The sequence below is a fragment of the Nonomuraea sp. NPDC048881 genome (genome assembly GCF_040649795.1).
Classification (GTDB): Bacteria; Actinomycetota; Actinomycetes; order Streptosporangiales; family Streptosporangiaceae; genus Nonomuraea.
The window spans coordinates 167,905-394,842 of record NZ_JBEZGC010000009.1; the positions used below are offsets into that span (position 1 = coordinate 167,905).

The 226,938-nt window shown below is 72.3% G+C and carries 212 protein-coding genes and 3 riboswitches (2 of these 215 cut by a window edge); of the genes, 71 read left to right on the forward strand and 141 right to left on the reverse strand.

Annotated features, from left to right (window positions below):
* The 3 genes in view from hisB to hisD are tightly spaced (each overlapping or abutting the next) and all read right to left on the reverse strand, a layout consistent with a single transcriptional unit that may run on beyond the window.
* Window positions 1–254 carry the 5' portion of an imidazoleglycerol-phosphate dehydratase HisB gene (gene hisB, locus AB0C33_RS30400; protein ID WP_352326348.1) on the reverse strand. 340 nt of this gene lie to the left of the window's left edge, so the window shows 254 of its 594 coding nt (coding positions 1–254); its start codon is at window positions 252–254; its stop codon lies off the left edge, out of view.
* Window positions 251–1,336, reverse strand: coding sequence for a histidinol-phosphate transaminase (locus tag AB0C33_RS30405; protein ID WP_358293894.1), 1,086 nt, complete (start codon window positions 1,334–1,336; stop codon window positions 251–253). The genes hisB and AB0C33_RS30405 overlap by 4 nt, the downstream gene beginning before the upstream one ends.
* Window positions 1,333–2,649, reverse strand: coding sequence for a histidinol dehydrogenase (gene hisD / locus AB0C33_RS30410; RefSeq protein WP_358293896.1), 1,317 nt, complete (start codon window positions 2,647–2,649; stop codon window positions 1,333–1,335). The genes AB0C33_RS30405 and hisD overlap by 4 nt, the downstream gene beginning before the upstream one ends.
* Window positions 2,650–3,017: 368 nt before the next feature.
* Between hisD and AB0C33_RS30415 the strand changes: the two genes are divergently transcribed.
* The 3 genes from AB0C33_RS30415 to AB0C33_RS30425 all read left to right on the forward strand — a co-directional run bounded on the left by AB0C33_RS30415 (window position 3,018) and on the right by AB0C33_RS30425 (window position 5,967).
* Window positions 3,018–3,212, forward strand: a complete 195-nt coding sequence (locus AB0C33_RS30415) for a hypothetical protein (protein WP_352358385.1) — start codon at window positions 3,018–3,020, stop codon at window positions 3,210–3,212.
* 48 nt (window positions 3,213–3,260) lie between these two features.
* Window positions 3,261–4,262, forward strand: a complete 1,002-nt coding sequence (gene ligD, locus AB0C33_RS30420; RefSeq protein WP_358293898.1) for a non-homologous end-joining DNA ligase — start codon at window positions 3,261–3,263, stop codon at window positions 4,260–4,262.
* 91 nt (window positions 4,263–4,353) lie between these two features.
* The gene (locus AB0C33_RS30425) at window positions 4,354–5,967 is read left to right on the forward strand and encodes a trypsin-like peptidase domain-containing protein (protein ID WP_358293900.1); all 1,614 of its coding nucleotides are present in this window, start codon (window positions 4,354–4,356) and stop codon (window positions 5,965–5,967) included.
* On the opposite strand, the gene AB0C33_RS30430 is transcribed toward AB0C33_RS30425, so the two are convergent.
* Window positions 5,964–7,085 (reverse strand): MFS transporter, encoded by a 1,122-nt coding sequence (locus AB0C33_RS30430; RefSeq protein WP_358293902.1) that lies wholly within the window; start codon window positions 7,083–7,085, stop codon window positions 5,964–5,966. The genes AB0C33_RS30425 and AB0C33_RS30430 overlap by 4 nt on opposite strands.
* A gap of 55 nt (window positions 7,086–7,140) precedes the next feature.
* Between AB0C33_RS30430 and AB0C33_RS30435 the strand changes: the two genes are divergently transcribed.
* Together AB0C33_RS30435 and ybaK are read left to right on the forward strand one after the other, a co-directional pair.
* Window positions 7,141–7,878, forward strand: a complete 738-nt coding sequence (locus tag AB0C33_RS30435; RefSeq protein WP_357968106.1) for a helix-turn-helix transcriptional regulator — start codon at window positions 7,141–7,143, stop codon at window positions 7,876–7,878.
* 62 nt (window positions 7,879–7,940) lie between these two features.
* Window positions 7,941–8,396 carry a Cys-tRNA(Pro) deacylase gene (gene ybaK, locus AB0C33_RS30440; protein ID WP_358294295.1) on the forward strand — a complete coding sequence of 152 codons (456 nt, stop codon included), beginning with the start codon at window positions 7,941–7,943 and terminating at the stop codon, window positions 8,394–8,396.
* Window positions 8,397–8,412: 16 nt separating this feature from the next.
* On the opposite strand, the gene AB0C33_RS30445 is transcribed toward ybaK, so the two are convergent.
* Together AB0C33_RS30445 and murA are read right to left on the reverse strand one after the other, a co-directional pair.
* Window positions 8,413–10,638 carry a transglycosylase domain-containing protein gene (locus AB0C33_RS30445; protein ID WP_358293903.1) on the reverse strand — a complete coding sequence of 742 codons (2,226 nt, stop codon included), beginning with the start codon at window positions 10,636–10,638 and terminating at the stop codon, window positions 8,413–8,415.
* A 52-nt stretch (window positions 10,639–10,690) separates the two neighbouring features.
* Complete coding sequence (gene murA / locus AB0C33_RS30450; RefSeq protein WP_358293905.1) at window positions 10,691–12,001, reverse strand: UDP-N-acetylglucosamine 1-carboxyvinyltransferase; 1,311 nt, start codon at window positions 11,999–12,001, stop codon at window positions 10,691–10,693.
* Window positions 12,002–12,064: 63 nt separating this feature from the next.
* On the opposite strand from murA, the gene AB0C33_RS30455 reads away from it, so the two are divergent.
* Window positions 12,065–12,577: a hypothetical protein gene (locus AB0C33_RS30455; protein WP_358293907.1), complete on the forward strand. Its 513-nt coding sequence runs from the start codon at window positions 12,065–12,067 to the stop codon at window positions 12,575–12,577.
* Here AB0C33_RS30455 and AB0C33_RS30460 read toward each other — a convergent pair.
* Window positions 12,574–13,944, reverse strand: a complete 1,371-nt coding sequence (locus AB0C33_RS30460) for an amidase (RefSeq protein ID WP_358293909.1) — start codon at window positions 13,942–13,944, stop codon at window positions 12,574–12,576. The two genes, AB0C33_RS30455 and AB0C33_RS30460, sit on opposite strands and share 4 nt — an antisense overlap.
* Before the next feature lie 135 nt (window positions 13,945–14,079).
* Window positions 14,080–17,607 (reverse strand): DNA polymerase III subunit alpha, encoded by a 3,528-nt coding sequence (gene dnaE / locus AB0C33_RS30465; RefSeq protein ID WP_358293911.1) that lies wholly within the window; start codon window positions 17,605–17,607, stop codon window positions 14,080–14,082.
* A gap of 169 nt (window positions 17,608–17,776) precedes the next feature.
* On the opposite strand from dnaE, the gene AB0C33_RS30470 reads away from it, so the two are divergent.
* Complete coding sequence (locus AB0C33_RS30470) at window positions 17,777–19,141, forward strand: amino acid permease (protein WP_358293913.1); 1,365 nt, start codon at window positions 17,777–17,779, stop codon at window positions 19,139–19,141.
* Between the two features lie 141 nt (window positions 19,142–19,282).
* A complete protein-coding gene (locus AB0C33_RS30475) occupies window positions 19,283–20,419 on the forward strand; it encodes an SGNH/GDSL hydrolase family protein (RefSeq protein WP_358293914.1) in 1,137 nt (378 codons plus the stop codon).
* A gap of 35 nt (window positions 20,420–20,454) precedes the next feature.
* Here the strand turns inward: AB0C33_RS30475 and AB0C33_RS30480 are convergent, their stop codons facing one another.
* Window positions 20,455–21,363: a chorismate mutase gene (locus AB0C33_RS30480; RefSeq protein ID WP_358293916.1), complete on the reverse strand. Its 909-nt coding sequence runs from the start codon at window positions 21,361–21,363 to the stop codon at window positions 20,455–20,457.
* Window positions 21,364–21,649: 286 nt separating this feature from the next.
* Here AB0C33_RS30480 and AB0C33_RS30485 point away from each other — a divergent pair, with 286 nt between their 5' ends.
* From AB0C33_RS30485 to AB0C33_RS30510, 6 genes are read left to right on the forward strand one after another with little or no spacing between them, the layout of a single operon-like run.
* Window positions 21,650–23,473: a serine/threonine-protein kinase gene (locus AB0C33_RS30485; protein WP_358293917.1), complete on the forward strand. Its 1,824-nt coding sequence runs from the start codon at window positions 21,650–21,652 to the stop codon at window positions 23,471–23,473.
* Window positions 23,474–23,483: 10 nt separating this feature from the next.
* Window positions 23,484–25,346 carry a protein kinase gene (locus AB0C33_RS30490; RefSeq protein ID WP_358293919.1) on the forward strand — a complete coding sequence of 621 codons (1,863 nt, stop codon included), beginning with the start codon at window positions 23,484–23,486 and terminating at the stop codon, window positions 25,344–25,346.
* Window positions 25,343–26,206: an AraC family transcriptional regulator gene (locus AB0C33_RS30495; protein WP_358293920.1), complete on the forward strand. Its 864-nt coding sequence runs from the start codon at window positions 25,343–25,345 to the stop codon at window positions 26,204–26,206. The genes AB0C33_RS30490 and AB0C33_RS30495 overlap by 4 nt, the downstream gene beginning before the upstream one ends.
* Before the next feature lie 10 nt (window positions 26,207–26,216).
* On the forward strand, window positions 26,217–26,879 hold the full coding sequence (locus AB0C33_RS30500) for an AzlC family ABC transporter permease (RefSeq protein ID WP_357968077.1): 663 nt from the start codon (window positions 26,217–26,219) through the stop codon (window positions 26,877–26,879).
* Window positions 26,876–27,187, forward strand: a complete 312-nt coding sequence (locus AB0C33_RS30505) for an AzlD domain-containing protein (protein ID WP_358293921.1) — start codon at window positions 26,876–26,878, stop codon at window positions 27,185–27,187. Before AB0C33_RS30500 ends, AB0C33_RS30505 begins: the two co-directional genes overlap by 4 nt.
* Window positions 27,188–27,196: 9 nt before the next feature.
* Complete coding sequence (locus AB0C33_RS30510) at window positions 27,197–28,501, forward strand: protein kinase (protein ID WP_358293922.1); 1,305 nt, start codon at window positions 27,197–27,199, stop codon at window positions 28,499–28,501.
* 8 nt (window positions 28,502–28,509) lie between these two features.
* Here AB0C33_RS30510 and AB0C33_RS30515 read toward each other — a convergent pair whose 3' ends face one another.
* The 3 genes from AB0C33_RS30515 to AB0C33_RS30525 are packed head-to-tail and all read right to left on the reverse strand — an operon-like array spanning window position 28,510 to window position 30,417.
* Window positions 28,510–29,439 carry an RluA family pseudouridine synthase gene (locus AB0C33_RS30515; RefSeq protein ID WP_358293923.1) on the reverse strand — a complete coding sequence of 310 codons (930 nt, stop codon included), beginning with the start codon at window positions 29,437–29,439 and terminating at the stop codon, window positions 28,510–28,512.
* Window positions 29,432–30,064, reverse strand: a complete 633-nt coding sequence (gene lspA, locus AB0C33_RS30520; protein WP_358293924.1) for a signal peptidase II — start codon at window positions 30,062–30,064, stop codon at window positions 29,432–29,434. Before lspA ends, AB0C33_RS30515 begins: the two co-directional genes overlap by 8 nt.
* Window positions 30,028–30,417: a TraR/DksA C4-type zinc finger protein gene (locus AB0C33_RS30525; RefSeq protein ID WP_357705396.1), complete on the reverse strand. Its 390-nt coding sequence runs from the start codon at window positions 30,415–30,417 to the stop codon at window positions 30,028–30,030. Before AB0C33_RS30525 ends, lspA begins: the two co-directional genes overlap by 37 nt.
* Window positions 30,418–30,868: 451 nt before the next feature.
* Between AB0C33_RS30525 and ileS the strand changes: the two genes are divergently transcribed.
* The 3 genes from ileS (at window position 30,869) to AB0C33_RS30540 (ending at window position 35,077) form a co-directional block, all read left to right on the forward strand.
* Window positions 30,869–34,009, forward strand: coding sequence for an isoleucine--tRNA ligase (gene ileS / locus AB0C33_RS30530; protein ID WP_358293926.1), 3,141 nt, complete (start codon window positions 30,869–30,871; stop codon window positions 34,007–34,009).
* 138 nt (window positions 34,010–34,147) lie between these two features.
* Entirely contained in the window at window positions 34,148–34,615 is a 468-nt protein-coding gene (locus AB0C33_RS30535; protein WP_358293928.1) for a hypothetical protein, read from the forward strand.
* Window positions 34,616–34,678: 63 nt separating this feature from the next.
* Window positions 34,679–35,077, forward strand: a complete 399-nt coding sequence (locus tag AB0C33_RS30540) for a hypothetical protein (protein ID WP_358293929.1) — start codon at window positions 34,679–34,681, stop codon at window positions 35,075–35,077.
* 90 nt (window positions 35,078–35,167) lie between these two features.
* Here the strand turns inward: AB0C33_RS30540 and AB0C33_RS30545 are convergent, their stop codons facing one another.
* The 18 genes from AB0C33_RS30545 to mraZ form a co-directional block, all read right to left on the reverse strand.
* The gene (locus AB0C33_RS30545) at window positions 35,168–36,958 is read right to left on the reverse strand and encodes a hypothetical protein (protein ID WP_358293931.1); all 1,791 of its coding nucleotides are present in this window, start codon (window positions 36,956–36,958) and stop codon (window positions 35,168–35,170) included.
* Window positions 36,959–36,999: 41 nt separating this feature from the next.
* Window positions 37,000–37,875 (reverse strand): DivIVA domain-containing protein, encoded by an 876-nt coding sequence (locus AB0C33_RS30550; protein WP_352325076.1) that lies wholly within the window; start codon window positions 37,873–37,875, stop codon window positions 37,000–37,002.
* A 108-nt stretch (window positions 37,876–37,983) separates the two neighbouring features.
* Complete coding sequence (locus tag AB0C33_RS30555; protein WP_125630468.1) at window positions 37,984–38,277, reverse strand: YggT family protein; 294 nt, start codon at window positions 38,275–38,277, stop codon at window positions 37,984–37,986.
* An 80-nt stretch (window positions 38,278–38,357) separates the two neighbouring features.
* On the reverse strand, window positions 38,358–38,858 hold the full coding sequence (gene sepF / locus AB0C33_RS30560; RefSeq protein ID WP_358293933.1) for a cell division protein SepF: 501 nt from the start codon (window positions 38,856–38,858) through the stop codon (window positions 38,358–38,360).
* Between the two features lie 138 nt (window positions 38,859–38,996).
* Window positions 38,997–39,689, reverse strand: coding sequence for a YggS family pyridoxal phosphate-dependent enzyme (locus AB0C33_RS30565; protein WP_352358431.1), 693 nt, complete (start codon window positions 39,687–39,689; stop codon window positions 38,997–38,999).
* Between the two features lie 151 nt (window positions 39,690–39,840).
* On the reverse strand, window positions 39,841–41,346 hold the full coding sequence (gene ftsZ, locus AB0C33_RS30570) for a cell division protein FtsZ (protein WP_358293934.1): 1,506 nt from the start codon (window positions 41,344–41,346) through the stop codon (window positions 39,841–39,843).
* Between the two features lie 335 nt (window positions 41,347–41,681).
* Complete coding sequence (locus AB0C33_RS30575) at window positions 41,682–42,344, reverse strand: FtsQ-type POTRA domain-containing protein (RefSeq protein WP_358293935.1); 663 nt, start codon at window positions 42,342–42,344, stop codon at window positions 41,682–41,684.
* 73 nt (window positions 42,345–42,417) lie between these two features.
* Window positions 42,418–43,815, reverse strand: coding sequence for a UDP-N-acetylmuramate--L-alanine ligase (murC, locus tag AB0C33_RS30580; RefSeq protein WP_358293937.1), 1,398 nt, complete (start codon window positions 43,813–43,815; stop codon window positions 42,418–42,420).
* Window positions 43,812–44,888 (reverse strand): undecaprenyldiphospho-muramoylpentapeptide beta-N-acetylglucosaminyltransferase, encoded by a 1,077-nt coding sequence (gene murG / locus AB0C33_RS30585; protein WP_358293938.1) that lies wholly within the window; start codon window positions 44,886–44,888, stop codon window positions 43,812–43,814. Before murG ends, murC begins: the two co-directional genes overlap by 4 nt.
* Before the next feature lie 12 nt (window positions 44,889–44,900).
* Window positions 44,901–46,211 carry a putative lipid II flippase FtsW gene (ftsW, locus tag AB0C33_RS30590; protein WP_358293940.1) on the reverse strand — a complete coding sequence of 437 codons (1,311 nt, stop codon included), beginning with the start codon at window positions 46,209–46,211 and terminating at the stop codon, window positions 44,901–44,903.
* Complete coding sequence (murD, locus tag AB0C33_RS30595) at window positions 46,201–47,571, reverse strand: UDP-N-acetylmuramoyl-L-alanine--D-glutamate ligase (protein ID WP_358293942.1); 1,371 nt, start codon at window positions 47,569–47,571, stop codon at window positions 46,201–46,203. Before murD ends, ftsW begins: the two co-directional genes overlap by 11 nt.
* Window positions 47,568–48,626 carry a phospho-N-acetylmuramoyl-pentapeptide-transferase gene (gene mraY / locus AB0C33_RS30600; protein WP_352325068.1) on the reverse strand — a complete coding sequence of 353 codons (1,059 nt, stop codon included), beginning with the start codon at window positions 48,624–48,626 and terminating at the stop codon, window positions 47,568–47,570. The genes murD and mraY overlap by 4 nt, the downstream gene beginning before the upstream one ends.
* Window positions 48,623–50,053 (reverse strand): UDP-N-acetylmuramoyl-tripeptide--D-alanyl-D-alanine ligase, encoded by a 1,431-nt coding sequence (gene murF / locus AB0C33_RS30605; protein WP_358293943.1) that lies wholly within the window; start codon window positions 50,051–50,053, stop codon window positions 48,623–48,625. Before murF ends, mraY begins: the two co-directional genes overlap by 4 nt.
* On the reverse strand, window positions 50,050–51,582 hold the full coding sequence (locus tag AB0C33_RS30610; protein WP_358294297.1) for a UDP-N-acetylmuramoyl-L-alanyl-D-glutamate--2,6-diaminopimelate ligase: 1,533 nt from the start codon (window positions 51,580–51,582) through the stop codon (window positions 50,050–50,052). The genes murF and AB0C33_RS30610 overlap by 4 nt, the downstream gene beginning before the upstream one ends.
* 40 nt (window positions 51,583–51,622) lie before the next feature.
* Entirely contained in the window at window positions 51,623–54,295 is a 2,673-nt protein-coding gene (locus tag AB0C33_RS30615) for a penicillin-binding transpeptidase domain-containing protein (RefSeq protein WP_358293944.1), read from the reverse strand.
* Window positions 54,292–54,783, reverse strand: a complete 492-nt coding sequence (locus AB0C33_RS30620; protein WP_358293945.1) for a hypothetical protein — start codon at window positions 54,781–54,783, stop codon at window positions 54,292–54,294. Before AB0C33_RS30620 ends, AB0C33_RS30615 begins: the two co-directional genes overlap by 4 nt.
* Window positions 54,773–55,738 carry a 16S rRNA (cytosine(1402)-N(4))-methyltransferase RsmH gene (gene rsmH / locus AB0C33_RS30625; RefSeq protein ID WP_358293947.1) on the reverse strand — a complete coding sequence of 322 codons (966 nt, stop codon included), beginning with the start codon at window positions 55,736–55,738 and terminating at the stop codon, window positions 54,773–54,775. The genes AB0C33_RS30620 and rsmH overlap by 11 nt, the downstream gene beginning before the upstream one ends.
* A 219-nt stretch (window positions 55,739–55,957) precedes the next feature.
* Window positions 55,958–56,389 carry a division/cell wall cluster transcriptional repressor MraZ gene (gene mraZ, locus AB0C33_RS30630; protein ID WP_352326976.1) on the reverse strand — a complete coding sequence of 144 codons (432 nt, stop codon included), beginning with the start codon at window positions 56,387–56,389 and terminating at the stop codon, window positions 55,958–55,960.
* Between the two features lie 465 nt (window positions 56,390–56,854).
* Here mraZ and AB0C33_RS30635 point away from each other — a divergent pair, with 465 nt between their 5' ends.
* From AB0C33_RS30635 to AB0C33_RS30645, 3 genes are read left to right on the forward strand one after another with little or no spacing between them, the layout of a single operon-like run.
* A complete protein-coding gene (locus AB0C33_RS30635; RefSeq protein ID WP_352326975.1) occupies window positions 56,855–57,832 on the forward strand; it encodes a MoxR family ATPase in 978 nt (325 codons plus the stop codon).
* Window positions 57,829–59,091 (forward strand): DUF58 domain-containing protein, encoded by a 1,263-nt coding sequence (locus AB0C33_RS30640; protein WP_358293949.1) that lies wholly within the window; start codon window positions 57,829–57,831, stop codon window positions 59,089–59,091. The genes AB0C33_RS30635 and AB0C33_RS30640 overlap by 4 nt, the downstream gene beginning before the upstream one ends.
* Window positions 59,088–61,514, forward strand: coding sequence for a DUF3488 and transglutaminase-like domain-containing protein (locus AB0C33_RS30645; RefSeq protein WP_358293950.1), 2,427 nt, complete (start codon window positions 59,088–59,090; stop codon window positions 61,512–61,514). Before AB0C33_RS30640 ends, AB0C33_RS30645 begins: the two co-directional genes overlap by 4 nt.
* A 103-nt stretch (window positions 61,515–61,617) precedes the next feature.
* Here AB0C33_RS30645 and AB0C33_RS30650 read toward each other — a convergent pair whose 3' ends face one another.
* The 8 genes from AB0C33_RS30650 to AB0C33_RS30685 all read right to left on the reverse strand — a co-directional run bounded on the left by AB0C33_RS30650 (window position 61,618) and on the right by AB0C33_RS30685 (window position 68,673).
* On the reverse strand, window positions 61,618–62,013 hold the full coding sequence (locus tag AB0C33_RS30650) for a DUF3040 domain-containing protein (protein WP_358293952.1): 396 nt from the start codon (window positions 62,011–62,013) through the stop codon (window positions 61,618–61,620).
* 240 nt (window positions 62,014–62,253) lie between these two features.
* The gene (gene dinB, locus AB0C33_RS30655) at window positions 62,254–63,495 is read right to left on the reverse strand and encodes a DNA polymerase IV (protein ID WP_358293953.1); all 1,242 of its coding nucleotides are present in this window, start codon (window positions 63,493–63,495) and stop codon (window positions 62,254–62,256) included.
* A gap of 32 nt (window positions 63,496–63,527) precedes the next feature.
* Complete coding sequence (locus AB0C33_RS30660) at window positions 63,528–64,283, reverse strand: methyltransferase domain-containing protein (RefSeq protein ID WP_358293955.1); 756 nt, start codon at window positions 64,281–64,283, stop codon at window positions 63,528–63,530.
* Between the two features lie 94 nt (window positions 64,284–64,377).
* Window positions 64,378–64,716 carry an MmcQ/YjbR family DNA-binding protein gene (locus tag AB0C33_RS30665; protein ID WP_358293956.1) on the reverse strand — a complete coding sequence of 113 codons (339 nt, stop codon included), beginning with the start codon at window positions 64,714–64,716 and terminating at the stop codon, window positions 64,378–64,380.
* A gap of 220 nt (window positions 64,717–64,936) precedes the next feature.
* On the reverse strand, window positions 64,937–65,347 hold the full coding sequence (nusB, locus tag AB0C33_RS30670) for a transcription antitermination factor NusB (RefSeq protein WP_358293958.1): 411 nt from the start codon (window positions 65,345–65,347) through the stop codon (window positions 64,937–64,939).
* Window position 65,348: 1 nt separating this feature from the next.
* Entirely contained in the window at window positions 65,349–65,909 is a 561-nt protein-coding gene (gene efp, locus AB0C33_RS30675) for an elongation factor P (RefSeq protein ID WP_352326968.1), read from the reverse strand.
* Window positions 65,910–65,934: 25 nt separating this feature from the next.
* Entirely contained in the window at window positions 65,935–67,008 is a 1,074-nt protein-coding gene (locus AB0C33_RS30680) for an aminopeptidase P family protein (RefSeq protein ID WP_358293959.1), read from the reverse strand.
* Between the two features lie 81 nt (window positions 67,009–67,089).
* Window positions 67,090–68,673 carry a protein kinase gene (locus tag AB0C33_RS30685; protein WP_358293961.1) on the reverse strand — a complete coding sequence of 528 codons (1,584 nt, stop codon included), beginning with the start codon at window positions 68,671–68,673 and terminating at the stop codon, window positions 67,090–67,092.
* Between the two features lie 158 nt (window positions 68,674–68,831).
* Between AB0C33_RS30685 and AB0C33_RS30690 the strand changes: the two genes are divergently transcribed.
* Complete coding sequence (locus AB0C33_RS30690) at window positions 68,832–69,431, forward strand: DUF2975 domain-containing protein (RefSeq protein WP_358293963.1); 600 nt, start codon at window positions 68,832–68,834, stop codon at window positions 69,429–69,431.
* Window positions 69,431–69,640 (forward strand): helix-turn-helix transcriptional regulator, encoded by a 210-nt coding sequence (locus tag AB0C33_RS30695; protein ID WP_352331315.1) that lies wholly within the window; start codon window positions 69,431–69,433, stop codon window positions 69,638–69,640. The genes AB0C33_RS30690 and AB0C33_RS30695 overlap by 1 nt, the downstream gene beginning before the upstream one ends.
* 43 nt (window positions 69,641–69,683) lie before the next feature.
* Here AB0C33_RS30695 and AB0C33_RS30700 read toward each other — a convergent pair whose 3' ends face one another.
* Together AB0C33_RS30700 and AB0C33_RS30705 are read right to left on the reverse strand one after the other, a co-directional pair.
* Window positions 69,684–70,985 (reverse strand): dicarboxylate/amino acid:cation symporter, encoded by a 1,302-nt coding sequence (locus AB0C33_RS30700; protein WP_358293965.1) that lies wholly within the window; start codon window positions 70,983–70,985, stop codon window positions 69,684–69,686.
* A gap of 252 nt (window positions 70,986–71,237) precedes the next feature.
* Window positions 71,238–72,278 carry an LLM class F420-dependent oxidoreductase gene (locus AB0C33_RS30705; RefSeq protein WP_358293966.1) on the reverse strand — a complete coding sequence of 347 codons (1,041 nt, stop codon included), beginning with the start codon at window positions 72,276–72,278 and terminating at the stop codon, window positions 71,238–71,240.
* Window positions 72,279–72,371: 93 nt separating this feature from the next.
* Here AB0C33_RS30705 and AB0C33_RS30710 point away from each other — a divergent pair, with 93 nt between their 5' ends.
* Window positions 72,372–73,259 (forward strand): endonuclease/exonuclease/phosphatase family protein, encoded by an 888-nt coding sequence (locus AB0C33_RS30710; RefSeq protein WP_358293968.1) that lies wholly within the window; start codon window positions 72,372–72,374, stop codon window positions 73,257–73,259.
* On the opposite strand, the gene AB0C33_RS30715 is transcribed toward AB0C33_RS30710, so the two are convergent.
* The 36 genes from AB0C33_RS30715 to pyrR form a co-directional block, all read right to left on the reverse strand.
* Complete coding sequence (locus AB0C33_RS30715) at window positions 73,256–73,807, reverse strand: nucleotidyltransferase family protein (RefSeq protein ID WP_352353663.1); 552 nt, start codon at window positions 73,805–73,807, stop codon at window positions 73,256–73,258. The genes AB0C33_RS30710 and AB0C33_RS30715 overlap by 4 nt on opposite strands.
* Window positions 73,807–74,898: an XdhC/CoxI family protein gene (locus tag AB0C33_RS30720; protein ID WP_358293969.1), complete on the reverse strand. Its 1,092-nt coding sequence runs from the start codon at window positions 74,896–74,898 to the stop codon at window positions 73,807–73,809. The genes AB0C33_RS30715 and AB0C33_RS30720 overlap by 1 nt, the downstream gene beginning before the upstream one ends.
* The gene (locus AB0C33_RS30725; protein ID WP_358293971.1) at window positions 74,891–75,964 is read right to left on the reverse strand and encodes a VWA domain-containing protein; all 1,074 of its coding nucleotides are present in this window, start codon (window positions 75,962–75,964) and stop codon (window positions 74,891–74,893) included. The genes AB0C33_RS30720 and AB0C33_RS30725 overlap by 8 nt, the downstream gene beginning before the upstream one ends.
* Window positions 75,957–76,823 (reverse strand): MoxR family ATPase, encoded by an 867-nt coding sequence (locus AB0C33_RS30730; RefSeq protein WP_358293973.1) that lies wholly within the window; start codon window positions 76,821–76,823, stop codon window positions 75,957–75,959. The genes AB0C33_RS30725 and AB0C33_RS30730 overlap by 8 nt, the downstream gene beginning before the upstream one ends.
* A gap of 84 nt (window positions 76,824–76,907) precedes the next feature.
* A complete protein-coding gene (locus tag AB0C33_RS30735) occupies window positions 76,908–77,366 on the reverse strand; it encodes a PH domain-containing protein (protein WP_358293975.1) in 459 nt (152 codons plus the stop codon).
* A gap of 19 nt (window positions 77,367–77,385) precedes the next feature.
* Complete coding sequence (ribH, locus tag AB0C33_RS30740; RefSeq protein ID WP_352327123.1) at window positions 77,386–77,853, reverse strand: 6,7-dimethyl-8-ribityllumazine synthase; 468 nt, start codon at window positions 77,851–77,853, stop codon at window positions 77,386–77,388.
* Window positions 77,850–79,091, reverse strand: coding sequence for a bifunctional 3,4-dihydroxy-2-butanone-4-phosphate synthase/GTP cyclohydrolase II (locus tag AB0C33_RS30745; protein ID WP_358293977.1), 1,242 nt, complete (start codon window positions 79,089–79,091; stop codon window positions 77,850–77,852). The genes ribH and AB0C33_RS30745 overlap by 4 nt, the downstream gene beginning before the upstream one ends.
* The gene (locus AB0C33_RS30750; RefSeq protein WP_358293978.1) at window positions 79,088–79,735 is read right to left on the reverse strand and encodes a nicotinamide mononucleotide transporter family protein; all 648 of its coding nucleotides are present in this window, start codon (window positions 79,733–79,735) and stop codon (window positions 79,088–79,090) included. The genes AB0C33_RS30745 and AB0C33_RS30750 overlap by 4 nt, the downstream gene beginning before the upstream one ends.
* Window positions 79,732–80,334 (reverse strand): riboflavin synthase, encoded by a 603-nt coding sequence (locus AB0C33_RS30755; protein WP_358293980.1) that lies wholly within the window; start codon window positions 80,332–80,334, stop codon window positions 79,732–79,734. Before AB0C33_RS30755 ends, AB0C33_RS30750 begins: the two co-directional genes overlap by 4 nt.
* Window positions 80,334–81,506, reverse strand: coding sequence for a bifunctional diaminohydroxyphosphoribosylaminopyrimidine deaminase/5-amino-6-(5-phosphoribosylamino)uracil reductase RibD (gene ribD / locus AB0C33_RS30760; protein WP_358293982.1), 1,173 nt, complete (start codon window positions 81,504–81,506; stop codon window positions 80,334–80,336). Before ribD ends, AB0C33_RS30755 begins: the two co-directional genes overlap by 1 nt.
* Window positions 81,507–81,611: 105 nt before the next feature.
* Window positions 81,612–81,742, reverse strand: a riboswitch (FMN riboswitch).
* Between the two features lie 77 nt (window positions 81,743–81,819).
* Window positions 81,820–82,632, reverse strand: a complete 813-nt coding sequence (locus AB0C33_RS30765; RefSeq protein ID WP_358293983.1) for an oxygenase MpaB family protein — start codon at window positions 82,630–82,632, stop codon at window positions 81,820–81,822.
* 88 nt (window positions 82,633–82,720) lie between these two features.
* Window positions 82,721–84,430: an ABC transporter family substrate-binding protein gene (locus AB0C33_RS30770; protein WP_358293984.1), complete on the reverse strand. Its 1,710-nt coding sequence runs from the start codon at window positions 84,428–84,430 to the stop codon at window positions 82,721–82,723.
* Window positions 84,427–86,496 (reverse strand): ABC transporter ATP-binding protein, encoded by a 2,070-nt coding sequence (locus AB0C33_RS30775; RefSeq protein WP_358293985.1) that lies wholly within the window; start codon window positions 86,494–86,496, stop codon window positions 84,427–84,429. The genes AB0C33_RS30770 and AB0C33_RS30775 overlap by 4 nt, the downstream gene beginning before the upstream one ends.
* The gene (locus tag AB0C33_RS30780; protein WP_358293987.1) at window positions 86,493–87,332 is read right to left on the reverse strand and encodes an ABC transporter permease; all 840 of its coding nucleotides are present in this window, start codon (window positions 87,330–87,332) and stop codon (window positions 86,493–86,495) included. Before AB0C33_RS30780 ends, AB0C33_RS30775 begins: the two co-directional genes overlap by 4 nt.
* Window positions 87,333–88,310 (reverse strand): ABC transporter permease, encoded by a 978-nt coding sequence (locus AB0C33_RS30785; protein WP_358293989.1) that lies wholly within the window; start codon window positions 88,308–88,310, stop codon window positions 87,333–87,335.
* Window positions 88,311–89,395: 1,085 nt separating this feature from the next.
* Complete coding sequence (gene rpe / locus AB0C33_RS30790) at window positions 89,396–90,049, reverse strand: ribulose-phosphate 3-epimerase (protein ID WP_352353174.1); 654 nt, start codon at window positions 90,047–90,049, stop codon at window positions 89,396–89,398.
* Between the two features lie 222 nt (window positions 90,050–90,271).
* Window positions 90,272–91,828 (reverse strand): transcription antitermination factor NusB, encoded by a 1,557-nt coding sequence (locus tag AB0C33_RS30795; RefSeq protein WP_358293991.1) that lies wholly within the window; start codon window positions 91,826–91,828, stop codon window positions 90,272–90,274.
* Window positions 91,815–92,744, reverse strand: a complete 930-nt coding sequence (gene fmt / locus AB0C33_RS30800) for a methionyl-tRNA formyltransferase (RefSeq protein ID WP_358293993.1) — start codon at window positions 92,742–92,744, stop codon at window positions 91,815–91,817. Before fmt ends, AB0C33_RS30795 begins: the two co-directional genes overlap by 14 nt.
* Window positions 92,745–92,746: 2 nt before the next feature.
* Complete coding sequence (def, locus tag AB0C33_RS30805; RefSeq protein WP_358293995.1) at window positions 92,747–93,295, reverse strand: peptide deformylase; 549 nt, start codon at window positions 93,293–93,295, stop codon at window positions 92,747–92,749.
* A 38-nt stretch (window positions 93,296–93,333) separates the two neighbouring features.
* Window positions 93,334–94,680: a hypothetical protein gene (locus tag AB0C33_RS30810; protein WP_358293997.1), complete on the reverse strand. Its 1,347-nt coding sequence runs from the start codon at window positions 94,678–94,680 to the stop codon at window positions 93,334–93,336.
* 37 nt (window positions 94,681–94,717) lie between these two features.
* Window positions 94,718–96,187 carry a hypothetical protein gene (locus tag AB0C33_RS30815; protein ID WP_358293999.1) on the reverse strand — a complete coding sequence of 490 codons (1,470 nt, stop codon included), beginning with the start codon at window positions 96,185–96,187 and terminating at the stop codon, window positions 94,718–94,720.
* 49 nt (window positions 96,188–96,236) lie between these two features.
* On the reverse strand, window positions 96,237–98,849 hold the full coding sequence (locus AB0C33_RS30820; protein ID WP_358294000.1) for a primosomal protein N': 2,613 nt from the start codon (window positions 98,847–98,849) through the stop codon (window positions 96,237–96,239).
* 621 nt (window positions 98,850–99,470) lie between these two features.
* On the reverse strand, window positions 99,471–100,658 hold the full coding sequence (metK, locus tag AB0C33_RS30825) for a methionine adenosyltransferase (RefSeq protein ID WP_352322591.1): 1,188 nt from the start codon (window positions 100,656–100,658) through the stop codon (window positions 99,471–99,473).
* Between the two features lie 174 nt (window positions 100,659–100,832).
* Complete coding sequence (locus AB0C33_RS30830; RefSeq protein WP_358294002.1) at window positions 100,833–101,156, reverse strand: hypothetical protein; 324 nt, start codon at window positions 101,154–101,156, stop codon at window positions 100,833–100,835.
* A 127-nt stretch (window positions 101,157–101,283) separates the two neighbouring features.
* Window positions 101,284–102,477, reverse strand: a complete 1,194-nt coding sequence (gene coaBC / locus AB0C33_RS30835; protein WP_352353182.1) for a bifunctional phosphopantothenoylcysteine decarboxylase/phosphopantothenate--cysteine ligase CoaBC — start codon at window positions 102,475–102,477, stop codon at window positions 101,284–101,286.
* 8 nt (window positions 102,478–102,485) lie between these two features.
* Window positions 102,486–102,755: a DNA-directed RNA polymerase subunit omega gene (gene rpoZ / locus AB0C33_RS30840; RefSeq protein ID WP_043638590.1), complete on the reverse strand. Its 270-nt coding sequence runs from the start codon at window positions 102,753–102,755 to the stop codon at window positions 102,486–102,488.
* A gap of 5 nt (window positions 102,756–102,760) precedes the next feature.
* Window positions 102,761–103,348 (reverse strand): guanylate kinase, encoded by a 588-nt coding sequence (gene gmk / locus AB0C33_RS30845; RefSeq protein ID WP_358294299.1) that lies wholly within the window; start codon window positions 103,346–103,348, stop codon window positions 102,761–102,763.
* A gap of 121 nt (window positions 103,349–103,469) precedes the next feature.
* A complete protein-coding gene (gene mihF / locus AB0C33_RS30850) occupies window positions 103,470–103,793 on the reverse strand; it encodes an integration host factor, actinobacterial type (protein WP_020541698.1) in 324 nt (107 codons plus the stop codon).
* A gap of 766 nt (window positions 103,794–104,559) precedes the next feature.
* Window positions 104,560–105,258 (reverse strand): orotidine-5'-phosphate decarboxylase, encoded by a 699-nt coding sequence (gene pyrF, locus AB0C33_RS30855; protein ID WP_358294005.1) that lies wholly within the window; start codon window positions 105,256–105,258, stop codon window positions 104,560–104,562.
* Window positions 105,255–106,232, reverse strand: a complete 978-nt coding sequence (locus AB0C33_RS30860) for a dihydroorotate dehydrogenase (protein ID WP_352353184.1) — start codon at window positions 106,230–106,232, stop codon at window positions 105,255–105,257. Before AB0C33_RS30860 ends, pyrF begins: the two co-directional genes overlap by 4 nt.
* Window positions 106,222–107,073 carry a dihydroorotate dehydrogenase electron transfer subunit gene (locus AB0C33_RS30865; protein ID WP_358294007.1) on the reverse strand — a complete coding sequence of 284 codons (852 nt, stop codon included), beginning with the start codon at window positions 107,071–107,073 and terminating at the stop codon, window positions 106,222–106,224. Before AB0C33_RS30865 ends, AB0C33_RS30860 begins: the two co-directional genes overlap by 11 nt.
* A 37-nt stretch (window positions 107,074–107,110) precedes the next feature.
* Complete coding sequence (gene carB / locus AB0C33_RS30870; RefSeq protein WP_352322597.1) at window positions 107,111–110,398, reverse strand: carbamoyl-phosphate synthase large subunit; 3,288 nt, start codon at window positions 110,396–110,398, stop codon at window positions 107,111–107,113.
* Window positions 110,385–111,491: a glutamine-hydrolyzing carbamoyl-phosphate synthase small subunit gene (carA, locus tag AB0C33_RS30875; protein ID WP_358294009.1), complete on the reverse strand. Its 1,107-nt coding sequence runs from the start codon at window positions 111,489–111,491 to the stop codon at window positions 110,385–110,387. Before carA ends, carB begins: the two co-directional genes overlap by 14 nt.
* On the reverse strand, window positions 111,488–112,783 hold the full coding sequence (locus AB0C33_RS30880) for a dihydroorotase (RefSeq protein ID WP_352353187.1): 1,296 nt from the start codon (window positions 112,781–112,783) through the stop codon (window positions 111,488–111,490). Before AB0C33_RS30880 ends, carA begins: the two co-directional genes overlap by 4 nt.
* The gene (locus AB0C33_RS30885; RefSeq protein ID WP_352353188.1) at window positions 112,780–113,697 is read right to left on the reverse strand and encodes an aspartate carbamoyltransferase catalytic subunit; all 918 of its coding nucleotides are present in this window, start codon (window positions 113,695–113,697) and stop codon (window positions 112,780–112,782) included. Before AB0C33_RS30885 ends, AB0C33_RS30880 begins: the two co-directional genes overlap by 4 nt.
* Window positions 113,694–114,239: a bifunctional pyr operon transcriptional regulator/uracil phosphoribosyltransferase PyrR gene (gene pyrR, locus AB0C33_RS30890; RefSeq protein WP_352322601.1), complete on the reverse strand. Its 546-nt coding sequence runs from the start codon at window positions 114,237–114,239 to the stop codon at window positions 113,694–113,696. The genes AB0C33_RS30885 and pyrR overlap by 4 nt, the downstream gene beginning before the upstream one ends.
* A 226-nt stretch (window positions 114,240–114,465) precedes the next feature.
* On the opposite strand from pyrR, the gene AB0C33_RS30895 reads away from it, so the two are divergent.
* From AB0C33_RS30895 to AB0C33_RS30930, 8 genes are all read left to right on the forward strand, one after another.
* Window positions 114,466–114,681 carry a DUF3040 domain-containing protein gene (locus tag AB0C33_RS30895; protein WP_358294011.1) on the forward strand — a complete coding sequence of 72 codons (216 nt, stop codon included), beginning with the start codon at window positions 114,466–114,468 and terminating at the stop codon, window positions 114,679–114,681.
* Window positions 114,682–114,786: 105 nt separating this feature from the next.
* Window positions 114,787–116,202, forward strand: a complete 1,416-nt coding sequence (locus tag AB0C33_RS30900) for an amino acid permease (RefSeq protein WP_358294013.1) — start codon at window positions 114,787–114,789, stop codon at window positions 116,200–116,202.
* A complete protein-coding gene (locus tag AB0C33_RS30905; protein WP_358294015.1) occupies window positions 116,199–117,443 on the forward strand; it encodes an arginine deiminase in 1,245 nt (414 codons plus the stop codon). Before AB0C33_RS30900 ends, AB0C33_RS30905 begins: the two co-directional genes overlap by 4 nt.
* Before the next feature lie 44 nt (window positions 117,444–117,487).
* Window positions 117,488–118,492, forward strand: a complete 1,005-nt coding sequence (argF, locus tag AB0C33_RS30910; protein WP_358294017.1) for an ornithine carbamoyltransferase — start codon at window positions 117,488–117,490, stop codon at window positions 118,490–118,492.
* Complete coding sequence (arcC, locus tag AB0C33_RS30915; RefSeq protein ID WP_352353193.1) at window positions 118,493–119,428, forward strand: carbamate kinase; 936 nt, start codon at window positions 118,493–118,495, stop codon at window positions 119,426–119,428.
* 25 nt (window positions 119,429–119,453) lie between these two features.
* On the forward strand, window positions 119,454–120,875 hold the full coding sequence (locus AB0C33_RS30920; protein WP_358294019.1) for an amino acid permease: 1,422 nt from the start codon (window positions 119,454–119,456) through the stop codon (window positions 120,873–120,875).
* 1 nt (window position 120,876) lies between these two features.
* On the forward strand, window positions 120,877–121,743 hold the full coding sequence (locus AB0C33_RS30925) for a universal stress protein (RefSeq protein ID WP_358294021.1): 867 nt from the start codon (window positions 120,877–120,879) through the stop codon (window positions 121,741–121,743).
* A 300-nt stretch (window positions 121,744–122,043) separates the two neighbouring features.
* Window positions 122,044–122,538: a transcriptional regulator gene (locus tag AB0C33_RS30930; protein WP_026214021.1), complete on the forward strand. Its 495-nt coding sequence runs from the start codon at window positions 122,044–122,046 to the stop codon at window positions 122,536–122,538.
* A gap of 345 nt (window positions 122,539–122,883) precedes the next feature.
* On the opposite strand, the gene AB0C33_RS30935 is transcribed toward AB0C33_RS30930, so the two are convergent.
* From AB0C33_RS30935 to AB0C33_RS30945, 3 genes are all read right to left on the reverse strand, one after another.
* Complete coding sequence (locus AB0C33_RS30935; protein WP_358294023.1) at window positions 122,884–123,270, reverse strand: SAV_6107 family HEPN domain-containing protein; 387 nt, start codon at window positions 123,268–123,270, stop codon at window positions 122,884–122,886.
* Between the two features lie 535 nt (window positions 123,271–123,805).
* Entirely contained in the window at window positions 123,806–123,997 is a 192-nt protein-coding gene (locus AB0C33_RS30940; protein WP_358294025.1) for a ferredoxin, read from the reverse strand.
* Window positions 123,998–124,003: 6 nt separating this feature from the next.
* Complete coding sequence (locus AB0C33_RS30945) at window positions 124,004–125,176, reverse strand: cytochrome P450 (protein WP_358294027.1); 1,173 nt, start codon at window positions 125,174–125,176, stop codon at window positions 124,004–124,006.
* 91 nt (window positions 125,177–125,267) lie between these two features.
* On the opposite strand from AB0C33_RS30945, the gene AB0C33_RS30950 reads away from it, so the two are divergent.
* Window positions 125,268–125,867, forward strand: a complete 600-nt coding sequence (locus tag AB0C33_RS30950) for a helix-turn-helix domain-containing protein (protein WP_358294029.1) — start codon at window positions 125,268–125,270, stop codon at window positions 125,865–125,867.
* A 161-nt stretch (window positions 125,868–126,028) separates the two neighbouring features.
* Window positions 126,029–126,535 (forward strand): hypothetical protein, encoded by a 507-nt coding sequence (locus tag AB0C33_RS30955; protein ID WP_358294031.1) that lies wholly within the window; start codon window positions 126,029–126,031, stop codon window positions 126,533–126,535.
* Here AB0C33_RS30955 and AB0C33_RS30960 read toward each other — a convergent pair.
* Complete coding sequence (locus tag AB0C33_RS30960; protein ID WP_358294033.1) at window positions 126,518–128,296, reverse strand: hypothetical protein; 1,779 nt, start codon at window positions 128,294–128,296, stop codon at window positions 126,518–126,520. The two genes, AB0C33_RS30955 and AB0C33_RS30960, sit on opposite strands and share 18 nt — an antisense overlap.
* 77 nt (window positions 128,297–128,373) lie before the next feature.
* Complete coding sequence (locus tag AB0C33_RS30965) at window positions 128,374–129,237, reverse strand: L,D-transpeptidase family protein (protein WP_358294034.1); 864 nt, start codon at window positions 129,235–129,237, stop codon at window positions 128,374–128,376.
* Between the two features lie 99 nt (window positions 129,238–129,336).
* Between AB0C33_RS30965 and AB0C33_RS30970 the strand changes: the two genes are divergently transcribed.
* Together AB0C33_RS30970 and AB0C33_RS30975 are read left to right on the forward strand one after the other, a co-directional pair.
* A complete protein-coding gene (locus tag AB0C33_RS30970; protein WP_358294035.1) occupies window positions 129,337–129,813 on the forward strand; it encodes a YbaK/EbsC family protein in 477 nt (158 codons plus the stop codon).
* A 10-nt stretch (window positions 129,814–129,823) separates the two neighbouring features.
* On the forward strand, window positions 129,824–130,387 hold the full coding sequence (locus AB0C33_RS30975) for a GNAT family N-acetyltransferase (protein WP_358294037.1): 564 nt from the start codon (window positions 129,824–129,826) through the stop codon (window positions 130,385–130,387).
* A 187-nt stretch (window positions 130,388–130,574) separates the two neighbouring features.
* Here the strand turns inward: AB0C33_RS30975 and metF are convergent, their stop codons facing one another.
* Complete coding sequence (gene metF / locus AB0C33_RS30980) at window positions 130,575–131,495, reverse strand: methylenetetrahydrofolate reductase [NAD(P)H] (protein WP_357967900.1); 921 nt, start codon at window positions 131,493–131,495, stop codon at window positions 130,575–130,577.
* A gap of 85 nt (window positions 131,496–131,580) precedes the next feature.
* Between metF and AB0C33_RS30985 the strand changes: the two genes are divergently transcribed.
* Window positions 131,581–132,648 carry a polyprenyl synthetase family protein gene (locus AB0C33_RS30985; RefSeq protein WP_358294038.1) on the forward strand — a complete coding sequence of 356 codons (1,068 nt, stop codon included), beginning with the start codon at window positions 131,581–131,583 and terminating at the stop codon, window positions 132,646–132,648.
* Window positions 132,649–132,815: 167 nt separating this feature from the next.
* Here the strand turns inward: AB0C33_RS30985 and thiE are convergent, their stop codons facing one another.
* Genes thiE through AB0C33_RS31000 form a run of 3 tightly spaced genes read right to left on the reverse strand, consistent with a single transcriptional unit; the run spans window position 132,816 to window position 135,021 of the window.
* Complete coding sequence (gene thiE / locus AB0C33_RS30990; RefSeq protein ID WP_358294039.1) at window positions 132,816–133,469, reverse strand: thiamine phosphate synthase; 654 nt, start codon at window positions 133,467–133,469, stop codon at window positions 132,816–132,818.
* Window positions 133,447–133,821, reverse strand: a complete 375-nt coding sequence (locus AB0C33_RS30995; protein WP_358294041.1) for an Rv2175c family DNA-binding protein — start codon at window positions 133,819–133,821, stop codon at window positions 133,447–133,449. Before AB0C33_RS30995 ends, thiE begins: the two co-directional genes overlap by 23 nt.
* 30 nt (window positions 133,822–133,851) lie before the next feature.
* The gene (locus tag AB0C33_RS31000; RefSeq protein WP_358294043.1) at window positions 133,852–135,021 is read right to left on the reverse strand and encodes an FAD-dependent oxidoreductase; all 1,170 of its coding nucleotides are present in this window, start codon (window positions 135,019–135,021) and stop codon (window positions 133,852–133,854) included.
* 52 nt (window positions 135,022–135,073) lie between these two features.
* Window positions 135,074–135,190: riboswitch (TPP riboswitch) on the forward strand.
* Here AB0C33_RS31000 and AB0C33_RS31005 point away from each other — a divergent pair.
* The 4 genes from AB0C33_RS31005 to pknB all read left to right on the forward strand — a co-directional run bounded on the left by AB0C33_RS31005 (window position 135,180) and on the right by pknB (window position 139,863).
* The gene (locus AB0C33_RS31005) at window positions 135,180–136,721 is read left to right on the forward strand and encodes an FAD-dependent oxidoreductase (protein WP_358294045.1); all 1,542 of its coding nucleotides are present in this window, start codon (window positions 135,180–135,182) and stop codon (window positions 136,719–136,721) included. It overlaps the preceding riboswitch by 11 nt.
* Window positions 136,718–136,918 (forward strand): sulfur carrier protein ThiS, encoded by a 201-nt coding sequence (gene thiS, locus AB0C33_RS31010; RefSeq protein WP_352331034.1) that lies wholly within the window; start codon window positions 136,718–136,720, stop codon window positions 136,916–136,918. The genes AB0C33_RS31005 and thiS overlap by 4 nt, the downstream gene beginning before the upstream one ends.
* On the forward strand, window positions 136,911–137,666 hold the full coding sequence (locus AB0C33_RS31015) for a thiazole synthase (protein ID WP_358294047.1): 756 nt from the start codon (window positions 136,911–136,913) through the stop codon (window positions 137,664–137,666). The genes thiS and AB0C33_RS31015 overlap by 8 nt, the downstream gene beginning before the upstream one ends.
* A 271-nt stretch (window positions 137,667–137,937) precedes the next feature.
* A complete protein-coding gene (gene pknB, locus AB0C33_RS31020; protein ID WP_358294049.1) occupies window positions 137,938–139,863 on the forward strand; it encodes a Stk1 family PASTA domain-containing Ser/Thr kinase in 1,926 nt (641 codons plus the stop codon).
* Between the two features lie 9 nt (window positions 139,864–139,872).
* Here pknB and alc read toward each other — a convergent pair whose 3' ends face one another.
* Genes alc through AB0C33_RS31035 form a run of 3 tightly spaced genes read right to left on the reverse strand, consistent with a single transcriptional unit; the run spans window position 139,873 to window position 143,270 of the window.
* Window positions 139,873–140,820 carry an allantoicase gene (gene alc, locus AB0C33_RS31025; protein WP_358294051.1) on the reverse strand — a complete coding sequence of 316 codons (948 nt, stop codon included), beginning with the start codon at window positions 140,818–140,820 and terminating at the stop codon, window positions 139,873–139,875.
* Entirely contained in the window at window positions 140,821–142,131 is a 1,311-nt protein-coding gene (gene allB, locus AB0C33_RS31030; RefSeq protein WP_358294053.1) for an allantoinase AllB, read from the reverse strand.
* On the reverse strand, window positions 142,128–143,270 hold the full coding sequence (locus AB0C33_RS31035) for a glycerate kinase (protein ID WP_358294055.1): 1,143 nt from the start codon (window positions 143,268–143,270) through the stop codon (window positions 142,128–142,130). The genes allB and AB0C33_RS31035 overlap by 4 nt, the downstream gene beginning before the upstream one ends.
* Window positions 143,271–143,622: 352 nt before the next feature.
* Here AB0C33_RS31035 and AB0C33_RS31040 point away from each other — a divergent pair, with 352 nt between their 5' ends.
* Entirely contained in the window at window positions 143,623–144,774 is a 1,152-nt protein-coding gene (locus AB0C33_RS31040) for a winged helix DNA-binding domain-containing protein (protein ID WP_358294056.1), read from the forward strand.
* 4 nt (window positions 144,775–144,778) lie between these two features.
* On the opposite strand, the gene AB0C33_RS31045 is transcribed toward AB0C33_RS31040, so the two are convergent.
* Genes AB0C33_RS31045 through uraD form a run of 7 tightly spaced genes read right to left on the reverse strand, consistent with a single transcriptional unit; the run spans window position 144,779 to window position 149,423 of the window.
* On the reverse strand, window positions 144,779–144,991 hold the full coding sequence (locus AB0C33_RS31045) for an EF-hand domain-containing protein (protein ID WP_357967865.1): 213 nt from the start codon (window positions 144,989–144,991) through the stop codon (window positions 144,779–144,781).
* Between the two features lie 47 nt (window positions 144,992–145,038).
* On the reverse strand, window positions 145,039–146,421 hold the full coding sequence (locus AB0C33_RS31050) for an 8-oxoguanine deaminase (protein ID WP_358294058.1): 1,383 nt from the start codon (window positions 146,419–146,421) through the stop codon (window positions 145,039–145,041).
* Window positions 146,418–146,888, reverse strand: coding sequence for a (2Fe-2S)-binding protein (locus AB0C33_RS31055; protein ID WP_352353219.1), 471 nt, complete (start codon window positions 146,886–146,888; stop codon window positions 146,418–146,420). The genes AB0C33_RS31050 and AB0C33_RS31055 overlap by 4 nt, the downstream gene beginning before the upstream one ends.
* Window positions 146,888–147,748, reverse strand: a complete 861-nt coding sequence (locus tag AB0C33_RS31060; RefSeq protein WP_358294060.1) for an FAD binding domain-containing protein — start codon at window positions 147,746–147,748, stop codon at window positions 146,888–146,890. Before AB0C33_RS31060 ends, AB0C33_RS31055 begins: the two co-directional genes overlap by 1 nt.
* Window positions 147,749–147,753: 5 nt before the next feature.
* Window positions 147,754–148,617, reverse strand: coding sequence for a factor-independent urate hydroxylase (gene pucL / locus AB0C33_RS31065; protein WP_358294062.1), 864 nt, complete (start codon window positions 148,615–148,617; stop codon window positions 147,754–147,756).
* On the reverse strand, window positions 148,618–148,917 hold the full coding sequence (gene uraH, locus AB0C33_RS31070) for a hydroxyisourate hydrolase (protein ID WP_358294064.1): 300 nt from the start codon (window positions 148,915–148,917) through the stop codon (window positions 148,618–148,620).
* A complete protein-coding gene (gene uraD, locus AB0C33_RS31075; protein WP_358294066.1) occupies window positions 148,914–149,423 on the reverse strand; it encodes a 2-oxo-4-hydroxy-4-carboxy-5-ureidoimidazoline decarboxylase in 510 nt (169 codons plus the stop codon). The genes uraH and uraD overlap by 4 nt, the downstream gene beginning before the upstream one ends.
* Window positions 149,424–149,568: 145 nt before the next feature.
* Between uraD and AB0C33_RS31080 the strand changes: the two genes are divergently transcribed.
* Window positions 149,569–150,411, forward strand: coding sequence for a deoxyribonuclease IV (locus AB0C33_RS31080; RefSeq protein ID WP_352326779.1), 843 nt, complete (start codon window positions 149,569–149,571; stop codon window positions 150,409–150,411).
* A 616-nt stretch (window positions 150,412–151,027) separates the two neighbouring features.
* Here AB0C33_RS31080 and AB0C33_RS31085 read toward each other — a convergent pair.
* From AB0C33_RS31085 to AB0C33_RS31095, 3 genes are all read right to left on the reverse strand, one after another.
* Window positions 151,028–151,768 carry a LytTR family DNA-binding domain-containing protein gene (locus tag AB0C33_RS31085; protein ID WP_358294068.1) on the reverse strand — a complete coding sequence of 247 codons (741 nt, stop codon included), beginning with the start codon at window positions 151,766–151,768 and terminating at the stop codon, window positions 151,028–151,030.
* A 66-nt stretch (window positions 151,769–151,834) separates the two neighbouring features.
* Window positions 151,835–152,974 carry a histidine kinase gene (locus AB0C33_RS31090; RefSeq protein ID WP_358294069.1) on the reverse strand — a complete coding sequence of 380 codons (1,140 nt, stop codon included), beginning with the start codon at window positions 152,972–152,974 and terminating at the stop codon, window positions 151,835–151,837.
* 55 nt (window positions 152,975–153,029) lie between these two features.
* A complete protein-coding gene (locus tag AB0C33_RS31095) occupies window positions 153,030–153,626 on the reverse strand; it encodes a molybdopterin-dependent oxidoreductase (RefSeq protein ID WP_358294070.1) in 597 nt (198 codons plus the stop codon).
* A 155-nt stretch (window positions 153,627–153,781) separates the two neighbouring features.
* Here AB0C33_RS31095 and AB0C33_RS31100 point away from each other — a divergent pair, with 155 nt between their 5' ends.
* Entirely contained in the window at window positions 153,782–154,072 is a 291-nt protein-coding gene (locus AB0C33_RS31100; protein WP_352330712.1) for a YiaA/YiaB family inner membrane protein, read from the forward strand.
* A 1-nt stretch (window position 154,073) separates the two neighbouring features.
* On the opposite strand, the gene thiI is transcribed toward AB0C33_RS31100, so the two are convergent.
* The 3 genes from thiI to AB0C33_RS31115 form a co-directional block, all read right to left on the reverse strand.
* A complete protein-coding gene (gene thiI, locus AB0C33_RS31105; protein ID WP_358294072.1) occupies window positions 154,074–155,270 on the reverse strand; it encodes a tRNA uracil 4-sulfurtransferase ThiI in 1,197 nt (398 codons plus the stop codon).
* 67 nt (window positions 155,271–155,337) lie between these two features.
* A complete protein-coding gene (locus tag AB0C33_RS31110; protein ID WP_358294074.1) occupies window positions 155,338–155,988 on the reverse strand; it encodes a response regulator transcription factor in 651 nt (216 codons plus the stop codon).
* Window positions 155,989–156,027: 39 nt separating this feature from the next.
* Complete coding sequence (locus AB0C33_RS31115) at window positions 156,028–157,125, reverse strand: DUF5931 domain-containing protein (RefSeq protein WP_358294076.1); 1,098 nt, start codon at window positions 157,123–157,125, stop codon at window positions 156,028–156,030.
* Window positions 157,126–157,239: 114 nt separating this feature from the next.
* On the opposite strand from AB0C33_RS31115, the gene AB0C33_RS31120 reads away from it, so the two are divergent.
* Window positions 157,240–158,106, forward strand: coding sequence for an MHYT domain-containing protein (locus AB0C33_RS31120; RefSeq protein WP_358294078.1), 867 nt, complete (start codon window positions 157,240–157,242; stop codon window positions 158,104–158,106).
* 235 nt (window positions 158,107–158,341) lie between these two features.
* Here AB0C33_RS31120 and AB0C33_RS31125 read toward each other — a convergent pair whose 3' ends face one another.
* On the reverse strand, window positions 158,342–159,367 hold the full coding sequence (locus tag AB0C33_RS31125) for a 6-phosphofructokinase (protein WP_352331196.1): 1,026 nt from the start codon (window positions 159,365–159,367) through the stop codon (window positions 158,342–158,344).
* 171 nt (window positions 159,368–159,538) lie between these two features.
* Here AB0C33_RS31125 and AB0C33_RS31130 point away from each other — a divergent pair, with 171 nt between their 5' ends.
* Window positions 159,539–160,264: a Clp protease N-terminal domain-containing protein gene (locus AB0C33_RS31130; RefSeq protein WP_358294079.1), complete on the forward strand. Its 726-nt coding sequence runs from the start codon at window positions 159,539–159,541 to the stop codon at window positions 160,262–160,264.
* Here AB0C33_RS31130 and AB0C33_RS31135 read toward each other — a convergent pair.
* Both AB0C33_RS31135 and AB0C33_RS31140 read right to left on the reverse strand, forming a co-directional pair.
* Complete coding sequence (locus AB0C33_RS31135) at window positions 160,259–161,767, reverse strand: N,N-dimethylformamidase beta subunit family domain-containing protein (protein ID WP_358294080.1); 1,509 nt, start codon at window positions 161,765–161,767, stop codon at window positions 160,259–160,261. The genes AB0C33_RS31130 and AB0C33_RS31135 overlap by 6 nt on opposite strands.
* An 81-nt stretch (window positions 161,768–161,848) precedes the next feature.
* Window positions 161,849–162,748 carry a beta-propeller fold lactonase family protein gene (locus tag AB0C33_RS31140; protein WP_358294082.1) on the reverse strand — a complete coding sequence of 300 codons (900 nt, stop codon included), beginning with the start codon at window positions 162,746–162,748 and terminating at the stop codon, window positions 161,849–161,851.
* Window positions 162,749–162,842: 94 nt separating this feature from the next.
* Between AB0C33_RS31140 and AB0C33_RS31145 the strand changes: the two genes are divergently transcribed.
* Window positions 162,843–163,700 carry a helix-turn-helix domain-containing GNAT family N-acetyltransferase gene (locus tag AB0C33_RS31145; protein ID WP_358294083.1) on the forward strand — a complete coding sequence of 286 codons (858 nt, stop codon included), beginning with the start codon at window positions 162,843–162,845 and terminating at the stop codon, window positions 163,698–163,700.
* On the opposite strand, the gene AB0C33_RS31150 is transcribed toward AB0C33_RS31145, so the two are convergent.
* Window positions 163,657–165,849, reverse strand: coding sequence for an MMPL family transporter (locus tag AB0C33_RS31150; RefSeq protein WP_358294085.1), 2,193 nt, complete (start codon window positions 165,847–165,849; stop codon window positions 163,657–163,659). The two genes, AB0C33_RS31145 and AB0C33_RS31150, sit on opposite strands and share 44 nt — an antisense overlap.
* 132 nt (window positions 165,850–165,981) lie before the next feature.
* Between AB0C33_RS31150 and AB0C33_RS31155 the strand changes: the two genes are divergently transcribed.
* Window positions 165,982–166,575 carry a TetR/AcrR family transcriptional regulator gene (locus AB0C33_RS31155; protein WP_358294087.1) on the forward strand — a complete coding sequence of 198 codons (594 nt, stop codon included), beginning with the start codon at window positions 165,982–165,984 and terminating at the stop codon, window positions 166,573–166,575.
* Window positions 166,576–166,584: 9 nt separating this feature from the next.
* On the opposite strand, the gene AB0C33_RS31160 is transcribed toward AB0C33_RS31155, so the two are convergent.
* Both AB0C33_RS31160 and AB0C33_RS31165 read right to left on the reverse strand, forming a co-directional pair.
* Window positions 166,585–167,607, reverse strand: a complete 1,023-nt coding sequence (locus AB0C33_RS31160) for an alkaline phosphatase PhoX (RefSeq protein ID WP_358294089.1) — start codon at window positions 167,605–167,607, stop codon at window positions 166,585–166,587.
* A gap of 250 nt (window positions 167,608–167,857) precedes the next feature.
* Entirely contained in the window at window positions 167,858–168,325 is a 468-nt protein-coding gene (locus AB0C33_RS31165; protein WP_358294091.1) for a DNA starvation/stationary phase protection protein, read from the reverse strand.
* Between the two features lie 116 nt (window positions 168,326–168,441).
* On the opposite strand from AB0C33_RS31165, the gene AB0C33_RS31170 reads away from it, so the two are divergent.
* The 3 genes from AB0C33_RS31170 to mmuM all read left to right on the forward strand — a co-directional run bounded on the left by AB0C33_RS31170 (window position 168,442) and on the right by mmuM (window position 173,208).
* Complete coding sequence (locus AB0C33_RS31170) at window positions 168,442–169,182, forward strand: helix-turn-helix domain-containing protein (RefSeq protein WP_358294092.1); 741 nt, start codon at window positions 168,442–168,444, stop codon at window positions 169,180–169,182.
* On the forward strand, window positions 169,179–171,704 hold the full coding sequence (locus AB0C33_RS31175) for a VIT domain-containing protein (RefSeq protein ID WP_358294093.1): 2,526 nt from the start codon (window positions 169,179–169,181) through the stop codon (window positions 171,702–171,704). Before AB0C33_RS31170 ends, AB0C33_RS31175 begins: the two co-directional genes overlap by 4 nt.
* A 637-nt stretch (window positions 171,705–172,341) precedes the next feature.
* Entirely contained in the window at window positions 172,342–173,208 is an 867-nt protein-coding gene (gene mmuM / locus AB0C33_RS31180) for a homocysteine S-methyltransferase (protein WP_352353249.1), read from the forward strand.
* 133 nt (window positions 173,209–173,341) lie between these two features.
* Here mmuM and AB0C33_RS31185 read toward each other — a convergent pair whose 3' ends face one another.
* Complete coding sequence (locus tag AB0C33_RS31185) at window positions 173,342–173,770, reverse strand: DoxX family protein (protein ID WP_358294094.1); 429 nt, start codon at window positions 173,768–173,770, stop codon at window positions 173,342–173,344.
* A gap of 81 nt (window positions 173,771–173,851) precedes the next feature.
* On the opposite strand from AB0C33_RS31185, the gene AB0C33_RS31190 reads away from it, so the two are divergent.
* Window positions 173,852–174,307, forward strand: a complete 456-nt coding sequence (locus tag AB0C33_RS31190; RefSeq protein ID WP_352353253.1) for a MarR family transcriptional regulator — start codon at window positions 173,852–173,854, stop codon at window positions 174,305–174,307.
* Between the two features lie 72 nt (window positions 174,308–174,379).
* Here AB0C33_RS31190 and AB0C33_RS31195 read toward each other — a convergent pair whose 3' ends face one another.
* Complete coding sequence (locus AB0C33_RS31195; protein ID WP_358294097.1) at window positions 174,380–175,087, reverse strand: lysophospholipid acyltransferase family protein; 708 nt, start codon at window positions 175,085–175,087, stop codon at window positions 174,380–174,382.
* A gap of 147 nt (window positions 175,088–175,234) precedes the next feature.
* Between AB0C33_RS31195 and AB0C33_RS31200 the strand changes: the two genes are divergently transcribed.
* Window positions 175,235–175,993, forward strand: a complete 759-nt coding sequence (locus AB0C33_RS31200; RefSeq protein WP_357967798.1) for an alpha/beta fold hydrolase — start codon at window positions 175,235–175,237, stop codon at window positions 175,991–175,993.
* A gap of 46 nt (window positions 175,994–176,039) precedes the next feature.
* A complete protein-coding gene (locus AB0C33_RS31205; protein WP_358294099.1) occupies window positions 176,040–176,519 on the forward strand; it encodes a hypothetical protein in 480 nt (159 codons plus the stop codon).
* 9 nt (window positions 176,520–176,528) lie between these two features.
* Here AB0C33_RS31205 and AB0C33_RS31210 read toward each other — a convergent pair whose 3' ends face one another.
* The 7 genes from AB0C33_RS31210 to AB0C33_RS31240 form a co-directional block, all read right to left on the reverse strand.
* Window positions 176,529–177,635 carry a hypothetical protein gene (locus AB0C33_RS31210; RefSeq protein ID WP_358294101.1) on the reverse strand — a complete coding sequence of 369 codons (1,107 nt, stop codon included), beginning with the start codon at window positions 177,633–177,635 and terminating at the stop codon, window positions 176,529–176,531.
* Window positions 177,636–177,672: 37 nt separating this feature from the next.
* Window positions 177,673–178,407 (reverse strand): endonuclease/exonuclease/phosphatase family protein, encoded by a 735-nt coding sequence (locus tag AB0C33_RS31215; protein WP_358294103.1) that lies wholly within the window; start codon window positions 178,405–178,407, stop codon window positions 177,673–177,675.
* Between the two features lie 12 nt (window positions 178,408–178,419).
* Window positions 178,420–179,352: an ROK family glucokinase gene (locus AB0C33_RS31220; protein WP_358294105.1), complete on the reverse strand. Its 933-nt coding sequence runs from the start codon at window positions 179,350–179,352 to the stop codon at window positions 178,420–178,422.
* Between the two features lie 13 nt (window positions 179,353–179,365).
* A complete protein-coding gene (locus tag AB0C33_RS31225) occupies window positions 179,366–179,773 on the reverse strand; it encodes a DUF5304 family protein (protein ID WP_358294107.1) in 408 nt (135 codons plus the stop codon).
* A 39-nt stretch (window positions 179,774–179,812) separates the two neighbouring features.
* Complete coding sequence (locus tag AB0C33_RS31230; RefSeq protein ID WP_358294108.1) at window positions 179,813–180,976, reverse strand: ArsA family ATPase; 1,164 nt, start codon at window positions 180,974–180,976, stop codon at window positions 179,813–179,815.
* Window positions 180,973–181,416, reverse strand: coding sequence for an SRPBCC family protein (locus AB0C33_RS31235; RefSeq protein ID WP_352353271.1), 444 nt, complete (start codon window positions 181,414–181,416; stop codon window positions 180,973–180,975). The genes AB0C33_RS31230 and AB0C33_RS31235 overlap by 4 nt, the downstream gene beginning before the upstream one ends.
* A 61-nt stretch (window positions 181,417–181,477) precedes the next feature.
* The gene (locus AB0C33_RS31240; RefSeq protein WP_352322921.1) at window positions 181,478–182,245 is read right to left on the reverse strand and encodes a metallophosphoesterase; all 768 of its coding nucleotides are present in this window, start codon (window positions 182,243–182,245) and stop codon (window positions 181,478–181,480) included.
* Between the two features lie 128 nt (window positions 182,246–182,373).
* Here AB0C33_RS31240 and AB0C33_RS31245 point away from each other — a divergent pair, with 128 nt between their 5' ends.
* Window positions 182,374–184,119 (forward strand): AMP-dependent synthetase/ligase, encoded by a 1,746-nt coding sequence (locus tag AB0C33_RS31245; RefSeq protein ID WP_358294110.1) that lies wholly within the window; start codon window positions 182,374–182,376, stop codon window positions 184,117–184,119.
* A 3-nt stretch (window positions 184,120–184,122) separates the two neighbouring features.
* Here AB0C33_RS31245 and AB0C33_RS31250 read toward each other — a convergent pair whose 3' ends face one another.
* Window positions 184,123–184,515, reverse strand: a complete 393-nt coding sequence (locus tag AB0C33_RS31250; RefSeq protein ID WP_358294112.1) for a MerR family transcriptional regulator — start codon at window positions 184,513–184,515, stop codon at window positions 184,123–184,125.
* A 58-nt stretch (window positions 184,516–184,573) separates the two neighbouring features.
* Between AB0C33_RS31250 and AB0C33_RS31255 the strand changes: the two genes are divergently transcribed.
* Window positions 184,574–185,467 (forward strand): aldo/keto reductase, encoded by an 894-nt coding sequence (locus tag AB0C33_RS31255; RefSeq protein WP_358294114.1) that lies wholly within the window; start codon window positions 184,574–184,576, stop codon window positions 185,465–185,467.
* 70 nt (window positions 185,468–185,537) lie between these two features.
* Here AB0C33_RS31255 and AB0C33_RS31260 read toward each other — a convergent pair whose 3' ends face one another.
* A complete protein-coding gene (locus AB0C33_RS31260; RefSeq protein ID WP_358294115.1) occupies window positions 185,538–186,320 on the reverse strand; it encodes a DeoR/GlpR family DNA-binding transcription regulator in 783 nt (260 codons plus the stop codon).
* A gap of 182 nt (window positions 186,321–186,502) precedes the next feature.
* On the opposite strand from AB0C33_RS31260, the gene AB0C33_RS31265 reads away from it, so the two are divergent.
* Genes AB0C33_RS31265 through AB0C33_RS31275 form a run of 3 tightly spaced genes read left to right on the forward strand, consistent with a single transcriptional unit; the run spans window position 186,503 to window position 189,575 of the window.
* On the forward strand, window positions 186,503–187,789 hold the full coding sequence (locus tag AB0C33_RS31265; protein ID WP_358294116.1) for an extracellular solute-binding protein: 1,287 nt from the start codon (window positions 186,503–186,505) through the stop codon (window positions 187,787–187,789).
* Entirely contained in the window at window positions 187,789–188,661 is an 873-nt protein-coding gene (locus AB0C33_RS31270; RefSeq protein ID WP_352322927.1) for a sugar ABC transporter permease, read from the forward strand. Before AB0C33_RS31265 ends, AB0C33_RS31270 begins: the two co-directional genes overlap by 1 nt.
* Window positions 188,658–189,575: a carbohydrate ABC transporter permease gene (locus AB0C33_RS31275; protein WP_358294118.1), complete on the forward strand. Its 918-nt coding sequence runs from the start codon at window positions 188,658–188,660 to the stop codon at window positions 189,573–189,575. Before AB0C33_RS31270 ends, AB0C33_RS31275 begins: the two co-directional genes overlap by 4 nt.
* 7 nt (window positions 189,576–189,582) lie before the next feature.
* On the opposite strand, the gene AB0C33_RS31280 is transcribed toward AB0C33_RS31275, so the two are convergent.
* The 6 genes from AB0C33_RS31280 to AB0C33_RS31305 form a co-directional block, all read right to left on the reverse strand.
* Window positions 189,583–190,677: a glycosyltransferase family 4 protein gene (locus AB0C33_RS31280; protein WP_358294120.1), complete on the reverse strand. Its 1,095-nt coding sequence runs from the start codon at window positions 190,675–190,677 to the stop codon at window positions 189,583–189,585.
* Complete coding sequence (locus tag AB0C33_RS31285; protein WP_358294122.1) at window positions 190,674–192,566, reverse strand: M48 family metalloprotease; 1,893 nt, start codon at window positions 192,564–192,566, stop codon at window positions 190,674–190,676. The genes AB0C33_RS31280 and AB0C33_RS31285 overlap by 4 nt, the downstream gene beginning before the upstream one ends.
* Window positions 192,567–192,577: 11 nt before the next feature.
* On the reverse strand, window positions 192,578–193,411 hold the full coding sequence (locus tag AB0C33_RS31290) for a hypothetical protein (protein ID WP_358294124.1): 834 nt from the start codon (window positions 193,409–193,411) through the stop codon (window positions 192,578–192,580).
* 206 nt (window positions 193,412–193,617) lie between these two features.
* The gene (locus AB0C33_RS31295) at window positions 193,618–194,100 is read right to left on the reverse strand and encodes a C40 family peptidase (protein WP_358294126.1); all 483 of its coding nucleotides are present in this window, start codon (window positions 194,098–194,100) and stop codon (window positions 193,618–193,620) included.
* 130 nt (window positions 194,101–194,230) lie between these two features.
* Window positions 194,231–194,392, reverse strand: a riboswitch (cyclic di-AMP (ydaO/yuaA leader).
* Window positions 194,393–194,742: 350 nt separating this feature from the next.
* Entirely contained in the window at window positions 194,743–195,669 is a 927-nt protein-coding gene (locus AB0C33_RS31300) for an NlpC/P60 family protein (protein ID WP_358294128.1), read from the reverse strand.
* Between the two features lie 132 nt (window positions 195,670–195,801).
* Window positions 195,802–197,124 carry an NYN domain-containing protein gene (locus tag AB0C33_RS31305; protein ID WP_358294130.1) on the reverse strand — a complete coding sequence of 441 codons (1,323 nt, stop codon included), beginning with the start codon at window positions 197,122–197,124 and terminating at the stop codon, window positions 195,802–195,804.
* Between the two features lie 144 nt (window positions 197,125–197,268).
* Between AB0C33_RS31305 and AB0C33_RS31310 the strand changes: the two genes are divergently transcribed.
* Window positions 197,269–198,348: a phosphotransferase family protein gene (locus tag AB0C33_RS31310; protein ID WP_358294132.1), complete on the forward strand. Its 1,080-nt coding sequence runs from the start codon at window positions 197,269–197,271 to the stop codon at window positions 198,346–198,348.
* Here the strand turns inward: AB0C33_RS31310 and AB0C33_RS31315 are convergent.
* Both AB0C33_RS31315 and AB0C33_RS31320 read right to left on the reverse strand, forming a co-directional pair.
* Window positions 198,338–198,994, reverse strand: a complete 657-nt coding sequence (locus AB0C33_RS31315) for a response regulator transcription factor (protein WP_358294301.1) — start codon at window positions 198,992–198,994, stop codon at window positions 198,338–198,340. The two genes, AB0C33_RS31310 and AB0C33_RS31315, sit on opposite strands and share 11 nt — an antisense overlap.
* A 20-nt stretch (window positions 198,995–199,014) precedes the next feature.
* Window positions 199,015–200,232, reverse strand: coding sequence for a histidine kinase (locus AB0C33_RS31320; protein WP_358294133.1), 1,218 nt, complete (start codon window positions 200,230–200,232; stop codon window positions 199,015–199,017).
* 111 nt (window positions 200,233–200,343) lie between these two features.
* On the opposite strand from AB0C33_RS31320, the gene AB0C33_RS31325 reads away from it, so the two are divergent.
* From AB0C33_RS31325 to AB0C33_RS31340, 4 genes are all read left to right on the forward strand, one after another.
* Window positions 200,344–200,583 carry a hypothetical protein gene (locus AB0C33_RS31325; protein ID WP_358294134.1) on the forward strand — a complete coding sequence of 80 codons (240 nt, stop codon included), beginning with the start codon at window positions 200,344–200,346 and terminating at the stop codon, window positions 200,581–200,583.
* Window positions 200,580–201,071: a PH domain-containing protein gene (locus tag AB0C33_RS31330; protein WP_358294135.1), complete on the forward strand. Its 492-nt coding sequence runs from the start codon at window positions 200,580–200,582 to the stop codon at window positions 201,069–201,071. Before AB0C33_RS31325 ends, AB0C33_RS31330 begins: the two co-directional genes overlap by 4 nt.
* Window positions 201,068–202,657, forward strand: coding sequence for a PH domain-containing protein (locus AB0C33_RS31335; RefSeq protein WP_358294136.1), 1,590 nt, complete (start codon window positions 201,068–201,070; stop codon window positions 202,655–202,657). The genes AB0C33_RS31330 and AB0C33_RS31335 overlap by 4 nt, the downstream gene beginning before the upstream one ends.
* Window positions 202,658–202,920: 263 nt before the next feature.
* Complete coding sequence (locus AB0C33_RS31340) at window positions 202,921–203,433, forward strand: ATP-binding cassette domain-containing protein (RefSeq protein ID WP_358294302.1); 513 nt, start codon at window positions 202,921–202,923, stop codon at window positions 203,431–203,433.
* Between the two features lie 58 nt (window positions 203,434–203,491).
* On the opposite strand, the gene AB0C33_RS31345 is transcribed toward AB0C33_RS31340, so the two are convergent.
* From AB0C33_RS31345 to AB0C33_RS31355, 3 genes are all read right to left on the reverse strand, one after another.
* On the reverse strand, window positions 203,492–204,934 hold the full coding sequence (locus AB0C33_RS31345; RefSeq protein ID WP_358294137.1) for a hypothetical protein: 1,443 nt from the start codon (window positions 204,932–204,934) through the stop codon (window positions 203,492–203,494).
* A gap of 363 nt (window positions 204,935–205,297) precedes the next feature.
* Window positions 205,298–206,740, reverse strand: coding sequence for a serine/threonine-protein kinase (locus AB0C33_RS31350; RefSeq protein WP_358294138.1), 1,443 nt, complete (start codon window positions 206,738–206,740; stop codon window positions 205,298–205,300).
* On the reverse strand, window positions 206,730–208,232 hold the full coding sequence (locus tag AB0C33_RS31355) for a serine/threonine-protein kinase (protein ID WP_358294139.1): 1,503 nt from the start codon (window positions 208,230–208,232) through the stop codon (window positions 206,730–206,732). The genes AB0C33_RS31350 and AB0C33_RS31355 overlap by 11 nt, the downstream gene beginning before the upstream one ends.
* A gap of 136 nt (window positions 208,233–208,368) precedes the next feature.
* On the opposite strand from AB0C33_RS31355, the gene AB0C33_RS31360 reads away from it, so the two are divergent.
* Complete coding sequence (locus AB0C33_RS31360; RefSeq protein ID WP_358294140.1) at window positions 208,369–210,093, forward strand: DEDD exonuclease domain-containing protein; 1,725 nt, start codon at window positions 208,369–208,371, stop codon at window positions 210,091–210,093.
* Between the two features lie 17 nt (window positions 210,094–210,110).
* Window positions 210,111–210,398, forward strand: a complete 288-nt coding sequence (locus AB0C33_RS31365; protein ID WP_125630767.1) for an Lrp/AsnC ligand binding domain-containing protein — start codon at window positions 210,111–210,113, stop codon at window positions 210,396–210,398.
* Between the two features lie 296 nt (window positions 210,399–210,694).
* On the opposite strand, the gene AB0C33_RS31370 is transcribed toward AB0C33_RS31365, so the two are convergent.
* Genes AB0C33_RS31370 through AB0C33_RS31385 form a run of 4 tightly spaced genes read right to left on the reverse strand, consistent with a single transcriptional unit; the run spans window position 210,695 to window position 214,927 of the window.
* On the reverse strand, window positions 210,695–212,344 hold the full coding sequence (locus tag AB0C33_RS31370; protein WP_358294141.1) for a ubiquinol-cytochrome c reductase cytochrome b subunit: 1,650 nt from the start codon (window positions 212,342–212,344) through the stop codon (window positions 210,695–210,697).
* Complete coding sequence (locus tag AB0C33_RS31375; RefSeq protein WP_358294142.1) at window positions 212,341–213,456, reverse strand: Rieske 2Fe-2S domain-containing protein; 1,116 nt, start codon at window positions 213,454–213,456, stop codon at window positions 212,341–212,343. Before AB0C33_RS31375 ends, AB0C33_RS31370 begins: the two co-directional genes overlap by 4 nt.
* Window positions 213,453–214,262, reverse strand: a complete 810-nt coding sequence (locus AB0C33_RS31380) for a c-type cytochrome (protein WP_352326595.1) — start codon at window positions 214,260–214,262, stop codon at window positions 213,453–213,455. The genes AB0C33_RS31375 and AB0C33_RS31380 overlap by 4 nt, the downstream gene beginning before the upstream one ends.
* Before the next feature lie 14 nt (window positions 214,263–214,276).
* On the reverse strand, window positions 214,277–214,927 hold the full coding sequence (locus tag AB0C33_RS31385) for a heme-copper oxidase subunit III (protein WP_125630774.1): 651 nt from the start codon (window positions 214,925–214,927) through the stop codon (window positions 214,277–214,279).
* A gap of 207 nt (window positions 214,928–215,134) precedes the next feature.
* Here AB0C33_RS31385 and AB0C33_RS31390 point away from each other — a divergent pair, with 207 nt between their 5' ends.
* On the forward strand, window positions 215,135–215,533 hold the full coding sequence (locus tag AB0C33_RS31390; RefSeq protein WP_352353671.1) for a hypothetical protein: 399 nt from the start codon (window positions 215,135–215,137) through the stop codon (window positions 215,531–215,533).
* A gap of 6 nt (window positions 215,534–215,539) precedes the next feature.
* Window positions 215,540–216,586 carry an anthranilate phosphoribosyltransferase gene (gene trpD / locus AB0C33_RS31395; protein WP_358294143.1) on the forward strand — a complete coding sequence of 349 codons (1,047 nt, stop codon included), beginning with the start codon at window positions 215,540–215,542 and terminating at the stop codon, window positions 216,584–216,586.
* A 100-nt stretch (window positions 216,587–216,686) separates the two neighbouring features.
* Here trpD and AB0C33_RS31400 read toward each other — a convergent pair whose 3' ends face one another.
* The 4 genes from AB0C33_RS31400 to AB0C33_RS31415 all read right to left on the reverse strand — a co-directional run bounded on the left by AB0C33_RS31400 (window position 216,687) and on the right by AB0C33_RS31415 (window position 220,932).
* Window positions 216,687–217,886 (reverse strand): Ig-like domain-containing protein, encoded by a 1,200-nt coding sequence (locus AB0C33_RS31400; protein ID WP_358294144.1) that lies wholly within the window; start codon window positions 217,884–217,886, stop codon window positions 216,687–216,689.
* A gap of 141 nt (window positions 217,887–218,027) precedes the next feature.
* Window positions 218,028–218,441 carry a cytochrome c oxidase subunit 4 gene (locus tag AB0C33_RS31405; RefSeq protein WP_352353336.1) on the reverse strand — a complete coding sequence of 138 codons (414 nt, stop codon included), beginning with the start codon at window positions 218,439–218,441 and terminating at the stop codon, window positions 218,028–218,030.
* On the reverse strand, window positions 218,441–220,102 hold the full coding sequence (gene ctaD / locus AB0C33_RS31410; RefSeq protein WP_358294145.1) for a cytochrome c oxidase subunit I: 1,662 nt from the start codon (window positions 220,100–220,102) through the stop codon (window positions 218,441–218,443). Before ctaD ends, AB0C33_RS31405 begins: the two co-directional genes overlap by 1 nt.
* Window positions 220,099–220,932, reverse strand: a complete 834-nt coding sequence (locus AB0C33_RS31415; protein WP_358294146.1) for a cytochrome c oxidase subunit II — start codon at window positions 220,930–220,932, stop codon at window positions 220,099–220,101. The genes ctaD and AB0C33_RS31415 overlap by 4 nt, the downstream gene beginning before the upstream one ends.
* A gap of 142 nt (window positions 220,933–221,074) precedes the next feature.
* Between AB0C33_RS31415 and AB0C33_RS31420 the strand changes: the two genes are divergently transcribed.
* Genes AB0C33_RS31420 through AB0C33_RS31430 form a run of 3 tightly spaced genes read left to right on the forward strand, consistent with a single transcriptional unit; the run spans window position 221,075 to window position 222,941 of the window.
* Window positions 221,075–222,217 carry an aminotransferase class V-fold PLP-dependent enzyme gene (locus AB0C33_RS31420; RefSeq protein ID WP_358294147.1) on the forward strand — a complete coding sequence of 381 codons (1,143 nt, stop codon included), beginning with the start codon at window positions 221,075–221,077 and terminating at the stop codon, window positions 222,215–222,217.
* Window positions 222,214–222,459, forward strand: a complete 246-nt coding sequence (locus AB0C33_RS31425; RefSeq protein ID WP_352353344.1) for a sulfurtransferase TusA family protein — start codon at window positions 222,214–222,216, stop codon at window positions 222,457–222,459. Before AB0C33_RS31420 ends, AB0C33_RS31425 begins: the two co-directional genes overlap by 4 nt.
* Before the next feature lie 53 nt (window positions 222,460–222,512).
* A complete protein-coding gene (locus AB0C33_RS31430; RefSeq protein WP_358294148.1) occupies window positions 222,513–222,941 on the forward strand; it encodes a CBS domain-containing protein in 429 nt (142 codons plus the stop codon).
* Between the two features lie 53 nt (window positions 222,942–222,994).
* Here AB0C33_RS31430 and AB0C33_RS31435 read toward each other — a convergent pair whose 3' ends face one another.
* Both AB0C33_RS31435 and erpA read right to left on the reverse strand, forming a co-directional pair.
* Entirely contained in the window at window positions 222,995–223,981 is a 987-nt protein-coding gene (locus AB0C33_RS31435; protein ID WP_358294149.1) for a carbohydrate kinase family protein, read from the reverse strand.
* 108 nt (window positions 223,982–224,089) lie between these two features.
* Window positions 224,090–224,443: an iron-sulfur cluster insertion protein ErpA gene (erpA, locus tag AB0C33_RS31440; protein WP_049566397.1), complete on the reverse strand. Its 354-nt coding sequence runs from the start codon at window positions 224,441–224,443 to the stop codon at window positions 224,090–224,092.
* A 157-nt stretch (window positions 224,444–224,600) separates the two neighbouring features.
* Here erpA and nadA point away from each other — a divergent pair, with 157 nt between their 5' ends.
* Entirely contained in the window at window positions 224,601–225,758 is a 1,158-nt protein-coding gene (gene nadA, locus AB0C33_RS31445) for a quinolinate synthase NadA (RefSeq protein ID WP_358294150.1), read from the forward strand.
* 129 nt (window positions 225,759–225,887) lie between these two features.
* Here the strand turns inward: nadA and AB0C33_RS31450 are convergent, their stop codons facing one another.
* Both AB0C33_RS31450 and AB0C33_RS31455 read right to left on the reverse strand, forming a co-directional pair.
* Window positions 225,888–226,487, reverse strand: a complete 600-nt coding sequence (locus tag AB0C33_RS31450; protein WP_358294151.1) for an SIMPL domain-containing protein — start codon at window positions 226,485–226,487, stop codon at window positions 225,888–225,890.
* A 114-nt stretch (window positions 226,488–226,601) separates the two neighbouring features.
* On the reverse strand, window positions 226,602–226,938 hold the end of the coding sequence (locus AB0C33_RS31455; protein ID WP_358294152.1) for an alpha/beta fold hydrolase. Its footprint extends 1,007 nt past the window's final position; 337 of the gene's 1,344 nt are visible here — the last part of the coding sequence; the start codon falls outside the window, past its right edge — the gene reads right to left on this strand; its stop codon occupies window positions 226,602–226,604.

A 226,938-nucleotide genomic window follows, 5' to 3' on the forward strand; every position in this document is an offset into this window, starting at 1 on the left:
TCGCCCAGCGCCTGGCGGAAGGCCGCGCCCAGCGCCAGCGCGGTGTCCTCGATCGTGTGGTGGGAGTCGATGTGCAGGTCGCCCTCGGTCTTGACGGTCAGGTCGAACAGACCGTGCTTGCCGAGCTGGGCCAGCATGTGGTCGAAGAAGCCCACCCCGGTCGAGACGTCGACCAGGCCGGTGCCGTCGAGGCCCACCTCGACCAGGACCGAGGTCTCCTTCGTTGCCCGCTCCACGCGCCCTACGCGACTCACAGAACCTCCTCCATCGCGGCGCGGAAGGCCGCCATCTCCTCGCCGGTGCCGATCGACACACGCAGCCATTCTGGCGGGCCCACCTCGCGGATGAGCACACCGCGTGCCAGCAGCCCCTCCCACACCTCGCGCCGGTCGGGGAACCGTCCGAACAGCACGAAGTTGGCGTCGGAGTCGGCCACCGACAGCCCCTTGCCGCGCAGCCAGGCGACCGTGGCGTCGCGCTCGGCGCGCAGCGCGTCGACCGTGCCGAGCAGCTCGGCGCGGTGGCGCAGCGCGACCCGCGCGGCCGTCTGGGTGAGCGTGGACAGGTGGTACGGCAGCCGCACCAGCAGCAGCGCCTGCACCACGGCCGGGTGCGCGGCCAGGTAGCCGAGGCGGGTGCCCGCCATGGCGAACGCCTTGGACATCGTGCGGGTGACGATCAGCCTCGGGTGGCGCGGCAGCAGCGTGAGCGCCGACGGAGTGCCCTGGCGGGCGAACTCGGCGTAGGCCTCGTCGATCACCACCACGCCCGGCGCGGCGGCCAGCACGGCCTCGATCGTCGACAGCGGCTGCGCGGTGCCGGTCGGGTTGTTGGGCGAGGCCAGGAAGACGATGTCGGGCCGGTGCTCCTCGATCGCCGCGACGGCCTTGCCGGGGTCGAGGGAGAAGTCGTCCTCGCGGGCGGCGCTGATCCACTCGGTGCTGGTGCCGGTGGTGAGGATCGGGTGCATCGAGTACGACGGCTCGAACCCGATGGCGGTGCGCCCGTGGCCGCCGAAGGCCTGCAGGATCTGCTGGAGCACCTCGTTGGAGCCGTTGGCCGCCCACACCTGCTCGGGGCTCAGCCCGTGGCCCAGGTAGGCGGCCAGGTCGGCGCGCAGCCCGGTGGCGTCGCGGTCGGGGTAGCGGTTGAGCTCGCCCGCGTTCGCGGCGACGGCCTGCGCCAGGTCGGCGACCAGCGCGGGCGAGGGCGGATAGGGGTTCTCGTTGGTGTTGAGCCGGACCGGCACGTCGATCTGCGGCGCGCCGTAGGGCGAGCGGCCCTTCAGGTCGTCGCGGATCGGCAGGTCGTCGAGGGTCACATCGGCGGGGTTCACTCTGACTCCGTGGGGACTCGCCAGTCGAAGCGGGCGCGGATCGCGGCGCCGTGCGCCGGCAGGTCTTCGGCGTCGGCCAGCACCGACACGTGGGCCGCCGCGCCGGCCAGCGCGTCGCGGGTGTAGTCGACGACGTGGATGCCGCGCAGGAACGACTGCACCGACAGGCCGCTGGAGTGGCAGGCGCAGCCGCCGGTGGGCAGCACGTGGTTGGACCCGGCGAGGTAGTCGCCGAGCGAGACCGGCGCGTAGGGGCCGACGAAGATCGCCCCGGCGTTGCGGATCCGGGCCGCGACCTCGGCCGCGCCGGCGGTGTGGATCTCCAGGTGCTCGGCCGCGTACGCGTCGACGACCTTGATGCCGTCGTCGATCGAGGAGACCAGCACGATGCCCGACTGCCGGCCGCTCAGCGCCTCGGTGATGCGCTCGGAGTGGCGGGTGGCCGAGACCTGGCCCGGCAGCTCCTTCTCGACCGCCTCGGCCAGCTCAAGGCTGGTGGTGACCAGGACGGCGGCGGCGATCGTGTCGTGCTCGGCCTGGCTGATCAGGTCGGCTGCGACGTGCACCGGGTCGGCGGTCTCGTCGGCCAGGATGGCGATCTCGGTGGGGCCGGCCTCGGAGTCGATGCCGATGCGGCCCTTGAGCAGGCGCTTGGCGGCGGCGACCCAGATGTTGCCGGGGCCGGTCACCATGGTCGCGGGCGGGCACTCCTCGGTGCCGTAGGCGAACATGGCCACGGCCTGCGCCCCGCCCACGGAGTAGACCTCGTCGACGCCGAGCAGCGCGCACGCGGCCAGGATGGTGGGGTGGGGCAGCCCGCCGAACTCCTTCTGGGCCGGGCTGGTGACGGCCAGCGAGGCGACGCCCGCCTCCTGGGCCGGGACGACGTTCATGACCACGCTGGAGGGATAGACGGCACGCCCGCCGGGCACGTAGAGGCCCACCCGGTCGACCGGCACCCAGCGCTCGGTCACCGTGCCGCCGGGCACGACCTGCGTGGTGACGTCGGAGCGGCGCTGGTCGCGGTGGACCAGCCGGGCCCGCCTGATCGACTCCTCCAGCGCGGCCCTGACCCGGGGGTCGAGCTCGTCGAGCGCCCGCCGGACGACGTCGACGGGGACGCGGGCGGAGGCGATCTCGACACCGTCGAACCTGGCGGTCAGCTCCCGTACGGCTGCCGCCCCGCGATGGCGCACGTCGTCGCAGATGGGCCGCACCTTCTCCAGGGCGGCCTCGACGTCGAGCTCGGCGCGGGGCAGCACGTCGCGCAGGTCCGCAGGAAGGGAACCGCGCATGTCAATACGGGAAATCACCCTGACAGTCTACGGAGTCCGGACCCCGGATCCGCTTCTGTCCAGAATGCGGGACGCAGGCCGGACGCGTTACGGGGGCCGCGAGCGCGGCGTTCGCCGACACCGCGCTCGCGGCCGCCGGAGCCCCGGACCGGGCCAAGCCGGGGCCGAGTGGCCGTGGCCGCCACGGGGGCGCGGTCACGGCCGGGGGGAATGGCCTGGCCCCCTTCTGCCCGGCGCGGCAGGCGTCTAACACCCTGCGGCAAAGAAAAGTCTCGGTGAGTTAAAAATAACCTTGCGGCTGTTTGCCCCGCTCGGCGCGGCGTAGGCGGTTCGTAACGCCTTTCGCATTACATGTCCATTATGCCCACTCGCCTACCCTGGGCGGCATGGGACAGTGGCGAGCCCCCGGCGGCATCCTGGTGGAGGCGATCATCCTCGATGATCGTCCACTGCTGCGCGTCTCCCACCGCGTCAACGGCCGGACGTACCTGCGCGGCTACTGCAAGACGGTGTCCGAACTGGACGAACACGGTGTAGACCTCGGCGAACTGGTGGAAGACACCCCGCTTGACCATTTGTAGACCCCGGCCCGCCACTGTCGATCAACCCCCCGGGGTACGGCATGATCCATGGTGGGGCTGCCGGCCTACGCGCCGATGATGGCCCAGCTGGGCACCCTGACCTCCGTCCAGGGCGAGGGCTGGGCCGTGGAGATGAAGTGGGACGGCGTACGCGCCCTCGCCTACGTCGAGGGCGGCTCGGTCCGCCTGATGTCCCGTAACAACAAGGACATCACCCCCGCCTACCCCGAGCTCCAGCTCATGGCCGGCTCCACCGGCCGGCACGCGGCCGTGATCGACGGCGAGATCGTCGCCTTCGACGAGACCGGACGCCCCAGCTTCGCCGCCCTCCAACCCCGCATGCACCAGCGCAACCCCGCCACCGTCGCCGAGCTCACCCGGGCGGTGCCGGTGACGTTCATGGCCTTCGACATCCTGCACCTCGACGCCGACAGCGTGATCGGCCGCCCCTACCGCGAGCGCCGCGAGCTCCTGGAGGACACCCTGCGCCCCGGCTTCCGCTGGGAGGTGCCCGTGTGGTTCGCCGACCACGCCGACCGCGCCTTCGACTCCTCCCGCCAGCTCGGGCTCGAAGGGATCGTCTGCAAGCGACTCGGCTCCCCCTACCGGCCCGGCCGGCGCAGCGGCGAATGGACCAAGGTCAAGAACGTCAGCGCCGCCGAGGTCGTCATCGGCGGCTGGCACCCCGGCGGCGGACGACGGTCCGGCATGATCGGCTCGCTGCTGCTCGGCGCCTACGACCCGCGCGGCCGCCTGCTCTACGTCGGGCACGTCGGCACCGGCTTCACCCAGCAGATGCTGCGCGACCTCCAGGACCTCCTCACGCCCCTGGAACGCCCCGGCCCGCCCTTCAACGAGCCCGTCCCGCGCGAGCACGCCCGCCACGCGCACTGGGTCGAGCCCCGCGTCGTCGGCGAGGTCCAGTACGCCGAGGTCACCGGCGACGGCCGGCTGCGCCACCCCTCCTGGCGCGGCCTGCGCCCCGACCGCGAACCCGGCGAGGCGAGCACCGCCGAGTTCCTCGCCCCGGGGGACGCCGCGGCGGGCTGACCGGGCGCGACACGTCCCGCTTGGGCACGGTAAGTGATGAAGTCATGACTTACAGTGATCGGAATCGCTTCGGACCGCCCAAGGGGACATCGTGTCGAAGACTCTGGTCACCACGCTGGCCGCGCTCGCCGGCGTCTCACTCGCCACCACACTCACCACCGCGCCCGCCACGGCCCTCGTCACCGCGCCCGCCACCGCCGAACCGCCCCCGCTCAAGGCCCCCACCGCCCAGCACCCCGCCCAGCGCCCCGCCCAGCGCCCTGTCCAGCGTCCTGCCCAGCGCCCTGTGCAGGGCCGGGATCGCAGTCCGGGCGCCGCGTCGTCGCCGCTCATGCGCCCGGGACGCGCCGCCCGCTACTGGACGCCCGGCAAACAGGCCAAGGCCAAGGCCGTCGCCCTCCCGCCCAGCACGACCGGCCACGACACGGCCGCCCAGGGCACCGCCGCCCAGAGCGCCGCCCAGCACAGCGCCGCCCAGAACAGTGCGGCCGAGCGGCGCAGCGTGCCCGGCGCCAAACGGCTCACCCCCGGCGGCGACGCCAACGGCTACGCCCCCGTGCGCCGGCCGTACACCGCCGACGGCAACAGCCGCGCCACCGGACGCCTGTTCTTCGTCAACGCCACCGGCCGCGACGACTCCTGCAGCGCCTCCGTCGTCCGCTCGGCCAGCAGGCTGCTGGTCATCACCGCCGCCCACTGCGTCTACAGCAGCCCCGACGGCTCCGCGTCCGGCACCTGGCACACCAACTTCGCCTTCGTCCCCGCCTACGACGGCCGCGCCGCCACCGCCGCGCAGCGCGAGCCGTACGGCAGATGGGGCGGACGGCGCGCCTGGAAGCCCGACGCCTACACCGGACGCACCGGCGGCGACTGGAACTCCGTCTACGACGTCGCGCTCGTCGAGGTCGGCGGCCGGAACCGCACCCTGCAGGACACCGTCGGCGCCTTCACCCCCCTGCGCAACGAGGGCGGCCGCTTCACCATCGCCACCTCCGGCTACCCCGGCGTGCTCGGCCGCCGGCCCTACGACGGCCGCGACCAGCTCTGGTGCCTCGGCCGCACCCAGCAGGCCCGCGGCGAGAACACCACCGGCGACATGCTCGCCGCCCGGCTGGCCGGCGCCGGCGACCCGGCCGGACGGATGGAGACCTACAACTGCCACCTGGCCAAGGGCCACAGCGGCGGGCCATGGGTCGTCCGCGGCAGCGACGACCTGGTCGGCGTGCTGTCGGCGGGCAAGGAGGACGGCGAGCCCGACGGCAACTCCGTCGCCACCGCGCTCAACGCGGAGGGCTACGGCGCGATCGTCCGCCAGGCCGACCCCAAAGGCGTCTACGACTCCCTCTCCCTCGACGCCGCCGGCCCCGGCGCGCCCGTCCGCCGCGGCGGCACCGCCACCGTCACCGCGACCGTCACCATGCGCGGGCTCATGGCCGCCGCCCAGGTGCCCGTCACCCTCACGCTCCCGGCCGGCGCCACCCTGACCTCCGTCGACGGCGCCACCTGCCGCCACGGCGACCACCGGGCCGAATGCGTGATCGACGTCATCCACCCCGGCCGGCCGGTCCGCATCTCCGCCAAGCTCTCTGTCGGCCGCGACGCGGACGCCGCCCTGCCGGTCACCATGCACGTCACCTCCACCCGTCTCGACCCCGCCCAGCGTGACAACTCCGCCGTCCTGCGCCTGCGCACCGCCACCGGCTAGGCAGCGGCCGACGCCGGCTCCCGCAGCGTCCGCGCCAGCAGCCAGGCCAGCACCGGGAAGACGATCAGGCAGGCCAGCGCCGTCCTGAGCGAGGCGGCCTCGGCCACCGCGCCCACCAGCGGGCTGGTCAGGCCGCCCACGCTCACCGCCAGCCCCAGCGTGACGCCGCTCGCCGTGCCCACCCGGTTCGGCAGGAGATCCTGGCCCAGGGTCACGTGCAGGGAGAACGGGACGTACAGGGCGACCGACGACGCCGCGACGAAGACGTAGACCAGCGGGCCCGGCGCCAGCACCACCCCGGCCACCGCGGGCACCGCCGCCGCGTACGCCGCCCGCATCGCCGGCACCCTCCCCCACCGGGCCGCCAGCCGGCCGCCCAGCACCGTGCCCGCCGCCCCGCCCGCGAACAGCACGAACAACGCCACCGCGCCCGCCGCGCCGCCGCCCACGTACAGGGCCACGAACGCACTCAGGCCGACGTACACCACCGACCGGAAGACGATCACCGACGTCAGCCGGGCGAACCCCGGCCAGTCGTCACGCCCCGCCGCCCGCACCGCCGGACGCGTCCCGCCCCGGCCGCCCGCCAGGACCCGCACCGCCGGGAGCGTCAGCACCGCCCCCAGCACCGCCGGCACAGCCAGCAGCGGCGAGGCCCCCAGCCCCCACGCCGACAACAGCGGCGTCACCAGCACCGGCGCCGAGGCGAACCCCAGCGTCCCGCCCAAGGAGAACCAGCTCATCCGCACATGACCGCCCTCGCTGGCGATCCTGGCCAGCCGCGCCGACTCCGGATGGTAGGCCGCCACCCCCAGCCCCGACACCGCCGCCGCCAGCCACGTCACCGCGTACGACCCCGTCACCCCGGCGCACGCCACGCCCGCCCCCGCCACCACCATGGCCGACGGGATCAGCCACGGCATCCGCCACCGGTCCGTCAGCAGCCCGAAGACCGGCTGCACGACAGACGACGACAATGTGGCCGCCAGCACGATCCCCGACACCGCCACGTAGCCGTACCCCCGCCCGGACACCAGGAACGGCACCAACGCGGGCACCGCGCCCTGGTAGAAGTCCACGCACGCGTGCCCCGCCGCCAGCGACCGGATCCTGTTCACGCCACCGATGATGTCCCCGGCCCGACCTGGCCTGCTTCCGATAAAATGCCAATCTATGCCGAATATCCGCCACACCCCCGTGGCGCCCACCGGCCGCCGCCCCCTGGCCCCCGGCACGGGCATCGACGCCCACCGGCACGACACCCACCAGATCGCCTACGCCTGCGCCGGCATGCTCTCCGTCACCACCGACGCCGGCACCTGGGTCGCCCCCGCCAACCGCGCCATCTGGGTGCCCGCCGGCACCGTGCACGAACACCGCGCCCACGGCAGCACCGACCTGCGCCTGGTCGGGCTCACCGGCAACCCGCTCGGCCTCGACCGGCCCGCCGTGCTCGCCGTCGGCCCGCTGCTGCGCGAGCTCGTCATGGCCTACACCGACGACGACGCCCCCGTGGGCGAGGAGCGGGAACGGCTGCTCGCCGTCCTGCTCGACCGGCTCAGACGCGCCCCCGAACAGCCCTTCCACGTGCCCGCCGCGCGCGACCCGCGCCTGGCCGCCGTCTGCGCCGCCCTGCACGACGACCCCGCCGACGGGCGCACCCTGGCCACCCTCGCCGCCCTGGCGGGCACCAGCGAGCGCACGCTCGCCCGGCTGTGCCGCCGCGAGCTCGGCATGAGCTTCCCCCAGTGGCGCACCCAGCTCCGCCTGCACCAGGCGCTGCTGCTGCTGGCCGACGGCCTGCCGGTGACCGTGGTCGCCCATCGCTGCGGCTGGGCCTCGGCCAGCGCGTTCATCGACGTCTTCCGGCGGGCGCTCGGGTACACGCCGGGCCGCGCCTTTACAATGTAGATTCGCTACACTTGTCAGACGTGAGCAAAACGAAAGGCAAGGGCGGCGGCACCCCGGCCACCATGGCGCTGACCAAGGCCAAGGCCGACTTCACGCTCCACCCCTACGACCACGACCCGAGCGCCCAGGCCTACGGCGAGGAGGCCGCCGACGCGCTCGGCGTTCCCTACGACCGCATCTTCAAGACGCTCGTCGCCGAGACCGAGAGCGGCCTCGCGGTGGCGGTCGTGCCGGTGTCGGGCAAGCTCGACCTCAAGGCCCTGGCCTCGGCGCTGGGCGGCAAGCGGGCCGCCATGGCCGAGGCGGCCAAGGTCGAGCGGGTGACCGGCTACGTGGTGGGCGGCATCAGCCCGCTCGGCCAGCGCAAGCAGCTTCCCACCGTGGTCGACTCCTCGGCGCTCGACCACGAGACGATCTACTTCTCGGCCGGTCGGCGCGGGCTCCAGATCGAGACCGCCCCCGACAACCTGATCACCCTCACCCGCGCGGTCACCGCTCCCATCGGCAAGGCGGGCTGAGCCTCCCGCCGGGCGGCTACCGGGAGCGGTGGCGCGGGCGGCGGAACGACGGGTCGGGCGGGCCCTGCCCGAGCAGCCACTCGAACAGCCGCCGGTGATGCCGGAAGAACGCGCGCTCGCCCTGCCGCCGGTTCTTCTTCTTGTCCTCCTCCTGCGCCTCGGCCTCCTTCAGGCCGGGCGTGAACCCGCCGCCGAACCGGCCCATGTCCGGGCCGGGGAAGCCTCTCGGCTCGGTGTGGTCCAGGGCCTGCTGCATCGACTCGACCCAGATCGGGCCGGGCAGCGACGCCCCCTGCACGGCGCCGTAGTACTGGTCGCCGATCTGCACGCCCTGCAGCGGGTAGCGGTAGGAGCCCCGGATGTCGCCGAGGCTCACCGCCGCCGCCAGGTCCGGCGTGTACCCGGCGAACCAGGCCGAGGTGTAGCCGTTGTTGGTGCCGGTCTTGCCGGCGGCCGGGCGGCCGATGCTCTGCCCCTGCATGGTGCCCTTGTCGAACACTCCGGACAGCACGTGGTTGACGGCGTCGGCGACCGGCCGTTCCATGACCTGCTCGCAGGACGGCGGCACGTGCGCGCGCCGGCCGCTCCGGTCGGTGATCTCCACGATCGCCAGCGGCCGGCAGTGCAAGCCGCGCGCCGCGAACGTGGCGAAGGCCCCCGCGACCGTCACCGGGTCCATCTCGTTGACGCCCAGCGTGAACGTCGGCACCTCGCGCAGCGGCCGGCCGTCGGCCCGCACCGCCCCGAGGGCCCTGGCCGTCTTGACCACGTTGCAGAGCCCGACCTTGCGCTCCAGCATCATGTAGAAGATGTTCACCGACTTCCAGGTGCCGGTCTCGATGCTGTGCGGGCCGCCCGAGCCCTCGCCGCTGGCGTTGAGTATGCGCGTGCCGGGGTCGTTGACCGGCCGGCCGGCGCAGTTGCGGTAGCCCTGCGCGGGCACCAGCTCCCCCGGCGTCTGGAAGCCGTCGCCGAACCGCCAGCCCTGCTGCAACGCCGTGGCCAGGGTGAAGACCTTGAACGTCGAGCCCGCCTGGAAGCCCTGGCCGCCGCCGTGCGCCACGTCGGCGGGCAGGTTGAAGGTGGTCCGCGGGCCGTTCTTCTTGTTGCCGCGGTTGCGGCCGAACTCCTTGCTGGCCGCCATCGCCCTGATCCGGCCGGTGCCGGGCTCGACCATGGCCTCCGCGGCGACCTCGGTGTCCTCCGGCGAGACGTGCCGCCGGATCGCGCGCTCGGCCGCGCGCTGCGCGACCGGGTCCAGGCCGGTCCTGATCACCAGGCCGCCCCTCGCCATCCTGGCCCGCCGCTCGGCCGGGGTGTTGCCGAACGCCGGGTTCGACAACATCTCGTTCTGGACGTACAGGCAGTAGTAGGGGTACGCGCTCTGCCCGCAGCCGCCCGGCTCGGGCTTCAGCCGCAGGGCCAGCGGCGTGCTCTTGGCGGCGCTCGCCTGGGCCTGCGTGATCAGCTTGAGCCCGGCCATCCGGTCCAGCACGAGGTCGCGCCGCTCCTTCAGCCGCGCCTGGTGCGAGCGGCCGAGCGAGGGGTCGGTCGAGTACGGCATCCGCACCGCGCCCGCCAGCGTGGCCGCCTGGGTCAGCGTCAGCTTGGAGGCGGTGGTGGAGAAGAAGCGCCGGGCCGCCGCCTCCACGCCGTGGGCGCCGGCGCCGAAGTAGGCGATGTTGAGGTAGCGCTCAAGGATCTCGTCCTTGCGGTACTTGTGTTCCAGGGCCATCGCGTACCGCAGCTCGGTGATCTTGCGGGCCAGGTTGGGGGCGCGCGCCTTGTCCCGTTCCGCATCGGTGCGAGCGCTCTCGACCAGGATGTTCTTGACGAGCTGCTGCGTCAGCGACGAGCCGCCCTGCCGGATGCCGCCCGCCTGCGTGTTGGTGAGCAGTGCCCGCAACGTGCCCCGGACGTCGAGTCCGCCGTGCTCGTAGAAGCGGGCGTCCTCGATGGCCACGATGGCCTTGCGCATCAGCGGCGCCACGGCCCCGAGCGGCACGGCCGTCCTGTTGGCCTCGTAGAACTGGGCGAACTGCCTGCCGTCCTTGTCCAGCAGCCTGGTCACCTGCGCCAGGGGCTCCTCGCGCGGCGCGGGCGGCAGGTCGACGAAGGTGTCGGCGACGTTCTTGGCGGCCAGGCCGCCGCCGCTCACCACGGGAACGGCCAGTGCCGCCGCCAGCACCCCGCCGAGCGCCCCCGCCATGGCGAGGCCACCGATGGATCTGAGTACGGTCACGCAGATGATCTGCAACCAGCAGATCATCGGCAAACGCCCACTTCCCCGGTCTTTACCGTTCTCTTCGGATGTTCAGACCAAGCGAGGCGAACTGCTCGTACGGCCGGTGGTAGCCCCGCTCGATGTGGTGCACGCCGCGCAGCGTGGACGTCCCGTCGGCCACCGCCGCGGCCAGCACGGCCGAGAACCCGGCCCTGATGTCGGGCAGCGTCACGTCGGCGCCCCTGAGCTTGGAGACGCCGCGCACCACGGCCGAGTGCCGGGCGTTGGTGTCGTGGTAACGGCAGGCCGGGCCGCCCAGGCACTGGTCGAACACCTCGATCTCGCAGCCCATCCGCTGCAGCGCGGGCACGTAGACCAGGCGGTTCTCGAAGACCGTCTCGTGCAGCACCGACATGCCCTGGCTCTGCGTGAACAGCACCATGAGCGGCGTCTGCCAGTCGGTCATGAAGCCGGGGTGGGTGTCGGTCTGCACGGCCGCCGAGCGCAGCCCCTCGGGCGGGGCGGTGGCGCACAGGTACTCGTCGTTGATGTCGAACCGGGCGCCCATCCTGGCCAGCGTGGTGATCGCGGTGACCAGGCGGTCCTGGGGGCAGCCGTGCACGCGCACCTCTCCCCCGGTGATCAGCCCGGCCGCCAGGTAGGAGAACGCCTCGATGCGGTCGCCGGTCAGCCAGGTGGAGGCGCCGCGCAGGTGGTCGACGCCCTCGATGACGATCCGGCGGTCGGGCGACAGCTCGATCCGGGCGCCCATGCGCTGCAGGAACAGCGCCAGCTCCACCACCTCGGGCTCCATGGCGGCGTTCTTCAGCACGGTCTTGCCCTCGGCCAGTACCGCCGACATGAGGATCGTCTCCGTCGCCCCCACGCTGGGGTACGGCAGTTCGAGCCGGGCCCCGTTGAGCCGCTTGGCCTTGGCCGAGATGCCGGTGTCGCCCACCTCCACCTCGGCCCCCATCGAGCGCAACGCCTCCACGTGGAAGTTCACCGGCCGCCGCCCGATCGGGTCGCCGCCGACCAGCGGCACGAACGCCTCCCCCGCCAGGTGCAGCAACGGCCCGAGCATGAGGATGGGGATGCGGTTGAGCCCGGTGAACGCGTCGGGCACCCGTGGCCTGATCTCCGCCCCGCGCTCGATGCGGATCTCGGAACCGGCGATCTCGACGTGGATGCCGAGCGCCTCCAGCATCGCCGCGGTGATGCCCACCTCGCCCACGTCGGGGGCGTTGTGGATGCTGCTCTCGCCGTTGCCCAGCATGGCGGCGACCATGTGCTTGGACACACCGTTCTTGGAGCCCCGTACGACGACGTCCCCGCGGAGGGGGCCGGAGGGCTCGATCAGCCAGACCTCTTCTGCAATCACGAAGCGAGCCTAACCGGGAGATACCATCGAGCTGGTTCGGAGGCAGTTGTGAGGGGGAATGGCGTGACGAGGGAAGTACGCGCTTTTGCGGTAACTGTCCTCATACTCGCCACTCTCGGGGTCGCCGCCGGGCTCAGCTGGTCCGCGATCTCGCCGCGGGCTCCCTACCAGGTGACCGAGCACGGCCTGGTGCTGGCCGACCTCACCACGCAGGCGCTGATCGCGGCCGACGGCTGGTTCGCGGTGATCACGGGCGCGCTGGGGCTGCTCTGCGGCGGTCTGGCGTGGTTCGCCGGGCGGCGCTGGATGCTGGCGGTCCTGCTCGGGCTGTGCGCGGGCGGGGTGGCGGGCAGCTTCCTCACCTTGTGGGCCGGGTCCACGTTCACGATCGGCGCGGTGGTGGTGGAGGCCGCGGCCGCGCCCGGGGCGCGGATCGTCCCCGGGGCGCTGAAGCTGACCGCCGAGGGGGTGCTGGTGGCCTGGCCGCTGCTCGCGGTCGGCCTGTTCGGGCTGCTGGAGGGCATGCACGGCTACCGCGAGTCGCCGTTGCGGCACCCGTACGGCATCGAGCCCTAGACCGGCGGGCGGCGCAGGCCGTGGCCGGTGGCCCGCTCGAACGCGCGGGCCACGCGCAACACCCTGGCGTCGGCGAACGGCCGCCCGACGATCTGCACCCCGACCGGCAGCCCCTCCGGCGTGAACCCGGCCGGCACCGAGGCCGCCGGCGCGTGCAGCACGCTGATCCAGTACGCCGAACGCATCCAGGCCAGGTAGTCGGGCAGCGGCTCGCCGTTGATCTCGCTCACGTGCGGCTGCTCCACCGGGAACGGCGGCACCTGGCTGACCGGCGCGAGCAGCACGTCGTAGTCGTCGAAGAAGCCGGCCATGCGCTGGTAGAGGCCGCTGCGCAGCCGTTCGGCGCGGGCCAGGTCGGCACCGGTGACCCTGCGTCCCCGCTCGACGTTCCAGCTCGTGTTGGGGCCGAGGCCGGTCAGGTCGCCGAAGGACAGGGCGTAGTACCAGGCGCGGTAGATCCGGAAGGCGTCCTCGGCGTCGGACAGGTCGAGCGCGACCTGCTCGACGTGCGCCCCCAGCTCCTCGAACACGGCCGGCGCCATCGCGGTCACCGCGGCCGTGCGCGGGTCGACCGGCAGCCCGCCCAGGTCGGGGCTCCACGCCACCCGCAGCCCGCGCACCCCCTGCTCGGGCTCGGGCGCGAACTCCTCCTTGATCGCGAACGGCGACCGGGCGTCGAACCCGGCGACGGCCCTGAGCATCAGCGTGAGGTCGTCGACCGTCCGCGCCATCGGCCCCGGCACCGCCAGCGTGTACCAGGCGGCCGTGTCGGAGGGGGCGGGGACGCGGCCCGGCGTCGGGCGCAGGCCCACAACGTTGCAGAACGAGGCGGGGTTGCGCAGCGAGCCGCCCATGTCGGAGCCGTCGGCCAGCGGGACCATGCCGGTGGCCAGGGCCGCCGCGGCCCCGCCGCTGCTGCCGCCGGCCGACCTGGCCAGGTCGTAGGGGTTCCTGGTGGCGCCGAACACCTCGTTGACGGTGTGCGAGCCGGTGCCGAACTCGGGCGTGTTGGTCTTGCCGATCGTGATCGCCCCGGCGGCGCGCAGGCGGCGCACGATCAGGTCGTCCTTGTCGGGGACGTTCCGCGCGAACAGCGGCGAACCGTACGTGGTGCGGATGCCCGCGGTGTCCACCAGGTCCTTGTGGGCCACCGGGACGCCGTGCAGCGGCCCCTCGGGCTCGGCCGCGTCGGCCGCCCTGGCCGCCTCCAGCGCCCGCTCGGCCACCAGCGTCACGATGGCGTTGACCTGGGGGTTGACCTGCTCGATGCGGTCGAGGTGGGCCTGGAGCAGCTCCACGGCGCTCACCTGCCCGGCCCTGATCAGGCGGGCCATCTCGGTCGCGGTCAGGTAGTGCAGTTCGCTCACCCTGCGATCCTGCCCCACCCGCGCGCCGGGACACGACGGCGACCTTTGCCCACCTCCCCCGCCCGCCTTGGCACCCGCCCACAAGCCGGTCCGGCAAGCCCCGGCGCGGTCAGGCGCCGAGGAGGCTCCGGAGGGTCAGGCGCCCAGGCAGGCGGGGCCGAGGAGTTGCTTGAGGTCGCCCATCAGCGCCGGTGACGGCGACACCCGCAGGCGGTCGTCGACCCGCATGACGGTCGTCTTCGGCCCGTTGTGCACCTGGAGATGCACCTCCGAGGTGCCCGGATGCGTGGTGAGGATCTCCTTCAGCCGCCCGACCACCGGCGGCGTGCACCGGGTCAGCGGCAGGCTCACCAGCAGCGGCCCGCCCGCCTCCTGGGTGAGGTCGGGCGCGGTCACCTCCATGGCGATGACCTTCGCGACGTCCTCCCGCTTGTCGATGCGCCCCTTGACGAAGACGATCGCGTCCTCGGCCAGGATCGTCGAGCACAGCTGGTACGCCGACGGGAAGATCATCACCTCGATCGCGCCTTCGAGGTCCTCGAGCTGGGTGAGCACCCACGTGTCACCCTTCTTGGTGACCTTGCGCTGCACCCCGCTCAGGATGCCGCCCAGCGTCACGACCTGCCCGTCGGCCCGGCTCTCGTCCTGGACGGCGGCGATCGAGCAGTCGGCCCCCGCGGCCAGGATGTGCTCCACGCCGAACAGCGGGTGGTCGGAGACGTAGAGGCCGAGCATCTCCCGCTCGAACTGCAGCAGCGTGTTCTTGTCCCACTCCCCGGGCGGGATCTGCACGTCGAAGGTCTGGTCCTCGCCGCCGTCGATCGCGCCGAACAGGGAGTCCTGGCCGATGGCCTCGTTCTTCTTGATGTCGATGATCGCGTCGACGGCCTGCTCGTGCACCATGACCAGGCCCTTGCGCACGTGGCCGAGCGAGTCGAAGGCCCCGGCCTTGACCAGCGACTCGATCACGCGCTTGTTGCACACGATCGCGGGCACCTTGCGCAGGAAGTCCTTGAAGTCGGCGAAGCGGCCCTTGGACTTGCGCGCCGAGATGATGCCGTCGACGACGTTGCCGCCGACGTTGCGCACCGCCGAAAGGCCGAAGCGGATGTCGGTGCCGCGCGGGGTGAAGTCGAAGTCGGAGTCGTTGACGTCGGGCGGGAACACCTTGATGCCCATACGGCGGCACTCGTTGAGGTAGAGGGCCGACTTGTCCTTGTCGTCCTTGACGCTCGACAGCAGCGCCGCCATGTACGCGGCCGGGTGGTTGGCCTTGAGGTAGGCCGTCCAGTAGGAGACCAGGCCGTAGGCCGCCGAGTGGGCCTTGTTGAAGGCGTAGTCGGAGAAGGGCAGCAGGATGTCCCAGAGCGTCTTGACGGCGTCGGCCGAGTAGCCGTTGTCCTTCATGCCGCTCTCGAAGGACTCGAACTGCTTGTCCAGCTCGGCCTTCTTCTTCTTGCCCATCGCCCGGCGCAGCAGGTCGGCTTTGCCGAGCGAGAACCCGGCGACCTTCTGCGCGATGGCCATGACCTGCTCCTGATAGACGATCAGGCCGTAGGTCGTGTCGAGGATCTCGGCCAGCGACTCCTTGAACTCGGGATGGATCGGGGTGATCTCCTGCTGGCCGTTCTTGCGCAGGGCGTAGTTGGTGTGGGAGTTGGCGCCCATCGGGCCGGGACGGTAGAGGGCGCCGACGGCCGAGATGTCCTCGAAGTTGTCGGGCTTCATCAGCCGCAGCAGCGAGCGCATGCCGCCGCCGTCGAGCTGGAACACGCCCAGTGTGTCGCCCCGGCCCAGCAGCTCGTACGTCTTCCGGTCGTCGAGCGGCAGCTTCAGCAGGTCGATCTGCTCGCCGGTGGTGGACTCGATCATCTTCAGGCAGTCGTCGATGATCGTGAGGTTGCGCAGGCCCAGGAAGTCCATCTTCAGCAGGCCGAGCGTCTCGCAGGTCGGGTAGTCGAACTGCGTGATGATCGCGCCGTCGGAGTCGCGGCGCATGATCGGGATGTGGTCGGTGATCACCTCGCGGGACATGATCACGCCGGCGGCGTGCACGCCCGTCTGCCTGATCAGGCCCTCCAGGCCCTTGCCGAGGTCCATCGTCGCCTTGACGTCGACGTCTTCCTCGTAGAGCCGGCGCAGCTCGCCGGCCTCGTTGTAGCGCGGGTGGTCCTTGTCGAAGATGCCCGACAGCGGGATGTCCTTGCCCATCACGGCCGGCGGGAACGCCTTGGACACCTTGTCGCCCAGCGCGTAGGGATAGCCCAGGACGCGACCGGCGTCCTTGATGGCGGCCTTCGCCTTGATGGTGCCGAACGTGGCGATCATGGCGACCTTGTCGGCGCCCCACTTCTCGGTCACGTAGCGGATCACGTCGCCGCGCCTGCGCTCGTCGAAGTCGATGTCGACGTCGGGCATGGAGACGCGGTCGGGGTTGAGGAAGCGCTCGAAGATCAGGCCGTGCGGGAGCGGGTCGAGGTCGGTGATGCCCATCGCGTACGCCACCAGCGAGCCGGCCGCCGAGCCACGGCCCGGGCCGACCGGGATGCCGTTCTGCTTGGCCCACATGATGAAGTCGGCGACCACGAGGAAGTAGCTCGGGAAGCCCATCTGCTCGATGATGCCGATCTCGTACTCGGCCTGCCGCTTGTGCTCGTCGTCGTAGCCCTCGGGCCAGCGGCGGTCCATGCCCTCCCAGACGGTCTTGCGGAAGAACTCGCTCTCCGTCAGGCCGTCGGGGATGGGGTAGGTGGGCATGAGGTTCTTGAACTCGAAGAACCCGGTCGGATCGACCTTCTCGGCCACCAGGAGCGTGTTGCGGCAGCCCTCGGCCCACAGGTCGGAGGAGTCGACGGCGCGCATCTCGTCGGCGGTCTTGATGTAGTAGCCGGAGCCGTCGAAGCGGAAGCGGTCGGGGTCGGACAGCTGCTTGCCGGTCTGGATGCACAGGAGGGCGTCGTGGGAGGCGGCGTCGGACTCGTAGGTGTAGTGGGAGTCGTTGGTCACCAGCGGCGGGATGGCGAGCTCTTTGCTGATGCGGGTCAGGCCGTCGCGGACCCGGCGCTCGATGTCGAGGCCGTGGTCCATGATCTCCAGGAAGAAGTTGTCCTTGCCGAAGATTTCCTGATATTTCGCGGCGGCCTTGAGCGCCTCGTCGTACTGGCCGAGCCGCAGCCTCGTCTGCACCTCGCCCGACGGGCAGCCGGTGGTGGCCATCAGGCCGTCGGCGTGCTCGGCCAGGATCTCGGCGTCCATGCGGGCCCACTTGCGCACGAAGCCCTCGGTGTAGGCGCGCGAGCTGAGCTTCATCAGGTTGTGCAGGCCGGTCTTGTTGCGCGCCCAGATCGTCATGTGGGTGTAGTAGCCACCCGCCGAGACGTCGTCCTTCTTCTGGTGCGGCTCGCCCCACAGCACGGGCTTCTTGTTGTGCCGCAGCTCCGGCGCGACGTAGGCCTCGATGCCGATGATCGGCTTGATGCCGGCGCCCGTGGCCTGCCTGTAGAAGTCGTACGCGCCGTGCATGTTGCCGTGGTCGGTGATCGCGATGGCGGGCATGCCCAGGTCGCCGACCTGTTTGAACATCTGCTTGAGCCGGGCGGCCCCGTCGAGCATGGAGTATTCGGTGTGCACATGCAGATGGACGAACGAGTCGCTGGACGACATGGAGCGGCGCCTCCCCGGGTCTGGATGCGATGGTGCGCTCCGACTCTAGTGGCCCGGACCGACATCCCGGAGCCGCCTCGCGCGCCCCGCGGGACCGGCGCGCCGGAAGCGTCGCGGCCACCGGCCTCGATATCGTCTCCCTCACGCAAAGTAATGAAGGAGACACCGGGTGCGCACGCAGTCCGACGAGGGGTACAGCCACGCGCTGGGCAACCGCCAGATCCAGATGATCGCGATCGGCGGCGCGATCGGGGTCGGCCTCTTCCTCGGCGCGGGCGGCCGCCTGGCCGCCACCGGGCCCGCGCTCGTGCTCTCCTACGCCACCGCCGGGCTGGCCGCCTTCTTCGTCATGCGCGCGCTCGGCGAGCTGGTGCTCTACCGCCCGGCCTCGGGCTCCTTCGTCGAGTACGCGGGCGAGTTCATCGGCCCGTGGGCGGCCTTCGCCAGCGGCTGGATGTACTGGGTCAACTGGGCCTTCACCGGCATCGCCGAACTGACCGCCATCGCCGCGTACGTCCACTACTGGGCCGGCGGCTTCCCCCAGTGGCTGACCGCGCTGCTCGCGCTGGGGTTCGTGCTGGCGGTCAACCTGCTGTCGGTCCGCCTGTTCGGCGAGCTGGAGTTCTGGTTCGCGATGCTGAAGGTGCTGGCCATCGTGATCTTCCTGGTGGTCGCGCTGGTGCTGGTGGTCTTCGCCGTCGGCGACGCCGGGCCGCGCAACCTGGTCGCGCACGGCGGCTTCTTCCCCACCGGCTTCCCCCTGGTCCTGATGAGCCTGCAGTCGGTGGTGTTCGCCTACGCCTCGATCGAGCTGGTCGGCATCACCGCCGGCGAGACCGCCCGGCCGCACGAGGTCATGCCGCGGGCGATCAACGGCGTGATCTGGCGCATCGCGATCTTCTACGTGGGTTCGGTGCTCCTGCTGGCGATGGTCCTGCCGTGGACGGCCTACAGCGCCGGCACCTCGCCGTTCGTCACGTTCTTCGCCGGGCTCGGGGTGCCCTGGGCGGCCGACGCCATGAACCTCGTGGTGATCACGGCCGCGCTCTCGTCCTGCAACTCGGGCCTGTACGCCACCGGGCGCATCCTGCGGTCGATGGCCACCAAGCGGGAGGCCCCCGCCTTCGCCGCCGCGCTCAGCTCCCGGCACGTGCCGATCGGCGGGATCGTGTTCACCGCGGCCATGTTCCTCGGCGGCGTGGCGCTGTTTTACTACCTGCCCGAGCGCGCCTTCAACATCGCCACGGCGGTCGCCTCGCTGGGGGTGATCACCACGTGGGGGGTGCTCGTCTACTGCCAGACCCGGCTGCGCGCCACCGGGCACCGGTCGGCGTTCCCCATGCCGGGCTCGCCGTACACCAACTGGCTGACGCTCGGGTTCCTGGCGCTGGTGATCCTGCTGATGCCGTTCGCCGACCGCGATCAGCGGGTGGCCTTCTTCCTCATCCCGGCCCTGGTCGCGGGCATCGCGCTCGGCTGGCTGGTGGTACGCCGCCGCCGCCGGACGCGGGAGGCCGCGCAGGAGGCGGGTTAGTCTCGTCCGGGCAGGAGTCGCCGCTCGGGGGAGGCCGCACTGGACAAGCTGGACGACACACTCGATCCCGCGCTCGGCCGGGCGGCGACCGCCGTCCCCGCCACCGAGCCACCGGACACCACCGGGCCCGAGCCCGCCACCGTGCCCGCCACCGTGTCCGCCGCCGAGCCCGCCACCGGGCCGTCCGGCGTGCCCGCCGTCGAGCCGTTGACGCCGGTCGAGGTCGGGGCGGAGCGGCGGGGGCGGGGGCGGCAGGTGTGGCGGGTCGCGGCGGCGGCAGCGGCGGTGGGTGCCGCGCTCGCGCTGATCGGCGTGCCGTTGGGGGTCTACCCGAAGCTCGCCTGCGCCGTGCTCTCCCCCGGCTGCGGGCCGCTTCAGGAGCCGCGCGGCGACCTGCCGCGGCTGACCCGGCTGACGCCCGTCCAGGCCGCGCTCAGTGGCACGTACGTCGCGCTCGGCGACTCCTACTCCTCCGGCGAAGGCGTCTACGAGCAGGACGCCGGCCCGGTCAACGACGGCGCCGACCGCTGCCACCGCGCCCGCGGCTCCTACGTCCCGCTGGTGGCGAAGGCTCACCCGTTCACCGGCGGCAGCGCCTTCTACGCCTGCAGCGGCGCCACCACCCGCCAGCTCCTGTCCGGCCAGTACGGCCAGCAGCCCCAGATCACCCGGGTCGGCCCGTCGGCCAGCCTGGTGACCCTGAGCATCGGCGGCAACGACGCCGGGTTCACCGACGTCCTGACCGGGTGCATCGTCAAGCTCCCCTGGTCGTCGGCCTGCGTCGACCAGGACGCCACGGTCGCCCGGCGCATCGCCGAGCTGCGGCCCAGCCTGACCAGGGTGCTCGGCGAGCTGCGCGCCCGCGCGCCGGGAGCCCGGATCATCGTCCTCGGCTATCCCAGGCCGTTCCCCGCCTCGCCCGTCCGCACGGTCGACAACCTGAGCGTGGCCGACCAGCGGTGGCTCAACACCGTCACGCGCAAGCTCAACGACACGATGGGCGCCGTCACGGCCGAGCACGACCGCGGCCTGGCCGGCCTCGGCGCCCCCGGCAGCGTCGAGTACGTCGACGCCTACGAGGCGTTCACGGGCCACGAGGCCGGCACGCCGCAGCCGTACCTCAACAGCTTGGCCGTGGACATGGACCCGCTGACCGTCAACGCCCGCAGCTTCCACCCCACCGGCGACGGCTACCGCCGCTTCGCCGAGCTGATCAACCAGCAGATCGCCACCGGCCCCGGCCGCCCGTTGCACAACTACCGCCTCACCACCCCCTGAGCCGCGAGCCTCCCGCCCCCGGCTCAGGGATGGGCTCAGCGGCGGGCGCGTTCCTCGGCCAGGTGGAGGCCCGCCTCGATGACGGCGTTCATCACCGCCGCCAGCCGCTCCTCCCCCAGCTGGGGCGCCCGCGTCGCCATCCGCGCCACCAGCGCCCGCTCCCGCGCCAGATCGCGCCCCGCGAACCCGCCCACCGGCTTGAGCCGCTGAACGACGCCCGCCAGGGCGGCGCGCCGCTCCAGGAGGGTGGCCAGCGCCGCGTCGACCCGGTCGATCGCCTCCCGGCACTCGGCCAGCGTCGCCGGCGACTCGGGCCGCAACAACGCGCCGACCAGCGTCACGGCCTCCTCGGCCGCCCGCACGTCCGCAGCCTCGTCCGTCGGTCCGGACGCGCCCGAGCCACCGGAGCCACCGGGGCCGCCCGAGCCGCCGGGACCGGCGACCACGAGGCCGTCGGCGCCCGCCGCCACGGCCGCCGCCGCCAGCCCCGGGTCGCGCGAGACGTCGGCCAGCACCGGACGCCCCGACGCGGCCCGCGCCGCCCGCAGCACCCCGAGGTCGAGCCGGCCCCCCTCGCACAGGACCACCTGGTCGTTCCCCTCGGCCGCGCAGTAGCCGGCCAGGCCCACCCATTCCGCCACCGACGCCGACGGCCGCCGCTCGACCACCACCGGCAGCCCGAGCCCGGCCGCGGCCCGCACCAGCGGGATGTCGCGCGTCCACGTGGCCCCCACCACCACGGCGTCGGCCAGCGCCGCGATCGCCGGCAGGTCGGCCGCCGAGTACGGCTCCACCAGCGTGGCCCGCTCCCCCAGCGCCTCACGCGCGTCGACCTGCCCCCGATGCGGGCGCAGGCTCACCCGCCCGCCGATCACCACGGCCGGGCCGTGACCCACGCGCAGCCCGCCGATCGTCACCATGTGCCGCTCCAAGGTCGATGTCATCTCGACTCCCCACTCGGGCCGGCCCAGCGAAGCCGGCAGGAAAACCAAAAAGGCAGAGACGGGGCGTCTCTGCCTTGTGCCGACTCCAGGTGGTCGCTAGCTGACGACCGGCCCTCCCGGAGCCGGCTCGGTAAAGGTGTAGCGACAAGTCATGTCTGAAACCTTACACCCGCCTCCACCTGCTGGACGTTCCTTCTCATATGGCGGACTGACCTTCCGGCGAGTCGCCGATGATCCCTCGCTATGGGAGTATTTCTTGGCCGAGAGGGAGGGTTTGAGGCCGTTGATGTCGGATCGCAAGCAGGACGGACGCCGCATCGCCGGCCGGTACGAGCTGCTGGAGCCCATCGGCAAGGGCGGCATGGGCATCGTCTGGCGCGCCCACGACGAGCTCCTCGACCGCACCGTCGCCATCAAGGAAGTCCGCTACGCCGCTGCCCTGGGCGACGAGGTGCAGCTGCTCAACCGGCGCACGATGCGCGAGGCGCGGGCCGCGGCCAGGTTCGAGCACCCCAACGTCATCGTCGTCCACGACGTGATCGAGGAGGACGGCCGGCCCTGGATCGTCATGCAGCTGGTCCAGTCGCGCTCCCTGGGGGCGGTGATCAAGCAGGAGGGGCCGCTGCCGCCCGAGCGGGTGGCCGAGATCGGCGTCGCCGTGCTCGACGCGCTGCACCGGGCGCACGAGGCCGGGGTGCTCCACCGCGACGTCAAGCCCGAGAACGTGCTGCTGGCCGACGACGGCAGGGTCGTGCTGACCGACTTCGGCATCGCCACGCTGGAGACCGAGACGCAGCTCACCGTGACGGGCCTGGCGGGCACCCCCGCGTTCATCGCGCCCGAGCGGCTCAAGGGGCTGCCCGCGCGCCGTGAGTCCGACCTGTGGTCGCTGGGCGCGACGCTCTACACGGCCGTCGAGGGCCGCTCGCCGCACGAGCGCGGCATGGCGCTGGCCACGATGCACGCCGTCCTGACCGACGAGCCCGACCCCGCGCCGCACGCCGGGCCGCTGGCCGGGGTGATCAGCGGGCTGCTGGTCAAGGAGCCGGTGCAGCGCCTGACGTACGAGGAGGCCGCGCGGATGCTGCGCGAGGCCGCCACCGCGTCGAGCCCGGCGGAGACCAGGCGCTTCCCCAGCCGGAAGCTGCGCGCCGCCGTCCCCGCCCCGGACCCCGTCGAGGACGAGGACGACACCCCGACCGACCCCGACCTGCCCGTCCCCCCGCCCCGGACCACGCCCAGGCCCGCGCCCAGGCCCGCGCCCACGCCGAGGAGCAGGGCCGCCGGCACGCCGCCGCCCGTCGGGACCGGCGCGCGAATCCCGCCCTCGACCAGGGACTCCGCGCTCCCCGACGCGCCCACCGGCGAGCCCACGGTGAGCAGCCGCCAGCAGGGCCGCAAGTTCGGGCCGATCGCGCTGGCCGCCGCGGCGGTCGTGCTGGTCGCCGGGGTCGGCGGCTATCTCGGCCTGAGGTCGGCCCCTGAGGACCACTCGTCCAGGCCGCCGCAGGCCAGGCAGTCGGCCAAGGCCCACACCTCGTCCTCCGCGCCCACCGCGTCCACGTCGGGCACCGAGTCGAAGCCGCCGGCCACGAGCACGCCCTCGTCCTCGCCGTCCTCCTCGCCCTCGGCCACGCCGGACAAGACCGAGGACGCCGACCCGCTGCCCAGCGGCTGGAAGATGTACAAGGACAAGGAGCTCGGCTTCTCCATCGGGCTGCCCAAGGGCTGGGACGTCTGGGACCGCGGCGGCCGGCAGGTCAAGTTCAAGGGCCCCGGCGCGGCCTCCAACGCCTACCTGATGATCGAGGAGGCGGCCAAGCCCGGCAAGGACCCGTACAAGGACTGGAAGAAGCAGGAGCCGTCGCTCAAGCACAACTTCGGCGGCTACAAGAAGATCGGCATCAAGAAGGTCGACTACATGAAGGCCGCCGCCGACTGGGACTTCACCTGGAACACCAACACGGGCAAGACCCGGGTGCGCGACCGCGGCTTCATCACCGAGAACGGGAAGGCGTACGCCATCTACTGGCACACCCTCAACAGCCACTGGAAGAAGGACTACCACTTCTTCGAGGGCTTCAGCGCGACCTTCAAACCCGCCAAGTAGGCTTCCCTGCGTGGAAAGGCAGGTCAGCAACCGGTATCGCCTCATCGAGCCCCTCGGGGAGGGCGGCATGGGGGTGGTCTGGCGTGCCTACGACGAGCTGCTCGACCGTACGGTGGCGATCAAGGAGGTCCGCTACACGGGCGTGGGCGACGCCAAGCGGGCCGACCTCAACCGCAGGACCATCAGGGAGGCCAGGGCGGCCGGCCGCCTCGACCACCCGTCGGTGATCGTCATCCACGACGTCGTCGAGGAGGACGGCCGGCCGTGGATCGTCATGCAGCTCGTCCGGTCCCGTTCGCTGGCCGAGGTGATCGGCGAGCGCGGGCCGCTGCCGGCGGCGCTGGTGGCGATGGTCGGCGGCCGGGTGCTCGACGCACTGCGGGCCGCCCACGCCACCGGGGTGCTCCATCGTGACGTGAAGCCCGAGAACGTGCTGCTGGCCGACGACGGCAGGGTCGTGCTGACCGACTTCGGCATCGCCGCGCTGGAGGCCGAGTCGGGGCTGACGGCGACCGGCGGGCTGGTGGGCACCCCGGCGTACATGCCGCCGGAGCGGCTCAATGGCGAGGCCGCCCGTCCGGAGTCCGACCTGTGGTCGCTCGGTGCCACCCTGTACGCGGCGGTGGAGGGGCGGCCGCCGTTCAAACGCGACTCGTGGGCGGCCACCGTGGCGGCCGTGCTGCGCGACGAGCCCGAGCCGCCCGTGCGGGCGGGGGCGTTGCAGCCGGTCATCATGGGGCTGCTGCGACGCGACCCGGCGGCCAGGATGCCGGCCGGCGAGGCCGCGCGCCTGCTCCACCAGGTGGCCACCGGGCAGCCGCTGCTGGCCGACCAGACCCCCATGTGGTCGGCCCCCTTCCCGGCCCCGGGGCCCGCCGCCCCAGGTCCGTCCCCCCAAGGCCCCTACCCCCAGAACCCGGCCCCGCACGCCACGCCCAGCGGCCCACACCCCACCCCGAGCGGCCCCCACCCCACGCCCAGCAGCCCGCACCACAGCCCGAGCGGCCCCCACCCCACGCCCAGCAGCCCGCACCACAGCCCGAGCGGCCCCCATGCCACCCCCAGCGGCCCTTACCCCGCGCCGCAGGGATCGCCGCCCGTCACCGGCGACGCGCGGCCGCCGCACCGGACGGTCCCGGGAGACCCGCGGCGGCGCGGCCGGACGATGTGGATCGCGGTGCCCGCCACGGTGGCCGTCCTGGCGCTCCTGGGCGGCGGCGGCGTGCTGCTCTACGACCAGCTGTCAGGGTCCGCCACGCCCACCCCCACGGCCGGTGCCCAGCCGCCCGCCACCGGCGACCCCACCCCTGACCCCTCGACGCCGCCGTCGAAGTCCCCGACGCCCGAGCCGAGCCCCCAGCCGACCGAGAAACCCACCGGCGACCCCACCGGCGAGCCGACCCCCACGACCCCGGCGGTGCCCGCCGGCTGGCGCCCCCTCACCAGCGCCGCCGGCCACTTCTCCATGGCCGTCCCCAAGACCTGGACGGCCGCCAAGAACCCGACCAGGGACAGCATCCGCCTGTCCGGCCCCGGCACCCCCGGCGCGATGATCGTGGAGTGGACCGTCCCCGACATCCCGTGGAAGGACCCGCAACAGCACTGGCTCGGCCTGGAGAAGGAGATCAAGGCCAAGGGCGAGTTCGACCACTACACCCGGATCGGCATCACCCCCACCGAATACCTCGGCCTGCGCGCCTCCGACTGGGAGTTCACCCAGATGCGCAAGGGGCAGCTCATCCACGTGATCAACCGCGGCTTCCACACCGCGGCCGGCCGCCCGTACGCCCTGTACTGGGAGACCCTCGACTCCCGCTGGGCCGCCGACCGGCACTGGTTCGACACCTTCGTCAAGACCTTCCGCCCGGAATGACGCCGGAGCACGACGGCGCGCGGGAACGGGCCCGCTTCTGGCGGCATCCGGCGGTTCCCGGGACCGACCTGCTCAAGGCCCGCTACGTCACCCACCGCTTCTCCCGGCACGTCCACGACGGGTACGCCATCGGGCTGATCGTGGCGGGCGTGGAGGAGTTCGACTACCGCGGCACCCTGCACCGGGCGGGCGCGGGCGAGCTGGTGCTGGTCAACCCGGACTCGGTGCACACCGGTCAGGCGGGCACGCCGGGCGGGTGGGCGTACCGGATGCTGTATCCGTCGGTGGAGGCGCTGGCCGGGATCGCGGCCGAGCTCGACGCGCCCCTGGCCACCCCGTACTTCCCCCACCAGGTGGTGCGCGACCCGGAGGTGGCGACCCTGCTCGGGCGGGCGCACCAGGCGGCCGAGCGCGGCGACGCGCTGGCCGCATCCACGCTGTCGCGCACGCTGTTCGCCAAGCTGCTGAGCAGGCACGCCGCGCCCCGGCCGGACGCCAGCCCGCCGGGCGCGGGCCGGCAGGCGGTGCACGAGGCGATGGCCCTGCTGCACGAGAGCCTGCTCGACCCGCCGACGCTGGAGGCGCTGGCGGCGGCGGTGGGGGTGCGGCCGTTCCCGCTGCTGCGCGCGTTCAAGGCCGTGACGGGCCTGCCGCCGCACGCCTACCTCACCTCGCTGCGCGTGCGGCAGGCCCGCCGGCTGCTCCTTGAGGGGGTACGCCCGGCGCAGGTCGCGGCGGACGTCGGCTTCACCGACCAGGCCCACCTGAACCGGCACTTCAAGCGCGTCGTGGGCGTTCCGCCCGCCGCCTACCAAAGAGCCGCAGGAACGTACAAGACCGAATATTTGCCCAGTTCATAAGCTGTTTCCCATGGAACAGACAACTCGCCGTTCCGCCGCGGTGCGTGACGGCCTCGGTGTGGGTCTGGCCGTGGGGTTGTCCGGTCTCGCGTTCGGCGCGGCGGCGATCACCGCCGGGCTCAGCGTGCCCCAGGCGTGCGTGCTGAGCCTGCTGGCCTTCACCGGCGCCTCGCAGTTCGCGCTGGCCGGGGCGATCGGCGCGGGCGGCGACCTGACGGCCGCGGCCGCGGGCGCGCTGCTGCTCGGCGGCCGCAACACCCTCTACGGCCTGCGCCTGGCCGACCTGCTGAACGTCCGCGGCCCGCGCCGGCTGCTGGCCGCCCACGGCGTGATCGACGAGACCACCGCCGTCACGCTGGCCCAGCCGGACGAGCCGTCGGCGCGCACCGGCTTCCTCACCACCTTCGCCAGCCTGTACGTCGCCTGGAACCTCACCACCCTGGCCGGCGCGGTCGGCACGTCCTTCCTGGGCGACCCGCGGGTGCTCGGCCTCGACGCCGTGGGCCCGGCCACGTTCCTGGCCATCCTGTGGCCGCGACTGGCCGCCAGCGGGCGGCTGCGGGTGCTGGCGGTGGCCGGGGCGGCGGTCGCGCTGGCGGCCAGCCCGTTCTTCCCGCCGGGCGTGCCGGTGCTGCTGTCGGCGGTCGCGGTGCTGGTGGTGATGGTGCGATGACGGTCTGGTGGGCGATCGTCGCGGTCTGCCTCGGCTGCTACGCGCTCAAGCTGGCCGGGCTGGCCGCGCCGCGCCGGGTGCTGGACCATCCGGCGGTGCGCAGGTTCGCCGAACTGGTGCCCGTGGCGTTGCTGTCGGCCCTGATCGCGGTGCAGATGTTCACCGAGCAGGGCAGGCCCGCGTTCGACCCGGCACGGACGGCGGGGCTGGTGGCGGCCGTGGTCGCCCTGGTGCTGCGGGCGCCGTTCCTGGTGATCCTGGCGGCGGCGGCCGTCGTCACCGCGCTTGCCCGGATGTTTCTTGGGTAGTCGCCGTGCATGTCCGATTCTGCGGGGATGGTCGGTGGCCGCTACCGGCTGCTCAGGACGATCGGCCAGGGCGGTATGGGAACCGTGTGGCAGGCGCACGACGAGGTGCTCGGCCGTGACGTGGCCGTCAAGGAGGTGCTGCCACCACCGGATCTGAGCGGCCCTGAGCGCGAGGTGTTCGCCGTGCGCACGTTCCGCGAGGCGCGGGCGGCCGGCCGGGTGGCGCATCCGGGGGTGGCGGCCGTCTACGACGTGCTGGAGGAGGGCGGGCATCCGTGGATCGTCATGCAGCTCGTGCACTCCCGCACCCTGGGCGAGACCATCCGCGCCGACGGCCCGCTGCCGCCGACGAAGGTCGCCGCCATCGGGCTGCAACTGCTGGAGGCGCTGCGCGCCGCGCACGCGGCGGGCGTGCTCCATCGTGACGTCAAGCCCGACAACGTGCTGCTGACCGAGGACGGCCGGGCGGTGCTCACCGACTTCGGCATCGCCACCACCGAGGACGAGGCCCCCGTCACCAGGACCGGCATCCTCATCGGCACCCCCGCCTTCATGGCCCCCGAACGGGCGGCCGGCGGCCAGGCCAGGCCCGCCTCCGACCTGTGGTCGCTGGGCGTGACGCTGTACATGGCGGTCGAGGGCCACTCCCCCTTCCACCGGGACAACGCCCTGGCCACGCTCGGCGCGGTCATGCACGCCGAGCCGGAACCGCTGGCCCGCGCGGGCGTGCTCGCCCCCGTGCTGCTCGGGCTGCTGCGCAAGAACCCCGCGCAGCGCATGTCGCTGGAGGAGGCCGAGCAGCGGCTGAGACTGGTCCTGACCGGGGGGCCGCTGGAGCAGACCGGCCCGGTGCCGGTGCCCCCGATGGCCGTACGCCGCCCGCGCAGGATGCCGATCCTGGCCATCGCGGCGGGCGCGCTGCTGGTGGGCCTGGTCACCGGCGGCGCGGCCTGGTGGACGAAGCAGTCGGACCAGCCGGTGCAGGGCCGCGCCCCGACGATCCCGGCGGTCGTCACCCCGCCCGGCAGCGACGCCCCGACGGACCCGCCGACGACCACCGTCACCGACTCCGAGCCGCCCCCCGCGACCTCGCATCCCTCGCAGTCCGCGCGTCCCTCGCAGTCCGCCGCGCCCCGGCGCAGCGCCCCCTCGCCCACCAGCGGCGAACGGACCAGCACCCCCGCGAAGTCCCCGGCGAAGAAGCCGACGCCGACCAAGTCGGCGGCCCAGCGGGACGAGCAGGACAAGAAGAAGGACGACGCCCCCTCAAGGACCCCCGGCCAGATCGACCCGTCGCAGGACGGCGAGGAGTAGCGGCCGGCTCAGGTGTCGGCGGCGACGGCGTCGAGCGCCTTCTGCAGGTCCTCGGGGTAGTCGGTGCTGAAGGACATCCACTCGCCGGTGGCCGGGTGCTCGAAGCCGAGGGAGACCGCGTGCAGCCACTGCCGGGTGACGCCCAGCCGGGCCGCGAGCGTGGGGTCGGCGCCGTAGAGCATGTCGCCGACGCAGGGGTGGCGCAGGGCCGACATGTGCACGCGGATCTGGTGCGTACGCCCGGTCTCCAGCTTGATGTCCAGCAGCGAGGCCGCCCGGAACGCCTCGATCGTGTCGTAGTGGGTGACCGACGGCTTGCCGCCCGCGACCACGGCGAACTTGCCCTCGCCCGAGGGGTGGCGGTCGATGGGCGCGTCGACGGTGCCTCTGAACGGGTCGGGGTGGCCCTGCACCAGCGCGTGGTAGCGCTTGTCGACCGTGCGCTCCTTGAAGGCCCGCTTCAGCATCGAGTACGCGTGCTCGCTCTTGGCCACGACCATCGCGCCCGTGGTGTTGGCGTCGAGGCGGTGGACGATGCCCTGCCGCTCGGCCGCGCCGCTGGTGGCGATCGTGTGCCCGGCGCCGAGCAGGCCGCCGATCACTGTGGGGCCGGTCCAGCCGACGGTGGGATGGGCGGCCACCCCGATCGGCTTGTTGACCACGATGATGTCGTCGTCCTCGTAGACGATCGTCATGCCGGGCACCGGCTCGGCCACCGGCATCGGCGTGCTGACCGGGGGCGGCAGCGTCACCTCCAGCCAGGCGCCGGCGTGCACGCGGTCGGACTTGGCCGGCTGCCCGCCGTCGACCTGCACCTCGCCGGCGGCGATCAGCTCGGCCGCGCGGGTGCGCGAGAAGCCGAACAGCCGCGAGATCGCCGCGTCGACCCGCTCGCCCTCCAGCCCGTCGGGGACGGGCAGGCTCCGCCGCTCAGCCATCCTTGGGCTCCTTCCCGGTCTCCGCGGTGGTCCCCGCGGTGGTCTCCTCGGTGGTCTCGGTCTCCCTGGTGCCGTCGATCTGCACGTTGCGCCAGGCCAGCAGCACCGCCAGGATGCCGCCGCAGACGATCGCCGAGTCGGCGACGTTGAACACCGGGAAGTAGTCGATCACCGGGAAGTGCCCGGGCAGCACCTCGATGAAGTCCACGACGTGCCCCTGGAGCTGCGTGGACCGGCCGAACCCCGACGGGTAGCGCAGCAGCCTGTCGGTCAGGTTGCCGAGCGCCCCGCCGAGGAGCAGCCCGAGAGTGATCGCCCACGGCAGGCTGTGGAGCTTGCGCGCGGTGCGCACGATCGCCACCACCACGCCCGCCGCGATGAACGTGAACACGAACGTCATCCCCGTGCCGATGCTGAACGCCGCACCCGAGTTGAAGATCACCCGGAACTGCAGGACGTCCTGGAGGACGACGAGCGGCGCCTTGCCTTCGAGCGTTCGCAGCACGATCGTCTTGCTGATCAGGTCAGCCGCGTAGACGACGACCGCCAGCGAGGTGAGGATCGCGAGGAGACGTCCGCGTGGCCTGCCTAGCGGCGTTCCTCCTTCTGCTTGCAGGCCACGCACAGCGTCGCCCTCGGGAACGCCTGAAGACGTTCCTTGCCGATCGGCTTGTGGCACGATTCGCACACTCCATAGGTCCCTGCGTCGATCCTGGCGATCGCACGTTCGTTCTGCGCGACCAGATCGCGCGCATTCAGGGTAAGGGCGATCTCGCGTTCGCGCTCGTACGTCTTGGCGCCGGCGTCCGCCTGGTCGTCGCCCGCGCCCTGGGTGACGTCACCAGAGGCTATCTCCGACTCGTGGCGGAGGATGTCGGCCTCGAGCTCGTCGATCTCGGTCCGCAGCCTGCCGCGTACCTCGGCCAGCTCCTCTTCCGACCACATCGACGGTGTAGCGGTCTGCGTGACTGCCGCCATGGCTGCCTCCATGCTGATCAAGGCCGTGAATGGTGCGGGCAGCTTAGGATCCTCATAACGGAACGGCAAACGACCCGCCGGATGGTTTACCTCACCCGTACTATCCCGCCTCGCCCGTTCAACTCCTCCCCGGGGACGTCCATTCCCACAAATTTCCTCCTTGCGTACCAACGCCCCCGGCTGCGGGAGGAAACCTGGAAGTCTTCGGCTCCACTCTGCGTTATGGTTTGAGACTGCAAGGCGTTGATGGGGCCCCACCGCGAGCGATGCTGTGAGGGATATCACCCCGGAGCCGCCGGAAGAACGGCTCGGCAGAGCTCACTAGACCCGGCAGCAAGCGAATGAAGAGGGCCTCCCCGGAGGCCAAGAAGGGTGGTACCGCGGAGCCGCGAGGCTTCGTCCCTTCGCGCACGCCACAACCGGCCGACGACGCGTGGAGGTCCCGCCCGACATGTCTTCCCCATCATTCCGCTCTCTTCCCGCGCAGGTCGACCTGCCCGCGCTCGAGCGCGAGGTCCTCGACCGCTGGCGGGACGGGAAGATCTTCGAGCGCTCCGTCGAGCAGAACGCCGGCAACCCCGCCTGGGTGTTCTACGAGGGCCCGCCCACCGCCAACGGCCTGCCCGGCGTGCACCACGTCGAGGCCCGGGTGTTCAAGGACCTGTTCCCGCGCTACAAGTCGATGCGCGGCTTCAGCGTCCCGCGCAAGGCCGGCTGGGACTGCCACGGCCTGCCCGTCGAGGTCGGCATCGAGCGCGAGCTGGGCCTGACCGGCAAGAAGGACATCGAGGACTACGGCATCGCCGAGTTCAACGCCAAGTGCCGCGAGTCGGTGCTGCGGCACGTCGACGCGTTCGAGCAGATGACCGAGCGCATGGGTTACTGGATCGACCTGTCCCAGGCGTACCGGACGATGGACCCGTCCTACATCGAGTCGGTCTGGTGGTCGCTGAAGGTCGTCTTCGACAAGGGGCTGCTGTTCCGCGACTTCCGCATCACGCCGTACTGCCCGCGCTGCGGCACCGGCCTGTCCGACCACGAGCTGGGCCAGCCCGGCGGCTACGAGAACGTCTCCAGCCCGTCGGTCTACGTGCGCATGCCCGTGACGTCCGGGCCGCTGGCCGAGCTGGGCGCGGCGCTGCTGATCTGGACCACCACCCCCTGGACGCTGGTGTCCAACACGGCCGTCGCCGTGCACCCCGACGTCACCTACGTCGCGGCCAGGACCGCCGACGGCGAGGTGCTGGTGGTGGCCGAGCCGCTGCTGTCGGTCCTCGGCGAGGACGTCACCGAGGTGGCCCGCTGCACCGGCCGCGAGCTGGAGCGCACCCGCTACAGCCGCCCCTTCGACCTGGTCGACATCCCCGGCGCCCACTACGTCGTGCTCGGCGACTACGTCACCGTCGAGGACGGCACCGGCCTGGTCCACCAGGCCCCCGCCTTCGGCGCCGACGACATGGCCGTCATCAAGCGGTACGACATGCCGATCGTCAACCCGATCGGCCCCGACGGCCGGTTCCTCGACGACGTGCCCATGGTCGGCGGCCGCTTCTTCAAGGACGCCGACGAGGAGCTCACCGAGGACCTGCGCCGCCGCGGCCTGCTGTACCGGGGCACCCACTTCGAGCACGCCTACCCCCACTGCTGGCGCTGCCACACCGCGCTGCTGTACTACGCGCTCCCGTCCTGGTACATCCGCACCACCGCGGTCAAGGACCAGATGTTGTCGGAGAACGCCAACACCAACTGGTTCCCCGAGACCATCAAGTGGGGCCGGTTCGGCGAGTGGCTGCGCAACAACGTCGACTGGTCGCTGTCGCGCTCGCGCTACTGGGGCACGCCGCTGCCGCTGTGGGTGTGCTCGGCCGACGAGAGCCACGTCACCTGCGTCGGCTCGCTGGCCGAGCTGAGCACGCTGGCCGGCCAGGACGTCTCCGCGCTCGACCCGCACCGCCCGTACGTCGACGACGTGACCTTCGACTGCCCCTCCTGCGGCGAGCTCGCCACCCGCGTGCCCGACGTCATCGACGCCTGGTACGACTCGGGCTCGATGCCGTTCGCGCAGTGGGGCGAGCACGGCAAGCCGGAGGGCGTCTACCCCGCGCAGTTCATCTGCGAGGCCACCGACCAGACCCGCGGCTGGTTCTACTCGCTGATGGCGGTCGGCACGCTGGTCTTCGGCCAGTCCTCCTACGAGAACGTGCTCTGCCTCGGCCTCATCCTGGCCGAGGACGGCCGCAAGATGAGCAAGCACCTGGGCAACATCCTGGAGCCGATCCCGCTGATGGACCAGCACGGCGCCGACGCGCTGCGCTGGTTCATGGCCTGCTCCGGATCGCCGTGGGCGGCCCGCCGGGTGGGGCACAACGCCCTGGAGGAGATCGTCCGCAAGGTCCTGCTGACCCTGTGGAACACCTCCTCCTTCTTCACCCTGTACGCCAACGCCGAGTCCTGGAGCCCGTCCGAGCCCGCTCCGCCGGCCGCCGAGCGTCCGCTGCTGGACCGCTGGGTGCTGGCCGAGCTGCACCGGACGGTCGCCGAGGTCACCGCGTCCCTCGACGAGTACGACACCCAGCGCGCCGGCCGCCGCCTGGCCGACTTCCTCGACGACCTGTCCAACTGGTACGTCCGCCGCTCGCGCCGCCGCTTCTGGCAGGGTTCGCGCGAGGCGTTCGCCACCCTGTACGAGTGCCTGGAGACGGTCACCCGGCTGATGGCGCCGATCACGCCGTTCGTCACCGACTACCTCTGGGACGTGCTGCGCGCGCCCGGCGCGCCCTCCTCGGTCCACCTGACCAGCTGGCCGCAGGTGCGCCAGGACCTGCTCGATCCGGCGCTGTCGGACCAGATGGCCCTGGTCCGCCGGCTGGTCGAGCTGGGCCGCTCGGCCCGCGCCTCCTCCGGCGTGAAGACGCGGCAGCCGCTGCGCCGGGCGCTCGTGGGCGCGCACGGCTGGCCGTCGCTGCCCGCCGAGCTGCGGGGGCTGGTGGCGGACGAGCTGAACGTCCAGGCCCTTGAGGACATGTCCGGATTCGACGCCGATCTCGTGTCGTACACGGTGAAGCCGAACTTCCGGGCGCTCGGGAAGCGGTTCGGGTCGCGTACCAAGCTGGTGGCCGCCGCGGTGACCGCCGCCGACGCCACCCGCGTGGCCCGTACGCTGCGTGGCGGCACCCCCGTCATGATCGAGGCGGACGAGCTGGGCGAGATCATGCTCGGCCCCGACGAGGTGATCGTCACCGAGCAGCCGCGCGCGGGCTGGGCCGTGGAGACCGGCGCCATCGGCACCGGCACCGGCGAGACCGTCGCCCTCGACCTGGAGCTGTCCGACGAGCTGCGCCGCGCCGGCCTGCTGCGCGAGGTGATCCGGCTGGTCCAGGAGGCCCGCAAGTCCTCCGGCCTGTCGATCACCGACCGCATCGACCTGTGGTGGACGGCCTCCTCGCCCGATCTGGCCGCCGCGCTGCGCTCCGGCGGCGGCACGGTCGCCGACGAGGTCCTGGCCGCGTCCCTCACCGAGGGCGCCCAGAACGACCTCCCGGCCCACCACGACGAGGACCTGGGCCTGACGTTCCACCTCCGCCGCGCCTGACCCGGGCCGCGATCCGTCCACGCGGGGGCGCCACCGATCACCTCGGTGGCGCCCCCGCGCGCGTTCGCCTCCTCTCGCATTCCGAAGGGACCCAGTTCTGTGCCGACTCCGATCCGCCGCGTTTGCGCTCGGGTGTTCGTGGACGCGTCCACCGTCGACCTGACCGGCGAGGATCTCGTGACGGAGTTCGCGTGGGACATGACCGCGACGGGCCTGGTCCAGGCCGATCCCGACGGCGACGGCGCGCGCGTCGTGTGCGGCCAGGAGGTCGGCGACATCGTCGTCACCGCCGAACTGTGGGACGCCGCCCCGCCGTTGACCACCGACGGCTGGCAGGACGTCGCCGAGGTGTCCGTCGCCTGGCGATCGGCGTTCATGGACTTCGCGACGACGGGCGACGGCGAGAACCCCGCCCCACAGCTGGAACTGCCCGGCCCGGGCGACTACCGGCTGCGCGTCCACGGACGCAACCGCGACGACGGCGACCCCCGGGACGACGACGCCCCCATCGAGGAGTACCTGATCCAGGTGTGGCCCGCCCCGCGGGCCGGGCCCGTCACGGCCAAGTCCACCAGCAGGACGGCGGCCGCGTGGAGAGCCCGGTGAGCTCTGCCTGGTCGCGGGGGCGTTCGGGGTTTCCCGGCGTACCTCGTCCGGAGAAGTGCGGACATGACGCGAATCGACACGCCGTGGGGCCCTTGGGAGGCCGCGCCCCTGGAGGAGCTCGTCGCGCCGCTGCGCCGTGACCGGCTCGCCGTCCGGCGGCTCCTGACCGGCTGGGACGTGCACGCCGCGATCAGACCCGGCGCACCCTGGCGGTTCCAGCTCATGCTCGACGAGTCCGCCGAGGACGAGTGGACCCACCGCCGCGACCCGCGGATCCGCCGTCCCCTGACAACCCTGACAATCATGCGGGACGACCTCCGGCACCTCGCACTGGAGGTGCGGCTCCTCCACAAGTCCACGGCTCCCCGCCCCACCCCTGGTTCCTTCGCCTGCGCCACAGCCCCCACCCCTGACGCCCGCCCTGGCGGACGCCAGACGAGCGCGGAAGGCCCGCTGATGTGAACGGCCCTTGAGCCCGCCCCATGGAGATGGGCGTCCTTGAGCCCCGAAGGCCCGTCGGTCAATGCGCGGCGGGTCTGGGGCGGGTGGGGGTTACTTGGCCGTCTCGCGGTCGTGCTGGCACACCGGGCAGCTGGTCAGACCGGCGTCCTCGGCCTCGGGGATCGTCATGGTCTCCACGCCCGTCTCCCCCGCGCCCCTGATCAGCGGGCAGGTGGCGCTGTGGTAGCGACGGGTGCCGGTGATGACCTTGACCGTCCTTGGACGCCCGGCCGGACCGGACGTGCCGCCGGCCTCGCCCTTCGAGCCCTCACCCGTCTTGCCGGGCTTGGCGCCGGGCGTCTCGCCCTTCGCCGGGCTCTCCTTCGCCGGGCTCTCCTTCGCCGGGCTCTCCTTGCCGGTCGTGCCGGGCTCGGTGTCCTTGCTCCCGGTCTTCGGCGCCGGGGAGGCCGCCGCTGGACGGGCGGAAGGGGCCGGCGCAGCCCCAGAAGGCCGCTCGGACGCCCCGGAAGTCCCACCAGAGGGTTCCGGCTGGACCGGCAGCCCGGAGGCGGTCACACGAGGCTGCGGCGCCGTGTCCGGGTCGGACGCGTCCTCACCGTCATCGGCAGGCCGGTCGGCAGGCCGTGCGGGCCGGGCGGCGGGCCCGTCGGCGGGCCGGGCGGGCCGGTCAGTGGGCCCGTCGGCGGGCCGGGCGGCGGGCGACGGCCGGGCGGCCGATGACGGCTTGCCCGGCGCGCTCTCGACCGACTTGCCGGAACCAGCCGCGTCAGCGCCCGTCTGACCCGCAGCCGCCGCACCCGCACCCGCACCGGCCTTGGCCGCAGCCGCGCCCTTGGACGACCTGGCCGGAGCCTCACCCTCAGCCGACGGGCTCTCGGACGAGCCCTCGGCCGAACTCTTGGACGCCCCCGAAGCCGGCGCCCCCTTGGAGGCGGCGGCAGGGCGCGAAGGGGCGGCCGACGGGCCCTTGGCGTCGTCCGGCGAAGAGGGACGCGCGGGCCGCTCACGCTCAGACGGCGGCCGGAAGTAGGAAGTCTGGATCTCCCCCTGCTCGTCGTCCGGACCGACCTCGGAGTCAGGCGCGGCGGCGGGCGAGGAGGGGGACGTGGCCGGGTCGCTCGCCTGCGCGGCGGCGGCCGGACGGCCGAACCACCCGGTGGCGCCCTCCTCGCGGGGGGTGGCGGGCTCCGGGGTGGGGGTGGAAGCCTTCGTGTCGGGCTTCGGCGGTACGACCGGCGGGCGCAGGTCCCGGGTCTCCGCGGAGGTCTCGGCCCGGCTCTCCGCCACGGCGGAGGGGGTGGCACCGGGGCCGGGGACGACGACGGGCTCGGGGTCGGCGGCAGGCGGCAACTGCCGTCCGCCGAGCGCGGCGTCCGGAAGGCACGTGGTGCAGGGCGTGAAGCCCTCCTCGCGTGCCTCCTCGTAGGTGAGCTCCTCGTGATCCCGTCCGGCCAGCTGGCGGCAGCCCGGCACGTGGTATCTCTTGCGGCCCGGGATCACCAGCACGATCGCGTCCGGCGAGATGCCGCTCGCCGCGGGGCGGCGAGGCGCGGAGGCCGGAACGGCGGTCCGCTGAAGCGTCTGCGGGTGCGGATGCGGGTGGGGCTGTGGCCGCGGGTGCGGCTGGGGCCCGGCAGGACCGGTCTGGTTGTACGGCAGGCCGGGCGGCGGGAGCGGGGCCGGAGGGGTGGCCGGCGCAGCGGCCCGCCCACCACCGGGAAACAGCTCGTGACGCCGCAGCAACGCCCCGATCACCAGGAACAGCGCGGACAGCACGCTGACCACGATGGACCACATGATCAGGAACGGCTTAGCCAGTACGAAGCCCGCGATCAGCAACACGACCGCCGCGAGCACCAAACCAGCACTGATAAGGATCACAGGGGGCTCTTTCGAGTGACAGGTCCTAGTGACCCGTTACTTTACCGGCGGTCGTTGTGCGGACCGTCGCCGCCGGGGAAGGCGCCCTGCGGAGCCTCGCCGCCGAACGGGTTGGGGCCACCGGGAAGAGGCTGCTGGCCACCCTGGGGAACCGCGTGCGACATGGCGGGGGCCTGACCCTGCGGACCGGACATGACCGGGAACCCGCCGCTGCCCTCCGCGGAGACGTTGAGCTCGGCGAGCTGGTTCTCCAGGTAGAGCTTGAGGCGGCTGCGGTACTCGCGCTCGAAGCTGCGCAGCTCCTCGACCTTGCGCTCGAGCTCGTCGCGGGTCTGCACCAGCGAGCCCATCGCCTGGCGGTGGCGCTCCTGAGCGTCGCGCTCAAGCGTCTCGGCGCGGGCGCGGGCGTCGCCGATGACCTGCTCGGCCTGGCGGCGGGCCTTGGTGAGGATCTCGTCGGCCTCGCGGCGGGCGCGGGTCACCGTCTCGTCCGCCTCCCGGCGGGCGTCGGCGATCGCCTGGTCGGCGGTCTGCTGGGCGAGGGCCAGCACGCGGGCCGCGGTGTCCATGTTGTCCTCGGCGGGAGGCATGCTCATGGCCACGGGCTGCGGCTCGGGGGCTCGCATCGGCTGCGGCTCGGGGGCCCGCATGGGCTCCGGCTGCGGCGGCGCCATCATCTCCGGCTTCGGCTGCTCCTGGACGGGCGCGGAGGCCATGGGCATGCCCATGCCGCCCGGCACCTTCCCACGCAGGCACTCGGCCAGTTTGGCGCGTAGCTCCTCGTTCTCTTGGATCAGGCGGTCGAGCTCAGCCTCCACCTCGTCGAGGAAGGCATCGACCTCCTCCTCGTCGTAGCCCGGCCGCAGCCGGGTGGTACTGAACTGCTTGTTCCGCACATCAGCGGGCGTCAGCGGCATTTTTTGGTCTCCTTGGCGCGCTTGGAGTCTGTCCGGAGGGACGGTGAACCCGAATCACTTCAGCGCGGACACGAGTTGGATCACGACCGGCCACCCCACCAGCCCGCCTCACCGGCCGCCCAGTGACCCAGCGATCTGGATCAAGATCAGAACGACGATGAACAGGACAGTGAAGCTTAGGTCAAAGGCCACCGTACCCAACCGGAGCGGGGGAATGAAACGGCGGAGGAACTTGAGAGGTGGGTCTGTCGCGGTGTACGTGGCCTCCGCCAGCACCAGCACGACCCCGGAAGGCCGCCACTGCCGGGCGAACGCCTGCACCGTCTCAAAGATCATCCTGCCGATGAGCAGTACCAAATACAGAGACAGGACTACGACCAAGATCCCACTCACGATCTCCACGGCCCGGCCGCGCCTCCACTTCTGGTGTGCCCTCCCGGCCGCGCGTGGACCCGGTTGGGTGCGATGGACATACAGAGACTCTAACTCTGGTTGAAGAACCCGCGTTCCGCGATTCGGGCCTTGTCCTCGGCGGTCACCTCGACATTGGCAGGGGACAACAGGAACACCTTGTTGGTAACACGTTCAATGCTTCCATGTAGGCCGAAGACCAGACCTGCCGCGAAATCCACGAGCCGCTTCGCGTCGCTGTCAACCATTTCGGTCAGATTCATGATGACCGGGGTGCCGTCGCGGAAGTGCTCTCCGATGGTTCGGGCCTCGTTGTAGGTCCGGGGATGGAGGGTCGTGATGCGCGCCAGGTCGGTCGTGCGGCGCTCCAGGATCGTCGTGGCGGGCCTGGGCGCGGGGACCGCGGAGTCGGCCTCCTCGTCGCGGTCCTGGACCGCCACGGGCCGTTCCTCGCCGGGCCGCTGGACATCGTCGTCGTAGGCGTACTCGTCGGTGTAGGTCTCGTACCTCTCGTAGCGGTCGTCCTCCACGAGACCGAGGTAGACCGCCATCTTGCGCATCGCGCCGGCCATCGCTACGTCGTCCTCCTGCTCATGGTCGCACTGGCTCGGACCCGTCGCCGGGGCCGAGGCGGCAGCCGTACCCCCTTGGAGCTCACCGCGGATCGACCTCTACTTGATCATGGGCCTGAAGACCCACTTGAGGGGACATTACCTGACGAAGGGCCTGCGACGACCGAGCAACGCCGTACCGATCCGCACGTGTGTCGCACCGTACGCGACCGCCTCGTCGAGGTCCTGGCTCATGCCCGCGGAGACCATCGTGGCCCGCGGATGCTGCTCCTGGACGCGGGTCGCGACCTCGCGCAGCACGGCGAAGGCGCGGGCGGGCTCCACCCCCAGCGGGGCGACCGCCATGACGCCGCCCAGCCACACGCCGTCGGCCAGCGCCACCTCGTCGGCCAGCGCGAGCACGTCGGCGGGCCGGGCGCCGCCCCTGGAGGGGTCGTCGTCGAGCGCCACCTGGATCAGGCAGCCGACCTTGCGGCCCTGCCGCACGGCCTCCTTGCTGATCGCCTCCAGCAGCCGGAGGCGGTCGAGCGAGTGGATCACGTCGGCGTACCCGACGACGGACCGCACCTTGTTGGTCTGCAGCTGGCCGACGAAGTGCCAGGTCAGCGGCAGGCCGGCCAGCTCGTGCGCCTTGGGCGCGGCCTCCTGGTCGCGGTTCTCGCCGACGTCGCGCACACCCAGCTCGCACAGGATGCGCACGTCGTCGGCCGGTCTGGTCTTGGTGACCGCGATCAGGGTGACCTCGCCGCGGTCGCGGCCCACCGCGTGGCAGGCCGCGCCGATGCGGTCCTCGATCTCGGTGAGACCGGCCGCGATCTCGTCCCTCCGCACGTCTGTCTCCCTCTCCCTGCCTCCATCGCCCCGCAGTTCGGCCTGTACGCCGTACGCCACGATGGCCCCCTTTCCGTGCCGCGGGTCGGATCCCGGCACACACGACGGCGCCGCTCCCGTACGCCTGCGGGGAGCGGCGGTGGGTGGTGAGCTACTTGAGGAAGTCGGGGACGTCGAGCTCCTCCTCCTGCTCCTCGAAGATCACCCGAGGACGTTTGGGAGGCTCCGACATGCGGGAGGTGATGGGCGTGGGCGGGTTGGCCGGTTCTGGCGTGGGCCTCGGGATGGAGACCGGGGCCTGCGGCTCGTCGTCGCCGAGGGCGGCGACGGGCTCGGCGGGCTGGACCGACTCCACCGGCCGCACCGGCTCGGGACGCGGCTCCGGCCGGGGCTCAGGGCGCGGCTCCGGCCTGAACTCGCGCGACTCCGGGCGAGGCTCGGGGCGCGACTCGGGCCTGAACTCCTGCCTGGGCTCGGGCCTGAACTCCTGGCGCGGCTCCGGCCTGAACTCCTGGCGGGGCTCCGACCGGAGCTCGGCACGCGGCTCTGGACGCGGCTCGGGCCTCGGCTCAGGGCGCGGCGCGGGCGGCTCGGACTTCACGCTGGGCGACGCCGGCACACCGGGCCGCAGGGCCGAGGACGACACCGGCGCAGCGGGCTGCGCGGCGGGCCGGGCGGCCGGCCTGGGCAGCGGCTTCTCGGCCGGCGGCGGCACGTCGTCGAAGCCCGCCGCGATCACGGTGACCCGCACCTCGTCGCCGAGGGCGTCGTCGATGACCGTGCCGAAGATGATGTTGGCGTCGGGCGCGGCGGCCATCGAGACGAGCTGGGCCGCCTCGTTGATCTCGAACAGGCCGAGGTCGGAGCCGCCCGCGATCGACAGCAGCACGCCGTGGGCGCCGTCGATGCTCGCCTCCAGCAGCGGGCTGGAGACCGCCATCTCGGCGGCGGCGACCGACCGGTCGTCGCCGCGCGCGTGGCCGATGCCCATGAGCGCCGAGCCCGCGCCCGACATGACCGACTTGACGTCGGCGAAGTCGAGGTTGATCAGGCCGGGCGTGGTGATCAGGTCGGTGATGCCCTGGACACCGGACAGCAGCACCTGGTCGGCCGCCTTGAACGCGTCGAGCACGCTCACCTGGCGGTCGGAGATCGACAGCAGCCGGTCGTTGGGGATCACGATGAGGGTGTCGACCTCGTCGCGCAGTGTCTCTATGCCGGCCTCGGCCTGCGAGGCGCGACGCCGCCCCTCGAAGCTGAAGGGCCGGGTCACCACGCCGATCGTCAGCGCGCCGAGCGACCGGGCGATGTTGGCCACGACCGGCGCGCCGCCGGTGCCCGTGCCACCGCCCTCGCCGGCCGTGACGAAGACCATGTCGGCCCCCTTGAGGACCTCCTCGATCTCCTCACGGTGGTCTTCGGCCGCCTTGCGCCCCACGTCGGGGTTGGCTCCGGCGCCCAGTCCGCGCGTGAGCTCGCGGCCCACGTCGAGTTTCACATCGGCGTCACTCATCAGCAGCGCCTGGGCGTCGGTGTTTATGGCGATGAACTCGACGCCCTTGAGTCCCTCCTCGATCATCCGGTTGACGGCGTTCACTCCGCCGCCGCCAATGCCGACGACCTTGATGACCGCGAGGTAGTTCTGCGGTGCTGCCACGACGAGGGGCCTTTCCGCTCGTTGACTTGCCATTTCGGTGCGGATCGTCTCCGCTTTTTCTCAGTTTTCGTAACTCTCAACCTCAGGTTGAGATTTAGATTTATGTCAACCTGAGGATTGATACGGACAGTAGGAGGCCCCTACCAGGCGGGTCAACTAACCGCGCCGCAAGCACGTCCGGCGTGTCGCGGGCTGTCCGATTCGCTCCGGAGTCGCGCCTGGTCGGGGCCTTCCTCTGCCGAAGCTCCGATCTACAGGCTCTCACGCCGCGACCCCCACCTCGCACAGGCACGCGATGCCCTTGCCACGGAGTTGCCAGACCCTGACACTCGTGATCACTTCAAGGTGACGACGTCGGGAGAGCTGACGTCGTACAGGGTGGCCTTGCGGCTCAGGAGCGAGACCAGGATGCGGCCTTTCTCCTGCGGCCTGTCGGCCCCGCCCCACAGGACGGTACGGCCGTCGGACAGCTCCAGCGTCACGCCCTCGGCCGAGGCGGCGCGCACCTGCCGGACCTTGCCCGCCACCACCGGCGGCAACGCCTGGACGACCTGGAGCGCCGCCATGGTGGCCGGGTCGCCCGCGGCCGGCCGGTCGACCTTGAGCAACGGCAGCATGAACGGCGACGTGTCCTTGACCTCGATCACCACGCCCTGCTTGTCGACCACCGCGAACCGGCCGCCCGCGGGGATCACCGCGACCGGCTCGCGCTCGACCACCTCGATCCTGAGCGTGCCCGGCCACACCCGGTCGACCTTCGCCGTCGCGAGCTGCCGGATGCCGAGCACGCGCGCCTGGACGTCGGCCAGGTCGACCGTGGCCAGCGGATGCAGGTCGGGGACGGCGGCCTGCTGCTCGATGTGCTCGCTGGTCACTGTGAGATTTCCCACGATCTCGATCGACCGCACGCCCAGCACCGGCGAGAAGAACACCAGCCAGGCGGCCGAGCCGACCACCCCCGCCGTCAACAGCACCAGGAACGCGTTACGCGCCTTCATCGCCCTCCTCGCACGCCGGCTTCGAACGTACGCCGCCGGGCCGCCCGGCGCCCGCCCGCCACGCCCGTACGGCTCAGGACAGGCGCGCCACGAGCTGCGGCCCGAGCTCCGTCACGTCGCCCGCCCCCATCGTGAGCACGATGTCACCCGGCCGCGCCCGCCCGGCCACCAGGTCCGGCACCGCCGCCCGGTCGGGGGCGTAGGCCACCCGCTCGGCGGGCAGCGGCACGCGCCCGGCCACCATCGCGCCGGACACGCCCGGCTCGGGATCCTCCCGCGCGCCGTAGACGTCGAGGACGATGACCTCGTCGGCCAGCCCGAGGGCGGCGCCGAACTCGTCGGCGAAGAACCGGGTGCGCGAGTACAGGTGGGGCTGGAAGATCGCGATGACCCGGCCGGTGCCCGAGTAGGAGGCCACGACGTCGCGCGCGGCCCGCAGGTCGGCGGCCAGCTCGGTCGGGTGGTGGGCGTAGCTGTCGAACACCGCGACGCCGCCCGCCTCGCCCTTGGCCTCGAAGCGCCGCTTGGCCCCCGTGAAGGCCGCCAGGCCGTCTCTGATGTCCTCGAACGCCAGCCCCAGCTCGTCGGCCACGGCGATGGCGGCGGTGGCGTTGAGGGCGTTGTGCGCCCCGGGGACGGCCAGCCGCACGTCTCCCCTGCCCTCGATGGAGAACACCGTGCCGAACCCGTCGGGACGCACGCCGGTCACCCGGTAGTCCTCGCCCCGCTCGCCGTAGGTCCTGACCCGCAGCCCGCGCTCGCGCGCCCGCCCGACCAGCTCGGCGGCGCCCGGGTCGTCGGCGCAGACGATGAGCAGCGAGCCCACCCGGTCGGCGAAGCGGGCGAAGCTGTCGTGCACCGCGCGCGGGTCGCCGTAGTTGTCGAGGTGGTCGGCCTCGACGTTGGTCACCACGGCGATGTCGGGGGCCAGCATGAGGAAGGAGCCGTCGCTCTCGTCGGCCTCGGCCACGAACACCCGGCCCGCGCCCTCGTCGGCGCCCAGCCCGGTGGTGACGAGCTGGCCGCCCACGCAGTAGGACGGCTCGGCGCCGCACTTCTGCAGCGCCACGGTGAGCATGGAGGTGGTGGTGGTCTTGCCGTGGGTGCCGGCGATGGCCACGCCGGTGCGGCCGGCCATCACCGAGGCCAGCGCGGCGGCCCGCGGGATGATCCGCAGGCCCTGCTTGAGCGCCTCGCCCAGCTCGGGGTTGGAGTCGCGGATGGCGGTGGATACGACCACGGTGTCGACGTCCCTGATGTGCGAGGCGGCGTGCCCGATGTGCACGGTCGCGCCCAGTTCGCGCAGCTCGGTCACCAGCTCGGAGCTGCGCGCGTCGCTTCCGGTGACGCGGACGCCGCGCTTGAGCAGGATGCGGGCGATGCCCGACATGCCCGCGCCGCCGATGCCGATGAAGTGCACGCGGCCGAGGTCTTCGACGGCTACGGGATCGACCAGCTTGACGAGACTCATCGGGCTATCTCCAACACTTTCCTGGCAAGCATGATATCGGCGTCCTTGCGCCCCAGCCGGGAGGCGGCCTCCGACATGACGGCGACCCGTTCGGGGTCGTGGAGCATGGGCAGCACGTTCTGGATGATCCAATCGGGTGACAGGTCGGAGTCGTTGACCATCAGGCCGCCGCCGCCGCGCACGACGCGCTCGGCGTTGACGGTCTGCTCGCCGTTGCCGTGCGGCAGCGGCACGTACGCGGCCGGCAGCCCCACGGCCGTCAGCTCGGCGCAGGTCAGGGCCCCGCTGCGGCACAGCGCGACGTCGGCGGCGGCGTAGGCGAGGTCCATGCGGTCGACGTAGGGCAGCAGCACGTACTGGGGGTCGCCGGGCGGCGGCTCGTGCTCGACGGTGTTGTTCAGCCCGAGCACGTGGAGCACCTGGATGCCGGCCCGGCGCAGCACCGGCGCGGCGGCCAGCGCGGCCTGGTTGAGCGACCTGGCGCCCTGCGAGCCGCCGAACACCAGCAGCGTGGGCCGGTCGTTCTCCAGCCCGAACCAGGAGCGTGCCTTGTCGCCGGTGGACAGCCGGTCGAGCGTGACGATCTCGCGGCGCAGCGGGGTGCCGATGAACTCGGCCTTGGGCAGCGCGGCGTCGGGGAAGCCGGTGAAGACGTGGTCGGTCAGCCGGGCGCCCAGCCGGTTGGCCAGGCCGGGACGGGGATTGGCCTCGTGGACGACGATCGGCAGGCCCTTGCGCTTGGCCGCCAGGTAGGCGGGCGTGGCGACGTAGCCGCCGAACCCGACCAGGATGTCGGCGCCGACCCGGTCGAGGACGCCCGACACGGCGTTGATCGCCCCGGCCAGCCGGCCCGGCACGGTCAGCAGGCTCGGGGTGATCGCCCTGGGCAGCGGCACGGCCGGCACCAGTTCGAGATCGTAGCCCCTGGCGGGCACGAGCCGCGTCTCCAGGCCGCGCTCGGTGCCCACGCAGGTGATGCCGACGCTCCGGTCAAGATGGCGCAGCGCGTCCGCAAGGGCGAGCGCGGGCTCGATGTGCCCGGCCGTCCCCCCACCGGCGAGGACCACCCTCATCTCGGTCACTCCCTAACGTCTCACTCGGCCTCTGGACGTACCCCCCAGGCCAAGCCAGCTTAGGCCCCGTGCGGCGGGTCCGGGGCCACGCGCGGCCAAGGCTTCGCGCGCGCCGGGCTCGCGTTTGGCGAACGACAGCAGGATGCCCAGCGCGGCGAGCGTGGGGAGCAGGGACGACCCGCCGTAGGAGACCAGCGGCAGCGGGATGCCGGTGATGGGCAGGACGCCGAGCACCGCGCCCATGTTGACGGCCGCCTGCCCGACGATCCAGGCCACCATGGCGGCCGCCGCCAGGCGGACGAAGCCGTCGTTGACCCGGACCGCGACCCGCAGCCCCGCGTAGCCGAGCAGGCCGAACAGCGCCACCACCATCAGCGTGCCCATCAGCCCGAGCTCCTCGCCGAGGATGGCGAAGATGAAGTCGCTCTCGCCGTGGGGCAGCCAGCTCCACTTCTGGCGGCTGCTGCCCAGGCCGAGCCCGAACCAGCCGCCCGAGCCCATCGCGATCTGCCCCTGCACGGCCTGGTAGCCGGCGCCCTGGGCGTCGGCCCACGGGTCGAGGAAGGCCCCGATGCGCTTCATCCGGTACGGCTCCACCTTGATCATGATGACCGCGGCCAGCACCGCCAGCGCCAGGATGCCGCCGAACAGCTTGATCGGCGCCCCCACCACCCACAGCAGCGCCAGGAAGATCATGAAGAGCACGAGGGTGGTGCCGAGGTCGCGGCCGAGCAGGACCATGACGACCAGGATCGCGGTGCCGGGCATGAGCGGGATCAGCATCTGCCGCCACTCGATCCGGCCCTGCCTGGCCCGTCTGGCCAGCAGGTCGGCCCCCCACAGCACGAGCGCCAGCTTGGCCGGCTCGGACGGCTGGAGGGTGAACGGGCCGAGGTAGATCCACCGCTGCGCGCCCAGCTCGGACTCGCCGATGAACAGCACCATGACCAGCGCCAGCACCGCCAGCGCCATGAGCGGGTAGCCCGCCCAGCGGAAGAACTTCGGCGGCAGGCGCGAGCAGGCGTACATCACGGGCACGCCGACGCCGGCCGACAACGACTGCTTGATGAACCACGAGAACGGGTTGCCGGTCTTCTGCTGGGCCTCGATCGCGGAGGCCGACAACACCATCATGAGCCCGAGCGCGAGCAGCAGCGCGCTGCACATGATGATCAGGTAGTAGGTCGTCAGCGGCTTGTCGAGCAGTTCCTTCAGCACGGCGCGCTGCTCGCGGACCCAGCTCGCCGGGCCCTCCTGGGCCTTGGACCGGGCGGGCTCGCCGGCGGCCGGACGGGCGCCGGCGGTGCCGGTGCTACTGCTCACGCCGCCGCCTCAGCTCGTGGACGGCACGGGCGAAGGCCTCCCCTCGTGCCGGATAGCCGGGGAACATGTCGAGCGAGGCGCCCGCTGGGGAGAGCAGCACGGTGTCCCCGGGGGAGGCCAGCCGCGCGGCTTCGGTGACGACGGTGTCCATCACACCAGTGTCTTGGCCCGGGATGTCCACGACGGGGACATTCGGCGCGTGTCGCGCGAGTGCTTCGGCGATCGCCGCGCGGTCGGCGCCCAGCAGCACCGCGCCGCGCAGCCGGGGCGCGGCCCGCCGGACCAGGTCGTCGACGTCGGCGCCCTTGAGCTGACCGCCCGCCACCCACACGATCGACGGGTAGGCGCTCAGCGCGGCCGCGGCGGCGTGCGGGTTGGTGGCCTTGGAGTCGTCGACGTAGTCGACGTCGCCGACCCGGTCGACGTGGGACAGGCGGTGGGGGTCGGGCTTGAAGGCGCGCAGGCCCAGCCGTACGGCCTCGGACGGCACGCCGAGCGAGCGGGCCAGGGCGGCGGCGGCCAGGGCGTTGGCGACGTTGTGGGGGGCCAACGGCCGGATGTCGGCGAACGTGGCCAGCTCTTCCGCCGCCTCGACCGGGTCCGCCACGAACGCCCGGTCGACCAGCAGGTCTTCGACCACGCCGATCTGGCCGCTGCGCGGCGCCCGCAGCGTGAAGCCGACGGCGCCCTGGTAGGGCTCGGCCAGGCGGGCGCACTCGGGGTCGTCGGCGTTGTAGATCACGGTGCCGGCGCGTTCGTAGATACGGCCCTTGGCGGCGGCGTACTCGGCCATGGAGCCGTGCCAGTCGAGGTGGTCGGGGGCGATGTTCAGGATCGCCGCGGCGTGCGGGGCCAGGGTGCTGGACCAGTGGAGCTGGAAGCTGGACAGCTCGACGGCCAGGGCGTCGTACGGCTCGGCGACGGCGTGGACGACCGGGACGCCCACGTTCCCCACGGCCAGGGCGTCGAGCCCGGCGGCCTGGAGGATCGAGGTGAGCATGCGCACGGCCGTGGTCTTGCCGTTGGTGCCGGTCAGCGCGAGCCAGGGGGCGGCGTGCGGCGGGCGCAGCCGCCAGGCCAGCTCCACCTCGCCGACGACCTCGACGCCGGCCGCCAGCGCGGCGGCGACCAGCGGGTGGTGCGGGGCCCAGCCGGTGGTGACGAGCCTGGTCGTGCCCTCGGGCAGCACCATCTCGCCGAACCTGGTCTCGACTCCGGCGCGGGCCAGCTCGGCCGCGGCGGCCAGCTGCCGCTCACCCTCCACGGCCTCCACGACCACGACCCGCTCGCCGCGTCCGGCCAGCGCCCCGGCCACCGCGGTGCCGGAGACGCCGAGCCCGGCCACGCACGTCAACGTCATGGCTTGGGCATCCACTCGACGTAGAACAGCCCGAGCCCGAGCGCCGCGCAGAGCCCGGCGATGAGCCAGAACCGCACCACGATCGTGGTCTCGGCCCAGCCCTTCAGCTCGAAGTGGTGCTGCAGCGGCGCCATCCTGAACACCCGTTTCCCGGTCATCTTGAAGAACCCGACCTGGATGATGACGGACGCCGTGATGATCACGCACAGCCCGGCCAGGATGATCAGCAGGAGCTGCGTGCGGGTGGCGATGGCCAGGCCGGCCAGCACGCCGCCCAGGGCCAGCGAGCCGGTGTCGCCCATGAAGATCTTCGCCGGCGGGGCGTTCCACCACAGGAACCCGACCAGCGCCCCCAGCACGGCCGCGGCCACCACCGACAGGTCGAGCGGGTCGCGCACCCAGTAGCAGTTGGGCCCGAGCTGGTCGATGCAGTTGTTGCGGAGCTGCCAGTTGCCGATCAGCACGTACGCGCCGAGCACGACGCCGGTCGCGCCGCTGGCCAGGCCGTCGAGGCCGTCGGTGAGGTTCACGGCGTTGGAGAAGCCGACGATCATGAACAGCACCCAGATGGTGAAGCCGACGATGCCGATCGAGGGGCCGATGTCGCGCAGGAACGACAGCCGGGTCTCGGCGGGGGTGATGCCGTAGACGTTGGGCTGGCGGGTGATCAGCACGGCGAACACGGCGCCGACGACGAGCTGGCCGAGGGCCTTGGCGCCGCTGCGCAGGCCCAGGCTGCGCTGCTTGTAGATCTTGATGAAGTCGTCGAGGAAGCCGACCGCGCCGAGGCCGGTCATCAGGAACAGCACGAGCATGCCCGACACCGTCGGCGGCGACAGCGTGGCCAGGTGGGAGCCGCCGTAGGCCAGCAGCGCGGCCAGCACGAACACGATGCCGCCCATGGTGGGGGTGCCGCGCTTGCCCAGGTGGGCCTGCACTCCCTCCTCGCGGATCTCCTGGCCGTAGCCGCGCCGCGAGAACAGCCTGATCGCCAAGGGGGTCCCCAGCATCGACAGGACGAGGCCCACCGCGCCGGCGATGACGATGTTGATCACTGAGCGGCACCTCCGAGAAGGAGCTCCGCCGTGCGTTCCAGGCCCATCGCGCGGGGGCCCTTGACGAGCACCGCGTCGCCGGGGCGCAGCAGGCCGGCCAGTGCGGCCGCCGCTGCCTCGGCATCTGGGACATGTACGATCCGGGTCATCTGGGGAGCATATGGCCCTCCGCCACCTGGCGGTCCCGCGGCGGCCGAGGCCGCCTCGTTCGCGCCCTCCAGCACCGGGCCGGCGTCGGGACCGACGACGACCAGGCCCGTCAGGCCCGAAGCGCCCGCCAGCCGCCCCAGTTCGGCGTTGAGCGCCGCGCTCTCCTCGCCCAGCTCGCGCAGCGCCGCGATGACCGCGAACCGCCGCCGCTCCTGGCCCATCACGCCGAACATGTCGAACGCGGCCCGCATCGAGTCGGGGTTGGCGTTGTAGGCGTCGTTGACCACCGTGACGCCGTCGGGCCGGTCGGTGACCTCCATGCGCCAGCGGCTGCGCGGCGTGGCCTCCGAGAGCTCCTCGGCGATCGTGGCGACCGGCAGGCCGAGCTCGTAGGCCGCGGCGGCGGCGGCCAAGGCGTTCTCCACGGCGTGGGCGCCGTAGAGCTGGAGCGTGACCGGCGCGGCCCCGGACGGCGTGCGCAACGTGAACGAGGCCCGCCCGCGCCCGTCGACCGTCTCCTGCTCGGCCCTGATGGCCGCGCCCTCGCCGCGCCCGAAGTACGTGACGCGCGCGTCGGTGCGCGAGGCCATCTGCGACACCAGCGGGTCGTCGGCGTTGAGCACCGCCACCCCGGTGCGCGGCAGCGCCTCCACCAGCTCGCCCTTGGCCTTGGCGATGGCCTCCTTGCCGCCGAACACGCCGAGGTGCGCGGTGCCGACGTTGAGCACGACGCCGATCGCCGGCGGGGCGATGCGGGTGAGGTCCTTGATGTGGCCGATGTTGCGGGCGGCCAGTTCGAGCACCATGAACCGGGTGTCGACGTCGGCGCGCAGCACGGTCAGCGGGTGGCCCAGCTCGTTGTTGAAGCTGCCGACGGGCGCGATGGTCGGGCCCATCCGGCCGGCCAGCCTGGCCAGCAGGTCTTTGGTGCTGGTCTTGCCCGCCGAGCCGGTCACGCCGATCACGGTGGCCTGCGGCAGCGCGGCGGCCTGCGCGGCGGCCAGCTCCGCCAGCGCGACCGCGGCGTCGGGGACGATCACCGCCGGCGCGTCGACCGGCCTGGAGGCCAGGACGGCGACCGCTCCGGCCCGGATCGCCTGCGCGGCGTAGTCGTGGCCGTCGACCCGCTCGCCGGCGAGGGCGACGAACAGCGATCCCGGCTCCACCGCGCGTGAGTCGATCACTACGGGCCCGCGCACGACGGCGCGGGGGTCTGCCATGCCCGACAGGGCGCCCGAGGTTATCTCGGCGATCCTGGCCAGCGGCAACGGGATCATCGGTGCTTCCTGCTTTCCTTGCGTGCGTCGATCGCTTCGGCGACCACTTCGCGGTCGTCGAACGGGATCACTTCGCCAGAGACGTACTGGCCCTGCTCGTGACCCTTGCCCGCGACGACGATCACGTCGCCGTGGCTGGCCCGGCCGACGGCCAGGTCGATCGCGGCCGCGCGGTCGGGCTCAATGATCACATGGGCGCGGTCGCGGGGCGGAACGCCGAGCGCTCCCTCCATCATCGCGGCCAGGATGGCGAGCGGATCCTCCGAGCGCGGGTTGTCGTTGGTGAAAATCGCCACATCGGCCAGCCGGGCGGCGATCTCGCCCATGATCGGGCGTTTGCCGGTGTCGCGGTCGCCGCCGCAGCCCAGCACGATCGTCAGCGTGCCCGCGGTCACCTCACGCAGCGAGCGCAGCACCGACTCCACGGCGCCCGGCTTGTGGGAGTAGTCCACGAGCGCCTGGAACTCCTCCTCGGCGGAGGTGATGCGCTGCATGCGACCGGGCACCCCGGTGAGGCTGCCCACGCCGTGCACGGCGGTCTGGAGCGGCACCCCCGACTCCACCAGGCAGACGATCGCGCCGAGCGCGTTGGCGACGTTGAAGGGGCCGGGCAGCGAGATCTGCGCGTCGGCCTCGACCCCGCCGGGACCGGCCACCCGGAACGCGCTGCCGTCGGCGCCGAGCCGGACCTCCAGCGCCCGCCACTCCGCCTCCGGGTCGCCGAGCGCCGAGAACGTGGTCATCGGCACCTTGGCCCGGTGCAGCAGCTCCCGGCCGTGCGGGTCGTCGATGTTGGTCACGCCGACGCGGCTCAGCTCGGGCTGGAACAGCCTGGCCTTGGTGGCGAAGTAGTCCTCGAAGTCCTTGTGGAAGTCGAGGTGGTCCTGGGAGAGGTTGGTGAACAGCGCGACGTCGTAGAAGATGCCGTCGACCCGGCCGAGCGCCAGCGCGTGGCTGGAGACCTCCATGGTGGCCGCGGTGACCCCCTGCTCGCGCATCAGCGCGAACAGGGCGTGCAGCTGCGGGGCCTCCGGCGTGGTCAGCGTGGGCTCGAAGCGGAGGTCTCCGGCGGCGATCTCGACGCCGCCGACCAGGCCCGTCGTGTGGCCGGCCGCCCGCAGGCCGGCCTCCACCATGAAGGTGGTGGTGGACTTGCCGCTCGTGCCGGTCACCCCGATGACCTGGACGTCGTGGGCCGGCTGGCCGTAGACCCAGGAGGAGACCTGCCCGAGCAGCGCGCGCGGATCGGGCACGATCAGCACCGGCAGGCCGGTGGCCACGGCGGCCTCCCGCCCGGCCGGGTCGGTGAGGACGGCCACGGCTCCGCGCGCCATCGCCTCTGCGGCGAAGGTCGCGCCGTGCACGCGGTTGCCCGGCAGCGCCACGTAGAGATCGCCGCGCTGCACGGCGCGGGAATCGATGGTGACGCCGGTCAGGGCGGCATGGGGCGACCTCGACGTGCCGGAATCGGCGTCGAGCATGGTCGCGAGCCCGGTCAGCGGACGGGGCGGGCTGGTCTTGGGACGCATAGACGACGGGGGACGCACGGCGAGAGCGTACCTTCCCTGCTCACTGTCCCGCGCGCGTACGCACCGGCGGCGCGTCCGAGCCTGTGGGAGGAATCTTCCTGCTCTTGATGGCGAACGTCATCACATCCTTGAACACGGGGGCCGCGAGCTGGCCGCCGAAATGGCCGTTCTTGGGGTTCTGGAGCACCGAGAGCACCACCAGCCGGGGCGCGTCCGCGGGCGCGAACCCGGCGAAGGAGGCCGTGTATCCGTCGTAGCGGCCCAGCTCGGCGTCGTAGCGGTCGGCGGTGCCGGTCTTGCCCGCCACCCGGTAGCCGGGGATGGCGGCCAGCGCGCCGGTGCCCTCGGCGCTCACCGCGGTCTCCAGCATCGTCGTGATCTCCTTGGCCGTCGTCTCGCTCACCACTCTGGTCTGCCTGCCCGCGGGAGCCGGGACGAACCTGCCGGACGCGTCGGTGGTGCCCGCCACGATCTGCGGATCGACGCGGACGCCGCCGTTGGCGATGGTCTGGTAGACGCTGGCGGTCTGCAGGGCGGTCACCGACACGCCCTGGCCGTAGGCGACCGTGCAGCTCTGGCTGCCCGACCAGTTCTTGTAGTTGGGCAGCAGGCCCGCCTCGGCGTTGGGCACGCCGCCCGCCGGGGTGCTGCCGAACCCGAACGCCCTGAGCATCGCGTACAGGCGCTCGCTGCCGACCTTGCGGGCGGCCATGATCGTGGCGACGTTGCTGGACTGGGCCATGGCCTGCCGGAAGGTCATCGCCTCGGGCTTGTGGGCGTGGGCGTCGCGCAGCACCCGGTCGGCGCACCTGATGTTGTCGGGCACCTGGAACACCGTGTCGGGGGTGACCTCCTTGGCCTCCAGCGCGGCGGCGGCGGTGATCACCTTGTTGGTGCTGCCGGGCTCGAACACGTCCGCGGCGGCCTTGTTGACGTAGGAGGACGCGGGGGCCCTGCGCCAGTTGCCCAGGTCGAGCTCGGGCGCGTTGGCCATGGCGATGATCTGGGCGGTCCGCACGTCCATGACGATGACCGCGCCGCTGCTCGCGCCCGACTCGCGCACCTGCTCGGCGACCGCCTTCTGGGCGGCCCACTGGATGTCGCGGTCGATGGTGAGCCGCACGTCCTGGCCGTTGACGGGCGCGGTGCGCTCGCTGCTGGTCATGGGGATGCGCAGGCCGTCGCGGCCGGTCTCGACGCGCTGCTTGCCGTCGCGCCCGGCCAGGATCGTGTTCTTGGCCTGTTCCATGCCGCCCAGGCCGTTGCCCTCGTCGCCGACGAAGCCGATGAGGCTGCCGGCCAGGTCGCCGGCCGGGTAGTCGCGGCGGTAGGTCTTCTTCGTGCTGAGGGCGGGCACGCGGGCCTGGAGCAGGCGGGTGGCCACGACCGGGTCGACGTCTCGGGCCAGGAGCTGGTAGCGGCTGCCGGTCCTGGACAGCTTGGCGGTCATCTCCTCCACGGTCTTGCCGAGCTGCCTGGCCAGGATCGCGGCGACGTTGGCGCGGACGTCCGCGGGGACCTTGGAGGGGTCGATGGACACCTCGCGGGCCTCCGACGTACGGGCCAGCGCGTTGCCGTTGACGTCGGTGATCGTGCCGCGCTTGGCGGGGATCTCCTCGACGTGCTGGCGCTGGCCGACGGCGGCGGCCTCGTAGACCTTGGAGTCGAGGCCCTGCATCTGGATCAGCCGGCCGGCGAAGATCGACAGGATGAACGTCATGCCGATCAGGCCGATGTTGATGCGCCGGCGCGGGCTGCCCAGGCGCAGCACCAGCGGGGGCCGCGGCGGGCGCGGCGGGGTGGGCGGGCGGCGCGGGCCCCTGGGGGGCGGCACGTCCGCGCCGCGGCGGAGCATGCCGCGCTCACGCCCGCGCGCCTGGTCCAGCCCGGAGGCGCGCCCCTGGCCGGACGCCGGACCGCGCCCCTGACCGGCCCCGGGACCGCGGGTCTGACCGGGCCTGCCGCCGCGCCCCTGGTCGGGCCGGGAGCTCCGGCTCTGGCCCGGCCCCGAACCGGGCCGCGCAGGCTCGGACCGCGAGCCACGCGCCGGGTCGGACCGCGAGCCGCGTCCTTGGTCGGATCGCGAGCCACGCGCCGGGTCGGGCCGGGAGCCGCGCCCCTGGTCAGATCTTGAGCCGCGGGCCTGGTCGGGGCCGGGGCCGTCGCCGCGACGGCGCGACCCCTCCTGCGGCACGGCACGGCCACGTGGACGGTCGTCGCCGTCGCGGCTCTGCGGGGTGCGCCCGCGCGGGCGGTCGTCGTCGTCGCGCCCGTGGGAGGCGGCGCGGTTGCGGGACTCGTCGCGGGAGTCGTCGCGCGGACGGCGGCGTGGGCCGTCGCCCGGGTCGCGGCGCGAACGGGTGCCCTCGTCGTCGCGGGGCCGGGCGCGGTCGCCGTCGTCGCGGCGCTGCCGGCCGCGGGAGCCGCCCGCGGAGTCACGGCGGGCGCTGCCGCGCGCGTCGTCGTCGGGGTCGTGGGGCCGGCGGCCCCTCAGGTCGTCGTCGAACGGCAGGTCGAACGGATCGGGGGGACGCTTGCGCGGCGAGTCGTCCGGCGCCCCCGGGCGGCCCGCCCCGTCAGAACGGGCGGAGCCCCCTCGCCCTGCCCGCCCCGGACCGCCCGGCGTACGACGAGCGGCGCCGGGCCCTCCAGGAGAGCCGGCGCCGCCAGCGCCGCGGCCGGGACGCTGTCCCCTGCCGCCTGAATCCCTCACCGCTCCGGGACCGCCGGGACACTCGGCTCGCCCTTGTCCCAGGGCCGCAGGTTCTTGTCCAGGTGGTAGCCCTGCGCCTCGGCGCGGTCGGCGATGTTCTGGGGCTGCATCTTGCGCTCGTACTCCAGCCGGAGCGCTTCCTTCTCCTGCTGGGCCACCGCGATCTCCTCACGCAGCTTGGCGTCGGTGATGGCGTCGCGGTTGAGCATGATGTTGAGCAGCAGCAGGCTCACCAGCCCACCGCACATCAACCCGACGACGAGCAGCACGAACGGCGCCCGCTGCCGCTTGGTCGAGGGCCGCCGCGCGGCGGGACGGCGCGCGGGCGCGGCGCTCTCGCCGGGACGCGCGGCCGCCGGCCGCCGGTCGCCGGTGTCAGGACGGGGCCGCGGCTTGGTCTGGTGCGAGACGCCCGGCCTGCGCGTGCCCGGCTTGGGCATGGCGCGGCGGACGGGCGCGACCCGGCCGGTCTCCTGCTCAATCGTCAACGCGGATCCTCTCTGCCGCCCGTAGCCGGGCCGAGGCCGCCCGCGGGTTGCGGGCGAGCTCTTCATCGCTGGGGAGCTCGGCTCCCCTCGTCAGCAGGCGGAACCTCGGCTGGTGTGCCGGTAGCGGGACAGGCAGCCCTGGCGGGCTGGTGTCCTTGGTTCGCGCCGTGAGGGCCTGCTTGGTGAGCCGGTCCTCAAGGGAGTGGTAGGAGAGCACGACGACCCGCCCACCCAGCGCCAGCGCGTCGAGCGCCGCGGGCAGCGCCGCCTCCAGGGCGGACAGCTCCGCGTTGACCTCGATGCGCAGCGCCTGGAAAGTCCTCTTGGCGGGGTTGCCGCCGGTGCGCCTGGTCGCCGCGGGGATCGCGTCGCGCACGATGTCGGCGAGTCTCTTGGTGGAGGTGATGGGCTCCTTGGCGCGTTCCTTGACGATAAGCCCCGCGACCCTCGGCGCGAAACGTTCCTCGCCGTAGTCGCGCAGGATTCGTGCCAGGTCGGCGGCCGGATAGGTGTTGACCACCCGCTCGGCCGTCAGCTCCTGCTCGGTGTCCATGCGCATGTCGAGCGGGGCGTCGTAGGAGTAGGCGAAGCCGCGTTCGGCCTCGTCGAGCTGCGGCGAGGAGACGCCGAGGTCGAACAGCACGCCGTGGACCGTGGGATGCCCGGCCTCGGCGACGATCTGGGCCAGGTCGCCCGAGGAGGCGTGGACCAGGGTGGTGCGGCCGGCGTAGGGGGCGAGCCTGCGGGTGGAGAAGTCGATCGCGAACGGGTCGCGGTCGATCCCGATCAGGCGCAGGGACGGGAAGGCGGCGAGCAGGGCCTCGGAGTGGCCGCCGAGCCCGAGATTGGCGTCGACGACGACCGGCTCCGGCCCCGACAGCGCCGGGCCCAGCAGCTCCAGTACGCGGTCGAGCATCACCGGAACGTGACCGCCCGTGCCTGCGTTGTCGTCCATCTCCAACCCCCCCTCTCGCGTCCTGCTCGCGGATGACGCGTATCGGTCAATCGTCAGTCATTCCTGGGTCCCCACCCGGCGCCGTCCGGCCAGGTCCCCATCCGCACCCTCTTCGTGGACGCCCGCCCTCTGACACCGGGGAAGGTGCATCAGTTGGCAGGCAGTGGTTGCGGGTGGAGACCTCGCCGAACGACATCACCGACGGATCGACCGTGGTCACTACAAGATCCCTGGCAGCACCTCCTCCGACAGATCGGCGAACGCCTGCTCCTGCGCGTTGAGATAGGTGTCCCAAGCCTGCGAGTCCCAGATCTCCAACCGGGTGTTGGCCCCGATGACGACGCAGTCACGCTCCAGGCCGGCGTATTGACGCAGGCTCTGCGGGATCGTGACGCGTCCCTGCTTGTCTGGCTTCTCGTCGGACGCGCTTGCGAAGAAGACGCGGCTGTAGTCACGCACCGCCTTGGCGGTGACCGGGGCGGTGCTGAGAGCCTCGGTTATGCGCTGGAACTCCTCTACTGGAAAGACGTAGAGGCATCGCTCCTGGCCTTTGGTGATCACAAGACCCTCCGCCAGCTCCTCACGGTACTTAGCCGGCAGGAACAGCCGTCCCTTGTCGTCAAGACGCGGTTGATGGGTGCCGAGGAACATCGGCGCCACCTCCCGTGCCTCAGCGAAGCGCTCAGCGCTGGTGCACCGGGCCCTCCACTGCGCACCACCATACTCCACTTCTCCCCACCGTCAACTGATTCGAACCGTCTTCATCATCAGTTTCCGTTGCGTTACCGCAGGTCAGAGCGGTGGAGCGGGGGTGGGGGGCGCCGGGGGGCGGGCCAACCCTCATGGGCGTGTCGAGGGTTGGAAAGACCGGCGGTATAGGGGCTCCCGGCGGGCGCCAAGGCGGGGGTGGAGGAAAGTGGGGCCGCCGAGGGGGCAGTGTCACGGGATTCGCACTGCTATGCGACAAGAACAGGAACATCAGCGGGGTTCCCTGGAATATCCACAAATGTCGCTCAAGAACCCGCAGCGTCGTAGGGTCGTACAGACAATGGAAAAGGAATGGCATGGCTCCCGTAATGGCACCGTGCGGGACAGCCGTCGCACTATGGAGGCCTGGTGGCACTAACCCATGACGTCCCTCCCCAGCTTGACGAGCTGGTCTCCACCGCCCACCGAATTCGGCAGGCCATCGAGTCGGTGATCGAGGGAAAGAGCGACGCCGTCCGTCTCACACTGACCGTCCTGCTCGCCGAGGGCCACCTTTTGATCGAGGACGTGCCGGGGGTCGGCAAGACGATGCTCGCCAAGGCTCTGGCGCGGTCCATCGACTGCCCGGTGCGCCGCGTGCAGTTCACGCCCGACCTGTTGCCCAGTGACATCACCGGGGTCAGCGCCTACAACCAGCAGACGCGTGAGTTCGAGTTCAAGCCCGGGCCGGTGTTCGCCAACATCGTCGTGGGCGACGAGATCAACCGCGCCTCCCCCAAGACGCAGTCGGCGTTGCTGGAGTGCATGGAGGAGCACCAGGTCACCGTGGACGGCGTGACGTACCCCCTGGACGCCCCCTTCATGGTGATCGCCACCCAGAACCCCATCGAGATGGAGGGCACCTATCCCCTCCCCGAGGCCCAGCGCGACCGGTTCACCGCCCGGGTCGCCATGGGCTACCCGGAGCCGACCGCCGAGCTGGAGATGCTCGACGTGCACGGCAGCACCTCGCCGCTGGACAAGCTGGAGCCGGTCGCCACGACCGCCGAGGTGCGCGCCCTGATCGAGGCCGTGCGCGGCGTGTACGTCTCGCAGCCGGTCAAGAAGTACGCCATCGACCTCGTCGTGGCCACCCGCCACTCCCCCGACCTGCGGCTGGGCGCCTCCCCCCGGTCCACGCTGCAGCTCGTCCGCGCGGCCAGGGCGCACGCGGCGCTGGCCGGACGCGACTACGTCATCCCCGACGACCTGCAGGACCTGGCCGTGCCCGTGCTGGCGCACCGGCTGCTGCCCAGCGTCGAGGCTCAGGGCCAGCGCCGGCTGCCCGAGCAGGTGGTGACCGACCTCGTCAGGCGTGTGCCGGTGCCGGAGACGCGAGCGTCGTGAGGGCCGGACTGCGGGCGCTGACCTCCCGCGGCAGGTCGTTCCTGGCCTCGGGGATCGCGGCGCTGCTGATGGCGCTGATCCTGGGCGAGAACGACCTGTTCAGGATCGGCGTGCTGGTCACGGCGCTGCCGCTGCTGGCCGCGCTGGTGGTGGCACGTACCAGGTACCGGCTGAGCTGCGCGCGGAGGCTGGACCCGCCCAGGGCGGAGGTGGGCGGGGAGGCCACGGTGACGCTGCGCCTGGAGAACGTGACCAGGCTGCCGACCGGGCTGCTGCTGATCGAGGACACCGTGCCGTACGCGCTGGGCGTGCGGCCGCGGTTCGTGCTCGACCGGGTCGAGTCCAAGGGCGTGCGGGAGATCGACTACCGGGTCCGGTCCGACCTGCGCGGCAGGTACACGATCGGGCCGCTGTCGGTGCGCATCGCCGACCCGTTCGGGCTGGTGGAGCTGACCCGGGCGTTCACGATCAGCGACACGCTCGTGGTGACGCCGCAGGTGGTGGCGTTGCCGCACGTACGGCTGTCGGGCGAGTGGACGGGCGGCGGTGACAGCCGCACCAGGAGCGTGGCCGCGGCCGGCGACGACGACGTGGCGCCGCGCGAGTACCGGCAGGGCGACGACCTGCGCCGGGTGCACTGGCGCTCGACCGCCCGGCACGGCGAGCTGATGGTGCGCCGCGAGGAGCAGCAGTGGCAGAGCCGCGGCGCGCTCCTGCTGGACACCCGCAGGCACGCCCACCGCGGCGAGGGTCCGCGCTCCTCCTTCGAGGTGGCGGTCTCGGCCGCGGCCTCGATCGGCGTGCATCTCGCCCACGAGGGTCTGGGCCTGCGGCTGGTGACCGACCAGGGCGCCGAGCACCTGACCGACCAGGGTCTCAGCTACTCGCTGCTGGACACGCTCGCCGTGGTGCGGCACAGCTCGGCCCGCTCGCTGGAGATGGGCGTCTCGGCCCTGCGCCAGGGCGGCGGCGACGGCCTGATCGTGGCCGTGCTCGGCGCGCTCGACCCCGAGGAGGCCAGGGAGCTGGCCAGGCTGCGGCACAGCGGCGTCACCGGTGTCGCGGTCCTGCTCGACGCCGGCACCTGGGAGGGCGCCGGCCGGGGCTCGCACGAGAACTTCGACGCCGTTCAGGGCGTCCTGGCCGGTTACGGCTGGCGGATCGTCCGCCTGCCCGCCGGCACCTCCATCGCCTCGGTCTGGCCGGACGCCGCCAACCGCGGCAGGTACGCGCTCAACCCCACGGGAGGTGCGGCATGAGGCTGACGGCCGCCTCGGGTGTGGCCGCGTTCACCGCGGCGATCCTGCTCTATCCGCTCTTCCAGGGCGGTGCCTGGTTCTGGACGTCGCTCGGCGCGGTGCTGGCCGTGATGGCCGCCGGGGTGATCGGCTCCCGCCTGTCGCTGCCCGCCTGGGCCGCGCCGCTCGCCGGGCTGGCCGCGTTATGGATCTTCCTGACCGTGGTCTTCGCCTCCGGCAAGGCGTGGGCGCTGGTGATCCCGACCAAGGAGTCGGTGTGGGAGCTGGGCCGGCTGCTCGGGGTCGGCTGGGCCGACATCCAGCGCTACGCCGCGCCCGTGCCGTCCACGGACGGCATCACGCTGCTGACCGCGGGCGGCGTGGGCGTCATCGCGATCGCCGTGGACCTGCTCGCCGCGCGGCTGCGGCGGGCGGCGCTGGCCGGGCTGCCGCTGCTGGCGCTGGCCACGGTCCCGGCGACGATCCTGGCCGAGCCGATCAGCTGGCCCGCCTTCATCATCGCCGCGCTCGGCTTCGTCAGCCTGCTGATCGCCGACGGGCGCGAGCGGGTGGGCCACTGGGGACGGGCGGTGCTCGTCCGCCGGACCAGGGCGGCGACCGGGCCGCGTCCGGACACCGGCGGGGCCAGGGCCGACACCAGCGGACTGCGGCTGTCGGGCAAGCGCATCGGGTTCGCCGCCATCGCGCTGGCCGTGCTGCTGCCCGCCGCGCTGCCGGTGATGGAGCCGGTCTCCTTCTTCCAGTTCGGCGTGGGCGGCCGGGGCGGCGGCAAGGGCAACTCGATCAGCATCGCGAGCCCGATCGCCAGCCTGCGGGGGCAGCTCGAACTGCCCGAGCGGCGCGTGGTGCTCACCTACAACAACAACGACGACAAGCCCAGATACCTGCGGATCTACGCGCTGGACACCTTCGACGGCCAGCAGTTCGGCATGACCGAGCCGAAGGGCTCGCCGGACAACAGGACGGAGAACGGGCCGCTGCCGCCGCCTCCGGGGCTGAGCGCGAGCACGAAGGTCAGCAACGTCGTCACCAGGATCCGGATGAGCGACGAGATCGAGCGGCTACAGTTCCTGCCGCTGCCGTACCCGCCGCGGCAGATCCGGGTGGACGGCGACTGGCGCGCCGACGTGGGCACGCTGATGGTCTTCTCCATCCCCGACGAGGCGGCCGGCCTGGAGTACGAGGTCGCCACGAGCGAGCCGGCCGCCACGCCGGAGCTGCTGGAGTCGCTGGAGGGCGTCCAGCCGAGCGTGGACCGGCGCTACCTGAAGCTGCCGGACAACCTGCCGCCGGAGATCGTCCGGCTGGCGCGTTCGCTGACGGCGCAGACCAACTCCAACTACGAGGCGGCGGTGAAGCTCCAGCAGTTCTTCACCAAGGACGGCGACTTCCGCTACGACCTGCGGACGCAGGGCCACGGCAACTCCGCGCTGCGGGACTTCCTGCTGCGCGACCGCACGGGCTACTGCGAGCAGTTCGCGGCCTCGATGGCGGTGCTGGCCAGGATCGTCGGCATCCCGTCGCGGGTGGCGATCGGCTACACCGGCGGCACGAAGGCCGGCGACAACTGGACGGTCACGACCGGCGACTCGCACTCCTGGCCCGAGCTGTACTTCGAGGGCGTGGGCTGGCTGCCGTTCGAGCCGACGCCGTCCGGGTCGCTGGGGCAGGGCAGCGCGCGGGTGCCGGACTACACGGTCCCGCCGGCGCCTTCGACGACGCCGTCCACCTCGCCGAGCAGCGGCGCGACCGAGTCCGGCGCCGACGACCCGATCAACCCCTCCACCCGGCGCAACCCGCGCGAGCTCGACCGTGAGGGCCTGATCGCCACGGGCGGCCTGCCGCCGGACGACTCGATGCCGCTGATCGGCAAGATCGGCATCGGCGCGGGCGCGTTGCTGCTGCTCCTGCTGGTCCCGGCGGCGTTGCGGCTGCTCACCAGGAACCGGCGGGTGCGCGCGCTGGGCTGGAAGGTCTCGCAACCGGCCGACGACCTGACGGCCAGGATCGCGACCGCCCACCACCCGTCGATCGCGGCCGTGTGGGCCGAGCTGGACGACGTGCTGTGCGACTACGGCATGACCCGCGGCGCCAGCGAGACCCCGAGGGCGCTGGCCCGGCGGCTGAGCCGGCAGTACGAGTTCGACGCCGAGTCGGCGGCCGCCATGACGGCCATCGCGACGACGGTCGAGCGGGTGCTGTTCGCCAGGGACCCGGGCACGATCGGGCCCATGAGAAAGGACCTGCGCAAGGTGCGGCAGGCCCTGGCGGCGACGGTGTCGCGGGGACGGCGGATGCGGGCGGTGCTGCTGCCGCCCTCGACGCTGCGGCGGCTGCGGGCGCTGGGCGAGCGCCTGCTGGACGGCTTCGACCTGCTGGAGAACATCAGGCTGCGGCGGACGGCGGCCCACAAGGGCGCCTGAGCCGCCTGCCCAGGACCGAGCGTGCGGTCGCTCCCCGGAAGGGGAACGGCCGCACGTTCGCGTAGGGCGGAAGGTTCGGGGCCGGTGAGGAGCGGCGAGGAGGTCAGCGCTCGTCGTGACGACGGCGCCAGCGCTCCTCCATGCGCTCCATGAAGGTGCCCCGGTTGGCGCGCCGGGGCTGCCTGCCCGTGGCGCCGGCGCCTTGGGCCGGCGGCGAGTCGCCGAACCCGTTCATGCGCTTCCAGCTGGACAGACCCCACAGACACGCGGCGAGCATGACCACGAAACCGCCGACGCCGAGCGGGATCTGACTCATGACCACGCCGACCATCATGATCACGACGCCGAGCGCAAAGCCGATGGAGGCTTTGATCAGGCGACGCTTGTAATGGCTGCGCGGGTCACTGATCCTTACGGTGTTGGCCCACTTCGGGTCCTCGGCGTAGAGGGCCTGCTCGATCTGGTCGAGCAAGCGCTGCTCGTGCTCAGAGAGCGGCACGGCGCCTCCCAAGGACAGCCCCAGGACGGGGAAGACGGCAACGGACGACACGGGGTGTCCGAACCTCGCGGTCGGTTATCCCCAGAATACGAGGCTGTAGACGTAGGCGAAAGCAAACGTCCAACGCAGACCAAACCGGAGGTGACGTCATGGCTCCATTGTGGACCATCTCGCACCCCTTCCCCCAAAATCGCGACATCCTTCTCCTACCCGACTGACCGATCGAGTAGGACATGGGCGTCATGTCTCTATTTCATCAAGCTTGCCACGTACCAGCGACGCTGGGAGCACCGCATCGGGGCCAAATCTCCGGATCGCCTTGTCCATCGCCTGTTCGGCCTCGCGCCAGCCGGTCTCGCGCTCGCCCAGACCGAGCTGATGGGTGGCCTCGCCGGCCGGGCGCAGGTTCTCCATCCGGACCCCGACCAGGCGCAGGCGCACCCGCTGGAGACCGGCGGCCTCGAACAGCTCGCAGGCGGTGGCGTAGATCACCTGGGCCACGTCGGTCGGCTCCCGCAGGGTGCGCGACCGGGTGATCGTGGTGAAATCGGCCCGGCGCAGCTTCACACTTACAGTTCTGCCCACGTGTCCGCCCTTACGCATCCGGGCCGCCACGCGCTCGGCCAGGCGCAGCAGCTCGCGCCGGATCACCTCGGGATCGTCGACGTCGGCCGCGAAGGTCTCCTCGTTGCCGATGCTCTTGTCGGGCACGTGCGCGGTCACCGGACGCTCGTCGCGCCCCCAGGCCAGCGTCGCCAGGTGGCCGCCGACGGCCTGCCCGAGCTCGCGCTGGAGCGTGCCCAGCGGCACCCTGGCCAGGTCGCCGACGGTGCGGATGCCGAGCCGGACGAGGGACTGCTCGGTGCGCTCCCCCACGCCCCACAACGCCGCGACCGGCAGCGGGTGGAGGAAGTCGACCACCTGCCCTTCGGGCACCACCAGCAGGCCGTCGGGCTTGCACTGCTTGGAGGCCAGCTTTGCCACGAATTTGCTGGAGGCCACCCCCACCGAGCAGGTGATGCCGTAGCGGTCGAGGACCTGCTCCCTGATCATGGCGGCGATCGCCGCGGGCGGGCCGAGCCGCCGCCGGGCGCCGCCGACGTCGAGGAACGCCTCGTCGGAGGCGATCGGCTCGACCAGCGGGGTGATCGAGTGGAAGATCTCCATGACGCCCCGGGAGACCTCGGAGTACTTGCCGTGGCTGGGCGGGATGATCGTGGCCTGCGGGCACAACCGGCGCGCCCTGCTCATCGGCATCGCCGAGTGCACGCCGGACGCCCTGGCCTCGTAGGTGGCGCTGAGCACGACGCCGCGCCCGGCCGGCGAGCCGACGATCACCGGACGGCCCCGCAGCTCCGGCCGTTCCAGCAGCTCGACGCTGGCGAAGAAGGCGTCCATGTCGACGTGGAGAATCGGGCAGCCGCTGTCATCGACCCCGGTCCGCGGCGCGGGGCCGATGCCTGTGATCTGCTTGCGGGACACGCCTGCGATTCTATCCGAACAGACGTTCCAGACTAGGGGCGGTGGCCGAGGACGTGCACCTGGGTGGCGACGTCCCGCAGCACGGGGTGGACGGCGGCGGCCTGCTCCAGCGCCACGAGCGCGTCGGCCGCGCCGGGCTCGCCGTCGACGAGCCGGCTGGGCACCAGGTCGGCGAAGACCCGCACGCCGTGGACCGCGCCGACGGTGAAGCCCGTGGCGGTCAGCAGCCGCGCCAGGGTCTCGGCGGTGAAACGCCGCGGCGTGGGGTCGCGGTCGCCCCACGTGCCGCGCGGGTCGGCCAGCACGGCCCTGGCCTCGTCGAACTGTCCGGCCAGCGCCCGGTGGATCGCGCTGGCCACGGGGTTGGCGGCCAGCACGCTGACGGCGCCACCCGGGCGCAGCAGCCCGGCGACGGCGGCCAGCGCGCCGGTGGGGTCGTCGACGTACTCCAGGACGCTGTGGCACAGGACCAGGTCGGCGCTGTCGCGGTCGAGCAGGTCGCCGAGGTCGGCGGTGTCGCCCTGCAGGCCGCGCACGCCCACGCCCTTCTCCTTGGCCCGGCGCTCCAGCGCGGCCAGCGAGTCGGGGCTGGGGTCGACGACGGTGACGGTGTGGCCGAGCTCGGCCAGCGGCACGGCGAACCCGCCGGTGCCCCCGCCGGCGTCGACGATGTCGAGCGCGGCCCGGCCGACGGCCTCGGCACGCTCGGCCAGCACCGACCGCAACGCGCCCCACACGACGGCGGTGCGCACCGCCGGGGTCTTCGTGGTGACGCCTTCTGCTCGCAACGTCGGCTCGCCTCTCTCTCCTCCGCGGGCGGCCCTCGCCCTGTGCGGACGGGCCCAGCCTACGCCGTACGCGGCGTCGCCCGCAGGCCGGACCCTAACCGTCGAAGGCTGCCGCGATCCTCTTCGGCGCGCGCAGCCGCCAGGCGTCGGTCAGCAGCTCGGCCAGCTCGCCGGCCGCCACGGCCGCCAGGCGCACCAGCACCACGGCGTGCCCGTCGTAGTGGGGCGTGGCGAAGAACGTGCCGGGGACGGCGGCGATCAGCTCGTGCTTGAGCTCCACGCCGCCCACCGGCACGGCGAGCACGCCGTCCTCCTGCGTGATCCGGGCGAACCACCTGCCGCGCACGTAGAAGGCGGGCGTGCCGTACATGGGTTTCTCGACGGTCTCGGGGAGCGCCAGGGCGAGGGCGCGCACCTCGTCTTCGGTCACCATGGACCGATGCTCACACAGAAAGCCGGACAAGGGCGGACAGGGCCGGAAAAGGGCGCGTCGCGGCTGGTGACGCGCCACTTCCCCGGACCGGCTCACGGCCCCGCGGCCAGGCCCGGGACCGCACCGGAAGGCCGCGCCGGCGCGCCTCCCGCCGCCTCGTCGCGAGCCGTACGGATCGCCTGAGTGGAACGTACTCCGAAACGGCCTTCGCGGCCTTTGTCTAAAGGGTGATGCTTGGCTTGAGTTGCTTGAACCGGGCCAGCAGGCCGTTGATGAACTGCGGCGACTCGTCGGTCGACAGCTCGCCCGCCAGGTGCACCCACTCGCTGATGACCACGCCCTCCGGCACGCCGGGCATCCACAGCAGCTCGTACGTGCCGCCGCGCAGCAGGTTGCGGTCGACGGCGGGCATGCGGTCGAGTGTCCAGCCCTCGGAGTAGGTGGTGATCAGCTCGTCGATGCGGGCATGGTGGCGGGCGACGCCCTCGACGATGGCCGAGGTGTACTCGTTGACCGGCGGCTCCTGCCGCTCGACGCGCTCGGCGAGGATCTTCAGCGGATCCTCCGAGCGCAGCTCGGCCTCGAAGAGGATGTCAAGGGCGCGCCTGCGTGCTTTGCCGCGTGCAGACACCTCAGGCCCGGCCGAGGTATTCGCCGCTGCGGGTGTCGACCTTGACCTTCTCGCCGGTGGTGATGAACAGCGGCACCTTGATCTCGGCGCCGGTCTCCAGCGTGGCGGGCTTGGTGCCGCCGGTGGAGCGGTCGCCCTGCAGGCCGGGCTCGGTGTTGGAGATCAGCAGCTCCACGGCGGCGGGCAGGTCGACGTAGAGCGCCGAGCCCTCGTTGAAGGCGATCGTGGCGAGGGTGTTCTCCAGCATGTAGTTGGCGGCGGTGCCGACGGTGCGGGCGGGCACGTTGACCATGTCGTAGGTCTCGGTGTCCATGAAGACGAAGTCGTCGCCGTCCTTGTAGGAGTACTGCATCTCGCGCTTGTCGACGTTGGCCACGTCGACCTTCACGCCGGCGTTGAAGGTCTTGTCGACGACCTTGCCGGAGAGGACGTTCTTGAGCTTGGTGCGCACGAACGCGCCGCCCTTGCCCGGCTTGACGTGCTGGAACTCGACAACGCTCCAGAGCTCACCGCCCTCGAGCTTCAGCACCATGCCGTTCTTGAGGTCGTTGGTCGTCGCCACTCGTTCTCTCCCGCGTGTGGCCGCTCTAAAGGACGAGCAGCTCCTTGGTGGTCTTGGTGAAAAGTTCCGGCCCGCCCTCACGGGTCACGAGGGTGTCCTCGATGCGAACCCCGCCCCGCTCGGGGAGGTAGATCCCAGGCTCGACGGTGATCGGAACTCGATCCTCTAGTCTACCGGTCCTGGAGGGGCCCAGGAACGGGTCCTCATGGATCTCCAGGCCGACGCCGTGGCCCAGGCCGTGCCGGAAGTGCTCGCCGTGGCCCGCCGCCTCGATCAGGCCGCGGGCGGCGGCGTCGACGTCCTTGGCCCGGGCTCCCGGGGACAGGGCGTGCCGGCCGGCCCGCTGGGCGCGCCTGACCAGGTCGTAGAGGTCGCGCTGCCAGGCGGCGGGCGCGCCCAGGCAGACCGTCCTGGTCATGTCGGCGTGGTAACCGTGGTAGCGGGCGCCGAAGTCCATCGTGACCAGGTCGCCGGCGCGCAGCTCGCGGTCGGTGGGGGCGTGGTGCGGGATCGCGCCGTTCTCGCCGGCGGCGACGATCGTGTCGAACGCCGGCTTGTCGGCGCCCAGCTCGGTCATGCGGTTGTCGAGGAGACGGGCCAGGGCGCGCTCGGTGAGGCCCGGCGCGACCATCGGGAGCACGTCGGCGAAGGCCTGGTCGGTCAGGGCGCAGGCGGTGCGGATGAGCTCCAGCTCCGCCTCGTCCTTGACCGCGCGCAGCTCCTCGACCAGCGGGCCGAGCGGCACCAGGCCCTGGCCCTCGCCGTCGCCTCCGGTCTCTGCCAGGCCCGCCTCCAGGCGGCGGAAGGTCGCCACGGTCATGGCGGCGGCCTCGATGCCCACGCCCGGCGCGGCCAGCCGGCCGGCCACGTCGGGCGCCTCGACCGCGGGCACGTCCAGGGCGCGGGTCTTGTCGATGTAGCGGTTGTCGGTCGCCAGCAGCGCCGAGCCGTCCGCCCTGACCAGGACGGCCGCGTTCGAGCTGACCAGCCCGGTGAGGTAGCGGACGTTGACGGGAGAGGTGACGAGGAGCGCGGGGACCTCGTGGGCGGGCAGCGCGGCGGCCAGGCGTGCCCGGCGCGCCGCGTGGTCGATGGTCATCCCGCCAATGTACGCGCGCCCCGGCCCCTGCCCCACCCGGCCAGGAGAGGGGAAACCACGGGCCTCCCGCCCCCGTCACGGTCAGGAGACGGCGAAGTCGTCCAGGAAGGAGGCGAGGGGGCCCGACAGGGGGACGTCGCCCTTCACCTGGGCGTTGCGCAGGTCCCGGTAGACGCCGGCGATCTGGCCGCGGGCGGGCTCGAAATGGCCGTCCTGGAGCTTCTTGGCGGCCTTCCTGAGCTTGTCGTGGACCTTCTCGGCGACATGGGGATCGATGTCGCCGATGTCCTCCTGGGCCGTCACCGCCTCGTCGAACTTCACCAGCCAGTGGTCCCAGCCGCCCGCCGGGGTCTGCCCGGAGCCCAGGGTCGCCTTGGGGCCGACGGTCTGGACCAGGCTGGTGGCGGTGTCGCCGGGGGTGAGGTCGGTGGGGCTGGCTCGGGGCGGCTCGGAGGTCGGGCGGGCGGGCGGCGCGACGTCCGGCGTCAGGACGGGCGTGGGGGGCGTGCTCGCGCTCGGCTCGGCCACCGGGGTCTCCTTGCGCGAGCCCGCCCACATCACCATGGCGACGGCCACCACGGCGATGACCGCGACGGCGATCCCCATCTGGATCAGCAGCTTGTTCCCGGTACGCGGCGGCGCCGGGTCCAGCTCGGCGGACTCGTAGACGGCGGTGTCACCGGCCCGCGGGACGCCGTTGAAGTCGTAGACCTGGGTGTCGCCCGGCCGGCCCGCCGGGGCTCCGGCGGGGTTCGCGGCCGCCGGGGCCGCCCCCGGGGCCGCGCCGGGCCGGGCGATGGCGGCCAGGGCCCGGCGGACGGGCTCGCCGCCCGAGGGCCGCCTGGCGGGGTCGGGCGCGAGCATCGCGAGGACGAGCCGGTCCAGCTCGGCGGGGATCTCGGGCCGGATCGCACTGGGCGGGACGACCCCCTGCCCGACACCCCCGGGGGCCTCGGTTCCCGGGGCCGAAGCTCCGGGGGCCTCGGCGCCGGAGGCGGAGGGTGGGGACGGCGGGGTGGCGCGCATGCCGGTCACCGGCAGGTCGGGGGCGGCGGGCGGGCGGCCGCAGAGGAGCTCGTAGCAGACGGCGCCGAGGGCGTACAGGTCGGCGGCGGCCGTGGCGGGACGGCCGGAGGCCCGCTCAGGGGCCAGGTAGCGGCGCTCGGCCTGGGACGGCTCCTCGTCCGGCAGCCCGAACCCGACGACCTTCAGCACGCCGCTGGCCGCCCGCCGGAAGCTGCCGGAGTCGATCTGCCCGTGGAACACCCCGGCGCGGTGCGCGGCGTCCAGCCCGGCGGCCGCCTGGCCGACCAGGTCGCACACCTCGACGATCGGCATGGGCCCCTCGGCCGCCAGGTCCTCCCCCACGCTGGTCCCGGTGAGGAACTCGGTCACCAGGAAAGGGGCGCCCTCCTGGTCGCCCACGTCGAGGACCATGGCCACATTGGGGTGGATCACCCTGGCCACCGCCTGCGCGTGCTGCTTCAGCGCCTCCCTGGCGGCCTCGCCGGCCGCGCCGGCCTCGCCCGCGCCCAGGATCTTCACGGCCACGACCCAGTCGGCGCGGGTGTCGTAGGCCCGCCACACCTCACCCATCGGACCGCTGCCGATGAGCTCGTCAAGCCGGTACCGGTCGGCGACCATCGAAGGCGTAGCGTCGGACATATCCCCGCCAAAAACTCGAAAAGTGGGCTATTTCCGACCCACCATAGGGCCCTCCAGCCCCTCTCCGCCCCATGATCCACGGTTCGCGCCCCCCGTCACGCCGCGCCCGCCGTCCCTCGACATAACGACTTTCGTTATTTACGATTATCGTTATGCCCATGAAGTGGATCAACCGGCTTGAGGTCCTGTTGAGCATCGGCCTCGTCCTCGGCTGCCTCGGCGCGCTCACCGCCCTGGGGGCCACCGTCCTGATCGCCGTGTTCGGCACGGCCAACGGCATCGGCGTCCCGCTGCACGTCTCCGGCGTGACGCCGCCCGTGACCCCCGTCCCGGGGGTGGAGATCGTCAGCGCCGCGGCCGAGGTGACCCTCCGCCCCGTGGGGCCCTCGCCCGCGGCGGCGCTGCTCTACCTCCTGCTGTGGGCGCCGCCCATGGCGACCGGGCTGCTCGCGCTCTACACCGTGGTCCGCGCGTTGCGCAGGGCGCGGTCGGGCGACCGGGCGCTGTTCTCCGCGGTGACGGCCGGGCACCTGCGGCGGCTGGGCTGGATCCTGATCGCCGGTTCGCTCGTGTCGGCCGGGCTCGGCACGGCGGCGCAGGCCATACTGTCCGGCATGCTGCTGACGACCGGTCCGGCGTTCGTCCCGGCGCCGGGCGTGCCGCTCGCGGGCCTCGTGGCCGGCCTGTGCGCGCTCGGGGTCTCGGAGATCGTCCGCCGCGGCGTGGCCCTGCTCGACGAGGTCGAGGCCACGATCTGATGCCCGCAGGCACCATCCGGGTACGCCTGGACGAACTGCTCGCCCAACGCGGCATGACGCTCACCGAACTGTCGCACAAGGTCGAGATCACCGTCGTGAACCTGTCGATACTCAAGAACGGCCACGCCAAGGCCATCCGCTTCTCCACGCTGACCCGGCTGTGCGAGGCCCTGGGCTGTCAGCCCGGCGATCTGCTCACCTACGACTGAGGGCGGGTGGCCGTACGGCCACCCGCCCTCAGTCGAATTCCGGTCAGGCCGTCGCGGGCTCCGGCGCGCGCGGCGTGCGGGCGGCCGACGCCGGGGCGTCGTCGAGCGGCTGCGGCGGCGCGTTGAAGACCGCCTCGTCCAGACGGCCCTCGGAGCGGGCCACCAGGACCGGGACGACCATCTGGCCGGCCACGTTGGTCGCGGTGCGGATCATGTCGAGGATCGGGTCGATCGCCAGCAGCAGGCCGACGCCTTCGAGCGGCAGGCCCAGCGTGCTCAGCGTGAGCGTCAGCATGACGATCGCGCCGGTCAGACCGGCGGTGGCGGCCGAGCCGACGACCGAGACGAACGCGATCAGCAGGTAGTCCCCCACCCCGAGGTGCACGCCGAACACCTGGGCCACGAAGATCGCGGCGAGCGCCGGGTAGACCGAGGCGCAGCCGTCCATCTTGGTGGTGGCGCCGAAGGGCACCGCGAAGGAGGCGTAGTCACGGTCCACGCCGTTGCGCTCGACGGTGACGCGCTGGGTCAGGGGCAGCGTGCCGACCGAGGAACGGGAGACGAAGGCCAGCTCGATGGCGGGCCAGGCGTTGCGGAAGAACGTGATCGGGTTGACCTTGCCCCACACCGCGAGCAGCGTCGGGTAGACGGCCAGCAGCACGATGAAGCAGCCGACGTACACGCCGACGCTGAACTTGGCCAGCGGGGCCAGCAGGTCCCAGCCGTACGTGGAGACGGCCTTGCCGATGAGGCCGGCGGTGCCGATCGGGGCCAGGCGGATGACCCACCACAGGGCCTTCTGCACCAGTTCGAGCACCGAACGGCTGAGGTTGAGGAACGGCTCGGCCTTCTCGCCCACCGCCAGGGCCGCCGCGCCGAGGACGACACCCAGGAAGACGATCTGGAGGACGTTCACCTCGGTGAAGGCCGTGACGATGTTGGTGGGCAGGATGCCGGTGACGAAGTCGAGCCACGTGCCGGCGCCCTCGGTGTCGATGGCCTTGGCCGCGCCGGTGTCCAGGGCGACGCCCTGGCCCGGGTTGATGATCAGGCCGAGCGCGATCGCGAAGGCCACCGAGACGAACGCGGTGATGAGGAACCACAGCAGGGTCTTGGAGGCCAGACGGGCGGCGCCGTTGACGTTGCGCAGGTTGGCCACGCTGACCAGCACGGCGGTGAACACCAGCGGCGGCACGGCGAGCTTGAGGAGCTGGACGAAGATCTTGCCGACCTGGGTCAGCGTCTCGGCCAGCCAGGCCACGTCCCAGATCTTGGCGACGAACCCCAGGGCGACGCCGACGGCCAGGCCGAGCAGCAGCTGAAGGGAGAAGGTGAATCTCTTCACGGGAGGAAGGCTCCGGAAGTCAGGCATGCCACGGCGAAGGGGGGCATGCGGGTGAGGAAGGGGGGAGTCTGGGGGACGCGCCGATCAGCGACAGAGGGATCCGTGCAGACGGCACAGATCCACGTGCAGACGCTCGACGAGCCGCACGATGACCACAGAGAACCTCACGAGGACGTACAACACCATGCGAAACGGGGCATATTCCCGCTCGGCATTGTGTCGTGCGTCACACCACTTCCGGAGCCCGTCCGATCAGCCGGCCAGCTCCTTGACCTTCTCCAGCAGGCGGACGCGCTCCTCGTGGGTACGGCCGAGCGGCGCGACGTTGAGCGTCGTCACCCCCGACTCCTTCAGCGCCGCGATCCGGTCGCGGACGAAGCCCTCGCTGCCGATCAGCGACATGTTCTCCAGCAGCTCGGCGGGCACCAGCGCGGCGGCCTCGTCCTTCTTGCCCTCCAGGTAGAGGTCCTGGATCTGCTCGGCCTCCTTCTCGTAGCCGTAGCGCCGGGCCAGGTCGTTGTAGAAGTTCTTGCCCTTGGCGCCCATGCCGCCGATGTACAGGGCGGCCATCGCCCGGCCGAACTCGCGCAGCCCGGTCACGTCGTCGCCGACGGCCAGCGCCGCCTGGGCGATCACGTCGAGCTCGCCCAGCTCGGGGTCGCGCTTCGCCCGGCCGGCGGCCAGCGAGGGGCCCCACACGTCGGCGGCCTTCTCCGGGTAGTAGAAGATCGGCTCCCAGCCCTCGGCCAGCTCGGCGGTCATCTCCACGTTCTTGGGGCCGATGGCGGCGACCACGATCGGGATGCGCGGGCGCACCGGGTGGTTGATGATCTTCAGCGGCTTGCCCAGGCCGGTGCCCTCCCCGGCGGGCAGCGGCACCTGGTAGTTGCGGCCCGCGTGCTCCAGCCGCTCGCGCCGCCACACCTTGCGGCAGATCTCGATGACCTCCCGGGTACGCCCGATCGGCGCGGTGTACGGCACCCCGTGGAAGCCCTCGATGACCTGCGGCCCCGACGTGCCGATGCCCAGCGTGAAGCGCCCGTCGGAGACGAAGTCCATGCCCGCGGCGGTCATGGCCAGCAACGTCGGCGTGCGGGAGTAGATCGGCAGGATGCCCGAGGCGATCTGCACCCGCTCGGTCTTGGCCGCGATGTACCCCATCTGGCTGACGGCGTCGAAGCTGTACGCCTCGGCCACGAAGACGATGTCGAGGCCCGCCTTCTCGTAGTCGGCCAGCTCGGCGACCGTCTCCTTGAAACCGCCCGAGTAGTTGAGTGCCATACCGATGCGCATGCCGGGCTCCCGATGAACCGAATGATGTTCCGTTGCGACGTCAACAGGTTAGCGTGTCGGCGTGTCGCGCGGCGAAGCACTAGCCTGGTTCGGGTGCTGAGCCGGGTCGTCGTCGTCGCCTCCGCAGTGGTCGCCCTGGCCCTGGCGGGTCATTCGCTGATCCCGTCGCTCGGCGGCTTCACGCCGGTCCTGGAGAGCCTGCTCCCCTGGATGGGGGTGGCGGTGCCGTTGCTGCTGCTCCTCGCGCTGCTGGCGCGCTCCAGGGCGGCCGCGCTCGCGGCGCTGGCGCCCGGTCTGGTGTGGGCGGCGATGTTCGGCTCCACGCTGCTGGCCGCGCCGCCCGGCGGCCCCAGCGACCTGGCCGTCGGCACGGTCAACGTCGGCGTGCGCAACAGCGCCTCCGGCGAGGCGGTCAAGGCCATCGCCGAGGGGCTCGACCTGCTGGCCGCCCAGGAGCTGACCCCCGGCGGGCCCGCGGCCAAGCAGCTCAACAAGATGTTCCGCTACCACTACCCGGTCAGCACGGTCGGCCTGTGGAGCCGCTACCCGATCAGCGAGACCAGCCCGCTCGACGTCGGCATGGGCTGGCCGCGGGCGCTGCGCGCGGTGGTGAGCACGCCCAAGGGCAAGGTCACCGTCTACGTCATGCACCTGGCCTCGGCCAGGCCCGGCCACACCGCCTCCCGCGACGCCTCCCTGGCGCACGCCCGCCGGCTCGTCGACGGCGACCCCAGCAAGCGCGTCCTGCTGCTCGGCGACCTCAACACCGCCACCACCGACCGCGGCATGCGCGGCCTGACCCCGCCGCTGACCGACGCCCAGAGCGTGGCCGGCGACGGGTTCGGGTTCACCTGGCCGGCCGAGTTCCCGATCACCCGGCCCGACCACATCCTGTTCAGGGGCATGACGGCGACCAAGGCGGGGGTCGCCCCGGCGACCGGCAGCGACCACCGCGCGGCGATCGCCTCCCTGCGCTTCTAGCGGCCCTCCAGCAGCTCCAGGTCCTGCGGCGTGTCGATGTCGGCGGGGTCGCCGTGCTCGTCGCAGGCGACCTCGGTGACCAGCCCGGGATGCGCCTTCATGAACGCACGCGCCCCCACGTCGCCCACCGCCAGCTCCGCCACCCCGGCGAAGTGCTCGCGCGCGATCAGCACCGGGTTCGCCCGCCGTCCGCCGTACGTGGCCACCGCCAGCCCGGCCCCCGACGCGGCCAGCGCCCGCACCGCGCCCGCCCGGACGAGCGGCTGGTCCACCAGCGCGACGACCACGGCCGTCGCCTCCGGCGGCAGCGCGGCCAGCCCGGCCCGCAGCGAGGAGCCCATGCCGGTGCGCCAGTCCGGGTTGCGCACGCTGACCGCCCCGCGCACCTGCACGGTCGCCGCGCCCAGCACGACCACCACCGGACGGCAGCCGCCCTCCGCCAGCAGCCGAACCCCGCGGTCGACCAGCCGTTCGCCGCCGAACTCCACGAGCGCCTTGGGCGTGCCCAGCCGGGCGCCCTCCCCCGCGGCGAGCAGCAGCCCGGCGATCACGCCGGCTCCCCGTGGATGCGCCCGCCCGTCTGCGACAGCGGCCGGCCCGAGCCGCCCCACCGGAGCTGGATCAGCTCGGCGGCGATCGACACGGCCGTCTCCTCCGGCGTGCGGGCGCCCAGGTCGAGGCCGATGGGCGATCTCAGCCGGGCCAGCTCGGCCTCGGTGAGCCCCGACTCGCGCAGGCGGGCCAGCCGGTCCTCGTGCGTGCGGCGCGAGCCCATGGCCCCGATGTAGCCCGCCTCGGTCCGCAGCGCCACCTCCAGCAGCGGCACGTCGAACTTGGGGTCGTGGGTCAGCACGCAGATCACCGTGCGCTCGTCCACCCGCACCGAGGCCAGGTAGTCGTGCGGCCACTTGACCACCACCTCGTCGGCCTCGGGGAAGCGCTTGGCGGTGGCGAAGACCGGCCGGGCGTCGCAGACGGTGACGTGGTAGCCGAGGAACTTGCCCACCTTGGCGACGGCCGCGGCGAAGTCGATCGCGCCGAAGACCAGCATGCGCGGCGGCGGCGCGAACGACTGGACGAACACCGACAGGTCGTCCAGCCGCCGCTCGCCGTGGCCGCCGTAGTGCCGGATGCCGGTCAGGCCCTGGGCGAGCATGCCGCGGGCGTCGTCGTCCACGGCCTCGTCGAGGCGGTCGAGGCCCAGGGTGCCCGACGAGCGGCCGGGCCAGACGATCCGGCGGGCGCCGATCGGGCCGGGACCGGCGACGATGGTGGCGACCGCGACCGGCTGGTGCGCCTCGACCGAGGCGAAGATCTCGCCCAGCTCCGGGAAGGTCTCGATGGAGACCGGCTCGACCAGGATGTCGATGATGCCGCCGCAGGTCAGCCCGACGGCGAAGGCGTCGTCGTCGCTGACGCCGTACCGCTGCAGGACGGGTGCGTCGGCCTCGGAGGCCAGCTCGAAGACCGCCCCCTCGACGCACCCGCCCGAGACGCTGCCCACCACCTCGTCGCCGCGCACCGCCATCGCCGCGCCCGGCGGGCGTGGCGCGCTGCTGAACGTGCTCACCACGGTCGCCAGCCCGAACCTGAGCCCCGACCTCCACCACCGCATGATCTCCGGGAGCACGTCACGCATGGGCGAGCCTTTCGCTGAGTTCCTCGTAGGCGGCCAGGCTGTGCCCGGCCACCAGATCGTCCAGATGCGGCAGGGCGGCCCGCATGCCTCCGGTCAGCGGCTGGTAATCCTCATGTCCCTTGTGCGGATTGACCCAGATGAGCCGGTACGCCTGCCGGGCCAGCCTGGCGAGCTGGGCGCCCAGGAGCGCGGGGTCGCCGCGTTCCCAGCCGTCGGAGGCGATGACCACGATCGCCCCCCGGGCGCTGTGCCGGGTCAGGTACTCCTTGAACTCCTCTCCGAGCCGGGTCCCGCCGCTCCAGTCGGGGATGGCCGCGGACGCCGCGTTCAGCGCCGTGCCGGGGTCGCGGTGGCGCAGCTCGGCGGTGACCTCGGTGAGCCGGGTGCCGACCGAGTAGACCCTCGTGGCCCGCGGCTCGCTCCTGACCAGCGCGTGGGCGAAGCGCAGCAGGGTCTCGGCGTAGGGGGCCATCGACCCGCTGACGTCCACGAACAGCACCACCTGGCGGGGCCTGGTCGTGTGCCGGCGGCGGCGGAGCCGGGCCACCTCGCCGTTGCGCAGCGCCTCGCGCACGGTGCGGCGCTGGTCCAGCCTGCCCCGGTGGGCCCGCTCGAAACGGCGGGAGCGGCGCGCGGCCCGGCCGCGGCCGAGCAGGGCCAGCATGCGGTGCACCTCGGCGCGTTCGGCCTCGGTGAGCCGGGCGACGTCGCGGTGCCGCAGCACCTCGGCGCGGCTGGCCGTGGCCGGGGCGGCGGCGTCCTCGCCCGCGCCCGCCTCCTCGCCGTCGCCGGCCGCCAGGTGCCGGGTGACGCTGGTCGTCCCGGCACGGGCCGCCGCCGCCCGCCGCCCGCCGAAGTAGGCGGCGAAGCAGCGGTCGTAGCGGGGCAGGTCGTCGGGCGTGGCGCACAGGGTGAGCCGGCCGGCCCAGTAGAACGCCTCCCGGTCCCCGGCGTCGAGGTGGCCGAGGGCCTGCAGCAGGCTCCGCGTCCGCTCGTGGTCGGCGTCCACGCCCGCCGCGCGCAACGTCCTGACGAAGCCCGTCACGGTCCGGACCAGCTCATCCACCGGACAGCAGCCCGTCGCCCAGGACGGCGGCGACGTCCTCGCGGTACTTGAGCGCGGCGCCCAGGGTGGCCGCGGCCAGGTCGGGGTCGAGCTCCCTGGCCCCGAGCGTCAGCAGCGCCTCGGTCCAGTCGAGGGTCTCGGCCACGCCCGGCGGCTTGACCAGGTCGGCCCGGCGCAGCCGCTCGGCTGCCCGCGCCACCTGCAGGGCCAGCTCCTCGGTGCAGCCGGGCAGGCGGCGCAGCAGGATCGCGACCTCGCGGTCGAAGCTCGGGTGCTCCAGCCAGTGGTAGAGGCAGCGCCGCTTGAGCGCGTCGTGCACCTCGCGGGTGCGGTTGGAGGTCACCACGACGACCGGCGGCGTCGCGGCCCTGATCGTGCCCAGCTCGGGGATGGAGACGGTGAAGTCGGAGAGCACTTCGAGCAGGAACGCCTCGAACTCGTCGTCGGCCCGGTCGATCTCGTCCACCAGCAGCACGCTCGGCTGGGTCTCCACGGCCTTCAGCAGGGGGCGGGCGATCAGGAAGCGGCGATCGTAGATCTCCCCCTCCAGCCGGGCGGCGTCGGTGATCCCGGCGGCCTCGGCGGCCTTGAGGTGGAGGAGCTGGCGGGCGAAGTCCCAGTCGTACAGGGCCTGGGACGCGTCGAGGCCCTCGTAGCACTGCAGCCGGATCAGCGGGGCCTTGAGCAGCGTCGCGAGGGTCTTGGCCAGCTCGGTCTTGCCGACGCCCGCCTCCCCCTCCAGGAACAGCGGCCGCCCCATCCGCAGCGCCAGGAAGGCGGCCGTGGCCAGCCCCCGGTCGGCCAGGTAGTCGTGCCGGTCGAGCAGCTCGATGAGCTTGTCCGGCGACTCGATGTCCATTGCCCTGATTGTCCGCCGCAGCACGCCTTCAGGCTACGTCGCGACCCCCGCCCTGCGATATCGGCTCGCCCTCGTCATCGCGTTTCAGTCGCCGGACTCGGACGCCTCGCCGCGTTCGCGGATCAGCGCGGCCAGCTCGGCCGTGGCCCGGCGGGCGCGGGCCTTCTCCGAGCCCTGGATGCCCATGGCGCCGATCGTCCGGCCGTCGGAGAAGTCGATCTTCGGCCATGGGTCGCCCACCAGCAGGGTGACGTCGATGACCTCGGGCCAGGTGTAGCGGTGGATGCGCAGGGCGTTGACGACGGTCAGGCCCTGCTCGTCGGCCTCCACCCGGACCCGGCCCAGCAGGTGGAGCACGTACGCCACCGCCAGGCCGAAGCCCACGATCGCCACCCGGTCGGGCAGCTTGAACGGGTCGGCGATGAAGATCGCCATGAGGACCGCCCCCGCCACCACCACCAGGGCGAAGGCGTAGGGCACGATCCGGCCCCGGCGGGGACGCCAGGTCACGGGCAGGGGCGGCGGGGTCACGGGCTCGGGCACGAGGGAAACCTACCGCAGGTCAGTGGAGGTCCCTCAGGAGGAGGGCGGTCTCCAGGGCGGCCAGGGCCGACTCGTAACCCTTGTCCTCCTTGCTGCCGGGCAGCCCGGAGCGGTCGAGCGCCTGGTCCATCGTCTCGCAGGTGAGCACGCCGTTGCCGACGGGCGTCTCCTCGTCGAGCGAGACGCGGGTCAGACCGCTGGTGACCGAGTCGCAGACGTAGTCGAAATGCGCGGTCTCGCCCTTGATGACCGCGCCGAGTGCGACCACCGCGTCACAACGCCGGGCCAGGGCCTGGGCCACGACGGGGATCTCCAGCGAGCCGGGCACGCGGACCACGGTCGCGGTGGCGCCGCTGTCGTCGCACGCCTGCACGGCCCGCGCCACGAGCTGGTCGGTGATCTTGGCGTGCCAGCTCGCCGCCACCACGCCCACGACCAGGCCCGCCGCGTCCACCACGGCCACTCCGGGACGGCCTTCTCCACTCATGACGCCTCCGAGATCTCGTGCGGGACGCTGGAGGAGATGTCGTGGCCGAGCCGGTCGCGCTTGGCCTCCAGGTACCGCTCGTTGTGCGGGTTCAGGGCCACGGGCATGGGCTCGCGGCCGAGCACCTTGATGCCGTAGCCGTCCATGCCCTTGAGCTTGGCCGGGTTGTTGGTGAGCAGCCGCACCGAGCGCACGCCGAGGTCGGCCAGGATCTGCCCGGCGTTGGAGAACTCGCGGGCGTCCACCGGCAGCCCCAGCTCGACGTTGGCGTCGACGGTGTCGCTGCCGTTGTCCTGGAGGCTGTAGGCCCGGAGCTTGGCCAGCAGGCCGATGCCCCGACCCTCGTGGCCGCGCAGGTAGACGACGACGCCGCGGCCCTCCTGTGCGATGGCGCCCATGGCGTGGTCGAGCTGCACGCCGCAGTCGCAGCGCAGCGAGCCGAACACGTCCCCGGTCAGGCACTCGGAATGGGCCCTGACCAGGATGTTCTCGCCGCCGCCGAGGTCTCCGTAGACGAGCGCGACGTGCTCGCCGCCGTCGAGGGCGCTGGAGTAGCCGTAGGCCCGCCACATGCCGTACGCGTTGGGCAGCCGGGTCTCGGCGACCCTGGTGACCATGCTCTCGGCGCGGCGGCGGTGGTCGACGAGCTGCTCGATGGAGACCAGCGCCAGGTCGTGCTCGTCGGCGAAGCGGCGCAGCTGGGGCAGCCGGGCCATGGTGCCGTCGTCGTTGACCACCTCGGCCAGCGCCCCGGCGGCCGACAGCCCGGCGAGCCTGGCCAGGTCGACGGCCGCCTCGGTGTGGCCGCGCCGGGCCAGCACGCCGCCCTCGCGGTAGCGCAGCGGGAAGATGTGGCCGGGCCGGACCAGCTCGTTGGGCTCGGTGGCCGAGTCGGCGAGGGTGCGGATGGTCCTGGCGCGGTCGGCGGCGGAGATGCCGGTGGTGACGCCGTCACGGGCGTCGACGGTGATCGTGTACGCCGTGCGCATGCGCTCGCGGTTCTGGGACACCATGAGCGGCAGCCCGAGCCGGTCGAGCTCCTTGCCGTCCATGGCCACGCAGATCATTCCGCTGGTGTGCCGGATCAGGAACGTGCACAGCTCCGGCGTGGCCTTCTGGGCGGCGAAGATCAGGTCGCCCTCGTTCTCGCGGTTCTCGTCGTCCACGACCACGACGGGACGGCCGTTGCGGATGTCATCGATGGCCCGCTCGATCGGGTCGAGCTTGAACTCGCTCATGCCGCTGCCACCACTTCCGGACGGGCGGCGGCGCGGTACTCGCGCAGCCACTTGGCGAAGCCCGTGAGGACCATGACGAAGAACACGCCGTAGACGGCGCCGGAGACGTAGAGGCCGGAGTTGAACGCGACCGGCACGCCCACCAGGTCGACCAGCACCCAGATGATCCAGAAGTCGACCAGCGCGCGGCCCTGCGCCCAGGTGGCGACCGCGCCGCCGACGAAGATGTAGGCGTCGGAGGCCACGACGGACACGGGCGCGCCCGGGTACCACGACAGGTCGAACGTCTTGAACAGGACGGTCACCACCGCGGTGCCCACCGCCAGCGCCGCCAGCATCCGCCACCGCTCGCCGCCCGTGGCGGGCCGGACGGACAGGGCGTGCTCCTGGGTGCCCTGCCGCCACTTCCACCACCCGTAGACGGCCAGCACGGCGAACAGGGCCTGCTTGAGCGCGTTGCCGGTGACGTGCGCGCTGATCGAGGCGAGGAACAGCAGCACCGAGCCGGTGAACTGGACCGGCCAGGTCCACATGGACTTGCGCATCGCGAACGCCACGGTGGCGAGGGCGAACACGTTGCCCACCAGGTCGGTCCACTTCACCGGCAGACCGAAGATGTCAATCGATGCGTCCACCCAGCTCATCGGGTGCCCACCAGCCTCTCCACATACTTGGCGATCACGTCGACCTCAAGGTTCACCACGTCGCCCACCTGGCGGTCGCCCATGGTGGTCAGCTTCAGCGTGGTCGGGATGAGGCTCACGCCGAAGCTGTCGTCGTCAACCGTCGTGACGGTCAGGCTGATTCCGTCGATGGCGATCGAGCCCTTCTCGGCCACGTACCGGCTGAGCGGGCCGGGCAGGGAGAAGCGCAGGTCGTCCCAGTTCTCGCCGGGGGCGCGGGACAGCAGGCGGGCGGTGCCGTCGACGTGGCCCTGGACGATGTGGCCGCCGAGGCGCTGGTCGGCGCGTACGGACCGTTCGAGGTTGACCGCCGAGCCCGCGGTGAGGCCGCCGAGCGAGCTGCGGTCCAGCGACTCCCTGATGACGTCGACGGTGAACACGTCGTCCTTGACCTCGACGACCGTCAGGCAGACGCCGTTGACGGCGATCGAGTCCCCGTGGGCGGCGTCGGAGGTGACGAGCGGGCCGCGCACGGACAGCCGGGCGCCACCGCCGGCCTGCCCGCCCGCCGGCTCGATGGCGACGACTTCGCCCTTCTCCTCGATGATTCCGGTGAACATCACTTCTCCCTGCCTTGATGCGGAGCGGGCCGCGCGGTCAGCCGCAGATCCGACCCGATGGGGGAAAACTCGTCGAAGGTGAGGCGGTGGGCGCCGCTGATCGTGGCGACGCCCGCCGGGCCGAGCGCGGCCCTGCCCTCGCCGAGGAGGGCGGGGGCGAGGTAGGCGTACACGCGGTCGATGAGGCCCTGCCGCAGGAACGCGCCGGCGAGGGTGGGGCCGCCTTCCAGGAACACGGCGACCACCTCGCGGGCGGCCAGCTCGCGCAGGAGGGCGTGCAGGTCGAGGCCGCCGTCCGCGTGCCGGGGCAGGCGCAGCAGGCCGGCCTTGAGCCCCGTCACGGCGTCGTCGGCGACGGCGACCAGCGTGGGGGCCTCGTCGTCGAGGACGCGGGCCGCGGGCGGCGTCCTGCCCTCGGTGTCCACGACGACCCGCAGCGGCGGGCGGGCGCCCAGGGGCCGGCCGGCCAGCGGCGGGCTGCCGGCCAGCAGCGCCCCCGCGTCGCCCTCCCCCGCCTGCGCCCCGGCGTTCTCCGGGAGGCGGACGGTGAGGTGGGGGTCGTCGGCCAGCACGGTGCCGATCCCGGCCACGATCGCGTCGGAGGCGGCGCGCAGCCGGTGCACGTCGGCCCGCGCCCGCGGCGAGGTGATCCACTGGCTGGTGCCGTCGGCGGCGGCCGACCTGCCGTCGAGGGTCGCGGCGAACTTCCAGGTCACGTGCGGCCTGCCGAGCCGGGCGTAGGTGAGCCATTCCTCGTTGACCCGCTCGGCCGCCTCGGCCAGCACGCCCTGCGTCACGCTCACCCCGGCCGCGCGCAGCCGCGCCGCGCCGCCGGCGGCCTTCGGGTTGGGGTCGGCGACGGCGACGACCACGCGGGCCACGCCCGCGGCCAGCAGCGCCCGGCTGCACGGCCCGGTGCGGCCGGTGTGGTCGCAGGGCTCCAGCGTCACGTACGCCGTGCCGCCCCGCGCCTGCTCGCCCGCCTGCGCCAGCGCCACGACCTCGGCGTGCGGGCCGCCCGCGTAGGCGTGGAAGCCCTCGCCGACGACCTGCCCGGCGGCCGACAGCACGACGCAGCCGACGACGGGGTTGGGGCTGGTGCCGCCGTGTCCGCGCGCGGCCAGCTCGACGGCGCGCGCCATGTGCGCGGCGTCGGCGGCTGAGATGTCCACCCGGGTCTCCTACTCGCCAGTAGCTTCAAGCCACGGCGGGCCCCGGGGGGTTTTCGGGTGCCGGCACGGCACCACGTCAGGAGCCCGGCTGGGACGCCGGACACCTCGCGCGCTTCCTCCCATCCGGACTTTAACCGTCGGTCCTGGAATTTCACCAGGTCAACCGGCCGATGGCATCGGCCGGGTCGCGGACTGTAACCGCCGGTTCGGACTTTCACCGACCCCGGAGCACGCTAGCTCTCTTCTTGTACCAGTTTGCCATGCCGATTACGGAAAGCGCGACCGCCCCCGTGCTATTTGAACAAGCGCTCGCTCAGGCAGCCATCAGCTTGCGCGCCCGGCGGGCGGAGGGCGCGTAGCGGACCTGCTCGGGGACCAGGCCGATGCCGGTGTGCAGGGCGCGCAGCGTGGCCGAGGCCCACAGGTCGCCGACGGGCGTGGCGGGCAGGCCGTACAGGCGGCGGGCCCAGCGCGGCAGCGTGGCCAGGGCCAGCACGGTCAGAGCGGGCACGGCGGGCCGCAGCGCGGACAGCGCGCCGGGCAGCGGCGTGTGCAGCGACAGCCGCAGCGGATGGGCCGCCTCGGGCACCAGCCGCAGCCCCGGACGCCGGCCGTCGATGTAGGCGCGCAGCTCGGCCACCGAGCCCGGCACGTCGTCCCCGTCCAGACCCACGACCTCGGCGGCGCGCCGCCACTCGGCGACGAACCGGTCGGCGTCGGCGTCGGACAGCCGCACGCCGGCGCGGCGGGCCACCGTCAGGTAGGAGTCGACCTCGCCGACGTGCACCCAGCGCAGCGCTTCGGGGTCGTCGAGGTGATAGGTCTCGCCGGTGTCGGGGTCGCGGGCGGTCAGCGTGGCGTGGATCTTGCGCACCCGGCGGCCGGCCCGTTCCACCTCCGCGCGCGTGCCGTACGTGCGCACCCGGACGAACTCGCTGGTCCGCAGGAAGCGCGACCACGCCTCGGCCGGGTCGAGCAGCGCCGAGTTCTGCAGCACGCCGCGCATCGCCCTGGGGTGCAGCCCCTGCATCAGCAGCGCGCGGAAGCCGCCGACGAGCTGGATCGGCTCCCCCATCACCCGCCAGGTCACCGACTCGGGGCCGAAGATCCCATAGTCGTCGTCCATAAGTGAAGAGTTACCCAGCGAGGCGACAAACCATGCCAAAAGCCCCCGGCCGGGAACCGGCCGGGGGCTTTCGTCGAGGCTACGGAGATCAGCCGGTGAAGCCGATCGCCGTGTAGTCGGCGGCCTGGTAGCCGAAGGCGCCGTAGTTGGCCAGCGTCTTCTTGGTGGCCTGGATGTCAGGACGCTGGTACAGCGGGATGGTGTGCACCTGGTCCCAGATCAGCTTGTCGGCCGCGTTGGCCAGCTCGTAGGCCTTGGTCGGGTCCATCTCGCTGACCGCGGCGTCGATCGCGGCGTCCAGCGCCGGGTCGCTGCCCTTGGGGAAGTTCGACTCGGAGCCGGTCTTGTAGATCTGCGGCAGGCCGCCGAGCGGCAGCGGCGTGCCGATCCAGGAGAACGGCACCAGGTCGAAGTCGCCCTTGATGATGTAGTCGGTGAAGAACTTGTCATCGGGGACCGGGCGGATCGTCAGCTTGATCCCGGCCTCCTTGAGCATGGCCTGGGTGAGCTCGCCCTCGGTCTTGGCGTACGGCAGGCCCGCCGGGACGACGAAGTTCAGCGAGAACTCCTTGCCGTCCTTCTTGCGGACGTCGCCCTCCTGCTTCCAGCCGGCCGCGTCGAGCAGCTCCTTGGCCTTGGGCAGGTTGTACTTGCCCAGCTCGCCGGAGTTGTCGGCGTACGCCTTGTGGTTGTTCATGAAGACGTGGTTGCCCAGCGTCTGCAGCGGCCAGTCCATGTCCTTGAGGTCGGACTGCGTGATCACGTCACGGTTGATCGCGTACGCGACGGCCTGGCGGACCGACTTGTCCTTCAGGAACTCGCTCTGGTTGTTGACGGTGATGTGCCGCCAGTTCGGGCTGAGCGCCTTGCGGACGTCGACGTTCGGGACCTCCTTGGCCCGCTTGAGGTCGGCCGGGCTGCCCGGCGGGATCTCCACCGCGTCGAGCTCACCGTTGGCGAAGGCGTTGACCTGCGCGGCGGGCGTCTCGATGGTACGGAAGATGACCTTGTCAAGCTTGGCCTTGCGGCCCCACCACTTGTCGTCGCGCACCACGGTCAGGGTCTTGGTGCCCTCGTTGATGCTCTCGACCTTGAAGGGCCCGGCGGTGACCGGGATCTTCTGCAGGTAGTCCTTCTCGTACTTCTCCGGGGTCTCCATGTGGGAGGCCGGGTACAGGTGCGGCGAGCGCGAGAACTGCCCCATCCACTCGGGGTAGTTCTTGCCGTACGTCACGACGGCGACCTTGTCGCTGTCACCCTTGGTGACCGACTCGATGCGGTCCCAGCCGTCGGTGGAGGCCGGCTTGAACTTCTTGTCCTTGCCGCTGTTGGCCTTCCACGCCGCCTCGAGGTCCTTCCAGGTGATCGGCGTGCCGTCCGACCACTGGGCCTTCTCGTTCAGCGTGTAGGTGACGACCTGCTTGCCCGACGACAGGTCCATCTTGACGTCGGTGAGGTAGTCGGGGTTCGCCTTGAAGTTGGCCTCGGAGTCGGCGATCATCAGCTGCGGCATCAGCGAGTCCAGCATGTCCGCCGTGTCGCGCTGGTTGCCGTCGATGTGGTTGCCGTTCCACTGGCTCGGCCACTGGCCGACCGAGAGGGTGAGCGTGCCGCCGTCCTTGACCTGCTCGTACGGGACGGGGTTGATCGCGATGCCAGGGGTCTGCGACATCTGCTGCTGAGCCTGCTGCGACTGCTCGGCGCTCGGCTTCTTGGCCTCGCCGCCACCACCGCCACAAGCCGCCGCGGCCATGGCGAGGACGGCGATTCCCGCCGCCGCCCGGTAACGAACCTTCACTTTTCCTCCTGATCGTCCGAGGCCGTGATGACCTCGACTTCCTCCGCGTAGTGGCAGGCGGCGCCGTGGTCCACGGCGGTCGCGAGCCGGGCAACCGAGGGCTCTTCGTCCACGCAGCGCCGGCGTTCGGCCTCGGTGAGGAGGGCGAACTTGGGGCAGCGCGTGCGGAACCGGCAACCCGATGGCGGGTCGGCCGGGCTGGGCAGGTCGCCTTCGAGCAGGATCCGCTTGCGCGTGCGCTCCATCTCGGGGTCGGGCAGCGGGATCGCTGACAGCAGCGCCTGCGTGTAGGGGTGCGCGGGGCGGTCGTAGACCTCCTCGACCGTGCCGATCTCGGCGATCCTGCCGAGGTACATGACCGCGACGCGGTCGGCCAGATGCCGGACCACGGCCAGGTCGTGCGCCACGAACAGGTACGACAGCCCCAGGGTGTTCTTCAGCTCGTCCAGCAGGTTGATCACGCCGGCCTGGATGGACACGTCCAGTGCCGAGACCGGCTCGTCCAGGACGAGCAGCTTGGGCTCCAGGGCCAGGGCGCGGGCGATGCCGATGCGCTGGCGCTGGCCGCCGGAGAAGCTCTGCGGGTAGCGCTCGGCGTACTCGGGCGCCAGCCCCACCAGTTCGAGCAGCTCGGCGACCCGCTGCTTGACGTTCTTGCGCCCGTGGGCGCGCAGCGGCTCGGCGATGATGTCGCCGACCGGCATGCGCGGGTCGAGCGCCGCCATCGGGTCCTGGAAGACGATCTGCAGGTCGCCCCTGAGCGCCTTGCGCCCGGACGGGCCGAGCTTGGCGCTGTCCTGGCCGAGCACGACGATCCGGCCGCTCTGCGGCGGGGCGAGCTGCATGATCTGCTGCAGGGTCGTGGTCTTGCCGCAGCCCGACTCGCCGACCAGGGCCAGCGTCTCGCCCTCGGCGATGTCGAAGCTGATGCCGTCCACGGCGTGCACGGTGCCGACGCGGCGCTTGAACACCGCGCCCTTCATCAGCGGGTAGTGCCGGATGAGGTTGTCCAGCTCCAGCACGGTCGCGCGCTGCTCGCGCGGCACGCGGACCACCTCGCTGACCGGGATGACCGGGACCGGGAACACGTCCGTGCCGGTCAGGCCCTTGTACTCGATCTCGCGGGAGCGGATGCAGGCGACGTGCCTGCCGCCGCCGACGTCGGTGAGCGGGGGCTCCTCGTCGTCGCACGAGTCGATCTTCATCGGGCAGCGCGGCGCGAACGGGCAGCCCGGCGGCAGCGCCGCCGGGGAGGGCGGGTTGCCCTCGATCGGCACCAGCGGCCCCTCCTCGCCGTCGATCCTGGGGATCGAGGCGAGCAGTCCCATCGTGTACGGCATCCGCGGCCGGTAGTAGATGTCGTCGACGTTGCCCTGCTCGACCGGCTTGCCGGCGTACATGACCAGCACCCGGTCGGCCATGCCCGCGACGACGCCCAGGTCGTGCGTGATCATGACGATGCCGGCGCCCGTCTCGCGCTGGGCGGTCTTGAGCACCTCCAGCACCTGGGCCTGGATGGTGACGTCGAGCGCGGTGGTCGGCTCGTCGCAGATCAGCAGGTCGGGGTCGTTGGCGATGGCCATCGCGATCATCGCGCGCTGGCGCATGCCGCCGGAGAACTCATGCGGGAACGCCTTGGCCCGCACGTCCGGGTGCGGGATGCCGACCAGGTCGAGCAGTTCGACGGCGCGCTTGGCGGCCTTGTCCTTGCCCAGCTTCTGGTGGACGCGCAGCGCCTCGGAGATCTGGTCGCCGATCGTGTAGACGGGCGTGAAGGCCGACAGCGGATCCTGGAAGATCATGCTCATCGACTTGCCGCGAACCTTGACCAGGTCGTCTTCCTTCATCCCGATCAGCTCCTGGCCGTGGAGCTTGACCGAGCCGCTGATCTGGGCGGCGCGCGGCAGCAGGCCCATGATCGCCAGGGACGTGACGGACTTGCCCGAACCGGACTCGCCCACGATGCCCAGGACCTCGCCGCGGGCGACCTCGTAGCTGACGCCGCGCACGGCCTCGATGCCGCCGGGGAACGTCACGGTGAGGTCTTGAACCTCCAGGATGCTCATGAGTTGCTCCCCGGGTCGAGTGCGTCGCGCAGGCCGTCTCCGATGAGGTTGATGCTCAGGACCAGCAGCACCAGGAGCCCGGCGGGGAAGGCGAACAGCCAGGGGTAGCCGGTGGCGTTGCGGGAGCCCTCGGCGATCAGCGTGCCGAGCGAGACGTCGGGCGGCTGGATGCCGAAGCCGAAGAAGGACAGCGCGGCCTCGCCGATGACCGCGCCACTCACGTTGAGGGTGGCGTCGATGATCAGCAAGGAGGACAGGTTCGGCACGATGTGCCGGAAAATGATCTTCCAGCGGGGGATGCCCATGTAGACGGCCGCCTGCACGTACTCGCGCTCACGGAGCGAGAGCGTCATGCTGCGCACCACCCTGGAGGTGATCATCCAGGCGAACGCCGCCAGCAGGACCACGAACCAGAGCCAGGAGGCGCCGCGCAGGCGCGGCGAGGCGATCGCGATGATCAGGAAGCTGGGCAGGACGAGGAGCAGGTCCACGCCCCACATCAGGACGCGGTCCACCCAGCCGCCGAAGTACCCGGCGAAGGCGCCGACGATGGCGGCCAGGCCGGTCGAGATGAGCGCCACGAGCAGGCCGATGATGATCGACTTCTGCATGCCGCGCAGGGTGACGGCGTACATGTCCTGGCCGATCGTGGTGGTGCCCCACCAGTGGTCGGACGACGGCGCCGACAGGAAGGCGAGGAAGTCCTTGTCCGTCCAGTCGTAGGCGCCGAACAGGGGGCCGATGTAGGCCAGCGCCACCAGCAGCACGAGGGCGATGAAGCCGTAGCGGGCCTGCCGGTTGCGCAGCATCCGCCCGAGAACAACCTTGGAACGCACTTAGCTCACCCGCACTCGAGGGTCGAGGGCCGCCACCAGCAGGTCCGACAGGAAGCCGGCGAACAGGACGCAGACGGAGGCGAACATGCTGACCGCGGCCACCGAGTTCACGTCGTTCTGGTTGATCGAGTCGACCAGCCAGGCGCCCATGCCGTTCCAGGCGAAGATCTTCTCGGTGAAGGTGGCGCCGGTGAGCATCGTGCCGAAGGCGAAGGCGAAGTACGTGGCCGCGGGGATCAGCGCGGTGCGCAACGCGTGCTTGATCAGGGCGGTCCTGCGCCGCAGGCCCTTGGCCATCGCGGTGCGGACGAAGTCCTGGCCGAGCACGTCCAGCATCATGTTGCGCTGGATGCGGCTGTAGAAGGCGATCGAGCCCAGGCTGAGCGAGATGGTCGGCAGGATCAGGTGGTTCAGCCGGTTGGTGAACTGGTCCCAGCCGGACAGCTTGGGGTTGTACTCGCCGGTGAACTCGATCAGCGTGAAGCCGAGCCCGCGGTTGAGGTTGTAGGCGCTGATCGCCAGCAGTGTGGCCAGCACGAACACCGGAATCGCCATGATCACGAACGAGCCGACGCCGATCACCCGGTCGGTCACCCGGTATTGCTTGATCGCCGACAGGGCGCCGAGCGCCACTCCGAAGACGAACCCGAGGATCGTGCCCACCAGCAGCAGCCGGAGGCTGACGAAGATCCGCCGGCCCATCTCGTCGTTGACCGAACCGCCGTTCCAGGTCTTGCCGAAGTCACCCGTGACGACGCCCTTGGCCCAGGTCGCGTAGCGCTCCAGGACGGGCGTCTTGTCGTTGAGGTTGTAGCTGTCGAGGGTGGCGTCGATGACTTCCTCGGCGACGGGAGGCTGGCGGCCTTCATACGCGCCGCGGGGGTTCATGGTCGTCGCGGCGAGCATGTAAGCCAAGCTGGCCGCGATCGCGACCAAGATCAGATTGATCGCCAACCTGCGGAGCAGGTACTTGCCCATTACCCTCCGTTCGCACTGAACGAGGGCCCGGAAACCCCGGTAGGAGAAGACCCCCGCAATGGAAAAAGACCGTCTTACGCCGCGAAAAGTCATGACGCGGAACGGCGATCAAAACGCAGGATATCTAGCCAAACATCACAGTCAGCAATAGTTCGACATAACGGTAGGGTCACTAAGCACGGTGGCAGCTCGTCGTCGATCACCGCCCTACAGGGGGGTTGACCTGGGGAAACGTGCCCTATCAAGATCGGTAACGCGCGCTATCGGATCGGCGTGTGTCACAGAATCCTGACAAAAAATAACCCAATCCCGAAGTGACGCACGTCATACTGATCAATAGGCTGGGGATTGATATTTCGCGATGTCGCGGCTTTTGATCTCAGGCGGGTGGCCGAGGTGGGTCGGTCCGAGGGCACGCTGCCGCCCGCCCCGAAGGCGTCCCCGGGACGATCCCCCCACGCTCACGCTCCGCTCACCACTGCGGCTTCCGTCCCCCTCCGCACAAGACCGGCCCCCGCCCTCAGCGGCCCCCGTACCTCCAGCAGGCCCGCACCTCGGATGGGCTCGCCCCGAGCGGACCTACACTCGGCCGCGCACCACGGTGTGAGCCAAGTGAGCCTGCGCTCCCTTGGCCCCGCCCCCGAGCGGACCTGCACCCCGAACGGGTCTGCACCCCTGGTGAGCCTGCACCCCAGTGGGCATGTAACTCCTCTGGCCCGCAGCTTCAGTGAGCGCGTGCCCCAGAGGGCGTGCGCCCCTCAGCGGGCCCGCACCCCAGTGGACCGAGGCGCGGCGGCAGGACTGTGGTGCGCGCCTCGCGGAGAGGCCGCGGGAGTGCCTGGCGGGCCTCGCGGGGTTCCGCCCAGTGCGGCGCACGCCTCGTGGTGAGGCGACGGAGCCGCCCATCCCTGCCACCGACCACACCTTGCGGAGGAGCGGAGGAGCCACGGGGGCGCGCGGGGCACGCCCGTGGCGGGAAGGGGCAGCGGTAGACGGGAAGGGTCAGCGGGTGGCGGGAACGGTCGGCGAGTGCCCGGGAACGTCAGGCGAGTGCCGGGGAACCTTGGGCGAGTGCCGAGGGAGGGTCAGCGAGTGGCGGCGGCACGGAGGGCGTCGATCGCGGCCACCGGGTCGGCGGCCCCGTAGACGGCGCTGCCGGCCACGAACACGTCGGCGCCCGCCTCCGCGCAGCGCTCGATCGTCTCGGCCGTCACACCCCCGTCGACCTGCAGCCAGACCGACCCGCCGTGCCGCTCGATCATCGCCCGCGCCGCCCGCACCTTCGGCAGCACCATGTCGAGGAACTTCTGCCCCCCGAACCCGGGCTCGACCGTCATCAGCAGCAGCATGTCGATCTCGCCGAACAGCCCCTCGAACGGCTCCACCGCCGTGGCCGGGTTGAGCGCGAGCCCCGCCCTGGCGCCGAGCGACCGGATCTCGCGCAACGTCCGCACCGGCGCCTTGGACGCCTCCGCGTGGATGGTCACGCTGCCCGCTCCGGCCTCGGCGTACTGGGGGGCCCAGCGGTCGGGGTCGGCGATCATGAGGTGGCAGTCGAGGGGCGTCTGGGTGGCTTTGCGCAGGGACTCCACCACGGGCAGCCCGAGGGTGAGATTGGGCACGAAGTGGTAGTCCATGACATCCACGTGCAGCCAGTCGGCGTTCGGCACGGCGGCGGCCTCGTCGGCCAGCCGCGCGAAGTCGGCGGCGAGGATGCTGGGCGAGATCTGTACGGCCATGATGCGCCAGTCTATTGAACCGCCCGCTCCCCCTCGACGCCCCCTACCACCACGCCAACCCCGCCACCACACGGGCAAGGGACGCGAGAGGAGCGGACGGGCGCCCAACGCGTGGGCGCCCGACACGCGGGAGTCCAGCACGCGGCGGTCCGGGACGCGCGCGTCCAGCACGCAGACACCCAGCACGCAGACGCCGAGCTCGCGGGCGAGGGGCGAGCGGGGTCAGGGGCGTTTGCGGAGGAGGGCCAGGAACATGGCGTCGGTGCCATGGCGGTGGGGCCAGAACTGCGCGTACGGGCCGTCGCCGAGCCCGTCGACCTCCGGCAGGTAGTCGCGCGCGTCGAGCTGCTCCACGTCACCCCTGCGGCCCATGACGTCGCCGACCACGACGCGCGTCTCGGCCAGGTGCGGCGAGCAGGTCACGTACGCCACCACCCCACCCGGGCGCACGGCGTCGAGGGCCGTACCGAGCAGCCGCCGCTGCAACGCGCCCAGCTCGGCGATGCTGGCCGGGTCGCGCCGCCACCGGGCCTCCGGACGCCGCCGCAGCGCGCCCAGCCCCGTGCAGGGGGCGTCGAGCATGACCCGGTCGAACACCCCGGGCCGCCAGGCGGGTTCGGTGCCGTCGGCGGTGACGACCGAGGCGGTCCTGGTGGTCTGCCAGACCAGCCGCGCCCGGTGGTACTGCACGTCGGCGGCCAGCACCCGCGCCCCACCGGGGAACGCCACAGGGCCGCCGCCCGCCGCGCCGCCGTCACCCGCCGCGCCGCCGTCACCCGCCGCGCCGCCGTCGCCCGCCGCGTCGCCCTCGCCCGGACGGCGCTCGCCGTCGCCCGGACGGCGCTCGCCGTCGAGGCCCGCCAGGTCGCCGTACGTGGCGACGGCGTCGAGCAGGCCCGCCTTGCCGCCCGGCCCGGCGCACATGTCGAGCCAGAGCTCGTCCTCGCCGTCGAGCGGCACGCGGGTCAGGGCGAGCGCCACGAGCTGGCTGGCTTCGTCCTGGACGGCCGCGCGGGTCTCGGCCACGGCCTCGATCTGCCCGGGGTCGCCCTCGCGCAGGTAGGCCGCGTACGGCGAGTAACGGCCGGGCGCGGCCCCGGACTCGGCCAGCTCGGCCACCGAGCTGCGCCCCGGCCGCGCGACCAGCGTCACCAGCGGCCGGACGTTGTCGGCGTCGAGCAGGTCGGCCAGCTCCCCGCCGCCGCCCAGCGCGTCGCGGAAGGCCGAGACGATCCACCGGGGATGCCCGTAGGCGACGGCCAGATGGCCGACCGGGTCCTGGTCGGAGTCGGGCGCGACGATGGGGATCCAGTCCTCCAGCTCGCGCGAGCCGATCTTGCGCAGCACCGCGTTGACGAACTTGGCCGCGCCCTGGCTGATGCGCAGGCGTACGAGATCGACGGTGGTGCCGACGGCGGCGTGCGGCGGGACGCGCATGCGCAGGAGCTGGTGGGCCCCCAGCCGCAGGGCGTCGCGCACGGCCGGGTCGGGCGCCCGGTCGCTGCACATCTCGATGATCGCGTCGTAGGTGCCGAGGCCGCGCAGCGTGCCGTAGGCCAGCTCGGTGGCCAGCGCCGCGTCGCGCCCGCGGATGTCGCGCTCGCGCAGCAGCCGCGGCAGGAGCAGGTTGGCGTAGGCGTCGCGCTCGTCGACGGCCCGCAGGAGGTCGAAGGCGGCGTTGCGGGCGTGGTCACGGGCGGGGCGGCGCGGGCGGTTCGCTCCGCGGGGCCTGGTGCCCGTGGAGCCGGCCGGCGACCGGCGGGGTTCACGCGAAGGCATCGTCACTCGCAAGCCGGACGCCGCGCGCCCACTCGACCGCCCCCATCGCCCGCTTGCCCTGCGGCTGCACCTCGCCCAGCTCGACCGGGTCGGTGGCGGTGCCGACGAGCACGTGGCTCTTCGTGGCCAGGATCCGGCCGGGCGCGAGCCGGTCGGCCTGGACGGCGACCTTGGCCGGCCCGAGCTTCACCCGCTGGCCCCTGAACTCGCTCCACGCCCCCGGGCCGGGGGTGCAGGCGCGGATCAGGCGGTCGACCCGCATGGCGGGCTTGGACCAGTCGACCCGCGCGTCGGCGACGTTGATCTTGGGCGCGATCGTCACGCCGTCGAGCGGCTGGGGACGGGCCTCCAGCGCGCCGTCCTCGACGCCGTCGAGCGTGGCGGCCAGCAGGCCGGCGCCGGAGACCGACAGGCGTTCGAGAAGGGAGCCGCTGGTGTCGTGGGTCAGGATCTCCTCGGTGACGACGCCGTAGACCGGGCCCGCGTCGAGCTCCTTGACGATCTGGAACGTCGTGGCGCCGGTGATCTCGTCGCCGTGCAGCACCGCGTGCTGGACGGGCGCCGCCCCGCGCCAGGCCGGCAGGACCGAGAAGTGCAGGTTGATCCAGCCGTGGCGGGGCACGTCGAGGGCCGACTGCGGCAACAGCGCGCCGTAGGCCACCACCGGGCAGCAGTCGGGCTCCAGCGCGCGCAGCGTGTCGAGGAAGGCGGGGTCGCCGACCTTGGCCGGGCGCAGCACCTCGATGCCGGCCTCCTCCGCGAGCTCGGCCACCGGCGAGGGGTGGACCTTGCGCCCCCGCCCTGACTGGGCGTCGGGACGGGTGATGACGGCCACGACCTCGTGCCGCGGCGAGTCGATCAGCATGCGCAGCGACGGCAGCGCCGTCTCGGGTGTGCCCGCGAAGACCAGCCGCATCGTCAGAGCGCCCTTCCGCCGGTGGCGTGCGGCGACATCTTGATCACGGGGGCGGACAGGCCGCTCCACTCGGCCTCGCGGATCGCCTTCATGGCCAGCTTGCGCTGTTTGGGGTCCATGCGGTCGATGAACAGGATGCCGTCGAGGTGGTCGGTCTCGTGCTGGAAGCAGCGGGCCATCAGGTCGGTGCCCTCCAGCGTGACCGGCTCGCCGTGCATGTCGAAGCCCTTGGCCACGGCGCGGACGGCGCGCGGCGTCGGGTAGGACAGGCCGGGGAAGGACAGGCAGCCCTCCTCGCCCTCCTCGTCGAGGTCGGCCGACAGGTCGAGGTCGGGGTTGATGAGGTGGCCGAGCTGGTCGTCGACGTAGTAGGTGAACACCCGCAGGCCGACGCCGATCTGCGGGGCCGCCAGGCCCGCGCCCGGGGCGTCCATCATCGTGTCGGTGAGGTCCTTGACCAGCTTGCGGAGCTCCTTGTCGAAGTCGACGACCGGGGCCGCCGGGGTGCGCAGCACCGGATCTCCGAACAGCCGGATCGACTGGATCGCCAAGGGGCTCACTCCTGTTCTCGAACGTGGATCAGCCCAGTTTACCGGCGGTGGGCCGGCGGCCGGTCGTGGCGCAGGGAGCGGGCCTTCATCGCGGCCTTGCGCGCCGCCTTGGCCACCGCCCGGTCGTCGTGGGAGCCGGCGAGCATGTCGAGCACGGCCAGCGTGTCGGGGTGGCCGACCGCGGGCATCTCGCCGACGAGCTTGATCAGGTCCTCGCCCGGCTCGGGCATGTCGAGGCGGCCCGCGGCCGGACCGGACAGGTGCATGAGCGCGGCGAGGTTGTCGACCGCGATCCAGGTGTGGTCCTCGGGGCTGAGCGGCGGGGCCTCCAGGTCGCGGATGTGCAGCCAGGAGGCGGCGTAGCGGCGCGTGAGCGGGTGGTCGAGCGCCTGCCGCACGGGCTGCTCGGCCTCGGGGCCCAGCTCCTCCAGGATCGCGCCGACCGCGCCGCGCTGCCCGGCGGTGCCGGAGGCGGCGATCTCGATCAGCTCGCGGGCGGCCGCCTCGGGGGGCCGCCGCTCCAGCCAGCCCGCCACGGCGCTCTGCGTGGCGGTGCCCTTCACCAGTGCCTCGACCAGCTCGGCGGCCGACAGGTCGGCGAAGACCTGCACCTCGGCGGCGGTGGGCGCGTCGTGGCCCTCGCGCAGCAGGTCGCGCCGGACGGCCCAGACCCCGAGCGGGGTGAGCGCCGTGCGCCCGGCCTCGGTCTGCTCCACCAGCCCGCAGTACGCCAGCAGCGAGACCGCCTCCAGCAGCTCGGCCGGCAGCGCGGCGGCCAGTCTGCGCATCTCGACCGGGCCGGGCGCGCAGGCGACCTCGTGCGACTGCAGGATGCCCCTGGCCAGGTTGCCCACGGCCACGCCGGAGCGCACCGAGTAGATCGTGGCCAGCATCTCGGCCAGGTGGTCGTCGACCACGGAGGAGCCGGTCAGGCCCTCGTCGGCGCGGTCGAGGACGTCCATCACCACGCCGTCCCAGAACTCCAGCGTGGCCTCGACCGTGAGCTGCATCGACAGCGGGCCGCGGGAGGCCCGGCCGCCGAGGATGCGCAGCAGGCCGGTGTTGACCGCGACGATCCAGATGAGCCGCAGCCGCGACTCCTGGAGCCCCAGCTCTTCCGCGGCGGCCCTGGCGTCGGACTCGCTCAGCATGCCGTCGGCGCCCACCTCGCGGCTGCCCGTCCAGGCGGTCAGGCGGATGGCGTCGGCGACGAGCGGCACCGCGGGCACCGCGCGGGCCAGCTCGGCGTCGCTCGCCAGCAGGACGGGCGGGAAGGTCAGCGCCTCGTGCTCCACGGAGGTCTCCTCAGGTGGCCGTGGAGGCACGGCGGCCTGCTCATCGATCAGCTTGCGCAGCTCGGCGAGGTCGAAGACATTGTTTGCCACCCAGGAAACTTACTGCACAGCAGTCACAAGGACGTACTCAACGGATGGCACGGGAGCGCGCCTTGAACGCCGCCTTGCGCGCCGCCTTGGCCACCGTGTCGTCGGGGATGGAGCGTCCGAGCAGCTCCAGAACCTCGACGACGTCGGGGTGGTCGACCCGCCACATCTCCTCGATCAGATGGGCCGGCGGACCGGACGCCGCCATGTTCTCGGCGAAGATCTCCGGATCCTCCCGCGCGGCGGGCATCGCCAGGGCGAGCATGTCGACGCTGACCCAGAGCAGTTCGTCCTGGGTGAGCGGCGGCGCGCCGAGACCACGTGCGGCCAGCCAGTGTATGACGTGCGGGCGCAACTCCTGGTCGTCGAGGTGGTCGCGCACCTGCGGCTCGGCCTCGGCGCCCAGCCGGTCGACGATGGTGATCGCGATGCCGCGGGCCACGGCGGGCGCGCCGGAGGCGGCGGTCAGCAGCTCGGCCGCGGCCTCGCCCGGCGCGCGGCCGGACAGCCAGCGGGAGATGTCCTGCTCGGCCAGCTCGGCGGGCAGCCCTTCGAGCAGCCCCTCGATGAGGCCGCGCGCGTCGGCCTCGCCCAGGTCGGGGGCGACCGGGGCGTCGAGGCCGAGCGAGAGGTAGTGCTCGCGCAGCCCCCAGACCGCCAGCGGCGTCAGCTCGGCCGCCGCGCCGTCGAGGCGGACCATGCCCCACCCGGCCAGCTGGTCGAGCGCCCCGGCCACGTCGATGCCGCCCTCGCCCGAGACCTCCTCCAGGTAGTCGGCGACGACCTGGAGCGGCACCGGCGCCTGGAGGCGGTAGAGCATGTCGAACAGGTCGTAGAGGCCCTCGTCGAGCTCGGCGTGGCCGGTGATCTCGCCGCCGGTGTCGTCCTCCAGCAGCCGGGCCACGGTCGCGGCCCAGGCGTCCAGCGGCTCGCCGTCGCCCGGTGGGGGGCCGCCGGCCAGCTCCGGAACGGTCCGCAGCGCCTCGGTCAGCTCCTCCTCCGAGGCCAGCCGGACGGCGGGCAGCGGGGTGCAGCCCGGACAGTCGCACGGCGCCTCGCCCAGGTCGGGCAGCTCCCCGGACGGGATCGGCACCGCCTGTTCGAGCGATTCGGGCCCGATCGAGCTGAACAGGCTCTTGGCCATGCCGAAGTTGGCCGGGTCGGCCAGCGCCTCGGGCATGCGGGGGCCGATGTCGTCGAGCCGGGCGCGCATGCCGGCCACGGTGGCCGGGCTGGCGTGACCGGCCTCGCCGAGGTAGTCCACCAGCGTGCGGGCGGCCGCCACGGTCTCGGGCGCGCTCTCGGGCGGCGCGATGACCTTGCGCGGGTAGATGGACAGCAGCAGCTCGTCGAAGGTCTCCGGCGTGAAGTCGCGCAGTTCGTTGACGTTGAGATAGTCGCTGGCGTAGTCGCAGAGCAGGCGGACCTCGTCCGCGTCCACTTCGACTTCCCGCGCGCGCCCCCATGCGCGCAGGTCGTCGATGGCCTGGTTCACCCATTCGATCGACACAGGGGCACGCTAACGGCTGACCAACAGATGAGCGAATCGGGGAAACGGTCTAAATCAGGTCGAGTGGGTCGACACTCACCCTCACGACATCTGGTGTCTTACGCGCCGCACGCACCCCACTGGCCCCCTTGAGCGCGGCCGACAACGCCGCCCCGCCGCCGCGCCGTACCCGGATCATGGCCCGTTCCAGGCCCGACTCGTCGACCGGGACCGGGCCCAGCACCTGGGCGTCCGGCGGGAGACGCACCTCGTCGAGCATCTGCCGGACGGCGCTCGCCGAACCCGTCAGCGTCGCCATCCGCACGGCGGGCGGGAACCCGAGCTCGGCCCGGTCGCCCAGTTCGCGCTCGGCGTGCGTGATCGGATCCCACCGCAGCAGCGCCTGCACGGACGGCAGCCCGGCGTCCCCGAGCACCACCAGCTCGGCGGAGGGCCGCAGCAGCGCGGCGGCGTTCATCCACCGGCGCAGCGTCTCCTCCCCCGCCCGCAGGTCGGCCCGGCCGAGCAGCGCCCATCCGTCGAGCAGCACCGCCGCCGCGTAGCCGCCCTCGGCCACCGGCTCGGCGCCGGGCGTGGCGACCACGAGGGCGCGCGCGGCGGGCACGCCGGCCAGCACGCCGTCGCGGCCGGACGTGCGCACCTGCACCGACGGAAAGGCCCGCCCCAGCTCTTCGGCGGTGCGCCGGGCCCCCGTGACGACCGCCCGCAACCGGGGGCTGCCGCAGGACGGGCACCGCCAGTCGGCGTCCACCCGGCCGCACCAGCGGCAGTAGGGGGCGGCGTGCCCGGCTCTGAGCGCGAGCGGCCCGTGGCACAGCGACTCGCCGCTCCCGTGACCTTCCGGCGTCCCGCCCGTCGCGTCCGTGGCGGTGCTCAGAGCTCCGGCGTCCGGCTCCGCCTCGCCGAGAGCCGCCGTCTGCCGGCCGCCGGGGACCGGCGCGGCCAGGTGCGGGGCGATCCTGGTGGGCGGCAGGACGCAGCGCGCCGGGGCGCGGCAGTGGCCGCAGGCCAGCGCCGGCAGGTAACCGCGCCTGGGCACCTGGACCAGCACCGGCCCGCTCTCCAGCCCCTGGCGCAGCGCCCGCCAGGCCAGGCTGGGCAGCCTCGCCTGCCGGGCCGCCTGGTCCTTGGCCAGCTCGGCGTCCTCACCGGCGGGACGCACCCGCGGGGCCAGGCTCCTGATCGTCGTGCGGGCGGCCACGATCGGCCTCGCCCAGCGCGCGGCGATGAGCTGGGTGGCCTCGGCCGTGCGCGCGTAGCCGCCGATCAGCATGGCCGCGCCCGTACGGTGGGCGCGCAGGCCGAGGACCTCCCTGGCGTGGGGGTAGGGGGCCAGGCGTTCGGCGTGCAGGTCGTCGCCGTCGTCCCAGATGGCCGCCAGGCCGAGCTCCGCGACGGGGGCGAACATGGCGGCCCGGGTGCCCACGACGGCGCGCACCTGGCCTCTGAGGACCTTCAGCCATCGCCTGTACCGCTCGGCGGGTCCGAGGTCGGCCGTGAGCGCCACATGCCTGCCGGGGCCGAGCAGCCGCTCGAACTCGGCGTCCGCCAGCGCGACGTCCTTGCCGTCGGGCACCACGAGGACCGCTCCCCGCCCGCCGTCGAGGGTGGCGAGCACCGCCTCCGCCATGGCTCCGGCCCATCCCGTGGCGCCGGGCAGCGCGGACCACACGGCGCGGGGGGCGCGGCCGTGGCGCAGGGCGTCCAGGAAGGAGGGGCCGGTCGGGTAGGCGTCCCAGGCGCTCTTGCGGCCCTCTGCCGGCCGTTCGGGGGCGTCCGTCCCGTTCATGTGCTCCGGACGGGCCGCCGTCCGTCCGCGCGCGGGGGCCTTCGCAGGGCGGGGCTCGACCCGGCGCGGGGTGCCGTCCTGCTCGGCCCGCCCGTCCATCGGGGCCGCCGGTTCCAGGCCCCGTCCCGAGAAGGACGAGCCCTCCACGTCTCGCGCTCCCCCGATCGCGACAGGCGCACCCGAAGCGACCTGTGCGACCGCGACGGCGGCAGATTCGCTTCCGGTGGCCCGGACGATGTCGGCAACCCCGCTCCCGGCGGCTCGGGCCGCGGCCGGAGCCCCAGGCTCAGCCGCCTGGACCGCGACGGGAGACGCACTCGCGGCGGCTCGGGCCACGTCCGGGGAAGCGCTCTGCGCCGCCTCGCCGGAGGGGAGGGCCGGCGGGGCCAGATCGGCGGCGGGCGATTCGGCGGGAGGCGGGTCTGCTGGAGGCGGAACCTCCGCCTCGGCCTTGGCGTGGCGCGGTGGAATGGCCAGGCGCAGCACGTCGGTGAGGGTGCCCGCGTAACGGTCGGCCACCGCGCGGGCCAGACCGGCGATCTCCGGCGTGAGCACCTGCTCGGGCGAGACCACGCGTTCGAGCGGCGTCAGCTTGCCCTCATGGTCGCTCTCGTCCACCCGCTCCAGCAGGAACGCGTCGATCAGCTTGCCCGCGAACCGCACCCGCACCCGCACCCCCGGCCGGGCCGCCTCGTGCATGGCGGCGGGCACCAGGTAGTCGAAGGGCCGGTCGAGGTGCGGCAGCGGGCTGTCCACGACCACCCGCGCGACGGGCCGCTCGGGCGCCGCGACCACCGCCCCCTTGGTGTCCTTGGACGACGCAGGCGGCCGCACGGCGTCGAGCGGCAGGAGGGCGTCGTCGGAGTGGGTCACGCACTAACGTCTACCAGACCCCGCGCCCCGCCATCCCCACACCACCGGCGCACACCCCCACACCGCCCCCACCGGCCACCCACTCCCCCACCAGCCCGAACAGCGCAGGAGAGCACTCAGGACGCGACGAGCACGCAGACCCGCGCCCACCGCCAGACCCGATCAGGAACGCCCCCGCGAAGACGGATGAGCCCGCCCGCACCGAAGAAACGCAGCCCCCCACCAGAAGCCGCCTCACACCGAGCACAGCCGTCGCCACCGAACACGGCTGACGAGCCCCCGACGCCCACAGAGCACGGGCGACGAGCCCTCGATGGCCACCGACCGCCGCCGCCGAAGCCGCCGTCCAGGAGACCAGCCCGAGATCGTCACCGGGCCGCAGGCGCGGCAGAAGAGAGCGTCAGCCCAGCAGCCACCCGCGAGCCCTCAGCCCCAAGAGATCAGCAGCCACCAGCGAGCCCGCCGCCCCTCAAAAGATCAGCAGCCACCGGCGAGCCTGCGGCCCTCAAGAGACCAGGCGAACGCCCGCACCGAACCACCCCAGCCGACGACAAGTGCCGCACCCAACCCTCAAAAGGGCCAAATGCGGCACCTGCACGAAACAACCAGAAACCGAGTAGGTCAGAGACCCGCAGCCGTCCGAAGGGCCTCGGCGCGGTCGGTGGACTCCCAGGAGAAGCCCTCACGGCCGAAGTGCCCGTAGGCGGCGGTCTCGGAGTAGATCGGGCGCAGCAGGTCGAGGTCGCGGATGATCGCGGCCGGACGCAGGTCGAAGACGCGCAGCACGGCCGCCTGGATCTGCTCCACCGGCAGCTTCTCGGTGCCGAAGCACTCCACGAACAGACCCACCGGCTGCGCCTTGCCGATCGCGTACGCGACCTGCACCTCGCACCGGTCGGCCAGCCCGGCCGCGACGACGTTCTTGGCCACCCAGCGCATCGCGTAGGCCGCCGAGCGGTCGACCTTGGACGGGTCCTTGCCCGAGAACGCGCCACCGCCGTGGCGGGCCATGCCGCCGTAGGTGTCGATGATGATCTTGCGGCCGGTCAGGCCGGCGTCGCCCATCGGGCCGCCGATCTCGAAGCGGCCGGTCGGGTTGACCAGCAGCCGGTAGCCCTCGGTCTCGATCTCCAGACCATCGAGCACGGGGTCGACCACGTGCTCCTTGATGTCGGGGGCGAGCATCTCCTTGAGGTCGATCTCGGCCGCGTGCTGGGTGGAGACGACCACGGTGTCGAGGCGGACGGGCTTGTCGCCGTCGTACTCGATGGTGACCTGGGTCTTGCCGTCGGGGCGCAGGTAGGGAACCTTGCCGGTCTTGCGGACCTCGGACAGGCGCTGGGCGAGCCGGTGCGCGAGCGTGATCGGCAGCGGCATCAGCTCCGGCGTCTCGCGGCAGGCGTAGCCGAACATCAGGCCCTGGTCGCCGGCGCCCTGGCGGTCGAGCTCGTCGGCGTCGCCGCCCACGCGGTGCTCGTAGGCGTCGTCGACACCCTGGGCGATGTCGGGCGACTGCGCGCCGATGGACACCGACACGCCGCAGGAGGCGCCGTCGAAGCCCTTGTGGGAAGCGTCGTAGCCGATCTCCAGGATCTTCTCCCGGATGACGCCGGGGATGTCGACGTAGGTCTCGGTCGTGACCTCGCCTGCGACATGGACCTGGCCGGTAGTGATCAGCGTCTCGACGGCGACCCGGCTCTTGGGGTCGTCCTTGAGCATGGCGTCGAGAATCGCGTCACTGATCTGGTCGGCGATCTTGTCCGGGTGGCCTTCGGTGACCGACTCGGAGGTGAACAGGCGACGTGACAACTCAGTGGCTCCTCATGCAGCGGCTGCTGACGGATGTTGGGCCCGGGACGGAAGAACACGCCAGGGCCTCGCCGAAGTCTAGCCCCACCCGGCGGCCGGTCGCGAAACCGTCCCGTGTCCGTGTCCGGTCACATGTCCGGCATGTGTCCGGCATGTGCCCGGACCTGTGACCGGTCACAGGTCGGGAAGGGGATCCGGCGGCAGCGTCTCGGGCGCGAAGACCTCGGCGTCGGCGGCGGACACCACCGCCGCGTACTCCTCGTCGAACTCGAACACGGTGGTGCCGAGCTCGATGAACGGTCCGGGCAGGATCGGGCCGAGCCTGGTGTGCCGCGGGTACGTGGCGAACACCGCGACCGGCCGGTCGCTCCTGAGGGTCCTGGTGGTGAGCACCGAGACGGACGAATCGGTGACGACGATGAGGAAGTGGCCCGTTCCCGTCGGCCCCACGGACAACGCGGGGAAGACGTAACGGATACCTCCCTGGTCCTCCAGCAATCTCCTGCAACGTTCCCTGACAGCGGAACCCACCGGCATTCCGTCCCCCTTTGCCCCCAAGTATCGGTAGGCGTCCGGGGTGCCGCAACTGGCGATCAGGTAATCGTTCTTGCGCGAAAAACGCGCGTCAGGACAGACGGGGCGCGACCAGGTCCCAGACGGCGTCGGCGACGTCGTCCTTGGGGCCGCGCGGCACCTCGACCGGCTCGCCGCCGGCGACGAGGACGGTGGCGGCGTTGTCGGGCGTGCCGAACGCCAGCCCCTCCCCCACCTGGTTGACGACCAGCAGGTCGCAGCCCTTCCTGGCCAGCTTGGCCTGCCCGTTGGCGAGCACGTCGTCGGTCTCGGCCGCGAACCCGACGATCACCCGCGGACCGGCGCCGCCCTCGCGCCGCAGCCGGCCCAGCTCGGCCAGGATGTCGGGATTCTTCGTCAGGTGGATGGGATCGGGCTCGCCGTCGGTCTTCTTGATCTTCGTCTCGTGCCGGGACGCCGGGCGGAAGTCGGCCACCGCGGCCGCCATGACGACGGCGTCGGCCTTCTCGGTGGCGGCCAGCACCGCCTCGCGCAGCTCGGCCGTGGACCCCACCCGCACCACGGCGGCCCCCGCGGGATCGGGGAGGGCGACGTTGGCCGCCACGAGGGTCACCTCCGCGCCACGCGCGACCGCCGTGCGGGCCAGGGCGTACCCCTGCAGGCCGGACGAGCGGTTGCCGATGTAGCGGACCGGGTCGATCGCCTCGCGGGTGCCCCCGGCGGAGATCACCACCTTGCGTCCGGCCAGGTCGCGCGGCCTGCCGCGCAGCACACGCAGGCAGACCTGGAAGATCTCGGCGGGGTCGGGCAGGCGGCCGGGGCCGGTGTCGGCGCCGGTGAGGCGCCCCACGGCCGGGTCGATGACGACGGCCCCGCGCTCGCGCAGGGTCGCGACGTTGGCGCGGGTGGCCGGATGTTGCCACATCTCGGTGTGCATGGCCGGGGCGAACACGACCGGGCAGCGCGCCGTCAGCAGCGTGTTGGTCAGCAGGTCGTCGGCGAGCCCGTGGGCCGCCTTGGCCAGGGTGTTGGCGGTCGCCGGCGCCACCACGACGAGATCGGCGCGCTGGCCGATGCGGACGTGGGGCACCTCGTGAACGTCGTCCCAGACGTCGGCGGTCACGGGGTTGCCCGACAGGGCGGCCCACGTGGGCTCGCCCACGAAACGCAGGACCTCGCGGGTCGGCACGACCCGCACCTCGTGACCTGACTCGGTGAACAGCCGCAGCAGCTCACATGCCTTGTACGCGGCGATGCCGCCGCTGACGCCGAGGACGACCTTCATCGAAGGGGTCAGACCGCGCCTTCGATGGGCTCGGCGTTGAGCAGGCCCTCGGAGACCTCGCGCAGCGCGATGGACAGCGGCTTCTCCTGAGCATGCGTCTCGACCAGCGGCCCGACGTATTCCAGCAGGCCCTCGCCGAGCTGGGAGTAGTAGGCGTTGATCTGGCGGGCGCGCTTGGCGCCCATGATCACCAGGGAGTACTTGCTGTCGACGATGTCGAGCAGCGCGTCGATCGGCGGGTTGGTGATGCCCTCCGCGGCCGGGGTGGTGCCTGCCACGATTGTCAGACCTCTCGGTTGATGGTGGTGGTGACCCCCTGAGGGTCAGTCATCAAGGCTATCAGCCGGTGGCACACTTCTTGGACACTCGTGTTCACCAGCGTGAGGTCGAACTCCGACTCTGCCGCCATCTCGACCCGCCCGGCCTTGAGCCGGCGCTCGATGACGTCCTCCGGCTCGGTGCCGCGGCCGCGCAGCCGCTTCTCCAGCTCCTCCCACGTCGGGGGGGCCAGGAAGACCAGCAGGGCGTCGGGCATGGTGGTGCGCACCTGCCTGGCGCCTTCCAGGTCGATCTCCAGGACGGTCGGCACGCCCTGGGCGAGCTTGTCCAGCACCGGCTCGCGCGGGGTGCCGTAGCGGTTGCCCGCGAACTCGGCCCACTCCAGCAGCTCGCCGGCTTCGACGAGCCGGTCGAACTCCTCGCCGTCGACGAAGAAGTAGTGGACCCCGTTGACCTCGCCGGGACGGGGCCTCCTGGTGGTCACCGAGACCGACAGCCACACCTCGGGGTGTGCCCGCCGGAGCTCGGCGACGACCGTGGACTTGCCGACGCCCGACGGCCCTGACAGGACCGTCAGACGCCTCCTGCTCAGGGGGAGGAAGCCGACCTTCGCTCCCGATCCGACTGCCTCGTGGGCCCTTGCTTCGCCGGACCAGGACCTGTCGGTCACTTCCTACCCCCCGTTGAACCTGCGCTTTCTTGTGGAACAGAGATTAGCTCTCGTTGCCACCGAACTCGCGCTCGAGGGAAGCCCTCTGGTTCGCGCCGAGACCCCGCACGCGGCGGGACTCGGCGATGGCAAGCCGCTCCATGAGCTGCTTGGCGCGGACCTTGCCCACGCCGGGGAGCGATTCCAACAGGGCCGACACCTTCATCTTGCCGATGACGTCGTCGGTCTGCCCATCCTTGAGCACCTCAGCCAGAGAAACCGCGCCATGCTTGAGCCGGTTCTTGACCTCGGCACGCTCTTTACGGGCCTTGGCAGCCTTCTCAAGGGCTGCGGCGCGCTGCTCAGGGGTCAGGGGAGGAAGAGCCACGCCGGGTCACCTCGAATTTCTGTCGATGTACTCGGACGGGAAGGGAAACTAGCTGGTCATCGCCCCCTAAGCAACGTCAAGAGCGGTTTCTCTCCTCACAAAATCCACTTCATCACTGTCCGTGAGCGTAAAATTACACACTGCTGATCAAATCGCCCTCACTTCCCGCTTCGCGCGTCCGCTCCGGACGGCGTCCCGGAACAGGGCGAAGATCGCCCGCGCGGCACCGGACGATGTCCGAAACCAGGGCCGGACCAGGACCGAAACCAGAATCGGGAAGGGTGCGCGAACGCCCGGCGGATGCATTACGATCTTGTGAAGCGAGGGCTGCGCGAACGGTCCGGCGACACCTGCCGCCATGCCCCGCGCCCGCACGGAGAACACCCCTCCGCGCACGCGACGATCGTGCCCCCGCCTCCCCGCGGACAAGCACACCTCGCGGCACGCCAGAAGCGCGCCTCCGCCCCCGCGGAGAACCGCGCCCACCGGAAGCACACCTCCGCCTCCGCGGACAAGCACGCTTCCGCGCACGCAGAGAGCGCGTCCCCGCCTGCGCGCAGAGGCTCACCTCCGCGCACACCGGAAGCGCGCAGAGAGGCGCGCCGCGGAGAGCCCTGCCCTCGCGCGGCCACGCCCGAGCCGGGAGCCGCCGCGGCGGGTCGGCGCGGGGGCCGGAGGCGGGTGCCCGAGGCCGGGGCCCGCGCGAACCGGGAGCCGGCGCGGCGCGTGGGAGGCGGGTGGCCGGGGCCGGGGCCCCGGCCGGGGTTCAGGAGGCGGTCGTGCGGCGCAGTGAGGCGGCGATGGCGGCGGCCGCCGCTCCCGGGTCGGCCGCGCCCGTGATCGGACGCCCGATGACCAGCAGGTCGGCGCCGTCGGCCAGCGCCTGCTCGGGCGTCGCCACGCGCACCTGGTCCTGGACGTCGGCCCCCTGAGGGCGCACGCCCGGCGTGATGAGGGTGATGCCGGGCCCCACCTCGGCCCGCACCGCCGCGACCTCGTTGGGCGAGCACACCAGCGCCGTGGCCCCGGCCTCGACCGACAGGGCGGCCAAGCGGCGCACGGCCTCGTCGGCCGGTCCGGCCAGGCCCATGCGGTCGAGGTCGGACTCGTCCAGCGAGGTGAGGATCGTCACAGCGGCGATCTTGGTCTGCGGGGCGGCCTCGACCGCGGCCCGGATCATGGCGGCCCCGCCGGCCGCGTGCACGGTCAGGATGGCCGGACGCAGGCGGGCGACGGCCTTGGCGGCGCCCGCGACGGTGTTGGGGATGTCGTGCAGCTTGAGGTCGAGGAAGATCTGGACGCCGCTGGCGCCGCGCACGGAGGCGATCACGTCGGGGCCGTAGCGCAGGTACAGCTCCAGGCCCACCTTGATGGTGCTGACGTGCGGCGTCACCAGGCTCGCCCACCTGGCGGCGGTCTCCAGGTCGGGGGCGTCGAGGGCGACGGCGATGGGTGCGGGCGTCAAGGGGAGCTCTCCTCGGAGTCGACTAGAAGGTGCCGGGGAGCGCTCCCCGGCGGCCGGTGGGCCAGGCCGACGGCGTCGGCCAGGCGTTGGAAGCCGCGTGCCCGCAGCAGGTCCTCCAGCTCGCGCTCGATGCGCAGGCACGCGTAGGGGTCGTGGAACAGCGCGGTGCCCACCCCGACCAGGCAGGCGCCCGCCAGGATGAGCTGGAAGGCGTCCCTGCCGGTCATCACGCCGCCCATGCCGATCAGCGGCACCCCGGGCAGGGCCGCGTGCACCTGCCACACGCACCGGACGGCCAGGGGCAGGATGGCGGGCCCCGACAGCCCTCCGGTGACGGCGGCCAGCGACGGACGCAGCGCCTCGGTGTCGATGGCCATGCCGAGCGGGTTGTTGATCATGGACAGGGCGTCCGCCCCGGCGTCCACGCAGGCGCGCGCGACCGAGACGATGTCGGCCACGTCGGGCGCGAGCTTGGCCACCACGGGGACGTCGTAGCGCATGATGGAGCGCACAGAGGCGATCACCTCGGCCGCGGCGCTGCCCTCGCGCGCGAAGACACGCCCTCTGTCCTCCATGTTCGGGCAAGAAAGGTTGACCTCCAGCGCGGTCACCCCGGGCGCGTCGGCGAGCCTGCGGGCCAGCTCGGAGTACTCGGCGACGGTGCCGCCGCCGATCGAGACGATGGTCTTGATGCCGCGCTGGGCCAGCCAGGGCAGCTCGCGCTCCAGGAACGCCTCGATGCCCGGCCCCTGGAGCCCGACGGCGTTGAGCATGCCGGAGGGCGTCTCGGCCATGCGCGGGGTCGGCCGGCCGGCCCGGGGGGCCATGGTGATGGACCGGGTGGTCAGCGCGCCGAGCCGGTGGAGGTCGAAGAACTGGGCGAGCTCGCGTCCGGAGCCCGCGCAGCCGGCGGCCGTGGTGACGGGGTTCGCCAGCTCGACGTGCGCCAGAAACGTACGCATATCAACTGACATGTCGAGCACCGCCTCCGGGGGCGCCGAGCGCGTCGAACGGGATCGTTCCCACGTCCTCGAAGCGCACCCGTTCCCCCCGGAACACCGGTCCCTCCGCGCACGCGCGGACCATCCTGGTCGCGCCGTCGTCGCCGATGACGGGGATGACGCACGTCATGCACACCCCGATGCCGCAGGCCATCTGCTCCTCGACGGCCACCTGCACGGGGATGTCGAACTCCATCGCCACCGCCGTGACCGCCCGCAGCGCCGGCATGGGCGCGCAGGCGTAGACGGCGTCGGCCCGGGTGTCGGCGATCACCGAGGGCAGCGCGTCGGTGACCTTGCCGCGCAGGCCGAGCGAGCCGTCCTCGGTGGTCAGGGTCGTCGTCTCGGCGATGCGGCGGGCCCGCATGGCGCCGAAGACGCGGTCGGCCCCGGCGCCGCCGAGCACGAAGTCGACCCGGCAGCCGCGCGCCAGCAGCGCGTCGGCCAGCGGGAACAGCACGGCAGAGCCGTACTCGGCGCCGACCAGCACGCAGTTGACCGGGTCGCGCGGCAGCGGGAAGGGCCGGCCGAGCGGCCCGACCAGGTCGAGCGTGTCGCGGGCGCGCCGCTCGGCCAGCCAGGACGTGCCCGCCCCGGCGACGGTGAAGACGAGCTCGACCGTGCCGCCGTAGTCGGACTTGACGTCATGGATGGACAGCGCGCGGCGCGTCACCATCGACGTGTGGGCCCCGCCGACCGCCACGGAGACGAAGTGGCCGGGGCGGTAACGCTCGGCGATGCCGGGCGCCACCACCGTCAGCGCATGGTAGGCGTCGACCCGGCGCGTCGTCAGCACCGTGCCCGTCACCTGCACAGGTGTGCCGGCCAGTCGTCTTCACCTCCCGCGCGGGTCAGCCGCGTAGTGCCTGTGCGTGCTCCTGGAGTGACCGCACGCCGACGTCGCCGCGGACGATCGCCTGGATCCCGGCCGCCGCCGCGGCCAGCCCCGCGACGGTGGTGATGCACGGGATGCCGCGCAGCACCGCAGCGGTGCGGATCTCGTAGCCGTCCAGGCGCGGCCCGGACTGACCGGGGCTGCCGAACGGCGTGTTGACGATCAGGTCCACCTCGCCGTCGAGAATCGCCTGCACGCTCGTAGGCTCACCTCCGGGCCCGGTCCCCTCGCTGTGCTTTCGCACGATCTTGGCATGGACACCGTTGCGGCGCAGCACCTCGGCCGTGCCCTCGGTGGCGAGGATCTCGAAGCCGAGGTCGGCCAGTGCCTTCACAGGGAAGATCATCGCACGCTTGTCCCTGTTGGCCACGGACACGAACGCGCGTCCCTTGGTCGGAAGTTCGCCGTAGGCCCCGGCCTGGGACTTGGCGAACGCCACGCCGAAGAACGCGTCGATGCCCATGACCTCGCCCGTGGAGCGCATCTCGGGCCCGAGCACGGTGTCGACGCCCCGGAAGCGGTTGAAGGGCAGCACGGCCTCCTTGACCGCGATGGACGCCTCCAGCGGCAGCGTGCCGCCGTCGCCGGTGGCCGGCAGCATGCCCTCCGCGCGCAGCGAGGCGATCGAGGAGCCGAGCATCACCCGGGCCGCCGCCTTGGCCAGCGGCGTGGCCGTCGCCTTGGACACGAACGGCACGGTACGGCTGGCCCGCGGGTTGGCCTCCAGGACGTACAGGACGCCGGCCGACATGGCGTACTGGACGTTCAGGAGCCCGCGCACGCCCACCCCGGCGGCGATGGCCTCGGTGGCGGCGCGGATGCGCTTGACGTCGTGGCTGCCGAGCGTGAGCGGCGGCAGGGCGCAGGCCGAGTCGCCGGAGTGGATGCCGGCCTCCTCGATGTGCTCCATGACGCCGCCGAGGAACAGCTCCTGGCCGTCGTAGAGCGCGTCGACGTCGATCTCGATGGCCTCGTCGAGGAACTTGTCCACCAGGACCGGGTGGCCGCCCTCCTGGGCCGCCATGTACGTCGTCAGCGTCTCGTCGTCGTAGACGATGGCCATGCCGGCCCCGCCGAGCACGTACGAGGGCCGCACGAGCACCGGGTAGCCGATCTCCCCGGCGATCTCCAGCGCCTCGGGCACCGTCAGCGCGGTGCCGTGCTTGGGCGCGGGCAGCCCGGCCTCGGCCAGCACCCGCCCGAACGCGCCGCGCTCCTCGGCCAGGTGGATCGACTCGGGCGAGGTGCCGACCACGGGCACGCCCGCGTCCTTGAGCGCCTGCGCCAGGCCGAGCGGCGTCTGGCCGCCGAGCTGCACGATCACGCCCACGACCGGGCCGGTCTGCTGCTCGGCGTGCACGACCTCCAGGACGTCCTCCAGCGTGAGCGGCTCGAAGTAGAGCCGGTCGGAGGTGTCGTAGTCGGTCGAGACGGTCTCGGGGTTGCAGTTGACCATGACGGTCTCGAACCCGGCCCGCGACAGCTCGAAGGAGGCGTGCACGCAGGCGTAGTCGAACTCGATGCCCTGCCCGATGCGGTTGGGCCCGGAGCCGAGGATGATGACCTTCTCCCGCTCGCCGGAGGGGACCTCGGTCTCCTCGTCGTAGGTGGAGTACAGGTACGGCGTCCTGGCGGCGAACTCGGCGGCGCAGGTGTCGACGGTGTTGTAGACCGGCCGCACGCCGAGCGCGTGGCGCAGGCCGCGCACGTGGGCCTCCTCGACGCCGCGGATCTCGGCGATCTGCGCGTCGGAGAACCCGTGGTGCTTGGCGCGGGTCAGCGCGGCGGCGGTGAGCTCGGGCGCGGCGGCGATCTCCTGGGCCTCCTCCTCCAGCAGGAGGAGCTGGTCGAGGAACCAGGGGTCGACGCTGGTGGCCTCGAACAGCTCGGCCGCGGTCGCGCCCGCGCGCACGGCCTGCTGCATCGTGCGCAGCCGCCCGTCGTGCGGGGTGCGGCAGGCCGCCAGCAGCTCGTCCTTGTCCTGGACGGGTCCCGCCCAGGTGAAGGCGGAGTCCTTCTTCTCCAGCGAGCGCAGCGCCTTCTGCAGCGCCTCGGTGAAGGAGCGGCCGATGGCCATGGCCTCGCCGACGGACTTCATGTGCGTGGTCAGCGTGCGGTCGGCCCCGCGGAACTTCTCGAAGGCGAAGCGCGGCACCTTGACCACGATGTAGTCGAGGGTCGGCTCGAAGGAGGCCGGGGTCTCCTTGGTGATGTCGTTGGGGATCTCGTCGAGGGTGTAGCCGATGGCCAGCTTGGCGGCGATCTTGGCGATCGGGAAGCCGGTGGCCTTGGAGGCCAGGGCGCTGGAGCGGGAGACGCGCGGGTTCATCTCGATGACGATCATGCGCCCGGTGCGCGGGTCGACGGCGAACTGGATGTTGCAGCCGCCGGTGTCCACGCCGACCTCGCGGATGACCGCGATGGCCACGTCGCGCATGTTCTGGTACTCGCGGTCGGTCAGGGTCAGCGCGGGCGCGACGGTGACGCTGTCGCCGGTGTGCACGCCCATCGGGTCGATGTTCTCGATGGAGCACACGATGACGACGTTGTCCGCCTTGTCGCGCATGACCTCCAGCTCGTACTCCTTCCAGCCGAGGATGGACTCCTCCAGGAGCACCTCGGTGGTCGGCGAGGCGTCGAGGCCGGCGCCGGCGATGCGGCGCAGGTCGTCCTCGCCGTAGGCGAAGCCGGAGCCGACGCCGCCCATGGTGAAGCTGGGCCGTACGACCAGCGGGTAGCCCAGCTCGCCGGCGGCGGCCAGGCAGTCCTCCATGGTGTGGCAGATGACCGACTTGGCGGACTCGGCGTTCAGCCCGTGCTCGCGGGCGACCTTGGCGACGATCTCCTTGAACTTCTCGCGGTTCTCGCCCGCCTGGATCGCGTCGAAGTCGGCGCCGATCAGCTCGACCTCGTACTTCTCCAGCACGCCCGACTCGTGCAGCGCGACCGCGGTGTTCAGCGCGGTCTGGCCGCCCAGGGTGGGCAGCAGCGCGTCGGGGCGCTCCTTGGCGATGATCTTCTCGACGTACTCGGGGGTGATCGGCTCGACGTACGTGGCGTCGGCGAACTCGGGGTCCGTCATGATCGTGGCCGGGTTGCTGTTGACCAGGATGACGCGGAAGCCCTCGGCCCGCAGCACGCGGCAGGCCTGCGTGCCCGAGTAGTCGAACTCGCACGCCTGGCCGATCACGATCGGGCCGGAGCCGATCACCAGGACCGACCGGATGTCCTCACGCTTGGGCACGGCTCATGACCTCACAGAACTCGTCGAAGAGATAAGCGGCGTCGTGCGGCCCCGCGGCGGCCTCGGGGTGGTACTGGACGCTGAAGGCGCGCCCGTCGAGCAGGCGCAGGCCCTCCACGCACCGGTCGTTGAGGTTGACGTGGCTGACCTCGGCCGGGCCGTAGGGGGTCTCGAACGGCTCGCCGATCGGCGCCTCGACGGCGAACCCGTGGTTGTGGGCCGAGATCTCGACCTTGCCGGTGCGCACGTCCTGGACCGGCTGGTTGACGCCGCGGTGGCCGTAGCGCAGCTTGTACGTGGACAGCCCGAGCGCCCGGCCGAACAGCTGGTTGCCGAAGCAGATGCCGAAGAACGGCACCCCGGCCTCAAGGACGCTGCGCAGCGCCGACACGTCGGCGGTGGCGGGGTCGCCGGGGCCGTTGGAGAAGAACACGCCGTCGGGCTCGACCGCCATGATCTGCTCGTACGTGGCCGTGGCGGGCAGCACGTGCACCTCGCAGCCGCGCTCGGCCATGCGGTGCGGGGTCATGCCCTTGATGCCGAGGTCGACGGCGGCGACCGTGAAGCGCTTCTCGCCCACGGCGGGCACGACGTAGGGCTCGGCCGTGGCCACCTCGGCGGCCAGGTCGGCGCCCTCCATGGCGGGCGCGCGCCGCACCCGCTCGACGAGCTCCTCGACCGTCGCGGAGGGGGCCGAGAAGATGCCGGCCCGCATCGCGCCGCGCTCGCGCAGGTGGCGGGTCAGGGCGCGGGTGCCGGTGATGGCGATGCCGACGACGCCCTGCTGCTTGAGGTAGTCGTCGAGCGAGCGGTCGGCCCGCCAGTTGGAGACGATCCTGGACGGCTCGCGCACGACGTACCCGGCGACCCAGACGCGGCCCGACTCGGGGTCTTCGTCGTTGACGCCGGTGTTGCCGATGTGCGGGGCCGTCATGGCGACGATCTGCCGGTGGTAGGAGGGGTCGGTGAGGGTCTCCTGGTAGCCGGTCATGCCGGTGTTGAAGACCATCTCGCCGAACGTCTCGCCTTCGGCGCCGTAAGAAGTTCCGTGGAAGACGCGGCCGTCTTCCAGGACGAGCACCGCGGTGTTCAAACCAGCTTCCCTTCGAGAACGGTCGGCGTGCCGCGCAGGAACGTGGCGACCACCCGGCCGGGCAACGTCATCCCCTCGTACGGGGTGTTCCTGCTCTTGGAGGCGTAGGCGGAGGGGTCCACCTCGGTGCGGGCCGACGGGTCGTACAGCGTGATGTTGGCCGGCGCGCCCGGCTCCAGCGGACGGCCGTGGCCGGACAGGCGGCCGATGCGGGCCGGAGTGATCGACATGCGCTCGGCGACCCCGGCCCAGTCGAGCAGCCCGGTCTCGACCATGGCCTCCTGGACGACGCTCAGCGCGGTCTCCAGGCCGATCATGCCCATGGCCGCGGCCGGCCACTCGGTCTCCTTGTCCTCGACCGGGTGCGGGGCGTGGTCGGTGGCGACGACGTCGATCGTGCCGTCGGCCAGCGCGGCGCGCAGCGCCTGGACGTCGGCGTGCGTGCGCAGCGGCGGGTTGACCTTGTAGATCGGGTTGTAGGCGCCGACCGGGGACTCCTCGACGAGGTCGTCGGTGAGGAGCAGGTGGTGAGGGGTGACCTCGGCGGTGATGTTCCAGCCCTTGGACTTGGCCCAGCGGATGATCTCGACCGAGCCGGCGGTGGAGACGTGGCAGACGTGCAGGCGGGAGCCGACGTGCGCGGCCAGCAGGCAGTCGCGGGCGATGACCGCCTCCTCGGCCACCGCCGGCCAGCCGGTCAGGCCGAGCCTGCCGGAGACGACGCCCTCGTTCATCTGGGCGCCCTCGGTGAGCCTGGGCTCCTGGGCGTGCTGGGCGACGACGCCGTCGAACGCCTTGACGTACTCCAGGGCGCGGCGCATCAGCACGGCGTCGCTGACGCACTTGCCGTCGTCGGAGAAGACCCGGACCCGGGCCGCCGAGTCGGCCATCGCGCCGAGCTCGGCGAGCTGCCTGCCCTCCAGGCCTACGGTCACCGCGCCGACCGGCTGCACGTCGCAGTGGCCGAACTCGCGGCCGAGCCGCCACACCTGCTCGACCACGCCGGCGGTGTCGGCGACGGGCGAGGTGTTGGCCATGGCGTGCACGGCGGTGTAGCCGCCGCGGGCCGCGGACTGGGTGCCGGTCTGGACGGTCTCGGCGTCCTCGCGGCCGGGCTCGCGCAGGTGGGTGTGCAGGTCGACCAGGCCGGGCAGCGCGATCGCGCCGCCGCCGTCGACGGTCTCGCCGCCGGGGCCGGCGTCGAGGCCGGCGCCGATCTCGGCGATGCGCCCGTCGGCGATCCGGAGGTCCACCGGCTCCCCGCCGAGGATCCTGACGTTCTTGATGATCACTGGATCTCTCCCCCGAGCAGCAGGTACAGGACGGCCATGCGGATGGTCACGCCGTTGGCGACCTGCTCCACGATGGTGGAGCGCGGTGAGTCGGCCACCTCGGCGGCGATCTCCATGCCCCGGTTCATCGGCCCGGGGTGCATGACGATGGCCTCGTCCGGCATCTTGGCGAAGCGGTCGCGGTCGAGGCCGTAGCGGCGGGAGTACTCGCGCTCGCTGGGGAAGTAGGCGGCGTTCATCCGCTCCTTCTGCACCCGCAGCATCATGACCGCGTCGGACTTGGGCAGCACGGCGTCGAAGTCGTAGGACACCTCGCACGGCCAGGTGCCGACCGAGACGGGCAGCAGCGTGGGCGGCGCGACGAGGGTGACCTCGGCCCCGAGCGTGTTGAGCAGCAGCACGTTGGAGCGGGCGACCCGGCTGTGCAGCACGTCGCCGACGATGGTGACCCGGCGGCCGTCGAGCCCGCCGAGACGGCGGCGCATCGAGAAGGCGTCGAGCAGCGCCTGTGTGGGGTGCTCGTGGGTGCCGTCGCCGGCGTTGACGACGCTGCCGCGCACCCAGCCGGCCAGCCGGTGCGGCGCGCCGGAGGAGCCGTGGCGGATGACGACGGCGTCGGCGCCCATGGCCTCCAGGGTGAGCGCGGTGTCCTTGAGCGACTCGCCCTTGGAGACGCTCGACCCCTTGGCCGAGAAGTTGATGACGTCGGCCGAGAGCCGCTTGGCCGCCGCCTCGAAGGAGATCCTGGTGCGGGTGGAGTCCTCGAAGAACAGGTTGACCACCGTGCGGCCGCGCAGCGTGGGCAGCTTCTTGATGGATCGTTCCGAGACCCTGGCCAGCTCCTCGGCGGTGTCGAGGATGAGCAGCGCGTCGTCCTTGGTCAGGTCGCCGGCCGAGATGAGGTGCCGGTTCATCGGTCGTCCTCCTTCATGAGCAGGACGGCGTCGCGGCCGTCGATCTCGGAGAGGTAGACCTTGACCTTCTCGCTCTTGGCGGTGGGCAGGTTCTTGCCCACGTAGTCGGCCCGGATGGGCAGCTCGCGATGGCCGCGGTCGACCAGCGTGGCGAGCTGCACGGCGGTCGGGCGGCCGAGGTCGTTGAGCGCGTCGAGCGCGGCGCGGACGGTGCGGCCGGAGTAGAGCACGTCGTCGACGAGGACGACCACCTTGCCGTCGATGCCGTCGGGCGGCAGCTCGGTGCGCCCGAGCGGGCGGACCGGGCCGCGGCGCAGGTCGTCGCGGTACATGGTGATGTCGATCGAGCCGACGGGGATCTTGAGCCCTTCGAACTGCTCGACGCGGTCGCCGAGCCGGCGGGCGAGCGTGGCGCCGCGGGTGGGGATGCCGAGGAGGACTACGTCACCGGCGCCCTTGGTGCGTTCGAGGATCTCGTGCGCGATTCGGGTCAGCGCCCGGTGGATGTCCGGGCCTTCGAGCACGGCCCTGGAATCGGACATGGAGGGATCTCACCACCTTTCCCGCCTCACGGGACGGGTCTTAAAAGGGTGTTGGTCGGGACACACAGTACCAGGGGCTACCTGGTACAACGTGAGCGCCCCGCCCTGCCGTCCGGGTGTGGCGGGCGTCCCGGCCGGCCGTTCGCCCCCGCCGGCCCGGCGAATTTGGCAATTACCGACATACAGGTATAAAACCTGCTCTAAGTCTTCTCGGGGGAGGTTTCACATGGCGCTGTCGGCACGCGAGCAGTCGGTGCTCAAGGCCATCGCCCGGCAGGTCAGGGACGAGGACCCCGAACTGTTCGCGGCCATGTCCCGGCACGGCGCTCCGGCGTCGCTGGCCTGGCCGCTGGCGCTGATGGCGCTGTGCCTGGCGGTGTTCGCCGTCGTGCTGCTGCTGACGGGTTCACCCGACCCCCTGCCGCACGCCGTGATCAGGTAAAACCCGCGCAACCTCCCGTGTCGGCGTCCTTCGCGTAGGGCACGTCCCCGAGGGCCGTACGCGCTCGGCGGCGGCTCTTCCTGGGGACTCGCGCGGGGGGCACGCATGGGGGAACCACGTCCGCCCTCCGACGGCGTGACCACGGCGGCGCGCGGGAGGCGCCCGGCGGCCGCCGGCGGCCTCGGCCTCGGCGCGGCCGTCGCGCTGGTCATGGGGAACGTCGTGGGCACCGGCATCTTCCTGCTGCCCGCCTCGCTGGCCGCGTTCGGCACGGTGAGCCTGGTCTCCATGGTCCTGGTCACCGCGGGCGCCATCGCCATGGCGATCGTCTTCGGCCGCCTGGGCGGGCGCATCCCGGCGGCGGGCGGCCCCTACGCCTACGCGCGCGAGGCGTTCGGGGAGTTCGCCGGGTTCTGGATCGCCTGGTCGTTCTGGCTGACCGCGTGGATCGGCAACGCGGCCATCGCCGTGGCGTGGGTGGGCTACGTCCAGTACCTGGCCCACGGGCTGTTCGGGCTCAACTGGGGCAGCACGCTCGGCGCGATCCTCATCGGCCTGACCGGGCTGTGGATCCCGGCCGTGGTGAACCTGGCCGGCGTGCGCAACGCGGCCGCCTTCCAGGTGGTCACCACGATCCTGAAGTTCACCCCGCTGCTGTTCGTGGCGATCGTGGGCCTGTTCTTCGTGCACCAGGACAACTACCCGCCGTTCAACGCCAGCGGCGGCGGCTGGGTCTCGGCCGTCTCCCTGGCGGGAGCGGTCACGCTGTTCATCTACTCGGGCGTGGAGAGCGCCGCCATCGCGGCCGACCGGGTCAAGGACCCGGTCCGCACCATCGGCCGGGCCAGCGTCATCGGCGTGCTGGCCTGCGCCGTCATGTACATCCTGAGCACGGTCGCCGTGATGGGCACCGTGCCGCAGGAGGAGCTCGTCGGGTCCACCGCGCCCTTCGCCGCGGCGCTGGACCACATGTTCGGCGGCACCGGCGGCGGGCTGCTCATGGCGGCCTGCGCCGTCGTCTCCGGCATCGGCGCGCTCAACGGGTGGACCCTGCTGGTCGCCGAGATGCCGCTGGCCGCCGCCAAGGACGGCCTGTTCCCGCCCGCCTTCTCCGTGGTCTCCCGGCGCGGCGCGCCCCTGACGGGCATCCTGGCCGGGACCGTCCTGACCTCGCTCATGCTGCTGGTGGGCTACGCCTCCGCCAACGCCTTCGACACGATCGTGCTGCTGGCCTCCTTCACCACGGTCATCCCCTACTTCTTCTCGGCCGCCGCGCAGCTGTTCTGGCTGGTCACCCGGGAGCGGCGGATCGAGCGCGGGCGGCTGGCCCGCGACCTGGCCGTCGCGGTGCTCGCGCTGCTGTTCTCGTTCTGGATGGCGTACGGCTCGGGCCCCCCCGCCGTGCTCGGCGGGACGCTGATGTTGTTGGTCGGCGTGCCCGTCTACATCTGGCTGAAGGCCAGGCACGGCGAGTACGGCCCGCGTGATGTCCGGCGCGCTGAGGGGATATCTGAAAAATGACCTTTCATGTCGATTCAGAGGTCGGCCGACTGCGCCAGGTCCTGCTGCACAAGCCGGAGCTGGCCCTCAAGCGGCTGACCCCCAGCAACAAGGACGCCTTCCTGTTCGACGACGTGCTGTGGGTGCAGCGCGCGGTGGAGGAGCACGAGGAGTTCGAGCGGGTGCTGCGCGGGCGCGGCATCGTCGTCCACATGCTGGCCGACCTCCTGCGCGACGTGGTCGACATCCCCGAGGCCCGCAAGCACATCCTGGACGCGGTCATCGACGAACGCTGGCTCGGCCCGACCGCCATCGACGACATCCGCAACACCCTCGACGGCATGGACGCCGGCACCCTGCAGATGCACCTGACCGGCGGCATCACCAAGCGCGAGCTGGTCGCGATGGGCTGCGACCCCAAGTCGGTGGCCTTCCACACCACCGCCGAGGACGACTTCGTCCTGCCGCCGCTGCCCAACCACCTGTTCACCCGCGACACCTCCTGCTGGATCTACGACGGCGTGTCGATCAACGCGATGCGCAAGAAGGCCCGCATGCGCGAGACGGTCAACCTGGAGGCCGTCTACCGGTTCCACCCGATGTTCGCCGCCGGCTTCGACCGGCCCTACGAGGGCGGCTTCCACTGCTGGCTGCCCGGTCACGCGATGGCCCCGGCGACCCTGGAGGGCGGCGACGTGCTGGTCATCGGGCGCGGCGCGGTGCTGGTCGGGATGAGCGAGCGCACCCAGCCGCAGGCGGTCGAGATGCTGGCCCAGCGGCTGTTCGCGGCCGGGTCCGCGACCCGGATCGTGGCGCTGGACATGCCGAAGGCGCGCGCGTTCATGCATCTCGACACGGTCATGACCATGCTGGACGTCGGGGTGTTCACCAAGTACGCCGGGCTCGGGATGTTGCCGGCGTACACCATCGAGCCGGGCGAGACCTCCAAGGAGCTGAGGGTCACCGACCACCCGCCCCAGGACATGCACAAGGCCATCGCCCGCGCCCTCGACATGGACGACATCACCGTCCTGACCCCCCACCAGGACGTGTACGCCGCCGAACGCGAGCAGTGGGACGACGGCTGCAACGGCCTGGCCGTCGAGCCCGGCGTCGTCATCGCCTACGAGCGCAACACCACCACGAACAACCACCTGCGCGACAACGGCATCGAGGTCATCACCATCCGGGGCAGCGAGCTCGGCAGAGGGCGCGGCGGCCCGCGGTGCATGAGCTGCCCGCTGGAGCGCGACGGCATCTAGCGGACCTCCGGCCGGCACCCGGACGGTCACAGGGAAGGGGCGACATGGCGTTCAACCTGCGCAACCGCAGTTTCCTCAAGGAACTGGACTTCACGCCGGAGGAGTTCGGCTTCCTGCTGCACCTGTCGGCGGAGCTGAAGGCCGCCAAGTACGCCGGGATCGAACGGCAGCGGCTCAAGGGCAAGAACATCGCGCTCATCTTCGAGAAGACCTCCACCCGCACCCGCTGCGCGTTCGAGGTGGCCGCCCACGACCAGGGGGCGCACGTCACCTACCTCGACCCGGCCGGCTCGCACATCGGGCACAAGGAGTCGGTCAGGGACACCGCGCGGGTGCTGGGCCGCATGTTCGACGGCATCGAGTACCGGGGCAGCAAGCAGTCCTACGTCGAGGACCTGGCGGCGCTGTCCGGCGTGCCGGTGTGGAACGGCCTGACCGACGAGTGGCACCCCACGCAGATGCTGGCCGACATGCTCACCGTCCAGGAGCACAGCGACAAGCCGCTGCGCGAGGTGTCCCTGGCCTACCTGGGCGACGCGCGCAACAACACCGGCCACTCGCTGCTGGTCACCGGCGCGCTGCTCGGCCTGGACATCCGCCTGGTCACGCCGGCCGCGCTGCGGCCCGACCGGGACCTCGCGGTGCGGCCCGCCGAGGAGCTGGCCAGGTCCACCGGCGCCCGGATCACCATCACCGAGGACGTGGCCGAGGGCGTCAGGGGCGCCGACTTCCTCTACACCGACGTGTGGGTCTCGATGGGCGAGCCGAAGGAGGTGTGGGACGAGCGGATCGAGCTGCTGCTGCCGTACCAGGTGAACGACGACGTCGTCCGGGCCACCGGCAATCCGGGCGTGAAGTTCATGCACTGCCTGCCCGCCTTCCACAACCGGGAGACCGGCGTCGGCGCCGACATCCACGCCAGGACCGGCCTGGAGGCCCTGGAGGTGACCGACGAGGTCTTCGAGTCGCCGCGCTCCATCGTCTTCGACGAGGCCGAGAACCGGCTGCACACCATCAAAGCGATCATGGTCGCAACCCTGGGGGACTGAATGCGGGTCATCGTCGCACTCGGCGGCAACGCGGTGCTCAAGCGCGGCCAGAAGCCGGACGCCGACGTGCAGAGGGACAACATCGCCACCGCCGTCAGGACGCTGGCACAGCTGGCCGGCGAGCACGAGCTGGTCATCACCCACGGGAACGGCCCCCAGGTCGGCATGCTGGCGCTGGAGAGCGCCGCGGACCCGAACCTGAGCCGGCCCTACCCCTTCGACACGCTCGGCGCGCAGACGCAGGGCATGCTCGGCTACTGGATGCAGCAGGCGCTGCAGAACGCCCTGCCCGGCCGGCAGGTGCTCGCCATGGTCACCCAGACCCTGGTCAGCGCCGTCGACCCGGCCTTCGACGACCCCACCAAGTTCGTCGGCCAGATCTACGAGGAGGACGAGGCCCGCAAGCTGGCCGCCGAGTACGGCTGGACGGTCAAGCCCGACGGCGACCACTGGCGGCGCGTCGTCCCCTCCCCCACGCCGCAGCGCATCGTGGAGACCCGGCTGATCCGCAAGATGGTCCGCGAGGGCGTCGTGGTGGTCTGCGCGGGCGGCGGCGGCATCCCGGTCGTGCGGGACGCGCGCGGCCGGCTGGCGGGCGTCGAGGCCGTCATCGACAAGGACCTGACCGCCTCGATGCTGGCCGAGGCGCTGGAGTGCGACGCCTTCCTCATCCTGACCGACGTCCCGCGGGTGTACCGCGACTTCGGCGCCCCCGGCCAGAGCGAGATCGCCTGCACCACCCCGCACGAGCTGCGCGGCCTGCGCTTCCCGGCCGGGTCGATGGGACCCAAGGTCGAGGCGGTGTGCCGCTTCGTCGAGACGACCGGCGACATGGCCGCCATCGGCAGGCTGGACGAGGCGAAGGACATACTCGCCGGTTCCGCGGGCACGATTGTCACGCCCAACGGGATGTGGCCGTTGACCAGCACCCTCTAGGAGACCGACCCTCTAGGAGACCGACGTGACACTGGCCGCACGGCTGCTGCGCACCAAGCCGACCGAGCGCATCGTGGCCGAGGGCGGGCAGGGCGAGGGCGGCGAGCTGCGGCGCACGATGACGTTGTGGCAGCTGACGCTGTTCAGCGTGGGCGCCACGCTGGGCACCGGCATCTTCGTCATCCTCGGCCAGGCGGTGCCCAAGGCGGGGCCGGCGGTGGTGCTGGCGTTCGTGCTGGCGGCCGTCACGGCGTTGTTCTCGGCCCTGTCGTACGCCGAGCTGGCCGGGACGATCCCGGTGTCCGGGTCGTCCTACTCCTACGCGTACGCGACGCTGGGCGAGCTGGTGGCCTGGGTGTGCGGCTGGTGCCTCATGCTGGAGTACGCGGTGTCCGTCGCGGCCGTGGCCGTGGGCTGGGGCGAGTACCTCAACGCGTTCCTGCGCAGCCTGTTCGGCTGGACGCTGCCCGAGGCGATCACCCGCTCCCCCGGCCAGGACGGCGGCGTGGTCAACGTCACCGCGATCCTCATCGTGCTCCTGGCCACCTGGCTGCTGCTCTACGGGGCCTCGGAGTCGGCCAAGGCCAACGCGGTGTTCGTGCTGATCAAGATCGCGGTGCTGGTGTTCTTCTGCGCGGTGGCGTTCACGGCGTTCCAGTCCGGGAACTTCACCCCGTTCGCGCCGCTCGGGGTGGCCGGGATCACGGCGGCCGCCTCGCAGGTGTTCTTCTCCTACATCGGCTTCGACGCCGCCTCCACGGCCGGCGAGGAGGCCAAGAACCCCAAGCGCGACCTGCCGCTGGCCATCCTGCTGTCCCTGCTCATCGTCACCGCCGTGTACGTCCTGGTCGCCGTGGCCGCCATCGGGGCCAAGCCGTGGACCGAGTTCGACCCGGAGAGCACCGAGGCGAGCCTGTCGCAGATCGTCGACCAGGCCACCGGCGCCTCCTGGCCGGGCGTGATCGTCTCCTTCGGCGCGGTGATCGCCATCGCCAGCGTCGTGCTCACGGTCATCTACGGCCAGACCCGCATCCTGTTCGCGATGTCCCGCGACGGGCTCATCCCCCGGATCTTCCAGCGGGTGAACCCGCGCCACCAGGTGCCGGTCGCCAACACGCTGATCGTGGCCCTGTTCATCTCGGTCCTGGCCGGGCTGGTGCCGCTCGGCCAGCTCGCCGAGGCCACCAGCATCGGCACCCTGTTCGCCTTCCTCATCGTCAACGTCGGCGTGCTGGTCCTGCGCTACCGCAGCCCGGAGCTGCCACGCAGCTTCCGCACGCCGCTCTTCCCCCTCACCCCGGCGCTCGGCGCGATCTTCTGCGTCATCGTGATGGCCGGGCTGGCCGGCGTCACCTGGGCCGCCTTCGGCCTGTGGATGCTGGTCGGCCTGATCTGCTATTTCCTGTACGGCTACGGGCATTCACGGCTGAATGCCGAGGTGCGGTGACATGAAGTTCGACAAGGTGCTGGCCGGGTACATCGCCGAGCCGCGCGGCGGGGACGGGCTCGCGCTGGCCGTCGTGCTGACCCGGCAGACCGGGGGCAGCCTGACGGTCGCGACCGTCCAGCCGCCCGTGACGACCACGCCGGGCCCCGCCCGCGCCGACGAGGGCGCCTGGCGCTCCTACCTGCGCGAGCAGGCCGAGACCGCGCTGGCGCGGGCCCGCGAGCTGGCCGGCGACCAGGCCGAGTACGTGCGCCACACCAACAAGGGCAGCGGGCGCGGCCTGGTGGAGGTGGCCCGCAGGCGCGGCGCCGACGTCGTGGTCATCGGCTCGGCGCCCGGCGGCACCCGGTCCCGCATCACCGTCGGCAGCACCGCCGACCAGCTCCTGCACTCCTCCCCGGTGCCCGTGCTGCTGGCCCCGCGCGGCTACGGCGACGACCCGCCGGCCGCGTTCGAGCGCATCACCGTCGCCTACCGCCGCGGGCCCGGCGCCGACGCCGCCGTCCGGGGCGCGGCCAAGGCCGCGGTCACCCTGGACATCCCGCTGCGGCTGGTCACCCTGGTGGTCAGGACCGGCCGCCGCGTCCAGGTCGAGGAGGACATGCTCGTACGGCTGCGCGACCAGGCCGCCGCGGACCTGCGCGCGGCGGCGCGGGGGCAGCGGCGCAGGCTTCAGGTCGAGGTGGAGCTCCTGGAGGGCCGGAACGTGGCACAGGCGCTCGGCACGACCACGTGGCTGCCGGGAGAGCTGCTCGTGTGCGCCTCAAGCGACGCCGGGCCGCTGCGCCGGGTCTTCCTGGGCGACACGTCCATCAAGATCGTCCAGGCCGCGACCTGCCCGGTCATGATTCTGACCCGCGAGACCTGACGCTCGATTTCACTCGTCAAACTATGACGAAGTAGTGTTGCCACCGGTACAAGAGGGGCGTTTGTTGCGTTCCCTCCCGGACCGGATTCGGCATCTTTTTTCCAATCAGCTTGACCTTAGGCTCCCACCCCTTTACCGTCACTGTGCGTAACCACACCGCGCGGCGTTCTGGGGTAAACCCAGGGCCACGGCTACCGATGGTGCCGAGCCTGGCACCGTACCCCCCGGTGGCTGGGGCATATGCCGCAAGGGAGCACAATCTACTAAGAGCGATACATACGAGAGCCGGGGGGCCACACGATGCCGTCTGAGTACGCAAAGTCGCTGGGTGCACGACTCCGCGCCATCCGCACCCAGCAGGGGCTGTCCCTGCATGGAGTCGAAGAGAAGTCGCGCGGCAGGTGGAAAGCCGTGGTCGTGGGCTCTTACGAGCGTGGCGACCGAGCTGTCACCGTGCAGAAGCTTGCCGAGCTTGCCGACTTCTACGGGGTGCCCGTCTCCGAGCTGCTGCCCGGAGGCGCCGCGCCGAGCCCGCTCGGGCCCACTCCCAAGCTTGTGATCGACCTGGAGCGCCTGGCGACACTGCCGAAGGAGAAGGCCGGAGCGCTTGCCCGTTACGCCGCCACCATTCAGAGCCAGCGTGGCGACTACAACGGCAAGGTCCTGTCGATCCGCCAGGAGGACCTGCGTTCGTTGGCTGTGATCTATGACAAGTCGCCCAGCGAGTTGACCGAGGAGCTCATCAGCTGGGGCGTGCTCGACGCCGAGGCGCGCCGGGCCGTCGAGTCCTTCTAGAACCCACCGCTTCACCTCCGAAGGGCCCGCCAATTCCCCTGGCGGGCCCTCCGTCGTACCGCCCCGAAAATGAACTTTCAATTATTCGGCGAACGCGACAAAGGGCCCGAATCCCCAAAGCGATTCCTGAGACCCGCACGCGCCCCCGAGAGGCCAGGCGCGAAGCGAGGCCCACCAGAGGGACAAGCGGGACCACCAAGGCCCGACGTAGCGAAGCTCCGACCGGCCCCCTTTTGGGCACACGTGTCAGCAACAGCCGCCTTGCTCACGTTCATCGGCTTTGTTAGACCCCGCCACCCGCGCTCTTCCGCGCGGCGGCGTCGCCTGGAGAGCCGGGCGGCGGGGTCAGCCCGCCAGCGGCACGTCCACCGGGAGCTGGGGCTGGGCGGGGACGCCGAGCAGGTCTTCCACCGTCGAGACGAACGTCTCGGCCTCGGCCAGGATCTCGCCGGCGTCGGCCGCGCTGATGCCGCGGACCACGCCCGCCTCCGCGGCCGCGCGCTTGGCGGCGCTCACGGAGAAGTAGGCGGCCCATTCCGCGAGGTGCGGCTCGGCCTCGGGCAGCAGCTCCCACGCGCTGCGCAGACGGCGCCTGCGGCCCTCCATGGGACGGGGACGGGCGGCCAGGATCGCCGCAGCCGCACGAAGAGCCGCCAGGTGGGCGGCCACATATCGGGATGCCGGCGTCCGGGCGGCGGTCGCCTCCGCCAGGCAGGAACGTGAATCGGTCAAGTGTGCCCGAACCGCAGGCGACAGCCGGGGCCCGGGCGTTTCTCTAGGCCGTGGTGCCATCTTGCGCGCCTCCTTGGAGTCGTGGGCGGCGGCCGGCGTCTCCGCCGGTGAGGCCAACACTCTCAGACGCCACCGACATTTCCGCCGGGCCGGCCGGACGAGGAGCTTCCCCTCTCCCCGTCCGGCCAGGACACGCCCACTCGTCTCCGCCGACGACGAGGACGCGCCCTTCGCCCGTGGAGCCTGGCCACGGGAATCGCTTGGGGAAGCGAACGACCGCGGCCAGGCCCTTGGGTGACGTTGAGCCGCGAGCCTCACCGCCACTAGGTCGAACATAATTTCGATCACGCTCGGTGTCAACCTGTTCCACGAACACAGGTTCGATGACCATGGCGCGAAATGATCGATCCGTCCCGCGAGGCCCCTCCGTTCGGGCACGGTGATCGCCGCCCGCGAGGACGCCAGGAGCGCACGAAGCCGCCGCCACCGGGGGCGGTGGCGGCGGCGGGACGGTCAGAGCGGACGAGGCGGCGGCTCAGGACACGGAGATGGCCCCCGACGGGCACAGGGACACCGCGCGCCGCACGGCCTCCTCCTGCCCTTCCTCGGGCGCCTCGCGCAGCAGCACCACCGTGCCCTCGTCCTCACTCTGGTCGAACACCTCCGGCACCGTCAGGGCGCACATGCCCGCCCCGATGCACACCGTCGTATCCGCTGTGATCTTCATCGTGACCTACCAAGTGACAGGGAGGCGGTGCACTCCGTAGACGCTCATGTCCGAACGCATCGGCACCTCCTCAGGCGTTACGGCCAAGCGTAGGCCAGGCAGCCGCCGCAGCAGCGCCGGGTACGCGATGCGCATCTCGGCCCGGGCGAGCTGCTGCCCGAGGCACTGGTGGATGCCGTGACCGAAGGTCAGGTGCCCGCCGACCGGCCGGTGGACGTCGAGGCGGTCGGCGTCCTGGAAGCGGGAGGGGTCGCGGTTCACGGTGGGCAGGTGGAAGGCGACCGACTCGCCCGCCCTGACCAGGTGGCCCTCGATCTCGACGTCCTCCAGGGCGCTGCGCACCGGACCGAGGTGGATGATCGTGAGGTAGCGCAGCAGCTCCTCCACGCCGTTGTCCACCACCGAGGGGTCGTCGCGCATGGCGGCGAGCTGGTCGGGGTTGGTGAGCAGCGCGTACGTGCCCAGCCCCAGCATGTTGGCGGTCGTCTCGTGCCCGGCCAGCAGGAGCAGGAACGCGACCCCGGTCAGCTCCTCGTGGTTCAGCTCCCCGACGAGCCCGCTGAGCAGGTCGTCGGCCGGCTCGGCCCGCTTGCGGCCGATCAGCTCCGACAGGTACGCCCCGATCCTGGCGAACGCGGCCAGGGCGTCGTCGGCCTTGGTCTCCAGGTTGACCAGGATCTTGGTCTCCTCCTGGAACACCGCGCGGTCCTCGTACGGCACCCCGAGCAGCTCGCAGATCACCAGCGACGGGATCGGCAGCGCGAAGGACTGCACCAGGTCGGTGGGCGGCCCGGCGGCCTGCATGGCGTCGAGGCAGGAGTGGGTGATCTCCTCGATCCTGGGTTCCAGCGCCTTCATCCGCCGGACGGTGAACTGTCCCATGAGCAGCTTGCGGTAGCGCGTGTGCTCGGGCGCGTCCATGCGCAGGAAGAACCCGGGTGGCAGCTGCTGCTGGAGCTGCACCCGGGTGGGCACGACGGGGTGCAGCCGCTCCGGACGGTTGCTGAAGCGGGGATCGGCCAGGATCGCGCGGGCGGCCGAGTAGCCGGTGACCAGCCAGCCGAGGTGGCCGTCGGCGAAGGTCAGGCGGTGCATGGCGCCCTGTTGTCGCAGGGCCGTGGCTTCCTCGGGCGGATCGAACGGCCGCCGGCGGGCGATGGGAAAGGTCAGGTCGGACATGCTGGCTCCCTTCCGAGCTCACTCCCTAGAAAACCTCAATCGATGCAAAACTTCAATGCATGAAATTCGTAAATCGGTGTAGAGTTCCGTCATGGTAGGACTGCGGGAGCGCAAGAAGCAGCGCACGCGCCGGGCGCTGATCGAGGGCGCGCTCCGGCTGTTCGGCGAGAAGGGCTACGAGGAGACCACGCTGGCGGAGATCGCCGCCGCCGCCGAGGTCTCCACGCGCACCTTCTTCAGCTACTTCGCCAGCAAGGAGGACGTGCTCTTCTACGACTCCGAGCACCAGATCGAGCGCGCGCTGGCGTTCCTGTCCGCGCCCGCTCCCGGCCAGACGCCCGCCGACCTGCTGCGCGCCTTCATCGAGGACGCGCTCTCGACGTCGGACGACGGCCGGGACACCTGGTCGGAGCAGACGGCGCTGCGCCTGGAGCTCATCATGCGCGAGCCGCCCCTTCAGGCGCGGGCGCTGCACCTGCTGTTCGACAGCCAGCTCCGGCTGGCGGACGCGCTGTCGGCGGCCTATCCCGGCCGGCTCGACCGGGTCGAGGCGGCGGCCGCCGTGGGGTCGCTGATCGGCGCGGTGAAGCTGGCCGTGATGACCACGCTCAACGACGGCCTCCCGGTGGAGCAGGCCCGCGACGCCGCCCGCCGGGCCGCCGACATCGCCCTCCACGGCCTCCCCCGCTGACCACCCTGCCCGCGCGGCCGAGGGTGGCGGGTGACGGCACGCGTCTGACAGGCTGTCGGCGCGGATGGCGGGCAGCTGACGGACCGGCCGTACGCGAATCGGCGCGAGTGGCGGGCAGCCGGCGGATCGGCCGTACGGGCACGGCCGTGTGAGGGGGATCGGTGCGAGAACGGACGGGCACTCTCATCCTGCTGCTGTCGGGGCCGGTCCTGGCCGCGGCGTACGCGGCCGTCAACTACGCGGCCCTGCGCACGGCGTCGGGGGCGCGGGGCCCCGATCCGGCGGACCCGATGACCTCCGGCGGCCTGACGTCGCTGGGCTCGGACCTGTGGTGGATCGTCAGGGGCATCGCGCTGGTGGCGGGCGTCGCGGCCGCGGGGATCGCCGTGGTGGGCCTGCTGCTGCTGCGCCGCGCGGCCCGGGGTCGCGGCGCGCTGCTGGTGTTGTCGGGCGTGCTCATCCTGCCGTACACGCTCGGGCTCGCGGCGGCCGTCTACAACCCCGTACCGCGGCTGGCCGGATTCTACGACCATCAGGCCTTCGCCGACGCGCTCCCGCCGTACCAGTGGTTCTCGGCCCTGCTCCTGCTGGCGGCGGCCCTGGCCCAGGCCGTCGGCATGGTCCGCGCGTACACCGCGGCCCGGACGGCGTCAACGCTCCCGCGCTGACCCGCCGGGGCAGCGGTCGCTGACCCAGGTGGTCCAGCCCTGGCGGGTGCCGCCCGCGCCGGTCGCGGCCCACCCCGCGTGCGCCGGCCCCGAGCCGGGCGGGACGACGGCGGTGCAGACGCCGGCCGGCGGCGTGCCGTCGTAGAGCTCGGCCTCGGTCCAGGAGACGCGGTAGGCCAGGACGGCCCGGACGTTCCACATCACCCGCCGATCCACGGCCACCCGTCCCGGGCCCGTGAGCACGGGCAGCCAGTCGGGCCCGGCGGCGGGCGCGGACTTCGGCGCCAGGTCGGCGGCGAAGACCAGGTTGACCGCCGCCAGCACGGCCAGGACCGCCGGCCACCCCCGGCGGGCGGTCAGCAGCGCCGCTGCCACCAGGCCCGCCAGCAGGGCGAGCGCCGCGAGGGAGGTGGCGACCAGGTCGAAGGAGTCCCGCACCCGGCTGAGGAAGATCACCTCGGGGAAGTCGAAGGCGATGAACGCGTACCGATGGAGCCGGTCCCCGGCGTACCGGACCACCACGCCGCCGGTCGCCGCGAGCAGCCCGGCCGCCGCGAGCGCGTGCCGGACGACGGCCCCGCGGCCGGCCCTGGCCAGCACGAGCAGCCCGGCCAGGGTCCAGGCGAGCGCCACGCAGGCCAGGTAACGGCCGTAGGCGTAGTTGCCGATCCGGTGCTCGTCGGGGAGCGCGGCCGAGGAGGCGTAGGCGATGCCCAGGGTCGTGGCCAGCAGGACGGCCGCGAGCACGCGCCGCGGACCCGGCGCCGACCGCCTGGCCACGACGGCGACGGCGCCCGCGAGCCCGACCCCGGCCAGCCCCCAGGTCCCGGCGATCAGGTACCAGAGCTGCCCGGCCGCCCCCGCCAGCGCCCACGCCTGCCCGTCGAGCCCGCTCACCCGCTCGGCCAGGAGGCCGGACAGGTCACGCGCCCCGCCCGGGTACAGCGCCGCTGACAACACCCGGTTGAGCGCCGTCGCCGCTCCCGCCGCCACCACGGCGGCCACCAGCCCGGCCGCCGCGCCCCTGCGGCGCGCGATCGACAGCCCCGCCGTCGCCGTCCCGGCCGCCACGCCGCGGCGGCGCGCGAAGAACCTCCCCGCCGGGCCCCGGCGGCCCGCGATGAGCATCCCCGCCATCGCCAGCAGGGTCACCGCCAGGACGACGGTGCCGCGCAGGTGCACCGCCATGGCGTACCCCGCCAGGCCGCCCCCCAGCCCCCCCGCCCTGACCGACCCCCTGGCCACGAGGTCGTGCAGCGCGACCAGCCAGGCCAGGACGAGGGTGGGCAGGACCGCGTCGGCCAGCGCCAGCCCCGAGAACAGCAGCAGCGACGGCGACAACCCGCCCGCGAACGCCGCCGCCATCGCCGCCCGCGGCCCCGTCCCCAGCCGCCGCAGCAGCAGGTACGCCAGCGGGAACGCCCCCGCCGCCACCATCGACCCCACCGCCACGACCAGCCGGTAGGCCACCACCGGATCCTGCGTGAACCAGAACACCGGCGTCAGCAGCAGCGGGTAGCCGCCCTGGTAGAAGGTGAAGCCGGTCAGATCCGCCCCGGGCCCGCCGGCCAGCCACCGGGCGGCGATCAGGTATCCGGTCTCGTCCGGGTTGGCCACGGGCCCGGCGTGCTGCCGGAACAACCACAGCCGCAGCGCGACCTGCGCCACCCATCCGATCGCCAGCAACCACCACGAACGCGACCGGCTCCTGCGCCGCACGTACGGGGCAGGAGCCGGAACACGAGCTGCGAACGTCGTCATGGAATTCCCCCTCAAATCGGGGGAAGTCCAGCAAGAGGCGGATAACCCGGCCGTCACCGGATCCGGTTATGCGGACGTTATGCGCGCCTGAACGCGCCTCTCACATGCACCGGCACGCCCTTGCCGAGCAGGCCGGGCAGCACCTCGGCGACGTTCATCGGCATGCGCACGCAGCCGTGCGAGGCCGGGGAGAGCGGCACCGACAGCGCGCCGTGGAAGGCGATGCCGCCGTTGAAGAAGATCGGGTTGTAGAGCTGCCCCAGGTAGGACTTGTGCCAGCCGCTCGCCCGCCACGTCGTGCGGAAGTCGCCGGTCGGCGTGCGGGCCGAGCCGCAGAAGCGCTGCTCCTTGCCCTGCCAGGTGGTCGTCTCGCAGTACGGGACGCCGCTGCCGGAGGAGATGTGGGTGATGAGCCGCACCTGGCCGTCGACGTACAGGACCATGATCTGCTTGGTCAGGTTGACCTCGGCGCGGGTCGGCTTGCCGTTGCCCACCAGCACCTTCGGGGTCTTCGGCTGCTCCAGCGCCTCCCACGTCCTGCGGGCGATCGTGCTGGTCGGCGCGATGCCGTTGACCTTCTGGAAGGCCCAGACGGCGGCGAGGGTGGTGCCGCCGTAACGGCCGTCGGCCTTGCCGGGCAGGTAGCCCAGAGCCGCCAGGCGCCGCTGCAGCCAGGTGACGGACGTGCCCTTCGCGCCCAGCTTCAGCGTCTTGCGCGGCGCAGTGACGGGCGCTGTGACGGGCGCTGTGACGAGCGCTGTGACGGGCGCCTTCGCCGGGCCTGCCTCGGCCCCCGCCGCGCCGCCTGTGCCGGCCGTGTTCGGCGCGCCGGTGATCCCGGCCGTCGCGGCTGATGTGCCCGCCTGTGCGCCGCAGCCCGTGAGTACGACGGCCCCAGCCGTCAGCAGAGCAGCCACTCCGGGCAGCCGTCGAGCCCCCACCGGTACCACCTCTCATATCACGAACTATCCGGATCGATGGACCCTACACCACCCACCATGAACAGGTAATAAGCCGGTCAACCTGTTTAGAGTGTCCTCATGTCCGAGAAGTTGCCGGCGAACGCCGTCGTCGTGGAGGCCGCCCTGCGCGCGGCGGGCGCCACCGGAGAGATCGTCGTCCTGCCCGAGAAGGCCCCGACCGCGGCGACCGCGGCCGCCCAGCTCGGCTGCGAGGTGGGTGCGATCGCCAACAGCCTGATCTTCGACGCCGACGGCGCGCCGCTGCTGGTCCTGACCAGCGGCGCCCACCGGGTGGACGTCGAGCTCATCGCCCGTACGGCCGGTGTCGCCAAGGTGCGGCGGGCCACGCCGGAGTTCGTCAGGGCGGCGACCGGTCAGCCGATCGGCGGGGTGGCCCCGGTCGGCCATCCGGCCCCCGTCCGCACCCTGGTGGACAACTGGCTGAGCAAGCACGAGGTGGTGTGGGCGGCCGGCGGCCACCCGCTGACGGTGTTCCCGACGACGTTCGAGGAGTTGGTGGCGATCACCGGAGGCACTCCGGTCGACGTCGAGTAATGTGCGACGAGTGATCGAGTTTCGCGGGGCGGGCCCGGCCGAGTTCACCGAACGCCTGGACACGGTGATCGACATCTACACGGCGGCGATGAACCCGCCCCCCGAGCAGATCGCCGGCCGCAAGACCATCATGCGAAACCACGGCACATATCCCCATTTCCAGTGCTATTTCGCAGAATTGCGCGACCCGACCGGTGTGGCGCGCCCCCGGATCGTCGGCTTCGCGTACGGCTTCCGCGGCGCGACCGGCCAGTGGTGGCACGACGTGGTGAGCAGGGCGCTGGCCGACGAGGCGGGCGAGGAGGCCGCGCACGCCTGGATGGGCCACGCGTTCGAGCTGGCCGAGATCCACGTGCACCCCGACCACCAGGGCAAGGGCGTCGGCCGGGCCATGATCCGAACTCTGTGCGCCGGCCGCGCCGAGCGCTCGGCCGTGTTGTCCACGCACGACCGCCCCACGGCCGCCCGCCACCTCTACGCCAGCATGGGCTTCGCCGACCTGCTGACCCGCTTCGTCTTCCCCGGCGGCCACGAGGAGTACGCGATCGTCGGCCGCCCACTCCCCCTCGACTGAGGGCGTCGCACATCACCGCAGGTAAAGCCCGTACTCGCAGGGTTTGCCAGGTCATGCCCGAGGGCATCTTGATGACAGAAAGTGACGGACACGTTACCGACTGGATACCACCCCCTGCCCGTCACCCGCCCGGTCCCCCTGCGGGCGGGTGACGGGCATCCGCTCTGCGTGGGGTCGGGACGGCGGGTCAGGCGGTGGCGGCGACCGGCGTCAGGCGCTGGAACACCTCGCGCGAGGCGCTGGACCGGTTGAACGTGATGAAGTGGATGCCGGGCGCGCCCTCGTCGAGCAGCCGCTGGCACAACTCCGCGCCGTGCTCGATGCCGAGCGCCCGCACCGCGGCCGGGTCGTCGGCGACCGCCTCGAAGCGGGCCGCCACCTCCGCCGGGAACGGCGCCCCCGACAACTGCTCCGACCGCGCGATCGTGCTCATCTGCGTGACCGGCATGATGCACGGGATGATCGGCGTGTCACAGCCCTGGGCCGCCACCCGGTCGCGCAGCCGCAGGTAGTCGTCGGCCTGGAAGAACATCTGGGTGATCGCGTAGTCGGCCCCCGCGCGGCACTTGCGCACGAAGTACTCGGTGTCGGACTCGATCGACGGCGAGCGCGGATGCTTGTACGGGAACGCCGCCACCCCCACGCAGAACTCGCCCGCCTGCCGGATGAGCCGCACCAGCTCCTCGGCGTAGAGCACGCCCTCGGGATGCCGCACCCACTCGGCGGTCGGGTCGCCGGGCGGGTCGCCGCGCACGGCCAGGATGTTGCGCACCCCCGCGTCGGCGAAGCGGCCGACCAGGTGGCGCAGCTCGCGCAGCGAGTGGTTGACCGCCGTGAAGTGCGCCACAGGGGTGAGCGTGGTGTCGTGGGCCAGGCGCTCGACGATGTCGACCGTGCGGTCGCGGGTCGAGCCGCCGGCCCCGTAGGTCACCGAGACGAACGTGGGGCGCAGGGACTCCAGCTCCCTGATCGCCTTCCACAGCTGCCGCTCGCCCTCGTCGGTCTTCGGCGGGAAGAACTCGAAGGAGAACGACCGGCCACCGGTGGCGAGCAGCTCACGGACGGTGGGGACACGATCGGGCAGGATGGAGGGTCGACCAAGCGCCATGTCCCAAGCGTACAGGCCGGTGTCCGGGTCGGCCGCCCCTAGACCGGGGACCCGACCCCGAGTCCGCGCCCACTAGTCTCAAGGCATGACCACTGACGCCGCGAGCATGGACGCCCTGCGCACCCAGGTGGAGCGCGCCCTCGGGGAGTTCGTCGAACGGCAGCTGCCCGCCTCGGGCGACGCCGAGCTCGAACCGCTGCGCGCCGCCGCGGGCGACCTGCTGGCCGGCGGCAAGCGCCTGCGTCCCGCGTTCTGCTACTGGGGCTGGCGCGGCGCGGGCGGCACCGACGTGCCCGAGATCTTCACCGCCGCCGCGTCGCTGGAGCTGTTGCAGGCCAGCGCGCTCGTGCACGACGACGTGATGGACAAGAGCGACCTGCGCAGGGGCATGCCGGCCGCCCACCGCCGTTTCCAGTCCCTGCACGAGAAGGAGGGCTGGCACGGCTCGGCCGAGCAGTTCGGCGAGGGGGCCGCCATCCTGCTGGGCAACCTGCTGCTGGTGTGGTCGGGCGAGATGTGGCGCACCAGCGGCCTGCCGCCGGCGTCGCTGGCCGCCGCCCAGCCCGTCCACGACCACATGCGCACCGAGCTGATGTGCGGCCAGTACCTCGACCTGCTGGAGCAGGCCCACGGCGAGAACACCTTCGAGTCGGCGCTGCGGGTGGCGCTGTTCAAGAGCGGCAAGTACTCGGTGGAGCAGCCGCTCAGGCTCGGCCTGGTGCTCGCGGCCGGCGCGCTGGAGCCGTGGATGGACGAGCTGTGCACCGGCTACGGCCGCCGCGTCGGCATCGCCTTCCAGCTCAGGGACGACATCCTCGGCGTCTTCGGCGACCCGGCCCAGACCGGCAAGCCGGCCGGCGACGACCTGCGAGAGGGCAAGCGCACGATGCTGGTGGCCCGCACCCTGGCCGGGGCCGCTCCGGAGGCGGCCGCGACGGTGCGCAGGCTGCTCGGCGACCCCGCGCTCGACGAGGACGGGGTGAGCGCCCTGCGCGAGATCATCACGGACAGCGGCGCGCTGCGGGAGTGCGAGGACCTGATCGCCGGCTATCTCGCCGACGCGCTGGCCGCGCTCGACGAGGCGCCGGTCACCGCCGGGTCGCGCACGGCGCTGGCCGAGCTGGCCATCGCCGCGACGTCCCGCAGGACCTGACCCCGGGCCCCTGGTACCGGCGGCCGGCCGGAGCGGCCCGCTTCGGCAGGCGGCCTCGCCGCAGAGTGCGGGCGGCCTCGCCGCAGAGTGTGGGCGCCCGTCGTGGACGGGCGCCCGGTCGTGTCAGGGGGTCAGTGGGTCAGGGGGGCAGTGTCAGGGGGGCAGTGTCAGGGGGTCAGGCGTTTGGCGAACTCGGCCGCCGCCGCCCCCGGGTCCTCCGCGTCGGTGATCGCCCGTACGACGACCACGCGGCTCACGCCGTACGACATGACCTCGTCGAGGTTGGTGAGGTCGATGCCGCCGATCCCGAACCACGGCCGCGGCGCGGCCGCCCCCGGGGCCGGTCCCAGTGAGGCCGCGTGCCGCAGCAGCGCCGGGCCGGGCGCGTGGCGGCCCGGCTTGGTCGGCGTGGGCCAGATCGGGCCGCAGCAGAAGTAGTCGACGCCCTCCTCCACGGCCGCGGCGGACGCCTCGGCGACGGAGTGGGTGGACCGGCCGATGACGATGTCGTCGCCGAGCATCTCTCGCGCGACCGTCACGGGAAGGTCGTCCTGCCCCAGGTGGAGCACGTCGGGCCGGGCGGCGAAGGCGATGTCCGCCCGGTCGTTGACGGCCAGCAGCTTGCCGTGCCGGTCGCAGGCGTCGCGGAAGACTTCCAGGAGCGCGAGTTCTTCGCGTGCCTCCAGGCCCTTCTCCCGCAGCTGGATGATGTCCACGCCGCCGGCCAGCACCGAGTCGAGGAACTCTGCCAGGTCGCCGCGGTCGCGGCGGCCGTCGGTGCAGAGATAGAGGCGGGCCTCAGAAAGCGAGGGCCTGGGCACGCCGCTTGACCTCCGTGTGACGGCCGGCCTTGATCGCCTCGATGGGCGACCCCGGCAGGGACTCGTCTGGGGTGAAGAGCCAGCGCAGCGACTCGATGTCGTCGTAGCCGGCGTCCTGCAACACGGTCAGTGTGCCGGGCAGGCCCTTCATCACGTCCTTCCCGTCGAGGAACACCGCGGGAACCTGTGGCCCGCCGCCGCCACGGCGCACGCCGAGCAGCTTGTGGTCCTTGAGGAGTTGCTTGGCCCGCCCGATCGAGAGGTCGAGGCGTGAGGCCACTTCGGGGAGAGTGAGCCACTCGTCGACGAGCTGGTCGGTCTCCCGGTCGATCTGTGCAACAGAAAGCGTCACGAAACCACAACTACCACATGCCGTCCTTGCTCAAACAACACAATCCCGTAGGGGGACCTCTGGATCTACCAGGCGTTCTGTGTCGAGGCGATGCCCGCCTTCGATGATCCTACGGCCCTGCACGTAGTCCCGGGGCCGGTCGACGGCGAGCACGGCGGCGAGGGTGTCGCCGGACGTCAGCCAGACGGCCGACCACTTGCCCTCGGGCTCGCCCCGGTAGAGCAGGCGGTCGCCGGAGGGGTGGTGGCCGATGTACTGGACCATGTGGCCGAACTGCTCGGACCAGAAGTAGGGGGCCGGGTCGTAGACGGCCTCCTCCCCCAGCAGGGTCGCGGCGGCGACCTCGGGCGAGCCGAGCGCGGTGTCCCAGTGCTCGACGCGCAGCCGGACGCCGTAGCGGCGCGACCACCAGGCCGCGCAGTCGCCGGCGGCGACCACGTTCGGCATGGACGTGCGCAGGTGCTCGTCGGTGACGACGCCGTTGTGCAGGTCGATGTCGGAGCCGGCCAGCCACTCGACGGCCGGGCGCACGCCGATGCCCGTGACGACCACGTGCGCCTGGACGAACTCGCCGCCCACCAGCCGCACGCCGCCCTCGTCCACCTCGTCGACCATGGTGTTCAGGCGCAGGTCGATGCCGTCGTACCAGTGTCGCGTGCGGGCGCCGATCTCCGGGCCCACGGCGTTGGCCAGCGGGGCGGGGCCGGCCTCGATCACGGTCACCGAGCAGCCGGCCTTGCGGGCGGCGGTGGCGACCTCGGCGCCGATCCAGCCGGCGCCGATGATCGCCACATGGGCTCCGGCCACGAGCCCGGCGCGCAGCTCGTGGGCGTCGTCGAGGGTACGCAGGACGTGCTGGGGGCCGTCGCCGGGCACGGTGATCGGCTCGGTGCCGGTGGCGATCACGAGGCCGTCGTAGCCGAGCTCGCCCTCGGTCGTCTCCACGACGCCCTCGCGCAGGGCCTTGGCGGTGACCCCTGGCCAGAAGTCGACCTCCAGCGCGTCGAGGTCGGCCTCCAGGAAGCTGGAGTCGGCCGCGCCGGACAGCACGGCCTTGGACAACGGCGGACGGTCGTAGGGCCGATGGCGCTCCTGGCCGATCAGCGTGATCCGTCCGGTGAAGCCGCGCCCGCGCAGCGCCTCCGCGCTGCGCAGCCCGGCCAGGCCCGCTCCCACCACTACGACATGGTTCACGTTCATGACCATAACGGGGGCGGTGCCGGCACGTCGCGCCGAGGCCGTAGGCTGGAGGCGCAAGACGCGCGGGAGTCCGGCCGTCACCGGGCTGAGAGGAAGGCTTGAGCGGGCCTTCGACCGCAAGACACCTGATCCGGATCATGCCGGCGAAGGGAGCGCGGATGAATGTGATCGTGGGCGGCGGGGTCGTCGGGTTGTCGATCGCCTGGCGGCTGGCCCGCGAGGGGCTGCCCGTCACGGTGGTCGATCCGGCCCCGGGGCGCGGGGCGTCCTACGCGGCGGCCGGGATGCTGGCGCCCGTCAGCGAGGTCGCCTACACCGAGGAGCCGCTGCTGCGGCTGGGGGCCGCCTCGCTGAGCCGATGGCCGTCCTTCGCCGCCGAACTGGCCGCCGACGCGGGCCTCGGCCCGGATCTCGGGGCGCGCTCTGGGGCAGGTCTCGGCACGGGGCTGAGCGGCGGTCCCGGTCGCGGGGCCGGGGCGAGGGCCGGGGAGGCGTTCGGGGGCGCGTTCGGGGTGATCGGGCCGGAGGGGGCCGCCGGCCGTGCGCTCGACCTGCGCGCCGACGGCACGCTCGACGTCGCCTTCGGGGCCGACGACCTCGCGGCGCTCGACGACCTGGCGGCGTTCATGGACAAGCTGGGGCTGCGGGTCGAGCGGCTGACCGGGCGCGAGTGCCGGCGTCTGGAGCCCATGCTGGCCCCTTCGGTGCGCGGCGGGCTGCTGGCCCCCGGTGACGCCTGGGTCGATCCGCGCCGGGTCACGGCGGCGCTGCTGGCCGCGCTCGACCGGCTGGGCGTGCCCGTCGTGCGGGCGCGGGTGACCGGCCTGCTGCGCGACGGCGACGCCGCTCCGGCCGCCGCGACCGGCGCTGGGACCAGCTCTGGAACCGGCTCTGGAACCGGTGCTGGAACCGGTGCTGGGACAGGCCGTGCGGCAGGATCTGTGGCGGGAGCTGTGACCGGTGCTGTGAGGGGGGTGCGGCTTGAGGCCGTGCCCGGTCAGCCTGAGCCGGCGGTGCCGGAGATCGCGGCCGAGCGGGTGGTGCTGGCCGCCGGGGCGTGGAGCGGGGAGCTGGCCGACGTGCCCGTCCGGCCGGTCAAGGGGCAGATCATGCGGTTGCGCTCGCCGCAGCCGCTGCTCGGCCGGTGCGTACGCGGGATGGTGCACGGCGCGCCCGTCTACCTCGTCCCCAGGGGCGACGGCGAGCTGGTGCTCGGGGCGACCCAGGAGGAGCTGGGGTTCGACACCCGGGTGACCGCGGGCGGGCTCTACGAGCTGCTGCGCGACGCCAGGGAGCTGGTGCCGGGCGTCACCGAGTTGGAGGTCGCCGACGTGGTCGCCGGGCTGCGTCCGGGCACCCCCGACAACCTGCCGATCATCGGGGCGGGCGAGGTCCCCGGGCTGGTGCTGGCGACCGGCCACCACCGGGGCGGGGTGCTGCTGGCCCCCCTGACGGCGGTCCTGGTCACGTCGGCGGTGCTGACACCGTCCACGACGACGGCGTCCCCGGCGGCGGCCCCGACGACGGCCCAGACGGCCACACAGACGGCGGGCCAGACGGCGGGCCGGACAGGCATGCAGACGGCGGCCCAGGCAGCGGCTCGGGTGGCGGAGGTTTCGACGGGCGCGGGGATTCTGACGGGTGAGGAGGGCGAGCTGGCCGCGCTGTGCTCGCCCGCGAGATTTCGGGATATTTCATGATTGTGACGATCAACGGCGCCGCGCACGAGGTGGCCGACGGCACCACCGTGGCCCAGGCCGTACGGACGCTGACCACCGCCACCACCGGCGTGGCCGTGGCCGTGAACGACGAGGTGGTGACGCGGAGCTCGTGGGAGACGACGGCGCTCGGCGACCGCGACCGCGTCGAGGTGCTGACGGCGGTGCAGGGTGGATGAGCTGATCATCGCCGGGGAGAAGTTCGCCTCCCGGCTCATCATGGGCACCGGCGGCGCGCCCTCTCTGGAGGTGCTCGACCAGGCCCTGGTCGCCTCGGGCACCGAGCTGACCACGGTGGCCATGCGGCGGCTCGACCCCGGCGCCCGCGGCTCGGTCCTCGACGTGCTGCGCCGCCGCGACATCAAGGTGCTGCCGAACACCGCGGGCTGCTTCACCGCGGGCGAGGCCGTGCTGACGGCCCGGCTGGCCCGCGAGGCCCTGGGGACGAACTGGGTCAAGCTTGAGGTCATCGCCGACGAGCGCACGCTGCTGCCCGACCCGATCGAGACGTTCGACGCGGCCGAGCGGCTGGTGGCCGACGGGTTCGTGGTGCTGCCGTACATCGGCGACGACCCGGCGCTGGCGCGGCGGCTGGAGCAGGCCGGCTGCGCGGCGGTGATGCCCTTGGGCGCGCCGATCGGCTCGGGGCTCGGCATCAGGAACCCGCACAACATCGAGCTCATCGTGGAGTCCGCCGGGGTGCCGGTGATCCTCGACGCCGGCATCGGCACGGCCAGCGACGCCGCCCTGGCCATGGAGCTGGGCTGCGACGCGGTACTGCTCGCCACGGCGGTCACCCGGGCGCAGCGGCCCGAGCTCATGGCCTCGGCGATGAGGGCGGCCGTGACGGCCGGACGCCAGGCGCGGCAGGCGGGCCGGATCCCGCGCCGGCGCTACGCCGAGGCGTCCTCACCGACGACCCCCTAGAGGCGCCCCAGAGACGCCCAGGAGACGGCCCGGAGACGCCCAGGAGACACCCCGGAGACGCCCCCGGGAGACGGCCCCGGAGACGCCCCCGGGAGACGCCACCGGAGACGACCTGGTGATCCCCCTGGAGATCCCCCTCCGAGATCGCCGGAGGGGCCGGCTCGCGCCGGCCCTTCCGCCGGTCGGGGCCGCTCTCGCGGGAACGTCTCCGCATCGGTTTCGGGCGCGTGGGCCCTGCCGGTGGCAAAACGCCCGTAAACTCAGGGGGGTGGTGGATAAGACGACTGCGGACCCCCTGGTCGGGCGGCTCCTCGATGGGCGTTACCGCATCGAGAGCCGGATCGCCCGGGGCGGTATGGCGACCGTCTACCTGGCGCTCGACGTCCGGCTGGATCGCACTGTCGCGTTGAAGGTCATGCACCGCTCGCTCGCCGAGGACCCGGCGTTCGTCCGCAGGTTCATCGGCGAGGCCAAGTCGGTGGCCAGCCTGTCCCACCCCAACGTGGTGCACGTCTTCGACCAGGGCACCGACACCGACGTCGTCTACCTGTCGATGGAGTACGTGCCGGGCCGCACGCTGCGCGACATCCTGCGCGAGCGCGGCAGGCTGCCCGCCCGCGAGGCGCTGGAGATCATGATCCCGGTGCTGGCCGCCCTGGGCGCGGCCCACCAGGCCGGGATGGTCCACCGCGACGTGAAGCCCGAGAACGTGCTGATGACCGACGACGGCCGGGTCAAGGTCGTCGACTTCGGGCTGGCCAGGGCGATCGAGGCGACCAACCAGACCCGTACCGGCGTGATGATCGGCACGATCGGCTACATGTCGCCCGAGCAGGTCACCACCGGCGGCGCCGACGTGCGCAGCGACGTCTACGCCGCGGGCATCATGCTGTTCGAGCTGGTGACCGGGCAGCAGCCCTACGACGGCGAGACGCCGATGTCGGTGGCCTACCGGCACGTGCACGACACGGTGCCGCCGCCGTCGTCGCTGGTGCCCGAGGTGCCGCCGCTGATCGACACGCTGGTCGGGCACGCCACGGCCCGCGAGCCCCACGACCGCCCGGCCGACGCCACGGCGATGCTGGTCGAGGCGGTCGACGCCCACCGGATGCTGCCCCGACTGAGCACCCCGCCGGCCATGACGGCCGTGTTCAACCAGTCGATGCCGCCGCGGCCGAGCGGCGCGGGCGCCCCGTCGATGCCGCTGGCCGCGCCGGCGCACACGCTGATCCAGCCGCGCGCCGAGGTGACGCCGCCGGTGTCGCCGCCGCCGTCCAGGCGTTCGTTCAGGCCCAATTGGTTCCTGGTCCTGCTCGCCGCGGTCATGGTCGTCGCGGTGGCGGTGACCGGCTGGTACTTCTCCCAGACCCAATACGTGCAGGTGCCCGACCTCGTCGGCCAGAACGTGGTGGTCGCCGAGCGCGCCGCCACGAGCAAGGGCTTCAAGGTCAAGAAGGTCGCCGGCGAGTACAACGAGGACACCGCCGAGGGGCTGGTGCTGCGTACCGACCCCGAGGGCAAGGCCGAGGTGGAGAGCGGCAGCACGATCACGCTGGTGCCCTCGCTCGGCCCCAAGCGGGTGATCGTCCCCAGCGTCAGGGGCCTGACCAGCGACGAGGCCCGCGTCAAGATCGCCGAGGCCGGGCTCACCGTGGGCAGCGTCAAGCGCCTGCCCAACGGCGAGGTCGAGCGGAACAAGGTGATCCGCAGCTCCCCCGAGGCCGGCGAGAAGGTCAAGGAGGGCGCGAAGGTCGGCATCTTCGTGAGCGCCGGCATGGTGATGCCCGACGTGACCGGCATGCCGAAGGACGAGGCCGCCGCCTACCTCGGCGGCCAGGGCTTCGCGGTGCAGGTCAACGAGGTCGACGACGACGCCGAGCCGTGCACGGTCATCGCCCAGGCGCCGAAGGCCAAGTCCGAGGTCGACAAGGGCACCCCAGCGATGATCACGGTGGCGCGCTGCCAGACCGACTTCTGGGACTGGTTCAAGGGCGACAACGAGGCCCGCGACGACCAGGAGTTCCGCCTGGTGCCCGCGGTCATCGGCAAGAACGTCAAGGACGCCAAGGCGGAGCTGGAGTCGCTGGGCTTCCACGTGCGGGTCCAGCGGCTGGCCAACGGCGGCGTCGTGCAGTACCAGCGGCCGTTACCGAACAGTGAGCGGCCGCCCGGCGCGACGGTCTTCCTCTGGCAGTAGCGCGCCGGGTCAGGCCAGGTGCCCGTGCAGGCGCACCCTGGCCAGCCCGCCGTCGGGGTAGATGTCGACCCGTACGTGGGTGACCGGTTCGGGGTGGCCGAGCCGGAAGCGGTGGGGCGCGTCGGGCTGCAACCGGGTCTTCGGCAGCAGCGTGACCTCGCGCCCGCCGGACAGCCCGGTGAGCGCGACGTGGCCGGGGGCGTTGAAGATCAGGTTCGTGGTGTCGATCTCGGCCAGGCGCACCAGGCCCGGCCCGGCCAGGCGGATGAGCAGCCAGTCGTTGCCCGGCCCGCGGCGGCGCGCGGTCTCCCAGCCCTCCGCCTGGTGGCGGGCCAGGCCGGGGGCGATGACGTTGTTCGGCGCGGAGTAGAACTCGTCGGAGCAGGCGGTGACCAGGCCGCCGTTCTGGAGGGCGGCCAGGTCGAGGCTCAGCCCCTCGTAGACGGACAGGTCGGGGCGTACCTCGCCGTGCACGCGGAGGCGGGCGATGCCGCCGTCGGGGTAGATGTTCAGGCGTACGTGGGTGTAGCGGGTGTCGTCTCCGGTGACCTCGACGTGGTGCTCGGCGTCGCCCTTGAGCGCCGTCCTCGGGACGATCTCCGTCCAGTCGGCGGCGGCCAGCTCGGCGGGCGAGGGATGGCCGGGCACGGCGGCGGCCTCGACCGAGGCGTACGGCGGGTAGTTGCCCTTGAACCAGGCCGTGTCGATCACCACGCCGCGGATCGCGCCCGGCAGGCCCAGCCGCACCAGCGCCCAGTCATGGCCGGGGGTGCGGCGGCGGCGGGTCTCCCAGCCGTCGTAGACCTGGCCCTTGTTGCCGAACGTCTCGGCGCGGAAGCCGGGGCGGCCCGGCCTGATCAGGCTCTCCTTCTCGGCGAAGGACTCGTCGCTGGCCGCCACGACCGCGCCGCCGAGGGTGCGCAGGGCCAGGTCGGGCAGGGCGGTGAAGCCGGGCATCTACTGCTCCCCGAGGATGAGGCGGCCGTGCGGCTCGCCGTCCACGGGACGGCCGCGCAGCCAGGTGGTCAGCACCGCGCCCTTGAGCACGCGGCCGTGGTAGGGGGTGACGGGGTTGCGGTGGTGCAGGCGGGCGGCGTCCACCGGGTTGTCGGCGTCGGGGTCGAAGGCGACCAGGTCGGCGTCGCCGCCGGGGCGGATCGCGCCCTTGCCGGAAAGCCCGGCCGTCTCGGCGGGCGCGGCCGACATCCAGCGGACGACGTCGGCGAGGGTGTGGCCGCGCCGGGCGGCCTCCGTCCAGACGGCGGACAGGCCGAGCTGGAGGGAGGCGACACCGCCCCAGGCGGCGGCGAAGTCGGGCACCTTCAGCTCGGCGGGCGAGGGCGAGTGGTCGGAGACGACGCTGCTCAGCACGCCGCGGGCCAGGCCGTCCCACAGCAGTTCGCGGTTGGCCCGCGAGCGGATGGGCGGGCAGCACTTGTACGCCGTGCGCCCCTCGGGCACCTGCTCGGCCTCCAGCGTCAGGTAGTGGGGGCAGGTCTCGGCCGTGACCGCCACCCCGTCGGCCTGGGCCCGCACCAGCACGTCGAGGCATTCGGCGCTGGAGACGTGCAGGATGTGCACGCGCGCGCCGGTCTCGGCCGCCAGCGCGACGACCCGCGCGACCGCGCTGCGCTCGGCGGCTCCCGGCCGCGACTCCAGGAACTCCCGGTACGTCGGCCCGCCCGGCTCGGCCAGCAGCTCGGGGTCCTCGGCGTGCACCACGACGAGCCCGCCGAACCCGGCCACCTCGGTCAGCACCGCCCGCAGCTCGGCCGTGGCGAGCGGCGGGAACTCCTCGACGCCCGACGGCGACATGAAGCATTTGAAGCCCCGGACGCCGCGCTCGTGCAGCGGCCGCAGCTCCTTGAGGTTGCCGGGGACCGCGCCGCCCCAGAACGCCACGTCCACGTGGCACTGCCCGCGGGCGGCCCGCAGCTTGGCCTCCAGCGCCTCCACGCTGACGGTCGGCGGCAGGGAGTTGAGCGGCATGTCCACGATCGTGGTCACGCCGCCCGCGGCGGCCGCCCTGGTGGCCGAGGCGAAGCCCTCCCAATGGGTCCGGCCCGGCTCGTTGACGTGCACGTGCGTGTCCACCAGGCCGGGGAGCAGGGGCAGGTCGCGCAGGTCGATGTCCTCGGCGGCGTCGAGGGGCTCGGCGTAGTCGTACAGGGCCTGGACGCGTTCGCCCCGTACGGCCACGGCCGCGGCCCGCTCCCCCTCGGGCGTGACCACCCTGCGGGAGCGGACGACGAGGTCGTGAAGGGTCATCTGCCCTCCAGATGCTCGGCGGCCACCCGGGCGGCCAGGCGTTCCAGGAGCGGGCCGGCCTCGGCCATGCACCGGGCCGGGTCGGGCTCCAGGTCGGTCAGGGCGTAGGCGGCCTCGATGCCGGCGTCCTTGAGCTCGGTGTCGCCGAGGGTGCGCCGTCCGCAGACCGCGACCACCGGCACGCCCGCCCTGGCCGCGGCCTGGGCCACGCCGATCGGCGCCTTGCCGCGCAGGGACTGCTCGTCGAGCGAGCCCTCGCCGGTGATCACCAGCCGCGCGTCCTGGACGAGCGCGCCGAAGCCGAGCAGGTCGAGCAGGTATTCGATGCCGGGCCGCAGCTCGGCGTGGAGGAAGGCCAGCGCCGCGAACCCGACGCCGCCCGCCGCGCCCGCCCCGGGGGCTCCGGCCACGCCCATGGCACGCGGGGTGTCGTCGTGCTCGACGGCGCCGACCAGGCCGTGGGTCTGGGTCGCGACGGCGGCCAGCCGGGACAGGCCCGCCTCCAGCACCTTGACGTCCTCGGGGCCGGCGCCCTTCTGCGGCCCGTAGACGGCGGCGGCCCCGTGCGGGCCGAGCAGGGGGTTGTCCACGTCGCTCGCCACCACGAACTCCACCCCGGAGACGTCGGCGAACCCGGACAGGTCGATGCGGGCCAGCCCGCGCAGCGCGGCGCCGCCGTCGGGCAGCTCGGCGCCCTCGTCGTCGAGCAGGCGGGCGCCCAGCGCCCGGACCATGCCCGCTCCCCCGTCGGTGGACGCGCTGCCGCCGAGCCCGAGCACGATCCGCCGGGCGCCCCTGCGCAGGGCGTCGGCGATCAGCTCTCCGGTGCCGTAGGAGGTGGCGGTCAAGGGGGCCGGCCCGGCGGACAGGCGCCGCAGCCCCGACGCCTCGGCCAGCTCGACCACGGCCGTCGGCGTGCCGCCGGCCGCCCGCCAGGCGTACGCCGCGCTCACGCGTTCGCCGGTGGGCCCGGCGACCTCCACGGTGACGCGGTCGAACCCGCAGGCCACGGCCGCCTCGACGGTGCCGTCGCCGCCGTCGGCGACCGGCAGCTCGACCGTGGGCACCCCGAGCCCCGCCGACACCCGGGCCGCGACCTCGGCGGCCGTGAGGGAGCCCTTGAACTTGTCGGGTGCCACCAGAACCTGCTTTACCACTACGAACTCCCACAAGATGCTGAACAATGGCCGGACACGCCTTCCTGCCCGGTGCGAGCGGGCAGGAAGGCGTGACTCATCATCACATCAGCCCCCCGGCCGGCGGCGGCCGAGGGTAGGCGCCCTCAGTGAAAGGTGCCCTCAAAGAAGGTGCCCTCAGTGAAGGGTGCCCTCAAAGAAGGTGCTCTCAGCGAACCCTCAAGGAAGGTGCCCTCAGTGAAGCAGGCGCCCGCGCCCGCCGCCCATGGGCCGCGAGCACGAACCTGAGCTGTTCTGGCGGGTTCTGAGGTGTGTGATCCTCCAATTAGGCTCACATCCCGTAAGGAGGCGTTTCATGCGCATATCTGAGCGGGAGAGGCGGCGCCGGCTGGGCGTGCGCCACAGCCTGGCGGCCAAGGCGGCGACCCCGGAGGAGGCGACGACGTCCGTGGTGGCGCTGCACGCCACCGACCCGGCGACGGTGTTCCTGTCGGCGGGCGCCCGGCTCACCGCGCCCGGGACCGCGCCGGTCGAGCGGGCCCTGTACGAGGACCGCACGCTGGTGCGCATGCACGGGATGCGCCGCACGGTGTTCGTGGTCCCGGCCGCGCTGGTGCCCGTCGTGCACCACTCCTCCACGCTCGCGGTCGCCACGAGGGTGCGCAAGGCGCTGGTCAAGGAGCTCGCCGCGGCCGGCGGCTGGGACGAGGCCTGGCTGGCCGACGTGGAGTCGTCGGTGCTGCGCTTCCTGGCGGCGGAGGGCACGGCGACGGCGGCCCGGCTGGGGGTGCTGGAGCCGCGGCTGCGCGAGCAGTTCCGGGTGGCCGTGGGCAAGCCGTACGAGGCCGTGCACAGCGTCGGGCAGCGGCTGATCACGCTGATGGGCATGGAGGGCCGGCTCGTCCGCCAGGGCCGCCCGTCCGGCTCGTGGACGAGCACGCAGCACCTGTGGGCCGTCGCCCCGCCCATGGACGCCACCACGGTCCCGCAGGCCCAGGCGGAGCTGGTGCGCCGCTGGCTGGCCGCGTTCGGCCCCGGCACGGAGGCCGACGTCAAGTGGTGGACCGGCTGGACGCTGCGCGAGGTGCGCGCCGCGCTGACCGCCGTCGGCGCGGTCGAGGTCGAGCTGGACGAGGGCGCGGGATACGTACTGCCCGACGATCTGGACGAGACGCCCGAGCCCGCGCCGTGGGCGGCGCTGCTGCCCGCCCTGGACCCGACGCCGATGGGCTGGCAGGGCCGCGACTGGTACCTGCCGAAGGAGCACCGGGCCGAGCTGTTCGACCGCAGCGGCAACGTCGGCCCGACCGTGTGGTGGGACGGGCGGGTCGTCGGCGGCTGGGGGCAGCGGCCCGGCGGCGAGATCGTGTGGCGGGCGCTCACCGACCTGGGATCCGACGCCGTGGCCGCCGTGGAGGCCGAGATCGCCGGTCTGGCCTCCTGGCTCGGCGGCGTGCGGATCACGCCCCGCTTCCGCACGCCCCTGGAGCGCGCGCTGGCGGAGTAGGACGTCAGGAGACGACGCGGATGAACTCCTCCAGCGAGTAGCGCCCGTCCTGGTCGGAGTCGGCCTCCTGGCTCAGCGCGCCGAGGGCCTCGGCGGGCAGGTCGGGGAAGTGCCGCTTCAGCTCGGCCTCGCTGACGAAGCCGTCGCCGTCGGTGTCGATCTCGGCGAAGGTGCTCTTGAGCTGCGCCAGCCGCTCACCGGGGAGTTCTGCCGACACGGGACCGCCTTTCGGTACTGAATGCCACGTTCCGGACATTCACCACCCTAGTGCTGGACCTCCCTGCCCGCCGAGTGCCCGCGCTCGGCCGCCAGCCGCATCAGCCTGCGGTGGGCCTCGGCGCCCGCCCGGCCGGCCGCGTCGTGGGACGTCGTCCGCAGCTCGCCGTCCTCGACCACGGTCCGGCCGCCGACCAGGACGCGGGCCACCGGCGGCGGTGGCCCGAACACCAGCGCGCACACCGGGTCGGCCACGGCGGCGGTGAAGGGCCCGCCGGTCCGCCAGAGGACGACGTCGGCCAGCTTGCCCGGCTCCAGCGAGCCGAGCTCGGCCTCGCGGCCCAGGTTGCGCGCCCCGCCCAGGGTGGCCAGCTCCAGCGCCTGGCGGGCCGACAGCGCGCGGGGGCCGTACCTGACCCGCTGGAACAGCAGGGCCTGCCGCATCTCCCCGGCCAGTGAGGTCAGCTCGGCGGAGGCGCTGCCGTCCACGCCGAGCCCGACGTTCACGCCCCGGCGCAGCATCTCCGACACGCGGGCGATCCCGGAGCCGAGGCGGCCGTTGGAGGAGGGGCAGTGGGCCGCGCCCGTGCCGGTGCGGGCGAGCTTGGCGATGTCGGCGTCGCTGAGGTGCACGGCGTGCGCGAGCCACACGTCGGGCCCCAGCCAGCCGAGCTTGTCCATGTAGTCGACCGGACGCAGGCCGAACCGCTCGACGCAGTGCTCGTCCTCGTCGAGCGTCTCGGCCAGATGGGTGTGCAGGCGGACGCCCTTGGCCCTGGCCAGGGCCGCCGACTGGGTCATCAGCTCGGCGCCGGCCGAGAACGGCGAGCACGGCGCGACCGCGACCCGCACCATCGAGGACGGCGACGGGTCGTGGTGGGCGTCCACCGCCTCGGCCGTCGCGGCCAGCACGTCGTCGAGCTGCTCGACCACCTCGTCCGGCGGCAGCCCGCCCCGCGAGCGGCCCAGGTCCATCGAGCCGCGCGCCGGGTGGAAGCGCAGGCCGATCTCACGCGCCGCCTCGACCTCGGCCGCGAGCAGGTCGCCACGGCCCTTGGGGAAGACGTAGTGGTGGTCGCTGGAGGTGGTGCAGCCGGACAGCGCCAGCCAGCCGAGCCCGGCCGTGGCCGCGCCCCTGACGACCTCGGCGTCCATGGCGGCCCACACGTCGTAGAGCGCCACCAGCCACTCGAACAGGGTGGCGTCCTGGGCCAGCCCCTGGGAGGCCCACTGGTAGAGGTGGTGGTGGGTGTTGACCAGGCCGGGGGTGGCCAGGCAGCCGGAGCCGTCCACCCGCCGGGCGCCGGGGGTGGCGGGCGCGGGGCCGGGGCCGAGCGCGGCGATCCGGTCGCCCTCGACGACGAGGTGGCCGGACGGGATCTCGGGGCCGGTGACGGGCGCGATGTGCACGTTCTCGATCAGCAGGGTCATCGGGACGCCTTCCGCGCGGCGGCCAGCCGGACCGCGTCGAGGATCTTCTCGTAGCCGGTGCAGCGGCACAGGTTGCCCGCCAGCGCCTCGCGGATCTCCGCGTCGGACGGCCGGGGCACGCGTTCGAGCAGGTCATGGGCCTGTACGACGAGCCCCGGGGTGCAGAACCCGCACTGCACGGCCCCGCACTCGGCGAACGCCTCCTGCACCGGGTCGAGCCGGTCGCCCGCGGCCAGCCCCTCGACCGTGCGCACCCGCCGCCCCTCGGCCTGCCCGGCGGCGACCAGGCACGAGCAGACCGGCAGCCCGTCGAGGTAGACCGTGCACGAGCCGCACTCGCCCTGCTCGCAGGCGTTCTTGGAGCCGGGGAGCCCGATCCGCTCGCGCAGCACGTACAGCAGGCTCTCCCCCTCCCAGACGTCGTCCACGCTGTGGGCGCGGCCGTTGACGGTGACGTTCAGGCGCATCAGGCGGCCCTTCTCGCGAGGTGGTCGTTCCAGGCCCAGGTGAGGGTGCGCCGGGCCATCACGCCGACCGCGTGCACCCGGTAGGCGGCGGTGCCGCGCACGTCGTCGATCGGCGCGGCGGCCCGCGCGCACAGCTCGCCGAAGCGGGCCAGCAGCGCGGGGTCGAGCGGGGCGTGCCAGTCCAGCTCCCGGGCCAGCAGGGCCTCCGCCTCCAGGGCGCGGCGCGGCGTGGGCGCGGCCGAGCCGATCCCGGTGCCGACCCGCCGCTCGCCGGGGTGCAGCGCGACCGCGAACGAGCACACCGCGATCACCATGGCGTTGCGCGTGCCGACCTTGGAGAAGTACTGGGGTCCCTGCGCGGGTTCGACGCGCACGGCCCTGATCAGCTCGTCCGGCTCCAGGGCGTTGCGCTTGACCCCGAGGTAGAACTCGGCCGCGGGGATCAGCCGGGTGCCGCGCTCGCGCGACTCGACCTCGACGACCGCGCCCGCCGCCAGCAGCGGCGGATGGCTGTCGCCCGCGGGCGAGGCCGCGCCGAGGTTGCCGGCGACCGTGCCGCGGTTGCGGATCTGCGGCGAGCCGACCGTGCGCGCGGCCTGCGCGAGCCCCGGCAGCACGCCGCCCAGCTCGTCGACGACCGTGGCGTACGTGACCCCGGCCCCGATCCGGCAGATCCCGTCGGTCATGCCCCATTCGCGCAGCTCGGCCACCTGGTTGAGGTCGAGCAGCGCCTCCGGCCTGCGCACGTCGAAGTTGATCTCGACCATCACGTCGGTGCCGCCCTGGACGGGCAGCGCTCCGGGCCGGTCCGCCTTGGCGGCCAGCGCCTGCGCCCACGTGGTGGGCCGCAAGAAGTCCATCGTCCTCACTCCCAGGCGAATCCCGCGTCGGGTGCGTCCTCACGCAGCACACTGCCCTCGATCAGCCCGTAGGGACGGTCGGCGGCGTAGAAGACTTCGTTCTCGTTGTCCAGGCCGAACGGCGACAGGTCGACCAGGAAGTGGTGCTTGTTCGGCAGCGTCAGCCGGACCTCGCAGACCTGCGGGCAGGTGGTCAGCACCCGCTCCCCCATCGCGTACAGGGTCTGCTGCAACGACAGGCTGTGCGTCTGCGCGAAGGCGTCCAGCAGGCAGGCGCGCACCTGGGCGTACGGCGGGCGTTCGCCTGTCCCGGCGTGCCGCCAGCGGGCGGTGACCGCGGTGGCCAGGACGCGGTCGGTCGTCGGCTGGAGGGTGGTGTACTCGTCCACGAGGTAGCCGTGGAACTCCGAGCCGGTCGAGTTCAGCACGACCAGGTCCGTCAGGCCGGACACGACGGTGGTGCGGCCGTCCCTGTCGTGGTGGACGACGCAGGTGCGCACCTCGCCGCCGTCGCGCACGAAGGAGTGCCGCGACTCGCCGGGGATGCGGTTCCAGGCGTACTCCTCGATCTCCACCCGCGCGTGGTGGATGGACGGGTGCGCGGAGACGTAGTGGCGGGCCAGTAAGAGGGCGAAGTCCTCGATCTCGCCGACGCCGTGCTTCCTGGCGAAGGCGTAGGCGGTGTTCTTCTGCGTGTCGGTGGGCAGGACGGCGGCGTTGCTGCCGTTCCTGTGCGCCTCCTCCATGTCGCCCGACAGCGAGGTGCTGACGTTGATGTCCTTGAGGTGGTGGACGGCCCCCTCCCTGACCACGTGGACCAGCCTGGTCTCCGCCTTGCCGTAACGGTTGGGGCCCAGCTTGACGGTCATCTAGCTCCCTCGGTAGGTGGAGTAGGCGTACGGGCTGAGCAGCAGCGGCACGTGGTGGTGCGCCGCGGCGTCGGTGACGGTGAAGGCGATGACGACCTCGGGGTAGAAGGTGTCGGCCAGGTAGGCGCCGGTGTCGAAGACGACGCGGTGCACGCCCTCCTCGGTGTCCCAGCCCTTGATCCGGCCGTCGTCGTCGGTGCTGCCCCGGGCCAGCACGCGGCCCTCGTGCTCCAGCCGGACGTGCACCCCGGCGGCCGGGCGGCCCGAGACCGCGTCCAGGACGTGCGTCGAGAAGCTCATCTCCCCTCCCCTTCCATGAGCTTCCCCAGCCGGAGCCGGGTGATCTTCGCCAGTTCGTCGCGGACGACCCCGCGCTCGGTCTCCTCGTCGTTGTCCAGCCGGGCGCGCAGCCGGGCCAGCAGCTCGGCCCCGCTCAGGCCGGCGGCGCAGACCAGGTAGACGTACCCGAACCGCTCCTCGTACGCGCGGTTGCCCGCGGCCAGCGCGGCCCGCAGCGCCGCATCCCCGTGGGCGCCCGCCTGCTCCTGGCTCGACCAGCGCGACTCCCGGCCGTCCCCGGACGGGCGTTCCCCGATGCGCGGGTGGGCCGCCAGCGCCTCCAGCACGTCGGGCCACGTCAGCTCGCGCACCGCCGTCTCGGCGGCCTCGGCGAGCCGTTCGCGGGCGGCGTAGGGCCTGCGGGCGGCCACCGCCGCGGCGAACGCGCGGGAGGCGCAGCAGGCCAGCAGCTCCGCCTCCGCCTCCGCGCGCGGCCGCCGGTTGAACCCGGCCAGGGAGTTGGACATGTCAGCAGTACACACACGGGCCCGGTTCCCGGTCCATCCGTGAGAACTCCCAAGTACGCAACGGGATGGCCAGGACTTTTCGTGTCATGCTCCAACCCGGCCCCGGCCGGGACGCCCCTGAGCTGCGCCTACACTGGGAGCCATCATGACCTTGACATCCCTGATCGGCGGGCACGTGTCCGTCACCGGCGGCCTGGCGACCGGCGGCCTGAAGTACATGGCCGAGATCGGCGCCGAGATGGTCCAGGTGTTCGTCACCAACCCGCGCGGCTGGGCGCTCAACGACGGCAAGCCCGCCGAGGACGCCAAGCTGGCCGAGTCCGGCGTCACCGCGTTCATCCACGTGCCGTACCTGGTGAACTTCGGCTCGCCCAACCCCGAGACGCTGGCCAACTCCATCGCCGTCGTCCGCCACGGGCTGCGGCGCGGGGTCGAGACCGGCGCCAAGGGCGTGGTGGTCCACACCGGCTCGGCCGTCACCCAGTCCCGCGACGACGCGCTGCGGCAGATCCGCGAGACCCTGCTGCCGCTGCTCGACGAGATCCCCGAGGGCGGTCCCGACCTGCTGCTGGAGCCCATGGCGGGCCAGGGCGCGATGCTCTGCGCGACCGTCCAGGACCTGGAGCCCTATCTCGCGGCGCTCGACTGGCACCCGCGGGCCTGCGTCTGCCTCGACACCTGCCACGCCTTCGCCGCCGGCCACGACCTGGCCGCCGAGGGCGGGGTGCGGGAGACGTTCGACGCCCTGCACGCCATCGCGCCCGGCCGGCTCAAGCTCATCCACGCCAACGACAGCAAAGACGTGTGCGGGGCCAAGAAGGACCGGCACGAGAACATCGGCGCGGGCCACATCGGCGCGCAGCCGTTCGCCGAGATCATGCGGCATCCGGCGGTGGCGGGCGTGCCGATCTGCATCGAGACGCCCGGCAAGGCCGACAAGCACCGCGAGGACATCGAGCTGCTGAAGAAGCTCCGCGACGAGGGCTGACCCGGCGATCCCCGGTGACGGGGATGAGAGCCCGTCCTGGTCAGCAATCGTGATAGGGGCGCCTGCTCGCACGATCCGGCCGCCCCCGAAGGCCGGATCGCGGGGCCGGGGTCCGTGGCCTCCGCAGGCGCCCCCTCACCTGATCGGCAGGCGGGCCCTACCCCCCGGTCAAAGGCCCGACAGCCGTGGTGACCTGGTGGTCACCGGTGAAGCCGACGCATCAGGCCCTTGCTTGGGCCTTGCGGCCCGTCCCCCCCGATGCGCCGGGTGGCTTCCGATGCCGAAACACTACGGTCGCGATCTTGTGGGCGAAACCCTGTTCACGGCCAGCTCGCTGAACGGTCTGTAGTCATCGACATACGGAGGGTGGCCGGACGGCGAGCGGTCACCGGCGAGCGACGAACGGCTGGTTCATGGGTCCTCCCAGCGACCGGCAGGCCCCTGGAGGGCATCGCGGGAACCGGCGCCAAGGGCCCACCCCCGACGTGACCTGGGAAATCTTTTACCATCGCGGCGGCAGACCGCCCGGCGGCCAGGGCCCGGCGCCCGCCCGGCGCCCGCCGGACACGCCCAGCTTCACGCCCACCCATCGGCACCAGCCCCTATGGGACGGCGGTCAGGAGAAGGCGCCGCGATGCTGGCGGACGAGCTGTTCGCGCACCTGACGGCTGTGCCGCCGGCTGACCTGCAACGTCTCCGTGCCGACGGTGAGCGTGACCCGGCCGCCCTCGAAGCGCAACTCGCTGACGTGCCGGGCCGAGACCAGGGTGCTGCGGTGGACGCGGATGAACCCCGCCTCCGACCAGCGGCGTTCGAGCGCGGCCAGCGACATGCGGACGAGGTAGCTGCCGTCGCCGGTGTGCAGCCGCACGTAGTCGCCCTTGGCCTCGGCGAACCAGATGGCCTGCTGCGGCACGAACCTGGTGCGCCCGCCCAGCTCGACCGGGATCACGTCGTCCTGGCTCGGCTCGGCGAGCGGCGCGGAGGCCGCCTCCAGCCGCCTGACCGCCTCCGCCAGGCGCTCGGCCCGGACCGGTTTGAGCAGGTAGTCGACGGCCTCCAGCTCGAACGCCTGCACCGCGCACTCCTCGTGCGCCGTGACGAACACCAGCTTGGGCGGGCTGGGGAAGCCGCCGACCAGCCGGGCTAGGTCGAGTCCGTCGAGGCCCGGCATGCGGATGTCGAGGAAGATCGCGTCGAGCCGCTCGCCGCCGCCGATCATCTGCACCATGTCCTGCAGCGCGGTGACGCCGTCGGCCGCGGTCGCGACGTGTTCGATTCTCGTGTCCTGGCGCAGCAGGTAGGCGAGCTCCTCAAGAGCGGGCAGCTCGTCGTCGACCGCCAGGACCCTCAGCATGGGCTCCACGCTGCCGTATGAAAGCAGAGGTCACAAGCGACACGCCAGCTCAGCGTAAGGAATTGACTACAATGAGGTAAATTGCGTCTTCGGGACGCGCAGCCGCACCCGGGTGCCGGCGCCGAGCGCGGTCTCCACGACGAGGCCGTAGCCGTCGCCGTAGATCTGGCGCATGCGCAGGTCCACGTTGGCCAGGCCGATGCCGCCGCCCTCGCGGGCCGGTTCGCCGTCGAGCATGCGCCTGGCGCACTCGGGGTCCATGCCGGTGCCGTCGTCCTCGACGGTGATGTGGGCCTCGGGGCCGGCGTCGCGGACCACGACCCGCACCTCGCCGCCGCCGCGCCGGCCGCGCATGCCGTGCTTGATGGCGTTCTCCACCAGCGGTTGCAGGCACAGGAACGGCACCGGGACCGGCAGCACCTCGGGCGCGACCTGAAGGCTGAAGCGCAGCTTGTCGCCGAAGCGGGCGCGCTCCAGCAGCAGGTACCGGTCGACGCAGGTCAGCTCGTCGGCCAGGGTGGTGAAGTCGTGGGCCCGGCGCAGGGCGTAGCGGGAGAAGTCGGCGAAGTCGAGCAGCAGCTCCCGGGCGCGCTTGGGGTTCGTCCGGACGAACGAGGCGATCGTGGTCAGCGCGTTGTAGACGAAGTGCGGCGAGATCTGGGCACGAAGGGCGCGCATCTCGGCCTCCAGGGCCCGCCTGCGGGAGGCGTCGAGGTCGGCCAGCTCCAGTTGCCCCGACACCCAGCGGCCCAGCTCGGTCACGGCGCGCACGAGCGCCGCGCTGACCTCCTCGTCGAAGGCCGCCAGCGTGCCCACGACCGTGTCGTCCACGGTCAGCGGCACGACCACGGCCCCGTACGGCCGCCCGGCGAACACCTGCGCCCGCCCGGCGGCCAGGGTGGTGCGGGCGTAGGTGAGCACGTCGTCGGTGCAGGGGCCGTTCCAGGCCAGCGCGGCGTCGGTGGAGGTGATCGCGACGGCGCGGGTGCCGAGCAGCGCGTGCAGGTGGCGTACGGCCTTGCGCGCCGAGTCGCGGTCGAGCCCGCCGCGCAGGGCGGGCGCGGCCAGCCCCGCGACGTGCAACGCGGTGAAGGTGGCCTCGTGCTTGCCGCCGCCTTCCGGGAGCGCCGGGCGGCGCGTCCTGGCGCAGGCGTAGCCGAGGAGGAAGAGCAGGAGGGAGAGCGCCACGCATGCGGTGGTCTGCATGCGCCAAACCGTAGCCAATAACCGGTCGTGTTCGGGTGGAAACCCGCAGCGAAGTCTACGGGGGGCCCTCGCCGGGTTCCTCCTGATAGGAGTAGCGCTGTTCGCGCCAGGGATCTGCCAGGTTGTGGTATCCGCGTTCCTCCCAGAAGCCGCGCCGGTCCTCCAGGAGGTATTCGACGGCGCGCACCCACTTGACGCTCTTCCACGCGTACAGGTGGGGGACCACGATGCGCACGGGGAAACCGCGGTCGGGGCTGAGCGGCTTCTCGTCCAGTTCGGTGGCGAACAGGGTGTCGGGGGCGGCGAAGTCGGACATGCGGAGGTTGGCGCTGTAGCCGTACTCGGCCCAGATCATGACGTGGCGCACGCCGGGGGCGGGCGGCGCCAGCTCCATGATCGTCGCCGGGGTGACGCCCCGCCACTCGTTGGCCATGAGGGAGAACTTGGTGACGCAGTGGAAGTCGGCGATGCGCGTGTCCCGGGGCAGCAGCTCGAAGTCCGCCCACGTCAGGCAGTGCTCCTCGCCGGAGGCCGTGGCGCCGAAGACGCGGAAGTCCCAGCTGTCCGGCTTGAACGCGGGCACCCTGCCGTAGTGGATCACGGGGCGGCCGCGCGGGACGTACTGGCCCGGAGGCAGGCGCGACTCCTCCACGATCACTCCCCTCACCGATCTCGCGTCTTGGGCCATCCTGCCATCGGCCCGTCCGCGCCCCGCGTCCGGGGCTGCGGCCGGGCCTTTCGTACTCATTAGTAACTTGAGTACGAAAGCCCATGCGACGGCCTGGCCTGCGAGATCACCATGAACTCATGAGCAAGCCCATCCGTCCCACGCAGACCGCCGCGTTCTACGTCCAGGCGGTCCTGTCGTTCGCCGTCTCCGTGTCGTCCGTGGTGATCGCCCTGATCTACCTGCCGGCCTCCGGCTGGATCAGGGCGTTCCTCGCGCTCGGCCTGCTGTACGTGGTCACCTCCACGGTCAACCTGTGCAAGGTCGTCCGCGACCGGCAGGAGCTGGCGGAGGTGACCAACCGCGTGGACCAGGCCAGGCTGGACAAGCTGCTGGCCGAGCACGACCCGTTCAAGGTCGACGCGGCCTGAGCTACAGCGTGTACTCCTGGATCGAGTCGGCGAGCTGCACGCACAGCTCCTCGGCGTCGAGCCGCTTCTCGATCTGCTTGAGGTCGTCGATCTTGGCCCGCGTCTCGGCGCGCTTGGGAGCCAGCAGGGAGCAGCAGTCCTCGTCGGGCAGCTCCGAGATCTCCAGCGTGCCGATGCGCCGGGCCTCGGCCATGATCTCGGTCTTGTCCCAGCCCACGAGCGGGCGCAGGATCGGCAGCTCGACCGCGTTGTCCTGGGCGGTGATGTTGGCCAGCGTCTGGGAGGAGACCTGGCCGAGCGCGTCGCCGGTGATCAGCGCGCCGGCGCGGATGCGGTGGGCGACCTCCTCGGCCGTCTTCAGCATGAGCCGCCGCTGGGCGATCACGGCCAGGCGGTCCTGGCCCGAGTTGCGGATCGACTGCTGCGCCTTGCCGAACGGCACCACCCACAGCCGCGACCTGCCCTGGAACCTGTCGAGCTTCCTGACCAGCGCGTACGCCTTGTAGATCGACTCGGAGGTGGTGAACGGGATGCCGGAGAAGTGCAGGAAGTCGACGTGCAGGCCGCGCTTCATCATCCGGTAGGCCGCCACCGGCGAGTCGATGCCGCCCGACATGAGCACCAGCGCCCGGCCGCTGCTGCCGACCGGCAGGCCGCCCTGGCCCGGGATGCCGTCGGTGAAGACGAACACCTCGTCCCGGTCGACCTCGATGAAGACGGTCAGCTCGGGGTTCTTCAGGTCGACGGGCAGCCGGTACTCGTCGTTGATCGCGCCGCCGACGAGCCGGTCGAGCTCGTTGGAGGTCAGCGGGAAGCGCTTGTCGCGGCGGCGGGAGCGCACCGCGAAGCGGGCCCCGCGGGCGACCTCCTCGCGGTCGCGGATCAGTTCCAGGCCGGCCTTGAGCACGGTGTCGGGGTCTTTGGCCACCCGCCAGGCGCGGTGGATCCACACCAGGCCGGGCACGTCGGCGACCCGCCGGGCCACCGCGTCGGCCTGCTCGACGTCCGACCCCTCGGGCAGGAAGATCGCGACGACGCCGTGGCGCCGGCGGACGTCCGTCTTGAGGCCGAGATCCTGGAGCGCGAAGCGGATGTTGTCGATCAGGCGGCGCTCGAACAGCTCACGGTTCTTGCCCTTGAGAACGATCTCGCCCAGCTTGAGCAGAACGCATGGCTCGCCCAGGGCGGACATCGTCATGGTGGAACCTCCGGGGAAGACGGGGAAAGCGCGGCCGCTAGGAAGGCAACGCCGCGACCCATCGAGTTTAGTCCGCGTCGAGGCCCTGCTCGATCGCATATCGGACCAGTTCCACCCGGTTGTGCAGCTGGAGCTTGCTCAGCGTGTTCTGCACGTGGTTCTGGACCGTGCGGTGGGAGAGCACCAGGCGGTCGGCGACCTGCCGGTAGGTCAGGCCCTTGGCGACCAGCCTGAGCACCTCCGTCTCGCGCTCGGTCAGCCTCGGGCCGTCGTCGTCGGCGCGTCCGGCGGGGCGCGCGGCCAGCCGGCGGTACTCCCCCAGCACCAGCCCGGCCAGGCCCGGCGTGAAGACGGCGTCGCCCTCGGCGGTGCGGCGGACGGCGTCGAGGAACTCCTCCCGGCTCGCCGACTTCACCAGGTAGCCGGACGCGCCCGCCTTGACGGCCGCCAGCACGTCGTCCTGCTCGGCACTGGCCGACAACACCAGGACCTTGGGCGCCGGTTCGGCCCCGGCCAGCCCGGCGGCCACCTCCGCGCCGGACATGTCGGGCAGGCGCAGATCCAGCACGACGACCTGGGGGCGCACGGCCGCGGCCGCACTGATCGCCTGCCGGCCCTCCCCCACCACGGCCACGACCTCGTAGCCCGCCTCGGACAGATCCCTGGCCACGCCGTCGCGCCACATGGGATGGTCGTCCACCACCATGACCCGCACCATGACGTCACTCTAACCGTGCCGGTCCCCGCCTATCCGCGCCTATCCGCAGGGAAGACTGATCTCGATCTCGGTCCCGGACGGCGTGGAGGCGACGGCGACCGTCCCGCCCAGGTCGGCGACGCGCCCGCGGATGGACTGCGCGACGCCCAGGCGGCCCTCGGCGGCGGCCCGCTCCAGGCGCCCCTCCGGGATGCCGGGGCCCTCGTCGCGCACGGTCACCATGACCACGTCGTCGCAGGACTCGGCGAACACCCAGGCCCGCGCGTCCGCGCCGCAGTGCTCGCGCACGTTGTCCAGGGCGGCCCCGACCGCGGCCGCCACGCCCTCGGCCGCCGGCGTGGGCAGGACGAGCGGCGTGGCCGGGGTGGAGACCGTCACCAGCGGCGAGCCGTGCCGCATGAGCAGGGAGCGCAGGTCCGTGGCGCCGGTCGGGGCGGGGCGGGCGGCGATGAGCTCGCGCAGCGCGGCCTCCTGCTCGCCGGCCAGGCGGCCCAGCTCGGCCGCCTCGCCGCCGATCTGCCGGCCGCGCCGCTGGACCAGGGCCAGCACCTGCAGGACGGAGTCGTGCAGGTCGCGGGCCAGCCGGTCGCGTTCGCGCTGGGCGGCCTCCATCTCGGCCGCGCGCTGCATGCGCTCCTCGGCCTCCTTGGCCAGCCGGGCCACGTGTCCGACAACCACTCCTGACAGGAACAGCAGGACCGCGCCGTTGATCATCACGGGCGCCTCCGGGGCGCGCACGCGCAGCCACAGGTCCGCGGCGGCGACCAGGGCCGCCGCCACCGCGCCCGCGCGCCTGCCGCCGTGCACGGCCCAGGCCAGGACGGGCGCGGCGACCCAGGTGGCGGGCACGGGCATGGTGCCCGCCACGCCCTGACGGGCGCCCTCCACGTACGGGGACGCCAGCAGGCAGGCCAGCGCCACCAGCAGGTCCACGGCCAGCAGCGGCCACCCGCGCAGCCTTTCCGACGCGTACGCGTACGTGGCTCCGGCCGTCCACAACGCCATCAGGGCGATCACCAGCCATCCGGCGACCGGCTGCTCGTACCCGCGGTACTGGGCCATCAGCACGGCGGCGTACAGCAACGACGCGGCGCGGAAGACGGCGATCGCGCGCCAGAAGGGCCCCTCGATGCTCATGAGACCCTCTCATGTTTCCGACACGCCGGTTGACAGATAGTTGCGTTATCCATGCGGAAGGGACAGGCCGGATGACACAATCCGTCAACCCCTAATCACAAGGAATGTCGATATATGACCGCTGTTAATCATTTCACCCACGGACCGCTCACACCGCTGCTGGCGTACCTGATGTCGTGCCTGGGTTCGATGCTCGGACTGCGGCTCACCGCACAGGCGCACGCCAGCCGCGGCGCGTCGCGGGTGCGCTGGCTGATCGGCGCGGCCATCTCCATCGGCGGCACCGGCATCTGGGTCATGCACTTCGTCGGGATGATGGGCTTCGCGGTGGAGGGCACGCAGATCAAGTACGACGTGCCGCTCACCGTCGCCTCGGCCGCCGTGGCCGTGGTGGTGGTCGGCACCGGGCTGTTCCTGGTCTCCTACGGCCGCGGCCGGGCGCCGGCGCTGCTCGGCGGCGGCCTGCTCACCGGGCTCGGCGTGGCCAGCATGCACTACCTCGGCATGTACGCGATGAACATGAGCGCCCACGTCTCCTACGACCGCACGATCGTGGCCGGGTCCGTGGTGATCGCCGTCGTGGCCGCGACCGCCGCGCTCTGGTTCACGCTGCGGGTCAAGAAGCCGGTCTGGATCACCGGCGCGGCGCTGGTCATGGGCGTGGCCGTCTCGGGCATGCACTACACCGGCATGTACGCCATGCGGGTCACCGTCGACGCCGAGCCCGGCATGGTCACCGGCGCGGACGCCCTCGACTTCCTCGTCCCGCTCATGACCGTGATCAGCCTGATCACGCTGACCATGCTGCTCATGGTGATCCTCGCGCCCTCGGAGGAGGAGCTGCACGAGGACGCCGAGATGGTCGCCCGCCTGGAGCTGCGCCGGCGCGCCGCCCAGCAGCAGCAGCGCCTGGCCTACCCCGCGCCGCAGGCCGCCCCCCGCCCGCAACAGCAGCGGATGATGCGCGCGCCCCGCAGATAGCCCGCGGTGACGAGCGTCCGGACGGGGCCGGACGCGACGAGGGCGCGCCGGAGGTGGATCACCTCGGCGCGCCCCGCGATTGAGCTATCTCCTGGGTACGGCTTGCGGCGCAAAGTGGGCCGCCGACTCGCTGCGCCCCAAGCCGTACCCCGAGGGGGGTTGTAAGCGGTAACCCCGCTGCCCAGAAAGTACGGCCCGGCGCTTGCAAGCCGCTTTCAGCCAGCCGTAGAGAGCCTCACCCGAAGAACACCTCGGCCTCGGAGTACCGGGAGGCCGGGACGGTCTTCAGCTCGGCCGTCGCCTCGTCGAGCCCGACCCGGACGATGTCGGTGCCGCGCAGCGCGACCATCGTGCCGTAGTCGCCCTCGTGCGCGGCGTCGATCGCCTGCAGCCCGAACCTGGTGGCCAGCACCCGGTCGTAGGCCGTCGGGGTGCCGCCGCGCTGGATGTGGCCGAGCACGGTGGTGCGGGCCTCCTTGCCGGTGCGCTTCTCGATCTCCTTGGCCAGCACCTCGCCGATGCCGCCGAGCCGGACGTGCCCGAACGCGTCGAGGGTGCCGGTCTGCAGCTCCATCTGGCCCTCGATCGGGTGGGCGCCCTCGGCCACGACGATGATCGGCGAGTAGCGGGTGCGGAAGCGGGACTCGACGTACTCGCAGACCCGGTCGATGTCGAACGGCTTCTCGGGGATGAGGATCACGTTCGCGCCGCCGGCCATGCCCGCGTGCAGCGCGATCCAGCCCGCGTGGCGGCCCATGACCTCGCAGATCAGCGCGCGGTGGTGGGACTCGGCGGTGGTGTGCAGCCGGTCGATGGCCTCCATCGCGATGTTGACCGCGGTGTCGAAGCCGAAGGTGTAGTCGGTGCCGGACAGGTCGTTGTCGATGGTCTTGGGCACGCCCACGACCTTGACGTCGCGGTCGTAGAGCTGTTTGGCCACGCCGAGCGTGTCCTCGCCGCCGATGGCGATCAGGGCGTCGACGCCGGTGGCGGCGAGGTTCTCCTTGATGCGGTCGACGCCGCCCTCGATCTTGATCGGGTTGGTGCGGGAGGATCCGAGAATGGTGCCGCCCCGCGGCAGGATGCCTCGTACGGCCTGGATGTCGAGCGGCATCGTGTCGCCTTCCAGGGGCCCGCGCCAGCCGTCGCGGAAGCCCACGAACTCATGGCCGTACGTGCTCACCCCCTTACGCACCACGGCCCTGATGACGGCGTTGAGACCCGGACAGTCTCCGCCTCCGGTGAGCACTCCTATACGCATGGCGGGTTCCTCCCGATGGGGTTCACGAACCATTGCTCGGTGACAGCTCGCATTGTGCCTGCCGCGACGCTCAGTGGTCTAGACCAAACGCGCGGCCCTCGATCATTTCCTGGAAGCGGCGATCGTCAACCCGGGGTTGACGGCGCGTCAGCGTCAACCTATGGTTGACGCATGGACGAAACCGTACGTCTCGACGACCTCATCGCCGCCATCAAGAGCCGTCATCCGGACGGCGACCCGCTCGGCCAGCTCTCCGACGCCGTCACGCTGGGCGAGCACCTCGGAGAGGTGGCCGACCACCTGATCGGCCACTTCGTGGACCACGCCCGCCACTCCGGCGCCTCCTGGACCGACATCGGCCGCAGCATGGGCGTGACCAAGCAGGCCGCGCAGAAGCGGTTCGTGGTCAAGGAGGGCGGCTCGCTCGCCGACGACCTGCGCAACTACGCCCGCTACACCGACAAGGCCCGGGTCGCGGTGGTCAAGTCACAGGAGGAGGCGCGCCTGTCGGGGCACGACCACATCGAGGTCGGGCACCTGGTGCTCGGGCTGCTGCACGTGCCCGAGGCGCTGGCCGCCTCGACCATGGCCACGCTCGGGGCCTCCCCCGAGGCGGTCAGGGAGGCCGTCACGGCGGCCATGGCGCCCGGCGGCGGGCAGTCGCCCGTCACCCTGCCGTTCTCCGCGCAGTGCGCCAAGGCGCTGGAGCTGACCCTGCGCGAGGCCCTGCGGCTCGGGCACAACTACGTCGGCACCGAGCACCTGCTGCTCGGCGTGCTCTCCCTGGAGGAGGGCCCGGTGGTGCGGGCCCTGGCCGATCTCGGCGTGCACAAGGAGGCGGCCGAGCGGGAGATCAGGGAGCGGCTGGCGGCGATCCTGCGCGAGCGCCGCTCATAGCCGCGACCGGCTGCCCGCGGGCCGCTCCCGGGAGTCGCTCACGGCCGCCCCCCCGGCCGCCCTCGGGCCGGCCCCGGGGGCGGCGTTCCCCGGCGGGCCCGCGCGGCCCTGAGGAGGGTGGGCGGGCTGACCGGAGCGCCCTGCCGGGCCGGCGGCGAACCGGGTCAGCACGTTCGCCGTGGCGCGGCGGGTGAAGGCGGCCGCGGACTCCGGGACGCCGTGGCCGCAGCGCTTGCCGCGCATCGCGCACACCCAGCGCATCGTGCCCGAGGCGAACACCCCGGCCCCGCTCGGCGCCGTGTAGTACGTGCTCTGCGACGTCGTCCCGCGTCCTCCGCACGAGAACGGCGAGTCGGCCAGCACCTCCACGCCTTTCGGTGAGCCGCGCGAGACCTTGTCGGTCTCCGGGCCGACCATGCCGGGGAAGCGCCGCCCCCGGGTGCCCGCGAAGATCCAGTGGCCCGGCCGGCGGACCGTGTAGGCGCCCTGGGCGGGGAAGCAGTCGTACATCTGGCCCACCAGGGCGCTCTCCGGGCGGGAGTCCCGCCACAGCGGGCACAGCCGTTCCTTGTCGCAGGCGACCGTCCTGCCCTTGATCGCGATGCGCCAGTAGACGGCGTTCGCGCCGAGGAAGGCGAGGTTCGTCCCGCTGTCCCTGGCCCTGGTGACGGCCGTGCGCATGGCGGGCGACCAGTACTCGTCGTGGCCGAGCGAGACCACGGCCCGGGCGCCGTCCAGCACGCCGGGGCCGAGGTCGAGGCTGGTGAGGTAGGCCAGGGGCACGCCGCTGCGCTCGGCCACGGCCAGGGCCGACTGCTCGAAGTCGAGGAACAGGCGGGCGCCGCCGCCGTCGTACGGGCGGTCGAAGGTGACCTCGCGCGAGCGATCGGCGAACCCGCCGGGGCCCAGGTACAGGCTGCGGCCGCCCCACAGGTTGTACGCCTGCCAGGTGGTGACCGCGTTCACCATCACCACGCGGCCCCGGGTGGAGGCCGAGCGGACGGTGATCGGCACGTACCGCTGGGCGCCGGTGGAGGCGTCGAGCCTGATCAGGTACGCGCCCTCCGTCCAGCCGCGGGTGTCCACGGTGAGCGAGGGCTTCCAGTGGGCGGCGGTCACCGTGCCGTGCACGGTCCTGGCCGGAGGCTGGCGCACGCCCTCCACCTGCGGCGACTCCCACACCTTGGCCGGGTGCGCGCCCATCCTGAACGCGCCGGCGGTGAAGCGCGGGGCGGTGGTGGAGACGTGCAGGGCGAAGGGCTGGCCGGGCAGGACGCTCACGTGGTCGGCGTAGCCCTCGATCTCGTGGTCGGCCCCGCGGGTGGTGATCCGCCAGGACTCCCCCGCGTCCACCGGCGGCGGCGACGGCCGGCCCGTCTCCGACGGCTGCGGGACGGGCGGCGCGGGCGACGCGGACGGCGCCGGCCGCACGGGGCCGCCGCCGCATCCGGCGGCCGGCAGGACGGCGATCAACAGGGTGAGGAGCAGCAGGAGCTTGCGCACCCGGCCATCGTCGTGGCCCGCCACGGGGCCGGGCCACGACTTGGCCAGATCCTTACACCGGGCCGCTTCCCGCCAGGCGTTCTATGCGGGCAGCACGCAGGACGGGCTGGGCACCTCGTACGACTGGCCGGCCGGCTCGGGCACCCCGTCCTCCAGGGTGAACACGGTCACCTCGCCGGAGTTCTGGTTGGCGACGTACAGGCGGTCGCCGGCGATGGCGAAGTGCCGGGGCCAGGCGCCGCCCGAGGGCACCTCGGCCACCGGGGACAGGTCCGCGGCGCGCAGCACCGAGACCGTGTCGGGCCCGCGGTTGGCGACGTAGACCAGGTCGCCGTCGAGCTGCAGGTGGCTGGGCGCGTTGTCGCCCCCGGCGCGCGAGGCGGGCACGACGGTGCGGCGCTCGCCCTCGACGAGGGTCACGGTGCCGTCCAGCTCGCCGGCCACGTACAGGCGGTCGCCGGCGAAGGCGAAGTGGCGGGGGCCGGTGCCGGGGGCCAGGGTGATGGGGTCGAGCGGGGAGCCGTCCAGGCGGTAACGGCGGATCTCGTCGGTGCCCAGGTCGGAGACGTGCAGGACGTCGTCGTGGAAGACGCACATGTGAGCGTGCGAGCCGGCCTGGCGGTCGAGGTCGGGGCCCGAGCCCTCGTGCCGCAGGACGACGGGGTCGCCGGTGAAGGCGCCCCGCTCGTCCAGGTGGTGCAGGCCGGCGGTGCCGTCGCCGTAGTTGGCCACGGCCAGCAGGCTCCCCGAAGGGTGGACGGCGACGTGGCAGGGGCTGTCGCCGTCGCTGGACCGTTCGTCCAGCGGGGACAGGGCGCCCTCGGTGGTGAAGGCGGTGAGCCAGCCGCGCTGCAGCTCGCCGGCCGCGTACAGCACCGGCAGGGTGGGGTGGGCGGCCAGGAACGACGGCGAGGCCACGCGGGTCAGCTCGCCGCCCACCGTGACGATGCCGGGGCCGTAACCGCCTATGTAGAGGTTCACAACGCGATCCTTCTTATGGTTGACTGGGGCAATGAATTCGTTGACGGAGGCAAGGGTTTCTGAGATCAGAGCCTTCAACCGGTTCTATACGAAAGTGATCGGCGTCCTCCAGGCAGGCATGCTCGACTCGCCCTACTCGCTGACGGAAGTCAGGGTGCTGTTCGAGCTCGCGCACGCCGAGAGCATGGAGACCGGCGAGCTGCGCGGCCTGCTCGACCTCGACGCGGGCTACCTGAGCCGGATCCTGGCCCGTTTCGAGGGCGACGGGCTGGTCGCCCGCGAGCGGTCGGCCGCCGACGCCCGCAAGCAGCTCGTCCGGCTGACCGAGACGGGCGCGGCCACCTTCGCCGGGCTCGACCGCCGTTCGGCCGAGGAGATCGAACGGCTGCTCGACGGCCTGCCCGAGGCCGACCGGGCGCTGCTGGTCGGCAGCATGGCGACGATCCGGCGGCTGCTCGGCGAGCCGGCCGCCCGCTCGTACGTGATCAGGCCCCCGCGGACGGGCGACCTGGGCTGGGTCGTCTACCGGCACGGCGCCCTCTACAGCGAGGAGTACGGCTGGGGCACCGAGTTCGAGCAGCTCGTGGCCAGGATCGTGGGTGCCTACGACCCCGCCCGCGACGCCGGCTGGATCGCCGAGGTCGACGGCGAGCGCGCCGGGTGCGTGTTCTGCGTGCACCAGGACGACACGACGGCCAAGCTGCGCATGTTGCTGGTCGAGCCGTCGGCGCGCGGCCTCGGGATCGGGCGGCGCCTGGTGGCCGAGTGCCTGCGCCACGCCAGGGACCGGGGCTACCGGCGGGTCACGCTGTGGACGCGCGACTGCCTGGTGAGCGCGCGGCGCATCTACCAGACGGCCGGCTTCGAGCTGGAGTCGGCCGAGCGGGGCGTGGAGAACGGCGCCGAGGTCACCGAGGAGATGTGGTCGCTCGACCTCGCGGCCACCAGTTGAGCGGCCCGGCCAGGCGCATCAGGCTCGGCACCAGCACCGCCCTGATCACGGTGGCGTCCGCCAGCACCGCGACGGCCATGCCGACCCCGAGCATCTGCACGAACGCCACACGCGCGGTGGCGTAGGCGGCGAACGTGAGCGCCAGGATGCCGCCCGCCGCGGTGATCAGGGGCGCGCCGCGCTGCATGCCGGTGGCGACGGCCTGCCCGGTGTCGCCCGTCCCGTCGTACTCCTCCTTGATCCTGGACAGCAGGAAGACCTCGTAGTCCATCGACAGGCCGTAGGCGACGCAGAGCATGAGGATCGGGATGCTCGGGTCGAGCGTGCCGGTCGGGGTGAAGCCGAGCAGGCCCGACAGGTGGCCCTCCTGGAAGATCCAGACGACGGCGCCGAACATGACGCCGAGGCTGAGGACGTTCAGCAAGGTCGCCTTGAGCGGGAGCACCAGGCTGCCGGTCATCAGGAACAGCACGGCGAACGTGACGCCCAGCATGAGCGTCAGCACCAGCGGCAGGCGGTCGACGACCGAGGCGCGGTAGTCGGCCAGCTCGGCGGGATAGCCGCCGACCAGGACCTCGAAGGGCGGCGGCACGGCCCGTACGGACTCCACCAGCCGGACGGGATCACCGGCCAGCGCCTCGGCGGAGGGCACCACCGACAACCACGCGCCCTGTCCGCGGAAGCGGGCCGGGTCGCCGTCGCCGACCCGCCGCCCGGCCGCGTGGGCGCCTGCGGCGGAGTCGACCTGGGCGACCCCGGGAACCCGCGAGAGCCGCATCGCGTACGCCGAGACGTCGGCGGCCCGCGCCGCACCCGTCGAGACGATCTGGATGGCGTCGGTCTCCTCCGCCGGGAAGGTCTGCCGGATGACCTCCTGGGTCTGCCGCGAGGACGCCTCCGGCGGCAGGATGCGGTCGTCGGCCGTGCCGAAGCGCAGGCCGAGGAACGGCGAGGCGAGCACCAGCAGCAGCGCCGCCGCCAGACCGCCGAACACCACCGGCCGGCGCATGACCCGGACGGCCAGGCCGTGCCAGAACCCGGCTCCCCGGACCTCGGTTCCGCCGCGCCCGGAACTCCCCGGCCTGGGCGACATCGCGCCGCCGGCCGAGGCCAGCACCGCGGGCAGCACGATCACCGCCGCGAACAGGCCGCCGGCCACGACCGCGATGCCCGCGAAAGCGAAGGAGCGCAGGAAGTCGAAGGGCAGCGCGAACAGCACGGCCAGTGAGGCGGCCACCGTGAGGCCGCTGAACAGCACGGTCCGCCCGGCGTGCTCGACGGCTCCGGCGACGGCCGCCGCGCGGTCGCGTCCGGCGCTCACCTCCTCGCGGAAACGCTGGACGACGAACAGGCAGTAGTCGATGCCGAGCCCGAGGCCCATGGCGAGGGTGAGGTTGAGGGCGAAGGTGGAGACCTCCGCGAACACCAGGACGCCGCGCAGCAGCGCCAGGCCGACCACCATGGCCAGCACCCCCGCCAGGATCGGCGCCAGGGCGGCCAGCACGCGCCGCTGGTAGAGCCAGAGCAGCACGAACGCCACCGGGAAGATGACCAGCTCGGCCCGGACGAAGTCCTGCCTGGCCAGCGGCACGGTCTCGCGGAACACCTCCTCCCCTCCGCCGGCCCGCACCTGGAGCGGGCCCTGCTCGCCGACGATCCGCGGCACCAGCGCGGGCAGCACCCACGCCCGCACGTGGTCGGCGTCGCCGGGGGCGCGCACCACGATCAGCGCGTGCCGGCCGTCCCGGCTGCGCAGGGTGGCGGGCCTGCCCCTGGTCCAGTACGAGGAGGCCTCCGCGACGCCGTCCGAGCGGCCGATCCGGTCGGTGAGGGCGCGGCCCGCCGCCTCGGCCGCGGGGTCGTCGACGGTGCCCGACCTGGGGGTGACCAGGAAGACCAGGTCGGGGCTGCCGGTGCCGAACCGGCGGACGAGCTCGGCCTGGGCCCGGTCGGACTCCGAGCCCGGCGCCTCGAAGCGGGCCAGGGAGAGGCGGGAGACCGTACCGGCGGCCAGGACACCCGCGACGACGAGCAGGAGCGCGGACAGGGCCAGCACGAGCCGGCGGCGGCGGACGAGGAGGTGGCCCAGCCTGCGCAGCGGCGGCTCGGCGGCGGCGCGCGGGCCCCGGGTGGCGACGTTCACGGCCACGCGGGCACCGCCCGCGCCGGGCCTGATGGGCAGGTTCGCATGGGATCTCCGGAAAACTCGGTAAACTACTCGTGTTTCGCTGTCGAACCCAGAAATACAAGTAAATGCTCGTATTTGTCAACGAGGTGGCCCATGCCTGAACGCACGGTCCGCAGGCAGGCGCGCGGCCTGAAGCGGATGGCCGAGATCCTCGACGCCGCGGAGTCGGTGATCGCCGAGATCGGCTACCCGGACATGACGACGAACCAGGTCGCCGCGCGGGCGGGGCTCTCCCCCGGGTCGCTGTACCAGTTCTTCCGGAACAAGGAGGAGATCCTGGACGGCCTGGTGTCCCGCTACACCGACGACCGGGACGAGTTCTGGGCGGCCCGGCTGGCGGCGATCACCCCGGACGTCCCGCTGGAGGCACTGGTGGGGCAGCTCGTGGACGAGAGCGTGGCGTTCAAGGCCGACTCACCGGCGTACTGGTCGCTGCTGTACGGGTCGGCCACCGGCGACCGGCTCGCGGCGGCCTCCCAGCGCATGCACGCCTCGCTGGCGGAGCGGATCGCGGCGCTGCTGCGACGGCGTTCGCCCGAGCTGCCGCAGGAGCGGGCGCTGCTCAACGCGACGATGGCGCTGGCCATGGTGAAGGCGGTGCTGCCCATGCTGGGGCCGGCGACGCCCGAGCGCGGCGCGGAGCTCGTGGCCGAGCTCAAGCTCATGCTGGTCCGCTACCTGACCTGAGCCCCGCGGTCAGGGGCGGAAGGCGCCGCGGACCTCGAAGGTGTGGCCCTCGGTGCGGCCGCGCCTGGCCGAGAAGTAGAGCCGGTCGCCTCTCGGCGAGAACGCCAGCCCCGTGAGCTCGGCCCCCTCGTGCCCGGTGAGCCGCAGGAACGGCGTGACGGCCCGGTCGGGCGCGATGACGTCGATCTCCGTCGTCTCCCTGGCCACGTAGAGGTCGCCCGAGGGGGCGGCGGTGATCGCGCGCACGCCCTCGCACAGCCGGTCGAGCGTGGAGGTGTGGGCGTCGTAGGCCCACAGGCCGGTGTCGCCCTTGGTGGTGAAGTAGCAGACGCCGCCCGCGTAGTGGCAGCCGTCGCCGCCGTCGAAGTGGCGGGCGTCCTCGACCTGGTGGCGGGCCGCGGTGAGCAGCGCGGCCGGGGACGGCACCGGCCGCCACCCGCCCGACGCGCACAGCACCTCCAGCGTGCCCTCCGTCAGGTCGCCCCAGTCGCCGGGACGGAAGCGGTAGAAGCAGCCGTCGTGCTCGTCCTCGGTCATGTAGACGACGCGCCGCTCGGGGTCGCAGGCGGCGGCCTCGTGCCGGAAGCGGCCCATGGCCAGGCGGGGGCGGGCGGCGCGGGCGCCGTAGGGGTCGCACTCGAAGACGCGGCCGCGGTCGCCGAGCTCGCACGACAGCCAGGTGTGCCACGGCGTGGCGCCGCCCGCGCAGTTGAGGTCGGTGCCGGACAGGATGCGGTAGGCGTCGGCGACCGTGCCGTCGGCGTGGAAGCGCAGCGCGGAGGCGCCGCCGAGCAGGGGCAGCTCGGAGTTGGAGACGTAGATCCAGCCTGCGCCGTCGGGGAAGCAGGCGCCGCCGTCGGGCGCGGCGTGCCAGGTGAGCCCGGCCACCTTGTCGCCCGACCGGGCCACCACCCGGCCGGTGAAGCCCGGCGGGAGCGCGAGCCCGTCGGCGGACGCCGGCGTGAGCGGCCCGTACGGGCTGATGCCGCCCTGCAAGAGCGGGCCCGTGCGGAGGAGAGTCTTGTGGGACATCGTGGGGCCTCCCTCTAGGTGCCACGCTAGTCGACCGCACCGACATGAATGGCAAGGACTCGTGACATCAAACTCTGCGCAAACCCCGCGCTCCGTCGTGGCGTGAGATCGCCGTCGGCCCCTGGACGATGCGTGACAGTCCGTACCCACCGGACGGAAGATCGCCCACCTTGGGGGCGGACACGCGAAAGCCCGGGCACTGTGGGCGTGCCCGGGCTTTTCGGATGGTGCGGCCGGCGGCCGCGCGCGGTCAGCGCTGGGCCTGGAACATCCAGTGCTGCTTGTCGATGTCCTGCGTCACGGCGATGAGCAGGTCCTGGCTGACCGGGTCGGCCTCGTCGGTGGCGCGGATGCGCTCGTACATGCGCTTGCTGATGCCGTCGAGGATGTCGGTGATCGTCGCCACCACCTTGCCGTCCTCCAGCCAGCCGCGCTCGGGCTGCTGGAGCCGGGTGGACTTGGCGACGGTCGCCGAGCGCCCGTCGGGGTTCACGCCGAGGGCGACCGCCCGCTCGGCGATGGTGTCCATGTGGGCACGGGCCAGGTCGGTCAGCTCGTCGAGCTGGAGGTGAATCGGGCGGAAATGGGCGCCGACAAGGTTCCAGTGCGCCTGCTTGGCGATCAGCGACAGATCGATCAGATCGACCAGGGCGTCCTGCAGGGCTTCGGCGACAGTGTTCTTGGCTTCACCCGAGAGCGGACCGGTGATCGTAGCCATGTCGTATTTCCTCCCCTTCAGTGATGCTTATGCCTATTTAGAACGCCAGCCAGGGCTGGATTCTTCCGATCTTTCCATCGTTGACAGTGTAATAGTGACAGTGTCATTGTGGAGGTATGAGCGACACCTGGACCATCGGCGAGCTGGCCGAGCACGCGGCGCGGGCGCTGCGCGCGGGCGCCCAGCCGGTCAACGGCCGGGTCCGCGACGTGCCCGGGGAACGCCTGATCAGGTGGTACACCACCATCGGCCTCGTGGACCCGCCCCTGACCCGGCGCGGCAGGATCGCCCGCTACGGCCGGCGGCACCTGCTGCAACTGGTGGCGGTCAAGCGCATGCAGGCGGCGGGGCACTCGATCGCCGAGATCCAGACGGCGCTGGCCGGCGCGACGAACGCCACGCTGGCGGCGGCCGCCGGGCTCGCCGACGTGCCGTCCGTGGGCGACGGGCGGGCGGTCCCCGGTTCTCCGCCGGACAGCCCGCGCTCGGCGGGGCCCGCGTCCGTCATCGCCACGACGACGAACGTGACGTCCGGCGGCGAGGCGAACGGGGCCTTCGACGGCCAGGCGCGTGCGGCGGGACGCCCGCCGGGCGGGCGGGCCGCGGGCGGCGGCGAGCCGGGGCGTGAGAGGTTCTGGGCCGAGCGGCCGGCCCGCCGCGCCCCCACCGGGAGCGAACGCCCCGCCGACGCCGGAGCGGGGCATGCCGGGGGCGAGCCGGCCGCGGGGGTCGTGCTCGCGGACGGGGTGCGCATTGTGTGGGACGGGGGGCGGCCTCCGTCCGAGGACGACGTTCAGGCGGTGCTGGCGGCGGCTGGGCCGCTGCTCGCGGTGCTCGTAGAGAGGAGACTGCTGTGAAGATCACTTCGCTGGAGCCCGCACGGTGCCTGCCGGTGCCGGAGGCCGGGTTCGGCGCGCTGCTGACCGAGCGCGGCAACCTGCCGCTGGACAGCGTGGACGTGCACGCCGACATCGCCGGGCTCGTCGCCGGGGTGGAGGTCGAGCAGGGGTTCCGCAACCCGTTCGACGTCACGCTGGAGGCGACCTACGTCTTCCCGCTGCCCGACCGGGCGGCCGTGACGGCCTTCAGGATGGAGGCCGACGACCGGGTCGTGGAGGGCGTGCTGAAGGAGCGCGGCCAGGCCAGGGCCGACTACGACCAGGCGCTGCGCGAGGGCAGGCGGGCGGCCATCGCCGAGGAGGACCGGCCCGACGTCTTCACCATCAGGGTGGGCAACATCCTGCCCGGCGAACGCGTCTCGATCAGGCTGACCATGAGCCAGCCCCTCCCCTACGAGGACGGCGCGGCGACCTTCCGGTTCCCGCTCGTCGTGGCCCCGCGGTACGTCCCGGGCACCCCGCTCGACGGCGACCCGGCGGGCTCCGGCGTGGCGCCGGACACCGACGCCGTCCCCGACGCGTCGAGGATCACGCCGCCGGTGCTGCTGCCCGGCTTCCCCAGCCCCGTGCGCCTCTCGCTCACCGCCCGCGTCGACGCCGCCGGGCTGGACCTGCGGGAGGTGGCCTCCAGCCTGCACGTGGTCGAGGAGGACGGCCACACCGTGCGCCTGCGTCCGGGCGAGCGCCTCGACCGTGACTTCATCCTGCGGCTGTCGTTCGAGGCGTCCACGTCCCTGCAGTTCGACGGGCGGGGGACGTTCGCGCTCACCGTCGTCCCGCCCGCCCTCCAGGCCGCCCGCGCGCCGCGGGACGTGGTGCTGGTGCTCGACCGTTCGGGCAGCATGGGCGGCTGGAAGATGGTCGCGGCGCGGCGGGCGGCGGCGCGCATCGTCGACACGCTGACCGCGCACGACCGCTTCGACGTGCTGACGTTCGACTCGGTGGTCGAGGCGGCGTTCGAGGGGCTGGTGGAGGCGTCCGACCGCAACCGGTACCGCGCGGTCGAGCACCTGGCGCGGGTCGACGCGCGCGGCGGCACCGAGCTGCTCGAACCGCTGCGCCGCGCCATCGCCCTCCTCGGCGCGCCCGGCGACAGGGAGCGGGTGGTGGTGCTGGTCACCGACGGCCAGGTGGGCAACGAGGACCAGATTCTGGAGCAGACCGGCGGCGCGCTGTCGGCGATGCGGGTGCACACGGTCGGCATCGACCGGGCGGTGAACGCCGGCTTCCTCGGCCGGCTCGCCGGGCTGGGCGCCGGCCGGTGCGAGCTGGTCGAGTCCGAGGACCGGCTCGACGCGGCGATGGAGCAGATCCACCGCAGGATCGGCGCGCCGCTGGTGACGGACCTGTCCCTGAAGGGGCTGGAGACCGAGCCCGGCACCGTGACCCACCTCGGCTCGATCTTCCCCGGGGTCCCGCTCCGGGTGTACGGACGGTGCCGCGAGGGCGCCGAGGCCGTCACCGTGCGCGGCACGTCGGCCGAGGGGCCGTGGGAGGAGCGGGTCACGGGGGTGACCACCGACAGTTCCGCCCTCCGCGCCGTCTGGGCCCGCGCCCACCTGCGCGAGCTGGAGGACCGGTACGCCATGGGCGAGCACGGCCTGGAGTCGCGGATCGTCGAGGTCTCGCTGGAGAACGGCGTTCTGTGCAGGTTCACGGCGTACGTGGCGATCGACACGAGGCAGGTCGCGGAGGGCGCGCCCGAGCACCGGGTGATCCAGCCGGTCGAGCCGCCCAGCGGGTGGGAGCTGCCGCCGAACCCGTCCATGGGCGGGGGGTTCGTGGCGCAGGCGATGACGATGGCGCGTCCCGCGAGTGCCGCCCGGATGATGCCGCCGGCCCCGTCGTCCTTCGACCAGGGCTTCGACCGGAGCCTCGACCAGGGCTTCGGCGCGCCGGGTTCGCTCGGCGGCCCCTCCCCGGCCGACGCCCCCTTCCCGGCCCCGCCCCTCACGGGCGGCCCTGCCGGTCCTGCGCCGTCCGCACCCGGCTCCGGTGGCGGCCCTGGGCATGGAGCTTCACCCAAGTTCGCGCCTCCGTCGTCGCCGCGCCCGGCGCACCGGCTGGAGTCGGTCAGGCCGCAGCTGAAGGCCGAACTGGACCGGCTCAGGGCGATGCGCGTACCGGACGCGCTGTACCTGGCCGACCTGGGCTCGCGTCTGGCGGCGCTGGCGGCGTACCTGGGCGGGAACGAGGCGCTGGCGACGCTGGCCCGCGACCTGGAGGCGGCCGAACGTCCCGGCACGGACCTGCGCGCCCTGCACGACCACGCCGTCGAAGCGCTGGCCACCCTCACCGGCACCCCCGCCGACCACGCCCCGACCGACCCCACCCTCCCGGACGACCCCATCGCGCCGGGCGACCCTCTTCCCGAGGACGGCCCGTTCGCCCCAGGCGACCCGCTGCCCAAGGACGGCCCGCTCGCTCCAGGCGACCCCGAGCCCGGCAAGCGCCACCGTCCCTTCTGGACACGAGGCTGACGCCCACCTGACACCCCGGCGGCGCTGCACCACCCCGCAGCGCCGCCACCTCCACCGGGGAGCGGCCCGACGCGGGGACGCGCCGCAGCGCGGCCGCACCCGCCCCACCGCACGCGCGCCCAGCTGCCTGGCAGCCCGACGACCCACCTGCGGGCAGCACGGCGGCGCGGCTGTGCGGCATCGGACAGTAGCCGGGGGCCGGGCGGCGGGCTGGTGGGGTGGGGGCGGCTGGGCGATGATCGGCGGAGGCTCGTGTTCACGGACACTTGGGGCGAATGGCTGATCGGCCACTGACAGGTCCAATCGTGCCGCACCGGACTTGGTGGTAGCGCCGTTTCCAGAACCGCCGTTGCCACCAAAGGCGGGGATTCTGGATTCTTTCCTGATTTCGCTGCCTAATCATCTACGAGCCCGGCGTAATGGGCCGTGACGGGCGTCCAGGGAACGATGGCACGCCATGACGGGCCCCGCTGTCGCGAACGACCCGGCACACCCGCGTACCGGCGCGCGAATGCCCCCGCGACCCATTATGAATTCCACGCCCGGCGATATCTCCGCCGCGATATTCAGGCGTCCCCGGGAAAAGGCGTGCCATTCCCATGTGCCACCATCCCCCGCGGCCTCCTATTCTGGACGGGTGAGCACACTCGTCCTGGACGGCGGCCTGTCCACGCATCTGGAGTCGCTCGGCGCGGATCTGCGCGACGAGCTCTGGTCGGCGCGCCTGCTGCTGGAGCAGCCCGAGCTGATCAGGCGGGTGCACGCCGACTACTACGCGGCGGGCGCCGACGTGGCGACCACGGCGAGCTACCAGGCCACCATCCCCGGCTTCCAGCGGCGCGGGCTCGACCGGTCCGAGGCCGAGCGGCTGATCAGGTTGTCTGTCGAGCTGGCCGGGCAGGCCCGCGACGAGGCCGGTCGCGGCCTGGTGGCGGCCTCGGTCGGCCCCTACGGCGCCTATCTGGCCAACGGCGCCGAGTACACCGGCGACTACGACCTCGACGAAGACGGCCTGCTGGCCTGGCACCGTCCGCGCTGGGAGATCCTGGCCGCCGCCGGCGCCGACCTGCTGGCCTGCGAGACCATCCCGTCCTACGCCGAGGCGCGGGCGCTGGCCGGGCTGCTGGCCTCCACGCCGGGGGTCAAGGCGTGGGTGAGCTTCTCCTGCCGCGACGCCGAGCGCATCAACGACGGCACCCCGATCGACCGGGCCGCCGCGCTGTTCTCCGGAAACCCGCAGGTGGTGGCGGTCGGCGTCAACTGCACGGCGCCGCGGCACATCCCCGGGCTGGTCGCCCGCCTGTCCGGCGGACTGCCCGTCGTGGTCTACCCGAACTCGGGCGAGACGTGGGACGCCGAGCAGCGCCGGTGGCTGGGCCTGTCCGACCCGGTGGAGTACGGGCTGGCCGCCAAGGAGTGGGAGCGCGCCGGGGCGTCGCTGATCGGCGGCTGCTGCCGCACGACCCCCGAGCACATCAGGCAGATCCGCGCCCACCTGACCTGACGCCCCAGGCCCAGGCCCCAGCGAGACGTCACCGGCACACCCGACGCCCCCGCGCCGTACGGACGACAGCAAGGCAGCAGGACCCCCACGCGTGGGCGCGCGGGGGTCCTGAGCGGCCGGAACGGGCGGGTCGCTAGGCGGCGGCCGGAGCCGTGGTGCGGCGTCGGCCGAGGAGGGTGTCGAGCGCCAGGGCGCCGCCGCCGGTGAATCCCACCGCCAGGCTCGCCGCCGCCAGCGCGAGGACGAACTCGTAGCCCCCTTCACCGGCCCCGAAGCCGCTGGAGCCGTGGACGAACACGATCGCCCCGATCATGTCGAGGGCCAGCAGCGTGCCCGCGATCGGCAGCGCGGCGCCGAGGATCAGCGCGATGCCGCCGGCCACCTCCAGCACCGCCACGGCCGGCGCGGCCACCCCGGCCAGGGGGATGCCCGCGGACTCGAAGAACTTCGTGGTGCCCGCGATGCCCATGTCGGCGAACTTCTGGTAGCCGTGCACCAGGAAGATCACGCCGATGGCGATCCTGGCCAGCAGCAGGGCGATGGGACGCGCCTGGTCGATCATGGACCCTCCAAAGGGAGTCGTTCAGATTTGAACAACCACTCTACCGGTAGTTCAAATCTGAACAACAAGTACACTTGGGACGTGACGGACACCCGCTGGCTCGACGAGACGGAGATGGCCGCCTGGCGCGCCTTCCTGTCGGCCTCCCACCTGCTCGAACGGCGCATCGAGGAGCAGCTCAAGGCCGCGGCCGGGCTGACGCACCCGCAGTACGAGATCCTGGTGCGGTTGTCGGCCGCCCCCGAGCGCCGGATGCGCATGACCGAGCTGGCCCGGGGCGTGGTGGTGTCGAAGAGCGCGCTGACGTACCAGATCACGCAGTTGGAGAAGGCGGGGCTGGTGGAGCGCGCCACGTGCCCGTCCGACGACCGCGGTGTGCTGGCGGTGCTCACGGAGGCGGGCGAGCGCTGCCTGGAACGCGTCGCTCCCGGGCACGTCGAGGTCGTGCGGGACTACCTGATCGACCGGCTCACCCGCGCGGAGCTGACCTCACTGACCAGCGCGATGACGAAAAGCGAACAGGCTCTCAGAAGCTGACCGCGAGAGCGCCAGGAACCGGCCGGAAAACGGACAGGCCCTCAGGAGCTGACCGCGAAAACGGAAAGGCCCTCAGGAACCGGTCTTGGCGGCGGCGCGGCGGGCGCGTTCCATCTCGACCCGGGCGCTGGCGGCGTACTTGTCGACGTACTCCTGGCCGGACAGCTCCATCAGCGCGTACATGATCTCGTCGGTGACCGCGCGCAGGACCAGCCGGTCGTCCTCCATGCCGTAGTAGCGGGAGAAGTCGAGCGGCTTGCCGAACCGGACGCCCGGCCGGATGCCGAGCTTGGGGAACAGCCGCCCGGGCGGCATCATCTCGTACGTGTTGACCATCGCCCACGGGATGACCGGCACCCGCGACTCCAGCGCCAGCCGGGCCACACCGGTCTTGCCCTTGTAGAGGCGGCCGTCGGGCGAGCGGGTGCCCTCGGGGTAGATGCCGAGGACGTCGCCCTCGCGCAGGATGCGCAGGCCGGTGCGGAGCGCGGCCTCGCTGGCCTTGCCGCCGGAGCGGTCGATCGGCACGGTGCCGACGCCGCTGAAGAACAGCCGGGTGAAGAAGCCCTTGATGCCGGTGCCGGTGAAGTAGTCGGCCTTGCCGAGCGAGATCACCTTGCGGCGGATCTGCAGCGGGCCGAAGAAGTGGTCGGCGAAGGAGAGGTGGTTTCCGGCCAGGATCGCGGGCCCCTGCTTGGGTACGTTGTCCCCGCCCTCCGTCCACGGGCGGAAGAGCATGAGGATCGGCTTCAAGATGGCCTTGACCACCCAGTAGAACACCCGGCCACCTCTTCCCCAGGACATCGTGATTGAGCAGAGTCATCTTCCCATCCCTGGCGAGATGCAACTACACCAGCTCTCGCACAATCACCCCTGAACGTGCGACGATCGGGCAGTTCCGGGATGAAATTGCGTCAAGGAGCTGTTATGCCGCTCATGCCAGGCGCGGAGCCCTACCACCACCGAGCGGGTCAGGTCGGAGTGCTGCTGTGCCATGGGTTCACCGGCACGCCGCAGTCGCTGCGGCCCTGGGCCGAGTACCTGGCGGGCCATGGGGTCAGCGTCTCGCTGCCCCGCCAGCCGGGGCACGGCACCACGTGGCAGGAGATGAACCGCACCCGCTGGGAAGACTGGTACGCCGAGGTGGAGAAGGCGTTCGCCGACCTCCAGGGGCGCTGCTCGGAGCTGTTCGTGGCGGGCCTGTCGCTGGGCGGCTGCCTGGCGCTGCGGCTGGCCGAGGTGCACGGGGACGCCGTCAGGGGCGTGGTGGTGGTCAACCCGTCCATCGCCAGTGACGTGCCGCTGCTGAGGCTGGCGCCGCTGCTGAAGTGGTTCCTGCCGTCGGTGCCCGGCGTCGCCAACGACGTCAAGAAGCCCGGCGTGACCGAGCTGGCCTACGCCCGCACGCCCGTCAAGGCGGCCGCGTCGCTGCCGGGGCTGTGGTCGCTGGTGCAGGCCGACCTGGCGAAGGTCACCCAGCCGCTGCTGGTCTTCCACAGCCGCGACGACCACGTGGTGAAACCGACGAGTGTGGCGATCATTCGCCAGAAGGTCCCGCAGGCCACGATCGAGGAGCTCACGGACAGCTACCATGTTGCGACGCTTGACAACGATGCCGACAGGATCTTTGCCGGTAGCCTCGACTTCATCCGGACACATGCCTCGGTACCCTTGCAGAGGGACTGATCGCACCCAGGGGGAAGTCGCGATCGCTGCGGAGAGGCCCATCTAGGTGACGCCCCAGAGTGACGAGGACGAGGTCTGGCGGCAGATCGTCGCGTCCTTCAACGACACAGCCGAGCGCGACTCGGCCGACCAGCCATGGCCGGACAGCGAGAACGTGCCCGCCGAGCCCACCCGCAGGGTGGTCAAACCGTCCGAGGAGCCCGAACTCGACCAGGACGCGCCCGACCGCGACGACCTCGACGACCGCGACGAACCCGCCCGCGACGACGACGAGGACGAGGGGCACTTCGAGCCGCCTCCCCCGCCGCCGCTGCCCAAGCTCGACCTGCCCACCAAGCTCGCCTGGGTGGCGCTGTTCGGCGGGCCCGCCTATCTGCTGGTGGCGGCGATGGCCAGCTGGCAGATGGAGGGGTGGGCGCTGTTCACCGCGGTGGCGGCGTTCATCGGCGGGTTCGTGGCGCTGGTCGTGCGCATGGGCGACGGCCCGCCCAACGACTCCGGCTGGGACGACGGCGCCGTCCTGTAGCCCGGCCCGTTACGACTTGGCCGTGGTGGTGCGGGGGGCGAAGGACTCCACGACGTCGGTGTAGCGGTCGGCCGCGTCGACGGCGTGGCCGACCGCCCACAGCGCCCCCTTGCCGGCCAGGTAGGCCACCGCCTGGAGGCGTACGCTGCTGCGGCCCTTCTCCGCGGCGCCGCGGATGATCTGGCAGGCGTCCTTCTCGCAGCGCATCACGAACGGCTGGGCCGCCTGCTCCGGGTCGTAGCCGGTCATCCAGTAGCGGCCCTTGCCGTCGCCGGTGACGCCGTAGAGGCGGGCGCCGGTGGCCGGGATCGCCAGGCGCTGCCAGCGCTTGCCGTTCCAGGTGAGCACGAGCGGCGAGATCTCGCCGGGGCCGTGGTAGACCCCGCCGACGGCCACCGCCCGCTTGGAGCTGTCGACCTGGATGTCCCGCAGGTAGCCGCCGGGGACGGCGGGCACGGACATCGACTTCCAGGCCCCCGACGTGTAGTGCATGATCAGCGGCGCGCCGCCGGTGTCGCCGACGGCGAAGCCCGAGGCGACCGCGTAGAGCGCGCCCTTCTCCTTGGTCTGCTGGACGGTCCAGGTGTTGCCCTGGCCGCTGAGGATGAGCCCGGACTTCTCCCGGCTGCCGACCGCGACCACCCGGCCCGGCTTGGCGTCGATGCCGCCCAGCCAGTCGCCGGCGTGCAGCCCCTGCGGCCGGACCCGGTCGAAGCCGGTGACGTCGCCGTGGGCCAGGTAGGGCAGGCCGTCGTGGCCGTCGCCGACCGCCCACACGTCGGAGGCCCCGGCGGCGGCCAGGCCGCGCAGGTTGCCCGCGGCGGTGGCGTCGCGCACGGCCACCTCGTTCCAGGAGGTGCCGTTCCAGTGGCGGATCGTGCCGCGGTTCTTCCAGACGTCCCAGATCTCCTGCTGGCCGACCGCCCACACGTCGCCCGGCGAGACGGCGAGCACGTCGGAGAGCGAGCCGTCCGCGTCGAGGCGCGCGCTCGTCGACTTCTGCCACGCCTCGGCGGCGGGGCGGGGCTCGGCATGCGCGGCGGGCGTGACCTGCGGCAAGGCCACGGACGTCGCCAGAAGGACGGAGAGCGCACGCCGCTGAGAGCGACGGGTCATGAACAAATGCTACGGGCTGGCCCGGGCGGCTCGCCCGTCAGAGTCCAACCTGCAACTCGGCGAGCACCGGCAGATGGTCGCTGGCCCCGGCCAGATCGGCGTTCCCGGCCGCCACTCCCCCGCAGGACAGGACCCGTGCCTCGCGCGCGGCGAACACCGCGTCGATGCGCTCGGCGGGCCGCGCGGCGGGGAAGGTCAGCCCGGCGCCCGCGGGCGCGACGGCGTGGCAGTCGGACAGCCGGGCGGCCAGGAAACGCCAGGCCGGCTGGTGCCCCCGCTCGTTGACGTCGGCGCCGACGACGACGGCGGCGTCGTGCGCGGCGGCCGCCCGTTCCATGAGGGACATGGCCTCGCCCGCGTGCCGCAGCCGGGCGGCGAGGTGCAGGTCGAGGTGGAGCGAGCCGACGGCCAGCCGCGCGCCGCCGATCTCGACGACGGCGACGGCCAGCACCCGGCGTTCCAGGCCGGGGAACGCCTTGAGCCGGTGCAGCCGCGCCTCCAGCACCCGGGCCCGCGGCCCGGCCAGCACGCACACGCCGCCGGCGCGTCCCGGCGTGGCCACGCGCAGGCCGCCGGCCTCGGCCAGGGCGCGGCGCCTGGCCCGCCACCGGGCGAACCTCGGCGCCTCCTGGACGCACACCAGGTCGGCCCGCATGGCGGCGAGCACCCGGCGCAGCGCGGGCACGTCGTCGCGCATGCTGCGCACGTTGTACGAGGCGACCCTGACCAGCACGCCGTCGCGCATGCCCCGCGTGCCGGACGAGGGAACCACGGCCGGCACGCGCTAGCGCCGCCTGGCCAGGTCGGCGGCCCCGACCACCCCCGCGGACGCGCCCAGCTCGGCCAGCCGGATCTCGGCGAGCGGCCGGTGGCCGTGGCCGGTGAGCTGCCTGGCGAACACCTCGCGGGCCTCGTCGAGGAACAGGTCGGCGGCCCGGGAGACGCCGCCGCCGACGATGAAGCAGCCGGGGTCGAGCACGGCGGCCAGGTCGGCCATGCCCTGCCCGAGCCAGTCGGCCAGGCTGCGGAAGGCGGCCAGCGAGGCCTTGTCGCCCAGCCGGGCGGCCTCGGTCACCTCTTCGCCCTCGATCCGGCCGCCGGCCAGGCCGAGCAGGATCTCGGCGCGGTCGGGCTGCCGGGCGGCGATCTCCCTGGCCTCCTTGACCAGGGCCTGGCCGCTGGCGTACTGCTCCCAGCAGCCGATGTTGCCGCAGCCGCACACCCGTCCGTCGGGCACGACCTGCATGTGACCGAGCTCGGCGCCCATGCCCCAGCGGCCGCGGTAGAGGGCGCCGTCGATGACGATGCCGCCGCCGATGCCGGTGCCGAGCGTCAGGCAGACCACGTGGGACTGGCCGCGCCCGGCGCCGAACCTGGTCTCTCCCCAGGCCATGGCGTTGGCGTCGTTCTCGATCACGACGGGCAGGCCGACCAGGTCGCCGATCTTCTTCTGCAGCGGCTCCTCGCGCCAGGCGAGGTTGGGGGCGAAGCGCACGATCGAGCGGGTCTCGTCGACGAACCCGGCCGCGCCGACGCCGACCGCCTCGACGTCCCTGCCCTGCGACAGCTCGCGGACGACGTCCGCGACCGTGTCGGCGACCACGTCGGGCCGGTCGGCCGCGGTCGGCCTGAGCGTGTGTTCGACGATCTCGCCGTTGTCGTCGACCACGCCCGCGGCGACCTTGGTACCGCCGATGTCGACACCGATCGTGAGCATGCCGCGTGTCTCCCTATCCCAGATCTATGTGTTCCACGTCGCCGCGATCGCGGTCACGGGTGTCGCGCGGCCCGCGGGGGGCGGGCCTGCTCAGCGCGTCGAACGCCCCGCGCACCGCGGCGAACAGCTCGCCGCCCGCGGCCACCAGGTGGCCGGTCACGTCGGAGCCCGACTCCCGCTGCGCCGCGATCGCCCGGCACACCGGGCAGGCGCGGCAGATGTACTCGTCGTGGGGCTCGGACACCGCCTCGCTCCACACGTCCCGCTCCTTGCGGGCGCCGCCGCCCGTGAAGGAGTTGTAGACGGTCCTGCCGACCTGGCGCGTGGCGCGCCCCTGGATCGTCTCGAACAGCTTGCGCGCCTCGTCGGCCACGGTGCCGATGGGGTCCCTGCTGGGATCTCTGTCGTTGTTCTCGGTCATCTGGCCCTCCCTGCGTATGGTTCGCTCATCCTGCTCAACTCATTCGGAGCCGGATTCGCTCCCCACACTGAACCGTATTCTCAGCGCGCCGTCGCGGAGCACGGCGGAGCCGATCTTCCTGCGGGCCAGCGCCGCGGGCAGCGCCAGGATCCTGCGGTACGGGCCGGCGGTGATGATGAGCTCGTCGCCCTTGCGGGCCAGGTCGACGTCGTCGTGGTCGGCTCCTGGGAGGGCGAGCGTCAGCTCGTCGGCGCTCAGCCGCAGCGGCGGCTCGACGGCGGGCGCCGCGAACGGGTCGGTGTCCCCGTAGACGGAGGCGCCCACCTCGGCCAGCGCGCGCCGGCCGACCGGCTCGGCGGGCAGGTACGGGACGGTGTGGACGGGCAGCGGCGCGAACGACTCCTCGGCCTCGGCCAGCAGCCTGGCCTGGGCGCTCACCCAGTTGGCCCGCCACTCGTCGGCGCCGCCGGCCGGGAAGACGCGGTTGGCGATGACGGCGTCGACGCGGTAGCCGTACAGGTTGAGCGAGGTGAGGGTGCGCCTGGCCTCGGCGAGCACCACGGCCTCGGGGGTGAGCACCAGCCGCACGGACGCGCTGTCGCCGGTGAGCAGCTCGCGCACCTCCATCAGCCCGCGGTGGAACCGCTCGGCGGCGTTCATGACGTCGTCGCCCGGCGCGCTGACCCGGGCCACGCTGCGCATGAACGGCGAGACGACCTTGACCAGCTTGCGGCCGACCGGCATGAGCCTGGTGACGTGCCAGTCGAGCGCCTCGGGCAGGGCCAGCAGCCGCAGCGTCTCGGCGGTGGGGGCGCAGTCGATGACGATGACGTCCCAGGCGCCGTGGCGGGCGTGCTCGCGCAGTTCGAGCAGGGCGATGACCTCCTCGGCGCCGGGCAGCACGGTGATCTCCTCGGAGGTGATCTCGTCGAGGCCGAGCTCGGTGAGCACGCCCCTGGCGTAGTGCTGCAGGTCGCCCCAGTGGCGCTCCAGGGTCTTCTGCGTGTCGACCTGGTGCAGGTGGAGGCCCGGCGCGATCTCGCCGGGCTCGACGGCGAGCGCGTCGGCCAGCGAGTGGGCGGTGTCGGTGGAGACGATCAGTGTCTTGAGCCCGCGTTCGGCGGCCAGCGTGGCGGTCGCGGCGGCGGCGGTGGTCTTGCCCACGCCGCCCTTGCCGGTGAAGAGCAGGACCCGGGGGCTCACCGGGTACGGCCCTCGACGCGCTTCTTCAGCCCCTTGAGCGCGGTGTCCACGATCACCTTCTCGGCCTTGCGCTTGATCATCCCGATCATGGGCACCGTGAGGTCGACGGTGAGCTCGTACGTCACGTCGGTGCCACTGCCCGTCTCGGCGAGCTGGTAACTTCCGCGCAGGTCGCCGACCATCTTGCCCGGCTCGACCACCTGCCAGCGCACGTTGTCGTCGCCGTCCCAGGTGTAGGCCAGGGTGTAGGTGTCGTTGATCACGCCCGCGTCGAGGACGAACCGCACCTGCTCAGGCCGCCCGTCGGCGCCCGTACTGACGACCTCGGCGCGCTTGATCGATCCGGCCCATTCGGGATAGGCGGGGAAGTCGGCGATGACCGCCATGACCTCTGCGCGGCCGGCGCCGATGGTGGTGCTCGAAGTGGTGCGATCAGCCATGCGACCACCGTAATGCAGAATCCGCCCGTTGCGGCGGAGCGCCGGTCACGGGCCGCCCGGCTCACCATTCCAGGACGAACGGCTCACCTCTTCCGCGGAAGTGGCCGACGTTCACGCACTCGGTGCGGCCGACGCGGGCGCGGCGGTGGAGGGGCTGGTGGACGTGGCCGAACAGGGCGTAACGCGGCTGGGTGCGCCGGATGGCCGCCAGCGTGGCCTCGCTGCCGCGCTCGAAGCGCCTGGCCACGACGTCGTAGAGCAGCTCGGGCAGGGCGGGCGGGATGTGGCAGCACAGCACGTCGACCTCGCCGATCGCCTCGACCTTGGCGGCGTACTCCTCGTCGCCGATCTCGTACGGGGTGCGGTAGGGGGTCTTGAGACCGCCGCCGACGAAGCCGAAGCGCAGGCCGCCGATCTCGACCACCTCGCCGTCGAGCACCTGATGACCCGGTTTGAGGTAGTCGGGCCACAGGCGGGGAATGTCCACGTTGCCGTAGGTGAGGTAGGCGGGGGTGGGCATGGCGGCGAAGAGGGTGGCGTACTGGGCGCGCACGTTGCGCTCGATGTGCTCGCGCGGGTCGCCGTCGAGGGTGGCCCACAGCCGCGCCGACATGGCCCTGGCCTCGTCGAAGCGCTTGGCCGTGCGCAGGGCGATGAACTCGGCGGCCCGCTCCGCGCCGAACAGGTCGGCGAAGATGCCGTTGGCGTGGTCGTCGTAGTCGATGAAGAGGATCAGGTCGCCCAGGCACACCAGCGCGTCGGCGCCCTCGCCCGCGCGGGCCAGCGCGTCGGCCCTGCCGTGCACGTCACTCACCACGTGGACCCTCATGGGGAAATCCTAGGTGGGACGGCTGCTAGCGTGATGAACGCCCTTCATAACGCTCCCATGACGATGCTACCGGCGCGTAACTTAAGGCGGTAACGTCCAGGCGGTCCCCGTAGAGGAGTTGAAAGTTCGTGCGCGAGTACAGCGTCCCCGTCCTGGTCGATGTGCCTGCCTCAGCGAGCCTGCCGGACACGGTCTTCGACCGGGCCGAGCGGGAGCCCGGCACCGTGATCATGCGCCGCAAGACCGACGACGGCTGGCCCGTCGTGACCGCGGGCGAGTTCCGCGACCAGGTGGTCGAGGTGGCCAGGGGGCTCATCGCGGCCGGGATCGAGCACGGCGACCGGGTCGCGCTGATGTCGCGCACGCGTTACGAGTGGACGCTGGTCGACTACGCCCTCTGGTCCGTCGGCGCGGTCACCGTCCCCATCTACGAGACCTCGTCGGTGGAGCAGGTCCGGTGGATCCTGGCCGACAGCGAGGCCAAGGCGGCCTTCGTCGAGCTCGACGCGCACGAGGAGACCGTCCGCGAGGCCGCGCCCGAGCTGAAGGCCGTCTGGCGGGTCGAGGGGCGGCTCGACGCGGAGGGCGTGCCCGGCTCGGCCGTGGAGGAGCGCAGGAAGAAGGTCGTCGCCGCCGACCTGGCCACGATCGTCTACACCTCGGGCACCACCGGCCGTCCCAAGGGCTGCCGGATCACCCACGACAACCTGCTGTTCACCGCGCTCAACGTGCTGCGCGGGCCGCTCGACCGGCTGTTCAGCTCGAACGCCCCGGCGGCGCTGCTGTTCCTGCCGCTCGCGCACATCTTCGCGCGGATGATCCAGGTGGTGCTGGTCGAGGCCGGCGCGATCATGGCGCACACCCCGAACATGAAGAACGTCGCCCCCGACCTCCAGGACTTCAAGCCGACGTTCCTGCTGGGCGTGCCGCGCGTGTTCGAGAAGGTCTACAACGGCGCCGAGCAGAAGGCCGCCGCGGGCGGCAAGGGCAAGATCTTCGCCCGCGCCGTCGACGTGGCGGTGGCCTGGAGCAAGGCGGAGGCGTCCGGCGGCGCGCCGCTCGGCCTGCGGCTGCGTCACCTGCTGTTCGACCGGCTGGTCTACGCCAAGCTGCGGGCGGCCACCGGCGGCCGGCTGTCGGCCGCCGTCTCCGGCGGCTCGGCGCTCGGCGACCGGCTCGGCCACTTCTTCCGGGGCGTCGGCATCGAGGTCTTCGAGGGCTACGGCCTGACCGAGACCTCCGCCCCCATCTCGGTCAACATGCCGGGCGGGAACAAGATCGGCACGGTCGGCAAGCCGCTGCCCGGCGTCTCGGTCCGCATCGGCGACGACGGCGAGATCCTGGCCAAGGGCCGCAACGTCTTCCACGGCTACTGGAAGAACGACGCCGCCACCGCCGAGGCGGTCGACGCCGACGGCTGGTACCACACGGGCGACGTCGGCGAGCTCGACGCCGACGGCTACCTGCGCATCACCGGCCGCAAGAAGGAGATCCTGGTGACGGCCGCGGGCAAGAACGTCGCCCCCGGCCCGCTGGAGGACGCGCTGCGCGCCCACCCGCTGGTGTCCCAGGCGATGATCGTCGGCGAGGGCCGTCCGTTCGTGGCCGCGCTGGTCACGCTCGACCCCGAGGCGACGCCCGCCGGCCGCAGCGCGGCCGAGCTGCGCACCGACCCGGCGATCCTGGCGCAGGTGCAGGAGGCCGTCGACCGGGCCAACGGCACGGTGTCGAAGGCCGAGCAGATCAAGAAGTTCACGATCCTCGACACCGACCTCACCGAGGAGAGCGGCCACCTGACGCCCACGCTGAAGGTCAAGCGCAACCTGGTGATGCGCGACTACGCCAAGGAGATCGACGAGCTCTACGGCCACTAGCCGTCAGGCGGCCCCCACCAGCTCACCGGCCGGCTCGTCGGCCGGGTCGCCGGCCCGCTCGGTCGCGGTCAGGATCGCGGCCAGGGCGTGGCGGGTGGCCTGGAGCTCGGCCAGCTGCTCGTCCAGGCCGGTGAGCCGGCCGCGGAGGGCATCGAGGGTGCACGCGTCCAGCACCTCGCCGGAGCCGGAGGCGCACGGGAGCACGTCCCTGATCACTTTGGTCGGCAGTCCCGCGGCGAGCAGCGTGCGGATGCGCCGGACCACGACGGGCGCGTCCGTTCCGTAGCGCCGGTGGCCGCCGTCGGCCCGGTACGAGGTCAGCAGCCCCTGCTCCTCGTAGTAGCGCAGCAGCCGGGGGCTGACCCCGGTCTCCGCGGAGAGCGCGCCGATCTTCACGTGATGCTCCTCACACCGCTTGCATCTCACATCGATGTGAGCTTCTAGCGTGACGTCCATGAGAGAAATTCCTCGCGAAACCGTACAGACGTTCACCATTGGCGGAGACCTGGAGGTGCGCCGGATCGGCTACGGCTCGATGCGGCTGGCCGACGCCCCCGACCCCGCGCGCTCGGCGATGGAGGCGCCCATCTGGGACGCGCCGGCGGACCGGGCGGGCGCCGTGGCCGTGTTGCGCCGGGCGGCCGAGCTGGGCGTGAACCTCTTCGACACCGCCGACTCCTACGCGCTGGGCGCCAACGAGGAGCTGATCGCCGAGGCGCTGCACCCGTACGGGGACGGCGTGGCGGTGGCCACCAAGATCGGCGTGCTGCGGCCCTCGCCCGCCGAGTGGGTGCCGCTCGGCCATCCGGCCTATCTGCGCCAGCAGGCCGAGCTGAGCCTGCGCCGGCTGCGGGTGGAGCGCATCGACCTGCTCCAGCTGCACCGCCTGGACCCGGCCTACCCGCTCGCCGACCAGATCGGCGCGCTCACGCAGCTCAGGGACGAGGGCAAGGTCCGGCACATCGGCCTGTCGGAGGTGAGCGCCGAGGAGCTGCGCCAGGCGGCGGAGATCACGCCGATCGCGGCCGTGCAGAACATGTACAACCTGGCCACCCGGCAGCACGAGGACGTCGTGGACCACGCCGCCGCGCACGGCATCGCGTTCCTGCCGTTCTTCCCGATCGCGGCGGGCTCCCACGCCGGGCCCGGCACGCCGCTGGCGGCGGTGGCGGCCGAGATCGGCGTCACCCCGGCCCAGGCGTCGCTGGCCTGGCTGCTGCGCCGTTCCCCCACGGTGATCCCGATCCCGGGCACCTCCTCGATCGGGCACCTGGAGGAGAACGTGGCGGCGCTGTCGGTCGAGCTCTCCGACGAGCAGTACGACCGGCTGTCGGCGGCGGTCGCTTGAGGCCGCCGTCCGGAAGCGGGGGCGCGGCGCGACCCCGCAGCCGGCGACGGACCTCATCTCGGGACGGGCCTCATCTCGGGACGGGCCTCACCTCGGCCAGGACGAGCCGGCCCGCCCGCTCCGACAGCGCCTGCCTGGCCGGCTCCGGCAGGCCGGTGTCGGAGACGACCACGTCGGCCTCGCCGAGTTCGGCGATCGTGCTGATGCCGACGGTCCCCCACTTGGTGTGGTCGGCCAGCACGACGAGCCGGGAGGCCGCCTCGACCAGCGCGCGGTCGGTCTCGGCCTCCATCATGTTCGGGGTGGTGAAGCCCGTCCTCGCGGTCATGCCGTGCACGCCCAGGAAGAGCAGGTCCACGTTGAGCCGGCGGATCGCGGCGACCGCGACCGGGCCGACCAGGGCGTCGGACGGGGTGCGCACGCCGCCGGTGAGCACGACCGTCTGGTCGGGACGGCCGGCGTGCTGGAAGACGTCGGCGACGCGGACGGAGTTCGTCACGACGGTCAGGCCGGGGACCTGGCCCAGGTGGTGGGCGAGCGTCCAGGTCGTGGTGCCGGCCGACAGGGCCACGGCCGTGCCGGGGCGGACGAGCGCGGCGGCGTGCCCGGCGATGGCCTGCTTCTCCGCCTCCTGCTGCACGGACTTGGCGGCGAAGCCGGGCTCGTTCGTGGAGCCGATGGTGGTCGCGCCGCCGTGCACCTTGGCCAGCAGGCCGCGCTCGGCCAGCAGCTCCAGGTCGCGCCGGATCGTGATGTCGGAGACGCCGAACGTGCGCACCAGGTCCACGACCCTGACGCCGCCGTTCTGCCGGACGAGGTCCAGGATCGCCTGCTGACGCTGCGGGGCGAGCATCGCATCACCAGATCCCAACAGGTTCCGACACATCCCGTCCGCATCATGACATGACACCGACCCGGTGAATGCGTCGAAAACGTCATGAAACAGTGCGTTGACAGCGGTAGGGCTTCGTCTTTCGATGAATGGGTGTGAGCGAACTCGGGGGAATCTGAAGGGTCCGGCAAGGAGGAACCACCATGGACCGACACATGCCGATCTCCCGCCGCCGTCTACTCCTCGGAGCCGCCGCGTTCGGCGTGCCCGCCGTCCTCGTCGGGTGCGGGTCCGGCAGCCCCGCCACCGGGCCGGGCAGGTCGTCCGGCGGCGGGACGGGCACGGTCACGATCGGCTCGAACGCCTCCGACGAGGTGCCCAAGAAGGCCCTGGAGACCGTGCTCAAGGGCTTCACCCAGGCCGTCCCGAAGGTCAACACGGTCGACCACAACACGTTCCAGGAGAACATCAACCGCTATCTCAAGGGCACGCCCGACGACGTGTTCACCTGGTTCGCCGGCTACCGGATGCGCTTCTTCGCCGAACAGGGCCTGGCCACCGACATCTCGGACGTGTGGCGGGAGATCGGCGGCGACTACACGCAGGCGTTCAAGGACCAGTCGACCGGCACCGACGGCAAGCAGTACTTCGTGCCGTTCACCTACTACCCGTGGGCCGTCTTCTACCGCAAGAGCCTGTGGCGGGCCAAGGGGTACGAGCCCCCGAGGACCCTGGACGAGTTCACCGCCCTGGCCAGGAGGATGAAGGCCGACGGGCTGGTCCCGATCGCGTTCGCCGACAAGGACGGCTGGCCGGCCATGGGCACGTTCGACATCCTGAACATGCGCACGAACGGCTACGACTTCCACATCTCGCTCATGGCCGGCAAGGAGTCGTGGACCGACCCCCGGGTCAGGCAGGTCTTCGACACCTGGCGGGGGCTGATGGAGTACCACCAGCCGGCCGCGCTCGGGCGCACCTGGCAGGAGGCCGGGCAGTCGCTCGCGCAGAAGAAGACCGGCATGATCCTGCTCGGCATGTTCGTCGCCCAGCAGTTCCCCGAGGCCGACCGCGACGACCTCGACTTCTTCACCTTCCCCGAGATCGACCCCGCCCACGGCACCGACTCGATCGACGCCCCCATCGACGGCTACATGATCTCGGCCAAGGCCCGGAACGTGGACGGCGCCAAGGCCCTGCTCAAGCACCTGGCCAAGGGCTCGTCCCAGAACGAGGCGACCAAGCTCGACCCGGGCACGCTGGCGTCCAGCTCCAAGGCCGACACCAGCGGCTACAGCGCCCTGCAGAAGCGCGGCGCCGAACTGGTCTCCCAGGCCACCCATCTGGCGCAGTTCCTCGACCGCGACACCCGGCCGGACTTCGCCTCCACCGTGATGATCCCGTCCCTGCAGGCGTTCGTCGGCGCGCCGAACGAGATCGACTCGCTGCTGGCGGGCATCGAGAAGCAGAAGGCCAACATCTTCCGCTGATGACCGTCAAAACCCGTCGCTACTCCGCCCGGGACGTGACCGTGCTGGTCATCGGGCTGGGGATGGCCGTCATCGTCAACGTGGGCCTCATCTGGGGGCCCGCGCTGGCCTCCGTCGCGCTGTCCGGCACCGACTGGAACGGCATCGGGCCGATCGAGTGGGTGGGCGGGCGCAACTACCACGACCTGGCCACCGCCTACCCGCCGTTCTGGTCGGCGGTGCGCAACAACGTGTTGTGGCTGGGCTTCCTGGGGCTGGTCGCGACGCCGTTCGGGCTGTTCTGCGCGGTGCTGCTGGACCGGCGGCTGCGCTGGTCGCGGGTCTACCAGAGCGCGCTCTACCTGCCGGTCGTGTTGTCGCTGGCCGTGGTGGGCTTCATCGCCCAGCTCGTCTACTCCTCCGACTACGGCGTGCTGAACGCGGTCACCGGCCTGACCGTGGACTGGCTGGGCGACCGGTCGATCAACATCTGGGTCGTGATGGTCGCGGCCGGCTGGCGGCACGTCGGCTACGTCATGATCATCTACCTGGCCGGGCTCAAGGCCGTGGACCCGGCGCTGAAGGAGGCCGCCGCCATCGACGGGGCCACCGAGGCGCAGGCCTTCTTCCGCGTGGTGTTCCCGACGCTGCGGCCGGTCAACGTGATCGTGCTGGTCATCACCGTGATCGAGGCGCTGCGCGCGTTCGACGTCGTCTACGCCGTCAACAAGGGCAGGAACGGCCTGGAGCTGCTGTCGGTGCTGGTCACCGAGAACATCGTGGGCGAGGCCGGCCGCATCGGCTTCGGCTCGGCCATCGCCGTGATCCTGCTGGTGATCTCGCTGGGGTTCATCGTCACGTACCTGTCGCAGCTGTTCAAGGAGGAGCGATGACGCTCACCGCGCCCGCCGCCGCTCCCCCGGCCCAGGACCGGCGGCCGCCCGCGCGCCGGCCCGTGCGGCCGCTGCGCGTCCTGCTGCACGTCTTCCTCGCGCTGGTCGCGCTGGGCTGGGTGCTGCCGCTGGCCCTGTCGGTCTACGCCTCGCTGCGGCCGTACGCGGAGACGGCCCGGCTGGGCTACCTGTCGGTGCCCGAGCACCTCACGCTCGGCTACTACGCCGAGGCGTGGAGCCGGGCCGAGCTGCCCCGCTACTACCTGAACACGCTGATCATCGTCGTCCCCGGGGTGCTGGTCACGCTCTTGCTGGCCTCGTTCACCGCGTTCGCCGTCGCGCGGGTGCGCGTCCCGGGGCGCAAGGCGCTGCTGATCGTGTTCACCGCCGGGAACCTGATGCCGCCGCAGGTGCTCATCACCCCGCTGTACACCCTCTACACGCTGGTGCCGCTGCCCGCCTGGCTGTCGGACTCCCAGTCGCTCTACGACTCCTACCTCGGGCTGATCCTCATCCACGTGGCGTTCCAGTTCGGCTTCTGCGTCTTCGTCATCGCGAACTTCATGCGGACGATCCCGGAGGAGATCACCGAGGCGGCGCTCGTGGACGGCGCGAGCGTGTGGAAGCGCTACTGGCGGCTCACGCTGCCGCTGTGCAGGCCGGTGCTGGCGGCGCTGGCCACCCTGGAGTTCACCTGGATGTACAACGACTTCCTGTGGGCGCTGGTGCTGATGTCCTCGGGCGACAAGCTGCCGGTGACCTCGGCGCTGAACAACCTGCGCGGCCAGTTCTTCACCGACTACAACCTGCTGGCGGCCGGGTCCCTGCTGGTGGCGCTGCCCACGCTGGTCGTCTTCCAGCTCCTGCACAAGCAGTTCGTCGCCGGGCTCACCCTGGGCTCGACCAAGGGCTAGGTCCAGGTCAGGAGGGTCGGAGCAGGGCGTGGAAGCGGGTGGCGACCTGCTCCCACGTCCACTCGCGGGTGATCCAGTCGCGGCCGCGGGCGCCCATCTTGCGTGCCCGCGCGGGATCGGAGAGCAGGTCGGCGACGGCCTGGGCGACGTCCGCGACGTCCGCGCCGTCCACGACGAGGCCCGTCTCCCCGGGCCGGACGGCGTCCGGGGCGCCGCCGGAGTTGCCCGCGACCACCGGCAGGCCGGTCGCCGACGCCTCCAGGAAGACGATCCCGAGGCCCTCGACGTCCACGCCGTTCCAGCGGGTGCGGCAGGGCATCGCGAAGACGTCGGCCGCCGCGTAGTAGCCGGGCAGGCTCGCGGCGGGGACCGTGCCGGTGAACCTGATCGACTCGTGCCCGCCCGCCAGGCGCTCCAGGCTCGACCGGTACGGGCCGCCGCCGACGAGCAGCAGCACCGCGTCCGGCACCGCGCGCAGCACCCTGGGCCAGGCCCTGATGAGCTGGTCCTGGCCCTTGCGCGGGACCAGCCGGGACACGCAGGCCACCACCGGCCGGCCGTCGAGGCCCAGCGCCGCCTTGGCGGCCCGCGGATGGAACTGGTCGACGTCGACGCCGGGCGCCAGGCGTACGAGCTTGTGCGGGGGGATCGCCGCGGCCAGGCGCTGCCGCGTGTAGTCGCCCAGGTAGGTCACCACGTCGGCGTGCGCGCCGATCCTGCGCAGCACCGAGCGGAAGCCCGGCGCGCCCGCCCACGACGCCTCGTGGCCGTGGGTGAGCATCACCACCCGCCGCGCGCCCGCCGCGCGCAGGCGGGGCGCGAGCAGGCCGAGCGGCGCGGCCGCGCCGAAGACGACGGTCTCGGCGCGGTGCTCGGCCACCAGCCCGGCCGCCCTGCGCGCGACGGCCGGGGTGGGCAGCATCAGCCGCGTCGGGTGCCGGACGACCCGGTACGGCTGACGCCGGTCGAACTCCTCGCATCCCGGCCAGGCGGGGGCGTAGACGGCCACACCCGGCGTGCGGAGCGCGAGTCCGTGCACGAACGACTGGATGCCGCCCGGCCTGGGCGGGAAGTCGTTCGTCACGAAGACCACGTCGGTCACGGTTCGGGGACGCCGTTCAGTCTCGCCCACGAGCGGGCCAGGGCGTTGCGCTCGGGGCTGGAGGGATGGGAGGCATAGAGCACATATTCCACCGCATCCGGCGACAAGTCGGAAATGTTGGTTATGGCGAGGCGTTTCTGCATCGCGACGAACGTGACCGGATCCCTGGTGAGGTCGAGGGCGTGCACGTCGGCCCGCGCCTCCACGTGCCGCGTGACCAGGTTCTGGGCCGGGTCGGAGACCACCGAGGCCAGCGTCATCAGCCCCATGAGCACGCCGACCGCGCGCGGGTCGGCCACCGAGGCGATCCCCGTACGCCGCCGCAGCGGGCCGACCAGCAGGAACAGGCCGATCGCCCCGAAGGCCGCCAGCAGGCCGCCGAGCAGCGTGCCGTCGAGCACGTCGGCGTGCTTGGCGTGGCCCAGCTCGTGCGCGACCACCAGCTCGACCTCCGACTCCGGCGCCTTGAGCAGCGTGTCGTAGACGACGATCCGGCGGGTGGCCCCGAAGCCCGACACGTACGCGTTGAGCGCCGTGGTGCGCCGCGAGGCGTCGGCGACCAGCACGTCCTCGACCGGGACGCCGTCCCGCTCGGCCATGGCGAGCAGCTCCGACCGCAGCGAGCCCTGCGGCATGGAGGTGAAGTCGTTGAACAGCGGCTCGAACACCACCGGGTAGACGTACGACACGCCGAGGGTGAGCGCGAACGCGCCCACGGCGGCCGGGATCCACCAGCGGCGCACCTTGCGGGCCAGCGCCACGAGGGCGAGCAGCATGACGGCCATCAGCAGCACGCTGACGCCGGTGTTCTTGAGCCGGTCGGCGGCCCAGCCCGCCCAGTCCTGGGTGGACAGGCCGTAGTCGCGCAGGATCGTCTCGAACCACATGCCGAGCGGCCACCTCAGCACCTCGGTGATCGCGGTGAGCACCACCACGCCGAGGACCACCCGCACCCACCACGGGCCCCTGAGCACGCCCAGCACCTTGGCCGCGAACGGCGTCAGGACCAGCAGCCCGGCGAACAGCACCGTCAGGCCGAGCGAGATGTAGCCGGGCAGGGAGGTGGCCGCGTCGAACGCCTGCGCCCTGGCGATCTGGGCGGCGCTGAAGTCGCGGGCGGGGTCGGGGGCGACGGCGGGCGCGCCCGCCGCCAGGACCCGCCAGGGGGTGGTGAACGCGACCACGGCCAGGATCACGCCGCCGACCAGGGCCAGGGCGGCGCCGGCGGCGCGCCTGGAGCGGGATTCCACGCGTTGCCGTTGGCGGGCGATCAGGTGCTCCGCCGTTCCCGTCAGCTTGCCGGTTCCTGGACGGGCCTCGACGCCTTCGGCGAGGGGGGTGGCGGGATCGCCCGCGCCCTTGCCACGGCCCCTGCCCTCGCCTCCGCCTTTGCCGCCCTTGCCCTTGCCGCCGCCCTTGCCGCCGCCCTTGCCGCCGCCCTTGCCGCCCTTGCCCTTGCCGCCGCCCTTGCCGCCCGTTCCCGGGTCGTCGGGGGCCTCGGGGCTCTTGCCGGGGGTGTCCGTGTCCTCGGCGGCCTGCGCGCTGGTCTGGGCGTCGGTGGCGGGGGCGTCGGCGCGGATCGCGTGGGGGCGGTCGTCGGGGGTGGGGGGTCGGGGGTGACGGGGGTCCTCGGTGTCGGGGTCGGCGTCCGCGTCGGGGCGGGCGTCCGGATAGTCCGGGTCGTCGGGGTGGCCCGGGGACTCGGGGGGCTCGTTGGTGCCGGACGGCTCCGGCGGCGCACCGTCGCCGGGCCGGTCTGCGCCGTCGTCCCTGATGGCCACACCGCCGCCGTGCGCCGCCGCGACCGCCGTGCCGGGCTCGTCGGCCCCTCTGGCGACCGCTCCGGCGGGCTCGTCCCCTTCCCGGGGCGGGTCGTTCCGCTCGCTCATCTGCCTCCCCTTCACGCGAGCTGCTCTCGTACGTACTCGCGCCACCGTGCCGCCAGCGTCTCGGCGGTGAGCCCCACGGAGGCGAGCGCCTGATCGACGCCGGCCACGCGGGCATCACGGTAGAGCCGTACCAGGGTCCCGTCACCGAACCGGTCTGCGAGGAAGCGACACGCCATCCAGGCCTCCTGGTACGCCCGCGCGAGCCGTCCGGGATCGGCGGCCGTGGGGGCGAAAGCCGCAGGTCCGGGCAACTCGCTCGGCAGCCGGCCGGCCCTTACGTCGGCGGCGAGTTCGGCGGCGGCCGTCCCGACGGGGAGCCCGGCGTCGCGGTAGGCCACGTAGTCGGCGAACCCCTCGTAGAGCCAGACGGGCAGCCGGTCGGTGCCCGCGGCGACGTGGGTGAGCTCATGGGTGAGGACGACGTCGCGTCCCGTGGGGGTGAGCCGGGCGAACGAGCCGGGCACGACGATCACCCTGGCGCCGTCGGCCACCGCGGCCAGCCCGTCCAGCGGGCCCGTGCCCGCCAGCCCGGCCGCCTCGGCGTCGGAGTCCGGCACGACGACCAGCGCGCGCACCGGCCGGCCGAGCACCGCGGACACCCGCCGTCCGGCGAGGTCCGCGCGGCGGGCCAGATCGGCGAGCACGCCGGGCTCTGCGCGGTGCCCCACGACCACGGACCGCGCGCCGCGGGCCACCTGACCGCCGTCGCTCCACAACCCGCGCGCCCCGGCGGGCAGGACGGCGGCGGGCGGCGCGTCGGCGACCACGAGCACCGCCGTCGACAGCAGCAGGACCGAGAGGAGCAGCCGCGGACCGCGAAGGGACGGACGCACCTGCGAGGACACGGCCCGATGCTAGTAGGCCCACGCCCCTCCCGGCCCCTTCCCGAGGACCGGGCCCTCCGCCGGACCGATCCCGTCGCGGAGCCGAGCCCTCCGCCCGGACCGATCCCGTCGCGGAGCCGGGCCCTTCGCCGGACCGGGCCCTGCTCGGGGCCGGGCATGCGACAGGCCCCGGCCCGGACCGGGGAGGGTCCGGGCGGGGCCCGTTGTCACGCGCCGGGACGCACCGCGCCGACGAACGACGACTTACGCCATCCGCCCAGTTTGTCGATGCGCACCCGTTCGCCGGTCCGCGGCGAATGGACCATCTTGCCGTGGCCGACGTACATGCCGACGTGGCCCAGCCCGTTGAAGAACATCAGGTCGCCCGGCTTGAGATTGCGCCAGGAGACCTTGCGCTTGATGCGGGCGAACTGGCTGTTCGTCACGCGCGGGAGTCGTACCCCGGCCTTCTTCCAGGCGTACTGGACGAGTCCGGAGCAGTCGAACGCACCAGGGCCCGTGGCCCCGTACCGGTACGGGTCGCCGACCTGATGCTTGGCGACGGCGACGGCCCTGCGGGCCTTCGACGCCTGCCGCGCGGCCTTGGCCGACTTGGCAGACCTGACGGTCCTCGCCGACTTGGCCGACTTCGCAGTGGCCGCCTTGGCGGTGCTGGACACCGCGGTGAGCCTGGCGGCCGATTCGCTCACCGTCTGCGCCCCGGCCGGCACGGCATGGAGAACCGCACCTCCGGCCGTCACGGTCATCGTGAGTGCGACGCCCCTCAGGGCAAGACGGGACAGACGGGGGTTATGCAGGGAGGTAGACAGGATTTCTCCTTGTGTCTTCCACGAACGCCTACCGGGTTAGCTGACGGATTCGGGCCTGGAAGTCGCCCTACGGCGCGAGACGCGCCGATTCACCCCTGATCCCGGGGGATTACGGGATCTTTGGGTCCCCGGCTCCGTGCTCCTGGCTGCACGGACTCGGCAGGTCGCCGCCCGATGGTTGTGCCTGAACGGGGATATCGGCGGCGACCGCTGGATTTTCATCTGGTCCGCATCGGGGTTCCGATGTCGATCCGCGGTGCGCATGGCTTGCTGACCGCGACGCCAGAAACTACGCCGAGGGGTCAAGATTTGGCAAAGGGAGACTCGGCCTGTAAAGATCAGATAAAGATGCAAGTAAAGGGTGAAACCCCTGCTGGACCTCAGGGTTCCGTTACCGCTTTGTGACCCTTCTCACACTTCCCGGCACACCCGATTGTCAGGGCGCTTTCGCCCCGTTTGTCCCGTTCGCCTCAGCGATTACGGGCACGCCGAAGCCGCCCGAGATTTCGGGCGGGGACCGAGTCAGGGGCGGATGGCTCCGACGAGCGGACGACCGTAGTCGGCGAGGCGGACGACCTTGACGACGTCGCCCGTCTGCGGCGCATGGACGATCTTGCCGCCGCCCGCGTAGATGCTGACGTGCCCGAGCCCCTCGCTGAAGATGAGGTCACCCGGCTGGAGGTCCTTGAGGTCCACCTTCCGGCTCGCGCCCCAGGCCCACTGCTGCCACGTCGTACGCGGCAGCGAGACGCCGGCGGCGCGCCAGGCTGCCTGCGTCAGCCCTGAGCAGTCGTAGCCGCGCGGGCCCGTGCCCCCGTAGATGTACGGCTTGCCCACCTGGGCGAAGGCGAAGTTCAGGACGGCCGCCGCGCTGCCCGAGGCGGGACCGGTGTACTTGATGCCGGTGCTGTTGGGGTTGCCCGGGTTGTAGGCCCCCAGCTTGTCCAGGAGCTTCTTCTGCTGGCCGACCAGCTTCAGCACCTCGGCCCGCTCCCGCTGGACGGCGTCCCGCTCCTTGTCGGCGTCGGCGAGCGCGGTCTCGGCGTTGTCGCGCTCGGCCTTGAGCCCCTTGTTCTCGCGGTCGAAGGCGGCCAGCTTCTCCAGCCGCTCGCGCGAGAGCTGCCCGGCCATGGCCAGCCCGGCCAGCAGGTTCTCGGGGTCGTCGACGCCGACCATGCCGGGCAGGGAGGTGACGTCCCCGCCCAGCTTGTAGGAGTCCACCGCCACCCTGATGATCTCGGCGCGGAGGTCGGCGACCGTCTGCAGCTTCTGCTTGTAGCGGTCGTTGAGCCTGGTGTAGGCGTCCTTGGCCTTCTTGTAGTTCTCGGTCGCCGTGTTGTACCGGTCGACGACCTTGTCGGCCTTGTCGTTCAGCTTCTCCAGCTTGGCCTTGGCCTGTTTGAGGGTGGGCTTGGGATCAGCGAGCGCCGCACCCATCGGGACCGTCATCAGTCCGATCGCGAGACCCGCGGCCACCGTCACCCGGCCAAACCTCACAGCGTCGCCTCCCAGGGATTACACCTGGGGCGAAATAGTACAGAAGTGGCGGGTGGGGTCTCGCCAATAGTGCTAATTCGTAACTTATGCGCGGCCCAACCGGCGCAGCAGCAGACCGGACGGAACCGGTCTGGCACCCATCCGGCGTACGGACTCGGCGACCTCGCGGTCGGAGGAGACGACGGCCATGGCCCGGCCGGGCGGCTCGGCCCGGACGAGCTGGCGGATCAGGTCGTCGGCGATCTCCCCCGGCGCGCTGAACAGCACCCGCACCCCGCGCGGCGCCACCACCTGCACCGGCGCGTTGAGTTCGGCGCCGTCGAAGACCACCGTCACCTCGACCCGGGTCTGGGCGACCAGCCCGCCGAGGCCGGTCATCAGCCGGTTGCGCTGGTCGGCGAGGGTGAGCGTGCCGTAGCCGGTCTTCGTGACGTTGTAGCCGTCGATGATCAGGTGGACCTGCGGCAGCGCCAGGAGCTGGTCGAGGAGCTGCGGGTCGTCGTCGGCCAGGGCCCGCGCGGGCACCCCGCGCACTCCGGGACGCTCGCCGGTGCTGGCCGCGACCGAGTCGGCGGGCCTGCTGATCGTGGTGGGCAGCGCCAGCTCCCTGCGCAGCCCGGCCGAGGCGTCCTGAAGGGCGTCGAGCAGCACCCTGATGCGGGCGTCCTCGATGCTGCGGCCCTCGCGGGCGGCCCGGCGGGAGGCTTCGAGCTGCCGCTCCACGTCGGCCAGGCGCTCGCGCAGGCGGCGCAGCTCGGCCTCGCCCGCGTTGCCGGCGGCGGAGGCGGCGTGCCGGGCGTCGTCGGCGGCCTGTTCCATCTCCTCGGCCCTGCGGGTGGCGGCCTTGGCCCGCTCGCGGGCGTCGTGGAGCTTGCGCCGCAGGTCGGAGTTCTCGGCGCGGGCCGCCTTGATCTGCTCGCGCAGCCGGTCGGCCTCCTCCTTGGCGGCGGTCTTCTGCGCGGCGAGCTGCTCGCGCAGCCGCGTCACCGCCTCCTCGCGCTCGGACCCCTCGGCCGCCACGGCGGACTGCTCCAGGTCGGCGCGGGCGGTTTCGATCATCTCCGCCCAGCCGGGGGGCCTGGTGAGATAGGCTGCGGCAGCCACCAGCACGGGGTCGGCGGCGGGCGGCACACTGCCCTCGGCCAGCGCGGCGACCAGCTCGGGCCATCCGGCGGCGACTGACTCCGCGACCAGTTCGCGGAACTTCTTGTCGTTCTCCAGTTGCGCGGCGATCGGCGCGCTGCCCAGCTTGGCGCGCTTGCGCGGGTCGAACTTCGCGATGCCGCGCAGCGGCGGCGGCACGGAGACGGCGGGCATCGTGCCGAGAACCTGCGCGGCCAGGTCGACGACGTTGAGGCGCACCTGCTCGGGAAGCGGGCGAGACAGGCCTTCACCCGCTGAACTCATCCCACTTGTCCCTTCGTGACATGCCCTTTCAGACAAGGGTACGGCTCTTGCGTACCTGACCGTAACGGTCCCTTGAACCTAGACAAGCGCTTGGTAGGGGGTATACGACTGAGCCGGGGCAGCGGTGCGGCCTGGAGGTGAGCGGTGACGGAACAGATGCGCACGTCCACGCGTGACCTGGCGGAACTGCGCGAGCGGGCGTCCCGCTGGCTGCGCGGACGGGTCGGCGGGGACGCCACGGTGTCGGAGCTGTCGCGGCCCTCCGGCAACGGCATGTCGAGCGAGACGCTGTTCTTCACCGCCACCTGGGCCGCCGGGACCCGGCGGTGCGTGGCCAGGCTCGCACCTGCGGCGGAAGCCGTTCCGGTGTTCCCCTCCTACGATCTGCGGGCCCAGTTCGAGGTCATGCGGCTGGCCAGGGAGAAAGCTGGGATCCCAGCGCCGAGACCGCTCTGGTTCGAGCCCGACCCCGCGCCGCTCGGGACGCCGTTCTTCGTCATGGAGCGGGCCGAGGGCGACGTGCCGCCGGACGTCATGCCGTACACGTTCGGGGGCTGGCTGCACGACGCCTCCCCCGGCGACCGGCGGCGGCTGCAGGAGGCGAGCGTCGGGCTCGTGGCGGCGCTGCACGAGACGCCGTACACCGGGCAGGACGTCGCGGTGCTCGGCCCGCTCGCCCCCGGCGGCACGGACGGCCTGCGCGCGCACGTCGAGGCCCAGCGCGCCTACTACCGGTGGGCGCACGGCGCCCGGCCGATCCCCGTGCTGGAGCGGGCCTTCGACTGGCTCGGCTCACACTGGCCGGACGACCCCGGCCCCGACGTCCTGACCTGGGGCGACGCCAGGATCGGCAACGTGATGTACCGCGACTTCACGCCGGTGGCGGTGCTCGACTGGGAGATGGCCGCCGTGGGCCCGCGCGAGCTGGACCTCTCCTGGATGATCTTCCTGCACCGCTTCTTCCAGGACCTCGCGGTGACGATGGGCCTGCCCGGCATGCCGGACTTCATGCGCCGCGACGACGTTTGCCAGAAATATTGCGAAATAACTGGCTACGAGCCCCGCGACCTCGACTTCTACGAGATGTACGCCGCCCTCCGCCACGGCGTCATCATGGCCCGGGTGTGGCAGCGCAGGATCCACTTCGGCGAGCAGCCCATGCCGGACGACCCCGACGACCTGGTGCTCCACCGGGCCGCCATCGAGGAGCTGCTCACCCGCTAGCGTCGTAGACCAGCAGCGCGATCTGCACCCGGTTGTTCAGGTCGAGCTTGGTCAGGATGCGCGAGACGTGCGCCTTGACCGTGGGCACGCTCATGAACAGCTCCCGCCCGATCTCGGCGTTCGACCTGCCCTGCCCCACGGCCAGCGCGACCTCGCGCTCCCGCTCGCTCAGCCGGCCGAGCAGCCCCCGCGCCCGCTCGGTGCGGTCGCGGCTGCCCCCGTCGGACACGTGCGAGATGAGCTGCCGGGTCACCGCCGGCGACAGGATCGGCTCCCCCGCGGCCACCCGCCTGACGGCGTCGACCAGATCGCCCGGCGGGATGTCCTTCAGCAGGAACCCGGCCGCCCCCGCGCGCAGCGCCCGCACGACCTGGGCGTCGGCGTGGAACGTGGTCAGCACCACGACCTCGGGCGGCGAGGCGGTGCGGCGCAGCGCCTCGGTCGCGGTGAGCCCGTCGACGCCCGGCATGCGGATGTCCATCAGGACGATGTGCGGCCGGTGCTCGGCCACCCGCGGCGGCACCTCGGCCCCGTCGGCCGCCTCGCCCACGATCTCGATGTCCGCGGCCCCGCCGAGGATCATCGACAGCCCGGCCCGCACCATCGCGTCGTCGTCCACGATCAGCACCCTGATCGGCGCGTCCATCTGCCCTCCGTCGGTCAACGTCACTCCCCGTCCTGCTCCGGCGGCCACGGCAGCCAGGCGCGTACCCGGAACTCGCCGCCGGTCACGCCGTGCTCCAGCCGGCCGCCGGCCAGCTCGGCCCGTTCGGTCAGCCCGATGAGCCCGGCGCCCGCCCCCGGCATGCGCGGCCCGTGCCGCGACCACACCGGGTTGCGCACCTCGGCCGAGACCCCCTCGCCCGGCTCGCCCGCCACGGCCACGGCCACCGGCGCGCCGTCCGCGTGCTTGCGCGCGTTGGTGAGCGCCTCCTGCACGATGCGGTAGACGTTGCGGCCCGCCCCGGCCGGGACGCCGTCGGCCGCGCCCAGGTCGAGGCGGACGTCCATGCCGGCCTGGCGGCACTCCTCGACCAGCGCGGGCAGGTCGGCGAGCGTCGGCTGCGGCCGGTCGGGCACCGGGTCGGCGGCCCCCGGCGGGGTGTGGCGGAGCACGCCGATCACCTCGCGCAGGTCCTGGAGCGCCAGGTGGGCGTTGCTCCTGATCGCGCCGGCGGCCCTGGCGACGTCCTCGGCGGGCGCGTCGGGACGGAACTCCAGCGCCCCGGCGTGCAGGCTGAGCATCGAGATGCGGTGGGCCAGCACGTCGTGCATCTCGCGGGCGATGCGCTCGCGTTCGAGCCGCTTGGCGTCCTCGGCGGCGGTCTCGGCCCGTTGCCTGAGCGACCAGACGAGCTGCCGCCTGGCCCGGATGACGATGCCCCAGGCGTAGATGGTCAGCACGATCGTGACCCCGAACGCCGCCCCCCACAGCGGCGTCAGGTCCTCCTGGGGCCGCAGCAGCACGTACGGGGCCAGGGTGACCAGCGCCAGCAGCGTGACGGGCCCCGACACCTTGAACGGCCGGTGCACCGCCACGGTGAACAGCGCCACCAGCGAGGCCCCGCCGACCAGCTCCAGATAGGACGACAGCAGGATCGTCACCAGCGCGAACCCCACCGGCCAGCGCCGCCGCAGCCACACCCCCGCGCACGCCAGCGCCCCCACGATCTGCTCGACGGCCAGCAGCGGCTCGGGCTCGTTCCTGATCTCCTCCAGGCTGATGAACGTCACGCCGCAGGCCAGCAGGAACAGCGCGATGTCGGAGACCCAGTCGAGGGTCGAGCGCCGCACCCGGCCCCCGCGCCCGTCGCCGAGCAGCGTGGACGGCAACGCCCACCGGTATTCCAGGGCCGGATCGCCCTCCCCCCGCAGTTCCCTCACATTCGTCGAGGTTATGCCCTGCGCGGGAGCCGGCGACAGCGACCAAAGTCGGTGTCGCCGCAGACCGATGGCCGAGGCGGGCGGGCCGCCGCGGCGGCGAGTGTGGACGGCATGAAAGCGGTGGTGGAGGTGTTCGGCTGGCTGCTGATCCTGCAGGGGGTCGGCGGGCTGCTCAACACGCTGTTCGGCTGGTGGGGGTGGGCGCACGGCCTGCTCGTCGTCAATGTGCTGCCCTTCCTCGACGGTTACGAGGTCTTCGCGGCCGTCGTGATCGGCGTGCTGGGGTTCGCGCTGCTCTCGGTGGCCGGCGCGGCCGGGCGGACGGCCGGCGGGGCGGAGGAGGGCCGATGAGCGGGACCGCGCTGCGTCCGCCGCGGCACCGTCCCGACCGCCGGGCGGTGGCGTGGTGGACGGTGCAGCGGCTCGTCCTCATGGTCCCCGTGGCGGCGGCGGCCGTGGGCGCGTACCTGGTGTTCACGCCGCGCACGCCGGGGCTGGGGGTGGCGGCGGTGGCGTTCGCGGCGGCGTGCCTGCTGGTGGCGCTGGCCGAGCCGCGGGCGGCCTACCGGGTGCAGCGGTGGGAGGTCACCGAGGAGGCGGTCTACGTCCGCCAGGGCTGGCTGACGCACACGTGGAAGGTGGCGCCGATGTCGCGGATCCAGCGGGTCGACACCGAGCGGGGGCCGGTGCAGCGGCTGTTCGGGCTGGCCGACGTCACCGTGACCACCGCCTCCTCCGCCGGAGCCGTCAAGATCACGGCGCTGGACCACCGGCTCGCCGCGGACCTGGCCGAACGGCTCACCGCGCGCACCCAGGCGACGCCCGGGGACGCGACGTGACCGGCTGGCAGCGGCTGTCGGGCCGGGGCCTGTGGAACGCGGCCGCCAGGTCGCTGGCGTTCGCGGCCGGCGCCGTGGCCGCGCTGGCGCGGTTCCTGGTGGGCCGGGACTGGGAGGCGGGCGGCGTCGTCGCCGCGTGCGCGGGGGCCGCCGTGCTGATCGTGGCGGGGGCGGTGGCCTACGAGGCGGCCCGGCTGCGGACGACCGCCTGGCGGCTCACGTCCGACCGGCTCGAACTGCGCTCGGGCGTGACCGTGCGGCAGCACCGCGCGGTCCCGCTGGACCGGGTGCGCAGCGTGGACCTGCGCGCCGACCCGGTGCGCCGGGCGTTCGGCCTGACCGTGGTCAAGGTCGGCACCGGCGAGCGCGCGGCCGAGGGCTCGGAGCTGGTGCTGGACGCCCTCGACCGGCACTCGGCCGAGATGCTGCGCCGCACGCTGCTGCCCCAGGACGCGCCCGCGCCCGAGGACGGTCCCCTGGCCGAGCTGCGCTGGTCGTGGATCCGGTACGCGCCCCTGTCGGTCTGGACGTTCACCGGGGCGGCGGTGGTCCTGGGCGCGGCCTACAAGGGGCTCGGCGCCGTCGGGCTCAAGGACTTCACCGACCGGGCGGCGAGCGGCCTGTGGGGCTGGGTGAGCGCGCAGCCGTGGCTAGCCGTCCCGCTGGTCCTGGCGCTCAACGCGGCCGTCGGCGCGCTCGGCGCGTTCCTGCTGTACGCCGAGTCCTGGGGCCGCTACCGCCTGGAACGCGAGCCCGGCCGGCTCAGGCTGCGCCGCGGGCTGCTGACCACGCGTTCGCTGACCCTGGAGGAACGGCGGCTGCGCGGCGTCGAGATCAGCGAGCCGCTGCTGCTGCGGCTGGGCGGCGGCGCCCGGGTCAAGGCCGTCGCGACCGGCCTGGCCAAGACGGAGGACGAGACCGAGGACGTGGCCGCCCTCACCCCGCCGCTCCCCCGCGCCGAAGCCACCCGCGTCGCCGCCGCGATCGCGAACACGACGGCGGGCGCCGGGACAGGCCCGGGGATCGGCGCGGGGGCGGGGATCGGCGCGGGGGCGGGGATCGGCGCGGGGGTCGCGTCTTTGGTCGTGCATCCGGTGGCGGCCGGGCGGCGGCGGGTCGTGCGGGCGCTGGTGGCCACCGTCGTGCTGACGGCGGGCGCGGGGCTCGTCTGGTGGCTGCTGCCCGCGTCGTGGCCGCGCGCGTGGGTGTGGGCGGCGCCCGTCCTGGCGCTCCCGGTGGGGTTGTGGCTGGCCGCCGAGAGCCGGCGCGCTCTCGGTCACGCGCTGGGCCCGCGGCACCTGGTCACGCGCCGCGGCGCGCTCGTCCGCCGTACGGTGGCGCTGGACCGGGCCGGCATCACCGGCTGGACGTTCCGGCAGTCGTTCTTCCAGCGGCGCTCGGGCCTGCTGACCGTCTCGGCCTGCACGGCCGCGGGCGGCGGCCACTACGAGGTCCTGGACGTAGGCCGCGGCGACGGGCTCGACCTGGCGGCACGCGCGGTGCCGGGCCTGCTGGAGCCGTTCCTGACCGGCGGGCAGGGCGACGGGCAGGGCGACGGACAGGGCGGCGGGCGGCAGGCCGCGTGATCCACCACGGTTGCCCATGCCCCTGTAGCGGACAAGCCGTGATCGCGCGGCCCGGCGGCTTTCTGGTCAATACGCTATTTGTCGCGCTTGCAACCGAGTTGCAGCCTTGTTGACCGTTGACGTAGATCGCCCGCCAGGAGGATGATCCCCGCGTGGTGCCAGGACCGGCGTTGTCGTGCCGAGCGCTGAGTTGCCGCGCCGGCGGACGCACGATCATCGAAGACCTCACCCTGGAGCTGGCCCCGGGTGAGCGGGTGGCGCTGATGGGCCCGTCGGGCTCGGGCAAGACCACCCTGCTCACCACGCTGGCCGGGCTGCTGCCGCCCGCCAAGGGGAGGGTGATGGTCAGGGGCGTTCCCCTCGACGAGCAGCCCGCCCTGCGCGCCGAGCTGGCGCTGGTCTTCCAGTCCCACGGCCTGCTGAGCCTGCTCACGGCCGCCGAGAACGTCGAGGTCGCCCTGCGGGCCGCGGGCCGCCCGCCGAAGGAGGCCGTCGGCGTGGCAGCTGCTGGAGCAGGTGGTCACGGTGGCCGCCGGCACGCTGGCCGGGCTCGCCGCCGGGCTGACGGCGACCAAGGTGGCGCTGGGCCGCATCCCGCAGTTGACCGTGCCGCCGGGCACGCCGCCGCTGCCGCACGGGGTCGCTGCGGTGCCGGTCGCACTCGTCGTCGGCGCGGCCCTGCTGGTCAGCCTGCTGGTCGCGGGGGCGGTGTCGGAGCTGCTCCTGCGTGGCATCCGCGTCGAACGACTCCTGACGCTCGCGTGCGGGCCGCCTGACGCCCGCGCCCTGAGGCCCACGCCCCCACGTCCGCGCCCTGGGGTTCGCCGCGCGGGATCAGCTTCCGGCCGGCTGCTTGGCCAGCTCGGCCAGGTATGCCCTGGCCAGGGCGAGCGCGCCGTCCTGCGCCTCCTTGCGGGGCATGAGCCGGGCCTTGGGCGAGTTCGCCGGCTCGCCCTTGGGCCGCTCGGCGCCGGAGTAGTCGACCCTGACCACCAGCGCGCCGGTACGCGCGATCACCGTGCCGCTGGAGGCCGACACCTCTCCCTGCCTGGTCTGCACGAACTGGCCGTAGGCCTGCTCGCCGAGCCCCTCGATGTCGCGCAGCTCGCCCCACGTGATGCCGCCGATGGACGATTCGGCGGTCTTCCTGTCGCCGCCGTACTCGCCGGCGTAGTACGCCTTGGCCGCGCCCGGGTCGATCGCGCCCGCCCGGTTGGTGAAGCGGTGGGTGGTGATCAGCATGCTGCGGATCCTGACGTTCCCGGCCGTGCCCGGCAGGTCGAGGTTGAGCCAGCGGCACTCGGTCTCGTCGTCGTTGCCCGACTCGGTGGCGCGCGCCCTCGTGGTGGGCTTCGGCACCAGGCGGGTGGCGGCCTCCGTGACGGCCTGGCAGGCGGGCGGGAAGGCGGCCAGCTCCGTGGGCGAGGGCGTCGGGCGGGCGGCCGGGCTCTGGGTGGCCGGGGCCTGGTCGGCCTTGGCCAGCACGCCGGGGTGTTGCGCCTGCCAGGCGGCCACGCCCTTGGCGAAGTACGCGATCAGGCCGCTGACCTCGCGGATCGCGTTCTCCTCGGTGATGGACCTGGTGCTCTCGTTGGACAGGATCTGCGCGTCCTTGCGCTGCTGCCCGGCCTGGAACTTGACCCGGATCGTCATGTCCCCGACCTGGGCGTGGGCCTGGCCGAAGGAGTACCACAGCAGCTTGCCGTCGCGCCGCCAGGTGTACTGGGCGAACGCCCCCTCGCCGACGCCGGTGACGTCCTTGACCGGGGAGACGTACTCCTTCTCGTCGGGGTCGAGCGAGGGCTTGGCGGTGGCTCCGTACTTGGCGCCGCGGTAGTCCATCTCGTAGGAGTTCTGGGCCATCGAGCGGCCGGTCTTGGCGCCCTCGCCCTTGTGCTGCTCGATCCTGACGTCGATCTCCCTGCTGCGCCAGAACTCGCCGAACGAGATGCGCTGGTTCTGCCAGTTGCAGGTGAAGGCGACGGTGTAGTCGGAGTCCCTGGAGGACTTGGTCACCGTCGCGCCGGGCGCCAGCCGTTCGGCCTCGTCCGCGGGCAGCATCGAGCAGGCGTCCGGGCCGGGCGCGGCGGCGGCCGGCGCCACGGACCGCGCCGCCGACGACGACGGCCCGGCGGCCGTCCCGCCGCCGCCCTTGCCGGACAGCAGCAGGTAGGCCCCCACGCCGCCGCCGGCCACGACCACCACCAGGGCCGCGGCGAGGGTGGGCAGCAACCACGCCGGGCGGCGTCCGGGCCGACCGGCGGGCGGGCCGCCCATCGGCCCCGTGGGCGGCTCCGGCGGCGGCCCCCACTGCGGCCCCGACGGCGGCCCCCACTGAGGACCGGACTGAGGACCGGACTGAGGACCGGACTGAGGACCGGACTGAGGACCGGACTGAGAACCAAGATGAGGAACAGGCTGTGGGCCCGGGTGCGGGTGAGGCGGCGGGCCCGGTTGCGGACCGGGGGGCGGGCCGGGCGGGGGTGTCGGCGGCCTTCCCTGCGGCTCGAACCGCCGGCCCGGCACCGGATGAGGGGTGGTCGGCGGCTCGTACTCGCTACCGGGATTCACTGCGACTCCTGAGATTGCCCTGACTTGCGGTGAGACATGGCGAAACGCCCCTTGCAGCACGCACGACGATCATCCCGGCAGCGCCCCGGAGACCACCCGGGCGATCCGCAGCGCCGTCTCCTTGTCGACCGGCGCCTTGACCGACACCTCGTCGCGGTGCCAGATCACCTCGCCGAGCAGGTTGCTGGACCGGAAGAGCACGATGCTGTCGAACCGGCCGACCGTGCTGGAGGACATCAACAGCTCGAACCGGTTCTGCACGAACGCCGCCTCCCCCACCCCCGCGACGTCCACGACCTCACCGGCGGCCGTCCGCGCCCGGGTGCCCCGCGCCGCGCTCCTGGTGCCCTTCTCGCTGGCGAACCGGCGCGCGGCAACCTGCGGCCCGCCGAGGTCGCCGTCGGGCTTCTCGACCCAGGTCCGTACGGTGATCCGCCGGCCCCGCCGCTCCTCCAGCCCCGCGACCCACTGGCACTCGCCGTCCCGCGTGGCGCTGCGCCGGACGGCGCCCTTCGCCAGTTCGGCGGCCTGGGCGTCGCTCAGCAGGCGGCAGGGGTCGGGGGCGGCGGCGTACCGGCCGGTCTCCGGCTGACCGGCCAGGGCGTCCACGGCGTACCAGCCGGCGCCGAGCACCGCGACGCCGGACGCGACGGCCACCGGCAGCAACCACCGCCGGCGACGCCCGGGGACCGGGCCGGAGCGCACCGGCGCGCCGCTGAGCACCTGCCGGACCTGGGCCGCCGTGGGACGAGCGGCGGGCTCCTTGGCCAGCATCGCCATGAGCAGCCCGCCGAACTCGCGGCCCGCCCGCTCAGGGAAGGGCGGGTCGTGCAGCAGCACCGCCGCCGCGACCGCCGCGGGCAGCTGCCGCTCGAACGGCGCCCGCCCCTCCACGGCGGTGTACAGGCTCGCGCCCAGCGACCACAGGTCGGACTCCGGGCCCGGCGCCTGCTCGTTGAGCCGCTCGGGCGCCATGTAGCCGAGCGAGCCGCCGCTGCCGGCACCGTCGCCCTGACCGCCCATGGGGACGGCGATGCCGAAGTCGGTCAGCATGGCCGAGCCGTCGGCGTCGAGCAGGATGTTGGCCGGCTTGACGTCGTGGTGCAGGATGCCGTGGGAGTGCGCGACCTCCAGCGCCGACAGCACCTGCAGCCCGATGCGGGCCGCGTACGGGGGCGGCAGCGGCCCGTTCTCCCTGATCACCTTGTCCAGGGACCGGCCGGTGACCAGGTCCATGATGATCCACGGCTGGTCGCCGTCGAGCACCACGTCGTGCACCAGCACGATCGCCGGGTCGCGCAGGCGTCCGGCCGACCTGGCCTCGTGGATGGCGCGGTCGGCGAACTCGGCCCGCTGGTGGGGGCTCAGCCCCGGCGGCACCCGCACCTGCTTGACGGCGACCTCGCGGTCGAGCATTTCGTCCAGCGCCCGCCACACCGTGCCGGCGCCGCCCTGCCCGAGCTGCTCGACCAGCCGGTAGCGGCCGGCCAGCAGGTGGTGGTCACTTCGCACGGCGCAACGCCTGCTCGCTCGACCGGGCCGCCTTGATCGCCGCCTGCCGGACGTCCTCGTCGGTCGGCTTGTCGGCCAGGGTGGCGTACTGGACGGCCACCACCAGGTTGGCGATCCGGTAGTAGACGTGAGCCGAGTGGACGCGGCCGGTCTTGCCCTTCAGCTCGAACGCGAACGCCTCCTCGCCGAGGCCCGCCAGGTCGTGGACGGGGGTGCGGGTGGAGCGCATGTCGGTCTTGACGCCGATCTCCGGCCAGGTCCAGTCGATCTGGTCGTACTTGGCCCAGTAGCGCTTCTGGTTCTGGAACAGGGTGCGGGCCGTGGCGGCGGTCATCGACCAGGGATCGACGGTGTCGGAGTCCTTCTGCACCTGGAGCCCGATGCCGGTGCCGGCGGTCGGCCAGCCGCATTCGGGGCCCACCTCGTTGCTGTCCGGCTGGGCCTTGGGCGGGCTCTGGGTGCGCAGCAGGCCGCCGACGTCCTGCGGGGTGAGCAGGGTGCACACGTCCATCGGCACGGTGAACGCGGCCGGCGGCCCGTCGTCGTCGCGCAGCACGACGAAGCCGGTGGCTCCGGCGGCGACCACGAGCACGGCCGCGACCGCGCCCCACAGCAGCAGCGGCCGCCCGCGCCGCCCCACCCGGCGGGGCGCGGTGGCCTGCTCGCCGGCCGCCAGGACCGGCGCCGGGCCGCCCGCGGCCAGCTGCCTGAGCGCGTGCACGACGTTGCGCGGATCGGGACGGGCGTCAGGATGGCGCGCCATCATGGCGGCCAGCAGCGGCCCGAGCGGCCCCGGCGCGACCGGCACCGGCTGCGTCACGGTCGCCCTGACCCGCTCGGCGACCGAGCCCTGGTAGGCGTTCCCGCCGGTCACGGCGGCGAACAGGGTCGCGCCGAGCGACCACAGGTCGCTGGACGGGCCGCCGGGCTCGCCCTCCAGCCGCTCGGGCGCGATGAACCCGGGCGAGCCGATCATGAGCCCCTGCTCGGTGAGCGCGGCCTGCCCCTCCTGCCGGGCGATGCCGAAGTCGGTCAGCACCACCCTGCCGCTGTCGGTCAGGAACACGTTGCCCGGCTTCACGTCGCGGTGCTGCAGCCCCTGGGCGTGGGCGGCCTGCAACGCCTCCAGCACGTCGGCGCCGACGCGGGCGGCGTACTCGGGCGGCATGGGGCCGAACTCGCGCACGGTGTCGGCCAGCGTACGGCCCCGCAGCAGCTCCATGACCAGCCACGGCCGCTCGTGCTCGACGATGACGTCGTGCAGCGCCACGATGCCGGGATGGCGCAGCCGGGCGGTGGCCTGCGCCTCGCGCACGGCCCTGGTGACCGCGTCGGCGCGATCCTTGGACGGCATGCCCTCGGGCAGGGTGAGCTCCTTGACCGCGACCTCGCGGTCGAGCATCTCGTCCTTGGCCAGCCACACCTTCCCCATGCCGCCGGCGCCGAGTGGGCGCAGCAGGGCGTAGCGGCCGGCAAGTCTTCCCGCGGACATAAAGGGAAGGGTAACTAAGGATCAAGAAGGATGGTTATTCGAGCACGTCCCCCCATGCCGTCCGGGGCCCCCTTCCCCGCGCTCCGGCGTGGTCCGGCGGAGTAACTGTCGGTCCCCCTCTCTATGGTCTTGGAACGTGGACGCGGTACAAGGCACCCTCGACGAGCTCGGCACCCCGCTGAGCGACGTCACGTTCGTCGTGTTCGACCTGGAGACCACCGGCGGCTCGCCGGCCGAAGACTCGATCACCGAGATCGGCGCGGTCAAGGTGCGGGCGGGTGAGGTGCTGGGCGAGTTCTCCACCCTGGTCGACCCCGGCGGGCCGATCCCGCCGTTCATCTCGGTGCTGACCGGCATCACCGACGCCATGGTGGTGGCCGCCCCGCGCATCGAGGCGGTGCTGCCGAGCTTCCTCGAGTTCATCAAGGGCGCCACGCTGGTGGCCCACAACGCGGGCTTCGACACCCGCTTCGTCAAGGCCGCCTGCGCCGCCCACGGCTACCCCCCGCCCGCCAACCCGGTCGTCGACACCGTCGACCTGGCCCGGCGGGTGCTGACCCGCGACGAGACGCCCAACGCCAAGCTGTCCACGCTCGCCCGCTTCTTCCGCAGCCCCACCGAGCCGTGCCACCGCGCCCTGCAGGACGCCAGGGCCACCGTCGACGTGCTCCACGGGCTGATCGAGCGGGCCGGCTCCTTCCAGGTCCACACGCTGGAGGAGCTGAAGTCGTTCGTCCGCGCCCCCACGCCGGAGCAGCAGCGCAAGCGCCACCTGGCCGAGTCCGTCCCGCACGCCCCGGGCGTCTACTTCTTCGAGGACGACCGCGGCGAGGTGCTCTACATCGGCAAGAGCACCAACCTGCGCAACCGCGTGCGCTCCTACTTCACGGCCGCCGAGACCCGCCCGCGCATCCGCGAGATGATCGGCATCGCCGAGCGCGTGCGCCACGTCGTTTGCGCCACGGGGCTGGAGGCCGAGGTCAGGGAGCTGCGGCTGATCGGCGGCGCCAAGCCGCGCTACAACCGCCGCTCGCGCTTCCCGGAGAAGGTCGTCTGGCTCAAGCTCACCCCCGGCCCCTTCCCCCGCCTGTCGATCGTGCGCGAGCTGAAGGACGACGACGCCACCTACCTCGGCCCGTTCAGCAGCTCCCGCCTGGCCGACGAGGCCCGCATCGCGCTGCACGAGGCCGTGCCGCTGCGCCAGTGCACCCAGCCGATCAGCCTGCGCACCCGCCGGGCGGCCTGCGTCCTGCACGAGATGGGCCGCTGCGGCGCGCCCTGCGCGGGCAAGGAGAGCCCGGAGGAGTACGCCGCGCACGTCGAGAGCGCCCGCCGGGCCATGACCTCCGACGCCTCGCTCGTCTACACCGCCGTCTCGGCCCGCATGGAGCGCCTGTCGGTCGAGCAGCGCTACGAGGAGGCGTCCGTCGACCGCGACCGGCTGGCCGCGTTCGTCCGGGCGGCGGCCCGCATGCAGCGCCTGAGCGCCATCACCCGCATCCCCGAGCTCGTGGCCGCCAGCCCGGCCTTCGACGGCGGCTGGGACATCCACGTCGTCCGCTACGGGCGGCTGGCCGCGGCGGGCGTGATGCCGAAGGGCGCCCACCCCACACCGTTCGTCGCCTCGCTCAAGGCCATGGCCGAGGCCGTCATCCCGGGCCCCGGCCCGGTCCACGCGGCCAGCGCCGAGGAGACCGAGTGCATCCTGCGCTGGCTGGAGTCGCCGGGCGTGCGGCTGGTCGAGGTCGACGGCGTGTGGTCGATGCCCGCCCGGGGCGCCGCCCGCCACAAGGCCCGCATCGACCTGGCCTACCGCGGGCTTGATCAGCGGCGCGACCGAGAGGGACGTCCTTTGCGATGACCGGATACAGTTAATACATGGTCACGGCAATCGTCCACATCAAGGCCGAGGTAGACCGGATCCCGGAGGTCGCCCAGACGATCGCCGAGATCGACGGGGTCAGCGAGGTCTACTCCATCACCGGCGAATGGGATCTGCTCGCCATGGTCAGGGTCGCCCGCTACGAGGAGGTGGCCGAGGTCATCCCCGGGCGGGTCAACAAGGTCGACGGCGTCGAGCACACCGAGACGCACATCGCCTTCCGCACCTACTCCAGGCACGATCTCGACGCCGCCTTCTCGATCGGCTTCCCCGAATCCGACTGACCCGCTCCCCCGCGGTCCCCGCGTAAACCCTCGCATCCGCTTCGGCGTCGGCGCCTGCGCCCGCTTCTGCTTCTGCTTCTGCGTCCGTCTTGGTGCCCACTTTGGGCGTCCGTCTTCGGCGCCCGTCTTCGGCGCCCGTCTTGGGCGACCTTCCTCGGTGTCCGTCTTCCGGGCCCGGCCGTCCTTCGTCCGGGCCCGACGCGTTTCCGGGCCCGATCGTCCCCGGCCGGTGGGCCGGAACGCGGAAAGGCCCGGACGGGGAACCCCGTCCGGGCCGATCACGATCAGGCGAAACCCTAGTGGGTGAGGCTCCGGTCGTCGCCGGAACCGATCGCGGCGTGCTCGCCGTGCTCGCCGTGGTGCCCGTCGTCGAGCGGGATCTTCTCCCCGCCGTACGCCTTGGACATCCGGCCGCGGAGCTTGCCGAGCGGGCCGCGCATGCCCTTGGGCGGGATGCCGGAGGCGTCCTCGTCCACGGGCAGGGCCGCCACCGCCTCCTTGCCCCGCATGTGGGCCTCGAGGTCGTCGGACGGCGGCGTGTGCACCTCGATGAACTCACCGTGCGGCAGCCGCTTGATGACACCCGACTCCACACCGTGCCCGATGACCGCGGCGTCGCTGCGCTGCAGGCCGAGGCACATGCGGTAGGTGATCAGGTAGGCCAGCGCCGGCCCGACGAAGACCAGCACCCGGCCGATGTACGTCGTCCAGTTGAGGCTGACGTGGAAGTTGGCCGAGATCTCGTCGTTGGCGCCGAGCAGCCACAGCACACCGTAGAACGTCATCGCCGAGATGCCGATCGCGGTGCGGTGGGGGTTGTTGCGCGGACGGTCGGCGACGTGGTGCTCGCGGTTGTCCCCGGTGACCCACCGTTCGATGAACGGGTAGAGCGCGAGACCGGTCATGATGATGCCCATCGGCACCAGCGCCGGGATGATCACGCTCATCGGCAACGTGCCCGCGTGGGCCGTGCCGAACAGGTTCCACTCCCACGGCGGCATGAGCCGCAGCGAGCCTTCGAGGAAGCCCATGTACCAGTCGGGCTGCGAACCGGCGGAGATGTCCGCCGGCGTGTACGGCCCGAACAGCCAGATCGGGTTGATCTGGGCGAACGTCGCCAGCCCCGACACCACGGCGAGCGTGAACAGGAAGTAGGCACCCGCCTTGGCCATGAAGGCCGGGTAGAACGGCGCGCCCACCACGTTCTTGTTGTTGCGCCCCTTGCCCGGCATCTGCGTGTGCTTCTGCACCCACATGAGCACCATGTGAGCCGAGACCAGCGCCAGCAGGATGCCCGGGATGAGCAGGATGTGCAGCGAGTAGAACCGGGAGATGACGTCCTCGCCCGGATACTCCCCGCCGAACAGGAAGAACGTGATGTACGTGCCCACCAGCGGCAGCGAGATCGCCACACCCTCGGTGATCCGCAGACCGGCGCCGGAGAGCAGGTCGTCGGGGAGGGAGTAGCCGGTCAGGCCCTCGGCGAGCGCCAGCGTCAGCAGCAGCACGCCGATGATCCAGTTGAGCTCGCGCGGCTTGCGGTAGGCGCCGGTGAAGAACACCCGCAGCATGTGCACCGTCATGCCGGCCACGAAGAGCAGGGCCGCCCAGTGGTGCATCTGCCTCATCAGCAGACCACCCCGGACGTCGAAGCTGATCTCCAGCGACGACGCGTAGGCCTCCGACATCATGACGCCCTTGAGCGGCGCGTACGAGCCGTCGTAGGCGATCTCGCCCATGCTCGGCTTGAACCACAGCGTCAGGAACGTACCGGTGAGCAGCAGGATGATGAACGAGTAGAGCGCGATCTCACCCAGCAGGAACGACCAGTGGTCAGGGAAGATCTTGCGCAGGTTGCGCTTGAGGAAGTTCGCCCCGCCCAGACGGTCGTCGAGGAAGGTCGACGGCCCGGCGATGGCCTTCGGTACGGCGTTCAGGTCGCTCATGCCTGGCCTCCCTTCTCCCTGGCCTCGGCCTCGGCGTCGCCGCGCTCCCAGTAGCTGGGACCGACGGGCACGTTGAAGTCACCCTGGGCGATCAGATAGCCCTCGCCGTCGACGGTGATGGGCAGCTGCGGCAGCGGCCGGGCGGCCGGGCCGAAGATGACCTTCGCGCCGTCGGCCGCGTCGAAGGTCGACTGGTGGCAGGGGCACAGGATGTGGTGGGTGGTCTGCTCGTAGAGCGCCGCCGGGCAGCCGACGTGCGTGCAGATCTTGGAGTAGGCGACGATGCCGTCGTGCGTCCAGTTCTGCTTGACGCCGCTCTTGAGCTCCTCCGGACGGAACTTGATCAGGATCAGCGTGGCCTTGGCGAGCGCGTTGAGGTCGTGCTCGTAACCCTCGGGCACCACCGACAGGATGCCGCCGGGCGAGTTGAAGTCGGCCGCGCGGATCGGCTGGCCGGTGCCCTCGACCACAAGGCGCAGCGGCTTGCCCTCCTTGGTCTTCTCACCCCAGACCGTGTGGCGCAGCAGCTTGTTGAACTTCGCGCCGGGCATCTTGGAGTTGTCGAGGTCGCGCAGCAGCACCAGCGGCACCAGGCCGAGCGGCGCGGCGGCCAGCAGCAGCGTGCGGCGCATCAGCTTGCGCTTGACGAAGCCGCTCTCGTTGGCGCCCTGCAGGAAGGTCTCGGAGACGACCTCGCGGTCGTCCTCGTCGGAGGCCATCGTGTGGCGCTCCTGGACCAGCGCGTACTTCGGCATGATCTGGCGGACCCAGACCACGATGCCGACCGCGAGGCCGAGGACGGCCAGGGTCAGCGTGCCGCCGAGGGCGAGGTTGGAGACCCCCGTCGCCTCGGGGCTGCCCACCTGGAACACCACGTAGGAGATGAGGAAGGCGATGCCGGCCAGGAAGGTGATCGCGAAGCAGAGCGCCACGATCTTCTCGGCCTTGCCGGCCTTCGCCTCGTCCTGCAGCGTCACGCCCGGGACGTCGCGGTCGGCGACGTCTTCCTTCTCCGCGGCGCCCAGCATCGACGTGCCCGGCGCGGGAGTGCCGATGACGCGCTTGGGCACGCGTTCGTCCGGCTGCTCGATCTCGTGCTCGTTGTCTGTCATGACTTCTGTCGCTTCTTCGCGGTGATCCAGATGGCGGCGAGGGCTAGGGCGGCGATGCCTACCACGAACGCTACGAGACCTTCGGTGACCGGGCCGATGCGCCCGAGGCCGAACCCTCCGGGGTCCTTCTGCTCACGGACCTGGGTGATGTACGCGATCATGCTGCGCTTCTCCTCAGGCGTGATCGTCGAGTCGTTGAAGACCGGCATCGCCTGCGGGCCGGTGACCATCGCCTCGTAGATCTGCGTCGGTGAGGACTCGTTGAGGTTGGGCGCGTACTTGCCCTGCGTCAGGGCACCGCCGGCGCCCGCCCAGTTGTGGCACTGGATGCAGTTGGCCCGGAACAGCTCGCCGCCCTTGCCGGCGTCGCCGAGCTTCGGGTCGACCTGCTCCTTGCCCGGGACCTGCGGACCGCCGCCGAGCGACTGCACGTAGGCGGCGACCTGACGGGTCGTGTCCTCGTTGACCCAGTGGGCCAGGGGCTTGCGCGGCGCCTGCGGGCCGGGGTTGCCGGCGGGCATGCGGCCGGTGCTCATCTGGAAGTCGACCGCCGCGGCGCCGACGCCGACGAGCGTGGGGGCGGTGTTGGTGCCCTCCGCGTTCATGCCGTGGCAGCTCGAGCAGTGGGCCACGAACAGGCTCTTGCCCTCGGCCACGTCGTCGACCTTGCCTGCCGCCAGCGCCGCGTCGGCAGGCTTGCCCGCCTGGACAAAGGCGGCGTATACCATCCCGACCAGCGCCAACGCCAAAATCAGGACGGCGTATCTCGCGAGGGGATGCCGCCGCCAAGCGGTGATCCTAGTCACAGAGATCCCGTTCCTTAACGAATGATGTAGATGGTCGCGAAAAGACCGATCCAGACGACGTCTACGAAGTGCCAGTAGTAGGACACGACGATCGCGCTGGTGGCCTGCTCATGCGTAAAGCGCTTCGCGGCGTACGTGCGTCCCAGCATGAACAGGAACGCGATCAGGCCACCGGTCACGTGCAGGCCGTGGAAGCCCGTCGTCAGGTAGAACACCGAGGTGTAAGCGTTGGCGGACAGGGTCGCGCCCTCTGACGCCAGCTCGCCGTACTCGTACAGCTGACCGGCGACGAAGATCGCGCCCATCAGGAAGCTGACGATGTACCAGAAGCGGAGCTTGCCGACCTGCCCCTTCTCCGCGGCCCACACGCCCAGCTGGCACGTCACACTCGACAGGACCAGGATGATCGTGTTGACCGTCGCGAACGGGATGTTCAGGTGAGCGCCTTCTGCCTCAACGCCTGCAGGAAGGAAGGCAGGGCCCCACTCGATGCCCTTCCCCTCGCTCACCGACCGGATGGTGAAGTACATCGCGAACAGCGCCGCGAAGAACATGAGCTCAGAGGACAGCCAGACGATCGTCCCGACACTGACCAGGTTCGGCCGTCGGTACGACTGTGCTGTCGTCGTCGAAGTTATTGCGGATGCTGTCGCCACGGGCAGCATTATTGCGGCTCCGGTGTTCGGTCCGGCCAACGACCCCCCGTTAGGCGGAACAAACCGGCCATCAACCTGGGATAATTGGGACAAAACGCCTGTCAGACCCGGTGGCCTGGGATTGCATCCCGGCGCAACGGTACGATCCAGGTGACCATACAGCTTCGACCGATAGTGAGCGCGACAGTGACGTCCTCTGGGAGCACCGACGACACGATGAGGGTCCTCGTCTACAGCGACGACGCGACCACCCGGGCCGAGGTCCGCCAGGCGATCGGCCGGCGGCCGGCGGCCGATCTGCCCCTCGTCGAGATCATCGAGTGCGCCACCGAGCCCAAGGTCCACCAGTGGCTCGGCTCCGGCGAGATCGACGTGGCGGTCCTCGACGGCGAGACCCAGCCCGCCGGCGGCATGGGCGTCTCCCGTCAGGCCAAGGACGAGGTCTACGACTGCCCGCCCGTCTGCCTGATCATCGCCAGGCGCGACGACCGCTGGCTGGCCGAGTGGTCCAAGGCCGACGCCGTCGTCCCGCAGCCCATCGAGCCCATGGTCCTGGCCGACACCGTCGCCGACCTGATGCGCCGCCGTTCCGCCACCCGACTCAACGCGAAGTAGGTGCCCATGGACTCCCGGACGACCTGGCCTGCCCTGTTCTCCGCGCTCCTTTCCGGCGAGCACCTGTCGGCCGACGAGACGGCCTGGGCGATGCGGGAGATCTTCTCGGGCAACGCCACCTCCGCCCAGATCGCGGGCTTCGCGCTGGCCCTGCGGGCCAAGGGCGAGACGGTGGCCGAGGTGGTGGGCCTGGCCCGGACGATGCTGGAGTTCTCCACGCCGCTGACCGTCGAGGGGCCCGTCCTCGACGTCGTCGGCACGGGCGGCGACCGCGCCCACACCGTCAACGTCTCCACCATGGCCGCCATCGTGGCCGCCGCGGCGGGGGCCAGGGTCGTCAAGCACGGCAACCGCTCGGCCTCCTCGCTGTGCGGGGCCGCCGACGTCCTGGAGCACATGGGCATCAGGCTCGACCTGACGCCCGAGCAGACCGCGCGGGTGGCGCGCGAGGCGGGCATCGCCTTCTGCTTCGCCCCCGTCTACCACCCGGCGCTGCGGTTCGCCGGCCCGGCGCGCAAGGAGATCGGCGTCCCCACGGTCTTCAACTTCCTGGGCCCGCTGACCAACCCGGCCCGGCCCAGCGCCCAGGCCATCGGCGTCTACGACGCCCGCATGCTGCCCGTCATCGCCGGCGTCTTCGCCGAGCGCGGCGTGTCCGCCCTGGTCTTCCGCGGCGACGACGGGCTCGACGAGCTGACCATCACCGGCACCTCCACGGTGTGGGTGGTCCGCGACGGCACGGCCACCGAGGCCAGGTTCGACCCCGCGATCCTGGGCATCCCCCGGGCCGACGCGAACGCGCTGCGCGGGGGCGACGTGCAGTTCAACGCCCAGGCCGTGCACGACGTGCTGGGCGGCAAGAAGGGGCCGGTGCGCGACGCCGTCCTGCTCAACACCGCCGCCGCGCTGGTCGCCCACGACGGCGCCGGCGACGACCTCGACACGGCGATGATCAAGGGCTACGAGCGCGCCACGCAGGCGATCGACTCCGGCGCGGCCGCCGACACGCTGCGCCGCTGGATCGAGGTCAGCAGCTCCTACCGCCCGTCGTGACCGTGAGCGCGCCCCTGAGGCGCGCTCACCTCCTTCGGCGGTACGCGGTGCCCGAGAGCCCTGGCAGAGCCTCCAGGGCCTGCTCAGGGCCGGGTGACGGTCAGAAGGTGATGCTCGGGCCGTCCTTGAGCGTGCTCCACTTGAGCCAGTCCTTCCAGTTCTCCTGCCAGTGGCCCCACCCGTTGGTGGGCTCCAGCTTGCGCGGCGAGCCCGTGATGATGATCGGGTCCCCGATCAGGGTGTTCTTGATGAACCAGGCCGCGTTCTCCGGGCTGACGTTCACGCAGCCGTGGCTGACGTTGGAGTTGCCCTGGGAGCCCACCGACCAGGGCGCGCTGTGCACGTACTCGCCGCTGTTGGAGATGCGCACGGTGTTGTAGACGGTGAGCTGGTAGTAGCCCGACTGTCCCGGGCCGATGCCGGGCGAGGTCATGACGGTCACCGGCTCCCGCGACATCGCCAGGTGCACGCCCGAGGTGGTGTAGTACTTCCACTGGCCGCCCTGCCCGGCGCTCATCGGCATGGTGCGGATGCGCTTGCCGTCCCGGCGGACCGTCAGCACGTGCTCGTCGGTGCTGCCTCTGGTGATCTGGGAGCGGCCGATCTTGAAGTCGAGGGTGACGTCGCGCTTGCCGTACAGGCCGGGGCCGCCGCGCACGCCGGCCAGCTTCGCCTCCAGCCGCACCTTCGTGTACGCCGGCCAGTACTCCTCCGGCCGGAAGTCCACATGGCTGTCGTCGAACCAGTGCCAGGCCCCGTCCACCGGCTTGGAACTGCGGATGGTCAGGTTGCGCTCGACGGCCACCCGGTCGCTCACGGGCTTGTCGAAGGCGATCATGACGGGCATGCCGATGCCCACCGTCAGCCCGGTGTCGTCCTTGTTGGGAGTGATCGTCTGGATGTCGAATGTCTTGTCGCCCTTGACCGTGGTGAACGTGCTGGAGGTCTCGCTCTGCTTGCCCGAGGCGTCCACGCTGACGACGGTGACCGTATAGCCGGCGCTCGGCCGGGCGGTGGTCGTGCTGCGCCAGCGGGTGCCGTCACCGCTCAGGACGCCCTTCAGCCGGCCCGCCTTGCCGCCGTCCACCCGGACGCTCTTGATCGTGCCGCCGTGCGCGGACACCACCACGGGCTGGTCGGTGGCCACGTTCACGGCCTTGTCCTGGGGCGTGACGCCCACCGCCGGCTGCCGCGCGACCGCGGTCAGCTCCTTCGTCTCGTTCGCCGCGCCGCTCAGCGAGCACGCCGTGAGCAGCGCCAGGGCCAGCAGGCCGGCCGATCCATTCGCCACGCGTCTCACGAGTGACCCCCTCGCCCAAGATCCAACCTTCTCCTCCCTTATTACCCTGAGTGATCTATTCACGACATCCGTGACCTGGTAAAGAACACGAAAAAGCGGGCGTCCTCCCCTATGGGAAGGACGCCCGCTTCGAGCCGCTTGTCAGTGCGAGAAGTTGCCCCGGTAGTACTGGAACACGAACCCGATCATGGCCATGATGATCAGGAACACGCCGATCAGGAACATCCAGAAGCCGATCACGAACCCGGCGAAGGCGAAGGCCGCCGCCAGGCACAGGAACAGCGGCCACCAGCTGCTCGGGCTGAAGAAGCCGATCTCGCCGGCGCCGTCGCTGATGTCGGCCTGCTTGTCGTCCTCCGGCTGGGCGCCGATGCGCCGCGCGGTGAACATCAGGTAGTAGCCCACCATGAACGCGAACCCGACCGAGATCGCCATGGCGGTGGTGCCCACGGGCTCACCGTGGCCGGTCGCGGCCTTGGTCCAGAACCAGTAGCCGACGTCGACACCGGCGAAGAACAGGCCGCACAGCAGGAACAGCCAACCCTGGACCTTCATCAGGCCTCCACCTCCTGGGCGGACTTGGCGGACATGTGCGGGTAGTGCAGGTCGAACGCCGGGCGCTCGGACCGGATGCGCGGCAGCGAGGTGAAGTTGTGCCGCGGCGGCGGGCAGGAGGTCGCCCATTCGAGCGAGCCGCCGTAGCCCCAGGGGTCGTCGACGGTGACCTTGACCCCCGACCGCCAGGTCTTCCAGACGTTGTAGAAGAACGGCAGCGTGGAGGCGCCCAGGATGAACGCGCCGACCGACGAGATCATGTTCAGGTCGGTGAAGCCGTCGGCCGCGCTGTAGTCGGCGTACCGGCGGGGGAAGCCGACCATGCCCAGCCAGTGCTGGACGAGGAAGGTGGTGTGGAAGCCGATGAACAGCAGCCAGAAGTGCACCTTGCCCAGCTTGTCGTCGAGCATCTTGCCGGTGAACTTGGGCCACCAGAAGTAGAAGCCGGCGAACATGGCGAACACCACCGTGCCGAAGACCACGTAGTGGAAGTGGGCGACGACGAAGTAGGTGTCGCTGATCTGGAAGTCCAGCGGCGGCGAGGCCAGGATGACGCCGGTCAGGCCGCCGAGCAGGAAGGTGATCAGGAAGCCGACGGAGAACAACATCGGCGACTCGAACGACAGGTGACCCCGCCACATCGTGCCGATCCAGTTGAAGAACTTCACGCCCGTCGGCACCGCGATGAGGAACGTCATGAACGAGAAGAACGGCAGCAGGACCTGCCCGGTCGGGAACATGTGGTGCGCCCAGACCGTGATGGACAGACCGGCGATCGCGATGGTGGCGCCGACCAGGCCGATGTAGCCGAAGATCGGCTTACGGCTGAAGACCGGCAGGATCTCGGTCACGATGCCGAAGAACGGCAACGCGATGATGTACACCTCGGGATGGCCGAAGAACCAGAACAGGTGCTGCCACAGGATCGGCCCGCCGTTGGCCGGGTCGAAGATGTGGGTGCCGAGCTTGCGGTCGGCCTCCAGCGCCAGCAGCGCGGCGGCCAGCACGGGGAAGGCCATCAGCACGAGCATGCTGGTCAGCAGGACGTTCCAGGTGAAGATCGGCATGCGGAACATGGTCATGCCGGGGGCGCGCATGCAGATGATCGTGGTGATGAAGTTCACCGCGCCGAGGATCGTGCCGAGGCCCGACAGGGCCAGGCCCATGATCCACAGGTCGCCGCCGATGCCGGGCGAGTGGATCGCGTTCGACAGCGGCGTGTAGGCGAACCAGCCGAAGGAGGCGGCGCCGCCCGGGGTGAGGAAGCCGGACACGGCGATGACGCTGCCGAACAGGTAGAGCCAGTAGCTGACCATGTTCAGGCGCGGGAACGCCACGTCGGGGGCGCCGATCTGGAGCGGCATCAGCTCGTTGGCGAAGCCGGCGAACAGCGGCGTCGCGAACATCAGCAGCATGATCGTGCCGTGCATGGTGAACAGCTGGTTGAACTGCTCGTTGCTGGTGAACTGCAGCCCCGGCTGCGCCAGCTCGGCCCGCATGATCAGCGCCATGACGCCGCCGATCAGGAAGAAGGCGAACGACGTGATCAGGTACATGTGCCCGATGATCTTGTGATCGGTCGAGGACATCCACTTGGCGATGATCTGGCCCTTGGTGACGGGCCGGACCGGCGCCCGAAGCGGTTCTTGGATGGCGGTCACTGGGCACTCCCAGCCTGGGTCGCGATGTACTGGTCGAACTCAGCCTGCTTGACGAGCTTCACCGAGAACAGCATCCGGCTGTGGTCGACGCCGCACAGCTCGGCGCACCGGCCGGCGTAGACGCCCACGCGGTCGTCGCCGAGCGTCTTGATCTCGAACTTGCGCCCCGGGTTGCCCTCCGGGATGCCGGGGATGATGTCCCGCTTGAACAGGAACTCGGGCACCCAGAACGAGTGGATCACGTCGTCGGTCGAGAGGTCGAACTCGACCTTGGTGTTCGTCGGCAGGACCAGCTGAGGGCCCTGGTGGTAGTCGTGCACCGGCATGCCGGACACGGGCTGCGTCGTCTTGCCGTTGTAGGTCGTGGTGAAGCGCCAGCTCCACTGGTAGGCCTCGACCTTGACCTTGACGGGCGCGTCACCCGCGACGTCCGTGAGGGCCTTGCTGTCGCGGGCGGTGAAGAAGAAGAACACCGAGACCATGACGAGCGGGACCACCGTGTAGAGGATCTCGATCGGCAGGTTGTAGCGCACCTGGGGCGGCAGTTCGGCCTTCCCCCTGCGCTTGCGGTGGAAGATCGCGGCCCAGACGATCAGGACGATGACGACGACGCCCGTGGCGAGTGCGGCGATCCAGGCCCCGTTCCACAGATGCTGAACGACCTTGGCCTGCTCGGTCACGCCCTCGGGCAGCAGGCCGTTGGACCAGTCGAACTTGGGAACGTCATTAGCACACGCCGTAGCAGTGGCCAGCAGCAACGCCAAAGCGGCGGCGCGCGGCACCCTGCGCCGGGCCAACGAACGCCGCGTCGTACGGCGAGTCGGACTCACGGATCGCCTACCCCACAGATGAAGCCCAAGAGTCTTTCCCTTGGGTGCTCGTATTTCCAAATGCACAGCTGATTGCAGACACATTAGCGTGCAGGTGTCCCGCCCTACCGCGCGACCCCTCGATGGCGCCGCAAGTGGGACGATGAGTCTCGTGGCGTATTTCGACGCGGCCTCGAGCGAGCCGCTCCACCCTCAGGCACGCGAGGCGCTGCTGGCGGCGATCGACGTCGGCTGGGCCGACCCCGCGAGACTGTACACCCAGGCCCGCCGCGCTCACCTGCTGCTGGAGCAGGCCCGCACGGAGGTGGCCGAGGCGCTCGGCGCGCGCCCCGACGAGGTGTCGTTCACCTCGTCCGGCACGCAGGCCGCGCATCTCGGCGTGCTCGGCACCCTACACGGCAGGCGCAGGGTCGGGCGTCATCTGGTCACCAGCGCGGTCGAGCACTCCAGCGTGCTGCACGCGGCCGGCGTGCACGAACGCGACGGCGGCACGGTCGAGACGGTGGGCGTGAGCCTGGAGGGGCGGGTCGACCTCGACGCGTTCGCCGAGGCCGTCGCGCGTCCCGGCACGGCGCTGGCCTGCCTCCAGACGGCCAACCACGAGGTGGGCACGGTGCAGCCGGTCGCCGAGGCCGCCGCCGCCTGCCGGGCGGGCGGGGTGCCGCTGCTGGTCGACGCCGCCCAGACGGCCGGCCGCATGCCGATACCGCCGGGCTGGTCGGTGCTGACCGCCAGCGCCCACAAGTGGGGCGGCCCGGCCGGGGTGGGCGTGCTGGCGGTGCGCAAGGGCACCCGGTTCCGCTCGTTCCTGCCCGAGGACGAACGCGAGCGGCGGCGGGTCCCCGGCTTCGAGAACGTGCCGGGCATCGTGGCCGCGGCGGCGGCGCTGCGCGCGATGAGCGCCGAGGCGGCGCAGGAGCAGGCCCGGCTGTCCACGCTCGTCGCCCGGATCAGGGAGACCGTGCCGAAGGTCGTGCCGGACGTCGAGGTGATCGGCGACCCGGTCGGGCGGGCGCCCCACATCGTGACCTTCTCGTGTCTCTACGTCGACGGCGAGGCGCTGCTCACCGAACTGGACAAGGCGGGATTCGCCGTATCGTCCGGAAGCTCGTGCACCGCTAGTACGCTTCGTCCATCGCACGTCCTCGAAGCGATGGGCGTGCTGACGCATGGGAATGTCCGGGTGTCGCTGCCCAGGGGCACGTCCGCGGCCGAGGTCGACCGGTTCCTGGCCGTGCTGCCCGATCTGGTGCGCCGCATCCGGCACGACGCAGGAGTCGCATGACCGAGGTAACTCAGCCGTCATTGACGATCGACGCGCTCGGGAAGAAGTGCCCGATCCCGATCATCATGCTCGCCGAGCAGATCAACCACGTGCCGCTCAACGCCGTGGTGGCGGTGCTGGCCGACGATCCGGCGGCCTACACCGACGTGCCGGCGTGGTGCCGGCTGAAGTCCCACCGCCACGTGGCCTCGTACGAGCTGCCCGAGGGCGGCTGGGCCATCCACGTGATGCGCAACTACTGACGGTTTGTGGGTAGGGCCCTCCCCTGACGGCACATCGACATTCGGGGGAGACCATGGCCAAGGGGAACGAGACCGCCCGTGACGTGATGAGCACGGGCGCGGAGTGCATCGCCGCGCACGAGACGCTCGACCGGGCGGCTCAGATGATGCGCAGCAACGACGTGGGCGCGCTGCCCGTGTGCGGCCCCGACGACCGGGTGACCGGCATCATCACCGACCGCGACATCGTGATCAAGTGCGTCGCGGCCGGTCACGACCCCGCGCAGGTGACGGCGGGCGAGCTGGCGACCGGCCTGGTCTGGGTGACGGCGGACGCCACCGTGCAGGAGGCGCTGTCGCGCATGGAGCAGAACCAGATCAAGCGGCTGCCGGTGCTGGAGAACGAGCGCATCGTCGGCATGATCAGCGAGGCCGACCTCGCCCGGTGCCTGCCGGACGACCAGCTCGCCGAGTTCGTGCACCGGGTGTACGCCAAGCGCTGACACCCGTACGGGGATCGCCCCGCCACGCCTGCGGCGGGCGGGGCGTACGCGTGTCAGGGGTGGTAGCAGCGCACGTGGCCGGCGATGTCGGCCGCGGCCTCGGCGCCGTAGGCGGCCGTGAAGCGCTCCAGGAAGACCTTCTGCCCCAGCTCGTACTCCTGGCCGCCGACGCGCTCCAGCACGTGCGTGGCCGTCAGGTTGCCGATCTGGCCGCAGCGCTCCAGCGGCAGGCCCCAGGCCAGGCCGGACAGGAAGCCGGCGCGGAAGGCGTCGCCGACGCCCGTGGGGTCGGCCTTGCCGCGCTCGGGGGCCGGGGCGACCTGGATGGACGGCTCGCCCTTGCGGTCGATGACGGCGCCCTTGGGGCCGAGCGTGGTGACGCGGACGCCGACCCGGTCGAGGATCTCCTCGTCGGACCAGCCGGTCTTCTGCTCGATGAGCCCCTTCTCGTAGTCGTTGGAGAACAGGTAGGCGGCGCCGTCGACGAGCTGCCTGATCTGCTCGTCCTCCATGCGGGCGAGCTGCTGGGAGATGTCGGCGGCGAAGGGGATGCCGCGCTGGCGGCACTCGTCGGTGTGCCGCAGCATCGCGTCGGGGTCGTTGGGGCTGATCAGCACCAGGTCGAGGCCGCCGACCCGGGCGGCGACCGGCTGCAGCTCGATCAGCCGCGCCTCGGCCATCGCCCCGGTGTAGAAGGAGGCGATCTGGTTGTGGTGCTCGTCGGTGGTGCACAGGAAGCGCGCGGTGTGCTGCGTCTCGGAGATGTGCACGGACTCGCAGTCGACGCCGTGGCGCTCCAGCCAGGAGCGGTAGTCGGCGAAGTCGTTGCCGACGGCGCCCACCAGGATCGGCTTGAGGCCGAGACAGCCCATGCCGAAGGCGATGTTGGCCGCGCAGCCGCCGCGACGGATCTGAAGGTCGTCGACCAGGAACGAGAGCGACACCCGGTCGAGCTGCTCGGCGATGAGCTGATCGCCGAAGCTTCCTGGGAACGTCATCAGGTGGTCTGTCGCGATGGAGCCGGTTACGGCGATGCGCACGGGATTCTTCTTCCTCGTTGTCAGCAGGCCAATGAGCCCCACGAGAATACGCGAAGGTCCCGCTCGCACAAAGGCGGGCGGGACCCCACAGGCCGAAGCCGTGACCCCTTAGTTGAACGAGTCGCCACAGGCGCAGGAGCCGGTGGCGTTGGGGTTGTCGATGGTGAAGCCCTGCTTCTCGATCGTGTCGACGAAGTCGATGCTGGCGCCCATCAGGTAGGGCGCGCTCATGCGGTCGGTGACCACGCTGACACCGCCGAAGTCCGTCACCACGTCACCGTCCATGGAACGGTCGTCGAAGAAGAGCTGGTAGCGCAGGCCGGAGCAACCACCCGGCTGCACGGCGACCCTCAGCTGCAGACCTTCCTCACCCTGCTGCTCCAGCAGGCTCTTGACCTTCGCGGCGGCCGCGTCAGTCAGGATCAGGCCCTGCGTCGTGGTCTCGCTGCTCTCAACCGTCATCTGCTGACTCCCTAACCCGGCTGTCTGTTTCCGACGTCCTACTGATGACGCTACCAACACCTCGCCCATGCCACACATTCCCGGGTCCCCTACCCCCGGAATAACCACGTTCGTCCATGTGTCATGGTGAGTATCGTCAAAACGACGATAAGGGGGTATGGCGATGGCCACCCAGACTGGGCTGCCGCTCTTCGTCCTCGGACAGGGCGCCGATCCGCACAGCGAGAAGGGCGTCGACTGTCCCGGCGAGCTGCCGCCCGCGTCCGACCCTGACCTGGTCGAACGCGCCCGCAAGGCCAAGGAGGCGCTGGGCGACCGCCTGTTCGTGCTGGGCCACCACTACCAGCGCGACGAGGTCATCCAGTTCGCCGACGTGACCGGCGACTCCTTCAAGCTCGCCCAGCAGGCCGCCGCGCGGCCCGAGGCGGAGTTCATCGTCTTCTGCGGCGTGCACTTCATGGCCGAGTCCGCCGACATCCTCACCGGCGACGCCCAGAAGGTGGTGCTGCCCGACCTCGCCGCCGGGTGCTCCATGGCCGACATGGCCACGTTCGACCAGGTGGAGGAGTGCTGGGAGGCCCTTGAGGACGCCGGTCTGGCCGGCGAGGTGGTCCCCGTCACGTACATGAACTCCAGCGCCGACATCAAGGCGTTCTGCGGGCGCAACGGCGGGGTGGTGTGCACCTCCTCCAACGCCGAACGGGCGCTCGACTGGGCCTTCGAGCAGGGCCGCAAGGTGCTGTTCCTGCCCGACCAGCACCTCGGGCGCAACACGGCGGTGCTGGAGATGGGCATGTCCCTGGAGGACTGCGTGGTCTGGAACCCCCACCGCCCCGACGGCGGGCTGACCCGCGAGCAGCTCGACCGGGCGCGGATGATCCTGTGGAAGGGCCACTGCTCGGTGCACGGCCGCTTCACGGCCGAGTCCGTCGACGACGTGCGCGCGCGCATCCCCGGCGTGAACGTGCTGGTCCACCCCGAGTGCCGGCACGAGGTGGTGCTCAAGGCCGACCACGTGGGCTCGACCGAGCACATCATCAAGACCCTCCAGGCCGCTCCCGCCGGGTCGAGCTGGGCCGTCGGCACCGAGCTGAACCTGGTCAAGCGGCTGGCCACGATGTTCCCCGACAAGAACGTGTCGTTCCTGGACCGGACGGTCTGCTACTGCTCCACGATGAACCGGATCGACCTGCCGCACCTGGTGTGGGCGCTGGAGTCGCTCGTGCTGGGCGACGTCGTCAACCGGATCACGGTGGACGAGGACACCGCCCACTGGGCCAGGGTGGCGCTGGACCGCATGCTGGCGCTCCCGTAACGCCCTCCCCCGACGGGCCGGGCCCGTGGCGAGGAGCGCCCGCCCTCGCCACGGGCCCGGCTCTGTTCCGGCTCCGGCTGCGGCTCGGCTGCGGCTGCGGCTGCGGCTGCGGCTGCGGCTGCGGCTCGGTCAGGCGAAGTCGTAGCCGACGCGGACGCCGACCGTGAGCGTCTGGCGGCCGGGGCTGACCGAGGACGCGCTCTCGGCCGCCGCGGCCATCGCGACCAGCGGCTGGGGGCCGCCCCTGATCTCCTCGGAGATCGACACGACCGGGCCGAGCGGGCGTCCGGCCAGCTCGGCGTAGTGGGCGGCCTTGGCCGCGGCGTCCCTGAACGCTCTCGCCCTGGCCTCGCCGAGCACCGACGCCGGGTCGGACAGCTCGAAGGTCACGCCGTTGAGCCTGGCCTCCTCGCCCACGCCGGCGACCGTGTCGATGACGGCGTCGGCCCGCGACAGGTCCCTGACGACCACCTCGACGCCCTGGGCCGCCCGGTAGGCGGAGACCTTCGGATATACCTCGTACTCGGGGCCGAGCGAGAGCTCGACCGTGCGCACGTCGTGGGCCGCGACGCCGGCCCCGGCCAGCGCGTCGGCCAGCCGGGCCGCGGCGGCCCTGACCGCCGTGAACGCCTCGGACGCCGACGCCCTGCGCACCTCGACGCCCGCCAGCAACCGCAGGACGTCGGGCGCGGCCTGCACGCTGCCCTCACCGACGACGGAGATGTCCACGCCTGCCCCCTAAGACTGGGTTCGCCTCGATCCTACGGGCGTGTCCTGCCCCCGCCCACGGCCGGCTCACACAGCGGTTCAGACAGCGGTTCAGACAGCGGTTCAGACAGCGGTTCAGACAGCGTCGACGATCGCGCCCGGATCGTCCAGCTCGACCTGGTGCCCCGAGCGGGGCAGCAGCACCAGCTTGGCGTCGAGGCGGGCCGCCAGGCTCTGCCTGCGGGCGTCCCGGCCGCCCGCGCCGAGCACGGTGACCGGGATGTCGGGAAAGGGATGACCGGCCCGGATGTCACGGAGGTCGGCGGCCATGTCGCGGCGGGCCAGCCACTCCCCCGCCACCGCCGCGGGCACCTTGCCCATCCGGTACACACCGAAGGGGTCGCCCATGCCCGTGACCAGGCGGTGCGCCGGCGGCCCGGTCAGGCGGGCCAGCACGTTCGCGCCCCATGTG

Excerpts from the sequence above, each read along its gene's own strand:
- AB0C33_RS31270 (WP_352322927.1), top strand. The coding sequence starts at position 187,789 with ATGACCGTCAAAACCCGTCGCTACTCCGCCCGGGACGTGACCGTGCTG.
- murC (WP_358293937.1), bottom strand. The coding sequence starts at position 43,815 with ATGAGTCTCGTCAAGCTGGTCGATCCCGTAGCCGTCGAAGACCTCGGC.
- AB0C33_RS31055 (WP_352353219.1), bottom strand. The coding sequence starts at position 146,888 with ATGCGCCTGAACGTCACCGTCAACGGCCGCGCCCACAGCGTGGACGAC.
- AB0C33_RS30720 (WP_358293969.1), bottom strand. The coding sequence starts at position 74,898 with ATGCGTGACGTGCTCCCGGAGATCATGCGGTGGTGGAGGTCGGGGCTC.
- AB0C33_RS31210 (WP_358294101.1), bottom strand. The coding sequence starts at position 177,635 with ATGACCCGTCGCTCTCAGCGGCGTGCGCTCTCCGTCCTTCTGGCGACG.
- AB0C33_RS30500 (WP_357968077.1), top strand. The coding sequence starts at position 26,217 with ATGGAACAGACAACTCGCCGTTCCGCCGCGGTGCGTGACGGCCTCGGT.
- AB0C33_RS30610 (WP_358294297.1), bottom strand. The coding sequence starts at position 51,582 with ATGCGTCCCAAGACCAGCCCGCCCCGTCCGCTGACCGGGCTCGCGACC.
- AB0C33_RS30685 (WP_358293961.1), bottom strand. The coding sequence starts at position 68,673 with ATGTCCGACGCTACGCCTTCGATGGTCGCCGACCGGTACCGGCTTGAC.
- AB0C33_RS31080 (WP_352326779.1), top strand. The coding sequence starts at position 149,569 with ATGACCTTGACATCCCTGATCGGCGGGCACGTGTCCGTCACCGGCGGC.
- argF (WP_358294017.1), top strand. The coding sequence starts at position 117,488 with ATGGCGTTCAACCTGCGCAACCGCAGTTTCCTCAAGGAACTGGACTTC.
- AB0C33_RS30940 (WP_358294025.1), bottom strand. The coding sequence starts at position 123,997 with ATGAAGATCACAGCGGATACGACGGTGTGCATCGGGGCGGGCATGTGC.
- AB0C33_RS30755 (WP_358293980.1), bottom strand. The coding sequence starts at position 80,334 with ATGTTCACCGGAATCATCGAGGAGAAGGGCGAAGTCGTCGCCATCGAG.
- coaBC (WP_352353182.1), bottom strand. The coding sequence starts at position 102,477 with ATGAAGGTCGTCCTCGGCGTCAGCGGCGGCATCGCCGCGTACAAGGCA.
- AB0C33_RS30510 (WP_358293922.1), top strand. The coding sequence starts at position 27,197 with ATGTCCGATTCTGCGGGGATGGTCGGTGGCCGCTACCGGCTGCTCAGG.
- AB0C33_RS30680 (WP_358293959.1), bottom strand. The coding sequence starts at position 67,008 with ATGACCATCGACCACGCGGCGCGCCGGGCACGCCTGGCCGCCGCGCTG.
- AB0C33_RS30485 (WP_358293917.1), top strand. The coding sequence starts at position 21,650 with ATGTCGGATCGCAAGCAGGACGGACGCCGCATCGCCGGCCGGTACGAG.
- AB0C33_RS30930 (WP_026214021.1), top strand. The coding sequence starts at position 122,044 with ATGCCGTCTGAGTACGCAAAGTCGCTGGGTGCACGACTCCGCGCCATC.
- AB0C33_RS30575 (WP_358293935.1), bottom strand. The coding sequence starts at position 42,344 with ATGAAGGCGCGTAACGCGTTCCTGGTGCTGTTGACGGCGGGGGTGGTC.
- AB0C33_RS30525 (WP_357705396.1), bottom strand. The coding sequence starts at position 30,417 with ATGGCGGCAGTCACGCAGACCGCTACACCGTCGATGTGGTCGGAAGAG.
- AB0C33_RS30665 (WP_358293956.1), bottom strand. The coding sequence starts at position 64,716 with ATGGTGACCGAAGACGAGGTGCGCGCCCTCGCCCTGGCGCTCCCCGAG.
- sepF (WP_358293933.1), bottom strand. The coding sequence starts at position 38,858 with ATGGCCGGCGCGATGCGCAAGATGGCGGTCTACCTCGGTCTCGTGGAG.
- dnaE (WP_358293911.1), bottom strand. The coding sequence starts at position 17,607 with ATGTCGTCCAGCGACTCGTTCGTCCATCTGCATGTGCACACCGAATAC.
- AB0C33_RS31355 (WP_358294139.1), bottom strand. The coding sequence starts at position 208,232 with ATGTCCGCGGGAAGACTTGCCGGCCGCTACGCCCTGCTGCGCCCACTC.
- AB0C33_RS30985 (WP_358294038.1), top strand. The coding sequence starts at position 131,581 with ATGACCACTGACGCCGCGAGCATGGACGCCCTGCGCACCCAGGTGGAG.
- AB0C33_RS30690 (WP_358293963.1), top strand. The coding sequence starts at position 68,832 with ATGAAGTGGATCAACCGGCTTGAGGTCCTGTTGAGCATCGGCCTCGTC.
- trpD (WP_358294143.1), top strand. The coding sequence starts at position 215,540 with ATGGACTCCCGGACGACCTGGCCTGCCCTGTTCTCCGCGCTCCTTTCC.
- AB0C33_RS31325 (WP_358294134.1), top strand. The coding sequence starts at position 200,344 with ATGAAAGCGGTGGTGGAGGTGTTCGGCTGGCTGCTGATCCTGCAGGGG.
- rpe (WP_352353174.1), bottom strand. The coding sequence starts at position 90,049 with ATGGCCGTACAGATCTCGCCCAGCATCCTCGCCGCCGACTTCGCGCGG.
- pucL (WP_358294062.1), bottom strand. The coding sequence starts at position 148,617 with ATGACCGTCAAGCTGGGCCCCAACCGTTACGGCAAGGCGGAGACCAGG.
- rsmH (WP_358293947.1), bottom strand. The coding sequence starts at position 55,738 with ATGGACGACAACGCAGGCACGGGCGGTCACGTTCCGGTGATGCTCGAC.
- AB0C33_RS30765 (WP_358293983.1), bottom strand. The coding sequence starts at position 82,632 with ATGGACGACGACTATGGGATCTTCGGCCCCGAGTCGGTGACCTGGCGG.
- nadA (WP_358294150.1), top strand. The coding sequence starts at position 224,601 with ATGGCGATGGCCACCCAGACTGGGCTGCCGCTCTTCGTCCTCGGACAG.
- AB0C33_RS30515 (WP_358293923.1), bottom strand. The coding sequence starts at position 29,439 with ATGGCTGAGCGGCGGAGCCTGCCCGTCCCCGACGGGCTGGAGGGCGAG.
- murG (WP_358293938.1), bottom strand. The coding sequence starts at position 44,888 with ATGAGGGTGGTCCTCGCCGGTGGGGGGACGGCCGGGCACATCGAGCCC.
- AB0C33_RS31305 (WP_358294130.1), bottom strand. The coding sequence starts at position 197,124 with ATGAGTTCAGCGGGTGAAGGCCTGTCTCGCCCGCTTCCCGAGCAGGTG.
- AB0C33_RS31265 (WP_358294116.1), top strand. The coding sequence starts at position 186,503 with ATGGACCGACACATGCCGATCTCCCGCCGCCGTCTACTCCTCGGAGCC.
- AB0C33_RS31390 (WP_352353671.1), top strand. The coding sequence starts at position 215,135 with ATGAGGGTCCTCGTCTACAGCGACGACGCGACCACCCGGGCCGAGGTC.
- AB0C33_RS31160 (WP_358294089.1), bottom strand. The coding sequence starts at position 167,607 with ATGTCCCACAAGACTCTCCTCCGCACGGGCCCGCTCTTGCAGGGCGGC.
- thiI (WP_358294072.1), bottom strand. The coding sequence starts at position 155,270 with ATGACGATGTCCGCCCTGGGCGAGCCATGCGTTCTGCTCAAGCTGGGC.
- AB0C33_RS31005 (WP_358294045.1), top strand. The coding sequence starts at position 135,180 with ATGAATGTGATCGTGGGCGGCGGGGTCGTCGGGTTGTCGATCGCCTGG.
- AB0C33_RS31085 (WP_358294068.1), bottom strand. The coding sequence starts at position 151,768 with ATGCTGAGGGTCCTGGCGGTCGACGACGAGCTGCCCGCTCTTGAGGAG.
- AB0C33_RS30750 (WP_358293978.1), bottom strand. The coding sequence starts at position 79,735 with ATGAGCTGGGTGGACGCATCGATTGACATCTTCGGTCTGCCGGTGAAG.
- ribH (WP_352327123.1), bottom strand. The coding sequence starts at position 77,853 with ATGAGTGGAGAAGGCCGTCCCGGAGTGGCCGTGGTGGACGCGGCGGGC.
- allB (WP_358294053.1), bottom strand. The coding sequence starts at position 142,131 with ATGACCCTTCACGACCTCGTCGTCCGCTCCCGCAGGGTGGTCACGCCC.
- erpA (WP_049566397.1), bottom strand. The coding sequence starts at position 224,443 with ATGACGGTTGAGAGCAGCGAGACCACGACGCAGGGCCTGATCCTGACT.
- AB0C33_RS30960 (WP_358294033.1), bottom strand. The coding sequence starts at position 128,296 with ATGACGACGTTCGCAGCTCGTGTTCCGGCTCCTGCCCCGTACGTGCGG.
- AB0C33_RS30435 (WP_357968106.1), top strand. The coding sequence starts at position 7,141 with ATGCCGAATATCCGCCACACCCCCGTGGCGCCCACCGGCCGCCGCCCC.
- AB0C33_RS31425 (WP_352353344.1), top strand. The coding sequence starts at position 222,214 with ATGACCGAGGTAACTCAGCCGTCATTGACGATCGACGCGCTCGGGAAG.
- AB0C33_RS31365 (WP_125630767.1), top strand. The coding sequence starts at position 210,111 with ATGGTCACGGCAATCGTCCACATCAAGGCCGAGGTAGACCGGATCCCG.
- ybaK (WP_358294295.1), top strand. The coding sequence starts at position 7,941 with ATGGCGCTGACCAAGGCCAAGGCCGACTTCACGCTCCACCCCTACGAC.
- AB0C33_RS31120 (WP_358294078.1), top strand. The coding sequence starts at position 157,240 with ATGACCGCTGTTAATCATTTCACCCACGGACCGCTCACACCGCTGCTG.
- AB0C33_RS30550 (WP_352325076.1), bottom strand. The coding sequence starts at position 37,875 with ATGCCGCTGACGCCCGCTGATGTGCGGAACAAGCAGTTCAGTACCACC.
- AB0C33_RS31275 (WP_358294118.1), top strand. The coding sequence starts at position 188,658 with ATGACGCTCACCGCGCCCGCCGCCGCTCCCCCGGCCCAGGACCGGCGG.
- AB0C33_RS30695 (WP_352331315.1), top strand. The coding sequence starts at position 69,431 with ATGCCCGCAGGCACCATCCGGGTACGCCTGGACGAACTGCTCGCCCAA.
- AB0C33_RS31235 (WP_352353271.1), bottom strand. The coding sequence starts at position 181,416 with ATGGCTGATCGCACCACTTCGAGCACCACCATCGGCGCCGGCCGCGCA.
- AB0C33_RS31255 (WP_358294114.1), top strand. The coding sequence starts at position 184,574 with ATGAGAGAAATTCCTCGCGAAACCGTACAGACGTTCACCATTGGCGGA.
- AB0C33_RS30795 (WP_358293991.1), bottom strand. The coding sequence starts at position 91,828 with ATGCCTTCGCGTGAACCCCGCCGGTCGCCGGCCGGCTCCACGGGCACC.
- AB0C33_RS30925 (WP_358294021.1), top strand. The coding sequence starts at position 120,877 with ATGAAGTTCGACAAGGTGCTGGCCGGGTACATCGCCGAGCCGCGCGGC.
- AB0C33_RS31385 (WP_125630774.1), bottom strand. The coding sequence starts at position 214,927 with ATGCTGCCCGTGGCGACAGCATCCGCAATAACTTCGACGACGACAGCA.
- AB0C33_RS31225 (WP_358294107.1), bottom strand. The coding sequence starts at position 179,773 with ATGACCGAGAACAACGACAGAGATCCCAGCAGGGACCCCATCGGCACC.
- AB0C33_RS31300 (WP_358294128.1), bottom strand. The coding sequence starts at position 195,669 with ATGACGGTCCCGATGGGTGCGGCGCTCGCTGATCCCAAGCCCACCCTC.
- thiS (WP_352331034.1), top strand. The coding sequence starts at position 136,718 with ATGATTGTGACGATCAACGGCGCCGCGCACGAGGTGGCCGACGGCACC.
- alc (WP_358294051.1), bottom strand. The coding sequence starts at position 140,820 with ATGCCCGGCTTCACCGCCCTGCCCGACCTGGCCCTGCGCACCCTCGGC.
- AB0C33_RS31165 (WP_358294091.1), bottom strand. The coding sequence starts at position 168,325 with ATGGCTACGATCACCGGTCCGCTCTCGGGTGAAGCCAAGAACACTGTC.
- AB0C33_RS30480 (WP_358293916.1), bottom strand. The coding sequence starts at position 21,363 with ATGACATCGACCTTGGAGCGGCACATGGTGACGATCGGCGGGCTGCGC.
- murF (WP_358293943.1), bottom strand. The coding sequence starts at position 50,053 with ATGATCCCGTTGCCGCTGGCCAGGATCGCCGAGATAACCTCGGGCGCC.
- AB0C33_RS31370 (WP_358294141.1), bottom strand. The coding sequence starts at position 212,344 with ATGAGCGACCTGAACGCCGTACCGAAGGCCATCGCCGGGCCGTCGACC.
- AB0C33_RS31240 (WP_352322921.1), bottom strand. The coding sequence starts at position 182,245 with ATGAGGGTCCACGTGGTGAGTGACGTGCACGGCAGGGCCGACGCGCTG.
- AB0C33_RS31420 (WP_358294147.1), top strand. The coding sequence starts at position 221,075 with ATGAGTCTCGTGGCGTATTTCGACGCGGCCTCGAGCGAGCCGCTCCAC.
- AB0C33_RS30730 (WP_358293973.1), bottom strand. The coding sequence starts at position 76,823 with ATGGACATCGAGTCGCCGGACAAGCTCATCGAGCTGCTCGACCGGCAC.
- AB0C33_RS31000 (WP_358294043.1), bottom strand. The coding sequence starts at position 135,021 with ATGAACGTGAACCATGTCGTAGTGGTGGGAGCGGGCCTGGCCGGGCTG.
- AB0C33_RS31340 (WP_358294302.1), top strand. The coding sequence starts at position 202,921 with ATGGGCCCGTCGGGCTCGGGCAAGACCACCCTGCTCACCACGCTGGCC.
- AB0C33_RS31050 (WP_358294058.1), bottom strand. The coding sequence starts at position 146,421 with ATGACCCTGCTGATCGAGAACGTGCACATCGCGCCCGTCACCGGCCCC.
- AB0C33_RS30785 (WP_358293989.1), bottom strand. The coding sequence starts at position 88,310 with ATGGGCAAGTACCTGCTCCGCAGGTTGGCGATCAATCTGATCTTGGTC.
- AB0C33_RS30900 (WP_358294013.1), top strand. The coding sequence starts at position 114,787 with ATGGGGGAACCACGTCCGCCCTCCGACGGCGTGACCACGGCGGCGCGC.
- AB0C33_RS30905 (WP_358294015.1), top strand. The coding sequence starts at position 116,199 with ATGACCTTTCATGTCGATTCAGAGGTCGGCCGACTGCGCCAGGTCCTG.
- AB0C33_RS30705 (WP_358293966.1), bottom strand. The coding sequence starts at position 72,278 with ATGCGCATCGGTATGGCACTCAACTACTCGGGCGGTTTCAAGGAGACG.
- arcC (WP_352353193.1), top strand. The coding sequence starts at position 118,493 with ATGCGGGTCATCGTCGCACTCGGCGGCAACGCGGTGCTCAAGCGCGGC.
- AB0C33_RS31405 (WP_352353336.1), bottom strand. The coding sequence starts at position 218,441 with ATGAAGGTCCAGGGTTGGCTGTTCCTGCTGTGCGGCCTGTTCTTCGCC.
- AB0C33_RS31125 (WP_352331196.1), bottom strand. The coding sequence starts at position 159,367 with ATGCGTATAGGAGTGCTCACCGGAGGCGGAGACTGTCCGGGTCTCAAC.
- AB0C33_RS31155 (WP_358294087.1), top strand. The coding sequence starts at position 165,982 with ATGCCTGAACGCACGGTCCGCAGGCAGGCGCGCGGCCTGAAGCGGATG.
- AB0C33_RS30950 (WP_358294029.1), top strand. The coding sequence starts at position 125,268 with ATGGTAGGACTGCGGGAGCGCAAGAAGCAGCGCACGCGCCGGGCGCTG.
- murD (WP_358293942.1), bottom strand. The coding sequence starts at position 47,571 with ATGACGTTGACGTGCGTGGCCGGGCTCGGCGTCTCCGGCACCGCGGTG.
- AB0C33_RS31040 (WP_358294056.1), top strand. The coding sequence starts at position 143,623 with ATGCGCATATCTGAGCGGGAGAGGCGGCGCCGGCTGGGCGTGCGCCAC.
- AB0C33_RS31115 (WP_358294076.1), bottom strand. The coding sequence starts at position 157,125 with ATGAGCATCGAGGGGCCCTTCTGGCGCGCGATCGCCGTCTTCCGCGCC.
- AB0C33_RS31330 (WP_358294135.1), top strand. The coding sequence starts at position 200,580 with ATGAGCGGGACCGCGCTGCGTCCGCCGCGGCACCGTCCCGACCGCCGG.
- AB0C33_RS31100 (WP_352330712.1), top strand. The coding sequence starts at position 153,782 with ATGAGCAAGCCCATCCGTCCCACGCAGACCGCCGCGTTCTACGTCCAG.
- AB0C33_RS30495 (WP_358293920.1), top strand. The coding sequence starts at position 25,343 with ATGACGCCGGAGCACGACGGCGCGCGGGAACGGGCCCGCTTCTGGCGG.
- AB0C33_RS30745 (WP_358293977.1), bottom strand. The coding sequence starts at position 79,091 with ATGAGCGAGTTCAAGCTCGACCCGATCGAGCGGGCCATCGATGACATC.
- AB0C33_RS31185 (WP_358294094.1), bottom strand. The coding sequence starts at position 173,770 with ATGATCGACCAGGCGCGTCCCATCGCCCTGCTGCTGGCCAGGATCGCC.
- AB0C33_RS31110 (WP_358294074.1), bottom strand. The coding sequence starts at position 155,988 with ATGGTGCGGGTCATGGTGGTGGACGACCATCCCATGTGGCGCGACGGC.
- AB0C33_RS30895 (WP_358294011.1), top strand. The coding sequence starts at position 114,466 with ATGGCGCTGTCGGCACGCGAGCAGTCGGTGCTCAAGGCCATCGCCCGG.
- AB0C33_RS30505 (WP_358293921.1), top strand. The coding sequence starts at position 26,876 with ATGACGGTCTGGTGGGCGATCGTCGCGGTCTGCCTCGGCTGCTACGCG.
- mraZ (WP_352326976.1), bottom strand. The coding sequence starts at position 56,389 with ATGTTCCTCGGCACCCATCAACCGCGTCTTGACGACAAGGGACGGCTG.
- AB0C33_RS31260 (WP_358294115.1), bottom strand. The coding sequence starts at position 186,320 with ATGCTCGCCCCGCAGCGTCAGCAGGCGATCCTGGACCTCGTCCGGCAG.
- AB0C33_RS31170 (WP_358294092.1), top strand. The coding sequence starts at position 168,442 with ATGAGCGACACCTGGACCATCGGCGAGCTGGCCGAGCACGCGGCGCGG.
- AB0C33_RS31345 (WP_358294137.1), bottom strand. The coding sequence starts at position 204,934 with ATGGGCGGCCCGCCCGCCGGTCGGCCCGGACGCCGCCCGGCGTGGTTG.
- ileS (WP_358293926.1), top strand. The coding sequence starts at position 30,869 with ATGTCTTCCCCATCATTCCGCTCTCTTCCCGCGCAGGTCGACCTGCCC.
- AB0C33_RS30885 (WP_352353188.1), bottom strand. The coding sequence starts at position 113,697 with ATGAACCGGCACCTCATCTCGGCCGGCGACCTGACCAAGGACGACGCG.
- AB0C33_RS31285 (WP_358294122.1), bottom strand. The coding sequence starts at position 192,566 with ATGAGCGAGCGGAACGACCCGCCCCGGGAAGGGGACGAGCCCGCCGGA.
- AB0C33_RS31130 (WP_358294079.1), top strand. The coding sequence starts at position 159,539 with ATGGACGAAACCGTACGTCTCGACGACCTCATCGCCGCCATCAAGAGC.
- AB0C33_RS31060 (WP_358294060.1), bottom strand. The coding sequence starts at position 147,748 with ATGGACTTCTTGCGGCCCACCACGTGGGCGCAGGCGCTGGCCGCCAAG.
- AB0C33_RS30775 (WP_358293985.1), bottom strand. The coding sequence starts at position 86,496 with ATGAGCATCCTGGAGGTTCAAGACCTCACCGTGACGTTCCCCGGCGGC.
- AB0C33_RS31220 (WP_358294105.1), bottom strand. The coding sequence starts at position 179,352 with ATGCTCACGATCGGTGTCGACATCGGCGGTACCAAGGTCGCCGCGGGC.
- pyrR (WP_352322601.1), bottom strand. The coding sequence starts at position 114,239 with ATGTCCGATTCCAGGGCCGTGCTCGAAGGCCCGGACATCCACCGGGCG.
- uraH (WP_358294064.1), bottom strand. The coding sequence starts at position 148,917 with ATGAGCTTCTCGACGCACGTCCTGGACGCGGTCTCGGGCCGCCCGGCC.
- AB0C33_RS31375 (WP_358294142.1), bottom strand. The coding sequence starts at position 213,456 with ATGACAGACAACGAGCACGAGATCGAGCAGCCGGACGAACGCGTGCCC.
- fmt (WP_358293993.1), bottom strand. The coding sequence starts at position 92,744 with ATGCGGCTGGTCTTCGCGGGCACACCCGAGACGGCGCTGCCGTCGCTG.
- ligD (WP_358293898.1), top strand. The coding sequence starts at position 3,261 with ATGGTGGGGCTGCCGGCCTACGCGCCGATGATGGCCCAGCTGGGCACC.
- uraD (WP_358294066.1), bottom strand. The coding sequence starts at position 149,423 with ATGTCCAACTCCCTGGCCGGGTTCAACCGGCGGCCGCGCGCGGAGGCG.
- AB0C33_RS30860 (WP_352353184.1), bottom strand. The coding sequence starts at position 106,232 with ATGTCAGTTGATATGCGTACGTTTCTGGCGCACGTCGAGCTGGCGAAC.
- AB0C33_RS31200 (WP_357967798.1), top strand. The coding sequence starts at position 175,235 with ATGCCGCTCATGCCAGGCGCGGAGCCCTACCACCACCGAGCGGGTCAG.
- AB0C33_RS30645 (WP_358293950.1), top strand. The coding sequence starts at position 59,088 with ATGAGGCTGACGGCCGCCTCGGGTGTGGCCGCGTTCACCGCGGCGATC.
- AB0C33_RS30415 (WP_352358385.1), top strand. The coding sequence starts at position 3,018 with ATGGGACAGTGGCGAGCCCCCGGCGGCATCCTGGTGGAGGCGATCATC.
- AB0C33_RS30540 (WP_358293929.1), top strand. The coding sequence starts at position 34,679 with ATGACGCGAATCGACACGCCGTGGGGCCCTTGGGAGGCCGCGCCCCTG.
- AB0C33_RS31090 (WP_358294069.1), bottom strand. The coding sequence starts at position 152,974 with ATGCAGACCACCGCATGCGTGGCGCTCTCCCTCCTGCTCTTCCTCCTC.
- AB0C33_RS31430 (WP_358294148.1), top strand. The coding sequence starts at position 222,513 with ATGGCCAAGGGGAACGAGACCGCCCGTGACGTGATGAGCACGGGCGCG.
- AB0C33_RS31315 (WP_358294301.1), bottom strand. The coding sequence starts at position 198,994 with ATGGACGCGCCGATCAGGGTGCTGATCGTGGACGACGACGCGATGGTG.
- metF (WP_357967900.1), bottom strand. The coding sequence starts at position 131,495 with ATGGCGCTTGGTCGACCCTCCATCCTGCCCGATCGTGTCCCCACCGTC.
- AB0C33_RS30945 (WP_358294027.1), bottom strand. The coding sequence starts at position 125,176 with ATGTCCGACCTGACCTTTCCCATCGCCCGCCGGCGGCCGTTCGATCCG.
- AB0C33_RS30970 (WP_358294035.1), top strand. The coding sequence starts at position 129,337 with ATGTCCGAGAAGTTGCCGGCGAACGCCGTCGTCGTGGAGGCCGCCCTG.